204 protein-coding genes, 1 tRNA gene and 2 pseudogenes (1 of these 207 cut by a window edge) are annotated in these 228,827 nt (G+C 70.6%); 141 read left to right on the forward strand and 66 right to left on the reverse strand.

Going from position 1 to position 228,827, the window contains the following annotated elements; translation table 11 throughout:
• Positions 1-232 precede the first annotated feature (232 nt).
• From fmt to rpe, 3 genes are read left to right on the forward strand one after another with little or no spacing between them, the layout of a single operon-like run.
• Positions 233-1,141, forward strand: coding sequence for a methionyl-tRNA formyltransferase (gene fmt / locus ACFRFH_RS09920; RefSeq protein WP_382462849.1), 909 nt, complete (start codon positions 233-235; stop codon positions 1,139-1,141).
• Entirely contained in the window at positions 1,138-2,586 is a 1,449-nt protein-coding gene (locus tag ACFRFH_RS09925) for an RsmB/NOP family class I SAM-dependent RNA methyltransferase (protein ID WP_382462850.1), read from the forward strand. Before fmt ends, ACFRFH_RS09925 begins: the two co-directional genes overlap by 4 nt.
• A 9-nt stretch (positions 2,587-2,595) precedes the next feature.
• A complete protein-coding gene (rpe, locus tag ACFRFH_RS09930; RefSeq protein WP_382462851.1) occupies positions 2,596-3,255 on the forward strand; it encodes a ribulose-phosphate 3-epimerase in 660 nt (219 codons plus the stop codon).
• Between the two features lie 19 nt (positions 3,256-3,274).
• Here rpe and ACFRFH_RS09935 read toward each other — a convergent pair whose 3' ends face one another.
• Together ACFRFH_RS09935 and ACFRFH_RS09940 are read right to left on the reverse strand one after the other, a co-directional pair.
• Complete coding sequence (locus ACFRFH_RS09935; RefSeq protein WP_382462852.1) at positions 3,275-3,820, reverse strand: MFS transporter; 546 nt, start codon at positions 3,818-3,820, stop codon at positions 3,275-3,277.
• Positions 3,821-3,832: 12 nt separating this feature from the next.
• Positions 3,833-4,498 carry an MFS transporter gene (locus tag ACFRFH_RS09940; protein WP_382462853.1) on the reverse strand — a complete coding sequence of 222 codons (666 nt, stop codon included), beginning with the start codon at positions 4,496-4,498 and terminating at the stop codon, positions 3,833-3,835.
• A 128-nt stretch (positions 4,499-4,626) separates the two neighbouring features.
• Here ACFRFH_RS09940 and ACFRFH_RS09945 point away from each other — a divergent pair, with 128 nt between their 5' ends.
• The 17 genes from ACFRFH_RS09945 to ACFRFH_RS10025 all read left to right on the forward strand — a co-directional run bounded on the left by ACFRFH_RS09945 (position 4,627) and on the right by ACFRFH_RS10025 (position 24,153).
• Complete coding sequence (locus ACFRFH_RS09945) at positions 4,627-4,890, forward strand: phosphoribosyl-ATP diphosphatase (protein WP_382462854.1); 264 nt, start codon at positions 4,627-4,629, stop codon at positions 4,888-4,890.
• 46 nt (positions 4,891-4,936) lie between these two features.
• A complete protein-coding gene (hisG, locus tag ACFRFH_RS09950; protein WP_382462855.1) occupies positions 4,937-5,776 on the forward strand; it encodes an ATP phosphoribosyltransferase in 840 nt (279 codons plus the stop codon).
• Complete coding sequence (gene hisF / locus ACFRFH_RS09955; protein WP_382462856.1) at positions 5,776-6,540, forward strand: imidazole glycerol phosphate synthase subunit HisF; 765 nt, start codon at positions 5,776-5,778, stop codon at positions 6,538-6,540. Before hisG ends, hisF begins: the two co-directional genes overlap by 1 nt.
• Positions 6,537-6,929 carry a phosphoribosyl-AMP cyclohydrolase gene (gene hisI / locus ACFRFH_RS09960; RefSeq protein ID WP_382462857.1) on the forward strand — a complete coding sequence of 131 codons (393 nt, stop codon included), beginning with the start codon at positions 6,537-6,539 and terminating at the stop codon, positions 6,927-6,929. Before hisF ends, hisI begins: the two co-directional genes overlap by 4 nt.
• Positions 6,926-8,467, forward strand: coding sequence for an anthranilate synthase component I (locus tag ACFRFH_RS09965; protein ID WP_382462858.1), 1,542 nt, complete (start codon positions 6,926-6,928; stop codon positions 8,465-8,467). Before hisI ends, ACFRFH_RS09965 begins: the two co-directional genes overlap by 4 nt.
• Positions 8,457-9,188, forward strand: coding sequence for a Trp biosynthesis-associated membrane protein (locus ACFRFH_RS09970; protein ID WP_382462859.1), 732 nt, complete (start codon positions 8,457-8,459; stop codon positions 9,186-9,188). Before ACFRFH_RS09965 ends, ACFRFH_RS09970 begins: the two co-directional genes overlap by 11 nt.
• Positions 9,189-9,278: 90 nt before the next feature.
• The gene (locus tag ACFRFH_RS09975) at positions 9,279-9,509 is read left to right on the forward strand and encodes a DUF6704 family protein (RefSeq protein WP_382462860.1); all 231 of its coding nucleotides are present in this window, start codon (positions 9,279-9,281) and stop codon (positions 9,507-9,509) included.
• Between the two features lie 3 nt (positions 9,510-9,512).
• Positions 9,513-10,283, forward strand: coding sequence for an indole-3-glycerol phosphate synthase TrpC (trpC, locus tag ACFRFH_RS09980; protein ID WP_382462861.1), 771 nt, complete (start codon positions 9,513-9,515; stop codon positions 10,281-10,283).
• Positions 10,283-11,494, forward strand: coding sequence for a tryptophan synthase subunit beta (gene trpB / locus ACFRFH_RS09985; protein ID WP_382462862.1), 1,212 nt, complete (start codon positions 10,283-10,285; stop codon positions 11,492-11,494). Before trpC ends, trpB begins: the two co-directional genes overlap by 1 nt.
• Complete coding sequence (gene trpA / locus ACFRFH_RS09990) at positions 11,491-12,288, forward strand: tryptophan synthase subunit alpha (RefSeq protein WP_382462863.1); 798 nt, start codon at positions 11,491-11,493, stop codon at positions 12,286-12,288. Before trpB ends, trpA begins: the two co-directional genes overlap by 4 nt.
• Positions 12,289-12,414: 126 nt before the next feature.
• Positions 12,415-13,416 carry a prolipoprotein diacylglyceryl transferase gene (gene lgt / locus ACFRFH_RS09995; RefSeq protein WP_382462864.1) on the forward strand — a complete coding sequence of 334 codons (1,002 nt, stop codon included), beginning with the start codon at positions 12,415-12,417 and terminating at the stop codon, positions 13,414-13,416.
• A gap of 181 nt (positions 13,417-13,597) precedes the next feature.
• Positions 13,598-18,193, forward strand: coding sequence for a glutamate synthase large subunit (gene gltB / locus ACFRFH_RS10000; RefSeq protein ID WP_382462865.1), 4,596 nt, complete (start codon positions 13,598-13,600; stop codon positions 18,191-18,193).
• Entirely contained in the window at positions 18,186-19,643 is a 1,458-nt protein-coding gene (locus tag ACFRFH_RS10005; protein WP_382462866.1) for a glutamate synthase subunit beta, read from the forward strand. The genes gltB and ACFRFH_RS10005 overlap by 8 nt, the downstream gene beginning before the upstream one ends.
• A gap of 61 nt (positions 19,644-19,704) precedes the next feature.
• Positions 19,705-21,120 carry a pyruvate kinase gene (gene pyk / locus ACFRFH_RS10010; RefSeq protein WP_382460757.1) on the forward strand — a complete coding sequence of 472 codons (1,416 nt, stop codon included), beginning with the start codon at positions 19,705-19,707 and terminating at the stop codon, positions 21,118-21,120.
• A 133-nt stretch (positions 21,121-21,253) separates the two neighbouring features.
• Positions 21,254-22,318 (forward strand): outer membrane lipoprotein carrier protein LolA, encoded by a 1,065-nt coding sequence (locus ACFRFH_RS10015; protein WP_382462867.1) that lies wholly within the window; start codon positions 21,254-21,256, stop codon positions 22,316-22,318.
• 10 nt (positions 22,319-22,328) lie between these two features.
• The gene (locus tag ACFRFH_RS10020; RefSeq protein ID WP_382462868.1) at positions 22,329-23,267 is read left to right on the forward strand and encodes an ABC transporter ATP-binding protein; all 939 of its coding nucleotides are present in this window, start codon (positions 22,329-22,331) and stop codon (positions 23,265-23,267) included.
• Positions 23,254-24,153, forward strand: coding sequence for an ABC transporter permease (locus ACFRFH_RS10025; RefSeq protein ID WP_382462869.1), 900 nt, complete (start codon positions 23,254-23,256; stop codon positions 24,151-24,153). Before ACFRFH_RS10020 ends, ACFRFH_RS10025 begins: the two co-directional genes overlap by 14 nt.
• A gap of 123 nt (positions 24,154-24,276) precedes the next feature.
• Here the strand turns inward: ACFRFH_RS10025 and ACFRFH_RS10030 are convergent, their stop codons facing one another.
• The 3 genes from ACFRFH_RS10030 to ACFRFH_RS10040 all read right to left on the reverse strand — a co-directional run bounded on the left by ACFRFH_RS10030 (position 24,277) and on the right by ACFRFH_RS10040 (position 26,682).
• Positions 24,277-25,164 (reverse strand): DMT family transporter, encoded by an 888-nt coding sequence (locus ACFRFH_RS10030; protein ID WP_382462870.1) that lies wholly within the window; start codon positions 25,162-25,164, stop codon positions 24,277-24,279.
• A gap of 78 nt (positions 25,165-25,242) precedes the next feature.
• Positions 25,243-25,827, reverse strand: a complete 585-nt coding sequence (locus ACFRFH_RS10035) for a GNAT family N-acetyltransferase (protein WP_382462871.1) — start codon at positions 25,825-25,827, stop codon at positions 25,243-25,245.
• A gap of 9 nt (positions 25,828-25,836) precedes the next feature.
• Complete coding sequence (locus ACFRFH_RS10040) at positions 25,837-26,682, reverse strand: alpha/beta fold hydrolase (protein WP_382462872.1); 846 nt, start codon at positions 26,680-26,682, stop codon at positions 25,837-25,839.
• 38 nt (positions 26,683-26,720) lie between these two features.
• Between ACFRFH_RS10040 and ACFRFH_RS10045 the strand changes: the two are divergent.
• Positions 26,721-29,161 (forward strand): annotated as a pseudogene (locus tag ACFRFH_RS10045) (phosphoketolase).
• A gap of 83 nt (positions 29,162-29,244) precedes the next feature.
• Here ACFRFH_RS10045 and ACFRFH_RS10050 read toward each other — a convergent pair.
• Entirely contained in the window at positions 29,245-30,024 is a 780-nt protein-coding gene (locus ACFRFH_RS10050) for an SGNH/GDSL hydrolase family protein (RefSeq protein WP_382462873.1), read from the reverse strand.
• A 36-nt stretch (positions 30,025-30,060) separates the two neighbouring features.
• Here ACFRFH_RS10050 and ACFRFH_RS10055 point away from each other — a divergent pair, with 36 nt between their 5' ends.
• Positions 30,061-30,588, forward strand: a complete 528-nt coding sequence (locus ACFRFH_RS10055) for a VOC family protein (RefSeq protein ID WP_382462874.1) — start codon at positions 30,061-30,063, stop codon at positions 30,586-30,588.
• Here the strand turns inward: ACFRFH_RS10055 and ACFRFH_RS10060 are convergent.
• From ACFRFH_RS10060 to ACFRFH_RS10070, 3 genes are all read right to left on the reverse strand, one after another.
• The gene (locus ACFRFH_RS10060) at positions 30,528-31,481 is read right to left on the reverse strand and encodes a hypothetical protein (RefSeq protein ID WP_382462875.1); all 954 of its coding nucleotides are present in this window, start codon (positions 31,479-31,481) and stop codon (positions 30,528-30,530) included. The genes ACFRFH_RS10055 and ACFRFH_RS10060 overlap by 61 nt on opposite strands.
• A gap of 138 nt (positions 31,482-31,619) precedes the next feature.
• Positions 31,620-32,639, reverse strand: coding sequence for an LLM class flavin-dependent oxidoreductase (locus tag ACFRFH_RS10065; RefSeq protein ID WP_382462876.1), 1,020 nt, complete (start codon positions 32,637-32,639; stop codon positions 31,620-31,622).
• Between the two features lie 43 nt (positions 32,640-32,682).
• On the reverse strand, positions 32,683-33,483 hold the full coding sequence (locus tag ACFRFH_RS10070) for an alpha/beta hydrolase (RefSeq protein WP_382462877.1): 801 nt from the start codon (positions 33,481-33,483) through the stop codon (positions 32,683-32,685).
• A 76-nt stretch (positions 33,484-33,559) separates the two neighbouring features.
• On the opposite strand from ACFRFH_RS10070, the gene ACFRFH_RS10075 reads away from it, so the two are divergent.
• Complete coding sequence (locus tag ACFRFH_RS10075) at positions 33,560-34,384, forward strand: hydrolase (RefSeq protein WP_382462878.1); 825 nt, start codon at positions 33,560-33,562, stop codon at positions 34,382-34,384.
• Between the two features lie 2 nt (positions 34,385-34,386).
• On the opposite strand, the gene ACFRFH_RS10080 is transcribed toward ACFRFH_RS10075, so the two are convergent.
• Positions 34,387-34,713, reverse strand: a complete 327-nt coding sequence (locus ACFRFH_RS10080; RefSeq protein WP_382462879.1) for a thioredoxin family protein — start codon at positions 34,711-34,713, stop codon at positions 34,387-34,389.
• Between the two features lie 72 nt (positions 34,714-34,785).
• Between ACFRFH_RS10080 and ACFRFH_RS10085 the strand changes: the two genes are divergently transcribed.
• Positions 34,786-35,286 carry an FBP domain-containing protein gene (locus ACFRFH_RS10085; protein WP_382462880.1) on the forward strand — a complete coding sequence of 167 codons (501 nt, stop codon included), beginning with the start codon at positions 34,786-34,788 and terminating at the stop codon, positions 35,284-35,286.
• Positions 35,287-35,371: 85 nt separating this feature from the next.
• Here the strand turns inward: ACFRFH_RS10085 and ACFRFH_RS10090 are convergent, their stop codons facing one another.
• Entirely contained in the window at positions 35,372-35,668 is a 297-nt protein-coding gene (locus tag ACFRFH_RS10090) for a hypothetical protein (protein ID WP_382462881.1), read from the reverse strand.
• A gap of 59 nt (positions 35,669-35,727) precedes the next feature.
• On the opposite strand from ACFRFH_RS10090, the gene ACFRFH_RS10095 reads away from it, so the two are divergent.
• Genes ACFRFH_RS10095 through ACFRFH_RS10110 form a run of 4 tightly spaced genes read left to right on the forward strand, consistent with a single transcriptional unit; the run spans position 35,728 to position 38,679 of the window.
• Positions 35,728-36,675 carry an FAD:protein FMN transferase gene (locus ACFRFH_RS10095; protein WP_382462882.1) on the forward strand — a complete coding sequence of 316 codons (948 nt, stop codon included), beginning with the start codon at positions 35,728-35,730 and terminating at the stop codon, positions 36,673-36,675.
• Positions 36,675-37,253, forward strand: coding sequence for a ferric reductase-like transmembrane domain-containing protein (locus tag ACFRFH_RS10100; protein WP_382462883.1), 579 nt, complete (start codon positions 36,675-36,677; stop codon positions 37,251-37,253). The genes ACFRFH_RS10095 and ACFRFH_RS10100 overlap by 1 nt, the downstream gene beginning before the upstream one ends.
• A complete protein-coding gene (locus ACFRFH_RS10105) occupies positions 37,250-38,449 on the forward strand; it encodes an NADH-ubiquinone oxidoreductase-F iron-sulfur binding region domain-containing protein (RefSeq protein WP_382462884.1) in 1,200 nt (399 codons plus the stop codon). Before ACFRFH_RS10100 ends, ACFRFH_RS10105 begins: the two co-directional genes overlap by 4 nt.
• Positions 38,446-38,679 carry a ferredoxin gene (locus tag ACFRFH_RS10110; protein ID WP_382462885.1) on the forward strand — a complete coding sequence of 78 codons (234 nt, stop codon included), beginning with the start codon at positions 38,446-38,448 and terminating at the stop codon, positions 38,677-38,679. Before ACFRFH_RS10105 ends, ACFRFH_RS10110 begins: the two co-directional genes overlap by 4 nt.
• 31 nt (positions 38,680-38,710) lie before the next feature.
• Here the strand turns inward: ACFRFH_RS10110 and ACFRFH_RS10115 are convergent.
• Positions 38,711-38,793, reverse strand: a tRNA-Leu gene (locus ACFRFH_RS10115).
• Between the two features lie 38 nt (positions 38,794-38,831).
• Here ACFRFH_RS10115 and ACFRFH_RS10120 point away from each other — a divergent pair.
• Positions 38,832-39,437 (forward strand): ANTAR domain-containing response regulator, encoded by a 606-nt coding sequence (locus ACFRFH_RS10120; RefSeq protein WP_370053648.1) that lies wholly within the window; start codon positions 38,832-38,834, stop codon positions 39,435-39,437.
• A 368-nt stretch (positions 39,438-39,805) separates the two neighbouring features.
• Here the strand turns inward: ACFRFH_RS10120 and ACFRFH_RS10125 are convergent, their stop codons facing one another.
• The gene (locus ACFRFH_RS10125) at positions 39,806-40,210 is read right to left on the reverse strand and encodes a hotdog fold thioesterase (RefSeq protein WP_382460935.1); all 405 of its coding nucleotides are present in this window, start codon (positions 40,208-40,210) and stop codon (positions 39,806-39,808) included.
• Between the two features lie 68 nt (positions 40,211-40,278).
• On the opposite strand from ACFRFH_RS10125, the gene polA reads away from it, so the two are divergent.
• The 8 genes from polA to uvrB all read left to right on the forward strand — a co-directional run bounded on the left by polA (position 40,279) and on the right by uvrB (position 51,258).
• Positions 40,279-42,954 (forward strand): DNA polymerase I, encoded by a 2,676-nt coding sequence (polA, locus tag ACFRFH_RS10130; RefSeq protein WP_382462886.1) that lies wholly within the window; start codon positions 40,279-40,281, stop codon positions 42,952-42,954.
• Positions 42,955-42,986: 32 nt separating this feature from the next.
• Positions 42,987-43,373 (forward strand): hypothetical protein, encoded by a 387-nt coding sequence (locus ACFRFH_RS10135; RefSeq protein WP_382462887.1) that lies wholly within the window; start codon positions 42,987-42,989, stop codon positions 43,371-43,373.
• Between the two features lie 102 nt (positions 43,374-43,475).
• A complete protein-coding gene (locus tag ACFRFH_RS10140; RefSeq protein WP_382462888.1) occupies positions 43,476-45,149 on the forward strand; it encodes a DUF885 domain-containing protein in 1,674 nt (557 codons plus the stop codon).
• A 35-nt stretch (positions 45,150-45,184) separates the two neighbouring features.
• Positions 45,185-45,817, forward strand: a complete 633-nt coding sequence (locus tag ACFRFH_RS10145; protein WP_382462889.1) for a DUF4166 domain-containing protein — start codon at positions 45,185-45,187, stop codon at positions 45,815-45,817.
• Entirely contained in the window at positions 45,818-46,801 is a 984-nt protein-coding gene (locus ACFRFH_RS10150; RefSeq protein ID WP_382462890.1) for an epimerase, read from the forward strand. It begins immediately after the preceding gene.
• Positions 46,802-46,908: 107 nt separating this feature from the next.
• Entirely contained in the window at positions 46,909-48,351 is a 1,443-nt protein-coding gene (rpsA, locus tag ACFRFH_RS10155; RefSeq protein ID WP_382462891.1) for a 30S ribosomal protein S1, read from the forward strand.
• Positions 48,352-48,515: 164 nt separating this feature from the next.
• Positions 48,516-49,112 (forward strand): dephospho-CoA kinase, encoded by a 597-nt coding sequence (gene coaE / locus ACFRFH_RS10160; RefSeq protein ID WP_382462892.1) that lies wholly within the window; start codon positions 48,516-48,518, stop codon positions 49,110-49,112.
• 79 nt (positions 49,113-49,191) lie between these two features.
• Positions 49,192-51,258, forward strand: coding sequence for an excinuclease ABC subunit UvrB (gene uvrB, locus ACFRFH_RS10165; protein WP_382462893.1), 2,067 nt, complete (start codon positions 49,192-49,194; stop codon positions 51,256-51,258).
• A 48-nt stretch (positions 51,259-51,306) separates the two neighbouring features.
• On the opposite strand, the gene ACFRFH_RS10170 is transcribed toward uvrB, so the two are convergent.
• On the reverse strand, positions 51,307-52,035 hold the full coding sequence (locus ACFRFH_RS10170) for a hypothetical protein (RefSeq protein WP_382462894.1): 729 nt from the start codon (positions 52,033-52,035) through the stop codon (positions 51,307-51,309).
• 145 nt (positions 52,036-52,180) lie between these two features.
• Between ACFRFH_RS10170 and ACFRFH_RS10175 the strand changes: the two genes are divergently transcribed.
• The 15 genes from ACFRFH_RS10175 (at position 52,181) to ACFRFH_RS10245 (ending at position 68,167) form a co-directional block, all read left to right on the forward strand.
• The gene (locus ACFRFH_RS10175; protein ID WP_382462895.1) at positions 52,181-52,915 is read left to right on the forward strand and encodes a DUF4129 domain-containing protein; all 735 of its coding nucleotides are present in this window, start codon (positions 52,181-52,183) and stop codon (positions 52,913-52,915) included.
• Positions 52,912-53,514: a hypothetical protein gene (locus ACFRFH_RS10180; protein ID WP_382462896.1), complete on the forward strand. Its 603-nt coding sequence runs from the start codon at positions 52,912-52,914 to the stop codon at positions 53,512-53,514. Before ACFRFH_RS10175 ends, ACFRFH_RS10180 begins: the two co-directional genes overlap by 4 nt.
• Positions 53,511-54,533: an AAA family ATPase gene (locus ACFRFH_RS10185; RefSeq protein ID WP_382462897.1), complete on the forward strand. Its 1,023-nt coding sequence runs from the start codon at positions 53,511-53,513 to the stop codon at positions 54,531-54,533. The genes ACFRFH_RS10180 and ACFRFH_RS10185 overlap by 4 nt, the downstream gene beginning before the upstream one ends.
• Positions 54,533-55,861 (forward strand): DUF58 domain-containing protein, encoded by a 1,329-nt coding sequence (locus ACFRFH_RS10190; protein ID WP_382462898.1) that lies wholly within the window; start codon positions 54,533-54,535, stop codon positions 55,859-55,861. Before ACFRFH_RS10185 ends, ACFRFH_RS10190 begins: the two co-directional genes overlap by 1 nt.
• Complete coding sequence (locus tag ACFRFH_RS10195; protein ID WP_382462899.1) at positions 55,858-56,391, forward strand: hypothetical protein; 534 nt, start codon at positions 55,858-55,860, stop codon at positions 56,389-56,391. Before ACFRFH_RS10190 ends, ACFRFH_RS10195 begins: the two co-directional genes overlap by 4 nt.
• Positions 56,392-56,571: 180 nt before the next feature.
• Positions 56,572-59,511 carry an excinuclease ABC subunit UvrA gene (gene uvrA / locus ACFRFH_RS10200; RefSeq protein ID WP_382462900.1) on the forward strand — a complete coding sequence of 980 codons (2,940 nt, stop codon included), beginning with the start codon at positions 56,572-56,574 and terminating at the stop codon, positions 59,509-59,511.
• Positions 59,512-59,520: 9 nt separating this feature from the next.
• Entirely contained in the window at positions 59,521-61,509 is a 1,989-nt protein-coding gene (uvrC, locus tag ACFRFH_RS10205; RefSeq protein WP_382462901.1) for an excinuclease ABC subunit UvrC, read from the forward strand.
• Positions 61,510-61,623: 114 nt separating this feature from the next.
• Positions 61,624-62,511: an RNase adapter RapZ gene (rapZ, locus tag ACFRFH_RS10210; RefSeq protein ID WP_382462902.1), complete on the forward strand. Its 888-nt coding sequence runs from the start codon at positions 61,624-61,626 to the stop codon at positions 62,509-62,511.
• Between the two features lie 57 nt (positions 62,512-62,568).
• On the forward strand, positions 62,569-63,549 hold the full coding sequence (whiA, locus tag ACFRFH_RS10215; RefSeq protein WP_382462903.1) for a DNA-binding protein WhiA: 981 nt from the start codon (positions 62,569-62,571) through the stop codon (positions 63,547-63,549).
• Positions 63,550-63,663: 114 nt separating this feature from the next.
• Positions 63,664-64,290: a superoxide dismutase gene (locus ACFRFH_RS10220; protein ID WP_382462904.1), complete on the forward strand. Its 627-nt coding sequence runs from the start codon at positions 63,664-63,666 to the stop codon at positions 64,288-64,290.
• A 102-nt stretch (positions 64,291-64,392) separates the two neighbouring features.
• Complete coding sequence (gene gap / locus ACFRFH_RS10225; RefSeq protein ID WP_382462905.1) at positions 64,393-65,397, forward strand: type I glyceraldehyde-3-phosphate dehydrogenase; 1,005 nt, start codon at positions 64,393-64,395, stop codon at positions 65,395-65,397.
• Positions 65,398-65,411: 14 nt separating this feature from the next.
• Positions 65,412-66,629: a phosphoglycerate kinase gene (locus ACFRFH_RS10230; protein WP_382462906.1), complete on the forward strand. Its 1,218-nt coding sequence runs from the start codon at positions 65,412-65,414 to the stop codon at positions 66,627-66,629.
• A complete protein-coding gene (gene tpiA, locus ACFRFH_RS10235) occupies positions 66,617-67,420 on the forward strand; it encodes a triose-phosphate isomerase (protein ID WP_382462907.1) in 804 nt (267 codons plus the stop codon). The genes ACFRFH_RS10230 and tpiA overlap by 13 nt, the downstream gene beginning before the upstream one ends.
• A 108-nt stretch (positions 67,421-67,528) precedes the next feature.
• On the forward strand, positions 67,529-67,774 hold the full coding sequence (secG, locus tag ACFRFH_RS10240; RefSeq protein WP_179605831.1) for a preprotein translocase subunit SecG: 246 nt from the start codon (positions 67,529-67,531) through the stop codon (positions 67,772-67,774).
• A 27-nt stretch (positions 67,775-67,801) separates the two neighbouring features.
• Positions 67,802-68,167: an RNA polymerase-binding protein RbpA gene (locus tag ACFRFH_RS10245; RefSeq protein ID WP_382462908.1), complete on the forward strand. Its 366-nt coding sequence runs from the start codon at positions 67,802-67,804 to the stop codon at positions 68,165-68,167.
• Positions 68,168-68,286: 119 nt separating this feature from the next.
• Here ACFRFH_RS10245 and pgl read toward each other — a convergent pair whose 3' ends face one another.
• From pgl to tkt, 6 genes are read right to left on the reverse strand one after another with little or no spacing between them, the layout of a single operon-like run.
• Positions 68,287-69,057, reverse strand: coding sequence for a 6-phosphogluconolactonase (gene pgl / locus ACFRFH_RS10250; protein ID WP_382462909.1), 771 nt, complete (start codon positions 69,055-69,057; stop codon positions 68,287-68,289).
• On the reverse strand, positions 69,054-70,031 hold the full coding sequence (locus tag ACFRFH_RS10255; protein ID WP_382462910.1) for a glucose-6-phosphate dehydrogenase assembly protein OpcA: 978 nt from the start codon (positions 70,029-70,031) through the stop codon (positions 69,054-69,056). The genes pgl and ACFRFH_RS10255 overlap by 4 nt, the downstream gene beginning before the upstream one ends.
• Complete coding sequence (gene zwf, locus ACFRFH_RS10260) at positions 70,028-71,569, reverse strand: glucose-6-phosphate dehydrogenase (protein ID WP_382462911.1); 1,542 nt, start codon at positions 71,567-71,569, stop codon at positions 70,028-70,030. Before zwf ends, ACFRFH_RS10255 begins: the two co-directional genes overlap by 4 nt.
• Positions 71,570-71,578: 9 nt before the next feature.
• Positions 71,579-73,189: a glucose-6-phosphate isomerase gene (locus ACFRFH_RS10265; RefSeq protein ID WP_382462912.1), complete on the reverse strand. Its 1,611-nt coding sequence runs from the start codon at positions 73,187-73,189 to the stop codon at positions 71,579-71,581.
• Positions 73,186-74,313, reverse strand: coding sequence for a transaldolase (tal, locus tag ACFRFH_RS10270; RefSeq protein ID WP_382462913.1), 1,128 nt, complete (start codon positions 74,311-74,313; stop codon positions 73,186-73,188). The genes ACFRFH_RS10265 and tal overlap by 4 nt, the downstream gene beginning before the upstream one ends.
• 34 nt (positions 74,314-74,347) lie before the next feature.
• Positions 74,348-76,441 (reverse strand): transketolase, encoded by a 2,094-nt coding sequence (gene tkt, locus ACFRFH_RS10275; protein WP_382462914.1) that lies wholly within the window; start codon positions 76,439-76,441, stop codon positions 74,348-74,350.
• A gap of 356 nt (positions 76,442-76,797) precedes the next feature.
• On the opposite strand from tkt, the gene ACFRFH_RS10280 reads away from it, so the two are divergent.
• Positions 76,798-77,721 (forward strand): heme o synthase, encoded by a 924-nt coding sequence (locus ACFRFH_RS10280; protein WP_382462915.1) that lies wholly within the window; start codon positions 76,798-76,800, stop codon positions 77,719-77,721.
• A gap of 153 nt (positions 77,722-77,874) precedes the next feature.
• Positions 77,875-78,417: a GNAT family N-acetyltransferase gene (locus ACFRFH_RS10285; RefSeq protein WP_382462916.1), complete on the forward strand. Its 543-nt coding sequence runs from the start codon at positions 77,875-77,877 to the stop codon at positions 78,415-78,417.
• On the opposite strand, the gene ACFRFH_RS10290 is transcribed toward ACFRFH_RS10285, so the two are convergent.
• Positions 78,391-79,332, reverse strand: a complete 942-nt coding sequence (locus tag ACFRFH_RS10290; protein ID WP_382462917.1) for a heme A synthase — start codon at positions 79,330-79,332, stop codon at positions 78,391-78,393. The two genes, ACFRFH_RS10285 and ACFRFH_RS10290, sit on opposite strands and share 27 nt — an antisense overlap.
• Before the next feature lie 311 nt (positions 79,333-79,643).
• On the opposite strand from ACFRFH_RS10290, the gene sufB reads away from it, so the two are divergent.
• From sufB to ACFRFH_RS10320, 6 genes are all read left to right on the forward strand, one after another.
• On the forward strand, positions 79,644-81,062 hold the full coding sequence (gene sufB, locus ACFRFH_RS10295; protein ID WP_382460514.1) for a Fe-S cluster assembly protein SufB: 1,419 nt from the start codon (positions 79,644-79,646) through the stop codon (positions 81,060-81,062).
• Between the two features lies 1 nt (position 81,063).
• Positions 81,064-82,254 (forward strand): Fe-S cluster assembly protein SufD, encoded by a 1,191-nt coding sequence (gene sufD / locus ACFRFH_RS10300; RefSeq protein WP_382462918.1) that lies wholly within the window; start codon positions 81,064-81,066, stop codon positions 82,252-82,254.
• A complete protein-coding gene (locus tag ACFRFH_RS10305) occupies positions 82,254-82,583 on the forward strand; it encodes a non-heme iron oxygenase ferredoxin subunit (protein ID WP_382462919.1) in 330 nt (109 codons plus the stop codon). The genes sufD and ACFRFH_RS10305 overlap by 1 nt, the downstream gene beginning before the upstream one ends.
• 4 nt (positions 82,584-82,587) lie before the next feature.
• The gene (gene sufC, locus ACFRFH_RS10310; protein ID WP_382462920.1) at positions 82,588-83,382 is read left to right on the forward strand and encodes a Fe-S cluster assembly ATPase SufC; all 795 of its coding nucleotides are present in this window, start codon (positions 82,588-82,590) and stop codon (positions 83,380-83,382) included.
• A 9-nt stretch (positions 83,383-83,391) separates the two neighbouring features.
• The gene (locus tag ACFRFH_RS10315; RefSeq protein ID WP_179605846.1) at positions 83,392-83,721 is read left to right on the forward strand and encodes a metal-sulfur cluster assembly factor; all 330 of its coding nucleotides are present in this window, start codon (positions 83,392-83,394) and stop codon (positions 83,719-83,721) included.
• 108 nt (positions 83,722-83,829) lie between these two features.
• On the forward strand, positions 83,830-85,428 hold the full coding sequence (locus ACFRFH_RS10320; protein WP_382462921.1) for an ABC-F family ATP-binding cassette domain-containing protein: 1,599 nt from the start codon (positions 83,830-83,832) through the stop codon (positions 85,426-85,428).
• Between the two features lie 66 nt (positions 85,429-85,494).
• On the opposite strand, the gene ACFRFH_RS10325 is transcribed toward ACFRFH_RS10320, so the two are convergent.
• The 3 genes from ACFRFH_RS10325 to ACFRFH_RS10335 are packed head-to-tail and all read right to left on the reverse strand — an operon-like array spanning position 85,495 to position 86,962.
• Entirely contained in the window at positions 85,495-86,376 is an 882-nt protein-coding gene (locus tag ACFRFH_RS10325) for an SURF1 family protein (protein ID WP_382462922.1), read from the reverse strand.
• On the reverse strand, positions 86,373-86,591 hold the full coding sequence (locus ACFRFH_RS10330) for a hypothetical protein (RefSeq protein WP_382462923.1): 219 nt from the start codon (positions 86,589-86,591) through the stop codon (positions 86,373-86,375). The genes ACFRFH_RS10325 and ACFRFH_RS10330 overlap by 4 nt, the downstream gene beginning before the upstream one ends.
• A complete protein-coding gene (locus ACFRFH_RS10335) occupies positions 86,588-86,962 on the reverse strand; it encodes a DUF3099 domain-containing protein (protein ID WP_382462924.1) in 375 nt (124 codons plus the stop codon). Before ACFRFH_RS10335 ends, ACFRFH_RS10330 begins: the two co-directional genes overlap by 4 nt.
• 76 nt (positions 86,963-87,038) lie before the next feature.
• On the opposite strand from ACFRFH_RS10335, the gene fabG reads away from it, so the two are divergent.
• Positions 87,039-87,749 (forward strand): 3-oxoacyl-ACP reductase FabG, encoded by a 711-nt coding sequence (gene fabG, locus ACFRFH_RS10340; protein WP_382462925.1) that lies wholly within the window; start codon positions 87,039-87,041, stop codon positions 87,747-87,749.
• A gap of 80 nt (positions 87,750-87,829) precedes the next feature.
• Here fabG and serB read toward each other — a convergent pair whose 3' ends face one another.
• Both serB and glgC read right to left on the reverse strand, forming a co-directional pair.
• Positions 87,830-88,513: a phosphoserine phosphatase SerB gene (gene serB / locus ACFRFH_RS10345; protein ID WP_382462926.1), complete on the reverse strand. Its 684-nt coding sequence runs from the start codon at positions 88,511-88,513 to the stop codon at positions 87,830-87,832.
• Entirely contained in the window at positions 88,510-89,754 is a 1,245-nt protein-coding gene (gene glgC, locus ACFRFH_RS10350) for a glucose-1-phosphate adenylyltransferase (protein ID WP_382462927.1), read from the reverse strand. The genes serB and glgC overlap by 4 nt, the downstream gene beginning before the upstream one ends.
• Positions 89,755-89,801: 47 nt before the next feature.
• Here glgC and glgA point away from each other — a divergent pair, with 47 nt between their 5' ends.
• From glgA to ACFRFH_RS10370, 4 genes are all read left to right on the forward strand, one after another.
• Positions 89,802-90,989, forward strand: coding sequence for a glycogen synthase (gene glgA / locus ACFRFH_RS10355; protein ID WP_382462928.1), 1,188 nt, complete (start codon positions 89,802-89,804; stop codon positions 90,987-90,989).
• A gap of 19 nt (positions 90,990-91,008) precedes the next feature.
• Positions 91,009-91,809 carry an ABC transporter ATP-binding protein gene (locus tag ACFRFH_RS10360; protein WP_370053576.1) on the forward strand — a complete coding sequence of 267 codons (801 nt, stop codon included), beginning with the start codon at positions 91,009-91,011 and terminating at the stop codon, positions 91,807-91,809.
• A 143-nt stretch (positions 91,810-91,952) separates the two neighbouring features.
• A complete protein-coding gene (locus tag ACFRFH_RS10365; protein WP_090038270.1) occupies positions 91,953-92,204 on the forward strand; it encodes a type B 50S ribosomal protein L31 in 252 nt (83 codons plus the stop codon).
• 235 nt (positions 92,205-92,439) lie between these two features.
• A complete protein-coding gene (locus tag ACFRFH_RS10370) occupies positions 92,440-92,715 on the forward strand; it encodes a hypothetical protein (RefSeq protein ID WP_382462929.1) in 276 nt (91 codons plus the stop codon).
• Between the two features lie 54 nt (positions 92,716-92,769).
• Here the strand turns inward: ACFRFH_RS10370 and ACFRFH_RS10375 are convergent, their stop codons facing one another.
• The 3 genes from ACFRFH_RS10375 to treS all read right to left on the reverse strand — a co-directional run bounded on the left by ACFRFH_RS10375 (position 92,770) and on the right by treS (position 95,672).
• Positions 92,770-93,102: a DUF4190 domain-containing protein gene (locus ACFRFH_RS10375; RefSeq protein WP_382462930.1), complete on the reverse strand. Its 333-nt coding sequence runs from the start codon at positions 93,100-93,102 to the stop codon at positions 92,770-92,772.
• A 97-nt stretch (positions 93,103-93,199) separates the two neighbouring features.
• Positions 93,200-93,898 (reverse strand): 3'-5' exonuclease, encoded by a 699-nt coding sequence (locus ACFRFH_RS10380; protein ID WP_382462931.1) that lies wholly within the window; start codon positions 93,896-93,898, stop codon positions 93,200-93,202.
• 64 nt (positions 93,899-93,962) lie between these two features.
• Complete coding sequence (gene treS / locus ACFRFH_RS10385) at positions 93,963-95,672, reverse strand: maltose alpha-D-glucosyltransferase (protein WP_382462932.1); 1,710 nt, start codon at positions 95,670-95,672, stop codon at positions 93,963-93,965.
• A gap of 174 nt (positions 95,673-95,846) precedes the next feature.
• On the opposite strand from treS, the gene ACFRFH_RS10390 reads away from it, so the two are divergent.
• Positions 95,847-96,821, forward strand: a complete 975-nt coding sequence (locus ACFRFH_RS10390) for an alpha/beta fold hydrolase (protein WP_382462933.1) — start codon at positions 95,847-95,849, stop codon at positions 96,819-96,821.
• Positions 96,818-97,963, forward strand: coding sequence for a glycosyltransferase family 4 protein (locus ACFRFH_RS10395; RefSeq protein ID WP_382462934.1), 1,146 nt, complete (start codon positions 96,818-96,820; stop codon positions 97,961-97,963). The genes ACFRFH_RS10390 and ACFRFH_RS10395 overlap by 4 nt, the downstream gene beginning before the upstream one ends.
• On the opposite strand, the gene ACFRFH_RS10400 is transcribed toward ACFRFH_RS10395, so the two are convergent.
• Together ACFRFH_RS10400 and ACFRFH_RS10405 are read right to left on the reverse strand one after the other, a co-directional pair.
• Positions 97,942-98,541, reverse strand: a complete 600-nt coding sequence (locus ACFRFH_RS10400) for a histidine phosphatase family protein (protein ID WP_382462935.1) — start codon at positions 98,539-98,541, stop codon at positions 97,942-97,944. The two genes, ACFRFH_RS10395 and ACFRFH_RS10400, sit on opposite strands and share 22 nt — an antisense overlap.
• A gap of 31 nt (positions 98,542-98,572) precedes the next feature.
• Positions 98,573-99,418, reverse strand: a complete 846-nt coding sequence (locus tag ACFRFH_RS10405) for a Sir2 family NAD-dependent protein deacetylase (protein ID WP_382462936.1) — start codon at positions 99,416-99,418, stop codon at positions 98,573-98,575.
• An 81-nt stretch (positions 99,419-99,499) separates the two neighbouring features.
• Here ACFRFH_RS10405 and ACFRFH_RS10410 point away from each other — a divergent pair, with 81 nt between their 5' ends.
• The 5 genes from ACFRFH_RS10410 to ACFRFH_RS10430 all read left to right on the forward strand — a co-directional run bounded on the left by ACFRFH_RS10410 (position 99,500) and on the right by ACFRFH_RS10430 (position 106,869).
• The gene (locus ACFRFH_RS10410) at positions 99,500-100,315 is read left to right on the forward strand and encodes a TrmH family RNA methyltransferase (RefSeq protein ID WP_382462937.1); all 816 of its coding nucleotides are present in this window, start codon (positions 99,500-99,502) and stop codon (positions 100,313-100,315) included.
• A complete protein-coding gene (locus tag ACFRFH_RS10415) occupies positions 100,312-100,845 on the forward strand; it encodes an ATP-binding protein (RefSeq protein ID WP_382462938.1) in 534 nt (177 codons plus the stop codon). The genes ACFRFH_RS10410 and ACFRFH_RS10415 overlap by 4 nt, the downstream gene beginning before the upstream one ends.
• An 83-nt stretch (positions 100,846-100,928) precedes the next feature.
• Positions 100,929-102,188, forward strand: coding sequence for a D-alanyl-D-alanine carboxypeptidase family protein (locus ACFRFH_RS10420; RefSeq protein ID WP_382462939.1), 1,260 nt, complete (start codon positions 100,929-100,931; stop codon positions 102,186-102,188).
• 176 nt (positions 102,189-102,364) lie between these two features.
• On the forward strand, positions 102,365-104,653 hold the full coding sequence (locus tag ACFRFH_RS10425) for an acyltransferase family protein (protein WP_382462940.1): 2,289 nt from the start codon (positions 102,365-102,367) through the stop codon (positions 104,651-104,653).
• A complete protein-coding gene (locus ACFRFH_RS10430; RefSeq protein WP_382462941.1) occupies positions 104,653-106,869 on the forward strand; it encodes an acyltransferase family protein in 2,217 nt (738 codons plus the stop codon). The genes ACFRFH_RS10425 and ACFRFH_RS10430 overlap by 1 nt, the downstream gene beginning before the upstream one ends.
• A 12-nt stretch (positions 106,870-106,881) precedes the next feature.
• Here the strand turns inward: ACFRFH_RS10430 and ACFRFH_RS10435 are convergent, their stop codons facing one another.
• Complete coding sequence (locus ACFRFH_RS10435; protein ID WP_382462942.1) at positions 106,882-107,679, reverse strand: SGNH/GDSL hydrolase family protein; 798 nt, start codon at positions 107,677-107,679, stop codon at positions 106,882-106,884.
• 106 nt (positions 107,680-107,785) lie between these two features.
• On the opposite strand from ACFRFH_RS10435, the gene ACFRFH_RS10440 reads away from it, so the two are divergent.
• A complete protein-coding gene (locus ACFRFH_RS10440) occupies positions 107,786-109,609 on the forward strand; it encodes a DEAD/DEAH box helicase (protein WP_382462943.1) in 1,824 nt (607 codons plus the stop codon).
• A 13-nt stretch (positions 109,610-109,622) separates the two neighbouring features.
• On the opposite strand, the gene gdhA is transcribed toward ACFRFH_RS10440, so the two are convergent.
• On the reverse strand, positions 109,623-110,975 hold the full coding sequence (gene gdhA, locus ACFRFH_RS10445) for an NADP-specific glutamate dehydrogenase (RefSeq protein WP_382462944.1): 1,353 nt from the start codon (positions 110,973-110,975) through the stop codon (positions 109,623-109,625).
• A 98-nt stretch (positions 110,976-111,073) separates the two neighbouring features.
• Between gdhA and ACFRFH_RS10450 the strand changes: the two genes are divergently transcribed.
• The 3 genes from ACFRFH_RS10450 to ACFRFH_RS10460 are packed head-to-tail and all read left to right on the forward strand — an operon-like array spanning position 111,074 to position 113,206.
• Entirely contained in the window at positions 111,074-111,625 is a 552-nt protein-coding gene (locus tag ACFRFH_RS10450) for a DUF2127 domain-containing protein (RefSeq protein WP_382462945.1), read from the forward strand.
• Between the two features lie 51 nt (positions 111,626-111,676).
• A complete protein-coding gene (locus ACFRFH_RS10455; RefSeq protein WP_382462946.1) occupies positions 111,677-112,399 on the forward strand; it encodes a VIT family protein in 723 nt (240 codons plus the stop codon).
• Between the two features lie 27 nt (positions 112,400-112,426).
• Positions 112,427-113,206 carry an AMP nucleosidase gene (locus ACFRFH_RS10460; RefSeq protein ID WP_382462947.1) on the forward strand — a complete coding sequence of 260 codons (780 nt, stop codon included), beginning with the start codon at positions 112,427-112,429 and terminating at the stop codon, positions 113,204-113,206.
• A gap of 15 nt (positions 113,207-113,221) precedes the next feature.
• Here ACFRFH_RS10460 and ACFRFH_RS10465 read toward each other — a convergent pair whose 3' ends face one another.
• Positions 113,222-114,895, reverse strand: coding sequence for a hypothetical protein (locus ACFRFH_RS10465; RefSeq protein WP_382462948.1), 1,674 nt, complete (start codon positions 114,893-114,895; stop codon positions 113,222-113,224).
• 167 nt (positions 114,896-115,062) lie between these two features.
• Between ACFRFH_RS10465 and ACFRFH_RS10470 the strand changes: the two genes are divergently transcribed.
• Complete coding sequence (locus ACFRFH_RS10470; RefSeq protein ID WP_382462949.1) at positions 115,063-115,209, forward strand: hypothetical protein; 147 nt, start codon at positions 115,063-115,065, stop codon at positions 115,207-115,209.
• A gap of 15 nt (positions 115,210-115,224) precedes the next feature.
• Here ACFRFH_RS10470 and ACFRFH_RS10475 read toward each other — a convergent pair whose 3' ends face one another.
• The 3 genes from ACFRFH_RS10475 to ACFRFH_RS10485 all read right to left on the reverse strand — a co-directional run bounded on the left by ACFRFH_RS10475 (position 115,225) and on the right by ACFRFH_RS10485 (position 118,602).
• Positions 115,225-116,613, reverse strand: coding sequence for an NAD(P)/FAD-dependent oxidoreductase (locus tag ACFRFH_RS10475; protein ID WP_382462950.1), 1,389 nt, complete (start codon positions 116,611-116,613; stop codon positions 115,225-115,227).
• A gap of 88 nt (positions 116,614-116,701) precedes the next feature.
• A complete protein-coding gene (locus tag ACFRFH_RS10480; protein ID WP_382462951.1) occupies positions 116,702-118,117 on the reverse strand; it encodes an aspartate aminotransferase family protein in 1,416 nt (471 codons plus the stop codon).
• Positions 118,118-118,119: 2 nt separating this feature from the next.
• On the reverse strand, positions 118,120-118,602 hold the full coding sequence (locus tag ACFRFH_RS10485; RefSeq protein ID WP_370053537.1) for an Lrp/AsnC family transcriptional regulator: 483 nt from the start codon (positions 118,600-118,602) through the stop codon (positions 118,120-118,122).
• 89 nt (positions 118,603-118,691) lie between these two features.
• On the opposite strand from ACFRFH_RS10485, the gene ACFRFH_RS10490 reads away from it, so the two are divergent.
• Together ACFRFH_RS10490 and ACFRFH_RS10495 are read left to right on the forward strand one after the other, a co-directional pair.
• Positions 118,692-120,149: a gamma-aminobutyraldehyde dehydrogenase gene (locus ACFRFH_RS10490; RefSeq protein WP_382462952.1), complete on the forward strand. Its 1,458-nt coding sequence runs from the start codon at positions 118,692-118,694 to the stop codon at positions 120,147-120,149.
• 111 nt (positions 120,150-120,260) lie between these two features.
• Positions 120,261-121,805 carry an APC family permease gene (locus ACFRFH_RS10495; protein ID WP_382462953.1) on the forward strand — a complete coding sequence of 515 codons (1,545 nt, stop codon included), beginning with the start codon at positions 120,261-120,263 and terminating at the stop codon, positions 121,803-121,805.
• Positions 121,806-122,002: 197 nt separating this feature from the next.
• Here the strand turns inward: ACFRFH_RS10495 and ACFRFH_RS10500 are convergent, their stop codons facing one another.
• From ACFRFH_RS10500 to ACFRFH_RS10510, 3 genes are read right to left on the reverse strand one after another with little or no spacing between them, the layout of a single operon-like run.
• Positions 122,003-123,382: an aldehyde dehydrogenase (NADP(+)) gene (locus ACFRFH_RS10500; RefSeq protein WP_382462954.1), complete on the reverse strand. Its 1,380-nt coding sequence runs from the start codon at positions 123,380-123,382 to the stop codon at positions 122,003-122,005.
• Complete coding sequence (locus ACFRFH_RS10505; RefSeq protein ID WP_382462955.1) at positions 123,382-124,566, reverse strand: acyl-CoA dehydrogenase family protein; 1,185 nt, start codon at positions 124,564-124,566, stop codon at positions 123,382-123,384. Before ACFRFH_RS10505 ends, ACFRFH_RS10500 begins: the two co-directional genes overlap by 1 nt.
• Complete coding sequence (locus ACFRFH_RS10510) at positions 124,563-125,732, reverse strand: CaiB/BaiF CoA transferase family protein (protein ID WP_382462956.1); 1,170 nt, start codon at positions 125,730-125,732, stop codon at positions 124,563-124,565. Before ACFRFH_RS10510 ends, ACFRFH_RS10505 begins: the two co-directional genes overlap by 4 nt.
• A gap of 88 nt (positions 125,733-125,820) precedes the next feature.
• On the opposite strand from ACFRFH_RS10510, the gene ACFRFH_RS10515 reads away from it, so the two are divergent.
• From ACFRFH_RS10515 to ACFRFH_RS10560, 10 genes are all read left to right on the forward strand, one after another.
• Positions 125,821-126,606 carry a FadR/GntR family transcriptional regulator gene (locus ACFRFH_RS10515; RefSeq protein WP_382462957.1) on the forward strand — a complete coding sequence of 262 codons (786 nt, stop codon included), beginning with the start codon at positions 125,821-125,823 and terminating at the stop codon, positions 126,604-126,606.
• Complete coding sequence (locus tag ACFRFH_RS10520; protein WP_382462958.1) at positions 126,599-127,318, forward strand: cache domain-containing protein; 720 nt, start codon at positions 126,599-126,601, stop codon at positions 127,316-127,318. The genes ACFRFH_RS10515 and ACFRFH_RS10520 overlap by 8 nt, the downstream gene beginning before the upstream one ends.
• 86 nt (positions 127,319-127,404) lie before the next feature.
• Positions 127,405-128,667: an FHA domain-containing protein gene (locus ACFRFH_RS10525; RefSeq protein WP_382462959.1), complete on the forward strand. Its 1,263-nt coding sequence runs from the start codon at positions 127,405-127,407 to the stop codon at positions 128,665-128,667.
• The gene (locus ACFRFH_RS10530; protein ID WP_382462960.1) at positions 128,664-129,500 is read left to right on the forward strand and encodes a PP2C family protein-serine/threonine phosphatase; all 837 of its coding nucleotides are present in this window, start codon (positions 128,664-128,666) and stop codon (positions 129,498-129,500) included. The genes ACFRFH_RS10525 and ACFRFH_RS10530 overlap by 4 nt, the downstream gene beginning before the upstream one ends.
• A 171-nt stretch (positions 129,501-129,671) precedes the next feature.
• The gene (locus ACFRFH_RS10535; RefSeq protein WP_382462961.1) at positions 129,672-131,099 is read left to right on the forward strand and encodes a serine/threonine-protein kinase; all 1,428 of its coding nucleotides are present in this window, start codon (positions 129,672-129,674) and stop codon (positions 131,097-131,099) included.
• Positions 131,096-137,002, forward strand: coding sequence for an Ig-like domain-containing protein (locus ACFRFH_RS10540; protein ID WP_382462962.1), 5,907 nt, complete (start codon positions 131,096-131,098; stop codon positions 137,000-137,002). The genes ACFRFH_RS10535 and ACFRFH_RS10540 overlap by 4 nt, the downstream gene beginning before the upstream one ends.
• A 71-nt stretch (positions 137,003-137,073) precedes the next feature.
• A complete protein-coding gene (locus ACFRFH_RS10545; RefSeq protein ID WP_382462963.1) occupies positions 137,074-138,045 on the forward strand; it encodes an AAA family ATPase in 972 nt (323 codons plus the stop codon).
• On the forward strand, positions 138,042-139,385 hold the full coding sequence (locus ACFRFH_RS10550; protein ID WP_382462964.1) for a DUF58 domain-containing protein: 1,344 nt from the start codon (positions 138,042-138,044) through the stop codon (positions 139,383-139,385). Before ACFRFH_RS10545 ends, ACFRFH_RS10550 begins: the two co-directional genes overlap by 4 nt.
• Positions 139,382-141,691, forward strand: a complete 2,310-nt coding sequence (locus ACFRFH_RS10555; RefSeq protein WP_382462965.1) for a transglutaminase family protein — start codon at positions 139,382-139,384, stop codon at positions 141,689-141,691. The genes ACFRFH_RS10550 and ACFRFH_RS10555 overlap by 4 nt, the downstream gene beginning before the upstream one ends.
• Complete coding sequence (locus tag ACFRFH_RS10560) at positions 141,688-142,305, forward strand: zinc-ribbon domain-containing protein (protein ID WP_382462966.1); 618 nt, start codon at positions 141,688-141,690, stop codon at positions 142,303-142,305. The genes ACFRFH_RS10555 and ACFRFH_RS10560 overlap by 4 nt, the downstream gene beginning before the upstream one ends.
• Before the next feature lie 65 nt (positions 142,306-142,370).
• On the opposite strand, the gene ald is transcribed toward ACFRFH_RS10560, so the two are convergent.
• Positions 142,371-143,486 (reverse strand): alanine dehydrogenase, encoded by a 1,116-nt coding sequence (gene ald, locus ACFRFH_RS10565; RefSeq protein WP_382462967.1) that lies wholly within the window; start codon positions 143,484-143,486, stop codon positions 142,371-142,373.
• Positions 143,487-143,887: 401 nt separating this feature from the next.
• Here ald and ACFRFH_RS10570 point away from each other — a divergent pair, with 401 nt between their 5' ends.
• Genes ACFRFH_RS10570 through ACFRFH_RS10585 form a run of 4 tightly spaced genes read left to right on the forward strand, consistent with a single transcriptional unit; the run spans position 143,888 to position 148,016 of the window.
• On the forward strand, positions 143,888-145,072 hold the full coding sequence (locus ACFRFH_RS10570; RefSeq protein WP_382463395.1) for a PotD/PotF family extracellular solute-binding protein: 1,185 nt from the start codon (positions 143,888-143,890) through the stop codon (positions 145,070-145,072).
• On the forward strand, positions 145,072-146,271 hold the full coding sequence (locus ACFRFH_RS10575) for an ABC transporter ATP-binding protein (protein WP_382462968.1): 1,200 nt from the start codon (positions 145,072-145,074) through the stop codon (positions 146,269-146,271). Before ACFRFH_RS10570 ends, ACFRFH_RS10575 begins: the two co-directional genes overlap by 1 nt.
• Entirely contained in the window at positions 146,272-147,192 is a 921-nt protein-coding gene (locus tag ACFRFH_RS10580) for an ABC transporter permease (RefSeq protein ID WP_382462969.1), read from the forward strand.
• Positions 147,189-148,016, forward strand: coding sequence for an ABC transporter permease (locus ACFRFH_RS10585; RefSeq protein ID WP_382462970.1), 828 nt, complete (start codon positions 147,189-147,191; stop codon positions 148,014-148,016). The genes ACFRFH_RS10580 and ACFRFH_RS10585 overlap by 4 nt, the downstream gene beginning before the upstream one ends.
• 116 nt (positions 148,017-148,132) lie before the next feature.
• Here ACFRFH_RS10585 and ACFRFH_RS10590 read toward each other — a convergent pair whose 3' ends face one another.
• Together ACFRFH_RS10590 and gabT are read right to left on the reverse strand one after the other, a co-directional pair.
• The gene (locus tag ACFRFH_RS10590) at positions 148,133-149,131 is read right to left on the reverse strand and encodes an asparaginase (RefSeq protein ID WP_382462971.1); all 999 of its coding nucleotides are present in this window, start codon (positions 149,129-149,131) and stop codon (positions 148,133-148,135) included.
• Positions 149,128-150,483, reverse strand: a complete 1,356-nt coding sequence (gene gabT, locus ACFRFH_RS10595) for a 4-aminobutyrate--2-oxoglutarate transaminase (protein WP_382462972.1) — start codon at positions 150,481-150,483, stop codon at positions 149,128-149,130. The genes ACFRFH_RS10590 and gabT overlap by 4 nt, the downstream gene beginning before the upstream one ends.
• 37 nt (positions 150,484-150,520) lie before the next feature.
• Between gabT and ACFRFH_RS10600 the strand changes: the two genes are divergently transcribed.
• On the forward strand, positions 150,521-150,994 hold the full coding sequence (locus tag ACFRFH_RS10600) for an OsmC family protein (RefSeq protein WP_382462973.1): 474 nt from the start codon (positions 150,521-150,523) through the stop codon (positions 150,992-150,994).
• Between the two features lie 302 nt (positions 150,995-151,296).
• On the opposite strand, the gene ACFRFH_RS10605 is transcribed toward ACFRFH_RS10600, so the two are convergent.
• Genes ACFRFH_RS10605 through ACFRFH_RS10615 form a run of 3 tightly spaced genes read right to left on the reverse strand, consistent with a single transcriptional unit; the run spans position 151,297 to position 154,417 of the window.
• A complete protein-coding gene (locus tag ACFRFH_RS10605; RefSeq protein ID WP_382462974.1) occupies positions 151,297-152,067 on the reverse strand; it encodes a lysophospholipid acyltransferase family protein in 771 nt (256 codons plus the stop codon).
• A gap of 47 nt (positions 152,068-152,114) precedes the next feature.
• Entirely contained in the window at positions 152,115-153,050 is a 936-nt protein-coding gene (locus tag ACFRFH_RS10610) for a hypothetical protein (protein ID WP_382462975.1), read from the reverse strand.
• A 20-nt stretch (positions 153,051-153,070) separates the two neighbouring features.
• Positions 153,071-154,417, reverse strand: a complete 1,347-nt coding sequence (locus ACFRFH_RS10615; RefSeq protein WP_382462976.1) for an aminotransferase class III-fold pyridoxal phosphate-dependent enzyme — start codon at positions 154,415-154,417, stop codon at positions 153,071-153,073.
• Positions 154,418-154,617: 200 nt separating this feature from the next.
• Between ACFRFH_RS10615 and ACFRFH_RS10620 the strand changes: the two genes are divergently transcribed.
• From ACFRFH_RS10620 to ACFRFH_RS10645, 6 genes are all read left to right on the forward strand, one after another.
• Positions 154,618-155,460 carry an FKBP-type peptidyl-prolyl cis-trans isomerase gene (locus ACFRFH_RS10620; protein WP_382462977.1) on the forward strand — a complete coding sequence of 281 codons (843 nt, stop codon included), beginning with the start codon at positions 154,618-154,620 and terminating at the stop codon, positions 155,458-155,460.
• Positions 155,460-156,545: a 1-deoxy-D-xylulose-5-phosphate reductoisomerase gene (locus tag ACFRFH_RS10625; protein ID WP_382462978.1), complete on the forward strand. Its 1,086-nt coding sequence runs from the start codon at positions 155,460-155,462 to the stop codon at positions 156,543-156,545. The genes ACFRFH_RS10620 and ACFRFH_RS10625 overlap by 1 nt, the downstream gene beginning before the upstream one ends.
• Before the next feature lie 320 nt (positions 156,546-156,865).
• A complete protein-coding gene (locus tag ACFRFH_RS10630; protein ID WP_382462979.1) occupies positions 156,866-157,300 on the forward strand; it encodes a hypothetical protein in 435 nt (144 codons plus the stop codon).
• Between the two features lie 189 nt (positions 157,301-157,489).
• On the forward strand, positions 157,490-158,821 hold the full coding sequence (locus ACFRFH_RS10635; protein WP_382462980.1) for a M50 family metallopeptidase: 1,332 nt from the start codon (positions 157,490-157,492) through the stop codon (positions 158,819-158,821).
• Between the two features lie 86 nt (positions 158,822-158,907).
• On the forward strand, positions 158,908-160,044 hold the full coding sequence (ispG, locus tag ACFRFH_RS10640; protein WP_382463396.1) for a flavodoxin-dependent (E)-4-hydroxy-3-methylbut-2-enyl-diphosphate synthase: 1,137 nt from the start codon (positions 158,908-158,910) through the stop codon (positions 160,042-160,044).
• 45 nt (positions 160,045-160,089) lie between these two features.
• Positions 160,090-161,856 (forward strand): proline--tRNA ligase, encoded by a 1,767-nt coding sequence (locus ACFRFH_RS10645; protein WP_382462981.1) that lies wholly within the window; start codon positions 160,090-160,092, stop codon positions 161,854-161,856.
• Between the two features lie 35 nt (positions 161,857-161,891).
• Here the strand turns inward: ACFRFH_RS10645 and ACFRFH_RS10650 are convergent, their stop codons facing one another.
• The 3 genes from ACFRFH_RS10650 to ACFRFH_RS10660 form a co-directional block, all read right to left on the reverse strand.
• Positions 161,892-162,965, reverse strand: a complete 1,074-nt coding sequence (locus ACFRFH_RS10650) for an aromatic acid exporter family protein (protein ID WP_382462982.1) — start codon at positions 162,963-162,965, stop codon at positions 161,892-161,894.
• A gap of 34 nt (positions 162,966-162,999) precedes the next feature.
• Positions 163,000-164,064 carry a winged helix DNA-binding domain-containing protein gene (locus ACFRFH_RS10655; RefSeq protein WP_382462983.1) on the reverse strand — a complete coding sequence of 355 codons (1,065 nt, stop codon included), beginning with the start codon at positions 164,062-164,064 and terminating at the stop codon, positions 163,000-163,002.
• A gap of 63 nt (positions 164,065-164,127) precedes the next feature.
• Complete coding sequence (locus ACFRFH_RS10660) at positions 164,128-165,195, reverse strand: App1 family protein (RefSeq protein ID WP_382462984.1); 1,068 nt, start codon at positions 165,193-165,195, stop codon at positions 164,128-164,130.
• A 204-nt stretch (positions 165,196-165,399) separates the two neighbouring features.
• Here ACFRFH_RS10660 and ACFRFH_RS10665 point away from each other — a divergent pair, with 204 nt between their 5' ends.
• From ACFRFH_RS10665 to ACFRFH_RS10685, 5 genes are all read left to right on the forward strand, one after another.
• Positions 165,400-166,059, forward strand: coding sequence for a TetR/AcrR family transcriptional regulator (locus ACFRFH_RS10665; RefSeq protein ID WP_382462985.1), 660 nt, complete (start codon positions 165,400-165,402; stop codon positions 166,057-166,059).
• A 169-nt stretch (positions 166,060-166,228) separates the two neighbouring features.
• Complete coding sequence (locus ACFRFH_RS10670; protein WP_382462986.1) at positions 166,229-167,140, forward strand: ABC transporter ATP-binding protein; 912 nt, start codon at positions 166,229-166,231, stop codon at positions 167,138-167,140.
• Positions 167,137-167,826, forward strand: coding sequence for an ABC transporter permease (locus tag ACFRFH_RS10675; RefSeq protein WP_382462987.1), 690 nt, complete (start codon positions 167,137-167,139; stop codon positions 167,824-167,826). The genes ACFRFH_RS10670 and ACFRFH_RS10675 overlap by 4 nt, the downstream gene beginning before the upstream one ends.
• Positions 167,823-168,566: an ABC transporter permease gene (locus ACFRFH_RS10680; protein ID WP_382462988.1), complete on the forward strand. Its 744-nt coding sequence runs from the start codon at positions 167,823-167,825 to the stop codon at positions 168,564-168,566. The genes ACFRFH_RS10675 and ACFRFH_RS10680 overlap by 4 nt, the downstream gene beginning before the upstream one ends.
• 95 nt (positions 168,567-168,661) lie before the next feature.
• Positions 168,662-169,603, forward strand: coding sequence for an ABC transporter substrate-binding protein (locus ACFRFH_RS10685; RefSeq protein ID WP_382462989.1), 942 nt, complete (start codon positions 168,662-168,664; stop codon positions 169,601-169,603).
• Positions 169,604-169,690: 87 nt separating this feature from the next.
• Here the strand turns inward: ACFRFH_RS10685 and ACFRFH_RS10690 are convergent, their stop codons facing one another.
• The 3 genes from ACFRFH_RS10690 to ACFRFH_RS10700 are packed head-to-tail and all read right to left on the reverse strand — an operon-like array spanning position 169,691 to position 171,645.
• On the reverse strand, positions 169,691-170,272 hold the full coding sequence (locus ACFRFH_RS10690) for a TetR/AcrR family transcriptional regulator (protein WP_382462990.1): 582 nt from the start codon (positions 170,270-170,272) through the stop codon (positions 169,691-169,693).
• A gap of 60 nt (positions 170,273-170,332) precedes the next feature.
• Positions 170,333-171,274 carry a M56 family metallopeptidase gene (locus ACFRFH_RS10695; RefSeq protein ID WP_382462991.1) on the reverse strand — a complete coding sequence of 314 codons (942 nt, stop codon included), beginning with the start codon at positions 171,272-171,274 and terminating at the stop codon, positions 170,333-170,335.
• A 5-nt stretch (positions 171,275-171,279) separates the two neighbouring features.
• Entirely contained in the window at positions 171,280-171,645 is a 366-nt protein-coding gene (locus ACFRFH_RS10700; RefSeq protein WP_382462992.1) for a BlaI/MecI/CopY family transcriptional regulator, read from the reverse strand.
• 95 nt (positions 171,646-171,740) lie between these two features.
• On the opposite strand from ACFRFH_RS10700, the gene ACFRFH_RS10705 reads away from it, so the two are divergent.
• Genes ACFRFH_RS10705 through cydC form a run of 4 tightly spaced genes read left to right on the forward strand, consistent with a single transcriptional unit; the run spans position 171,741 to position 177,541 of the window.
• A complete protein-coding gene (locus ACFRFH_RS10705) occupies positions 171,741-173,153 on the forward strand; it encodes a cytochrome ubiquinol oxidase subunit I (RefSeq protein WP_382463397.1) in 1,413 nt (470 codons plus the stop codon).
• Positions 173,154-173,165: 12 nt separating this feature from the next.
• On the forward strand, positions 173,166-174,200 hold the full coding sequence (cydB, locus tag ACFRFH_RS10710; RefSeq protein ID WP_382462993.1) for a cytochrome d ubiquinol oxidase subunit II: 1,035 nt from the start codon (positions 173,166-173,168) through the stop codon (positions 174,198-174,200).
• A 1-nt stretch (position 174,201) separates the two neighbouring features.
• A complete protein-coding gene (cydD, locus tag ACFRFH_RS10715; RefSeq protein ID WP_382462994.1) occupies positions 174,202-175,827 on the forward strand; it encodes a thiol reductant ABC exporter subunit CydD in 1,626 nt (541 codons plus the stop codon).
• The gene (cydC, locus tag ACFRFH_RS10720; protein ID WP_382462995.1) at positions 175,814-177,541 is read left to right on the forward strand and encodes a thiol reductant ABC exporter subunit CydC; all 1,728 of its coding nucleotides are present in this window, start codon (positions 175,814-175,816) and stop codon (positions 177,539-177,541) included. The genes cydD and cydC overlap by 14 nt, the downstream gene beginning before the upstream one ends.
• Positions 177,542-177,564: 23 nt before the next feature.
• Here the strand turns inward: cydC and ACFRFH_RS10725 are convergent, their stop codons facing one another.
• Together ACFRFH_RS10725 and ACFRFH_RS10730 are read right to left on the reverse strand one after the other, a co-directional pair.
• Positions 177,565-178,599, reverse strand: coding sequence for a DUF6454 family protein (locus ACFRFH_RS10725; RefSeq protein WP_382462996.1), 1,035 nt, complete (start codon positions 178,597-178,599; stop codon positions 177,565-177,567).
• 132 nt (positions 178,600-178,731) lie between these two features.
• Positions 178,732-179,517 (reverse strand): aminotransferase class IV, encoded by a 786-nt coding sequence (locus ACFRFH_RS10730; protein ID WP_382462997.1) that lies wholly within the window; start codon positions 179,515-179,517, stop codon positions 178,732-178,734.
• A 54-nt stretch (positions 179,518-179,571) separates the two neighbouring features.
• On the opposite strand from ACFRFH_RS10730, the gene ACFRFH_RS10735 reads away from it, so the two are divergent.
• The 5 genes and pseudogenes from ACFRFH_RS10735 (at position 179,572) to holA (ending at position 187,916) form a co-directional block, all read left to right on the forward strand.
• Positions 179,572-180,945 (forward strand): anthranilate synthase component I family protein, encoded by a 1,374-nt coding sequence (locus ACFRFH_RS10735; RefSeq protein ID WP_382462998.1) that lies wholly within the window; start codon positions 179,572-179,574, stop codon positions 180,943-180,945.
• Positions 180,946-181,029: 84 nt separating this feature from the next.
• On the forward strand, positions 181,030-183,618 hold the full coding sequence (gene leuS / locus ACFRFH_RS10740) for a leucine--tRNA ligase (protein ID WP_382462999.1): 2,589 nt from the start codon (positions 181,030-181,032) through the stop codon (positions 183,616-183,618).
• 121 nt (positions 183,619-183,739) lie between these two features.
• Positions 183,740-184,387 carry a helix-hairpin-helix domain-containing protein gene (locus ACFRFH_RS10745; protein ID WP_382463000.1) on the forward strand — a complete coding sequence of 216 codons (648 nt, stop codon included), beginning with the start codon at positions 183,740-183,742 and terminating at the stop codon, positions 184,385-184,387.
• Positions 184,388-184,959: 572 nt separating this feature from the next.
• Positions 184,960-186,249 (forward strand): annotated as a pseudogene (locus tag ACFRFH_RS10750) (ComEC/Rec2 family competence protein); the annotation flags it as partial.
• Between the two features lie 608 nt (positions 186,250-186,857).
• Positions 186,858-187,916 (forward strand): DNA polymerase III subunit delta, encoded by a 1,059-nt coding sequence (gene holA / locus ACFRFH_RS10755; protein ID WP_382463001.1) that lies wholly within the window; start codon positions 186,858-186,860, stop codon positions 187,914-187,916.
• A gap of 249 nt (positions 187,917-188,165) precedes the next feature.
• On the opposite strand, the gene rpsT is transcribed toward holA, so the two are convergent.
• Together rpsT and ACFRFH_RS10765 are read right to left on the reverse strand one after the other, a co-directional pair.
• Complete coding sequence (gene rpsT, locus ACFRFH_RS10760) at positions 188,166-188,426, reverse strand: 30S ribosomal protein S20 (protein ID WP_370053339.1); 261 nt, start codon at positions 188,424-188,426, stop codon at positions 188,166-188,168.
• Between the two features lie 161 nt (positions 188,427-188,587).
• Positions 188,588-189,472: an NAD-dependent epimerase/dehydratase family protein gene (locus ACFRFH_RS10765; protein WP_382463002.1), complete on the reverse strand. Its 885-nt coding sequence runs from the start codon at positions 189,470-189,472 to the stop codon at positions 188,588-188,590.
• 64 nt (positions 189,473-189,536) lie between these two features.
• Here ACFRFH_RS10765 and ACFRFH_RS10770 point away from each other — a divergent pair, with 64 nt between their 5' ends.
• The 5 genes from ACFRFH_RS10770 (at position 189,537) to hemW (ending at position 195,010) form a co-directional block, all read left to right on the forward strand.
• Positions 189,537-190,757 carry an amidohydrolase gene (locus ACFRFH_RS10770; protein ID WP_382463003.1) on the forward strand — a complete coding sequence of 407 codons (1,221 nt, stop codon included), beginning with the start codon at positions 189,537-189,539 and terminating at the stop codon, positions 190,755-190,757.
• Between the two features lie 103 nt (positions 190,758-190,860).
• A complete protein-coding gene (gene lepA / locus ACFRFH_RS10775) occupies positions 190,861-192,717 on the forward strand; it encodes a translation elongation factor 4 (RefSeq protein WP_382463004.1) in 1,857 nt (618 codons plus the stop codon).
• On the forward strand, positions 192,714-193,022 hold the full coding sequence (locus ACFRFH_RS10780) for a hypothetical protein (RefSeq protein WP_382463005.1): 309 nt from the start codon (positions 192,714-192,716) through the stop codon (positions 193,020-193,022). The genes lepA and ACFRFH_RS10780 overlap by 4 nt, the downstream gene beginning before the upstream one ends.
• A 99-nt stretch (positions 193,023-193,121) precedes the next feature.
• The gene (locus ACFRFH_RS10785) at positions 193,122-193,769 is read left to right on the forward strand and encodes a DUF1990 family protein (protein ID WP_382463006.1); all 648 of its coding nucleotides are present in this window, start codon (positions 193,122-193,124) and stop codon (positions 193,767-193,769) included.
• Positions 193,769-195,010, forward strand: a complete 1,242-nt coding sequence (hemW, locus tag ACFRFH_RS10790) for a radical SAM family heme chaperone HemW (protein ID WP_382463007.1) — start codon at positions 193,769-193,771, stop codon at positions 195,008-195,010. Before ACFRFH_RS10785 ends, hemW begins: the two co-directional genes overlap by 1 nt.
• On the opposite strand, the gene ACFRFH_RS10795 is transcribed toward hemW, so the two are convergent.
• On the reverse strand, positions 195,007-195,393 hold the full coding sequence (locus tag ACFRFH_RS10795) for a DUF4870 domain-containing protein (protein WP_382463008.1): 387 nt from the start codon (positions 195,391-195,393) through the stop codon (positions 195,007-195,009). The genes hemW and ACFRFH_RS10795 overlap by 4 nt on opposite strands.
• 121 nt (positions 195,394-195,514) lie before the next feature.
• Complete coding sequence (locus ACFRFH_RS10800) at positions 195,515-196,099, reverse strand: DUF4870 domain-containing protein (RefSeq protein WP_382463009.1); 585 nt, start codon at positions 196,097-196,099, stop codon at positions 195,515-195,517.
• Positions 196,100-196,319: 220 nt separating this feature from the next.
• On the opposite strand from ACFRFH_RS10800, the gene hrcA reads away from it, so the two are divergent.
• From hrcA to ACFRFH_RS10815, 3 genes are all read left to right on the forward strand, one after another.
• Complete coding sequence (gene hrcA, locus ACFRFH_RS10805) at positions 196,320-197,336, forward strand: heat-inducible transcriptional repressor HrcA (protein WP_382463010.1); 1,017 nt, start codon at positions 196,320-196,322, stop codon at positions 197,334-197,336.
• A 62-nt stretch (positions 197,337-197,398) separates the two neighbouring features.
• Entirely contained in the window at positions 197,399-198,517 is a 1,119-nt protein-coding gene (gene dnaJ, locus ACFRFH_RS10810; RefSeq protein ID WP_382463011.1) for a molecular chaperone DnaJ, read from the forward strand.
• Positions 198,518-198,528: 11 nt separating this feature from the next.
• On the forward strand, positions 198,529-199,257 hold the full coding sequence (locus ACFRFH_RS10815; protein ID WP_382463012.1) for a 16S rRNA (uracil(1498)-N(3))-methyltransferase: 729 nt from the start codon (positions 198,529-198,531) through the stop codon (positions 199,255-199,257).
• A gap of 51 nt (positions 199,258-199,308) precedes the next feature.
• Here the strand turns inward: ACFRFH_RS10815 and ACFRFH_RS10820 are convergent, their stop codons facing one another.
• From ACFRFH_RS10820 to ACFRFH_RS10830, 3 genes are all read right to left on the reverse strand, one after another.
• On the reverse strand, positions 199,309-199,866 hold the full coding sequence (locus ACFRFH_RS10820) for a hypothetical protein (RefSeq protein ID WP_382463013.1): 558 nt from the start codon (positions 199,864-199,866) through the stop codon (positions 199,309-199,311).
• A 68-nt stretch (positions 199,867-199,934) separates the two neighbouring features.
• Complete coding sequence (locus ACFRFH_RS10825; protein ID WP_382463014.1) at positions 199,935-201,887, reverse strand: alpha/beta hydrolase; 1,953 nt, start codon at positions 201,885-201,887, stop codon at positions 199,935-199,937.
• A 19-nt stretch (positions 201,888-201,906) separates the two neighbouring features.
• A complete protein-coding gene (locus tag ACFRFH_RS10830) occupies positions 201,907-202,194 on the reverse strand; it encodes a hypothetical protein (RefSeq protein ID WP_382463015.1) in 288 nt (95 codons plus the stop codon).
• A 108-nt stretch (positions 202,195-202,302) separates the two neighbouring features.
• On the opposite strand from ACFRFH_RS10830, the gene ACFRFH_RS10835 reads away from it, so the two are divergent.
• The 5 genes from ACFRFH_RS10835 to era are packed head-to-tail and all read left to right on the forward strand — an operon-like array spanning position 202,303 to position 206,481.
• Positions 202,303-202,668 carry a histidine triad nucleotide-binding protein gene (locus ACFRFH_RS10835; protein ID WP_370053320.1) on the forward strand — a complete coding sequence of 122 codons (366 nt, stop codon included), beginning with the start codon at positions 202,303-202,305 and terminating at the stop codon, positions 202,666-202,668.
• On the forward strand, positions 202,655-203,764 hold the full coding sequence (locus ACFRFH_RS10840; protein WP_382463016.1) for a PhoH family protein: 1,110 nt from the start codon (positions 202,655-202,657) through the stop codon (positions 203,762-203,764). Before ACFRFH_RS10835 ends, ACFRFH_RS10840 begins: the two co-directional genes overlap by 14 nt.
• The gene (gene ybeY, locus ACFRFH_RS10845) at positions 203,761-204,222 is read left to right on the forward strand and encodes an rRNA maturation RNase YbeY (protein WP_382463017.1); all 462 of its coding nucleotides are present in this window, start codon (positions 203,761-203,763) and stop codon (positions 204,220-204,222) included. Before ACFRFH_RS10840 ends, ybeY begins: the two co-directional genes overlap by 4 nt.
• 7 nt (positions 204,223-204,229) lie before the next feature.
• On the forward strand, positions 204,230-205,591 hold the full coding sequence (locus ACFRFH_RS10850; RefSeq protein ID WP_382463018.1) for a hemolysin family protein: 1,362 nt from the start codon (positions 204,230-204,232) through the stop codon (positions 205,589-205,591).
• Positions 205,588-206,481 (forward strand): GTPase Era, encoded by an 894-nt coding sequence (gene era, locus ACFRFH_RS10855; protein WP_382463019.1) that lies wholly within the window; start codon positions 205,588-205,590, stop codon positions 206,479-206,481. The genes ACFRFH_RS10850 and era overlap by 4 nt, the downstream gene beginning before the upstream one ends.
• 11 nt (positions 206,482-206,492) lie before the next feature.
• On the opposite strand, the gene ACFRFH_RS10860 is transcribed toward era, so the two are convergent.
• A complete protein-coding gene (locus ACFRFH_RS10860; protein WP_382463020.1) occupies positions 206,493-206,849 on the reverse strand; it encodes a hypothetical protein in 357 nt (118 codons plus the stop codon).
• Positions 206,850-206,998: 149 nt separating this feature from the next.
• Positions 206,999-207,454, reverse strand: coding sequence for a Panacea domain-containing protein (locus tag ACFRFH_RS10865; protein ID WP_382463021.1), 456 nt, complete (start codon positions 207,452-207,454; stop codon positions 206,999-207,001).
• A 189-nt stretch (positions 207,455-207,643) separates the two neighbouring features.
• Between ACFRFH_RS10865 and ACFRFH_RS10870 the strand changes: the two genes are divergently transcribed.
• The 7 genes from ACFRFH_RS10870 to leuA all read left to right on the forward strand — a co-directional run bounded on the left by ACFRFH_RS10870 (position 207,644) and on the right by leuA (position 218,492).
• Positions 207,644-209,515, forward strand: coding sequence for a sensor histidine kinase (locus ACFRFH_RS10870; protein ID WP_382463022.1), 1,872 nt, complete (start codon positions 207,644-207,646; stop codon positions 209,513-209,515).
• Positions 209,512-210,216, forward strand: coding sequence for a response regulator (locus ACFRFH_RS10875; RefSeq protein WP_382463023.1), 705 nt, complete (start codon positions 209,512-209,514; stop codon positions 210,214-210,216). The genes ACFRFH_RS10870 and ACFRFH_RS10875 overlap by 4 nt, the downstream gene beginning before the upstream one ends.
• 95 nt (positions 210,217-210,311) lie before the next feature.
• Positions 210,312-211,109 carry an ABC transporter ATP-binding protein gene (locus ACFRFH_RS10880; protein WP_382463024.1) on the forward strand — a complete coding sequence of 266 codons (798 nt, stop codon included), beginning with the start codon at positions 210,312-210,314 and terminating at the stop codon, positions 211,107-211,109.
• Positions 211,106-212,545 carry an FtsX-like permease family protein gene (locus tag ACFRFH_RS10885; protein ID WP_382463025.1) on the forward strand — a complete coding sequence of 480 codons (1,440 nt, stop codon included), beginning with the start codon at positions 211,106-211,108 and terminating at the stop codon, positions 212,543-212,545. The genes ACFRFH_RS10880 and ACFRFH_RS10885 overlap by 4 nt, the downstream gene beginning before the upstream one ends.
• Positions 212,546-212,695: 150 nt before the next feature.
• Positions 212,696-213,976, forward strand: a complete 1,281-nt coding sequence (locus tag ACFRFH_RS10890) for an alpha/beta hydrolase (protein WP_382463026.1) — start codon at positions 212,696-212,698, stop codon at positions 213,974-213,976.
• Entirely contained in the window at positions 213,973-216,576 is a 2,604-nt protein-coding gene (locus ACFRFH_RS10895) for a bifunctional lysylphosphatidylglycerol flippase/synthetase MprF (RefSeq protein ID WP_382463027.1), read from the forward strand. Before ACFRFH_RS10890 ends, ACFRFH_RS10895 begins: the two co-directional genes overlap by 4 nt.
• 137 nt (positions 216,577-216,713) lie before the next feature.
• On the forward strand, positions 216,714-218,492 hold the full coding sequence (gene leuA, locus ACFRFH_RS10900) for a 2-isopropylmalate synthase (protein ID WP_382463028.1): 1,779 nt from the start codon (positions 216,714-216,716) through the stop codon (positions 218,490-218,492).
• An 85-nt stretch (positions 218,493-218,577) separates the two neighbouring features.
• Here leuA and ACFRFH_RS10905 read toward each other — a convergent pair whose 3' ends face one another.
• Entirely contained in the window at positions 218,578-219,342 is a 765-nt protein-coding gene (locus tag ACFRFH_RS10905; protein ID WP_382463029.1) for a trimeric intracellular cation channel family protein, read from the reverse strand.
• Positions 219,343-219,374: 32 nt separating this feature from the next.
• Here ACFRFH_RS10905 and recO point away from each other — a divergent pair, with 32 nt between their 5' ends.
• From recO to ACFRFH_RS10920, 3 genes are read left to right on the forward strand one after another with little or no spacing between them, the layout of a single operon-like run.
• A complete protein-coding gene (gene recO, locus ACFRFH_RS10910) occupies positions 219,375-220,115 on the forward strand; it encodes a DNA repair protein RecO (protein WP_382463030.1) in 741 nt (246 codons plus the stop codon).
• Complete coding sequence (locus ACFRFH_RS10915) at positions 220,112-220,924, forward strand: isoprenyl transferase (RefSeq protein ID WP_382463031.1); 813 nt, start codon at positions 220,112-220,114, stop codon at positions 220,922-220,924. Before recO ends, ACFRFH_RS10915 begins: the two co-directional genes overlap by 4 nt.
• A 41-nt stretch (positions 220,925-220,965) precedes the next feature.
• The gene (locus ACFRFH_RS10920; protein WP_382463032.1) at positions 220,966-221,658 is read left to right on the forward strand and encodes a DsbA family protein; all 693 of its coding nucleotides are present in this window, start codon (positions 220,966-220,968) and stop codon (positions 221,656-221,658) included.
• Positions 221,659-221,806: 148 nt separating this feature from the next.
• Here ACFRFH_RS10920 and ACFRFH_RS10925 read toward each other — a convergent pair whose 3' ends face one another.
• Together ACFRFH_RS10925 and ACFRFH_RS10930 are read right to left on the reverse strand one after the other, a co-directional pair.
• A complete protein-coding gene (locus ACFRFH_RS10925; protein ID WP_382463033.1) occupies positions 221,807-222,535 on the reverse strand; it encodes an endonuclease domain-containing protein in 729 nt (242 codons plus the stop codon).
• Between the two features lie 323 nt (positions 222,536-222,858).
• Positions 222,859-223,356 carry an aminoacyl-tRNA deacylase gene (locus ACFRFH_RS10930; RefSeq protein WP_382463034.1) on the reverse strand — a complete coding sequence of 166 codons (498 nt, stop codon included), beginning with the start codon at positions 223,354-223,356 and terminating at the stop codon, positions 222,859-222,861.
• A 33-nt stretch (positions 223,357-223,389) separates the two neighbouring features.
• On the opposite strand from ACFRFH_RS10930, the gene dusB reads away from it, so the two are divergent.
• From dusB to dnaG, 4 genes are all read left to right on the forward strand, one after another.
• A complete protein-coding gene (dusB, locus tag ACFRFH_RS10935; RefSeq protein WP_382463035.1) occupies positions 223,390-224,592 on the forward strand; it encodes a tRNA dihydrouridine synthase DusB in 1,203 nt (400 codons plus the stop codon).
• On the forward strand, positions 224,582-225,862 hold the full coding sequence (locus tag ACFRFH_RS10940; protein WP_382463036.1) for a deoxyguanosinetriphosphate triphosphohydrolase: 1,281 nt from the start codon (positions 224,582-224,584) through the stop codon (positions 225,860-225,862). The genes dusB and ACFRFH_RS10940 overlap by 11 nt, the downstream gene beginning before the upstream one ends.
• Positions 225,863-225,938: 76 nt before the next feature.
• The gene (locus ACFRFH_RS10945) at positions 225,939-226,976 is read left to right on the forward strand and encodes a DUF4282 domain-containing protein (protein WP_382463037.1); all 1,038 of its coding nucleotides are present in this window, start codon (positions 225,939-225,941) and stop codon (positions 226,974-226,976) included.
• A 29-nt stretch (positions 226,977-227,005) separates the two neighbouring features.
• Positions 227,006-228,827: the 5' portion of a DNA primase gene (gene dnaG / locus ACFRFH_RS10950; RefSeq protein ID WP_382463038.1), read on the forward strand. It continues 71 nt past the right edge of the window; the window shows 1,822 of its 1,893 coding nt (coding positions 1-1,822); its start codon is at positions 227,006-227,008; the stop codon falls past the right edge of the window.

The raw sequence follows: 228,827 nt of genomic DNA on the forward strand, positions 1-228,827 counted from the left end.
CTTAAATCATATAACCCCCACCGCCGTGGTGAACTTAAACCCCCTTAAAACCTTTTTTTTGGGGCGTTAACGTGCCCCTCGGCGGAAGCGGAAGTGCGCGAAGGGCACGTTGTTGTCACTTTTCGCGTCCGGAAGTGACAACAACGTGCCCCTCGGCGGATGTGGGGTGGGGGTGGGTGCAGGGGGAGGGTGGGTAGACTCGGGGGCTGGACCTTAGCGAAAGAACCTTGACATGCGACTCGTCTTCGCCGGCACGCCCGCCGTCGCCGTCCCCTCCCTGAACGCCCTCGCCGAGCGGTTCGACATCGCCGCCGTGATCACCCGCGAGGACGCGCCGCTCGGCCGCAAGCGGGTGCTGACGCCCTCGCCGGTCGCCGATGCCGCCGCCGCCCTCGACCTCCCGGTCATCAAGGCCAACCGGCTGGATGACGACGTCACCGACCAGGTCGCCCGCCTGGAGGCCGACCTCGGCGTGATCGTCGCCTACGGCGGCCTGGTCCGCGAGCCGCTGCTCTCCACCCCGCGGCTCGGCTGGGTCAACCTGCACTTCTCGCTCCTCCCGCGCTGGCGTGGCGCCGCGCCCGTCCAGCGCGCCGTCATGGCCGGCGACGCCGAGACCGGCGCCGCCGTCTTCCAGCTCGTCGCCGGGCTGGACGCGGGCGACGTTTTCGCGGAGTTCCGCCTCCCGATCCCGGCCGACGCGACGGCGGGAGAACTGCTCGATGCCCTGGCGGAGGACGGCGCGCCGCTCCTCGTGGACACCGTCGCCGCCCTGGCGGACGGCACCGCTGAGGCCGTGCCGCAGTCGGGCGAGCCGGTGCTCGCGTCCAAGCTCACGATCGACGACGCCCGCCTCGACCTCACCCGGCCGGTGGAGGAGGTCTACGCGCGCCTGCGCGGCGTGACCCCGGAGCCCGGCGCCTGGGCGCTCCTCGACGGCGAGCGGTTCAAGATCCACGCCGCGCGCCCGGCCACCGGGCTGTCGCTCCCGGCCGGCGTGGTCGCCGCCACCGAGGGCCGCATCCAGGTGGGCACCGGGACGACCCCGCTCGAGCTCCTCACCGTGCAGCCCGCGGGCAAGCGGGCCATGGACGCCGCCGACTGGTGGCGCGGCGCCGGCGGGGAGGCGGTGCTGGCATGAACGACCACCGCAACGATCGCAACCGCTCCGACCGCAACCAGCCCGGTCGCAACGCCGCCGAGCGCACCCGCGTCCAGCCGTCCCGCAAGGTCGCGCTCGACGTCATCTCCGCCGTCCGCGAGTCGGACGCCTACGCCAACCTCCTGCTGCCCGGCCGCATCGCCCGGGCCGGACTCTCCCCGGCCGACGCCGCGCTCGCCACCGAGCTGACCTACGGCACCCTGCGGATGCAGGGCTACTACGACCGGGTGATCGCCCGCGCCGCCGGCCGCACCGTCGACAAGATCGACCCGCCGCTGCTCGATGTGCTGCGGCTCGGCGCGCACCAGCTGCTGTCGACCAGAGTGGCGTCGCACGCGGCCGTCAACGAGTCGGTCGCCCTCGCCCGCCAGGTCGGCAGCCGTTCCGGCACCGGCTTCGTCAACGGCGTGCTCCGCGAGATCGGCCGCTCGACGCCGGACGAGTGGCGCGCGCGCGTCCTGGCCGACGCGAAGAACGAGGACGAGCGCTACGCCGCGCTCAGCTCGCACCCGGCCTGGATCGTGCGCGCGTTCCACCGCGCGCTGGAGTGCGAGGGCCGCGGCGACGAGCTGGAGGCGCTGCTGGAGGCCGACAACACCGCGCCCCGCGTCAACCTGGTCGCGCTGCCCGGCCTCGCCGACCCGCCGGAGGGCGCACGCCCCGACCGGTTCTCGCCCGTCGGCTTCACCGCGGGCGGGGGAGACCCGCAGGGCCTCGTCACCGGAGCCGAGGGCCGGCTCCGCGTGCAGGACGAGGGCTCCCAGCTCGCCGCGCTCGCGCTCACCCGCGCCCGGCCGGTCGAGCCGGGGGAGCGCTGGCTCGACCTCTGCGCCGGCCCGGGCGGCAAGGCGGCGCTGCTCGCGGCCGAGGCGCTCACCGGCGGCGCGACCCTGGTCGCGAACGAGATCGTGCCCGCCAGGGCCGAGCTGGTCCGCCGCGCCCTCGCCGCCGTGCCGCTCGACGTCCCGGTCTGGGAGCGCGACGGCCTCGGCATCGGCGCGGAGGAGCCGGAGGCGTTCGACCGCATCCTGCTCGACGCGCCGTGCACCGGCCTCGGCGCGCTGCGACGCCGTCCGGAGGCCCGCTGGCGCAAGACCCCGCGCGACGTGGCGGAACTGACCGGACTCCAGACGCAGCTCCTGGACTCCGCGGTGGCGGCGCTCAAGCCGGGCGGCCTGCTGGCGTACGTCACCTGCTCGCCGCATGTCGCGGAGACCCGCGCGATCGTGGCCGACGCCCTCGACCGGCACCGCGGCGCCCTGCGTCCGGTGGGCACGGCCGACATCGTGCAGTCCGTCGCCGAGGAGCGGCTCGACCTCGCCGGCGACCCCGACCTCGTCCAGCTCTGGCCGCACCGGCACCTGACCGACGCGATGTTCATCGCCGTGCTGGAGAAGACGGGCGGCGACGCCTCCGCGCCCTAGGCTGGAGGCATGGCGACGCGCATCAACCCCAGCATCCTGGCTGCCGACTTCGTGAACCTGGAGCGGGACCTCGGCACCATCGCCACGGCCGACCTGGTGCACGTCGACGTCATGGACAACCATTTCGTGCCCAACCTCACGTTCGGCCCGCAGATGGTGGGCCGCATCCAGGACGTCAGCCCGATCCCGCTCGACGTGCACCTGATGATCGACGACCCCGACCGCTGGGCCCCCGGCTACGCCGAGCTCGGCGCGTACTCGGTGACCTTCCACGCGGAGGCCGCCGCCGATCCCGTCGCACTGGCTCGGCGCCTGCGCACGATCGGGGCCCGCGCCGGAATCGCGTTCAAGCCCGGCACCTCCGTCGAGGGCTACCTCGACCTGCTGCCGGAGTTCGACCAGGTGCTCGTGATGACCGTGGAGCCCGGCTTCGGCGGCCAGTCGTTCATGGTCGAGACGATGCCCAAGCTGCGGTCGCTGCGGGAGGCCGTGGAGGCCAGTGGCCTCGACGTCTGGCTGCAGGTGGACGGCGGGATCACCGAGGAGACGATCGTGACGGCGGCGGAGAACGGGGCCGACACGTTCGTGGCCGGGTCCAGCGTCTTCCGCGGCGAACCGGCCGAGCGGATCGCCGGCCTGCGGGCCGCGGTGGCGGCGCACGCCCACTGAGGGCGGCTCCGCCGACCGATCAACTCCGCACCGGCGCGGCCTCCGCCGCGGCACGCACGCGCGCGGGGATGACCGTCAGCGCGGCAGCGCCGAGCAGCGCCGTGGCGGCGAACACGTAGAACCCGCCGGGGTACGCCAGGCCGAGCGTGACGAGCGTCCCGGTCACCGCCGGGCCGAGGATCGCGCCGAGCCGCCCGATGCCCGCGGCGAAGCCGAGCGCGGTGCCGCGGATCTCCGCCGGGTAGAGCTGGGTGACGAACGCATACACGAGCACCTGCGCCGAGAACACGAACACGCCGGTGACGAACACCGCCGCGTAGAGCATCGTCACGTCGTCCATCCGGACGCTGAGCACAGCGAGCAGCGCGGCCGCGATCGCGAACCACGCCACCGCCACCCGCTTGGTGCCGGCCCGGTCCGCCACGATCCCCGCTACGACCAGCCCGGTGACGGCGCCGGCGTTCAGGGTGAGCAGCAGCCCGAGCGAGTCGGTGGAGCCGTAGCCGGCGTCGCGCATGAGCTGCGGGAGCCAGGTGTTGAGCCCGTAGACCAGCAGCAGACCCATGAAGGACGCCACCTAGATGCCGATGCTGATCGTGACGTAGCGCCGCTCGACCAGCCGGCGGACGGTCGGGCGCGGGGCGGCGGTGCGCTCCCTGCGCGCCTCGGGCAGGCCGACCCGGATCAGCGGGACCGTGATGAGCCCGGCGACGCCGCCGACCACGAACAGCACCCGCCAGTCCGGGATGACGGCGATGGCGAGGAGGGAGATGAGGACGGCGCCGGCGTGGTAGCCGGTCATCGTGAGGGTCGTCGCCCTGCCCGCGCGCTCGCTGGGCATCAGATCGGTGACGTACGCGAGCGCCGCAGGCAGGCACGCGCCGAGGGCCAGGCCGGCGAGCACGCGGAGCAGCCCGAACACGAACACGTTCGGCGCGACCACGATGGCGAGCGTGAACAGCGAGAACACCGTCACGCAGAGCAGCAGGCACAGCCTCCTGCCGTAGCGGTCGGCGAGCGGGCCGACGGTGAGCGCGCCGACGCCGACGCCGACCAGCCCGGCCGTGGCGACCGCGGTGGCCGCTGCCGGGTCGAAACCGAGCTCCTTCGTGCTCAGCAGGGTGGGGATGACGGTGCCGAGCACCACCAGGTCGAAGCCGTCGAGCGCGACGATCACCCAGCACAACAGCAGGGGCCAGAACGCGGCGCGGCCGGCGGGCAGTGGGGAGGTGGTCGGAACCATACGGATCTCCTCGTCGAGATGGGATATGTCAGAGCAAACCCGTTGACATTAGCACATCGGTCACACTCGACGGCTGCCCGCACCGTCACGCGGAGCGACCCGCGCCCCACGACCGGTACGCTGTAGTGGTGAAAACCTTCGACGACCTCTTCGCCGAGCTCCGTGAGAAGGCCGAGACCCGCCCGGAGGGCTCCGGGACGGTTCGCGAGCTGGACGCGGGCGTGCACGCCATCGGAAAGAAGATCGTGGAGGAGGCCGCCGAGGTCTGGATGGCCGCCGAGTACGAGTCCGACGAGGCCATGGCCGAGGAGATCTCCCAGCTCCTCTACCACCTCCAGGTGCTGCTGCTCGCGAAAGGCCTGACTCCGGCCGACGTGTACCGACATCTGTGACGACTCGACCCGTCTCCGTCAACCACGTCACGAAAGTCACAAGAACATGCTGAAGATCGCCGTCCCGAATAAAGGCTCCCTCTCCGAGACCGCGGCGCAGATGCTCCACGAGGCCGGCTACAACGGCCGCCGCGACCCCAAGGAGCTCATCGTCGCCGACCCGCGCAACGGGGTGGAGTTCTTCTACCTCCGGCCGCGCGACATCGCCACCTACGTCGGCTCCGGCGCCCTCGACGTCGGCATCACCGGCCGCGACCTCCTGATCGACTCGGGATCGCCGGCCGCCGAGATCGCGGCGCTCGACTTCGCCGCCTCCACGTTCCGGTTCGCCGGCCCGACCGGCGTCTACACCGACCTCGCCGACCTCGACGGCAAGCGTGTCGCGACGAGCTACCCCGGCCTGGTCGGCGGCTTCCTCGCCGAGAACGGCGTGGACGCCGCCCTCATCAAGCTCGACGGCGCCGTGGAGTCCGCGGTGCGGCTCGGCGTCGCGGACGCGGTGGCCGACGTGGTCGAGACCGGCACGACGCTCCGCAAGCAGGGCCTGGAGATCTTCGGCCCGGTCATCCTGGAGTCCGAGGCCGTGCTGGTCTCCTCGCCGTCGCCCGCTGCCGGCGTCGACACCCTGCTCCGCCGGCTGCAGGGCGTCATGGTCGCCCGCCAGTACGTGCTGATCGACTACAACCTCCCGGTCGCACTGCTGGAGAAGGCCGTCGCGCTGACGCCCGGCGTCGAGTCGCCCACCGTGTCGCCGCTCGGCGAGCCCGACTGGGTGGCGGTGCGCGTGATGATCAAGCGCGACACCACCAACCACGTCATGGACCACCTCTACGAGTTCGGCGCCAGGGCCATCCTGGTCACCTCGATCCACGCGGCGCGGATCTGATGAGCGTCGCGGTCCGGGTCATCCCCTGTCTCGACGTGGCCGCCGGACGCGTCGTCAAGGGCGTCAACTTCCAGAACCTCCGCGATCAGGGCGACCCCGTCGAGCTGGCGCGCCGGTACTTCGAGCAGGGCGCCGACGAGCTGACCTTCCTCGACGTCACGGCCACGGTCGACGACCGGGCGACCACGTACGACGTGGTGCGCGCGACGGCCGAGCAGGTCTTCATCCCGCTCACCGTCGGCGGCGGCGTGCGCAGCACCGAGGACGTCGCCAAGCTGCTGGGCAGCGGGGCTGACAAGGTCGGCGTCAACTCCGCCGCGATCGCGCGGCCGGAGCTGGTGGCGGAGATCGCCCGGCGGTTCGGCGCGCAGGTGCTCGTGCTCTCGCTCGACGTCAAGCGCTCGGCGGCGACGCCCTCCGGCTTCGTGGTGACGACGCACGGCGGCCGCACCGAGACCGGGATCGACGCCCTGGCCTGGGCGGAGCGCGCCATCGAGCTCGGCGCCGGCGAGCTCCTGGTCAACTCGATCGACGCCGACGGCACCAAGGAGGGCTTCGACCTGGAGCTCATCCGCGAGATGCGGGCGATCAGCCGGGTGCCGGTCATCGCCTCCGGCGGCGCGGGAGCGGTCGGCGACTTCGCCCCCGCGATCGAGGCCGGCGCGGACGCCGTGCTCGCCGCGAGCGTGTTCCACTCGGGCGAGCTGACCATCGGCGACGTGAAGGACGAACTGCTGCGGGCAGGCTTGGAGGTGCGCTCATGACCGCGCTGGACGACGTGATCGGACGGGTGCGCTTCACCGACGCCGGGCTGGTGCCCGCCGTCATCCAGCAGTGGGACTCCCGCGAGGTGCTGATGATGGGCTGGATGGACGCGGAGGCGCTACGCCGCACGCTCACCGAGGGCCGCGTGACGTTCTGGTCGCGCTCCCGGCAGGAGTACTGGCGCAAGGGCGACACGTCCGGGCACGTCCAGTACGTGAAGGGCGCCGCGCTCGACTGCGACGGCGACACCCTGCTCGTGACCGTCGACCAGGTCGGCGCGGCCTGCCACACCGGCACCCGCACCTGCTTCGACGCCGACGTGCTGGAGCCCGTCGTGGGCGGGGCGGAGACCGACGAGTTGGTCAAGGAGATGGGGTCGGACCTGTGATCGCGACCGCGAACGGCACGACGGGGCGCGACGAGTTCGCCGCGCTGGCCGCCGAGCACCGCGTCGTGCCCGTGGTCCGCGAGCTCTTCGCCGACGGCGAGACGCCGGTCGGCATCTACCGCAAGCTGGCCGCGGGCCGGCCCGGCACCTTCCTGCTGGAGTCCGCCGAGCAGGGCGGCATCTGGTCGCGCTTCTCCTTCGTGGGCGCGGCGTCCTTCGGCATGCTGACGCAGGACGGCGACGACGTGCGCTGGCTCGACTACGGCCTGTCCGCCGAGCGCGCCCTCGGGACCGCCGTCCCGAGCCGTCCGCTCGACGCCCTCGCGGCGCTGCACGAGCGCTGGTCGTCGCCGCGGATCCCCGGACTCCCGCCGCTGACCGGCGGCCTGGTCGGCTTCATCGGCTGGGAGGCCGTGCGCCAGCTCGAGCGCCTGCCGCACCGTCCGCCCGCGGACTACGACATCCCGGGTCAGGCGATGGCGTTCGCCGCGGACCTCGTGGTGATCGACCACCGCTCGGGCACCGTCAAGCTGATCGCCAATGCACTGGCGGACGGCGAGCAGGACGCCGACGCCCTCTGGAGCGACGCGCAGCAGCGACTCGACCGGATGCAGCGGCAGCTCGCGCAGCCGTCCGAGGCGTGGCTGGCCGAGGTCGACCTCGGCGCCCCCGCGCACCCGGTGTCCCGCACCCGCGAGGAGGACTTCCTCGCGTCGGTCGAGACGGCCAAGGAGCGCATCGTCGCGGGCGACATCTTCCAGGTCGTCATCTCGCAGCGCTTCGAGCTGGAGTGCACGGCCTCCGCTCTCGACGTCTACCGCGTGCTGCGGGCGCTGAACCCGAGCCCGTACATGTACCTGCTGTCGCTGGAGCGGCCGGATGGCGAGCCGTACCAGATCGTCGGCTCGTCGCCGGAGGCGCTGGTCAAGGTGCAGGAGGGCCGCGCGTTCACGCACCCCATCGCCGGCTCGCGGCCGCGCGGCGCGACGCCGGAGGAGGACCTCGACCTGGAGGCCTCCCTGCTCGCCGACGACAAGGAGCGCGCCGAGCACCTGATGCTCGTCGACCTGGCCCGCAACGACCTCCTGAAGGTGTGCGCGGCCGGCAGCGTCGAGGTGACCGAGTTCATGCGGGTGGAGCGGTTCAGCCACATCATGCACATCGTCTCGTCGGTGGAGGGCGACCTGCTGCCCGAGTCCGGTGCGATCGACGTCTTCCGGGCGACCTTCCCGGCGGGAACGCTGTCGGGCGCGCCCAAGCCGATGGCGCTGCGGATCATCGACGAGCTGGAGCCCGCGCAGCGCGGCGTGTACGGGGGAGTGATCGGCTACTTCGACTTCGCCGGCGACGCCGACCTCGCCATCGCGATCCGCACGGCGACCATCCTGGGCGGCGTCGCGCGCGTGCAGGCGGGCGGTGGCCTCGTCGCCGACTCGGTGCCGCGCCTGGAGTTCCAGGAGTCGCAGAACAAGGCGGCTGCGCCGCTGCGCGCGGTCGCGGTGGCCAACGGGATGCGGCGGGTGCACGGTGCGGACTGAGAACCGCCGCGTCAAATACCTGACGCTCCTCGCCCTCTTGGTCGGGAGCGGCCTCGGCCTGCTCTCCGCGACGCAGACCTGGTTCACCATCCAGGTCACCGATGTGGCGAACCACGCCGGCACGGTGACCGTCGCCGGCTCGGCGGCGGCGCCGGCGCTTCCGGCGCTGTCGCTCGCCGGGCTCGCCTTGACCGCGGCCCTCGCCATCGCGGGACCGGCGTTCCGGGTCGTGCTGGCGCTGCTCGGCATCCTGCTCGGCGCGTCCATCGTCTACTCGGCTCTCGCCGTCCTCGGCGACCCGCTCCAGGCCGCCAGCGCCGCGATCACGTCCGCGACCGGGGTCGCGGGGGAGGCGTCACTGCGCAAGCTCGTCCAGAGCACCACGACGGAGTTCTGGCCGTGGTTCGCCGTGCTCGGCGGCGTCCTGGTCGCGGTGGCCGGCGCGCTCGCCATCGTCTTCCTGCGGGCCTGGCCCGGCCCGTCGCGCAAGTACCAGTCGCGCTTCGCCGGCGAGGACGGCCGTTCGGCAGAGGAGACGCTCGCCGAGCTGGACGCGGAGGAGCCGGAGCCGGCGACCGCTGCGGACACCGAGGAGGGCGACGAGCGCGAGGCGCGCGCGGCCGCCGAATCCGGCGCCGAGGAGGAGCCCACCTCCCTCGACCGCGACTCCGCGATCGACAGCTGGGACGAGCTGAGTCGCGGCGACGACCCCACCCGCTGAGCCAGTAGACTGGATCAGATCCACCAATCCGTGCGCGCCGTGGTGCAGCCTCCGGGCTGCCTCGATGCGCACCCGACGTGCAGGAGTCCCATGAGCAGCGAGTCAGTCGAGCCAGGCCACGGTCATTCGCCGGCGGCGTGGACGGCCGTGATCATCATGCTTATCGCCTTCACCATCGGCGCCATCGCGTTCTTCTACGACGCGCCGATCGTGGTGTGGGCCTCCGCCGGTCTGGCGATCGTCGGACTGATCGTCGGCTGGGTCATGAAGCGCGCGGGCTACGGAGTGGGCGGCTCCAAGTACACCCCGAAGGGCCACTAACCCGTGCTCGCCGACCTCGTCGCCGGCGCGCTGGAGGATGCGGAGCGGCGACGCGCCGAGCGACCCCTCGCGGTCGTGGAAGCCGCCGCGGCCGCGCGTGAGCCCGCCATCGACGCGCTCGCGGCACTAGCGCCCGCCGAGCGGGTCAAGATCATCGCAGAGGTCAAGCGCGCGAGCCCGTCGCGCGGCGACCTCGCCGAGATCCCCGACCCGGCCGCCCTCGCCGCCCTCTACGAGGCCGGGGGAGCGAGCGCCATCAGCGTCCTCACCGAGGAGCGCCGCTTCAAGGGATCGCTCGAGGATCTCGAAGCCGTCCGCGCCGCGGTGACCCTCCCGGTGCTCCGCAAGGAGTTCGTCGCCGAGCCCTACCAGGTGCTCGAGGCGCGCGCCGCCGGCGCCGACCTCGTGCTGCTCATCGTCGCCGCGCTCGATCAGCAGCGGCTCGTGGAGCTGCACGACCTGATCACCGACCTCGGCATGACGGCGCTCGTGGAGGCGCACACCGAGGACGAGCTGACCCGCGCGTTCGACACCGGCGCGAAGCTGGTGGGCGTCAACGCGCGCAACCTCTCGACGTTCGAGCTGGACCCCGACCTGTTCGGCCGCCTGGCCGACCGGTACCCGTCCGGCGTCATCCGCGTGGCGGAGTCGGCCGTGAAATCGGCCGCCGATGTCGCGCACTACCGGGCGGCGGGCGCGGATGTCGTGCTCGTCGGCGAGGCGCTCGTCACGAGCGACCCGATCGCCACGCTCGGCCAGTTCCTTGGAGCCTGATGTCCCTTCGTTCTGAACACGGACCCTATTTCGGCGAGTTCGGCGGGCGCTTCGTCCCCGAGTCCCTCGTCGCCGCCCTCGACGAGCTCACCGTGGCGTGGGAGGCGGCGAAGGCCGACCCCGCGTTCCACGCCGAGCTCGACGAACTGCACCGCAGCTACACCGGGCGGCCCAGCATCATCACCGAGGTGCCGCGCTTCGCCGCGCACGCAGGCGGCGCGCGCGTCATCCTCAAGCGCGAGGACCTCAACCACACCGGCTCGCACAAGATCAACAACGTGCTCGGCCAGGCCATCCTCACCAAGCGGATCGGCAAGACCCGCGTGATCGCCGAGACCGGCGCCGGCCAGCACGGCGTCGCGACCGCGACGGCGGCGGCACTCTTCGGCCTGAGCTGCACCATCTACATGGGCGAGGTCGACACCGAGCGCCAGGCGCTGAACGTCGCGCGCATGCGGCTGCTCGGCGCGGAGGTCATCGCCGTCACGACCGGCTCGCGCACGCTCAAGGATGCGATCAACGACGCGATGCGCGACTGGGTGACCAACGTCGAGGACACCAACTACATCTTCGGCACCGTCGCGGGCCCGCACCCGTTCCCGGAGATGGTGCGCGACCTCCAGAAGATCATCGGCGAGGAGGCCCGCGAGCAGGTGCTCGCGCTGACCGGCCGCCTGCCCGACGCCGTCGCGGCCTGCGTCGGCGGCGGCTCGAACGCGATGGGCATCTTCCACGCGTTCCTGGACGACGAGGACGTGCGCCTGGTCGGCTTCGAGGCCGGCGGCGAAGGCGCGGAGACCCCGAGGCACGCCGCGACCATCACCAAGGGCCGCCCCGGCGTCCTGCACGGCGCGCGCAGCATGCTGCTGCAGGACGAGGACGGCCAGACCATCGAGTCGCACTCGATCTCCGCCGGGCTCGACTACCCCGGTGTGGGGCCGGAGCACTCCTGGCTCGCGTCGATCGGCCGCGCCGAGTACTTCCCGGTGACGGACGCGGAGGCGATGGAGGCGCTGCGCCTGCTCAGCCGCACCGAGGGCATCATCCCGGCCATCGAGTCGGCGCACGCGCTGGCGGGCGCCCTGGAGCTCGGCACGCAGCTCGGCCCGGACGGCATCGTGCTGGTGAACCTCTCCGGCCGCGGCGACAAGGACATGGAGACCGCCGGACGCTACTTCGGCCTGATCGACGAAGGAGCCGTGCAGTCGTGAGCCGTGTGGCAGACACCATCGCCCGCCGCAACACGGAGGCCGCGGGCGCCCTGATCGGCTACCTCCCGGCCGGCTTCCCCGACCTGCAGACCAGCATCGAGGCGGCCGTCGCGCTCGCCGAGAACGGCGTCGACGTCATCGAGCTCGGCCTGCCGTACTCCGACCCGGTAATGGACGGCGCGGTCATCCAAGCGGCCACCCAGCGGGCGCTGTCGAACGGCTTCCGGCTGCGCGACGGCTTCACCGCCGTGCGCGAGATCACGCAGCGCGTGGACATCCCGGTCCTGGTGATGACCTACTGGAACCCGGTGCTGCAGTACGGTGTCGACCGGTTCGCGGACGACCTGGCCGCCGCGGGCGGCGCCGGGCTGATCACGCCCGACCTGATCCCCGACGAGGGAGCGGCCTGGCTGGCCGCCTCCGAGCGCGCGGGGCTCGACCGCGTCTTCCTCGCGGCGCCCTCCTCGACGGACGCGCGCCTGCGCTCGACCGTCGAGCACAGCCGCGGCTTCGTCTACGCCGTCTCCACGATGGGCATCACCGGCGCGCGCAGCGACGTGGATTCCGCGGCCCGCACGCTGGTCGGCCGGCTGCGCGATGCAGGCGCCACCAGCGCCTGCGTGGGCCTCGGCATCTCCAGTGCGGCGCAGGTCGCCGAGGTGCTGGAGTACGCGGACGGCGCCATCGTCGGCTCGGCCCTGGTGAAGGCGCTGGCCGACGGGGGAGTCGCGGAGGCCGGACGGGTCGCCGCGGAGCTCGCGCGCGGCACGGTGCGCCAGGGCGCGACGGCCTGACCCGGACGCGTCGCCTGACTCAGCCGCGTCGGGGACATCCCCGACCAACACTTAGACTGGAGGCCGCGCGCCACTCGGCGCCGGACTCCATCGGATACGAAAGGTAGTCTTCGCGTGGTCGCGACGATGAGCAGCTGGGTCGCCAGCATCCCGAGCCCTGGACCCGAGTGGCAGCAGATCGTACTGCCGTTCTGGCCGTACCGCATCCAGACGTATGCGCTCATCATCCTGGTCGGCATCATCATCGCTGCGGCCTGGACGTCCCGGCGGCTCACCAAGCGCGGTGCCGAGCCCGGCGTCATTCTCGACATCCTGCTCTGGGCCGTGGTGCTCGGCATCGTCGGCGCCCGGATCTATCACGTCCTCACCCACCCCGGCGACTACTTCGCGGCCGGCCACAACACCTGGAACCCGTTCCAGCCGGGCAGCGTCTGGGCGATCTGGGAGGGCGGCAACGCCATCTTCGGCGCGCTCATCGGCGGCGCCATCGGCATCTGGATCGCCTGCCGCATCAGCGGCCTCCGGTTCTGGAGCGTCGCCGACGCCCTCGCGCCGGCGCTGCTGCTCGCCCAGGCGATCGGCCGCCTCGGCAATTACTTCAACCAGGAGCTGTTCGGCCTGCCGACCAACGTGCCGTGGGGCCTGCAGATCGACTCGGGCAACAAGGCCATCCCGGTCGGTCTGCCGGAGAACACGCTGTTCCAGCCGCTGTTCCTCTACGAGATCATCTGGAACGTCATCGGCGTGCTGGTCATCCTGTTCCTGGAGCGCAAGCTCCGCCTGCAGTGGGGCAAGACGCTCGCCGTCTACCTGATCTGGTACGGCGTGGGCCGCTCCTACCTGGAGTCGATCCGCATCGACCCGAGCGAGTTCACGTTCCTCGGCATCCCGAGCAACGTCTGGGCCGCCTTCGCCGCGGTCGTCCTCGGCGTCGTGCTCTTCATCGTCCAGTCCCGCCGGCACCCCGGACTCGAGCCGAGCGTGTACCACACGGGCCGTGAATGGGTTCGCCCCGATGCTGAGGTAGACTCTGACGACACGGACTCGGACGACGAGGACTTCGTCGATGGCGACGGAGAGCCCTCCGCGTCCGCCGGAGCCAAGGCCACAAGCCCGTCGCGCGGATGATCTCCGCCGGCTCAGAACAACCCACCCCGTAGAGGCTGATCCCATAAGCACTACCTGACCGCACCGACCCCCGGGCCGCACACAAGCCCGGCGCAGTTGCGGCGGAACCTCCCAGCATCGGGCCGAAGGCGTCCCCGCACTCCACTCCCCACATCCACGACACTGTGAGGACGGTCGAAACATGGCGGTCACGCCTCCCCATTCCCGGTTCAGCACGGTTCCCGGTAAGCAGGGTCTCTACGACCCCGCCGACGAGAAGGACGCGTGCGGCCTCGCCATGGTCGCCACGCTCCGCGGCACCGCCGGTCACGACATCATCGACGCGGCGCTCGAGGCGCTGCGCCACCTGGAGCACCGCGGCGCGGTCGGCTCCGACGCCGGCACCGGCGACGGCGCAGGCATCATCACGCAGGTGCCCGACGCCTTCCTGCGCGCGGTCTCCGGGCTCGACCTGCCCGGTGCCGGCCGCTACGCGGTGGGCAACGCGTTCCTGCCGACCGATGCCGACGCCCGCGACGCCGTGAAGGCGGCGGTCGAGACGATCGCCGCCGAGCACGACCTCACCGTGCTGGGCTGGCGTCCCGTCCCGGTGCGCCCGGAGGAGCTCGGCAACCTCGCGCGCGACGCCATGCCCGTCATCGAGCAGCTCTTCGTCGCGAGCACCCGCACCGACGAAGACGGCGAGCCCGTCGCCGGTATCGCGCTGGACCGGCTGACGTTCTTCCTCCGCAAGCGCGCCGAACGCGAGCTCGACCTGTACTTCTCGTCGCTGTCCAGCCGCACGATGGTCTACAAGGGCATGGTCACGACGCTCCAGCTGGAGCCGTTCTACCCCGACCTCTCCGACCAGCGCTTCGCATCCAAGCTGGCCCTGGTGCACTCGCGGTACTCCACCAACACGTTCCCGTCCTGGCCGCTCGCGCAGCCGTTCCGGATGATCGCGCACAACGGCGAGATCAACACCGTCTCAGGCAACCGCAACTGGATGCGCGCCCGGCAGTCGCAGCTGGAGAGCGAGCTGCTCGGCGACCTCTCGCCCGTGCTGCCGATCGTGACGCCCGGCGCCTCCGACTCGGCGTCGTTCGACGAGGTCGTGGAGCTCATCTCGCTGACCGGCCGGTCGCTGCCGCACGCCGTCATGATGATGGTGCCGGAGGCCTGGGAGAACCAGACCGAGATCGACCCGGTCCGCCGCGACTTCTACGAGTACCACTCGATGCTCATGGAGCCGTGGGACGGCCCGGCGGCGATCGTGTTCACCGACGGCTCGGTCGTCGGCGCGACCCTCGACCGCAACGGCCTCCGCCCCGGACGGTACGTCGTGACCAACGACGGCCTGGTAGTGCTGGCCTCCGAGATCGGCGTGCTCGACATCGAGCCGAGCCGCGTGGTGCGTAAGGGCCGCCTGCGCCCCGGCCGGATGTTCCTGGTCGACACCGTCGCCGGCCGCCTGATCGAGGACGACGAGATCAAGTCGGAGCTCGCCGCGGGCGCGCCGTACGGCGAGTGGCTCGCCGACGGCCGGATCAACCTCAAGGACCTGCCGGAGCGCGAGCACATCGTGCACACCCCGGCCTCCGTCACCCGCCGCCAGCGCACCTTCGGCTACACCGAGGAGGAGGTGCGCGTCCTGCTCCGGCCGATGGCGACGACAGGCGCCGAGCCGCTCGGCGCGATGGGCTCCGACACCCCGGTCGCCGTGCTCTCCGAGCGCCCGCGGCTGCTGTTCGACTACTTCACGCAGCAGTTCGCGCAGGTCACCAACCCGCCGCTGGACTCCATCCGCGAGGAGGTCGTCACCTCCCTCGCCCTCGGTCTCGGCCCGGAGCGCAACCTGCTCAGCGCCGGCCCGGAGCACGCGCGCCAGGTCGTCCTCGACTTCCCCGTGATCGACAACGACGAGCTGGCCAAGATCCAGCACATCGACCCGCGGCCGGGCAGCCGGCTCACCACGACGCTGCGCGGCCTGTACCGCTCGGACGCCGGTCCCGACGCCATGCAGGCGCGCCTCGCCGAGATGTGCGACGAGGTGGACGAGGCCATCGAGGCCGGCGCCCAGTTCATCGTGCTGAGCGATCGCGACTCCACCAAGGACCTCGCGCCCATCCCGTCGCTGCTCATGCTCGCGGCCGTGCACCACCACCTGATCCGCGCCCAGAACCGCATGAAGTGCGGTCTCATCGTGGAAGCGGGCGACGTCCGCGAGGTGCACCACGTCGCGCTGCTGATCGGCTACGGCGCCTCCGCCATCAACCCGTACCTGGCGATGGAGACCTGCGAGGAGCTCGTCCGCAGCGGGATGATCACCAACGTCACGCCCGAGAAGGCCGTCAAGAACGTGATCAAGGCGCTCGGCAAGGGCGTGCTGAAGATCATGTCCAAGATGGGCATCTCGACCGTGTCGTCGTACGCGGGCGCCCAGGCGTTCGAGGCCGTCGGCCTCAGCCAGGAGTTCGTCGACAAGTACTTCACCGGCACCACGAGCAAGCTCGGCGGCGTCGGCATCGACGTCGTCGCGGCGGAGAACCTGGCGCGGCACACCGCGGCCTACCCGCCGGAGGGCGCGATCCTCGCGCACGAGCGGCTGGAGACCGGCGGCGAGTACCAGTGGCGCCGTGATGGCTCGCCGCACCTCTTCAACCCGGAGACGGTGTTCCGTCTGCAGCACTCCACGCGCACCCGTCGCTACGACGTGTTCCGTGAGTACACGAAGCTGGTGGACGACCAGGCCGAGTCGCTGATGACGCTGCGCGGGATGTTCGCGCTGCGCACCGGCGACCGCCCGGCGGTCCCGATCGACGAGGTCGAGCCGGTCGAGTCCATCGTCAAGCGCTTCTCCACCGGGGCGATGAGCTACGGCTCCATCTCCAAGGAGGCGCACGAGACGCTCGCCATCGCGATGAACCGCCTCGGCGCCAAGTCGAACACCGGCGAGGGCGGCGAGGACCTCGACCGCCTGCTCGACCCGGAGCGCCGGAGCGCGATCAAGCAGGTCGCCTCCGGACGGTTCGGCGTCACATCGATGTACCTGACCCACGCGGACGACATCCAGATCAAGCTCGCCCAGGGCGCCAAGCCCGGCGAGGGCGGCCAGCTCCCGCCGACCAAGGTCTATCCGTGGGTCGCGCGCACCCGCCACGCCACGGCGGGCGTCGGGCTCATCTCGCCGCCGCCGCACCACGACATCTACTCGATCGAGGACCTCAAGCAGCTCATCTTCGACCTGAAGCGCGCGAACCCGCAGGCCCGCGTGCACGTCAAGCTGGTGAGCGAGTCGGGCATCGGCGCGGTCGCGGCCGGAACGGCGAAGGCGCTGGCCGACGTCATCCTGGTCTCCGGCCATGACGGCGGCACGGGCGCGTCCCCGGTCAACTCGCTCAAGCACGCGGGCACGCCCTGGGAGCTGGGCCTGGCCGAGACGCAGCAGACGCTGATGCTCAACGGCATGCGCGAGCGCGTCGTGGTGCAGGTGGACGGCCAGCTCAAGACCGGCCGCGACGTCATCGTCGGCGCGCTGCTCGGGGCCGAGGAGTTCGGCTTCGCGACGGCGCCGCTGGTGGTCTCCGGCTGCGTGATGATGAGGGTCTGCCACCTCGACACCTGCCCGGTCGGCGTCGCCACCCAGAACCCGGAGCTCCGCTCGCGGTTCTCCGGCAAGCCGGAGTTCGTCGTCAACTTCTTCGAGTTCATCGCCCAGGAGGTGCGCGAGTACCTCGCCGAGCTCGGCTTCCGCAGCCTGGACGAGGCGATCGGCCACGCCGAGCTGCTCGACGCCGACCGTGCGATCGAGCACTGGAAGGCCGCCGGCCTGGACCTCACGCCGATCCTGCGCGGCCCGGAGTTCCCGGAGTCCGCTCCGCGCAAGAACGGCCGCGCCCAGGACCACGAGCTGGATCAGCACTTCGACAACCAGCTCATCCAGGCCGCGCACGACGTGCTGGCGTCCGCGCACCCCGGCTCGGAGGGTGCGTCGCTCGCGCTGTCGCTGCCGATCCGCAACACCGAGCGCGCCGTCGGCACCATGCTCGGTCACGAGGTGACGGCCCGCCACGGCGAGAACGGCCTCCCGACCGGCACCATCGATATCACGTTGACGGGCTCCGCCGGCCAGTCGCTGGGTGCGTTCCTCCCCGCGGGCATCACGCTGCGGCTGGAGGGCGACTCCAACGACTACGTCGGCAAGGGCCTCTCCGGCGGCCAGATCGTCGTGCGCCCGCCGCAGGGCAGCGTCTTCCCGGCCGAGCGCAACGTCATCGCGGGCAACGTGATCGGCTACGGCGCGACGCAGGGCAGCATGTTCATCCGCGGCATCGTGGGAGAGCGCTTCCTGGTCCGCAACTCGGGCGCGACGGCGGTCGTGGAGGGCGTGGGCGACCACGCGCTGGAGTACATGACGGGCGGCCTCGCGGTCATCCTGGGCGGCACCGGCCGCAACCTGGGCGCCGGCATGTCCGGCGGAACGGCGTACGTGTACGACCTGAAGCGCGAGCGCGTCAACCGCGACGCCCTAGCCACCGGCGAGCTGGAGCTGCTGCCGCTCGGCAGCGCGGACATCGAGATCGTCCGCGACCTGCTGGAGAAGCACCGCGCAGAGACCGGCTCGGCTCTCGCCGAGCGGATGCTCGCCGATTTCGACGCCACGGTGTCGAAGTTCGTCAAGGTTCTGCCGCGCGACTACGCGGCCGTGCTGCAGATGCGTCAGGAGGCCGTCGACGAGGGACTCGACCCCGACGGCGATGTTGTGTGGAACCGTATCTTGGAGGTGACCGGTGGCTGACCCCAAAGGCTTTCTGAAGACGACCGAGCGGGAGCTGCCGAAGCGCCGTCCCGTCTCGGTCCGGCTCATGGACTGGAAAGAGGTCTACGAGGCCGGCGACCCTGCACAGCTCCGCCGCCAGGCCGGGCGCTGCATGGACTGCGGCATCCCGTTCTGCCACCAGGGCTGCCCGCTCGGCAACCTGATCCCGGAGTGGAACGACCTGATGTGGCGCGGGGAGGGCCGCCAGGCCATCGAGCGCCTGCACGCGACCAACAACTTCCCGGAGTTCACCGGCCGGCTCTGCCCGGCCCCGTGCGAGTCGTCGTGCGTGCTCGGCATCAACCAGCCTGCGGTCACCATCAAGCAGGTCGAGGTGTCGATCATCGACCAGGCCTGGCAGAACGGCTGGGTGCAGCCGCACCCGCCGGAGCGCCTCACCGGCAAGACCGTCGCGGTCGTCGGCTCCGGCCCGGCCGGGCTCGCCGCGGCCCAGCAGCTCACCCGCGCCGGCCACACGGTGGCCGTGTACGAGCGCGACGACCGCATCGGCGGCCTGCTGCGCTACGGCATCCCGGACTTCAAGATGGAGAAGAAGCACCTCGAGGCGCGACTGAACCAGATGATGGCCGAGGGCACCCGCTTCCGCGCCGGCGTGAACATCGGCGTCGACATCGCCTGGGACGACCTGCGCGCGCGCTACGACGCGGTCGTGGTCGCCACCGGCGCGATGGTGCCGCGCGACCTCCCGATCCCGGGCCGCGACCTCGCGGGCGTGCACTACGCGATGGAGTACCTCGTCCAGCAGAACAAGGCGGGCGCGGGCGACCAGGTCTCCGGCCAGATCACGGCGGACGGCAAGCACGTCATCGTGCTCGGCGGCGGCGACACCGGCGCCGACTGCATCGGCACCGCGCACCGTCAGGGCGCGGCGAGCGTGACCAACCTCGCGATCGGCAAGCAGCCGCCGGCGGAGCGCCCCGCTCACCAGCCGTGGCCGATGACCCCGACGCTGTTCGAGGTGCAGAGCGCGCACGAGGAGGGCGGGGCACGCGAGTACCTCGCCTCCACCGTCGAGTTCCTCGCGAACGAGTTCGGCGAGGTGAAGGCCCTCCGCGTCGCGGAGACCGAGTACCTCGACGGCCGCCGCGTGCCGAAGGCGGGCACGGAGCGCGAGATCCCCGCGGACCTCGTCCTGCTCGCACTGGGCTTCACCGGTCCGGAGCAGGAGGACCTGGGCGCCCAGCTCGGCCTCCCGTTCGACGACCGGGGTAACGTGACCCGCGATGGCGACTACCAGACCAGCGAGGCCGGCGTGTTCGTCGCCGGCGACGCGGGCCGCGGGCAGTCGCTCATCGTCTGGGCCATCGCAGAAGGCCGGGCAGCGGCAGCCGCCGTCGACCGGTATCTTGAAGGGGAGACGGAATTGCCGTCGCCGGTCCGCCCCACGGATCGCGGCATCCTTGTCTGATCCCCTCCACCACGAGAACGCGCCGTCAATGGTGCGAGAATCACGGAGCATTGAGAAACCCATGAGAAGGGCGAAAATCGTCGCGACCCTCGGTCCGGCGACCTCCAGCTACGACAACATCCGCGCGATCATCGATGCGGGTGTCGACGTCGCTCGGATGAATCTGAGCCACGGCAGCTACGACGTGCACGAAGGGGTCTACGCCAACGTGCGCAAGGCCGCCGACGACGCGGGGAAGCCGGTCGCGGTCCTTGTCGACCTCCAGGGTCCCAAGATCCGTCTCGGCAAGTTCGAGGCGGGTCCCTACGATCTCGCCGAGGGCGACATCTTCAAGATCACCACCGACGACATCATCGGCACCAAGGAGATCTCCTCCACGACGTTCAAGGGCCTGCCCAACGACGTCAAGGCGGGCGACTACCTGCTGATCGACGACGGCAAGGTGCGTGTGCGCGTCGTCGAGGTCGAGGGCAACGTCGTGACGACCGAGGTCATCGTGGCCGGCCCGGTGTCCAACAACAAGGGCATCAACCTCCCGGGCGTCGCGGTCAACGTGCCGGCGCTGTCCGAGAAGGACGAGGCGGACCTGCGCTGGGGCCTCAAGCTCGGCGCCGACATCATCGCGCTGTCGTTCGTGCGCAACGCCGCCGACATCGAGCGCGTGCACGAGATCATGGCGGAGGAGGGCCGCAAGGTCCCGGTCGTCGCCAAGATCGAGAAGCCGCAGGCCGTCGAGGCGCTCGAGGAGATCATCGAAGCGTTCGACGCCATCATGGTCGCCCGCGGCGACCTCGGTGTCGAGCTGCCGCTGGAGGCCGTCCCGATCGTGCAGAAGCGCGCGGTCGAGCTGGCCCGCCGCGCGGCCAAGCCGGTCATCGTCGCCACCCAGATGCTCGAGTCGATGATCTCCAGCCCGGTCCCGACCCGCGCGGAGACCTCCGACGTCGCCAACGCCGTCCTCGACGGCGCCGACGCGGTCATGCTCTCGGGCGAGACGAGCGTCGGCGAGTACCCGGCGATCACCGTGGCCACCATGGCGCGCATCGTCACCTCGACCGAGGAGCACGGCCTCGACCGCATCCTCCCGCTCGGCACCCGCCCGCGCACCCAGTCGGGCGCGATCACGCTGGCCGCCGTGGAGGTCGCCGACTTCGTGGAGGCCAAGTACCTCTGCGTGTTCACCGAGTCGGGCGAGTCGGCCCGCCGGATGGCCCGCCTGCGGAACAAGATCCCGATCCTGGCGTTCACGCCGGAGGAGTCGGTGCGCCGCCGGATGTCCCTGTTCTGGGGCGTCGAGTCGTTCGTCGTGGACCGCGTCACCCACACCGACCAGATGGTCGCCCAGGTGGACGAGGCGCTGAAGTCGGGGGGCCTCGCCGGGAACGGCGACAAGGTCATCATCATCTCCGGGTCCCCTCCCGGAATCCCCGGAACCACCAACGACATCCGCGTCCACAAGGTCGGCGACGTCCTCTAGGGCGGATGAGGGAGGCCCCGCTTCGGCGGGGCCTTCTGTGTGTCATGACCCGTGTCATACCAGGGGATGATTTCAGGCTCTCCCGGCTAATCGGAAGGGTCGGTGGGGTGGTCCCGAGCGTATCCTCGGGACTATGAAGCACCGCCTGATCCGCTGGCTCCCGGCCATCGTCGTCCCCGCCGTCATCGCCGCGGGAGCGATCGCCATCCCGCTCGCCGCGGGTGCGGCGGACCTGCCCGTGAAGTCGCCGTCGGACGTCCTCCGCCTCGTCGCGTCGAGCGACACCAAGGCGTTCTCCGGCACGGTCCAGCAGACCTCCGACCTGGGGCTGCCCAGCATCCCGAAGATGGGTGGCGGGTCCTCCAGCACGGACAGCTCCATCGCGAGCACGCTCTCGCTGCTGATGGGCGACCACAGCGCCAAGGTGTATGTCGACGGCCCGACCAAGATGCGCGTGCAGCTCCTCGACCAGCTCGCCGAGCGCGACGCCATCCGCAACGGCTCCGACGTCTGGCTCTACCAGTCGAGCGACCAGTCGGTCACCCACGCCACCATCCCGGCGCACGAGAAGAGCGGCTCGACGCCGGCTCCGACGGCGACACCAGGCGCCATGGCCACGACGCCGCAGGCGCTGGCCGAGAAGTTCCTCGCCGCCGTCGACCCCTCGACCGCGCTGACCCTCGGCGCGAACACGAAGGTCGCGAACCGGGACGCCTACGACCTGGTGCTGACGCCGCGCACCGACGCCACCCTGGTGGGCTCGGTGTCCATCGCCGTGGACGGCCAGACCGGCCTCCCGCTGCAGGTCCAGGTGACCGCGCGCGGGGCGTCCTCGCCGTCGTTCCAGGCCGGGTTCAGCGACTTCACGCCGGGCGCGCCCGACGCGAGCGTCTTCTCGTTCACCCCGCCGAAGGGCGCGACGGTCACCGAGCAGACGCCGAAGACGGGCGAGCACTCCACGACGACGAACCGGCCGAAGCCGACCGTCACGGGCACCGGCTGGGCGACGATCGTCAGCCTCCCGGCCGGCACTGTTCCTGCCCAGGCGTTGGCCGACCCGCTGGTCGCCCAGCTCACCCAGTCCGTCGCGGGAGGCCGTGCGCTGTCGACCTCGCTGGTGTCGGTGCTGGTGACGGCGGACGGGCGGCTGCTCGCGGGCGCCGTCCCGGTCTCCGCGCTCCAGGCCGCCGCTCAGTGAGCGACGACCGGTGAGCGACGCCGCCGCCATCGCGACGAGCGGGCTGACCAAGCGCTTCCGCGGGCGCCCCGTCGTGGACGGGCTCAGCCTGTCGGTGCCGCGGGGCTCGGTCTTCGGCTTCCTCGGGCCGAACGGCTCGGGCAAGACGACGACCATCCGGATGCTGTTGGGGCTGATCTCGCCGTCCGCCGGCTCGATCGACCTGCTCGGGGAGGCCATGCCCGACCGCGGCGCGACCGTGCTGCCGCGCGTCGGCGCGCTGGTGGAGGGTCCGTCGTTCGCGCCCTACCTGTCCGGGACCGCGAACCTTGTCCGGCGCGACACCGCCGACCGGTACGCGCCCGGCGCGACCCGCTCGGCGCGGGTGGCCGCCGCGCTCGACCGCGTCGGGCTCACGCACGCCGCGGGCAAACACGTCCGCGCCTACTCGCTCGGCATGAAGCAGCGCCTGGGCATCGCCGGCGCCCTGCTCACCGACCGCGACCTCCTGGTGCTGGACGAGCCGACCAACGGCCTCGACCCGCAGGGCACGCGCGAGGTGCGCAACCTGGTGCGTTCGCTCGCCGACGAGGGCAGGACCGTGTTCGTCTCCAGCCACCTACTGGCGGAGATCGAGCAGATCTGCACGCACGCGGCGATCATGCGCACGGGGCGGCTGGTCGCGCAGGGCTCACTGGACGAGCTGCGCAGCGCCTCCGGCCCGCGGCTGAGCGTGACGACCCCGGATCGTGCCGCCGCCGCCGAGGTGCTCGTGCGGGCCGGTCTCGCGCCGGAGACCGGCGGCGACGGCGTGGAGGCGGCGCTCACCGAGGGCTCGCCCGCCGTGGAGGACCTCGCCGCGAGCCTGGTCGGCGCCGGCGTGCGCCTCCGCGGCTTCGCGGTGCGGTCGTCCAGCCTGGAGGAGCGCTTCGTGGAGCTGACCGGGGAGGGCTTCGATGTCGAGCAGTGAGGCGGTCCCGGTCGGGGAGGTCGCGGCGACGACGGCCGCACCCGCGGTGGCGTCGCTCGGCGCCCGCCGCGCCAGGCCCTCCGCGGGCTGGGCGCTGCTGGGCTCCGAGCTGTCGGTGATGTTCCGCCGCTGGCGCACCTGGGCGATGCTCGGCGCGCTGGCGGCCGTCCCCATCCTCATCGCGGTCGCCGTGCGGCTGCGGGGAGGGGCCAGGGGACCGGCCTTCCTCGAGCAGATCACCAGCAACGGCCTCTTCGTCGCGTTCACCGCGCTCGTGGTGTGCGTCCCGCTGTTCCTGCCGCTCACCATCGGCGTCGTCGCCGGCGACACGATCGCGGGGGAGGCGAGCCACGGCACGCTGCGCTACCTCGTGATCGCCCCGGCCGGCCGGCTGCGGCTGCTCGCGGTGAAGTTCGCCGGCTGCGCGGTCTTCTGCGTCGCCGCGGCACTGGTCGTCGCGCTGGCGGGGGCGCTGATCGGGGCGCTCCTGTTCCCGATCGGTCCGGTGACGCTGCTGTCGGGGGCGGTCGTGAGCCTCGGCGACGCCGCGGTGCGGATGCTCCTGATCGGGCTCTACATCGTGGTGTCGCTGCTCGGGATGTGCGCGATCGGGCTGTTCCTGTCCACGCTGACCGATGTCCCGGTCGGGGCGATGGCGGCGACCGCGGTGCTGGCCGTGGTGTCGCAGGTGCTGGACCAGCTCCCGCAGCTCGACGCCATCCACCCGTGGCTGTTCAGCCACTACTGGCTCGGCTTCGCCGACTTCCTGCGCGCGCCGCTGGTCTGGGACTCGTTCGTGTCCAACCTCTGGCTGCAGGCCGGCTACGTCGCCGTCTTCGGCGCCCTCGCCGTCGGCCGCTTCCTGACCAAAGACGTCCTCTCCTGACGATCTATCTGACAGGACACGCCGCCTGACGCGCCCGCGAGACGGCCATTCCTGGCGATCTATCTGACAGCACACGCCGTCTGGCCCGCCCGCGAGACGGCGAGTCCTGTCAGGTAGATCGCGTCAGGGGATCGTCTCGGCCGTGGACTCGAGGTCGGAGCGCGGGTGGTCGCGCTGCGTGGCGATCGTGATGCCCGCCGCGAGGCAGACGATGACGATGCCGATGAGCTGCACGAACGCGAAGTGCTCGCCCAAGACGATGACGCCGAAGATCGTCGCGATCACCGGCCCGAACGCCGTGATGACGGCGTACAGTCGAGGGGTGATCCGCCGCAGGATGAACGTGTCCAGGCTGTAGGGCACGGCCGAGGACAGGATGCCGGCGGTCAGCAGCAGACCGGCGACGCGCCAGTCGATGCGGCTGTAGTCGACCACGACGAGCGCGAGCGGCACGGTGAGCACCGTCGCGACCACGCTGGCCACGCTGAGCCCCTCCAGCCCGGGCAAGCGCATCGCCACGCGGCGCGTCAGCAGGATGTACGCCGCCCAGGAGGCCGCGGCCGTGAGCGCGAGCACGACGCCGATCGGGTCGACGGCGCCCTCCGTCGCGGTCAGCAGCAGCACGCCTCCCGCCGCTGCGACCGCGCAGCCGGCGTCGAGCAGCCGGCGGGAGCCCGCCAGCGCGAGCGCGAACGGGCCGAGGAACTCGATGGTCGCCGCGATGCCGAGCCCGAGCCGGCCGACCGCCTCGTAGAAGCTGAGGTTCATCGCGGCCAGCACGACGCCGAGCGCGAGCGCCGGCCAGAGCCGGGTCCAGGTCAGCTCGGCGCGCTTCGGCCGGTAGAAGGGCAGGATGCACACGGCCGTGACGAGCTGTCGCACGGCGACCACGACCAGCGAGCCGACGATCGGGATGAGCAGCCCGGCGACCGAGGAGCCGAAGTTGATGCTGACCTCGGTGGCGACCTGGGTGCCTGCTCCGGCGACGACCCGGTTGCGCTGCGAACTCACCCGACCGAGCTTAGGGCCATTCAACGACCTTCGAACGGTGACTACCTGCGGAAATCGTCGCGGAATACCCGCGCCTACTCACTTCTCGACGGGGAGGGTGGTTCGCATGATCGCGCGGGTCGCGCTGGGGCGCCGGATGAGGTCGAAGCCGCCGTCGCGGAACAGCGACACCGTGCCGTGGTACCGCTCCGCGGCCGAGAGCGACGGCCGGACCTCCGGGTCGACCGGGTAGCCCTCCACGACCGTCGCGCCGTGGCGCCTGGCGTGCTCGAGCGCGCCGGCCAGCAGCGCCCGCGCGACGCCGCGCTTGCGGTACTCGATCCGGACCACGAAGCAGGTCACCGCCCAAACGTCCTCCGGGTCGCCCTCCTGTCGCTGCGTGATCGGCGAGCGGCCGAGCGCCGGATACGCGGAGAACGGCTCGACGGCCGCCCAGCCGACCGGCTCGCCGTCGATGCGCGCGATGACGCCGGGGGAGCCGGCCTCCACCTGCCCGTGCAACAGGGCCTGCGTCTCCTCGCGTGTCGCGGCGTCCCAGTCCGACCGGCTCAGCTTGAACCACTGGCACCAGCACCCGGCCGGGTCGCCTTTCGTGCCGAACACCGTCTGCAGTTCGCTCCAGGTCGACGCGTCGACCGACTCCGTGACCACCTCGTCCGTCATGCCTCGAACCTAGCGCGAGCGGAGGACACCGGCGAGGACTCCCGGACGCTCGACGTGGCCGAAATGGCCGGTCGCCGGGAGGGTGAGGGTCGCGAACCGCGGGATGATGCCGGCGAGCCGCGCATCGTCGTCCGCGGGTGAGAACAGGTCGTGGTCGCCGTGCACGGCCATGACCGGGCACGCGATCCTCGACCAGCGTTCCGCGGCCGGATACCGTCGCAGGCACTCGACCGCGCGGACGAACGCCGCCGGCCGGAGGTCCCTGGCGAGCTCGTGCACCGCCCCCGGCTGCCGCCCGGCGAACAGCGGCGCCAGCAGCAGCCCGAGCAGCCGGCGCCGGTCCAGCCAGCGAACGAACGGGGCCGCCGCCGCGCCAGCGGCCGCGAGCAGCCGCATCCCGGCGAGCATGAGGGCGAGCGACGGCGCCGCGCCCGTCAGCCCGCCGCGTCCCAGCCGGTCGCCGCGGCCGCCCAGCGTCGTCGCGGACACCAACAGCACCGAGACCGTCGCCGCCGGCTCCAGGACCGCCAGCTCCAGCGCGATGAAGCCGCCCATCGAGTGACCGACCACCCGCCAGCGGCGGTAGCCGAGCGCCCGGGCGACCGTCGCGACGGCCCGGGCGAGCGACTCCGGGCTCAGCTCGGCTGTCACAGCGGGCGAGTCGCCCCAGCCGGGGAGGTCGGGAACCACGAGATCGTCGGTCGCCTCCGCTCCGCCCGCCGCCTCGATCGCGGGCAGCCAGGTGGTCCATGATCCGGCTGCTCCGTGCAGCAGGATCGTGGCCGTCCCCGAGACGACCCGCGTGTGACGCACGGTCACGGGTCCGAGGGCGGTGTCGATGAGGGAGGTTTGCACACCTGTTATTCGGAGCGGACCGCTCGTAGGATTCCCGCGTGAGCGACTCCTCGAACGCGTCAGCATCCGCCCTCTCCGAATCCGACCTCGATCAGCTCGACGCCTGGTGGCGCGCCGCCAACTATCTCTCCGTCGGCCAGATCTACCTCCTCGACAACCCGCTGCTGCGGCGGCCGCTCTCGCGCGACGACATCAAGCCGCGGCTGCTCGGGCACTGGGGGACGACCCCCGGCCTCAACTTCCTCTACGCGCACCTGAACCGCGCGATCCGGCAGCGCGACCTCGACACGATCTTCGTCGCCGGCCCCGGCCACGGCGGCCCCGGCGTGGTGGCCGGCGCGTACCTGGACGGCACCTACAGCGAGGTCTACAGCGGCATCGACCGCAGCGAGGACGGGCTGCGGAAGCTGTTCCGGCAGTTCTCGTTCCCCGGCGGCATCCCGTCGCACGCGGCCCCGGAGACGCCGGGCAGCATCCACGAGGGCGGCGAGCTCGGCTACTCCCTCTCGCACGCCTATGGGGCGGCGTTCGACAACCCGAAGCTGCTCGTCGCGGCGGTGGTCGGCGACGGGGAGGCCGAGACCGGGCCGCTGGCGACGGCCTGGCACTCCAACAAGTTCCTCAACCCGAAGGCGGACGGCGTCGTCCTCCCGATCCTGCACCTCAACGGCTACAAGATCGCCAACCCGACCGTGCTGGCGCGCATCCCCGAGGCCGAGCTGCTGGAACTCATGCGCGGCTACGGCTACACGCCCTACCTGGTCTCCGGCGGGTTCGACGGCGAGGACCCCCGCGAGGTGCACAAGCGGATGGCGGCGACGCTGGACGAGATCCTCGATCGGATCGCCGAGATCAAGGCGACGGCGGAGTCCGGGGACCTGATCGACCGGCCCGCCTGGCCGATGCTCATCCTCCGCACGCCCAAGGGCTGGACGTGCCCGAAAGTGATCGACGGCCACCCGGCGGAGGACAACTGGCGCTCGCACCAGGTCCCGCTCGCCGACGCCCGCGACACCGAGGCGCACACCCGCCTGCTGGAGGACTGGCTGCTGTCCTACCGCCCGGAGGAGCTGTTCGACGAGTCCGGCGCGCCCGTCCCGCTGATCGCGTCGCACGCGCCGGAGGGCGAGCGCCGGATGAGCGCCAACCCGGTCGCGAACGGCGGCCTGCTGCGCCAGGACCTGCGGCTGCCCGACTTCCGCGACTACGCCGTCGACGTGCCCGCACCGGGGGAGACCGTCGCCGAGGCCACGAAAGTGCTCGGCGGCTGGCTGCGCGACGTGATGGCGGAGAACCCGGAGGACTTCCGGCTGTTCGGGCCGGACGAGACGGCCTCCAACCGCCTCCAGGACGTCTACGAGGTCACGGCAAGCAGTGGAACGCCGAGTACCTGCCCATCGACTCCGACAACCACCTCGCGCCGACCGGCCGCGTGATGGAGGTGCTGAGCGAGCACCAGTGCCAGGGCTGGCTCGAGGGCTACCTGCTGACCGGCCGCCACGGCGTGCTGACCTCCTACGAGGCGTTCATCCACATCGTGGACTCGATGTTCAACCAGCACGCCAAGTGGCTGAAGGGTTCGCGCGCCATCCCGTGGCGACGGCCGATCGCCTCGCTCAACTACCTGCTCAGCTCGCATGTGTGGCGGCAGGACCACAACGGCGCCTCCCACCAGGACCCCGGCTTCATCGACCATGTGATGAACAAGAAGGCCGACATCGTCCGCGTCTACCTGCCGTTCGACGCGAACACGCTGCTGTCGACGTACGACCACTGCCTCCGCTCGGTCGACTACGTGAACGTGGTGGTGGCGGGCAAGCAGCCGTCGCCCAACTGGCTGAGCATGCCGGATGCGATCGCGCACTGCACGCGCGGCATCGGCGTCTTCGACTGGGCGGGGACCGAGCGGGAGGGCGAGGAGCCGGACGTGGTGCTGGGCTGCGCAGGGGACATCCCGACGCTGGAGGTACTGGCCGCGGCCGACATCCTGCGCCGCCGGCTGCCCGACCTGGCGGTGCGGGTCGTGAACGTCGTGGACTTGATGCGCCTGCAGAGCGAGGGCGAGCACCCGCACGGGCTGAGCGACCGCGAGTACGACGCGCTGTTCACGACGGACAAGCCGGTGATCTTCGCCTACCACGGCTACCCGTGGCTGATCCACCGCCTCACCTACCGCCGGGCCGGCCACGACAACCTCCACGTCCGCGGCTACAAGGAGGAGGGCACGACGACCACGCCGTTCGACATGGTGATGCTCAACGACCTCGACCGCTACCACCTGGTCATCGACGTGCTCGACCGGGTGCCGGGACTGGCGGCGCGGGAGGCGGGTTTCCGTCAGGAGATGGTGGACGCGCGCCTGCACGCGCGGCAGTACACGCGCGACCACGGGGAGGACATCCCCGCCGTCGCGGAGTGGCGCTGGGGTGGCACCTCCCGCACGTCCCGCATCGACACCACCGGCGGCGACAACGACTGACGCCCGGCCCACATCCCGCCGAAGGGCACGTAAACGCCCCTAAGAGTGCGTTTTAGGGGCGTTTACGTGCCCCTCGACGGAGGCTAGAGGGGGTGGGCGGAGGTGGGGTCGACGACGGTGAGGTGGGCGATCTTGGCGACGCGGCCGTCGCCGGACGAGCGCCCGGTGAGGCGGCGGCCGATCCACGGCAGCACGTACCGGCGGTAGTAGTCGGCGGTGCGCCGGGAGGGCTCGCCGGCTGCGGCGGTCTCCACCTCGTCCACGCCCCACTCGGCCGGCACCGGCACCCCGAGCGCCGTCAGCACGTTGCTCGCGACCTTCGCGTGACCGAGCGCGTTGAGGTGCAGGCGGTCCGCCGACCAGTAGCGGATGTCCTCCAGAGACTCGTCGGCCCAGTTGTCGACGAAGAGCACGCCGTCGCGCGGCAGCAGCGCCCGCACCGCGACGGCCAGCTCGTCGCCGCGCTTGCGCAGCAGCCCGCCCATCGGGAGGTGCCGGCTCGGGTTGGCCCCGCTCAGCAGCAGCATCGTGCTGCCGGAGGCCGTCACCCGGTCGGCGGCGTCCATGAGCTGGGCCGCCACCGATGCGATCGTGACGCGCGGGCGCATGATGTCGTTGCCGCCGCCGTTGAGGCTCACGAGCTCCGGACGCTGGGCGATGGCCGGACCGAGCTGCTCGGTGAGGATCGGGGTGAGCTTCCGGCCGCGGATCGCCAGGTTCGCGTAGCTCACCGGCTCGGGCGAGGCGAGCGCCAGCCCGAGGGCGACGAAGTCCGCCCAGCCGCGCTGCCGGCCGTCCGGGAGGTCGTCGCCGACCCCCTCCGTGAAGCTGTCGCCGATCGCGATGAAACTGGAGTAGCCCATCCCGCTACGCTACCGCCCGCGCGTAGCATGACCCGCATGCAGACGGTCAGAACGTTCCTCTGGTACGACGGCCAGGCCGAGGCGGCGACCGAGTACTACGCCTCGCTCGTCCCGGACTCCCGCATCCTCCGCGTCGACCGGCTCGGCGAGGACGGCAGCACCGTCCTCGTCACCTTCGAGCTGGGCGGGATCGAGTACGTGGCGCTCGACGGCGGCCCGCTGTACTCCTTCACCGAGGCGGCCTCCATCATGGTCGTCTGCGAGGACCAGGCGGAGGTCGACCGGCTCTGGGACGGCCTCACGGCGGACGGCGGTGAGCCGGGACCGTGCGGCTGGCTGAAGGACCGCTGGGGGCTGAGCTGGCAGATCGTGCCGCGCGCTGCTGGAGTTGCAGCAGGACCCCGACCGCGAGCGTGCAGGACGCGCGAACGCCGCGATGCTCACGATGGGCAAGCTCGACATCGCCGCACTCTACGCGGCGGCCGACCCGGCCTGAGCGCGCGTCAGCCGCGAGCGATCAGCGCCTGCCAGGCGAGCAGGTGCTCGACGGTGACGCCCTTGTAGCCCGGGAGGCCGCTGAACGCCGTCCGCACCTGCGCCGTCTGCGACTCGAGCACGCTCGCCGAGTCGTCCCCGAACGTCGCGGACGAGCCTCCGGCCACGTCCGGCGTGTCCGTCTCGACGCCGACGCTGAACGGCACCCGGGCGCTCGCCGCGGCCGTCGCGGCCGGCCGGGCCAGCGCGACGATGCCGTCGTCGCCGGCGGCGTGGTCGGAGAACGCGACGATGGCGACCGACTTCACATGGGGGAGCAGCGTGCGGAACAGCGTGCTGCTGCCGTCCGCCGTCGGCTTGGCCTCCAGCCACCAGGGCAAGTCGGCGCCCACCGGGACGGACCCGGCGGCGCTCTTGGCGGTGTCATACATGGTCGCGAGCTGGTCGACAATGCCGGGGAGCTGGTCGTCGGTGGCGTTCACCCACGGCTCGACGTCGAACTGCACCGCGTCGAACGGCGCCGCCTTCAGCGCCGCGGTGGTCCAGGTGGCGGCGAGGTCGGGCTGCTGCGCCCACGCCGGGTCGCCGCCGAGCGCGCCGACCGTGGTCACGCCCGCGCGGTGCAGTGCGGTGACCGCCGAGCGCAGCCACGGGCCGAACGGCCCCTGGTCGGCCGCCCACGGCACGGAGAGGTAGACGGTCCGCAGCTTGTGCGCGGAGGCGAACGCGGCCAGCGCCTTCGGTTCGAACGCCGGCTGGCCGTCGCCGCGCGCATCCACGGACGGGTCGATCGGGTTGCCCCACGCCCACATGCCGGTGATGGCGGACGGCGTGGACGCGTCGGTCAGCGTCACGGCCTTCGCCGGCTCAGCGGCGAGCCCGGATGCGCTGATCCCGACCGAGCCGAGGGCGAGCGCCAGCCCGGCCGCGATGAGTCCAGCACCCGATCGTCGAGTTCGCAAAGCACACCCCTTCCATGGGACCGGACGATGTCGTCACGGCCTGTGCTGCGGAATTCGGGTGTACCGCATTGCGATCCTCTCATGTGCACGAATATCGCACAGGGCCGCATTCGGGGTACACGGGCGCGGGCACGGAACTCAGTCGCGCCACCCCAGCTCGCGCCCGACGCCGACCACGGCCTCCAGCAGCCGCGCGTTGAAGTCCACCCCCAGCTGGTTCGGCACGGTCACGAGCACCGTGTCGGCCATCCGCACCGCCTCGTCCTGCGCCAGCTCGGCGACCAGCTTCTCCGGCTCGCCGATGTAGGAGCGGCCGAAGCGCGCGATCCCGCCGTCGAGGTGCCCGACCTGGTCGCGGCCCTCCACCTGCGCCCGCGCGCCGAAGTAACGGCGGGACTCGTCGTCGACGATCGGGATGACGCTGCGGCTGACGCTCACGCGCGGCTCGCGCTCCCAGCCCATCTCGGCCCAGGTGTCGCGGTAGCGCTGGATCTGCTCGGCCTGGAGCTTGTCGAACGCCTCGCCGGTGTCCTCGGTGAGCAGTGTGGACGACATCAGGTTCATCCCCTGCTCGGCCGTCCACTCGGCGGTCGCCCGGGTGCCCGCTCCCCACCAGATCCGGTCGGGGAGGGTCGGAGAGAGCGGCTGGATGGAGAGGCCGCCGCTGGTGCCGGTCATCCGCGGGTCGGCGTTCGCCATCGCCTCGCCCGCAATGGCGGCGCGGAAGATCGCGGTGTGCCGCCGGGCCATGTCGGCGTCGGACTCGCCCTCGCCCGGCACGTAGCCGAACGACTCGTAGCCGGCGAGCGCGGTCTCGGGTGACCCGCGGCTGACACCGAGCTGGAGGCGTTCGCCGCTGATCAGGTCGGCGGCCGCGGCCGACTCGGCCATGTACAGCGGATGTTCGTACCGCATGTCGATGACGCCGGTGCCGATCTCGATGCGCGACGTGCGCGCGCCGATCGCGGCGAGCAGCGGGAACGGCGAGGCGAGCTGCGGGGCGAAGTGGTGCACCCGGACGAACGCGCCGTCGGCCCCCACCTCCTCCGCGGCGACCGCGAGCTCCACCGTCTGCAGGAGGGCGTCGGCCGCCGTCCGCACGACGGAGCCCGGGACGGCCTGGTAGTGGCCGAAGCTGAGGAAGCCGATGCGTTTCACAGTGAGGGCAAGCCGTCCGGCCGGCGCGGTATTCCGGGCCGGCTCAGTCCTCCAGCCCCTGCTGCCCGAGCCAGACCAGGATCTCGGTCGCGACGTCCCGCCAGCCGTGGTCGATCACCAGAGAGTGGCCGCGGTCGCGGAACGTGATCAGCTCGGTCACGGCGTTGGAGTCGCGGTACTGCTTGAGCGTCGCGTCCACCGTCACCTCCGGGACCGTGTTGTCCTCGCCGCCCGCGATGAGGAGCAGCGGTCCGCGGTCCTCGTTCTTCGTGTCGACAGCGGCCTGCGAGTGCAGACTGAAGTTGGCCGCCGCGGCCTGGAAGATCGGGCGGACGGTCGACGGCACGGTCCAGCGGTCGTATAGCTCCTTTGCCTCCTCGTCCGTCAGCTGGTTCGCGAAGCCGAATTTGAACTGCTCCTCGGTGAGGGCGATCGGCTTGTGGATGTTGGCCGGGTTGTCCAGCACGGGGAACGACGCCTTCAGCTGCCGGAACGGCAGCGGCAGCACGCCCTTGATCTGAGCGGGGTCGATCGCGACGCCCGCATTGCCGTAGCCCTGCCCGAGCAGTTTCTCAGTGACGAGGCCGCCGAACGAGTGGCCGATGATGACCGGAGGGACGTCCATCGCCTCGATGATCTTCGCGAAGTGCGCCGTGACCTCGTCGATGCCGAAGTTGGCCACGTCGTCCGGGTTCGCGCGGGTGTCGGCCACGGTGTCCTTCTCGCCGGGCCACGGGGGTGCGACGGGGGCGTAGCCCTCCGCCGTGAAGAGGTCGATCCAGGGCTGCCAGCTGCTCGCGTGGAGCCAGAGGCCGTGGATGAAGATCACCGGTTGATTCGCCATGCGGCACAGGGTATTGCGCTCCGCGCCGCGTGACCAGACCCTGACGGCGGCGCCGGCGCCGGGTAACGTGACCCGCATGGCCGACTGGTTGTGCGCGACATGCGCGGTGGAGACGACCCCGATCGTGACGGACGCGGGGGAGGAGCCGCCGGCCTCCTGCCCGATCTGCGAGGACGAGCGGCAGTACGTCCCGCCGACCGGCCAGCGTTGGACCACCCTGCAACGCCTCCAGCGCGAGGGCGAGCGCGTGACCGTCACAGAGCTGGAGCCGGGGCTCTACGGGCTGAGCAGCGAGCCGAGGGTCGGCATCGGGCAGCGCGCCCTGCTGCTGTGCACGCCGGACGGAAACCTGCTCTGGGACCCCACCGGGTACGTCGACGACGCCACCGCCACGGCCGTCCAGGACCTCGGCGGCGCCGCCGTCATCGCCTCCAGTCACCCGCACATGTTCGGTGCGCAGACCTCCTGGTCGCGGCTGCTCGGCGGCGTGCCGGTGCTGGTCAACGCGGCCGACCGGCACTGGGTGCAGCGCGAGGACCCGGCCATCCGGGAGTGGAGCGGCGAGGAGGAGGTGCTGCCCGGCGTGCTGCTGCGCACGGTCGGCGGGCACTTCCCCGGCAGCGCGATCGTGCACTGGGACCGCGGGGTCGTGCTCAGCGGCGACACGATCTTCCCCGGGCCGTCGCAGAAGTGGGTGACGTTCCAGCGGAGCTTCCCCAACGACATCCCGCTCTCGGCCTCGGTGGTGCGGCGCGTCGCCGACCTGGTCTGCGACCGGCCGTTCGAGCGGATGTACGGGAACCTCGGCAACGTCATCCCGGTAGACGCGCGGGCAGCCGTGCAGCGGTCGGCCGAGCGGTACATCGGCTGGGTCAGCGGCGCGTTCGACCACCTGACTTGAGGTCAGGAGAGGTACTGGGCGAGCTCGAATTCCAGCGCGGGCCTCGGCTTGGCGCCCACGATGGTCTTCACCACCTCGCCGCCCTGGAACACCTTCATCATCGGCAACGAGAGCGCGTGATACTCGGCCGACGACCGCGGGTTCTCGTCGGCGTTGATCCGCACGATCCGGAGGTCGTCGCGGTGCTCGTCGGCAATGCGCTCCAGGATGGGCGTGACCGCGCGGCAGGGGCCGCACCAGGGGGCCCAGAACTCCACGAGGGTGGTGCCCTCGGCGTCCAGGACGTCGGAGGCGAAGGAGGCGTCGGTGACGCTGTCAAGAGTGCTCATGCCGGGAGGCTACGCCGTGCCCCCGAGGTCAAGGTCAAGCACCTGTGCCAGCATGGGATGCAGGAGGTGGACATGGACACCCTGACCCCGCAGGAGCTCCGCGACTCGTTCGTGAACTGCTCGCGCTCCGACGCTGCCGACCTGCCGCTGCCGCCCGGGATGCACGAGGTGGACTGGTCCCGCCGCGAGTACCTCGGCTGGCGCGACCCCCGGCTCCCGCAGCGCGGCTACGTCGTCATCCCGACCGGGAGCGGTCCGGTCGGCATCCTGCTGCGCGCGTCGGAGGCCTCCATGCGCTCGCACGCGCCCACCATGTGCGGCTGGTGCCAGGACGTCCACGTCCGGCGCGACGTCTACTTCTGGTCGGCGCGCAGGGCCGGGGACGCCGGGCGGCGAGGCGACACCGTCGGTGCCCTGGTGTGCGCGTCGTTCGAGTGCACCGAGAACGTGCGGCGCACGCCGCCTCCTCAGTTCGTCGGCTTCGACTCCGCGCGCGTGATCGAGGAGCAGATTGCCGGGCTCTCCGAGCGTGTGCGGCGGTTCGCGCAGGCCGTCGTGGGCGTGCGGCCCTGAGCGCACAAAGCTGATTCATAGGGACCCGATATCCCGTTCCCACCCCGAATAAGGTTCCGGAAAGAAACCGAGCGCAGGCTGGTGATCAGTTCCGGGACGCCGCACAACAGACGGCGATCGGAAGGGATGGAGGGCCTGACATGGACATTCGATCGGCGGGACGGCGCACGGCCGTCGGGATCACCACCGCGATCGGCATCTCGAGCCTCGCGGTGACGGGGATACTGTCCGGCTTCCTGTTCGCGGGCACCTCGACCGCTGGCACCTCGGGCACGAGCACGTCGGGAACCAGTGGTTCGGGATCGAGCAGCTCGGGATCGAGCAGTTCGGATTCAGGCTCCTCCAGCTCCGACTCCTCCGGCAGCGGGAGCAGCAGTGACAACTCCGGCTCCTCCAGCAGCTCCGGGAGCGGCATCCAGCAGAGCCAGGGCGGTGGGTCCAGTGGGCAGTCCAGCGGCTCCTGACCTCGTCCACCACGACTTCGCGGTCTGGGGCGTCGCGGCCCGCATCGTCGTCTCCGACCCGGAGGCCCTCCCGCAGGCGCGCGGGATCGCCGACGCCGAGCTCGCCGCCGTCACGGCCGCCGCCAGCCGGTTCGAGCCGGAGAGCGAGCTCTCGCGGCTCAACGCGGGCGACCGTCCGGCCGGCGGTGTCGAGCTGAGCCCGTTGCTGGCCGAGTTCGTCGCGGTCGCGCTCGCCGCGGCCGCCGACACCGACGGCGACGTGGACCCGACGCTCGGCGGCGACCTCGACCGCCTCGGCTACGACCGCGACTTCGCGGCGCTGCCCGCCGACGGCGTCACCCTGACCGTCACCCGCCCGCGCCGGCCCGGCTGGGAGCGTGTCGCGCTCGACGGGCGCACGCTGAGCCTCCCCGCCGACCTCCGGCTCGACCTCGGTGCGACCGCGAAGGCCCACGCGGCGGATCGCATCGCACGCCGCATCGCGGAGGCGACCGGGGCGGACACCCTGGTCTCACTCGGCGGCGACCTCGCCACCGCGGGCGCCACCGACCGGCTCTGGGAGGTGCTCGTCCAGGACCTCCCGTCCGACCCGGCCCAGCAGATCGCGATCCCGAACGGCGCGGGCGTCGCCACCTCCAGCACGCAGAAGCGACGCTGGCGCAGCGATGGGCAGGCCAGGCACCACATCCTCGACCCGCGTTTCGGGCTCCCGGCCGACGACGTCTGGCGGTCGGTCACCGTCGCTGCGACGACCTGCGTGCGCGCCAACGCGCTGAGCACGGCGTCGGTCGTGCGCGGGCTGACGGCCCCGGCCTGGCTGCGCGGCCTCGGCGCCGACGCGCGACTGGTGGCCAGGGACGGCTCGGTCGTCACGACCGGGAGCTGGCCCGCCGAGCTGACGCCGACCGGGACGGAGGCGAACTGATGGATGAGGTCCTCTGGGCGGTCGGCCGGGCCTCCGGCGTCGTCGCCCTCCTTCTGCTCACCGTCTCGCTCTGGCTCGGGATCGTGACCCGCTCCGGCCGCCCGCTGCCCGGGATGCCGCGCTTCTCCGTCACGCTCCTGCATCGGAACGTGTCGCTGCTCGCCGTCGTGTTCCTCGTCCTCCACATCGGGACGCTGCTGCTCGACTCCTACGCGAAGCTCACCCTCATCGACATCCTGGTGCCGTTCCTCGGCGCGCACCTGCCGTTCTGGCTCGGCCTCGGCACCGTGGCCGTCGACCTCCTGATCGCGGTGACGATCACTGCGCTGCTGCGCCGGCGGCTCGGGCTGCGCGTTTTCAAGGCGGTGCACCGGCTGAGCTACGCGCTGTGGCCGGTGGCGCTCGCGCACACGATCGGCGACGGCACCGACGGCACGTCCGGCTGGATGCTGCTGCTCGCCGGGGCGTCGGTGCTGTTCGTGCTCGTCGCCGTGCTCTGGCGGGTGTCCGCCCGATTCCTGGAGACCTCCGCCGCACGCCGCACGGACGCCGAACTCAGTAGAAGGGGACCGTCATGACCATGACCGCCGACAACGTCCTGCCGGTCTCCGACCCTGCCGCCACGCCGCCGCGGCTGCTCGCGGCCGGACGCTCGGCCGACGCGCTCGCCCATCTCTCCGCGTTCGGCCCGCGCCGCGGACTGCGCCGGCCCGACCTCGAACGCGAGCTGGAGCGGTCGGGTCTCACCGGCCGCGGCGGCGCCGCGTTCTCCGCGTTCCGCAAGCTGGCGGCGACGACCGGGCGACGCGCTCCTGTCGTGATCGGCAACGGCTCCGAGGGCGAGCCGTGGAGCTGGAAGGACGCCGTGCTGCTCGCCAACGCGCCGCACCTCGTCCTCGACGGCCTCCTCACCGCGTCGGAGGCCGTCGGCGCCGCGCGGACCGTCCTGTACCTCCACGAGGCAGCCGTCGCCCCGGTCGCGGCCGCCGTCGCCGAGCGCTCGGACGCCGGCCGCGTCGAGCTCGTCGAAGCGGCGGACGGATTCGTCGCCGGCGAGGCGAGCGCCGTGGTGAACGCCCTCCAGACCGGCCGGGCCGTGCCGCTCGACCGGGTGCGGCGGCTGTCGGAGTCCGGGCTCGACGGGAGGCCGACGCTGCTGCACAACGTCGAGACCCTCGCGCAGCTCGCGCTCGTCGACCGCTACGGCGGCGACTGGTTCCGCAGCGTCGGCGACCCGGCGCAACCGGGGACCCGGCTGGTCACGGTGACCGGCGACGTCGCCGCAGAGGGCGTGCTCGAGGTGCCGACCGACGCGACCGTCGTGGACATCGTCGCCCGGGCCGGAGGGGAGGCCAGGCTCGCCGCCGGCGTGCTCCTCGGCGGGTACCACGGGCGCTGGATCGCGCCGACCGAGACCGGCGCGGCGGCGGGGGAGTCCGCGGGCGCCGGCGTCGTGCATGTGCTCGGCCCGCAGCGCTGCGGCCTGGCGGCGACCGCGGCGATCGTCCAGGAGCTGGCCGCCGCCTCCGCCCGGCAGTGCGGGCCGTGCCTGTTCGGCCTCCCGGCGATGGCCGACCGGCTCGCCGAGCTCGCCGCCGGCCGGCTCGCCCCGCAGGCGGCGGCCGAGCTCGCCCGGCTCGCAGAGGTGGTGGACGGACGCGGCTCGTGCCACCATCCCGACGGAGCAGCGCGCCTCGTCCGCAGCGCGCTGCGCGTCTTCGCCCGCGACATCCACGCCCACGCCGAGGGCCGCTGCCTGAGGAGCGCACGATGACCGCGCGGCACGCTCTCCACGTCGACTGGACGCGCTGCGACGGCCGCGGGCTGTGCGCTGAGCTGCTGGAGGGGACGATCGCGCGCGACGAGTGGGGCTACCCGTTCGCGGTCGGCCAGCCGGCATCCGGCCGCTCCGACATCCCGGTCAGAAGCGACCAGCTCGACGCCGCGGAGGACGCGGTGGCGCTGTGCCCCGTGCTGGCCCTCCGGCTGCGCCGGGTGGGCTGAGGGGACCCGCCGCGCGGGCCGGTTTCGGTTGTGCCGCTGGTGGGACTCGAACCCACACGCCCTTCCGGACAAAGCATTTTGAGTGCTCCGCGTCTGCCATTCCGCCACAGCGGCGCACAACAACACCTGAACAATACCGTAGGCTTTTGTCCGTGACTGACCAGGAGACCACCCCCGCCGCACCCCGCCGAGTCGTCGTTGCGGAGGACGAGTCGCTCATCCGGCTCGACATCGTCGAGACCCTGCGCGACAACGGTTTCGAGGTCGTCGGCGAGGCCGGGGACGGCGAGACCGCGGTCGCGCTGGCCACCGAGCTGCGCCCCGACCTGGTCATCATGGACGTCAAGATGCCCCAGCTCGACGGCATCTCGGCGGCCGAGCGCCTCTCCAAGAACCACATCGCGCCCGTCGTGCTGCTGACCGCGTTCAGCCAGAAGGAGCTCGTGGAGCGCGCGACCGAGGCCGGCGCCCTCGCCTACGTGGTCAAGCCGTTCACCCCGAACGACTTGCTGCCGGCGATCGAGATCGCCCTGGCCCGCTACCAGCAGATCATCGCGCTGGAGGCCGAGGTCTCCGACATGGTGCAGCGCTTCGAGACCCGCAAGCTGGTCGACCGCGCCAAGGGCCTCCTCAACGAGAAGATGGGCCTCAGCGAGCCGGACGCGTTCCGCTGGATCCAGAAGGCGTCGATGGACCGCCGCCTCACCATGCACGACGTCGCCCAGGCGATCATCGAGCAACTCGCCCCCAAGAAGTAACGCCCCGCGCCCCCTCCGCCCGCCCCGCGATTCGTGCCGAATCGCGCGAAACGGGGCGGCATTCGCGACATTCGTGCCGAATCGCGCGAATCGGCGCCGGTTTCGCGACATTCGTCACGAATCGCGCGTCCTCGCGTTCGCCACATTCGTGACGAATCGAGCGAAACGACGCGGCATTTGCGACAGTCGTGCCGAATCGCTGGAACGGCGCGGCATTCGCACATTCGTGACGAATCGCGCGAAACGGGGCGGCATTCGCGACAGTCGTGCCGAATCGCTGGAACGGCGCGGCATTCGCACATTCGTGACGAATCGCGCGAAAGGGGGCGGGATTCGCGACATTCGTCGCGAATCGCGGCGGCGTCGCGCTACAGGTCCTTGATCAGGTTCGTGATGCGGATGGTGGAGCAGCGGCGGCCGCGGTCGTCGGTGACGGCGATCTCGTGCGTCGTCAGCGTGCGGCCGAGGTGGATGGGCGTGCAGACGCCGGTCACGTAGCCGTCGACCGCGGCGCGGGTGTGCGAGGCGTTGATCTCGATGCCGACCGCGAGGCGGCCCTCGCCGGCGTAGAGGTTCGCCGACATCGACCCGAGCGACTCGCCGAGCACGACGTAGGCGCCGCCGTGCAGCAGGTCCGCGGGCTGCGTGTTGCCGAGCACCGGCATCCGCGCGACGGCCCGCTCGATCGTGAACTCCACGATCTCGATGCCCATCTTGTCGGCGAGGGCGCCGAGCCCCCGCTGCTTCACGTACGCGAGCGCGTCCTCGGTCATTTCTGGTGCCTCTCCGCCCTCGTCGGCCGTCGTCCTGGACTGTCACCGGCCCCTTGTAGGCTTGCCTGGTGTCAGACTCCGAAAAGCCTACCCTTCTCGTCATCGACGGCCATTCGCTGGCATTCCGGGCCTTCTACGCACTGCCGGTCGACAGTTTCGTCAACCGTGAAGGGCAGCACACGAACGGCATCCACGGCTTCATCGCGATGCTGATCAACCTGCTCCAGCAGCAGCGCCCGACCCACCTCGCGGTCGCGTTCGACATCTCCCGCTACTCGTTCCGCACGCGCGAGTACCCGGAGTACAAGGGCACCCGCAACGAGACCCCCTCCGAGTTCGTGGGCCAGATCCCGCTGCTGCAGGAGGCACTCCACGCGATGAACATCACCACCATCGCCAAGGAGGACTTCGAGGCCGACGACATCCTCGCCACCCTCGCCCGCCAGGGCAGGGAGCAGGGCTACCGCGTCCTCCTCGTCTCCGGCGACCGCGACGTCATCCAGCTCGTCAACGACGACGTCACGCTGCTCTACCCGAACGTCCGCGGCGTCTCCGAGCTCAAGATCTACGACCCCGCCGCCGTGCGCGAGCGCTACGGCGTCGAGCCGCACCAGTACCCGGAGATCGCGGCGCTGGTCGGCGAGACCAGCGACAACCTGATCGGCATCGACAAGGTCGGCGAGAAGACCGCGGTCAAGTGGGTACAGCAGTACGGCACCGTCGAGAACATCGTCGCCCACTCCGACGAGATCAAGGGCGTCGTTGGCCAGAACCTCCGCGACCAGCAGGAGAACGCCCTCCGCAACCGCCGGCTCAACAAGCTCCTGGACGACGTGGAGCTGGAGGTCGCCCCCGACGACCTGGAGCGCAAGCCGCTCAACGAGAACGCCGTGCGCGACATCTTCGCCCGCCTGCAGTTCAAGACCCTGCTCGACCGGCTGCTGAAGGCCGCGGCCGAGGACGGCACGTTCACCGGCGGTGGGGGCGTCGCGCCCTCGGAGGGTGACGTCGGGCCCGTGAGCGCCCCGGTCGTCCGCACCCTCGTGGACGAGGAGCTCGCCAACTGGCTGGCCAAGGCCTCCGCCGACGACACACCGGTCGCGGTGCAGCTCGAGACCGGCCCCGCGGGCATCTCCGGCTTCGGCCTGGCCGCCGCCGACGACACCGTCTACGTCCCGTGGGCCGCCGGCCGTCCCGACTACACGGCGCTGGAGGAGTGGCTCGCGAGCAGCGCGCCCAAGTACTTCTTCCACGCCAAGCCGCAGTACAAGGCGCTGGCCCGCGCCGGCTTCGTGGTCGACGGGCTCGCCTTCGACACCCGGATCGCCTCCTGGCTCGTCCGGCCGGGCGCCGCTCCGCAGTCGCTGGCCGAGCAGGTCTACGAGGTGCTCGGCGAGACCCTCCCGGTCTCCGACCCCAACCAGCTCGTGCCGATCAACGACGCCGTCAGCCCGGCGACCGAGGCCTGGTACATCCGCCGCGTCGCCGAGGGCCAGATGATCGCCCTCGACGCCGGCACCCGCGCTGTGCTCGACGACATCGAGCTCCCGCTGGTCGCGGTCCTGGCCGAGATGGAGCTCGACGGCGTCTCGATCGACACCGAGGTGCTGCGTCGCCTGCGCGGCCAGCTCACCGACAAGGCCAACGACTATGCCGCCCGTGCCTACGCCGAGGTCGGCCACGAGCTCAACCTCGGCTCGCCCAAGCAGCTCCAGCAGGTGCTGTTCGACGAGCTCGGGATGCCGAAGACCCGCTCCACCAAGACCGGCTTCTCGACCGACGCCCAGTCGCTGGCCGACCTGCAGGAGAGCAACCCGCACCCGTTCCTCGACCTGCTGCTCCAGCACCGCGACGCGACCAAGCTGAAGCAGATCGTCGAGACCCTGGAGCGCTCGGTCAACGGGGACGAGCGCATCCACACCACCTACGACCAGACCGGCACCAGCACGGGCCGCATCTCCTCCAACGACCCGAATCTCCAGAACATCCCGATCCGCACCGAGGAGGGCCGCGAGATCCGCTCGGCGTTCCGCAGTGCCGAGGGCTACGAGACACTGCTGACCGCCGACTACTCGCAGATCGAGATGCGCATCATGGCGCACCTCTCCGAGGACCCCGGGCTCATCGAGGCATTCAACGCGGGGGAGGACCTGCATCGCTTCGTCGGCGCACGCGTCTTCGGCGTCGCGCCGGAGGACGTCACCTCGCTCATGCGCACCAAGGTCAAGGCGATGTCGTACGGCCTCGCCTACGGCCTCAGCCCGTTCGGCCTCTCCAAGCAGCTCCGCATCGAGACGAAGGAGGCGCGGGACCTGATGGCCGGCTACTTCGAGCGCTTCGGCGCGGTGCGCGACTACCTGCGCAGCGTCGTGGAGATCGCGCGCGTCGACGGCTACACCGAGACGATCTTCGGCCGCCGCCGCCCGTTCGCCGACCTGACCTCCACCAACCGCGTGCTGCGCGAGAACGCCGAGCGCCAGGCGCTCAACGCGCCCATCCAGGGCTCGGCCGCCGACATCATGAAGATCGCCATGCTCGGAATCGCCGGCGACCTGATCGACGGCTCGCTGAACTCCCGGATGCTCCTGCAGGTGCACGACGAGCTCATCTTCGAGGTCGCCCCCGGCGAGTGGGACGCCCTCGAGGCCATCGTGCGCACCCGGATGGCCGGCGCCGCCGACCTCCGCGTCCCCCTCGACGTGCAGATCGGCCGCGGCGCGAACTGGGAGGCCGCGGCGCACTGACCGCCGAAGCGCGCCGGACTACGCTTCACGTCATGAGCGAGCTGGAGCCGCGGAGGCACGCGAAGAAGGCCGTCCAGCCGCGCCGGATGCCGAGCGAAGTGGTCCCCGTCCCCGCGGACGAGGTGCCGGAGTTCGTGCGTGAGGCGCTGCAGGGGACGAGCCTCCTCGACCCGTTCGCGCAGCTCGCGTCCGGCTGGTTCCTCTTCGATGCGAAGCTGCGGTTCGTGCCCGTGGACGCGACGCACACGAGGATCGAGTTCGACGCGGTCGGGAAAGTGCGGGGCGCGGACGTGTTGCTCTACACGCGGCGCCTCGGCGAGATCGACCGCTTCTTCGTCGCCCTCCAGGACGAGCTCGACCGCCGAGCAGAGCGGACGCGGCGAACCGCCGACGGAAGGTCCATCGAGGGCGGAGACTGAACCGCCTGTCCATTTGTCTCCACAGGGCGGGCGTCTACGCGACTTGTCCACAATTCAGCCCGCGTCTTTCTGCGGCCGTGGGCCGCTCGATAGGGTCGGATCATGACGAACGCAGAGAAGCGCGAATCCACTCCGATCGACACGATCGCTGACGAGTGGGTCGACACCCAGTTGGAGCTCCACCCCGAGTACCACGTCTGGCTCGGCCGCCCCGGCCGCGAGGGCGAGTACTCGGACTACTCGCCGGCCGGCGCCGAGCAGGCCGTCGGCAAGGTCCGCGAGGCCCTGGGCAAGATCCGGGCCGCCGAGCCGGTGGACGACATCGACCGGGTCACCAAGATGGACCTCTCCCGCGAGCTCGAGCTCACCATCGAGAAGCACGAGGCGGGCTTCAATCAGCGCGACCTCAACGTGATCGCCTCCCCGGCGCAGGAGCTCCGCGACATCTTCGACCTCGTCCCGACCGACACCGAGGAGGACTGGGCGAACGTCGCGAAGCGGCTGCACAACCTCCCCGCGGCGATGGACGGCTACATCGAGACCCTCCGCAGCGGCATCGCGTCGGGCAACGTCCCCGCCATCCGTCAGGTGCGCGAGGTGCTGGCCCAGGCGAAGAAGCAGATCGCGGACACCGGCTTCTTCTTCGACTTCACCGGCTCGGCCCGCCCGCTGAACGGCGAGCTGCCCGCGTCCCTGAAGGCCGACCTGGCGCACGGCGCCACGGAGTCGGCGGCCGCCTACGCCACGCTCGCCGCCTTCCTGCAGGACGAGCTGGCCGCCAGCGCGCCCGAGAAGGACGCCGTCGGCCGCGAGCTGTACGCCCTCGCCTCCCGCGACTTCCTCGGCGCGACCGTCGACCTCGACGAGACCTACGAGTGGGGCATCGAAGAGCTGGCGCGCATGGTCGCCGAGCAGGAGTCCATCGCCCGGGAGATCAAGCCGGGCGCGAGCGTCCACGAGGCCATCGCGTTCCTCGACGGCGACGCCTCCCGCAAGCTGCACGGCACCGACGCGCTGCAGCGCTGGATGCAGCAGACCAGCGACCGCGCGATCGAGGAGCTCGGCCGCACGCACTTCGACATCCCGGCCGAGATCCGCCGCCTGGAGTGCATGATCGCCCCCACGCAGGAGGGCGGCATCTACTACACCGGCCCGAGCGACGACTTCGCGCGCGCCGGCCGGATGTGGTGGAGCGTGCCGGAGGGCGTCACCGAGTTCGACACCTGGCGCGAGCTGACCACCGTCTACCACGAGGGCGTCCCCGGCCACCACCTCCAGATCGCGCAGGCCACCTATAACAAGGCGCAGCTCAACTCCTGGCGCCGCATCGCCGGCACCTCGGGCCACGCCGAGGGCTGGGCGCTCTACGCGGAGCGCCTGATGCAGCAGCTCGGCTACCTCGACGACCCGGCCGACCGGCTGGGGATGCTCGACGGCCAGCGGATGCGCGCCGCCCGCGTCGTCCTCGACATCGGCGTGCACCTGGAGAAGCAGCTCCCGGACGGCTCCGGCCCGTGGACCGGCGAGTACGCCTTCGGCTTCCTCGCGAACAACGTCAACATGAACGAGGGCTTCGTCCGCTTCGAGGTGAACCGCTACCTCGGCTGGCCGGGGCAGGCGCCGTCGTACAAGATCGGCCAGCGGATCTGGGAGCAGCTCCGCGACGAGTACGCGCGCCGCGAGGGGGCCGCGTTCGACATCAAGGCTTTCCACAAGAAGGCGCTCGACATCGGCGGCGTCGGCCTGGACACGCTGAAGTCGGCGCTGCTCGACTGAGCGACCGGCCAACTCCGAGTGAGCGCGCAGCCGCGATGACCTCCCCGTACCGGGCCGTGCTCGGCCCGGCGTTCGACGAGCTCCATCCGCGGCTGCGCGCCTACTTCGACGCCATCCCCGCCGGGTCCACCGGCACGGGCCGGGGCGTGTTCGACACCGTCGGCACGCCCCGGCGCTGGCTGTGGCCGGTGCTGGCGGTGTTCGGCCGGGCGCATGTGATGTTCCCGGTGTGGGAGCGGGCCGTCCCGTTCACGGTCGAGAACGTCCCCGTGGTGTCGGCCGACGGCGGACCGGCGGTACGCGCGGTGCGACGGTTCGAGCTGGGCGGGCGGGTGCTCGACATGCGCGACGAGATCGGCGTCGACGGCTGGATGGTCGTGGACCGCCTCGGCGCTCCGGTGCTCGCCGAAGCCTGGTTCTCCGCCCGCGTGATCGACGGCGCCCTGCGGCTGACCTCCCGCCGGGTCGCGGTGCGGGTGGGGAGGCTGCGGCTCGTCCTCCCGAGGGCGGTCGCCCCGGTCGTCGCGCTCACCGAGCGGTACGACGACGAGCGCGGCGCGCAGGCGGTCTCCATCGTCGCGCGCGTCCCGCTGATCGGTAGGGTGTACCAGTACGCGGGGACGTTCCGATACCAGGTCGGGAGCGCCGCCGTCGCATCGGGGGAGTGAGTGAGCGAGCGCATCGTTATCGCCGGCGCGTCCGGCTTCATCGGACGCTTCCTGGCGGAGCACTACCGTGCCGCGGGCGCGACGGTCCTGCTGGTCGGCCGCGACGGCGCCGACGCGCGCTGGGGCGACGCGGAGGCACTGCGACGGGTCGTCACCGGCGCGGACGTGCTGATCAACCTCGCCGGCAAGAGCGTGAACTGCCGCTACGGCGACGCGAACCGCGCCGAGATCTTCCGCTCCCGGCTGGAGACGACGCGGGCGCTGCGGGAGGCCGTCGCCGCCTCCGACGCCCCGCCGCCGGTCTGGTTCAACGCCTCCACCGCCACCATCTACCGGCACGCGGAGGACCGGCCGATGACGGAGTCCACCGGCGAGCTCGGCGCCGGCTTCTCGGTGAACGTCGCGCGCGGCTGGGAGGCCGAGTTCTTCGAGGGCGAGCTGCCGGGCACCCGACGCGTCGCGCTGCGCATGGCGATCGTGCTCGGCGACGGCTCCGCGCTCCTCCCGCTGATCCGGCTGACCCAGTCGGGCCTCGGCGGACCGCAGCTCGACGGCCGCTGGTTCGCGACCGCCGCACGCCGCAACGCCGGCACCTTCCACGAGTTCCGCGCCCGCGGCGGGCGGCAGCGGTTCAGCTGGGTGCACATCGCCGACGTGCTCGGCTCGATCGAGTTCCTGCGCGCGCATCCCGAGCTCGACGGCGCCGTCAACGTCGCCGCGCCGAACCCGTCGGACAACCGCACCCTGATGGCGACCCTGCGCCGCGTGCTGCGGGTGCCGGCCGGTCTCCCCGCGTTCCGCTGGATGCTGGAGGTCGGCACGGCGGTCATCCGCACCGAGACCGAGCTGGTGCTGAAGAGCCGCTGGGTGGTGCCGGAACGGCTGCTCGCCGCCGGCTACGAATTCGCGTTCCCGGACCTGGAGCCCGCCCTCCGCGACATCGTCGCCGGCCGCGAGTTGCCCCTTTCGCAGGCCAGTCGGTAGACTAGACCGTCACTTGTGTGACATCCACATCCGCCTGCCGTTCGCGGAAGACACCCACAGAGGTTCGCGCTCGGCCTGATTTATGTCCATAACGGAGCATCCACTACATGACAACCGCAACGACCGACAAGGCACCGAAGCAGGTCGCAGTCAACGACATCGGTTCTGCTGAAGACTTTCTTGCCGCGGTCGAAAAGACGCTGAAGTTCTTCAACGACGGAGACCTGATCGAAGGCACCGTCGTCAAGATCGACCGCGACGAGGTCCTCCTCGACGTCGGCTACAAGACCGAGGGTGTCATCCCCTCGCGCGAGCTTTCCATCAAGCACGACGTCGACCCCAGCGAGGTCGTCGAGGTCGGCGACACCGTCGAGGCGCTCGTTCTCCAGAAGGAGGACAAGGAAGGCCGCCTCATCCTGTCCAAGAAGCGTGCGCAGTACGAGCGCGCGTGGGGCGACGTGGAGAAGATCAAGGAAGCCGACGGCGTGGTCACCGGTACGGTGATCGAGGTCGTCAAGGGCGGCCTGATCGTCGACATCGGCCTCCGCGGCTTCCTGCCGGCGTCGCTCATCGAGCTGCGCCGCGTCCGCGACCTGACCCCGTACCTGGGCCAGGAGATCGAGGCGAAGATCCTCGAGCTCGACAAGAACCGCAACAACGTGGTCCTGTCGCGTCGCGCGCTGCTGGAGCAGACCCAGTCGGAGTCCCGCACCACGTTCCTCAACAACCTGCACAAGGGCCAGGTCCGCAAGGGCGTCGTCTCCTCGATCGTCAACTTCGGCGCGTTCGTCGACCTGGGCGGCGTGGACGGCCTCGTGCACGTCTCCGAGCTCTCGTGGAAGCACATCGAGCACGCGTCCGAGGTCGTCGAGGTCGGCCAGGAGGTCACCGTCGAGATCCTCGAGGTCGACCTGGACCGCGAGCGCGTCTCGCTGTCGCTCAAGGCGACCCAGGAGGACCCGTGGCAGGTCTTCGCCCGCACCCACGCGATCGGTCAGGTCGCCCCGGGCAAGGTCACGAAGCTGGTTCCGTTCGGTGCGTTCGTCCGCGTCGCGGACGGCATCGAGGGCCTGGTGCACATCTCCGAGCTCTCCGGCAAGCACGTCGAGCTCGCGGAGCAGGTCGTGTCGGTCGGCGAAGAGGTCTTCGTCAAGGTCATCGACATCGACCTGGAGCGCCGCCGCATCTCGCTCAGCCTCAAGCAGGCGAACGAGGGCGTCGACCCCGAAGGCACCGAGTTCGACCCGGCCCTCTACGGCATGGTCACCGAGTACGACGACCAGGGGAACTACAAGTACCCCGAGGGCTTCGACCCGGAGACCAACGAGTGGAAGGAAGGCTTCGACACCCAGCGCGACGAGTGGGAGCAGCAGTACGCCGCCGCCCAGGCTCGTTGGGAGGCGCACAAGCGCCAGGTCGCGAAGGGCATCGAGGAGGCGGCCGCCGACACCGGTTCGTCGTCCTTCTCGAGCGAGACCGGCAACGGCGGAACCCTCGCCGACGACGAGTCGCTCGCCGCTCTGCGCGAGAAGCTCAGCTCCAACAACTGAGACCCGTCTCACCCGTGAACGGCCGGTCCCTTCGGGGCCGGCCGTTCCGGCGTTAACGCGCCCGCAATCCGCCGAGGGGCACGTTGTTGTCACTTTCGCGGCCCAAAAGTGACAACGACGTGCCCCTCGGCGGATGGGGTGGAGGACGCAATAGAGTGGAGGGCGTGCAGCTGATCGGACTCACGGGCGGCATCGCCTCCGGAAAATCGACCATCGCCTCCCGGCTCGCGGAGCTCGGCGCCGTCGTCGTGGACGCCGACCGCATCGCCCGGGAGGTCGTCGAGCCCGGTACTCCGGCCCTGGCCGAGATCGCCCGCACGTTCGGCGACGGCGTGATCGCCGCGGACGGCAGCCTCGACCGGCCCGCGCTCGGCGCGATCGTGTTCGGGGACGCGGACGCCCTCCAGAAGCTCAACGGGATCACCCACCCGGCCGTGCTCGCCGCGTCTACCGCGCGGTTCGAGGCCGCCGACGCCGCCGATCCCGCGGCGATCGTCGTCTACGACGTGCCGCTGCTGGTCGAGTCGGCCAACGAGTACCCCTTCGACCTGGTCGTCGTCGCGCACGCCGATGCCGCCACGAGGATCGACCGGCTGGTGCGGCTGCGCGGGATGGATGCCGCGGAGGCCGAGCGCCGGATCGGGTCGCAGGCCTCCGATGAGGAGCGGCTGGCGGTGGCGGACGTGGTGATCGACACCGACGGATCGCTCGACCGGACCCGCGAGCAGGTCGACGAGCTCTGGGAGAGCCTGCGGTCCTGAGCGCGGGGTTCCGCGCCCGCCCGTTCCGCTCTCAGCGAGAGCGGGCCGCGATGTCGGTGGTCCTTCCTAGACTGGACTCATGCAAGCCACGCGTCTCGTCCGCCCGTTCGAGGTCGTCAGTGAATACTCGCCCAGCGGCGACCAGCCCAAGGCGATCGCCGAGCTCGCCGGCCGCATCAACGCGGGAGAGACCGACGTCGTCCTCCTCGGCGCGACCGGTACCGGCAAGTCGGCGACCACCGCCTGGCTGGTGGAGCAGGTGCAGCGCCCGACGCTCGTCCTCGCGCACAACAAGACCCTCGCCGCGCAGCTCGCCAACGAGTTCCGCGAGCTGCTGCCCAACAACGCGGTCGAGTACTTCGTCTCGTACTACGACTACTACCAGCCGGAGGCCTACGTCCCGCAGACGGACACCTTCATCGAGAAGGACTCGTCGGTCAACGCGGAGGTCGAGCGGCTGCGGCACTCCACCACCAACTCGCTGCTCAGCCGGCGCGACGTGGTCGTGGTCTCCACGGTCTCCTGCATCTACGGACTCGGCGCGGCCGAGGAGTACCTGGAGGCGATGGTCGCGCTCCAGGTCGGCCAGAACGTCGGCCGCGACGCGCTCATCCGCCGGTTCGTCGCGATGCAGTACGAGCGCAACGACGTCGACTTCTCGCGCGGCAAGTTCCGCGTGCGCGGCGACACCATCGAGATCATCCCGATGTACGAGGAGCACGCGGTCCGCGTCGAGCTGTTCGGCGACGAGGTCGAGGCGCTCTACTCGCTGCACCCGCTCACCGGCGAGGTGCTGCAGAAGATGGACGCCGTCTCCGTCTTCCCGGCGACGCACTACGCGGCCAGCCCGGCGACGATGCAGCGCGCCATCGGCACCATCCAGGAGGAGCTGCGCGAGCGGCTGCAGGAGCTCGAGCGCGAGGGCAAGCTGCTGGAGGCGCAGCGGCTGCGGATGCGCACCCAGTTCGATCTGGAGATGATGGAGCAGATCGGTTTCTGCTCCGGCATCGAGAACTACTCGCGGCACATCGACGGCCGGCAGCCCGGCGAGGCGCCGAACTGTCTGCTCGACTACTTCCCGGACGACTTCCTCGTCGTCATCGACGAGTCGCACGTCACCGTGCCGCAGATCGGCGCCATGTACGAGGGCGACGCGTCCCGCAAGCGCACCCTGGTCGAGCACGGCTTCCGGCTGCCCAGCGCCATGGACAACCGCCCGCTCCGCTGGAACGAGTTCAAGGACCGGGTGGGCCAGACCGTCTACCTGTCGGCGACGCCCGGGAAGTACGAGATGGGCATCGCGGACGGCGTGGTCGAGCAGATCATCCGCCCGACCGGGCTCGTCGACCCGCAGATCGTCGTCAAGCCGACCAAGGGCCAGATCGACGACCTGCTCGAGGAGATCCGCGTGCGCGTCGAGCGCAACGAGCGCATCCTGGTCACCACGCTGACCAAGAAGATGGCGGAGGAGCTCACCGACTTCCTGGCGGAGGCCGGGGTGAAGGTCCGCTACCTGCACTCCGACGTCGACACCCTGCGTCGCGTCGAGCTGCTCACCGAGCTGCGCGCCGGCGTCTACGACGTGCTGGTCGGCATCAACCTCCTCCGCGAGGGCCTCGACCTGCCGGAGGTGTCGCTGGTCGCGATCCTCGACGCCGACAAGGAGGGCTTCCTCCGCTCGTCGACGTCGCTCATCCAGACCATCGGCCGCGCCGCCCGCAACGTCTCGGGCGAGGTGCACATGTACGCCGACGTGCTGACGGACTCGATGAAGAACGCGATCGAGGAGACCGACCGCCGCCGCGAGCTGCAGATCGAGTACAACCGCGCCAACGGCATCGACCCCACGCCGCTCCGCAAGCGCATCGCCGACATCACCGACGTACTGGCCCGCGAGGAGGCCGACACCGCCCGGATGCTCGCGGGCCGCGAGCAGCGCCGCAAGAGCCCGACGCCGAACCTCCGCAACGGCGGCATCGCCGCCCAGGGCGCCGCGGAGCTGGAGTCGCTGATCGCCGACCTGAACGGGCAGATGCTCGCTGCGGCGGGAGAGCTGAAGTTCGAGCTGGCGGCGCGGCTGCGCGACGAGCTGTCGGATCTGAAGCGGGACCTGAGGCAGATGGAGAAGGCGGGGCACCTGGGCTGAGGGTGCGACGGGCCGCCGAGCTTCACTGCTCCAGATACCCGCCGAGCTTCACTGCTCCGGAATCACGGACGCGGCCGCGGGCTGAGACGCGCGGGCCTCTCCGCGGGCGATGAGCACGATGGACGCCGTGATGATCCAGAACGCCTGGAGACCGGCGAGGCCGGCGGCGAACGCCTGGGCGAACGGCAGGAACACTTCGAGCAGGCCGACCAGCAGGAATGCCGCGCCGAGTCCGGCCGCCACCCAGGCCAGCCACCGGGGAAGCAGGCCGCTGCGCAGCAGGAGGTAGCCCAGCGGCAGATACACCGCCGGCGCCGGGACGAGCGGGAACACCTGGATGAACCGGGACATCAGGTCGAAGCCGACGCGCGCGCTGGTGGCGACCCCCGCGCTGGAGGCGCTCACCCAGGTCAGGGTGAACACCCCTTCCAGCAGCACCAGGGCGACGAGGACGCTCGCGCCGAAGAGGACCACGTACCCTGGGGCGCTGCCGTTGGCCAGGGTCAGGAACAGGACCCCGATGAAGAAGACGACACACAGGGCCGCCCCTGTCGCCTGCAGCCAGGTGCCGAAGGTGACCAGCTGCTGATACTGCGCGCCGACGGCGACGATCTCGGTCGTGGAGGGCCGGGCCGCGTAGACGACGGCCTCCATCCTCGGGAACAGCGTCGGCACGAAGAAGTAGAACGCGAAGAGCAGCGCACCGACGAGGCCGATGATGCCGACTGCGCGCCCGCGAACCGGGAACAGGCGTGGTGCGGTCGGGACTGCGGTCATTGCTCCTCCTCGAGCTGAACCTGGCGCGCACATTCTCGGCGCAGTTGAAGATAACGGTCGATCGGTTAAATCGCAATGGATCGATTGCGTTGGCGCAGGGGTAACCCTCCGCGCGCTCCCACCAGCTCCGCGCTACGGTGGCAGAGTGAGCTCGAAGGCGACGCGGACGCGGCAGCGGTGGGGGATGGTCACCGCCGCCGGCATCCTGCTCGCCCTCTCCGGTCTCGCGCTCGCATTTCAGGGCGCTCCGGTCTTCACCGGCCTCCGGTTCAGCCCACCGGCCGCCGACCTCCAGCCGCACCCCGGGGAGCAGCCGCAGGTCACCGGCACCCCCGGGCCGCACGATGTCCCGCACGATACCCGTATCGACCTGACCTGGGTGACCTATGCGGTCATCGCGCTGGTCGTCGTCGTCCTGCTCGCCCTGCTCTACCGTTACCTGCGGCGCAGGCTGCGTCCCGAGTACCCCGGCCTCGACGGCGACGTCGACGGGTCCACCGAGGGGTCCGTCGCGCCGGAGCCGCCCGCGCAACCGCGGCCCGAGCGCGTACGCCGCGGCCTCGACCGTGCGCTCGACCTGCTCGGCGAGGGCCGGGAGCCGCGGGACGCCATCGAGCGGGCGTGGCTCGGCCTGGAGGAGGGCGCGGCGGACAGCGGGGTCCACCGGCTCCCGTCCGAGACCCCGGGGGAGTTCGTCCGCCGGGTGCTCGCCCGGGTCGCCTCCGACCGCGCTGCGGCCGGTGACCTCCTCGACCTGTACCTGCGCGCCCGGTTCAGCGACGCGCCGGTGACCGCGACCGACGTCGACGCGGCCCGCACCGCGATCGAGGCGTTGCGCGCCTCGTGGGGAACCGCCGCGGCAGGCGGGGCGGTCCGATGACCCGCGCGCGGATGGTGCGGCGCGCCGTCGGGTGCGTGCTCGCGGCCACGGTCGTCGGGGTGGCGGCCTGGTTCTTCGGGATGGACGCCCCGCACGCCGTCGGACTCGGGTTCGTCGTCTTCGCGCTCGGCGCCGTGCTCTCCCTCCTCGGCGAGCAGGCCGAAGTGACCTGGCCGGTCCCGAAGCCGCAGCCGCGGGCGGGCGCGCGGCGGGACGTCGTGCAGCTCGGCTGGTCGCTCGGGGCGCGGGGCGGGCGCGTGTCGCCCGAGGCGGTCCGCCGCCTCCGTCGCCTCGCCGCCGAGGTGCTCGACCGGTACGGGGTGCAGCTCGACGACCCGGCCGCCCAGCCGGAGGTCGTCCGGCTACTGGGGGAGCAGACCGCCGCGATGCTGCGCAAGGGCAGCGCGGCCGCCCCTCGTCCGAAGGATTTCACGGCGTCCCTGGGCCGATTGGAGACGCTGGCCCGATTCGAGACGCTGGGCCGGTCGGAGACGCTGCCCGTGCCGGGCGCGGTGGCGGACGGCCCGAACGGAATCGAACGGCCGGCCGGCGCTCGCCCCGCCGACCCGCTCACCGCAGACACGACAGGAGCCGCATGACCCCGGATACGTCCACCACCACCGCGACCGACCTCGCCCCGCTCCCCGTCACCGAGGTCGCCCGGCTCGGCGCCGACGTCCTGAACCGCGTCGAGTCGGTCGTCGTCGGGATGCGCGAGCCCCTGCTCGTCGCGCTCGCCACCGTCCTCGCCGGCGGCCATGTGCTGTTCGAGGATGTCCCGGGCCTCGGCAAGACCCTCGCCGCGCGGAGCATCGCGAGCGCCGTCGGCCTGGACTTCCGGCGGCTGCAGTGCACGCCCGACCTGCTGCCGTCCGACATCACCGGCTCGTTCGTCTACGTGCCCTCGACCGCCGAGTTCGAGTTCCGGCCGGGTCCGGTGTTCACCGGGCTGTTCCTCGCCGACGAGATCAACCGCACCTCGCCGAAGACGCAGTCGGCGCTCCTGGAGGCGATGGCCGAAGGGCAGGTGTCCGTCGAGGGGCGCAGCTTCCCGTTGCCGCGGCCCTTCCACGTCGTCGCGACCGCGAACCCGATCGAGTCGGAGGGCACCTACGCCCTCCCGGAGGCGCAGCTCGACCGGTTCATGGTGCGGCTGGGCGTCGGCTACCCGGACGCGGACGGCGAGACGCAGGTGCTCATGGCCCGCGTCGCCCGGCGGCACGAGGTCGCCACGGTCGAGCCGGTCACGGATGCGCGGACGCTCCTGGCGATGCAGGCGGGGGTCGAGAGCGTGGACGTCGATCCCGACATCGCCGCGTACTGCGTGCGCCTCGCCGCCGCCACCCGCCGGCACCGCTCCGTGGAGGTCGGCGCCTCGCCGCGCGGGTCGCAGGGCCTCCTGCTGGTCGCCAGGGCGCTGGCGGTGCTCGCCGGCCGGGACTTCGTCATCCCCGACGACGTCAAGCGGGTCGCCGTGCCGGTCCTCGCACACCGGCTGACGCTGACCGCGCAGGCGTGGACGAGCGGCGTGAGCGCCTCGCAAGTGGTCCTCGAGGTCGTGTCCTCCGTGCCGGGGCCTCCGGCGGTGGGGACGCGCGAGCGGGAGGCCGCGGACTGATGTCGCTGTGGTCGCGGGCGCGCATGCCCGGCCCGCGCGAGCGGACCGAGGCGCCGGCCGGCGGGTCCGGGTGGGCGTTGAGCCCGGCGGTGACCGCGGCAGCGATCGTCGCGGCCGTGTGCCTGGTCGCGGCGTTCGTGCTGTCGCGCGTCGAGCTGATGCTGGTCGCGGCCCCGCTGCTCCTGACAGCCGTGCTCGGCTGGTCGTCGCGGCCGGAGTCCGCGGCCGCGCGCACCCGCGTGACCATCGCCGGCGACGACCCGGACGGCCGCGTCGGCGTCGAGGCGGTGGCGGAGGCGGACGGGCGCGTGGACGGTGTGCACCTGCGCATTCACCGGGCCGACGGCCGACCAGAGGACGCGGTGGTGACGCCGCGGGAGGCCGCCCGGCTGCGCTTCCGCATCGGCGTCTCGCACTCCGGCCCGCAACGGATCATGACGCTCGCCGCCCGCGGGATCGGGCCGGACGCCGCGTGGACCGGCGACCCCGGCCTCCCCGCCGTCGCGGAGCGCGTGGTGCGTCCTGCCTCGCAGCGGGTCCGCAGCCTCCCGCTGCCCGCGCGCCTGCTCGGCCTGACCGGCGGCCATGTGTCCGCGCGGCCGGGGGACGGCGGCGAGTTCCGGGACATCGACCGCTTCCGCCCGGGCGACCGGCTCCGCCGGATCGACTGGAAGGCGACCGCGCGCCTCGCGCAGCGTCCGGGCGAGCTGTACGTGCGGCGGACCACGGCGACCTCCGACGCGGCGGTGCAGCTCGTACTGGATGCGCGCGACGACGTCCCCGGCGCCGTCGCCGGCTGGGCGGCGCCCTACCAGCGGCCGGGAGCGACCTCCCTCGATGTGGCGCGGGAGGCTGCGGTCTCGCTGGCGGGCGCGTACGCCGCCGCGTCCGACCGGGTCGGGTTCGACGACCTCTCCGACGCCCGCCGGGCGCTGCCGCCGCGCGCGGGCGCCCGACACCTGCACCGGGTGCTGCGCGCGGTCGAGCTGACCACCCCGCACGGCTCGGCGACCGAGCGGGCGCGGGCGCCGCGGCTCGCGCAGGGAGCGGTCGTTTTCGTGATGTCCACGTTCCTGGACGACCAGGCCATGCGCCTGGCGCTGACCTGGCGCGCGGCGGGGCACCGGGTGGTGGCGGTCGACGTGCTGCCGCCCCGCGCCGTGGACGAGCTCCCGGCCAGGGAACGGCTGGCGCTGCGGATCGTGGACCTGGAGCGCAGGCTGCGCCTGGACCGGCTGCGGGCGGCGGGCGCGGAGCTGCTGGAGTGGGCGTCGCCGGAGCGCGACGCGATGCTGCGGCGGCTGGCGACGCCAGGGAGGCGGGGATGAGCGGGACGGGGGAGCAGACGGCCCCGGCGCCCGCCCCCGACCTCGGCCTCACCGTGCCTGCCTGGGCTCTCCGCGTCGCCTTCGCGGTCGTCGCCGTCCCGCTCGCGATCACCACCGCGCCCAGCGGCCCGTGGCCCGCCGTGGCCGTCCTGCTCACCGCGGTCGCCCTCGCCGTCCCGCGCTGGCGGGTGGCGTGGGTCCTCATCGCCGTACTCGCGTTCTCGACGCTCCTGGAGCCGGGCACCCTCACCCTCCGGGTCCTCGCAGTGATCGCCGCCGTCCATGTGCTGCATGTCCTCGCGGCGTGGATGCTCGTGCTGCCCGCGACCGCCCGCGTGAAGCCGACCGTGCTGCTGCCGTCGCTGCGGCGCCTGATCCTCATCCAGGTCCCGGTGCAGGCCGTGGCGATCGTGCTGCTGCTCGTCGGCCGGCCGTCCGCTGCGCCCTGGCTGGCGGTGGTGTCGGGCGGCGCGATCGTCGGACTGGTGGTCCTCCTGGCGGCGCTCCTGCTCGCCCGGCCGCGGGCGTGAACGCGGTGCGGAGTTGGAATGTCGGTGGTCCGGCGTACGCTCGCGCGTGGTCGCACATCCTCTGTCCGGGTTGCTAGAATCGAACAAAGCTTCGAACCCGCCGGCAGGGCCTCCGACGGGGGCGCCGCGCAGGTGCGCGGAGGGCGAACACGCGGGTGGGGCGACGTCGAATAGCGGAGAATGGAACGAGTGAGCACTCTGAGTAGCAGGAGTTCGGCAGGCAATCCGAGCAAGGTCGTGGGGTCGCACCTGAGCGTCCGCGGCGCGCGGGTGCACAACCTCCACAACATCGACCTCGAGATCCCGCGCGACTCCCTGGTCGTCTTCACCGGCCTGTCCGGCTCGGGCAAGTCGTCGCTCGCGTTCGACACGATCTTCGCCGAGGGACAGCGCCGCTACGTGGAGTCGCTCTCGGCGTACGCGCGGCAGTTCCTCGGCCAGGTCGACCGGCCGGACGTCGACTTCATCGAGGGCCTGAGCCCCGCGGTGTCGATCGACCAGAAGTCGACCAACCGCAACCCGCGGTCGACGGTCGGCACGATCACCGAGATCTATGACTACATGCGCCTGCTCTGGGCGCGCATCGGTGTCCCGCACTGCCCGGTCTGCGGCGAGAAGATCCAGCGCCAGACGGTGCAGCAGATCGCCGACCAGCTCATGGAGCTGGAAGCGGGCACCCGCTACATGGTGGTCAGCCCGGTCATTTCGCAGAAGAAGGGCGAGTTCGTCGACCTCTTCAAGGAGCTCGCCGCGAGCGGCTACTCGCGCGCGCTCGTGGACGGCGAGCAGATCCAGCTCAGCGAGCCGCCGACGCTCAAGAAGCAGGTCAAGCACGACATCTCCGTCGTGGTCGACCGCCTCGTGGCGGGTCCGGACATCCTCGGCCGCCTCACCGACTCGCTGGAGACCGCGCTGCGGCTCACCGACGGCCTGGTGCAGGTCAACTTCGTGGACCGCGAGGGCCCGGCGGCGTGGCAGTCGTTCAGCGAGAAGCTGTCCTGCCCCAACGGCCACCCCATCCAGCTCACCGAGATCGAGCCGCGCACTTTCTCGTTCAACGCCCCGTTCGGCGCCTGCCCGGAGTGCTCCGGCCTCGGCACGCGCATGTCGGTGGATGAGGACCTGCTGCTCGGCGACGACTCGCTCAGCATCGCCGAGGGCGTCATCGTCCCGTGGACGACGCAGGGCAAGGGCCTCTTCAACTACTACGAGAAGCTGCTCGACGGCCTCGCGCGCGACCTCGGCTTCTCGCTGAACACGCCGTGGAAGAAGCTCCCGCAGAATGTGCGGGAGGCCGTGCTGCGCGGCGACAACTTCGAGGTCAAGGTGCGGTGGAAGAACCGCTACGGCCGCGAGATGTCCTACACGTCCGGCTTCGAGGGCGTCGTGCCCTACATCGAGCGCCAGTACGCGCAGGCGGAGACCGACAGCCAGCGCGCCCGCTGGGCCGAGTACCTCCGCGAGGTGCCGTGCCCGGTCTGCCAGGGCAAGCGGCTGAAGCCCGAGGTGCTCTCGGTGCTGGTCCACGGCGCCTCCATCGCGGACGCGTCGCTCCTCAGCCTGTCCGACGCGCGCGCGTTCATGGAGAAGCTGCACCTCACCGAGCGCGAGCAGAAGATCGGCGCGCAGGTGCTGCGCGAGATCAAGATCCGGCTCGACTTCCTCATCCAGGTCGGCCTCAGCTACCTCGACCTCGCCCGGGCGGCGGCGACGCTGTCCGGCGGCGAGGCGCAGCGCATCCGCCTCGCGACCCAGATCGGCTCCGGCCTCACCGGCGTGCTCTACGTGCTGGACGAGCCGAGCATCGGCCTCCACCAGCGCGACAACCGGCGCCTGATCGACACCCTCGTCGCGCTGCGCGACCTCGGCAACACGCTGATCGTGGTCGAGCACGACGAGGACACGATCCGCACCGCCGACTGGATCGTCGACATCGGCCCGGGCGCCGGCGTCAACGGCGGACACGTCGTGCACTCCGGGTCCTACGACGAGCTGCTCGCCAACACCGAGTCGCTGACCGGCGACTACCTGGCAGGCCGGCGCGAGATCGTCCTCCCCGAGAAGCGTCGCAAGATCGACAAGAAGCGCGTGCTCCGGGTGGTCGACGCGGAGGCCAACAACCTCAAGAAGGTGTCTGTCGACTTCCCGCTCGGCGCGTTCGTGGCGGTCACCGGAGTCTCCGGCTCGGGCAAGTCCTCGCTGGTCAACGACATCCTGTACCGCGTGCTCGCCAACAAGCTCAACGGCGCCCGCAAGCTGCCGGGCAAGCACCGCACGGTGACCGGCCTGGAGAACCTCGACAAGGTCGTGCACGTCGATCAGGCGCCGATCGGGCGCACGCCGCGCTCCAACCCGGCGACCTACACGGGTGTGTTCGACCGCATCCGCACGCTGTTCGCCGAGACGCCGGAGGCCAAGGCCCGCGGCTACCTGCCCGGCCGGTTCAGCTTCAACGTCAAGGGCGGCCGCTGCGAGGCGTGCTCCGGTGACGGCACGATCAAGATCGAGATGAACTTCCTGCCCGACGTCTACGTCGCGTGCGAGGTCTGCGGGGGAGCGCGGTACAACCGCGACACCCTGACCGTGCACTACAAGGGCAAGAACATCGCCGAGGTGCTCGACATGCCGATCAGCGAGGCGGCCGAGTTCTTCCGGCCGATCTCGGCGATCCACCGCTACCTGCAGACGCTCGTGGACGTCGGCCTCGGCTACGTCCGGCTCGGCCAGAGCGCGACCACCCTGTCGGGCGGCGAGGCGCAGCGCGTGAAGCTCGCGACCGAGCTGCAGCGCCGCTCGAACGGCCGCAGCGTCTACGTGCTCGACGAGCCGACCACCGGGCTGCACTTCGAGGACGTCCGCAAGCTCCTGCTGGTGCTGAACGGTCTCCTCGACAAGGGCAACACGGTCATCGTCATCGAGCACAACCTCGACGTCATCAAGTCGGCGGACTGGATCATCGACATGGGCCCGGAGGGCGGCGCGGGCGGCGGAACCGTCATCGCGACCGGCACGCCGGAGCAGGTGGCCGAGACGCCGGGGAGCCACACGGGCTACTTCCTCAAGGAGCTCCTGCAGGGGGAGGGCGCGCTCGGCAGCGAGCGTGTCCGTGGCGCCGCGTAGGATCGCGCTGTGAGTACGGACACGGTCGGCTACCGCCCCAAGGCCGGCGAGATCCCCACGCAGCCGGGCGTCTACCGGTTCCGCGACAAGAACCGGCGTGTGCTCTACGTCGGCAAGGCGAAGAACCTCCGCGCGCGGCTGAGCAACTACTTCCAGCCGCTGCGCAGCCTCCACGAGCGCACCCGCCGCATGGTGACGACGGCGGCCAGCGTCGAGTGGACGGTGGTCGCCAGCGAGTTCGAGGCGCTCCAGCTCGAGTACACCTGGATCAAGGAGTTCAACCCGCCGTTCAACGTGCAGTTCCGGGACGACAAGTCGTACCCGTACCTCGCGGTGACGCTGGGCGAGCGCATCCCGCGCGTCATGGTGACCCGCAACCGCAACCTCAAGGACGCGCGCTACTTCGGCCCGTACACGAAGGTCTGGGCGATCCGCGACACCGTCGACCTCATGCTGAAGGCGTTCCCGGTGCGCAGCTGCTCCGACGGCGTCTACCGCCGCGCCGAGCTGACCGGGAGGCCATGCCTGCTGGGCGACATCGGCAAGTGCGCCGCCCCCTGCGTCGGCCGGATCAGCCCGGAGGACCACCGCGAGCTGGCCGAGGACTTCGTCTCGTTCATGGCGGGCAACGACACCAAGTACATCCGCGACCTCACCGACAAGATGAAGCAGGCCGCGAGCACCCTCGACTACGAGGCCGCGGCGCGGCACCGCGACGCGATCGGCGCGCTCGAGGCGGCGATGGGCAAGAGCGCCGTCGTCCTGCAGGACAACGTCGACCTCGACGCCTTCGGGATCGCGCACGACGAGCTCGCCGCCGCCGTGCAGCAGTTCATCGTCCGCGGCGGCCGCATCCGCGGTGTGCGCTCCTGGGTGGTCGACAAGGAGCTCGACATCACGCTCGGCGAGCTGGTCGAGACCGTACTGCAGAACGCCTACGAGGGCACCGACGCCCCGCCGCGCGAGATCATCGTCCCCGAGCTGCCGGAGGACGCCAGCGAGCTGGAGCAGTGGCTGATGGCGCGGCGGGTGGAGGCCGACGAGGCCGGCCCGATCCGCCGCGGCCCCAAGTCCACCGGCCGGGTCGAGCTGCGCGTCGCCCAGCGTGGCGACAAGGCCGCGCTCGCCCAGACCGCGGAGATGAACGCGAAGAACGCGCTGATCCTCTACAAGACCCGGCGCAGCTCCGACTTCGTGGCGCGTTCGAAGGCGCTCAACGACATCCAGGACGCCCTCGGCATGGCCGACGCCCCGCTGCGGATGGAGTGCTACGACGTCTCGCACCTCAGCGGCACCAACATCGTCGCCTCGATGGTGGTGTTCGAGGACGGCCTGCCCCGCAAGGACCAGTACCGCCGGTTCAGCATCCCCGAGTCCACCGACGACACCGAGTCGATCTACCAGGTCATCTCGCGCCGGCTGGCCTACCTGAGAGACGGGGCGGACCAGCCGGAGGACTCCGAGCTGCCGGACATCGAGCAGCGCGACGACGACGGCGACGACCCCCGGATCGACGTCGACGCCGAGATCGCGGAGGCCGCAGAACGCCGCCGCCGCAAGTTCTCCTACCCGCCGAACCTCCTCATCGTCGACGGCGGCCAGCCGCAGGTCGCCGCCGCGCAGCGCGCGCTGGACGAGTCCGGCGTCACCGGCATCCAGCTGGCCGGCATCGCCAAGCGGCTGGAGGAGATCTGGCTGCCCGACTCCGACTTCCCGGTCATCCTGCCCCGCAACAGCGACGCGCTCTTCCTGGTGCAGCGCCTCCGCGACGAGGCGCACCGCTTCGCGATCACCTACCAGCGGGCGCGGCGCAAGCGCGACATCTCGTCCGTCCTCGGCGAGATCCCGGGCCTCGGTCCCGCGCGTGTGAAGGAGCTGCTCAAGCACTTCGGCTCGGTGGCGCAGCTCCGCCAAGCGACTCCGGAGCAGATCGCGGAGGTCCGCGGGGTCGGCCCGGCGATCGCGGCCGCCGTCCACGAGCGCCTCACCGCCGGCTGAGCGCGTCCGCCCCGAAGCGGGGGTGCGCGCAGACGCGCACCGTTCCCGGAAACCGTCTCGGGCCGCCGGGTCAGTCGGTAGGCTGGTCGCACCCGGTCCAGAGAAGGAGAGAACGTGGCGAGCGACGTCGACGCGAACGCCGAGCAGCAGGAAGTGCTGATCGTGACCGGGATGTCGGGCGCGGGCCGGTCCACGGTCGCCAACGCCCTCGAAGACCTCGACTGGTACGTGGTCGACAACCTGCCTCCGCAGATGCTCCGGCCGCTCATCGAGCTGGCCAATCGCGCCGAGTCCGGCCTCCCGCGCATCGCCGCGGTGGTCGATGTGCGCGGCCGTAATTTCTTCGAAGACCTGCAGTCGATGATCCAGAGCCTGCGCGAGGGCACCAAGGTGCGTGTGCTGTTCCTGGAGGCCTCCGACGCCGTGCTCATCCGCCGCTTCGAGCAGGTGCGCCGTCCGCACCCGCTGCAGGGCAACGGCACCATCCTCGACGGCATCGACGCGGAGCGCGCGCGGCTGCGCGAGATCCGCGAGGCGAGCGACATCATCGTCGACACCACGGACCTGAACATCCACCAGCTCGCCACCAACATCACCGACACCTTCGCGGCGGAGGACACCGCCGGCGTGCAGGTGACCGTGATGAGCTTCGGCTTCAAGTACGGCCTGCCGCCGGACGCCGACCTGGTCGCGGATGCGCGGTTCCTCCCGAACCCGTTCTGGAACCCCGAGCTGCGCCCGCACACCGGGCTGGACGAGATCGTCCGCGAGTACGTGCTCCAGCAGGACGGCGCCGAGGAGTTCATCGAGGGCTACGTCGCCGCGATGCGCCCGATCTTCGCCGGCTATCAGCGGGAGAACAAGCGGCACGCGATGATCGCGATAGGCTGCACGGGAGGGAAGCACCGGTCCGTCGCGATAGCCGAAGAGCTCGCGACCAGGTTGAGGGGCTTCCCCGGCGTCGCGGTCAACACCAAGCACCGCGACCTGGGCCGTGAATGATGCCGGCCGCCCACTTCACGGCGTGACCCGCGCCGTCTTTCACAGTTAGGAATCCGATTGGCTCTCACCGCCGACGTCAAAGACGAACTCACGAAGGTCGAAGTCAGCAAGACGACCGTCCGCGCCGCCGAGCTGGCGACCATCCTGCGGTTCTCCGGCGGACTGCACCTGATCGGCGGCCGGATCGCCGTCGAGAGCGAGCTGGACACGCCGGAGCTCGCCCGGCGCGTGCGTAAAGACCTCGCCGAGCTGTACGGCGTCCGCAGCGACGTCTCCGTGATCTCGGCCTCCGGTGTCCGCCGCGCCAGCCAGTACCTGGTGCGCGTGCTGGAGGGCGGTGAGACGCTCGCCCGCCAGACCGGCCTGCTGGACGCCCGCCGCCGGCCCATCCGCGGCCTCCCGAACCGGCTCACCACGGGCTCCCGCGAGGAGTTGTCCGCCGTCTGGCGTGGCGCATTCCTCGCGAACGGCTCGCTGACCGACCCGGGCCGCTCGGCCGCGCTGGAGGTCACCTGCCCCGGCAACGAGGCCGCCATGGCGCTCGTCGGCGCCGCCGGCCGCCTCGGGGTGTCCGCCAAGGCCCGCGAGGTGCGCGGCGTGCACCGCGTCGTCATCCGCGACGGCGAGGCGATCAGCGCGATGCTCGTCGTGATGGGCGCGACCGACACCGTGGCCAACTGGGAGGAGCTCCGCCAGCGCCGCGAGGTGCGCGCGACGGCGAACCGCCTGGTGAACTTCGACGACGCCAACCTGCGCCGCTCCGCCCAGGCCGCCGTCGCCGCCTGCTCCCGCGTCGAGCGCGCCCTGGAGATCCTCGGCCCCGACATGCCGGAGCACCTGCGCTACGCCGGCGAGCTGCGCCTGGCGCACCGCGACGCGAGCCTGGACGAGCTCGGCCACCACGCCGACCCGCCCATGACGAAGGACGCCGTCGCCGGCCGCATCCGCCGCCTGCTGGCGATGGCCGACAAGAAGGCGTCGGAGCTGGACATCCCCGGCACCGACGCGAACCTCCCCGCCGACCTGGATGAGGTGTAGTTTCCGGATGGGCCTGCGGCCGGGAAGGAACCGGAGACCGGCCGGGTTGCCCTCAGTAGACTGAAGAAGTCGCCCGAATCGGGTCTCGAAGAAGAACAACTGTGGAGATGAGTAATGGCTGACTACACGCTCGCCGAACTTCCGTACGACTACTCGGCCCTGGAGCCGAACATCAGCGGCCGGATCATGGAGCTGCACCACGACAAGCACCACAAGGCCTACGTGGACGGCGCCAACACCGCCATCGCCAAGCTGGCGGAGGCGCGCGACGCCGACGACCTGACGTACGTCAACAAGCTGCAGAAGGACCTGGCGTTCAACCTCGCGGGCCACGTCAACCACACGGTCTTCTGGAACAACCTGTCCCCGGAGGGCGGCGACAAGCCGACCGGCGAGCTGGCTGCGGCGATCGACGAGTTCTTCGGCTCGTTCGACAAGTTCCGCGCGCACTTCACCGCCTCGGCGCTCGGCATCCAGGGCTCCGGCTGGTCGATCCTCGCGTGGGACTCGCTGGGCCAGAAGCTCATCATCGAGCAGCTCTACGACCACCAGGGCAACCTCGCGGCGGCCACCGTCCCGCTGCTCCTCCTCGACATGTGGGAGCACGCGTTCTACCTCGATTACGTGAATGTGAAGGCGGATTACGTCAAGGCGTTCTGGAACATCACCAACTGGGCCGACGTCTCCGACCGCTTCACCCGGACCCGCGAGAAGACCTCGGGTCTGCTGCTACTGTCGTAGCGGGTGGGCGTCCCGGGAGGGACCCTTCCCGGGACGCCGCCGTCCGCCACAACACCCACATGGCGCCGTCCGGCGCCCCCCATCAAGCAACGGGAGACATCTGTGTCCGTAAAGATCGGAATCAACGGGTTCGGTCGCATTGGTCGCAACTACCTGCGTGCGGCCCTCGCCAAGGGCAGCGACCTCGAGATCGTCGCGGTGAACGACCTCACCGACAACAAGACGCTCGCGCACCTGCTCAAGTACGACTCGATCACGGGCCGCCTGGACGCCACGGTGGAGCTGGAGGGCGACAGCATCGTCGTCAACGGCAAGCCGATCAAGGTCCTCGAGGAGCGCGACCCGGCCAACCTCCCGTGGGGCGAGCTGGGCGTGGACATCGTCATCGAGTCCACCGGGCGCTTCACCAAGGCCGCCGACGCCAAGAAGCACATCGCGGCGGGGGCCAAGAAGGTCATCATCTCCGCTCCGGCCACCGACGAGGACGCCACGTTCGTCATCGGCGTGAACGAGCACCTGTACGACCCGGAGAAGCACAACATCATCTCCAACGCGTCGTGCACCACGAACTGCCTCGCGCCGCTGGCCAAGGTCTTCAACGACGAGTTCGGCATCGAGCGCGGTCTGATGACCACGGTCCACGCCTACACCGCCGACCAGAACCTCCAGGACGGCCCGCACAGCGACCTCCGCCGCGCCCGCGCCGCCGCGATCAACATCGTCCCGACCTCCACCGGCGCCGCCAAGGCGATCGGCCTGGTCCTCCCGGAGCTCAAGGGCAAGCTCGACGGCTTCGCGCTGCGCGTGCCGGTCCCCACCGGCTCGATCACCGACCTGACCGTCACCGCCTCGCGCCCGGTCACCGCCGACGAGGTCAAGGCCGCGTACAAGAAGGCCGCGGAGGGTCCGCTCAAGGGCATCCTCAAGTACACCGAGGACGAGATCGTCTCCTCGGACATCGTCTCCGACCCGCACTCGTCGATCTTCGACTCCGGGCTGCTGCGCGTCCTCGGCGACCAGGTCAAGCTCTCGAGCTGGTACGACAACGAGTGGGGCTACTCCAACCGTCTGGTCGACCTGACCGAGTACGTCGCCGAGCGTCTGTAAGGGCCGGAACCGACGTGACGCTCCGCACTCTCGACTCACTCGGTTCGCTCGCAGGAAAACGCGTCGTCGTCCGCTGTGATCTGAACGTCCCCCTCCAGGACGGGAAGATCACGGACGACGGTCGCGTGCGAGCGTCGATTCCCACGCTGGACGCCCTGATCAATCAGGGCGCCAAGGTGGTCGTGATCTCCCACCTGGGCCGCCCGGAGGGCGCTCCCGACTCGAAGTACAGCCTGGCGCCGGTCGCCCAGCGGCTCTCCGAGCTGCTCGGCAAGCCGGTGACCTTCGCGCAGGACACCGTCGGCGCCGGCGCCGAGTCCGCCGTCGCCGGCCTGCAGGACGGCGACGTCGCCCTGCTGGAGAACCTCCGGTTCAACCCGGGGGAGACCGCCAAGGACGAGGCGGAGCGCCAGGCGTTCGCCGCCAAGCTCGCCGCGTTCGGCGACGCCTTCGTGTCGGACGGCTTCGGCGTGGTCCACCGCAAGCAGGCCAGCGTGTACGAGCTCGCGAAGGCGCTTCCGAGCGCTGCGGGCACGCTCATCGCGGCCGAGCTGGACGTGCTCGACCGGCTCACCGAGAACCCCGAGCGGCCGTACGCGGTCGTGCTCGGCGGCTCGAAGGTCTCCGACAAGCTCGGCGTGATCGGCCACCTGCTGCCGCGCGTGGACTCGCTGCTCATCGGCGGCGGCATGCTCTTCACCTTCCTCGCGGCGCTCGGCCACAAGGTGGGCTCCAGCCTGCTGGAGGCCGACCAGCTCGACACCGTGAAGGGCTACCTGGCGAAGGCCGAGGAGCTCGGCGTGCAGATCGTGCTGCCGCGCGACGTGGTCGTCGCCTCGAAGTTCGGCGCGGACGCGGAGCACGTCGTGCGCCCGATCGACGGCATCGAGGACACCGACTGGGGCGCCTCCGGGCTCGGCCTCGACATCGGCCCGGAGACCGGCGAGCTGTTCTCGGAGTACATCCGCGGCGCTCACACGGTGTTCTGGAACGGCCCGATGGGCGTCTTCGAGCTGGCTCCGTTCGCGGCGGGCACCAAGGCGATCGCGCAGGCGCTCACCGAGGTCGACGGCCTCAGCGTGGTCGGTGGGGGAGACTCCGCTGCCGCCGTGCGCGCGCTCGGTTTCGCCGACGATCAGTTCGGTCACATTTCTACCGGTGGCGGTGCGAGCCTCGAGTTCCTCGAGGGCAAGCACCTGCCGGGTCTGGAGGTCCTGGGATGGCAGCAGTGAACGAGTCCGTGCGGCGGGTCCCGCTGATCGCGGGCAACTGGAAGATGAACCTCGACCACCTGCAGGCGATCGCGGTCGTCCAGAAGCTGGCGTGGACCCTCAAGGACGCCGGGCACGACTACTCGGCCGTCGAGGTCGCGGTGTTCCCGCCGTTCACCGACCTGCGCAGCGTGCAGACGCTGATCTCGGCCGACAAGCTGCCGATCGCGTTCGGCGGCCAGGATGTCTCCGAGCACGACTCGGGTGCATACACCGGCGAGGTCGCGGCGTCGTTCCTCGCCGCCCTGGAGTCGCGCTACGTGATCATCGGCCACTCGGAGCGGCGCACGCTGCACAACGAGACCGACGAGCAGGTCGCGGCGAAGGTCGCGCAGGCCGTCAAGAACAACATCGCGCCGATCATCTGCGTCGGCGAGACGGCGGAGGACCTGGAGACGCACGGCGCGAGCGCCGTGCCGGTCGCCCAGCTCCGCGCCGCCCTGGCGTCCGTCGACTCGGCCGCCGACTTCGTGGTCGCGTACGAGCCGGTCTGGGCCATCGGGTCCGGGCAGGCGGCGACGCCGGAGCAGGCCGAGCAGGTGGCCGCCGCGCTGCGCGCGGTCATCGTCGAGAAGCTCGGCGAGGAGGTCGCGGCCAAGACGCGCATCCTCTACGGCGGCTCGGTGAAGTCGGGCAACATCGCCGGCTTCATGCGCGAGCCGAACGTGGACGGCGCGCTCGTCGGCGGCGCGAGCCTCGACGTGGCCGAGTTCTCCGCGATCATCCGCTACCAGAAGCACGTCGGACTCTGACGACGCGCGGCGGCTCCCCGGAACGCCGGTGAGCCGTCGCGCCCTTCGGCGGTTATACTGGCTGTTGGTTTTGTCGGGCGCGAGCCCGGTCGCATCGAAAGGTCAAGCGTGCAGATTCTCACGGTCATCCTCCAGGTCCTGCTGGGGATCACCAGCCTCCTGCTGACCCTCCTCATCCTGTTGCACAAGGGACGCGGTGGCGGCCTCTCCGACATGTTCGGCGGCGGCGTCACGTCCAACCTCGGCGCGTCGGGCGTCGCGGAGCGCAACCTCAACAGGATCACCGTCATTCTCGGGCTCATCTGGATCACCTGCATCGTCGTCCTCGGGCTCATCACCAAGTTCAGCGCCTGACCGGCGCGCCTTCACCAGAGGAGAAGCATGGCATCCGGAGGAAGCGCAATCCGCGGTTCGCGCGTCGGCGCGGGCCCGATGGGGGAGCAGGACCGGGGGTTCCACGCCGAGCGCGTGGCCGTCTCGTACTGGGACGCCCTCGGCAACGAGACCGTCCGCTATTTCGCGGCGAACCTGCCCGACGAGGAGATCCCCGATGTGATCGACTCGCCGTCGACCGGCCTCCCGGCCGGCCGCGACAAGGAGAACCCGCCGTCGGTCGCGAAGGCGGAGCCCTACAAGACGCACCTGGCCTACGTGAAGGAGCGCCGTTCGGAGGAGGAGGCGGAGCAGCTGCTCGAAGACGCCCTCAACCAGCTCCGCGCCCGCCGCGGCAAGCCCACCAGCAACTAGCACCAACGAGGAAGCCCCGCCGGTCCGAGACCGGCGGGGCTTCTTTCGTTGCCACGATCGAGGGGACGCAACACGCCGCCGCACGAGCGGCGGAACGGCGTGTCGCGTCCCCTCGATGCTCAGTAGCTCGGGGCGATGAGGTTCTCCGGCACGTTGACCGAGGCGTCCTTGTCCACGAAGAACACGGTGCGCTTGCGGCCCTTGGCGCCGGCGACCGGCACCTCCGTGTAGCTCGCGCCCGCCAGCGCCAGGCCGAGGGCGCTCGCCTTGTCGCTGCCCGACAGCACCAGCCAGACCCGGTCGGAGGCGTTGAGCACCGGCCGGGTGAGGCTGAGCCGCTGCGGCGGCGGCTTCGGGGACTCGCGCTCCGCGATCACGGTGGCCTCCGTCTCGCGGATGCCGGCGCGGTCGGGGAACAGCGACGCGATGTGGCCGTCCGGCCCGACGCCGAGGAAGGTGATGTCGAACTTCGGGAAGGCGGCGCCCTCCGGGGCGAACGCCTCCAGCTCGGCCGCGTACACGCGTGCGGCCTCCTCGATGTCCGGGATCTCGTCCGACGCCGGGAACGGGTGGATGTTCTCCGGCGGCACAGGCAGGTGGTCGAGCAGCGCCTCGCGCGCCTGGCGCTCGTTGCGCTCCTCGCTCGACTTCTCGACGAAGCGCTCGTCGCCCCACCAGAAGTGCACCTTCGACCAGTCGATGGTGTCGCGCGCGGGGGAGCCGTTGACGGCCTCCAGCACGGCGATGCCCATCGTGCCGCCCGTCAGCGCGATGTTCGCCGCGCCCAGGTCGTCGAGGATGTCGATCGTCTTGGTGAGGAAACGCGCGGCCACCGACGCGGCGAGTGCTTCCTTGTCGGGGTGGACGAGCACCCGCCGTTCGTTCGTCATGCTGTCGCGCCCGCTCCTTCGTCGGAGGTCTCGAGCATCCCGAGACCCTTCGTGATGACCTCACCGTACAGGTCATCCGGGTCCAGCCTACGCAGTTCCTCGGCGAGACAGTCGCGGAGGCTGCGCCGCGGCAGCGACAGGTCGTGGGTGGGCTGGCCGGGCTGGGACAGCCGCGCGATGTTCGGCACCTCGCGCTCGAGCTCGATGGTGCCGGTCGCGCGCTCCATCCGCACGCCGTGGATGCCGCCGGAGCCGATCGCGCGCGAGGCGAGGTCGTACTTCACCGGCACCTGGAGCTGCAGGCGCAGCCAGGCGGCGAGCAGGAGCGTGGAGGGCGAGTCGGCCGCGCCGGCCACATCCACCGCGGTGATCGGCTCGTACGGCGGCTGGTCGAGCACGGCGGCGAGCTGCGCGCGCCACAGGGTGAGCCGGGTCCAGGCGAAGTCCGTGTCGCCGGGGGCGTACGTCTCGGCCAGGTGGAACAGCGCCTCCTGCGGGTTCGGCTGGGCCGACGCGTCCGTGATGCGGATCGTGGCGATGCGGCCGAGCGGGGAGGTCGACGCCTTCGCGGGCGCGATCCCCGGCCACCAGACGACGACGGGGGCGTCGGGGAGCAGGAGGCCGGTGACCAGGCCCTCCTGGTCGCTCGCGGTCTCGCCGTAGGCGCGGAGCACGATGACCTCGCTGGCGCCCGCGTCGCCGCCGACGCGGATCTGGGCGTCGAGACGTCCGCTACCACTGTGTTGACCGCTGCTGGGACTGCGCTCCTCCTCGGTCGAGACCACGATGACACGCATCGGGTGCTCGCGGGAGGCGTCGTTGGCGGCCTCGATGGCCTCCTCCTCCTGGCCGAGGTGGGTCGCGATGATGAGCGTCAGCACGCGGCCGAGGGCGACGGCGCCGCCCTCCTCGCGGATCTTGACGAGCGCCTTCGAGATGTTGCTCGTCGTGGTGTCGGGCAGATCGACGATCATGGACGCCTCCAGACGCGGCCGTCGCGGGCGAGGAGCTCGTCGGCGGAAGTCGGGCCCCAGGTTCCGGGGCGGTACTGCTCGGGCTGGCCCTGCGTGGCCCAGAACTCCTCGATCGGGTCGAGGATCTTCCAGGACAGCTCGACCTCCTCGTGCCGCGGGAACAGCGGCGGGTCGCCCAGCAGGACGTCGAGGATGAGCCGCTCGTAGGCCTCGGGGCTCGCCTCGGTGAAGGCGTGGCCGTAGCCGAAGTCCATGCTCACGTCGCGCACCTGCATGCCGGCGCCGGGGACCTTCGAGCCGAAGCGGATGGTGACGCCCTCGTCGGGCTGCACGCGGATGACGAGCGCGTTCTGGCCGAGCGCGCTGGTCTGCGACTCCGCGAAGAGCTGCTGCGGCGCACGCTTGAACACGACCGCGATCTCGGTGACCCGGCGGCCCAGGCGCTTGCCCGCGCGCAGGTAGAACGGGACGCCGGCCCAGCGGCGGGTGCCGATGTCGAGCTTGATCGCCGCGTAGGTCTCCGTGGTGGAGTCGGGGTTCATCCCGTCCTCCTCCAGGAAGCCGACGACCTTCTCGCCGCCCTGCCAGCCGCTGCCGTACTGACCGCGTGCGGTCGACTTCGCCAGGTCCGCGGGCAGCCGCACGGCCGCGAGCACCTTCTCCTTCTCAGCGCGCAGGTCCGCGGCGTCGAACGAGATGGGTTCCTCCATCGCCGTGAGGGCGAGGAGCTGCAGCAGGTGGTTCTGGATGACGTCGCGCGCCGCGCCGATGCCGTCGTAGTAGCCGGCCCGGCCGCCCACGCCGATGTCCTCGGCCATCGTGATCTGCACATGGTCGACGTAGTTGGCGTTCCAGATCGGCTCGTACAGCTCGTTCGCGAAGCGCAGCGCCAGGATGTTCTGGACCGTCTCCTTGCCGAGGTAGTGGTCGATGCGGAAGACCGAGTCGGGCGGGAACACCGACTCCACGACGTGGTTGAGCTCGCGCGCCGTCTTCAGGTCGCTGCCGAACGGCTTCTCGATGACGACGCGGCGCCAGCCGGTGCCCGACTGGTCGGCCAGCCCCGACTTCTTGAGCTGCTCGGTGACGAGCGGGAACGCCTTCGGCGGGATGGACAGGTAGAACGCGTGGTTGCCCATCGTGCCGCGCTCGACGTCCAGCTTCTCGACGGTCTCCTTGAGCCGTGTGAACGCCTCGGCGTCGTCGAACTCGCCCGAGACGAACCGGATGCCCTGGGCGAGCTGCTTCCAGACGTCGTCGTCGAACGGGGTGCGCGCGTACTGCTTGACCGCGTCGTAGACGACCTTCTCGAAGTCCTGGTCCTCCCAGTCGCGGCGGGCGAACCCGACGAGCGAGAAGCCGGGCGGCAGAAGGCCGCGGTTCGCCAGGTCGTAGACGGCCGGCATCAGCTTCTTGCGCGACAGGTCACCCGTCACGCCGAAGATGATGAGGCTGCTCGGCCCCGCGATGCGGTTGAGGCGACGGTCGGAGGCCAACCGCAGGGGATTGAACTCCGGGGTGATCTCCACCGGTGACATCTGGCTCCTCTAGTTGACGGCCTCGAACAGCGAGACGACGTCGGCCTCGGGGTTCGAAAGGGTCAGGGTCAGCACCGGGCGGCCGTGCTCGCCGAGCACGCTCGCGTCGCCGGCGGCCTGGGCCTGGATGAGCTGGCCGAACGTGAACGGACGGTCAGGGATCGCCAGGTCCTCCGGCGCTGCCGCGGTGAGCTGCAGGAACACGCCGACGGCAGGGCCGCCCTTATGGAACTGACCGGTCGAGTGCAGGAAGCGCGGACCCCAGCCGAAGGTGACGGGGCGGCCGGCCTTGGCGGCGAGCAGGTCGCGGATGCCCGCGAGCTGCGGCAGCGCCAGGCGGTCGACGTAGGCCTGCACCGAGACGTAGCCGTCCGGTCCGAGCTGCGCGAGGAGGGCGTCCACGGCGCCGTCGAGCGTCGACGCGTCGCCGAGGAACGACCCGGTGGTGCGCACCTCGACGCCGCCCGCGGTGAACGCGGGCGCTGCGGTCTCCGGGCGGTTCTCGAGCAGCGCGCGCGCGGCGACCTTGGCGGCCTCCACGTCGGGCTGGTCGAACGGGTTGATCCCGAGCAGGCGACCGGCGACCGCGGTGGCGTACTCCCAGACGATGAGCTGGGCGCCCAGGCTGCCGGAGACGAGGATCTCGCCCTCGTGCCGGTCGGAGGGGAACAGGTGCCGGGCCTCCGCGTTGGCGACGAGCCGCACGACCTGCAGGTCCGCCGGCTTCGACGTGAGCTCGGGGGCGAGCGTGTCGAGCACGACGGGGAGCAGGCCGGTGCCCTCCTTGCCGGTGGACTCCGCGATGAGCTGCTCGGCCCAGTCGGCGAACCCGACGATGTGGGTGCCGTCCGCGACGATTCCCAGCTTGTCCTTGAGCGGGTTGGAGCCGGCGATGGCTGCGCCGAGCACGAGGCCCGGGTTCGCCTTGTTGTCGACGGCGAGCTCGATGAGCGTCGCTTCCGCCTCGTCCAGCAGCTCGGAGATGTCCACGCCGGCGAGACCGGACGGGACCAGCCCGAACGCGGTGAGCGCCGAGTAGCGGCCGCCCACGTTGGGGTCGGCGTTGAAGACGCGGTAGCCCGCCTCGCGCGCCGACTGGTCGAGCGGCGAGCCCGGGTCGGTGACGACGACGATGCGCTCGGTCGGGTCGATCCCGGCGTCGCGGAACCACTTCTCGTAGACGCGCTTCTGGCTGTCGGTCTCCAGGGTCGAGCCCGACTTGGAGGAGATGACGACGGCGGTCGCCGGGAGGCGGTCGCGTAGCGCCGACAGCACCTGACCGGGGTCGGTCGAGTCGAGGACGGTGAGCTCGGCCTCCGCGGTGCGGGTGATGACCTCCGGCGCGAGCGAGGAGCCGCCCATGCCGCCGAGGACGATGTGGTTGACGCCCTTGGCGTGCAGCTGCTCGCGCAGCGCGACGATCTCGGCGACCAGCGGGCGCGAGATCGCGACGGCCTCGGTCCAGCCGAGGCGCTTCTCGGCCTCCGGCTCCGCGGCCGGGCCCCAGAGGGCCGGGTCCTGCGCGGTGATGCCGGAGCCGACCCGGTCGGCGACGAGCTGCGGCACGACCGACGCGACGGCCCGGGCCGCCGCGCCGGTGACATGGATGCGGAAGGTCACTTGGCGGCCTCCAGAGCGTTCGTGACGGTCTCGACGAGCTCGCCCCACGAGACGTTGAACTTGTCGACGCCCTCGCGCTCGAGCGTGGCGGTCACGTCGTCGTAGGAGATGCCGAGGCCGGCCAGCGCGTCGAGGACGCCCTTCGCGTCGGCGTAGTTGCCCGTGACCGTGTCGCCGGCGATCGTGCCGTGGTCGAAGGTCGCCTCCAGCGTCTTCTCCGGCATGGTGTTGACCGTGTTCGGCGCGACCAGCTCGGTGACGTAGAGGGTGTCGGGCAGGCTCGGGTCCTTCACGCCGGTGGAGGCCCAGAGCGGGCGCTGCTCGTTCGCGCCCGCGGCCACGAGGGCCTTGGCGCGGTCGGTGGCGAACTCCTGCTCGTACAGCTCGTAGGCGAGGCGGGCGTTGGCGATGCCGGCCTTGCTCTTGAGCGCGTACGCCTCGTCGGTGCCGATCGCGGTCAGGCGCTTGTCGACCTCGGTGTCCACGCGGGACACGAAGAACGACGCGACCGACTGGATGCCGGAGAGGTCGATGCCCGCGGCCTTGGCCTTCTCGAGGCCGGTCAGATAGGCGTCGATCACCTGGCGGTAGCGCTCGAGGCTGAAGATCAGCGTGACGTTGACGCTGATGCCGGCCGCGATGGTCTCGGTGATGGCCTCCAGGCCCTCGACCGTCGCCGGGATCTTGATCAGGACGTTGGGCTTGTCGACCTTGGCGGCGAGCTTCTTGGCCTGCTCGATGGTGCCGTGCGCGTCGTGCGCGAGGCCGGGCTCCACCTCGATGGAGACGCGGCCGTCGACGCCGTTGCTGGCCTCGTAGACGTCGTGGAAGATGTCGCTGGCGTCGGCCACGTCGTCGGTCGTGATCTCGAAGATCGCGTCCTCGACGCTCGTGCCGGCGGCGGCGAGCTCCTTCACCTGGGCGTTGTACGCCTCGCCCTTGGAGAGGGCGGCGGCGAAGATCGTCGGGTTGGTGGTCACCCCGACGACGTTGCGCTCGGCGATCAGCGCCTGGAGGCCGCCCGTGGCGATGCGCTCACGGGACAGGTCGTCCAGCCAGATGCTGACGCCGGCGGCGGAGAGCTCGGCCGTGGGGGAGGAGGTGGTGGAAGTGGTGTCGGTCATCGTGGTTTCTTCTTCTCTTCTTCCGTGCCCGCGCTCAGAGCGACGCGAGCGATTCCTTGGCTGCGGCGACGGCGTGCTCGGTGGTCATGCCGAACTCGCGGAACAGCGTCTTGTAGTCGGCCGAGGCCCCGAAGTGCTCGATCGAGACGCTGCGGCCGTGGTCGCCGACGATCTTGTCCCAGGCGAGCGCCAGGCCGGCCTCGATGGAGACGCGGGCCTTGAGGTCCGTCGGCAGCACCTTCTCCTGGTAGGCGGCGTCCTGCTCGTGGAACCACTCCAGGCAGGGGGCCGAGACGACGCGGGCGTTGATGCCCTCGCCGCGGAGCACCTCGCGGGCCTCGAGCGCGATCTGGACCTCGGAGCCGGTGGCGATGAACAGCACGTCGGGCGTGCCGCCCGGGGCCTCGGCGAGGATGTACGCGCCCTTGGCGACGTTGGCCGCGGAGGCGAGCGTGTCGCCGGTGGCCTCGCCGTCGCCGCGCTCGAACACCGGGATGTTCTGGCGGGTCAGCGCGATGCCGGCCGGGCCGCCGCGACGCTCCAGGATGGTCTTCCACGCGTAGGCGACCTCGTTGGCGTCACCGGGGCGGACGACGTCGAGGTGCGGGATGGCGCGGAGCGTCGAGAGCTGCTCGATCGGCTGGTGCGTCGGGCCGTCCTCGCCGAGGGCGACGGAGTCGTGCGTCCAGACGAAGATCGACGGCACCTGCATCAGCGCGGCCAGGCGGATCGCCGGGCGCTGGTAGTCGCTGAAGATCAGGAACGTGCCGCCGAATGCGCGGGTGGGGCCGTGCAGCACGATGCCGTTGAGGATCGCGGCCATCGCGTGCTCGCGGATGCCGAAGTGCAGCACGCGGCCGTACGGGTTGCCGGTCCACTCGTGCGTCGAGTGCACGGTGGGGACGAACGACGCGGCGCCCTCGATGGTGGTGTTGTTCGACTCGGCGAGGTCGGCCGAGCCGCCCCACAGCTCGGGCATGACACCGGCGATGGCGTTGATGACCTTGCCGCTCGCGGCGCGGGTCGAGACGTCCTTGCCGGCCTCGAAGACCGGGAGGGCCTCCTCGAAGCCCGCGGGCACGTCGCCGGAGAGCAGGCGGTCGAGGAGCTCCTTGCGCTCCGGATTGGCGGCGGCCCAGGCGTCGAAGCCCTTCTGCCACTCGGCGTGCTCCTCCGCGCCCCGGTCGATCGCCGTCCGGGTGTGCTCGATGACGTCCTCGGCGACCTCGAAGGTCTGATCGGGGTCGAAGCCGAGCACCTCCTTGACGGCGCGCAGCTCGTCGGCGCCCAGGGCGGAGCCGTGGATCTTGCCGGTGTTCTGCTTCTTGGGGGCCGGCCAGCCGATGATCGTCTTGAGCACGATCAGCGACGGCTTGTCGGTGACCTGCTGCGCGTTCACGATGGCCTGGTGCAGCTCCTGCACGTCCTCCTCGTAGACGCCGGTCTTCTTCCAGTCGACCACCTGGACGTGCCAGTGGTACGCCTCGTAGCGCGCCTTGACGTCCTCGGTGAAGGCGATGTTGGTGTCGTCCTCGATCGAGATCTGGTTGGCGTCGTAGATGGCGATCAGGTTGCCGAGCTGCTGGTGGCCGGCGAGGCTGGACGCCTCCGAGCTGATGCCCTCCTCCAGGTCGCCGTCGCTCGCGATGACGTAGACGTGGTGGTCGAACGGGCTCGTGCCCTGCTCGGCCTCCGGGTCGAACAGGCCGCGCTCGAAGCGCTGCGCGTAGGCGAAGCCGACCGAGGAGGAGATGCCCTGGCCGAGCGGGCCGGTGGTGATCTCGACGCCCTTGGTGTGGCGGTACTCGGGGTGGCCGGGGGTGAGCGAGCCCCAGGTGCGGAGCGCCTTGAGGTCGTCGAGCTCGAGGCCGTCGCCGGCGAGGTAGAGCTGGATGTACTGGGTGAGCGAGCTGTGGCCTGCAGACAGGATGAAACGGTCGCGGCCGAGCCAGTGCTCGTCGTGGGGGTCGCGGCGCATGACCTTCTGGAACAGCAGATACGCGGCGGGGGCGAGGCTCATCGCGGTGCCGGGATGCCCGTTGCCCACCTTCTCCACTGCGTCGGCCGCGAGGACGCGCACCGTGTCTACTGCCTTGTTGTCAATGGGTTCCCACTGCAGAGCTGCCACGTTGAAAACTGACCCTTCCTAGAGGTGGTGAGGGTCGTCGTGAAACCCGCACCGGTTGAGGTAGTGCGCGCCGTGGACGTCATCGGCGCCGGTCACTTCTTCCGTCACAGTCCTACAAACGGGCTTCGAGGGATAGGGGTCCCGGCTGGCGAGCACCTCCAAGTATAGGTAACACGCACGAAACCTGCGGTGTTCCTGGAGGTCCGTGCGCTACCACGCGGCGGCCTGGCGCGGAAGACTGCGGAACTGCACCGGTGTCGTAGACTGGTCGCGGTCTGTAACAATCCGCACAGTCGCCGGGACACCTCGTGAGACCGGCGTCCCGCGGCCGCACGATCCCAGTAGTACGAGGAGCAATGGACGTCGCTGTAGAGAGCCGTGTCGCACCGGCGGCCCGCATCGGTGTCGCACGCAAGGCCAAGGCGTATCTCGCCCTCACCAAGCCGCGCGTCGTCGAGCTGCTGCTGGTCACGACCGTCCCCACGATGATCCTCGCCGCGCACGGCATCCCGAACCTCTGGCTCGTGCTCGCCACGGTGGTCGGCGGCTACATGTCGGCCGGCTCCGCGGGCGCGTTCAACTGCTACATCGACCGCGACATCGACCGCGTGATGCGCCGCACCAAGCGTCGTCCGCTGGTCACCGGCGAACTGAGCGACCGGGAGGCACTCGTGTTCGCGTGGGCGCTCGGCATCGCCTCGGTGCTGGTGCTCGGCTTCTTCACGAACTGGTTGGCTGCGGCGCTGTCGGTCGGCGCCATCCTGCTCTACGTCGTCTTCTACACGCTCATCCTCAAGCGCCGCACCGCCCAGAACATCGTCTGGGGCGGCGTGGCCGGCTGCATGCCGGTACTGATCGGCTGGGCCGCGGTCACCGGCTCGCTCGCCTGGCCGCCGGTCATCCTGTTCGGCATCATCTTCCTCTGGACGCCGCCGCACTACTGGCCGCTGTCGATGAAGTACCGCGAGGACTACAAGGAGGCCGGCGTGCCGATGCTCGCCGTCGTCCGCGGCCGCACGGTCGTGGGCCTGCAGGTCGTCCTGTACGCGTGGGCGATGGTCGCCTGCTCGCTGCTGCTCATCCCGGTCGCGCACATGGGGCTGCTCTACACCGTCGTCTCGCTGGGCGCGGGCTGCTGGTTCCTCTACGAGTCGCACCGGCTCTACAACCTCGCCATCCGCCACGAGCACGTCTCGCCGATGCGCGTGTTCCACGGCTCCATCGCCTACCTGACGCTCATCTTCCTCGCCGTCGCGATCGACCCGCTCCTCTGGTTCTGACGCGCGCGATTCGTGCCGAATCTCGCGAATGCGCGCCGCTTTCGCGACATTCGTGACGAATGTGCGCGCGGCGATTCGTGCCGAATGTGGTGATTGAGCGCGGGTTTCGCGACATTCGTGACGAATGCGGGCGGCGCTGCTAGCGTCGTGAGCGTGCAGGCGCTGAGGACGGCGCGGCTCGTTCTGGACGCGCCGCGGGAGAGCGACATCCCCGCCGTCCTGGAGGCCTGCAGCGACCCGGAGCTGCTGCGCTGGGTGCCGCTGCCGGAGCCGTACACGCTCGAGAACGCCGAGTTCTTCGTGCGCTCCTACTGCCCGCACGGGCTGGCCAGCGGCCGCTTCACGGTGTGGGCGATCCGGGAGGGCGCGAACGCCCCGCTCGTCGGCGCCGTGGAGGTGCGCAGGGACGAGGCGCCGGGATCGGCGTCCCTCGGCTGCTGGCTGACCCCGTCCGCGCGGCGCAGGGGAGTGATGACCGAGGCGCTGACGGCCGTCTGCGACTACGCGCTGTCGCCGGACGGCTTCGCCCTCGACCGGCTGCGCTGGGAGTACCTGCCGGGCAACGAGGCCAGCAGGAGACTCGCCGACGCGGTCGGCTTCGACTTCGCCGGCGCCCAGCCGCGCACGATCGACTTCCGCGGCGAGCAGCGCGAGGCGCTGACCGGCGTGCTACGCCGCGACGACGTCCGCCGCTGAGCCGGTCGCGACCGGCTCGGGCCGCCGGGCGGCCGTGAGCGACATGACGACCGCGGTCATCACCGCGGCGAGCGTGGCGGCCAGGGTCATGTGGATGCCGACGAGGACCCCGGGCAGGCCGGTGTTGGACTGGATGACCCCCACGGCGATCTGCACGAGCTCCACGCCGAGCAGGAGGAGCGTCAGGCGGTGCACCGGCGTCGCGGTGATCCGCCACGCGCCGATCACCAACACCAGCGTCAGCGCGAAGGTCGCGTACGCCGGGATGGAGTGGACGTGCTCGATGATCTCCGGGTTCAGGCCGGTGCGCGGGGTGTTCGGGTCGCCCGCGTGCGGGCCGGTGCCGGTCGTGACGATCCCGAGGACGATCGTGATGCCCACGACCACGCTCGTGACGTAGGCGGTGACCGCGTACCAGCCGGGGACGGCGCGCACGCGCGGGCCGGGCACGGCGTACACCCGGACGAGGAACACCGTCGTCAGCGCGACCAGCACGATGGAGGTGATGAAGTGCAGGCCGACCACCCACCAGGTGAGCTTGATGAGGACCGTGATCCCGCCCAGGACGGCCTGGAACGGGACGCCGAGACCCGCCGCGAAGGCGAGCCAGAACAGGTCGCGCCGCGTGCGGAGGAGCTTGACCACCATCAGGAACGCGAGGATCGCGAGGATCGCGAGCACGCCGCCGAGCATCCGGTTGCCGAACTCGATCACGCCGTGGATGCCCATCTCCGGCGTGTTCACGATCGAGTCTGCGGTGCACTTGGGCCAGGTCGGGCAGCCGAGCCCGCTCCCCGTGAGCCGAACCGCGCCGCCGGTCGTGACCAGCAGGATCTGAGCCGCGAGGTACAGCCAGGCGACGACCCGGGTGCGCCGATCGACACGGTCGGGCAGCCACGCGATGATGCGCTTCATAGTTCCTGGGTTCCTCAGATCTGTTCGATACTCGGCCAACGTGCAGGCGCGCCTCTACTATTACCGCTTCGCACCTGTAGAATTGGTGGGTTCGAGAAACGCGCGTGAAAGTGCGCGTGCCCGCAAGCGTTTCCTCGCCTGCGGCCGGGGCACTGCCGCCCCAGTCCTCGATCAGTTTAGGTACGTGCTGCGCAGGTCGCAGTACAGCCACCCGCACAATCAGGACGCTCCCGGCGCAAGGCAGACGCGCGCCGCGAGGGGAATGAGCCGGACTGATATCCGGTTGAGAGTGGAAAGAAGCAGAGGTAGATATGTCAGACATCCTGATCGACCGACCGGAACTCGCGAGCCTCGGGCAGTACGAGTTCGGCTGGGCGGACTCCGACGCGGCGGGCGCCTCCGCACGTCGCGGGCTCGGACCGGAGGTGGTCAAGGACATCTCCGCTCTCAAGAACGAGCCGGAGTGGATGCTGCAGCGCCGCCTCAAGGCCCTCCAGCTCTTCGAGCGCAAGCCGATGCCCACCTGGGGCGCCGATCTCTCCGAGATCGACTTCGACAACATCAAGTACTTCGTCCGCTCCACGGAGAAGCAGGCCCAGAGCTGGGAGGACCTGCCGGAGGACATCCGCAACACCTACGAGAAGCTCGGCATCCCCGAGGCCGAGCGCCAGCGCCTCGTCGCCGGCGTCGCCGCGCAGTACGAGTCCGAGGTCGTCTACCACCAGATCCGCGAGGACCTGGAGCAGCAAGGCGTCATCTTCCTCGACACCGACACGGCGCTGCGCGAGCACCCGGAGATCTTCCAGGAGTACTTCGGCACCGTCATCCCGGCCGGCGACAACAAGTTCGCCGCGCTCAACACGGCGGTCTGGTCCGGCGGCTCGTTCGTGTACGTGCCCAAGGGCGTCCACGTCGAGATCCCGCTGCAGGCCTACTTCCGGATCAACACCGAGAACATGGGCCAGTTCGAGCGCACGCTGATCATCGCCGACGAGGACAGCTACGTGCACTACATCGAGGGCTGCACGGCCCCGATCTACAAGTCCGACTCGCTGCACTCCGCCGTGGTCGAGATCATCGTCAAGAAGAACGCCCGCGTCCGCTACACGACGATCCAGAACTGGTCGAACAACGTCTACAACCTCGTCACCAAGCGTGCGACGGCCGCCGAGGGCGCGACGATGGAGTGGATCGACGGCAACATCGGCTCCAAGGTGACGATGAAGTACCCGTCGATCTACCTGATGGGCGAGCACGCCAAGGGCGAGACGCTCTCCGTGGCCTTCGCGGGCCCGGGCCAGCACCAGGACGCCGGCGCGAAGATGATCCACATGGCTCCGTACACGCAGTCCTCGATCGTCTCCAAGTCGATCGCCCGCGGCGGAGGCCGTGCCGGTTACCGCGGCGAGGTGCGGGTGGACGCCAACGCGCACCACGCGGCCAACACCGTGCGCTGCGACGCGCTGCTGGTCGACACCATCTCGCGCTCCGACACCTACCCGTCGATCGACATCCGCGTCGACGACGTGCAGCTCGGCCACGAGGCGACGGTCTCCCGCGTCAGCGAGGAGCAGCTCTTCTACCTGATGTCCCGAGGGCTCCCGGAGGACGAGGCCATGGCGATGATCGTCCGCGGCTTCATCGAGCCGATCGCTCGCGAGCTCCCGATGGAATACGCACTCGAACTCAACAAGCTCATCGAGATGGGCATGGAAGGCTCTGTCGGCTGATATGACGACCCCCAGTACCCCGACGCAGACCCAGGACACCCCAGCGCCGGCGCCGCGGCATCTGCGCGCGCCCGTGCCGGTCCAGACCCGCTCCGAGCGGTTCACCTCCACGCACGTCGCCGACTTCCCGGACGTCACCGGCCGCGAGGTCATGTGGAAGCACACCCCGGTCGCCCGCCTCGCCGAGCTCATCTCCGGTGAGCTGGACGGCTCGCCGTACGTGTTCGACCTGACGCCCGCGCCCGGCGTCACGGCCGAGTGGATCGCCCGCGACGACGCCCGTGTGGGCGCCGCCGGCATCCCGGAGGACCGCGCCTCGGCGAACGCCTGGACGAACTTCGAGCAGGCGCTGCTCGTGTCGATCTCGGGCGACGAAGCCAAGGAGGCCACGCTCACGCGCGCCGCCCTCGGCGGGGCCGCCCGCGCCGCGCACACCGTGGTGGAGGTCGCCCCCGGCGCCCACGCCACGCTCATCCTGCAGAACAGCGGGGCTGCGCACCTGACCGAGAACGTCGAGTTCCTGCTCGGCGCCGACGCGAACCTCACGGTCGTCTCGGTGCAGGAGTGGGACGACGACGCGCTGCACGTCGCGGCGCACTTCGCCGAGCTGGCCGAGGGCGCGCGCATCAAGCACGTCGCCGTCACGCTCGGCGGCGGCGTCGTCCGGCTCAACCCGTCGGCGCACCTCACGGGTGCCCGCTCGGAGGCGACGCTGCTCGGCGCCTACTTCGCCGACGCCTCGCAGCACCTCGAGCAGCAGGTCTTCGTGCACCACGACGGCCCGGAGACCCGCAGCCGCGTGACCTACAAGGGCGCGCTGCAGGGCGAGGGCGCGCGCACGGTGTGGATCGGCGACGTGCTGATCGGCCCGAAGGCGGTCGGCACCGACACCTACGAGCAGAACCGCAACCTCGTGCTCACCGACGGCGCCCGCGCCGACTCGGTGCCCAACCTCGAGATCGAGACCGGCGACATCGTCGGCGCCGGGCACGCCAGCGCCACGGGACGCTTCGACGACGAGCAGCTCTTCTACCTGCAGTCGCGCGGCATCACCGAGGAGGAGGCGCGCCGCCTGGTCGTGCGCGGGTTCCTCTTCGAGATCGTCCAGCAGATCGGCTCGCCCGCGCTGCAGGAGCACCTGCAGACGGCCATCGAGGCCGAGCTCACGGTCTCCGTCACGGCGGCGAGCTGATGGCGGGCTCCCGCGTCGCCTCGGCGGCCGAGCTGGTCGAGAACCAGGCCACCCGCGTGGTGGTCGACGGCGTCCCGATCGCGGTCGTCAAGGACTCGAACGGCGACATCCACGCCATCGGCGATACCTGCACGCACGGCGAGATCTCCCTCGCCGAAGGCTTCATCGAGGGCGAGACGCTGGAGTGCTGGGCGCACGGCTCCCAGTTCTCGCTCATCACCGGCAAGCCGCTCAACCTCCCGGCCTACGAGCCGGTCCCCGTCTTCCAGGTCGAGGTCATCGACGGAGACGTCTACATCGACCCGACCGTCACGAAAGAGATTCAGTAAGCACATGTCAGTCCTCGAGATCCGCGACCTGCACGTCACCGTCGAGACGGACCAGGGCACCAAGCCCATCCTCAACGGTGTCGACCTGACCATCCGCGAGGGTGAGATCCACGCCATCATGGGCCCCAACGGCTCGGGCAAGTCCACCCTGGCCTACACGATCGCCGGCCACCCGAAGTACACGGTCACCAGCGGCACCATCACGCTCGACGGCGAGGACGTCCTCGCGATGACCGTCGACGCCCGTGCCCGCGCCGGTCTGTTCCTCGCGATGCAGTACCCGGTGGAGATCCCCGGTGTGACCAACACCAACTTCCTCCGCACCGCCAAGACCGCGATCGACGGCCAGGCGCCCGCCATCCGCACCTGGGTGAAGGACGTCCGCGAGACGATGGGGCAGCTCCGCATGGACTCCTCGTTCGCCGAGCGCAACGTCAACGAGGGCTTCTCGGGCGGCGAGAAGAAGCGCAACGAGATCCTGCAGCTCGAACTCCTCAAGCCGAAGTTCGCGGTGCTGGACGAGACCGACTCCGGCCTCGACGTCGACGCGCTCAAGGTCGTGTCGGAGGGCGTGAACCGCGCCAAGGCCAACACCGGCCTCGGCATCATGCTGATCACGCACTACACGCGCATCCTCCGCTACATCAAGCCGGACTTCGTGCACGTCTTCGTCGCCGGCCGCGTGGCCGAGGAGGGCGGGCCCGAGCTCGCCGAGCGCCTGGAGGAGGAGGGCTACGACCGCTTCGTCGATGCCCCCGAGCCCGCCAAGGCCGACGCCGTCGACCTGGCCGAAGCGTAGAATCCGATCATGCCCGCCACGCTGAGCCCCGCGCTCTTCGACCAGGTCGAAGAGGCGCTCAAGAACGTCATGGACCCCGAGCTCGGGATCAATGTCGTCGACCTGGGCCTCATCTACGACCTGGCCTGGGATGAGGAGAACAACGCCCTCATCATCTCCATGACCCTCACGAGCGCCGGCTGCCCGCTCACCGATGTGCTCGAGGAGCAGACCGCCGAGAGCCTCGACGGCATCGTGGAGGCGTTCCGCATCAACTGGGTGTGGATGCCGCCGTGGGGTCCCGAGCGGATCACCGACGACGGCCGCGACATGATGCGAGCCCTCGGCTTCGCCATCTAGCGCCGCCACCCCCTCCATCCGTTCCGGAGTTGTGTACGCCGCGCCTCGGCGTGTCGCGTACATAACTCCGGAACGGATCGCTGTTTACCGAACGTTAGGAATACTGCTGTGCTTGCGGTGCATGGACTCGAGCTGCGCGTCGGCGCGCGCCTGCTGATGGACGACGTCAGCTTCCGCGTCGCGGCCGGCGACAAGATCGGGCTCGTCGGCCGCAACGGCGCCGGCAAGACCACCCTCACCAAGGTGCTCGCCGGCGACCTGCTGCCGACCGCCGGCAAGGTCGACCGCTCCGGCGAGCTCGGCTACCTGCCGCAGGACCCGCGCTCGGGCAACCTCGACGACCTCGCGCGCACGCGCATCCTCGACGCCCGCGGCCTCGGCTCGATCGTCCTCGGGATGCAGCAGGCCACGCACGACATGGCCAGCGACGACGCCGCGGTGTCCGCGGCGGCCATGAAGAAGTACGGCCGGCTGGAGGAGAGCTTCCACATGCACGGCGGGTACGCCGCCGAGGCGGAGGCGGCCTCCATCGCCTCCAACCTGAACCTGCCCGACCGCATCCTCGACCAGCCGCTGAAGACCCTCTCGGGCGGTCAGCGCCGCCGCATCGAGCTGGCGCGCATCCTGTTCTCGGACGCGCGCACGCTGATCCTGGACGAGCCGACCAACCACCTCGACGCCGACTCCGTCGTGTGGCTGCGGGACTTCCTCAAGAACTACTCCGGCGGCTTCATCGTCATCTCGCACGATGTGGAGCTGGTGGGCGAGACCGTCAACCGCGTGTTCTACCTCGACGCCAACCGCCAGTCCATCGACATCTACAACATGGGTTGGAAGAACTACCAGCGCCAGCGCGCGGCCGACGAGGAGCGCCGCAAGAAGGAGCGCGTCAACGCCGAGAAGAAGGCGTCCGTCCTCCAGCTCCAGGCAGCGAAGTTTGGCGCCAAGGCGACCAAGGCTGCGGCCGCGCACCAGATGGTCGCGCGCGCCGAGAAGCTGCTTGCCGGCCTCGACGAGGTGCGCCAGGTCGACCGCGTAGCCAAGCTGCGCTTCCCGACGCCCGCCGCGTGCGGGCGGACGCCGCTGCAGGCCTCCGACCTGTCGAAGAGCTACGGCTCGCTGGAGATCTTCACGGCCGTGGACCTCGCGATCGACCGCGGCTCGAAGGTGGTCGTGCTCGGCCTCAACGGCGCGGGCAAGACCACGCTGCTGCGGATGCTCGCGGGCGTCGACCGGCCCGACACCGGACAGGTGGAGCCCGGCCACGGCCTCCGCGTCGGCTACTACGCGCAGGAGCACGAGACGATCGACGTCGAGCGCTCCGTGCTGCAGAACATGGTGTCCTCCTCGCCGTCGCTGACAGAGACCGAGGCGCGCAAGGTGCTCGGCTCGTTCCTGTTCACAGGCGACGACGCGCACAAGCCGGCCGGCGTGCTCTCCGGCGGCGAGAAGACCCGGCTCGCGCTGGCGATGATCGTGGTCTCAGGCGCGAACGTGCTGCTGCTGGACGAGCCGACCAACAACCTCGACCCGGCCAGCCGCGAGGAGATCCTCGACGCGCTCGCGCACTACGAGGGCGCCGTCGTGCTGGTCAGCCACGACGAGGGCGCCGTGGAGGCGCTGAACCCCGAGCGCGTCCTCATCCTCCCCGACGGCGTCGAGGACCACTGGAACCGCGACTACCTCGACCTGATCTCCCTGGCATAGCGCCAGCGAAACGTGACTAATCGCGGAAATCCACGCACGGGTTTCCGCGATTTGTCTCGCTTCGGGTCAGGTGTGGGTGTCGAGGAGGGCGTCTTCGACGTCGGAGTCGGTGCGGCGGAGGGCCCGGCGGCGGGCGCGCTCGGCGGCGCGGGCCTGCTCGGCGGGGTCGTGCTCGTTGCGCTTGTGGTACTCGGTGCGGAGGGCGTAGCCCAGACCGAAGAAGCCGATCAGGGCGAAGATGATCCACTGGATCATGTACGACCAGTGCAGTCCCTCGTCCTGGGTCGGCGGGTCGGTGACCGTCGGCGTCGGCGCGCTCGCGGGGCTCGGCTTCTGCGACGCGAGCAGCCCGTACGCGCCGGTGTAGACGTCGGCGCCGTCGAGCTTCTGCTTGACGACCGAGAGCTGGATGGTGCCGACCTGCATCCCGACGCTGGTGCGGCCCTGGATGGCCGGCTCGCTGGCCTTCAGCCGCGCGATCACGGTCACGGTGCCGGACGGAGCGGCGGGCACATGGTCGGGGGAGTCGGTGTTGTTGCCGGTCGGCACCCAGCCGCGGTCCACGATGAACAGCGAGCCGTCGGCGGTGCGCAGCGGGGTGAGCACCTCGAACCCCGGGCTGCCGTTGAACGGACGGTTGCGCGCCAGGATCTCCTTGTCCTTCTCGTAGGTGCCGGTCACGGTGACGCGCGTCCACTCCTGCGCGGGGGAGTAGGCCGTGAGCGACGGCAGCTCCTGGTCGAGCGGAACGGGGTGCGAATAGAAGTTGGCGGAGATGAGCGCGTTGGCGGCCGCGGCCTCCTTGCTGCGCGCGAGCTGCCAGTTGGAGAGGAAGCCGCAAGCGATGGCGAAGACGATCGCGAACGCGAGGTAGCCGAACCAGCGGCGGGAGAACGCGAAGCCCCACCCGACCGACTTCTGCTCGGGCTTCGATGGCTCGGCGGTCACGCGGTCGTCCTCTCGACGGGCACGACGGCGACCGGGAAGTCCCGCGCCGCGAGGAACTCGCGCAGGTAGTCCACATGCTCGCCGCACGCCAGCCAGACCTTCACCCGGTCGGCGGTGTGGATGCGCGGGTTGCGCCATTCGATCCGCCAGGACGCGGTCTCACGACAGCCGGCGCGGGAGCAGGTGAGCGGCTCGGGTTCGCCCAGTCCGATCACTCGTCCTCCTCGTGTGCGTTCGCGCCGTGCGTGTTCGCACCATGCGCATCCGCGCCGTGCGTGTCAGCGGGTTCCTCGCCCGACTGCTGGCGGCCTCCTCCGGGCGGAGGGGCCATCGGCAGGATATTGCCCGGACGCTGTGCTTCCGCTTCATGCGGCTCCGCGCCGACGTTGGCGATCACCACCGCGATGTACGGCAGGAACACCGCGCCGATCAGCGGGATCGCACCCCACGGCCAGCCGACGAAGATCGCGACGAAGAGGCAGACGATACGGACCCCCATGGCGACGGAGTACTTGATCATCCGCCGCTTGCGCTCCTCGTCCGGGGAGAGCGGGAGATTGGTGATGGACGGGCGTGGCTGCTTCATGTGCGTTGACTCCAGAGTACGTCCATAAACTGGTACCGGTCCGCCACGGACCGAATCGATTGAAGGGATCGTCTGCATGACCACGCCACGCACTGTGCTCGTCACCGGAGGGAACCGGGGGATCGGCTACGCGATCGCCGAGGAGTTCCTCGCTCAGGGGCACAGGGTGGCGGTGACGGCACGCTCGGGCGAGGGCCCGGCCGGCGCGCTCACGGTGCGCGCCGACGTCACCGACGCGGCCTCCGTCGACGCCGCCTTCACCCGGGTGGAGGCCGAGCTCGGCCCGGTCGAGGTGGTCGTGGCGAACGCCGGCATCACCAAGGACACCCTGCTCATGCGGATGAGCGACGAGGAGTTCGACTCGGTCGTGGAGACCAACCTGGGCGGCGCGTTCCGCGTCGTGAAGCGCGCCTCCAAGGGCATGCTGAAGGCGCGCTGGGGCCGCGTCGTGCTCATCTCGAGCGTCGTGGGGCTGTACGGGTCCGCGGGCCAGGTCAACTACGCCGCCAGCAAGGCCGGCCTCGTCGGTATGGCGCGGTCGATCACCCGCGAGCTCGGCGCCCGCGGGATCACCGCCAACGTGGTCGCCCCCGGCTTCATCGAGACCGACATGACCGCGGCCCTCCCGGAGGCGCAGCAGGCCGAGTACAAGCGCAACATCCCGGCCGGCCGCTTCGCGTCGCCGAACGAGGTCGCGCGCGTGGTGGCCTGGGTAGCGGGCGACGACGCGGGCTATGTGTCCGGCGCCGTCATCCCGGTCGACGGCGGCCTCGGGATGGGCCACTAACTTCCACCGAGGGGCACGTCGTTGTCACTTCCGGGCCCCGAAAGTGACAACGACGTGCCCTTCGCGCGTGGTGACAGGGCTCAGCCGCGGAGGCCGAGGAGGGGGAGGACCTGCGCGAGGTCCTGCCGGTCGATCACGAGGTCGGCCTCCTGGCGCACTCGCGGCTTCGCATTGAAGGCGACCGCGAGCCCGGCCTCCGCCATCATCCGCAGGTCGTTGGCGCCGTCGCCGATCGCGACGGTCTGCCGCAGATGCACGCCGGACTCCGCGGCCCAGAACAGCAGCGCCTGAGCCTTCGCCGCGGCGTCGACAACTGGGCCGTCCACCTCGCCGGTCAGCAGGCCGTCGGCGACCGCGAGCCGGTTGGCCCGCCAGTGATCGAGCCCGAGCCGCTCACCGAGCGGGTCGAGCAGCTCGTGGAAGCCGCCGGAGACCACGCCGACCTCGCCGCCCGCGGCCTGCACACCGGCGATGAGCTCCGGCACGCCATCGGTGACGCGGATGCGCTCCCCGACGCGCTCGAAGACCGAGACCGGGAGGCCCTCCAGCGTCCGGACCCGCTCGCGCAGGCTCTCCTCGAAGTCGAGCTCTCCGCGCATGGCGCGCTCGGTGATGTCGGCGACCTCGCTGCGCGAGCCGGCCTCCTCGGCGAGCAGTTCGATCACCTCGTCATGGATCAGCGTGGAGTCGGCGTCGAGGACCACGAGGAAGCGGGCGGCACGCTCGGAGGGGCGGGTGCCGTCGTATGGATGACCGTGCGTCATGGGACGACGTGCACTCCCTTGCCGACGACGGTGATGCCCGACTCGGTGACCGTGAAGCCGCGCGCGCGGTCGCGCTCCGGGTCGACGCCGATGCGCGCTCCCTCCGCCACGACCACGTCCTTGTCGAGGATGGCCCGGCCGACGAACGCGTTCGGCTCGATCAGGGCGCGGTCGAACACCACGGAGTCGATCACCTTGGCCCCGGAGGCGACGGTGGCCCAGGGGCCGAGCACGCTGCGCTCCAGGTGCGCCCCGGAGATGACTGAGCCGAGCGAGACGATCGAGTCGATCGTGGTGCCGAGCGCGCCGCGGCCGTCGCGGACGATCTTCGCCGGCGGCGAGTTGAGCACCTGGCTGAAGATCGGCCACTCCGCGTTGTAGAGGTTGAACACCGGCAGCGCCGAGATGAGGTCCTGGTGGGCCTCGAAGAACGAGTCGATCGTCCCCACGTCGCGCCAGTAGTAGCGGTCGCGGTCCGTCGAACCCGGCACGTCGTTGTTGTTGAAGTCGTACACGGCCGCCTCGTTCCGCGACACGAAGTCCGGGATGATGTCCCCGCCCATGTCGTGGTTGGAGTCGGGCCGGTCGCCGTCGCGGATCACCGCGTCGATGAGAGCGTCCGCATCGAAGACGTAGTTGCCCATCGAGGCGAGCACCTCGTCGGGCGAGTCCGGCAGGCCCACCGGGTCCTTCGGCTTCTCGCGGAACGCCGCGATCCGGTCCGGCTTGTCCGCGTCGACCTCGATCACGCCGAACTGGTCGGCGAGCGCGATCGGCTGGCGGATCGCCGCGACCGTCGCGGGGGCGCCGGAGTCGATGTGGGCCTGCAGCATCTGGTTGAAGTCCATGCGGTAGACGTGGTCGGCGCCGACCACGACCACGATGTCCGGCCGCTCGTCGCGCAGCAGGTTGAGGCTCTGCAGGATGGCGTCGGCCGACCCGCTGAACCAGCGCTTGCCGAGTCGCTGCTGGGCCGGCACCGACGCGATGTAGGAGTTGAGCATCCCGTCCAGCCGCCAGGTCTGCGAGACGTGCCGGTCGAGGCTGTGCGACTTGTACTGCGTCAGCACGACGATCTGGCGGAGCTGGGAGTTGATCAGGTTGGACAGCGCGAAGTCGATGAGCCGGTATTGTCCGCCGAACGGCACCGCGGGCTTGGCGCGGTCGGCGGTCAACGGCATCAGCCGTTTCCCTTCGCCGCCTGCGAGCACGATGCCGAAGATCTTCTTGCCTGCTGCCATAGGCACCACAGTAGAGGCAACCGGGGGGCTGTACTAGCGTTCAGGTCATGCGCGTTGATCTTCTGACCAAGGAGTACCCGCCGGACATCTACGGCGGCGCCGGGGTGCATGTGACCGAGCTGGTCCGTGCGCTGAGGACCGATACGGAGGTCCGCGTGCGCTGCTTCGGCGAGCCGCGGGACGAGGCGGACACGTTCGCGTACCGCGTCCCGGCGGAGCTGGCGGCGGCCAATGGCTCGCTCACCACGCTCGGCGTCGACCTCCAGATGGCGCAGGACTGCGGCGGAGCGGACGTCGTCCACTCGCACACCTGGTACGCGAACGCGGGCGGCCACCTCGCCAAGCTGCTGCACGGCGTCCCGCACGTCGTCACCGCGCACAGCCTGGAGCCGCTGCGGCCGTGGAAGGCCGAGCAGCTCGGCGGCGGCTACCGCGTGTCGAGCTGGATCGAGAAGACCGCGTTCGAGGCCACCGACATGGTCATCGCGGTGAGCGACGGCATGCGCCGCGACATCCTCGCCTCCTACCCGGCGCTGGACCCGCAGAAGGTCACCGTCGTCTACAACGGCATCGACCTGGAGCGCTGGACCCCGCTGCACGACGACGGCAAGGCGCGCGCGCTCGGCATCGACCCCGACCGTCCCGCGGTCATCTTCGTGGGGCGGATCACCCGGCAGAAGGGCCTCCCGTACCTGCTGCGCGCGGCCAGGATGCTGCCGCCGGAGGTGCAGGTCATCCTGTGCGCCGGCGCGCCGGACACCCCCGAGATCCTCGCCGAGGTGACCGGGCTGGTGCAGGGGCTGCAGGCCGAGCGTGACGGCGTCGTCTGGATCGACCGGCTGCTCCCGAACGACGATCTCCGCGCGGCGCTCACCGCCTCCACCGTCTTCGTCTGCCCATCGATCTACGAGCCGCTCGGGATCGTGAACCTGGAGGCGATGGCGTGCGGGCTCCCGGTCGTCGGCACCGCCACCGGCGGCATCCCCGAGGTCATCGTCGACGGCGTGACGGGCCGGCTGGTGCCGATCGATCAGCTCCACGACGGCACGGGCACGCCGACCGATCCGGAGGCGTTCGTGCGCGACCTCGCGGCAGCGCTGACCGAGGTCGCCTCCGACCCCGAGCGGGCCGCCCGCATGGGCGAGGCGGGGCGCGCGCGAGCGGAGACCGAGTTCAGCTGGACGGCGATCGCGGAGCAGACCCGCGCCGTCTACCGGTCCGTGACCTCCGCTTGACGCCGGTAGGCTAGAGCGCATGGCAGGCAGTGTTCTCCGTCTTCACGACGTGTCCGTAGTCCGGGACGGCAACCCCGTCCTCCAGAACGTCGACTGGACGGTGGAGCCGGACGAGCGGTGGGTCATCCTCGGCCCGAACGGCGCCGGCAAGACCACGATGCTGCAGGTCGCCGCCGCGGCCATCCACCCGTCGTCGGGGGAGGCCGTCGTGCTCGGCGAGACCGTCGGCCACAGCGACCTGTCCGAGCTGCGCCCGCTGCTCGGCTTCGCCTCCACCGCGCTGGCCCGGCGCATCCCGCGCACCGAGCGCGTGCTCGACGTGGTCATGACGGCCGCCTATGCGGTGACCGGACGCTGGAACGAGCTGTACGAGGACATCGACGAGCGCCGTGCCCGCCGCGTGCTCTCCGAGTGGCACCTCGACCACCTCGCCGAGCGCACCTTCGGCAGCCTCAGCGACGGCGAGCAGAAGCGCGTGCAGATCGCCCGCTCGGTGATGACCGACCCGGAGATCCTCCTGCTCGACGAGCCGGCCGCCAGCCTCGACCTCGGCGGCCGCGAGGAGCTCGTGCAGCTGCTCGGCGGGTACGCGAGCGACCCGAAGTCCCCGGCCATCGTGATGGTCACCCACCACGTCGAGGAGATCCCGCTCGCCTTCAACCGTGCGCTGCTCCTGAAGGACGGCCGCGTCACCGCCGCCGGCCCGATCGCCGAGGTGCTCACGAGCGAGTCGCTCAGCGAGACCTTCGGGGTGGACGTGGAGCTCACCGAGACCGAGGGACGCTTCACCGCCCGGGCGCGTCAGGCGACGAGCGACTGAGGTATCTGCTAAACTCGATAGCTGGTTCCCCGCATGATCCGCCATCCTGGTGGCTCTGACTGGTGCGGACCGAAAAGCTTCTCGTCCCCGCGCTTTCGCGCGCGGACACGACCGACCGAACACTACGCAACAAGGAAGTCCTCATGAAGACTGGCATCCACCCCGACTACGCCCCCGTGGTTTTCCGCGACCTGGCCTCGGGTGCGACCTTCCTGACCCGCTCCACCGTGAGCAGCGACAAGACCATCGAGTGGGAGGACGGCAACACCTACCCGGTCATCGACGTCGAGATCTCGTCGGAGTCGCACCCGTTCTACACGGGCAAGCAGCGCATCCTCGACTCGGCCGGCCGCGTCGAGAAGTTCAACACGCGCTACAAGAACTTCGGCAAGTAATAAGCCGCAACGCGAACGACCCCGCCCGGGAAGGGTGGGGTCGTTTTCGTGTTCCTGCGGGGCGGTGACGTGAGAGGATCGGCCCGTGGCCAGGAAGAGCAGCGCGACCTTCGCGGAAATCGTCGCAGAGGTGAAACTGTCCGCGGCTGACCGCGCGCAGAGCCGTGCGGCGAAGGACATGCGATTCGGCAGCATCGGGCGCGATGGCGCGCTCTATGATCTGCAGGGTCGTCGGATGACCAGGTCCACCCCCGAGCTCGCACCCGCCGAGGCCGCTGTCCTGGTCCGTGACGGAGCCGGGATCGCGTTCGAGAGCTGCGGGTGCGGTGGCGACAGCGGTTGTGCGATCTCGTGGGCCGGACCCGACGAGGCTGCGGCGGCCGCGCACGCGGACGCACCCGCGTTCGTGCGCGGGTATGGCGCACCCAGTTGGATCGACCTCTGGGAGGGCGACGGCGTTCGCGTGGTCTTCCTGCACGGCGATGTGCGCTGGGGCGACCTGTTCGCCTGAGCATGCGAAAGGCCCCCGTCCTCCGACGGGGGCCTTCTGCAGTGGTCGAACGGCTCAGTAGGTCTTGTAGCCGTGGGTGGCGGCGACGCCCAGGACGACCGCGAAGAGGATGAAGAAGAAGATCGCGAGGGCCACCTCGACGAAGCCGATGATGATGGCCGCGAGGGCGAGGCCGCGGCCCTGCTCGCCGGTGCGCTTGATCTGGGAGAGGGCGACGTAGCCCAGGATGATCCCCACGATGCTCACGAAGAACGCGAGGATGAACGCCACGATCGACATCGTGTTGTAGCCGGGCTGGGCCGGCGGCTGGTACGCGCCGTACTGCGGCTGCGGACGCTGCGGCTCCTGCGGCGGGAGGGGCTGCGGATTCTGGTCGGAGTCACTCATGTCTCAGACAGTAGCGACCCGATGCGATGCCCGGCCAGTCCCCAACCTGCGGGGTGAAGAGGCCTGCGGGGTGACGACTCCCGCGGGGTGAGACCGGTCAGGCCTGCCAGGCGTGCACCGGCCACGCGCCCGACGCCGTGAACTCCGGGTCGCGCACGCGCCGCATGTACTCCTGGAAATCAGCCGCCTGCTCGCGGCACCAGTCCACCTGCTTGCTGTGCAGCTCCACCGCGCCGACCGCGAGCTCCTCGACGTGCCGCTGCGCGAGCGCCTGAGCGAGGCGGCCTGCGGCGATGGCGTCCGCGGCGGCGTCGTGCGCGGCCAGGAGCTCGACGCCGTAGTGCGTCGCCGTGACGGTCAGCGTGCGCTTGCCCGGCCGGAAGCGGTCCACGGCGCGGTCGATCACCAGCGGGTCGATGACGGGGCCGGGGGAGTGCAGCGGCTCGATGCCGTGGCGGCGGGCCTCCCGGTCGAGCAGCGTGAAGTCGTAGGGTGCGTTGTACGCGACGACCGGGATGCCGCGGTCGAACAGGCGGCGGAGCTGGTCGACGATCGCCTCAACGCCCGCCCCGGCGTCCATGCCCTTCTCGCGGGCGAGCTCGGTGCTGATGCCGTGCACCGCCGTGGCCTCCGCCGGGATCTCCACCTCGGGGTCCAGCAGCCAGTAGCGGCCGTGCTTGACCTCGCCGTTCTCGCCGAGCAGTCCGACGTGGGCGGTGACGATCCGCGCGGTCTCGACATCCACACCCGTGGTCTCCAGATCGAAGACGCCGAGTTCGTGATGCCAGTTGCTCATGCAGCCAGCGTAGGAACGACCTCCGTCAGTGCCGCGGAATGCGGCTGGCGTGCCGCGGAACCGGTCACGGCCGGGGCGGTTCGATGTGGAGCCAGTAGAAGTTCTGGGTGCCGAGGGTCAGCGTGAAGCGGCCGTCCTCCGCGACGGTCGGGAACTCCGCTCCGCCGAACAGGTCGTATAGCGCGCTGCCCGCGAACTCGGGGGCCTCCAGCGTCACCGACACCGGGTTGTGCGCGAACGAGAACACGCACAGCACGTCCTCCGGCTGGTCGCCGAAGTGCGTGCCGCTGCCCTCGTACGTGCGCACGAACGCCAGCACCGACTCGTGGTCGGTGGGCAGGACGCGCATGTCGCCGAGGCCGAACACCGGGTGGGCCTTGCGGACGTGGATGACGTTGCGGATCCAGTGCAGGAGCGAGCGCGACTGGGCGAGCTGCGCCTCCACGTTCACCTGGTTGTAGTGGTAGACGAGCGACTGCACGACCGGGAGGAAGAGCTTGCCGGGATCGGCGGTGGAGAAGCCGGCGTTGCGGTCCGGCGTCCACTGCATCGGGGTGCGCGAGCTGTCCCGGTCGGGCAGCCAGATGTTGTCGCCCATCCCGATCTCGTCGCCGTAGTAGAGGAACGGGCTGCCCTCCAGCGAGAACAGCAGGGCGTGGGCGAGCTCCAGCTCGGCGCGCGAGTTGTCGAGCAGCGGCGCCAGGCGCCGCCGGATGCCGATGTTGGCGCGCATCCGCGGGTCGTAGGCGTACCAGCCGTACATCGCCTGGCGGTACTCCTCGCTGACCATCTCCAGGGTGAGCTCGTCGTGGTTGCGCAGGAAGACACCCCACGCCGAGCCCTCCGGGACGTCGGTCGTCTCGGAGAGCACCCGGATCAGCTCGGAGGCCTGCTGGCTGCGCAGCGCGTAGAAGATGCGGGGCATCACCGGGAAGTCGAACGCCATGTGGCACTCGGGCTCGTCGTCCGAGCCGAAGAAGGCGGCGACCTCGCGGGGCCACTGGTTCGCCTCGGCGATCATCATGCGGCCGGGGTACTCCCGATCGACCATCACCCGCAGCTTCTTGATGAACTCGTGGGTGGGCGGCTCGCCCTCGCCGTTGCCCTCGTCCGACTCGTACAGGTACGGGATCGCGTCGAGGCGGAAGCCGTCGACGCCCAGGTCGAGCCAGAACCGGACGACCTCGAACATGGCGTCGTGCACCGCAGGGTTCTCGAAGTTGAGGTCGGGCTGGTGCGAGAAGAACCGGTGGAAGTAGAACTGCCTGCGTGCTTCGTCGAACGCCCAGTTGGAGTCCTCGGTGTCCACGAAGATGATGCGGATGTCCGGCCACTTGTCGTCGGTGTCGTTCCAGACGTAGAAGTCGCCGAACGGGCCATCCTGGTCGCTGCGGGACTGCTGGAACCACTCGTGCTGGTCGGAGGTGTGGTTCATCGGGAGGTCGATGATGATGCGCATGTTGCGCTCGTGCGCCTTGGTCACCAGGTCGCGGAATTCCTCGATCGTGCCGAACTCCGGCAGGATCGCCTTGAAGTCGGACACGTCGTAGCCGCCGTCGCGCAGTGGCGACTGGAAGAACGGCGGCAGCCAGAGCGCGTCGATGCCGAGCCACTGCAGGTAGTCGAGCTTGGAGGTCAGGCCCGAGATGTCGCCGGAGCCGTCGCCGTTGCTGTCGACGAACGAGCGGACCATCACCTCGTAGAACACGGCACGGCGGTACCACTGCGGATCGAGGGTGAGCCCGGGCAGCGTGATGGGAGCGGTGAAACTCACGGTTCTCCTTCTCGAGTTGCCACGCCGTCGGGGCAGCGAGCTCGGGTGTCGTGCACGGTGGGGTCATGCAAGCGATTACATCCAGAGAAGTCTAGGACCTGCGGGCGGTGGGCTGTCCAGTCCTCCAGCCGCATTCACCGGGTTCCCGAGGGGACCCGGCCTAGACTGGACGAGATGACCTCTTCGACACGGTACGCCGCCTCCCCGTACCGAGCCGCCGCCTCTCCGTACGCGGAGGCACTGGGCCGCGTCCCAGTCCGCCGGGCCGAGCTCCCGCTGCTGGGCGGCCTGACCCGCTACTGGGACTACGGCGACCCCGACGCCGCCACCACGCTCGTGCTGGTGCACGGCTTCCGCGGCGACCACCACGGCCTCGAGCCTGTGGTCGCGCAGCTCGGCAGCGGCCTGCGGCTGATTTCGCCCGACCTCCCCGGCTTCGGCGAGTCGACGCCGCTGACGGAGCGGGACCACGACATCCCCGGCTACTCGGCCTGGCTGCGGGCGTTCACCGCCGGGCTCGGCCTGCGCGGGAGAGTCGTGCTGCTCGGGCACTCGTTCGGCTCGATCGTGGTCGCGGCGACGCTAGCGGAGGACGCGGGCGAGCGTCCGGACGCGGTCGTGCTGGTCAATCCGATCGGCCAGCCCGCGCTCGCGGGGCCGCGCGGCGTGCTCACCCGGCTCGCGATCTTCTATTACTGGCTTGCGGCGGCGCTGCCCGAGCGCCTCGGCTTCGCCCTGCTGCGCAACCGGGTCATCGTGCGCGTCATGAGCGTCGCGATGGCGAAGACGCGTGTCCGCTCGCTGCGTCAGTGGATCCACGGCCAGCACGACAGCTACTTCTCGGCCTTCAGCGACCGGCGCGTCGTGCTGCAGGCCTTCCGCGCCTCGGTCGCGCACGACGTCAGCGAGTACGCGGCGCGCATCCCGGAGCCGACGCTGCTCGTCGCCGCGGTGGACGACGACATCACGCCGATCGCCGCCGAACGCCGGCTGCGCGGGCTTTTCCCGGACGCGCGGCTCGTGGAGATCGCGGACGTGGGGCACCTCATCCACTACGAGAAGCCGGTGGAGGCCGCCCGGGCGATCGAGGAGTTCCTGGCCGGCCTGGCCGGACGAGACACCGCAGCGAAGCAGGGAGAGAGCGCGTGAGGATCGTCTTCGACTGCCGCTACACCCGCATCGGAAGGCACGACGGCATCAGCCGCTTCACGGCGGGGCTCGTCGGGGCGCTGGCCCAGCGCCACGCCGTCACCATGCTGATCAACGACCACCGCCAGCTCGAGCTGCTGCCCGACCTCCCGTGGGAGCTCGCCCCCGCGCCGACCTCCGCGCTGGAGCCGCTGGTCGCCCGCCGGGTCAACAAGCTGAAGCCCGACGTCGTGTTCACGCCCATGCAGACGATGGGCAGCTTCGGGCGGCGCTACCGCCTGATCCTCACCGTGCACGACCTGATCTACTACCGGCACCCGACGCCGCCGCGCGACCTCCCGGGGTTCGTGCGCGTGCTCTGGCGGCTGTACCACCTGGCGTGGTGGCCGCAGCGGATGCTGCTCAACCGGTCGGACGCGGTGGTGACCGTGTCGGAGACGACCAAGGAGCTCATCGCCGAGCACCACCTGACCAAGCGCCCGGTCTACGTCGTGCCGAACGCGGCGGACATGCCCACCCTCCCGGAGCAGCGGCTCGCGCGCACCGCCCCGGAGGCGAAGCTGCTGGTCTACATGGGCTCGTTCATGCCGTACAAGAACGTGGACACGCTCGTGCGCGCGGCGGCGCAGCTCCCCGACTACCAGCTGCATCTGATGAGCCGGGTCACGCCGGCCGAGCGCGGCCGGCTCGCAGCGCTGGCCCCCGGGGCGCGGCTGGTCTTCCACGACGGCGCGACGGACGAGGACTACGCCGAGACGCTCGCGCGGGCGACCGCGCTCGTGACGGCGTCGCGCGACGAGGGCTTCGGCATCCCGCTGGTGGAGTCGATGACGCTCGGGACGCCGGTCGTGGTCAGCGACATCCCGATCTTCCGCGAGATCGGCGGCGAGTCGGCGCTGTACTTCCCGGCCGACGACGCCGACGCTCTCGCCGCCCGGGTGCGGCACCTGGAGCAGGCGGGTGTCTGGGCGCAGCGGTCGGCGGCGTCGCAACGCGAGGCCGGGCGCTTCACCTGGTCGGCGTCGGCCGACCACCTGCTGACGGTGCTCACCGCGACGGCGACCAGGGCCGCCCGGCGCGGCCGCAGGGCTCAGAGCCCCAACTCTCAGAGCCCCAACTCTCAGAGCACCGACGCCGTGTAGAGGTCGCGGTCCTCCGGACCGAGGTTGAACCGGTCGAGGGTCAGCCGGCCGTCGTCGTACCGGAAGCGGTGCACCGAGCCGTTCGGGATGACCTCGCCCGGCCCGGGGAGCGCGTGGTCGGTCACATGCCTGACCAGCGAGCCGATCACCCCGCCGTGGCTGACCACGATCAGGTTCTGGCCCGGATGCGCGTCGCCCAGCTCGATCAGGGCGGGGAGCGCGCGCTCGACGACCTCCTCGCGGGTCTCGCGCCCGGGGACGGGCGTGCCCTCCGGCCAGCGCTCGAGGATCTCCGCGCCGGTCAGCCCCTCCGCCTCGCCGTACTGCCGCTCGGCCACCGCCGGCAGCCTGCCCGGCTCGCCGAGCCCCAGGTGCCCGGCGATGATCCGCGCCGTGTCCAGAGCGCGGCTGAGCGGGCTCGCGTACACGGCGTCGAACCGGCCTCCCGACAGCGCGCGTCCCGTCGCCTCCGCCTGTGCCCGGCCGGTGCCGTTGAGCGGGATGTCGCTGGAGCCCTGGATGCGCTTGGCCAGGTTCCAGTCGGTCTGGCCGTGGCGAACGAGGGAGATGAAGGTCACGCGCGTCCTTTCGTCGAGGACGCGCGGCGGGTCAGGCGAGCCGGCGCGCCAGCTCGACCAGCGTCTCCGTGGTCCCGCCGTCCAGCTTAACGCTGGCCCGCGCGTCGCCCTTGGTCTCGCCCCGGTTGACGATGACGATCGGGAGGCGCTTGCGGCGCGCCTCCTCCAGGAGCCGAATGCCGGAGTTGACCACGAGCGACGAGCCCGCGATGACGAGCGCGTCGGCTCCGCGCACCAGGGAGCTGGCCTCCCGGTACTTCTCGGCGGGGATGAACTCCCCGAAGAAGACCACGTCGGGCTTCAGGTGGCCGCCGCAGACCGTGCAATCCGGGATGACGAAGGAGTCGACATCGGCCACGATCGCGTCGCCATCCGGGGCGATCTCCACGGCGCCCTCGGTCTCCAGCCACGGGTTCGCCGCGTCGATGCTGGCGGTGATCGCCTCCCGGGCGAAGATCTGGCCGCAGACCAGGCAGACGACGCGGTCCATCGAACCGTGCAGGTCGACCACGCGGCGGCTGCCCGCCTGCTTGTGGAGGCCGTCCACGTTCTGCGTGATGACGCCGTTCGCCGCCCCCGCGGCCTCCAGCGCGGCGAGGGCGCGGTGGCCGTCGTTCGGGTGGGCCGCCGCGAACCGGCGGTAGCCGACGTGGCTGCCGGCCCAGTACCGCTTGCGGTACCGGTCGTCGGCGAGGAACTGCTGGAACGTCATCGGCGTGCGCTTCGGCGCGCCCTCGCCGCGGTAGTCCGGGATGCCCGAGTCGGTCGACACGCCGGCGCCGGTCAGCACCGCGAAGGTCCGCCCGGCGAGCAGGCCCTCGACCTCGTCGATGCCGCGCGAGAGCTCGGGTGAGAGCTCGGTCGTCAGCGTGGTCACAGACACCTCCCGGTCGATCCTCCCCGAAGTCTAAACCGGCCGCTTTTCGAGTTTGTTTCCGGCTACTGGCAATCTGGAGGCGTGAACATCCACCGCGTGACCGACCTGACCGCCGACGGCCTCGCCGACTACTCCCGCCTGACCGACGTCGCGCTGCGCCGCGTGAGCGAGCCGGAGGGCGGCCTCTACATCGCCGAGTCGACCAAAGTCATCACGCGCGCGCTCGCTGCCGGGCACCGCCCGCGGTCCGTGCTGCTGCAGGAGCAGTGGCTGGACGATGTGGCGCCGCTGCTGGCCGACCACCCCGACGTGCCGGTGTTCGTGGGGGAGTCCGCGCTGCTGGAGCAGCTCACCGGTTACCACCTCCACCGCGGGGCGCTGGCGGCCATGCACCGGCCGGAGATGCCAGACCCGCGCACGCTGCTCGCCGGGGCCAGGCGGGTCGTGGTGCTCGAGGACATCGTGGACCACACGAACGTCGGTGCGATCTTCCGCAGCGTCGCCGGCCTCGGCGCCGACGCGGTGCTGGTCAGCCCGCGCTGCGCCGACCCGCTCTACCGGCGGAGCGTGCGGGTGAGCATGGGAACGGTCCTCCAGGTGCCGTGGACGCGCATCCCCGAGTGGGACGAGGCCGCGCCGCTGCTGCACGAGGCCGGCTTCGAGCTCGCGGCGCTGGCGCTCGCGGATCACGCGGTCTCCCTGGACGAGTACGCCGCCCGCGCTCCCGAGCGCGTCGCCCTCGTGTTCGGGTCGGAGGGTGACGGGCTCAGCCGCCGGGCGCTGGCCTCCGCGGACAAGGTGGTCACCATCCCGATGCTGCACGGGGTGGACTCGCTGAACGTCGCGTCCGCGAGCGCGGTGGTGCTGTGGGCGATGCGGGTACGGTCGCAGGCATGATCGTCTGGCTGAACGGCACGCATGGCGTCGGGAAGACGACGACGAGCGTGCTCGTGCAGCAGCGGATCCCGGACTCCCGGATCTTCGATGCCGAGAAGGTCGGCGAGGTCCTGATGGACGTGAAGCCCGGCCTTCCTGCGACGGACAACTTCCAGCACTGGCCGCTGTGGCGTCCGCTGGTCGTGGAGACCGCGCGGCGCCTGATCGAGTACGTCGGCGGGACGCTGATCGTCCCCATGACCGTGCTGGTCGAGGACTACTGGCGCGAGATCGAGGCGGGGCTCGCCGGCCACAGGATTCCGGTCCAGCACGTCGTCCTGCATGCCGACGAGGATGTCCTGGTCGGAAGGATCGACAACGACGAGGACCTCGGGCCGTCGACGTTCCGGCACGCGTACGTCCAGCCGTATGCGGCCGCCGCGCGCACCTGGCTGCACGAGGCGGGCGCGGTCGTCGACACCGGCGGGCTCACCCCTGACCAGGTGGCGGATCGGGTCGTCCGGTCCCTTCCCGGCCGCGGGGTCTCCTGAGCCCTCCGTCGCCGCAGCCCCGGTGCGCCGCTCCCTGGCGCGTTCTCAGCAGACACCTCAGCGCGTCCCCCTAGACTCCGAAGGTGCCTCAGCAAGTCCTCGCCGATCCGCCGCGCCGTCAGAGCCGCAAGCAGGTGTACCGCCGCCGCCGGATCGTCGTCTTCGGAGTCGGCGGCGTGCTGCTGCTCACCCTGCTGTACGTCTTCGGCTCGGTCATCACGCCGATCCCTGCCACCGCCGCCGTCACCCAGCACGAGACCTCCCTCACACAGGCCGCGGCCCAGCTGAACTGGCCCGGCTACGGGTCGGCCGCGATCACGGCGCCGGATTATCCCGGCGCGACCGAATACCACGGCAGCGACGCGAGCATGCCGATCGCGAGCATGACCAAGACGATCACTGCGCTCGTCGTCCTCCAGGCCAAGCCGCTGGACGGCAACGCGGACGGCCCGACCATCGCGTTCACGCAGAAGGACGTCGACATCTGGAACCAGGTCATCGCCGCGGGCGGCTCCTGGGCTCCCGTGAAGGCCGGCACCTCGATGACCGAGAAGCAGGCGCTCACCGCGATGCTGCTCCCGTCGGCCAACAACTACGCCATCTCGCTGGCGAACTGGGCCTTCGGCTCCACCTCCGCCTACCTCAAGGCGGCGAACAGCTGGCTCGCGTCGAAGGGCTTCAGCGGAACCAAGGTCGTCACCCCGGACGGCCTCGACCCCGGCAACGTGAGCAGCACGAAAGATCTGATCGGGATCGGCAAGCTCGTGCTCGCCTCGCCCGCGCTCTCCGCGATCGTCTCGCAGAAGTCGGCGACACTCCCCGGCGCCGGTGCGCAGGACAACACCAACGCGCTGCTGGGCGTCGACGGCGTGGACGGCATCAAGACCGGCAACACCGACGAGGCGGGATTCTGCCTGCTGTTCTCGGCCGAGGTGCCGGTCGGCACAGAGAAGGTGCGCGTGCTCGGCGTGGTGCTCGGCGCGGCCGACCACGACACGCTGTGGGCGGGGGTGAGTGGTCTGCTGACGAGCATGCAGGCGGGCTTCCACGAGGTGACGGCGGCGACGACCGGGCAGGTCTTCGGCTCCTACACGACCAAATGGGGCGCGGGCTCCACCGTGGTGGCGGCCTCGGGCCAGAGCTTCGTCGTGTGGTCGAACACGCCGATCACCGTGGACCTGACGACGCAGCGACTGCAGTCCGGGTTCAAGGGGGATGTCGTCGGGCGCGTGACGTTCACGGTCAACGGGGCGGCGAAGACGGTGGATTTGGCGCTGGCGAAGGATGTGCCGGACCCGGGGTTCGGGTGGCGGTTGGCGCATCCGGGAGGGCTGGGGACCTGAGGTCCTGATCCTGGCCGAGCACGCGCCGGTGCTCGGTCGGGTGATCGTCGGGGTGAGTAGCTCGCCTCGCGTTCGGGGTGCTGGTGCGGATATCCCAGATGTGAGGTCTCTCAGGGGGTGAATCGTCCCTTTAGCGTGATGAGGTTCACCCACAACCCGCTGAGGCCCCACCGTTCATGGACCCTGACACCACAACACTCACGCGCGCCGAATCCGGCCGCCGCCGCTCCCGGTCGTCCGCGACGACCCGCACCGCGACCGCTCCCACGGTCAAACGACTCGACCTGCAGGGCTTGCGCGCGCTTGCGGTCGGCCTCGTCATCCTGAACCACGCGTTCGAATGGCCCGCGGGCGGGTTCGTCGGGGTCGACATCTTCTTCGTCATCTCGGGATTCCTGATGACATCGCTGCTGTACCGCGAGTACGAGCGGTCGGGGACGATCAGGTTCTTCGCGTTCTATCGACGCCGCATCCGGCGCTTGGTTCCGGCGTCGGCGACCGTGATCGTGGCCACGCTCGTCGGCGCCTATTTCCTGTTCAGTTCCGGCCGGTTCCTGACCACCGTGTGGGACGGTGTCGCGTCGCTGTTCTTCGTCTCGAACTGGCGATTCGCGGCCGGACAGACGGACTACTTCGCGCAGGGCGCTCAGACGTCTCCCCTGCAGCACTACTGGTCACTCAGCCTCGAGGAGCAGTACTACCTGATCTGGCCGCTCGGGGTTCTCGTCCTCGCGCTGCTGGTCGCGCAGAACAGCCGCCCGCGTGTCACGGCTGGACTCCTCTGTCTCATCATCACCGCAGGTCTGTTCTTGGTCTCGCTGCAACTCACGCAGGCTGAGATCGGCACCGCGTACTTCATCACTCCCGCCCGGTTGTGGGAGCTCTCTGTCGGCGCCACCGTCGCCTTCTGCATGCCGTTCTTCGGCCGGCTGCCCACGGCTCTACGGCCGGCGGTCATGCTGTTCTCGCTCGCGGGCATGATCGCCGCCGCGGTCATCACTCCGTCAAGCAAAGGCTTCCCGGCTCCATGGGCGCTTGTGGCCGTGCTCAGCACCGCGGTCTTCATCGCCTTCCCCTGGCAGCCACGGATATCGTGGCTCAATCCGCTCGACAACCGTATCCTCGCGCACCTTGGTGACATCTCCTACTCGTTGTACCTGTGGCATTTCCCGGCATTGATCGTGATCACGGAGGTGTTCCGGGGACTTCCGGGCGACAAGACCGCGGTCCCCGCCGTGGTGTCGATCGCGATCACGTTGCTCGCTGCGGAGCTCTCCTTCCGTTTCATCGAGGAGACCGTGCGACGCTCGCGCTGGCTCGAACCCAGCGGGAAACGGCGCATTCGGGCATCGCCCGCGAAGACCTTCGCACTTGCAGCGGCCTCGGTCATCACGGTTGCAGCGGTTGCTCTTGCCTTCGTCGTGGACACGCAGTCGCGGGGCGGCGGCGATACCGACGGGGCGACGACGTCGGCGTCGACGCCACGCGCGACGGACCTTGCCAACGGGGAGGCGCTGAAGAGCCTTCAGACAGAATTGACGGCCGCGCTCGCGGAGAAATCATGGCCGGAGACCGACCCGTCGATCGACAACATCATCGCCAAGTACACGCGAGACAAGGACACCAACGCGTGCTCCAATCAGGTCTACCCGGGTGTCGACCAATGCACCTGGGGAAACCGGGACGCACCGTATTCCGCAGCGATCGTCGGCGACTCCACGTCGGTCGCGTACGTCCCCCTCCTGCGCGCGTTGGCCGACTCGTCGAACGGGCAACTGAAGGTCACGACGCTGGGAATGTACAGCTGCCCGTTCGTGGATATCTCCACGGCGATGGGGATTCCGTCGTTTCAGGAGGCCTGCCCCGGGCGAAAGGCGCAGGCGGTCGACAACATCATCGACCTGAAGCCGAACGTCCTGATCATCACCAACTCGTACCTCACCGAGTCTCACTACCCGGGCGGTCGTGCAGTGACGCTCGCCGAGTACGAAAAGGGCCTGGACACTTTCCTGCAGAAGATATCACCGAGCGTAGGCACGATTGCTCTGGTCGCTCCTCCCATCGGGGATAAAGACATCCGGGAGTGCTACTCACCGCGAACCGGTCCTCAGGAGTGCGTCTCGCGGGTGGATAAGCAGTGGAAGCTCCGAGCAGCAGCCGAGGCCAAGTGGGCGCAGGCCGTGTCGAACGCCGTATGGATCGACACGCGTGACCTCTTCTGCGTGAGCGGATCGTGCCCAGCGTTCTCGGCGGCCATCCCCGTCAAATTCGACCGAGTGCACCTCACTGAGGAGTATTCGCGGCATATCGCCGGCGGCATGGCAGAACTCTTGGCCGCAAAGGGGGTCAGCCTCACGGGTGCCGCTGGAGCCGGCGATCCCCCTGCTCCGGAGAAGCCGGCCGAAGACCAAGCCCCAGCAGCCATGCCAGCGCGAACTGCGCCAGCGGCCCGGAACCGAATCTGATGGACAGCAACGACACGACCGCGACACTTCCGCGCCCACTGCCAGGGGAGGGGCGTCGACGAGACCGTTCTTCACGCTCAGGGATCAAGCCGGCGCCAGCCCAGCGAAGCACGATCCGACTCGATCTGCAGGGACTGCGGGCGCTGGCCGTCGGACTGGTCGTGCTGAATCACGCGTTCGAGTGGCCGGCGGGGGGATTCGTCGGGGTCGACATCTTCTTCGTCATCTCGGGCTTTCTGATGACCTCCGTGCTCCATCGCGAGTATGAACGCCACGGTCGTATCCGGTTCCTCGCGTTCTACCGGCGCCGAATCCGACGGTTGATCCCCGCGTCGGTGGCAGTCCTCACAGCGACGATCGTTGCGGCGTGGGGGCTGTTCGGCTCCGGCCGGTTCATCACGACGCTATGGGACGCCGTCGCATCGTTGTTCTTCGTCTCGAACTGGAGATTCGCGGCTGCGGCGACCGACTATTTCGCTCAGGGAACTCAGACGTCGCCGCTTCAGCACTACTGGTCGCTCAGTCTCGAAGAGCAGTACTACGTGGTGTGGCCGGCGGCGATCCTGCTCATTGCCGTGCTCGCCCGTCGCACCGGCCGCCCTCGCGTTTTCGCGGCCCTGACGACACTTGCGATCACGGTCGGATTGTTCGTTCTCTCCCTTCAGCTCACGCACGCGGACATCGGCACTGCCTACTTCATCACACCGGCCCGGCTCTGGGAGCTCTCGGTCGGAGCGACCGTGGCACTGGGCATGCCCTGGTTCTCCCGGCTTCCTTCAGTCTTCCGGCCAGTCCTCTCAGTGCTGGCTATCGCCGGCATGATCGCGGCGGCCACGATCACGCCGTCCGACCACGGCTTCCCGGCTCCCTGGTCTGCCGTGGCCGTACTGAGCACTGCCATGTTCATCGCCGTTCCCTGGCAGCCGAAGGTCGCTTGGCTCAATCCGCTGGCCAATCCGTTCCTGGGCTACATCGGCGACATCTCCTACTCGCTCTACTTGTGGCACTTCCCAGCGCTCATCTTCGTAATCGAGCTCGCTCGTGGAACACCGAGTTACGGAACACCGATTCCGGCTCTCGAATCGATCGCGCTCTCGGTCCTGCTCGCGGCAATTTCATACCGCTTCATCGAGGAGCCCGTGCGTCGCTCGTCCTGGTTGGAGCCGCAGGAGAAGAAGCGACGGAAGACGGCGATCAAGACGGCCCGGATTCGGCTTATTGCCGTGTCTGCCACCGGGGCGGTGGCGGTGGGAGCGATCGCCGCAAGTCTCATCGTGGACCGAGGCTCACAGAACACCCCGTCTGAAGGGACACCACCTGTCGCGGACGGCACCTCCAACGCCCCGAACGGCGATTCGGCGATTCAATCCGTTCAGACCGAACTGACAGAGGCGTTGGCTGCGAAACAGTGGCCAGAACTCGCACCGTCGATCGACAGCGTGCTCAGCGGCTACAAGCACGACCCAGCGGTTGCCGCATGCGGTGAGCCCACCTATCCGGGGATGGACAGGTGCACATGGGGGGCGGCCGACGCGCCAACGTCGCTCGCAATCGTCGGCGACTCCACGTCGATGGCGTACGTGGCGATGCTGAGGGCGCTGGCGGACTCGTCGAACGGGCAGCTGAAGGTGACATCCCTCGGCATGTTCGGGTGCCCTTTCGTCGACGTCCAGACGTCGAACAGCATTGCTGAGGTCAAGAAGGCGTGCCCGGCGCACAAGCTTCAGTCGATCGCGAACATGGCGACGCTCAAGCCGGATGTTCTACTGATCACGAACACGTACACCCCGTACAACGACATCGACGGTCAGCGCGTCACCGAGGAGGCGTACGAGGCGGGCATGCGATCGTATCTGAATCAGCTGGCGCCGAACGCCGGCAAGGTCGTGATGTTCGCGCCCCCACCGTCGGACAAAGATGTGCGTGAGTGCTACTCGCCGCGAACGTCCCCGCGTGACTGCGTCACCAAGGTGCAAACGTATTGGCTGGAACGAGGGCAGCGTGAGATGAGGCTCGCCACCGAAGTGGATGGCGTCTGGTTCGACCCTCGGCCGCTCGTCTGCGTCGGTTCGAGGTGCCCGGCATTCGCCGGAGGGATTCCGACCAAGTTCGACTTGGTCCACCTCACCGACGAGTATTCACGGCACATCGCTCCGGCTGCGAAAGCCCTTCTAGCCAAGGAGGGAGTCGAGCTCTTCGACCCCGCCGGTGGTTAGGAGGTGTCGCCCCTACTCCTCCTCAACCACCTCAATGACGAACGGCCCCGCCTGCGGCCGTTTCGGCAGCACATGGTCGCCCGACGACTGGTGCCGGATGCGCCGCAGCACCCACGGGACCAGGTATTCGCGCGCCCACGACAGGTCTTCCGCGCGGGCCCGCCGCCAGGTGCGCACCGGCAGCGGTTCGGGTTCGAGCGGCTGGAGGTCGTTGTCCACGTTGAGGGCGGCCAGGACCATGCGGGCGACGGTGTGGTGGCCGAGCGGGGCGAGGTGGAGGCGGTCGGGGGCCCACATCCGCACGTCCTGGATCTCGGTGAGCGACCACTGGTCGGCCACGATCGCGTCGTACTTGGCCGCGACCGCGCGGACGTTCTCGTTGTAGATCGCGACCTTGCCGCGGATGCCGCGGAACACGGGGGAGAAGCCCACATCCACGCCGGTGAAGACCACGACCGTGGCGCCCTGCGCGCTCAGGCGGCGTACCGCCTCGTCCAACAATGCGGCGATCGCATCCGGGTCGGTGCCCGGGCGGATGACGTCGTTGCCGCCGGCCGAGATGGTGATCAGGTCGGGACGGAGGGCGACCGCGGCGTCGACCTGCTCGTCAAGGATCTGCTTGATCAGCTTGCCGCGGACGGCCAGGTTCGCGTAGGCGAAGTCGTCCGTCTTGCTGCTCAGCACCTCCGCCACGCGGTCGGCCCAGCCGCGGTGGCCGCCCGGGCTGAGCGGTTCCGGGTCGCCGATGCCCTCGGTGAACGAGTCGCCGAGCGCGACATAGCGGGACCACGGATGCTGAGCGTCGACCATTCCACCATTCTGCATCCGGGGGAGGGCCGCCGACGATTGTCAGGCGGCTCCGGTAGATTCGATTCAAGTGGAGACGAACGCAGCAGCCTTGCCCGATGAGCCCGGGATGAGCGCTGGCGTACCCACAGACAGTGCAGAACTCGATCTCTCGGCGGGCGCCCGGGCGGGCAGTTTCGCCGCCGAGCACCTCTCTCCATCGTTCCCCGAGCGCGCCGCCTGGGGCACCGCGGGCAAGCTCCGCGCCTGGCAGGCGGAGGCCCTCGACGCCTACTTCGTGAACGAGCCGCGCGACTTCCTCGCCGCCGCGACGCCCGGCGCAGGCAAGACCACGTTCGCGCTCCGGCTCGCGACCGAGCTGCTGTCGCGGCGCGTGATCGAGCGAGTCACGGTCGTCGCGCCTACCGAGCACCTCAAACGGCAGTGGGCGGAGGCCGCCGCCCGGGTCGGCCTCCATCTCGACCCCGACTTCCGCAACGCGGACGGCCGCTACGCCCGGCACTACAAGGGCGCGGCGGTCACCTACGCGCAGGTGGCGATGCGGCCGAGCCTGCACAAGGACATCACCGAGTCCTACCGCACGCTCGTCATCCTCGACGAGGTGCACCACGGCGGGGACGCGCTGTCCTGGGGCGACGGGATCCGTGACGCGTTCGAGCGCGCCACCCGGCGGCTGTCGCTGACGGGGACGCCGTTCCGGTCCGACACCGCGCCGATCCCGTTCGTCGCCTACCTGCCCGACCGGCAGGGCATCCGCACCTCGGTCACCGACTACAACTACGGCTACGGCCGCGCGCTCAGCGACGGCGTGGTGCGCCCGGTGATCTTCATGGTCTACGCCGGCCACATGCGCTGGCGCACCAAGACCGGCGACGAGATGGAGGCGCGGCTCGGCGAGGGCAACACCAAGGACATCACCTCGCAGGCCTGGCGCACGGCGCTCGACCCGCGCGGCGAGTGGATCCCGGCGGTGCTGAGCGCGGCGGACCGCCGCCTCACCGAGGTGCGCAACTCCATCCCGGACGCCGGCGGCCTGGTGATCGCCACCGACCACTACGCGGCCCGCGCCTACGCCGACCTCCTGCAGCAGATCAGCGGGGAGCCGGTCACGGTCGTGCTCTCCGACGAGAAGGAGGCCAGCGATCGGATCGCCGACTTCTCCGCGGGCGACTCGCGGTGGATGGTCGCGGTGCGGATGGTGTCGGAGGGCGTGGATGTGCCGCGGCTGGCGGTCGGCGTGTACGCGACCAGCGCCTCCACTCCGCTGTTCTTCGCGCAGGCGATCGGGCGTTTCGTGCGCGCGCGTCGCCGCGGCGAGACGGCGTCGGTGTTCCTTCCGAACGTCCCCACCCTGATGGCGCTCGCGAGCGCACTGGAGCTGGAGCGTGACCACGCGCTCGACCGGCCGACGGAGGAGGGCGGGGAGGGCGACCTCTGGAACCCGGAGGACGCCCTGGTCGCGGAGGCCAACAAGGAGTCCCGCGCGTCGGAGGCGCTGACCGAGCTGTTCGCGTTCGAGGCGCTCGGGTCGGAGGCGAACTTCGACCGGGTGGTCTACGACGGGCGCGAGTTCGGCGGGTTCGCGGTGCCGGGCACCGACGAGGAGCTCGACTTCATCGGGCTGCCCGGCATCCTGGAGCCCGACCAGGTGCACGACCTGCTGATGCAGCGCCAGCAGCGGCAGGCGCGGCGGCACTCGTCCCGCCCGGCCGCCGCCGACGGGCACCCGCCCGCGACCTTGCACCGCACGCTCAAAGAGCAGCGGCAGCTCCTCAACAGCCTGGTCGGCCTCTACTCGAAGAACTCGGGGGAGCCGCACGGCCTCATCCATGCCGAGCTGCGCCGCGTGTGCGGCGGCCCGGCGGTGGCGCAGGCGAGCGTGTCGCAGCTCCAGCAGCGCATCGAGTGGCTGCGGAAGCGGATCGGGCGGTAGCGGCGGCGCTCCGCTAGATGACCCCCAGCGCCAGCATCGCGTCCGCCACCCGGACGAACCCCGCGACGTTCGCCCCGAGCACGTAGTCACCGGGAGCGCCGTACCGCTCGGCGGTCTCCGCGCAGCTGTCGTGGATGGCGGTCATGATGTCGTCCAGTCGCTGCTCGGCGTACTCGAACGTCCAGGCGTCCCGGGACGCGTTCTGCTGCATCTCCAGGGCGGACGTCGCCACCCCGCCCGCGTTCGCCGCCTTGCCCGGCGCGAACAGCACTCCCGCAGCGCGCAGGACGTGGACGGCCTCCGGCGTGCACGGCATGTTCGCGCCCTCGACCACGGCGGCGACGCCGTTGCCCGCAAGGGCGGCGGCGGCGGTCCCATCCAGCTCGTTCTGCGTTGCGCAGGGGATGGCGACGTTGATCGGGGTCTCGGCCGCGAGCGCCCAGAGGTCTCCGTTCGCGCGGTACTCCGCGGACGGGCCGCGCCTGGCCGCGTACTCGGACAGGCGGGCGCGCTCCACCTCCTTGAGCCGGCGGAGCAGCTCGAAATCGATGCCGTCGCGGTCGTAGACGACGCCGGAGGAGTCCGAGCACGCCACGACCGTTCCGCCGAGGTGGTGCACCTTCTGGATGGCGTACAGCGCGACGTTGCCGGAGCCGGAGACGAGCACCCGCGCGCCGTCGAAGGAGCGCCCGCGGGTGGCGAGCATCCGCTGCGCGAACACGACGGCGCCGAAGCCGGTCGCCTCCGTGCGGACCAGCGAGCCGCCCCAGCCGACGCCTTTGCCGGTCAGCACGCCCGACTCGTAGCGGTTCGTGATGCGCTTGTACTGGCCGAACAGGTAGCCGATCTCGCGGCCGCCGACGCCGATGTCGCCCGCCGGCACGTCCGTGTACTCGCCGAGGTGGCGATACAGCTCGGTCATGAACGACTGGCAGAACCGCATCACCTCGGCGTCGGAGCGGCCCTTCGGGTCGAAGTCGCTGCCGCCCTTGCCGCCGCCGATCGGCAGGCCCGTGAGCGCGTTCTTGAAGATCTGCTCGAAGCCGAGGAACTTCACGGTGCCGAGCGTGACGCTCGGGTGGAAGCGCAGACCGCCCTTGTACGGGCCGAGCGCCGAGTTGAACTCCACCCGGAACCCGCGGTTCACCCGGATGTTCCCCTGGTCGTCCGTCCACGGGACCCGGAAGATCAGCTGGCGCTCCGGCTCGGTGATGCGCTCCAGCACCGCCGCTCTGGCGTAGTGCGGGTTGGCCTCGATGACGGGGCCCAGCGAGCCGAGCACTTCGCGCGCCGCCTGATGGAATTCCGGCTCCCCGGCGTTGCGGCGGAGGACGTCGTCCAGGAGTGAGGAGAGCACGGGAGTCACACGGAGGCCTTTCTCGAACGTAAGATTTCTGAGTCTACTCTCAGAGAACTCGCTGCCTTCGCCACGGGCGCCGCCCGGTCCGGTGGTTCGATGGGGGGATGAGCACGGAGCGCGACGCCGAGCACGGCACCATCGACCGCCGGGAGCGGGGCCTGGAGGTCCTCTTCCGGGTGACCCTGGTGCTGAAGGGCGCGGACGGCGTGCTCGAGCTCCTCGGCGGCGTCCTGCTGCTCTTCCTGACTCCCGCGCGGATGAACGCGGTCGTCGTGTTCCTCACCCAGCACGAGCTCGGCGAGGACCCGAACGACCCGGTCTCCAACTGGATCGTGCACTTCGGCCACACCCTCACCGGCTCGGCGACGCTGTTCGGTGCGGTCTATCTGCTGCTGCACGGCGTCGTGAAGGTCGTGCTGGTCTGGGCGGTGCTGAAGGAGCAGCTCTGGGCGTACCCGTGGATGATCGGCTTCCTCGTGGTGTTCATCGGCTGGCAGACCTGGGAGCTGGCCAGGCACTTCTCCTGGGGGCTGCTCGGGCTCACCGTGTTCGACCTGCTCATCGTCGCGCTGACCGTCCACGAGTACCGCGTGCAGCGGCGGCTGCGGGCTGCGAGGCGCGCCGAGGCGACCGCGGGCGAGCCCGCCGCGGGTTAGGTTCGGCTGCGCTTGCTGGAATCCCGGGCCCGACGTTCCTAGGCTGACGCTATGAGCGCGGAGACCATGAACGGAAAGCACCCCGACGAACCCCACCGCGAGGGGATCGCGCAACGGCTGAACTGGCTGAGGGCCGGCGTGCTCGGCGCCAACGACGGCATCGTGTCCGTCGCGGCGGTCGTCGTCGGTGTCGCGGGAGCCACGCCCGCCGTCCCTGCCATCCTGACCGCCGGCCTCGCCGCCCTCGTCGGTGGCGCGATCTCGATGGCGCTCGGCGAGTACGTGTCGGTGAGCAGCCAGCGCGACAGCGAGCACGCGCTCATCGCGAAGGAGCGCCGCGAGCTGGAGGAGATGCCGGAGGAGGAGCTCGCCGAGCTGACCGGCCTCTACGAAGCGAAGGGCCTCAAGCCCGAGACCGCGCGCCAGGTCGCGATCGAGCTGACCGAGCACGACGCGCTCGCCGCGCACCTCTCCGCCGAGCTCGGCATCGACCAGGACGACGTCGTGAGCCCGTGGCACGCGGCGATCGCGTCCGCCATCTCGTTCACGATCGGCGGCATCCTCCCGCTGCTGACCATCCTCACGCCGCCGGCCATCCGCATCCCGCTGACCTTCGTGGTCGTGCTGATCGCGCTGGCGGCCACCGGGTACGTCGCGGCCTACATCGGCGGCGCCTCACGCGGCAAGGCGATGCTGCGTGTGGTCATCGGAGGCGCGCTGGCGCTGGCGGCAACGTTCGCCATCGGCGCGCTGCTCGGCACGACGGTAGGCTGACGCCCTCGGGCGCGTGAAGGGGGAGCGATGAAGGAGAAGCTGGAGATCGTGCGGGACTGGCTGCCCCGCTACACCGGGACGCCGCTGGAGGAGTTCGGCGAGCACATCCTGCTCACCAACTTCGGCGACTACGTCTACCGGTTCGCGGAGTGGTACGGCGGCGAGGTCCGCGGCACCGACCGCTCGATGCCGAACGCGACCGCCGACGGCATCACGATGATCAACTTCGGCATGGGCAGCCCGAACGCGGCGACGGTCATGGACCTGCTGAGCGCCGTGAGCCCGAAGGCGGCGCTCTTCCTCGGCAAGTGCGGCGGGGTGAAGAAGAAGAACCAGCTCGGCGACCTGGTGCTGCCGATCGCGGCGATCCGCGGCGAGGGCACGTCGAACGACTACCTGCCGCCGGAGGTGCCTGCGCTGCCGGCGTTCCAGCTGCAGCGCGGTGTCTCCACCAGCATCCGGGACGCCGGCTACGACTACTGGACGGGAACCGTCTACACGACGAACCGGCGGGTGTGGGAGCACGACGACACGTTCAAGACGTATCTGCGACAGACCAGGTGCATGGCGGTCGACATGGAGACGGCGACCATCTTCGCGGCCGGCTTCGCCAACCACATCCCGGCCGGCGCGCTGCTGCTGGTCTCGGACCAGCCGATGATCCCGGAGGGCGTCAAGACCGCCGAGAGCGACCGAAGCGTCACCGCGCAGTTCGTCGAGCGGCACATCCGCATCGGCGTGGAGGCGCTGCGCCTCGTCCGTCGCAACGGCCGCAGCGTCCGCCACCTCCGCTTCGAAGACGCCTGACGCTGTGCCCGCCGGTCAGTCGATGATCCGGTAGGAGAACTTGTACTCGGTTCCGGCTGCCGGCGTCGAGCGGAACGAGATTTGGAACGCACCGTCCCAAATCGCGTTCACGTAGGCTCCGGCGTCCACCGCCGCAGCGTTCGTCGGCTCGAGCGAGACGGTGCGGTGTGAGCTTCGTCGATTCCTCTTGAAGTTCAGGACGCAGTGAGGACCCGCCTTCGGCGAGGTGCCGGCGACGAGAGTGATCGTCCCGCTGCGCTCGTCTCCCGAGGCCTTTCCCGACGCTCCGGCGCCTGACGGCGAGTCGTGCTTGATCGTCGGCGCCCAGGCGTCCCCGCGAAGGTCGTTGAGCACGGGGATCCGGCCGGGACGGGAATTCCCGTCGGCGCCAACGCCGTTCAGGAGGCCGAACTGCGCGAGCGCGGGGTCGACGTTCACGTCGGGACCGTATTCCTTCTCGACCCGCACCGCAGTGTCGCAGCGGATGAACTTGGTTCCTACAGCGTAGAAGCCGTTGCCGTTCACCAGGCGTACCCCTTGCGTGCTGCCGGTCCCGGAACTACCTGCGTTGCCGATAACGGTGCCTCCTAGAAGGCTGATCCCGCCCCAATCGCCATCACCGCGCCCACTGTGGAGGGTGGACTCGTCGGTGCTTTGCTCGTGAGAGATCGCACCGCCTTTCCCGCCATAGAACATCGGAGCGACGACATCAAGCGATCGAATGTTGCCGACGCGAAGTAGAGGGGCGGCCGTGTCAGACGCCTTCCGCTCGAAATGCGGAGTGACGAGACGAGTGAACTCTGCGAACGAGTCGTTCCAATTGTCGCCGAGCCCGATCGACATCGCTGACCCTACACAGCGCTCGATCCGTAAACGTTCGAAGTCGTTCGTGTTCGACATCTGCCCATCGGCCGGCCCCCACGGGTGGCCGCCTGAGGAGAACATCAGCGCGGGCCAGTTCTGAGAACCGCAGCCCTGAATCTGGATGTCGATGTACCGGCAATTGGAGGCCGCATCGATCACCAGCGCCGGTGCGGGGTCCGACGCGTAGAGGAACAGGTTGGACATCGTGACTTCGAACCCAGTGTGCTGGTGGATGAAGGGCGTCTCGGACTTCGCCTCGATGGTGAAGTCCTCCAACCGGATCGCGTGATCGCCCCCATTTCCTTCGCCGCCGATCCGGAACACCGACTTCGACTTGTCTGCGGGCTGGAACTTGACGGTCTGCTGGTTCGAGGACGCCTGAGCGAGGGAGTGCGCAGAGCCGAGTCCGGCGACCCACGCATACGGGGGCAAACGGATATCGGCCACCCGATAGACGCCCGGCTGGAAGACAAGGCGCGCGCCAGCAGTCGCTGCTTCGTTCACGGCTGCTTGCACTGCGGCGCTCTGGTCAGCGCTCACACTCGATGTGATGGCCCGGTCTCGCGCGCGGATGTAAAGCGACCGCACTGACGCGGGCGCCTGGCCGTCGTCGGTCGGGACGTTCGCGACGGGTACCTTCTTGGCCCCATCCAGTGGGGCGACGCCGTTCGCCGCACCGAGCTGTGCGGTCGTCAGAGGAGTCTCGCCTGCTGCGGCAGCGGGCTCTGTCACCGCGAGCGAGGTCGCGACGGCTGAGATGCCGACCGCCGGACCGCCGACGAGGAATGCGCGTCGGCGGGGGCTTCGGGGTCCGTAGTCGTTCATGATTCAGGCTCCATACTTTTGCAAGTAATATATGAATGAGAGTCTGATTAGATTACACGGGAACGACGACTGGTCGAGTCGTTGTCCGATGGCGGCGCGACCGCGCTGGCGATGGGCGCCGTACCCAGGTGCCCGCTCCTTCAGGTCGGCACCCTCCATCGCAGGTCGTGGCCGAGTTCGCCAACCACATCCCGAGCGGTGCGATGCCGCTGGCGTCGGATCAGGGCGTCAAGACGGCGCTGAGCGACCGGCGCCTGACCTGCCGTCGAAACGTGACTAATCGCGGAAATCCGCCGCGGGATTTCCGCGATTAGTCACGTTTCGGGGGGTCAGTGGCCGGTGAAGGGGGCCATGGCGCGCGCGATGAGGGACGGGCGGGCGGTGGCGCGCTCCTCGAGGTCTGCGCCCTCCATGGCGGCCAGGCCCGCGTTGGCGCCGAGGAAGCGCAGCGGCTCGGGCTCCCAGCTCGGCGAGCGGTGGCCGACCCACGGGAGTTCCGTGAGCTCGGTGCGCCGGCCGGCGATCAGGTCGGCGAGCGTGCGGCCGGCGAGGTTGGTCGTGCTCAGGCCGTCTCCGACGTAGCCGCCGGCCCAGGCCTCCCGGGTGTCGCGGTCGATGCCGACGGCGGCGTGCCAGTCGCGCGGCACGCCGAGCGGGCCGCCCCAGTGGTGTGTGATACGCACGCCGGCGACCGCGGGGAACAGCTCGCCGAGTGTGTGGACGAGGTGGTCCCGCACGCGCGGTGAGCGGTCGTATGACGGGTGGATGGCACTCCCCAGGTGGTAGCGGGCGCCGCGGCCGCCGAACGCGATCCGGTTGTCGGCGGTGCGCTGACCGTAGACGATCAGGTGCCGGAAGTCCGTGAAGGTCTGGCCGTGCTCGATGCCGATGCGGTCCCACACCGCGTCGGACAGCGGCTCGGTCGCGATCATCAGCGAGTACAGCGGGAGGATGCTCCTGCCGACCTGGGGGAGCTGCGACCCGTAGCCCTCGGTGGCGTTCACGACCGTGCCCGCCGTGACCGTGCGCTCGACGTCGCCGACGCGCACCCGGACGACGCCGTCCGCCCAGCCCAGGACCTCCGTGCCCTCCGCGATGGTGGCGCCGCGGCGCTCGACGGCCCGGGCGAGGCCGCGCACGAGCTTGGCTGGGTGGACGCGCGCGCAGGCGGGCGTGATGGTCGCGGCGACGGCGTCCGGGACCCCGTACCGGGACTGGACAGTCTCGGTCCCGGCGAGCGACACCCGGTCGACGCCGAACTCCTCGGACTCGGCGAATTCGGCTCGGGCGGCGGCCAGCTGGACGCGGTCGCGGGCGAACGTCACGGTCCCGCCGCGGAGGTAGTCGCAGTCGATGTCCTCGGTGGCGGCGACGCGGCCGACCTCGTCCACGGTGTCCACCATCGCCTGCCGTTGCGCGACCGCGGCGTCCCGGCCGTAGCGCGCAGCGAGCCGGGAGACCGACCACGGGAACAGCGCGGAGCACCAGCCGCCGTTGCGGCCGGAGGCGCCGAAGCCGGCGACCTCCCGCTCCAGCAGCAGGATGTTCAGGCCCGGGTCGAGCTCTTGCAGGTAGTAGGCGGTCCAGAGGCCGGTGAGGCCGGCACCGACGATGGCCACGTTCACGGTGGCGTCGTCGGCCAGGGCCGGGCGGGGCCCGAAGCCGTCCTCGGCCTCGGCGATCGAGTCGAACCAGAAGCCGACACTGCGGTAGTCCACGTCACTCCTCAACACGTCACGAAAAAAGGAACGAGCCCGCGCCCCGCTCAAGTGGTGCGGTGCGCGGACTCGTCCGGTAATGCATTCCTTACAGGTGGTTGCTCGCCTCGGTGAGCACCGACTCCAGGATCTGCCGGATCTCGACGAACTCGTCCGGGCCGATGGTGAGCGGCGGCGCCAGCTGGACGACGGGGTCGCCACGGTCGTCGGCGCGGCAGTACAGGCCCGCGTCGTACAGCGCCTTGGAGAGGAAGCCGCGCAGCAGGCGCTCCGACTCGTCGTCGTTGAACGTCTCCTTGGTCGTCTTGTCCTTCACCAGCTCGATGCCGAAGAAGTAGCCGTCGCCGCGGACGTCGCCGACGATCGGGAGGTCGAGCAGCTTCTCCAGCTCGGCGCGGAACAGCGGCGAGTTCTCGCGGACGCGCTCGTTGAGGCGCTCCTCCTCGAAGATGTCGAGGTTCGCCAGCGCGACCGCCGAGGACACCGGGTGACCGCCGAACGTGTAGCCGTGGTAGAACGACGTGTTGCCGTGCTTGAAGGGCTCGTAGATCCGGTCGCTGATGATCGTCGCGCCGATGGGGGAGTACCCGGAGGTCATGCCCTTGGCGCAGGTGATCATGTCGGGCACGTAGCCGTACTGGTCGCAGGCGAACATGTGGCCGATGCGGCCGAAGGCGCAGATGACCTCGTCGCTGACCATGAGCACGTCGTACTTGTCGCAGATCTCGCGCACCCGCTGGAAGTAGCCCGGGGGAGGCGGGAAGCAGCCGCCGGAGTTCTGCACCGGCTCCAGGAAGATCGCTGCGACGGTCTCGGGACCCTCGAACTGGATCATCTCCTCGATGCGGTTCGCGGCCCAGACGCCGAAGGCTTCGATGTCGTCGGTCGGAGCGCCCATCTCGCCCGCGCGGTAGAAGTTCGTGTTCGGGACGCGGAACCCGCCGGGGGTCAGCGGCTCGAACATCTCCTTCATGGCCGGGATGCCGGTGATGGCCAGCGCGCCCTGCGGGGTGCCGTGGTAGGCGACCGCGCGGGAGAGCACCTTGTGCTTGGTCGGGCGGCCCTGCAGCTTCCAGTAGTACTTGGCCAGCTTGAAGGCGGTCTCGACGGCCTCGCCGCCGCCGGTGGAGAAGAACACGCGGTTGAGGTCGCCCGGCGCGTAGTGCGCGAGGCGGTCCGCGAGCTCGATCGCGTTCGGGTGGGCGTAGGACCAGATCGGGAAGAAGGCGAGCTGCTCCGCCTGCTTCGCGGCGACTTCGGCGAGGCGCTTGCGGCCGTGGCCGGCATTCACCACGAACAGGCCGGAGAGGCCGTCGATGTAGCGCTTGCCGTGGTCGTCCCAGATGTGGTGGCCCTGGCCGCGGGTGATGATCGGGACGCCGTGGCCCTCCTCCATCACCGACTGGCGCGCGAAGTGCATCCAGAGGTGGTCGCGCGCCTTCGCCTGCAGGTCTGCCTCATCGGGTGTGATGGGCTCACCGAACGTTTCAACGGTTGTCGTCATTGTTATCGCGTTCCCCAGTTGTAGAACTGTTTGTGGAGTTTGAGGTACACGAACGTCTCGGTGGAGAGCACTCCCTCGAGCGTCCGGATCTCGGAGTTGAGCATCGTGATGAGGTCCAGGTCGTTCTCGCACACGACCTCCGCGAGGATGTCGTAGGTGCCCGCTGTGAGGACCACGTAGTCCACGGAGGGCATCGCTGCGAGCTTGTCCGCGATCACCAGCGTGTCGCCGGTGACGCGCACACCGATCATCGCCTGGCGGTAGAAGCCGAGCTGCATCGGATCGGTGACGGCCACGATCTGCATCACACCCGACTCGGTCAGCTTCTGCACGCGCTGGCGCACGGCCGCCTCGCTGAGACCGACGGCCTTGCCGATCTCCGCATAGGACTTGCGGCCGTCCACCTGCAGTTGCTCGATGATCGCTTTGGAGACGTCGTCGATGACCGCAGCCTTCGTGCCGTTCGTTGCCCGAGGGGTACTCATGGAGCGATTCTGTCAGTGGCGAGGCGCTCTAGCAAGCGAATCCGCACATTACTGGCCGATTAACTGACGAAATCAGTAGACTCCCCGCCATGAGTTCACCGCTGAGCACGACAACCACACCCGAACTGCACAACTTCGTCGGCGGAGCGCGCACCGCCGCGCGCGGGAGCGACAGCATCTCCCTGATCGATCCGGCGACGGAGGACGTGTACGCCACCGCCCCCGTCTCGACCGCGGAGGACGTCGCCGACGCGTACCGCGCGGCCGAGTCCGCCTTCGAGGTGTGGGGGAACACCACGCCCGGCGAGCGCCAGCTCGCGCTGTTCCGCATCGCCGACGCGATGGAGGAGCGCGCGGAGGAGTTCGCCGACGCCGAGTCGCAGGACACCGGCAAGCCGCGCGGCACGCTGGTCGAGGACGAGATCCTGCTGTCCGTCGACCAGATCCGGTTCTTCGCAGGGGCCGCCCGCAACCTGGAGGGCCGCTCGGCCGGCGAGTACATGCCGGACCACACCTCCTTCATCCGCCGCGAGCCGATCGGCGTCGTCGGCCAGGTGACGCCCTGGAACTACCCGCTCAACATGGCGGTCTGGAAGTTCGCGCCCGCGCTGGCCGCCGGAAACACCACGGTGCTCAAGCCCTCCGACACCACCCCGCTGTCGACACTGCTGCTGGCCGAGGTCGCCAGCGAGTTCCTGCCGGCCGGCGTGCTCAACGTCGTGCTCGGCGACCGCAGCACCGGGGCGGCGATGATCGACCACCCGACGCCGCAGCTCGTGTCGATCACCGGGTCGGTGCGGGCGGGCATGGAGGTCGCCCGGGCAGCCTCGTACGACCTCAAGCGCGTGCACCTCGAGCTCGGCGGCAAGGCGCCGGTGATCGTGTTCGACGACGCCGACATCCAGAAGGCGGTCGAGGGGATCGTCGCAGCCGGGTACTTCAACGCGGGCCAGGACTGCACGGCGGCGACGCGCCTGCTGGTGCAGGAGGGCGTGCACGACGAGTTCGTGGCGGCGCTCGCCGAGTACGCGCGCGAGAACGCCCGCACCGGCGCGCCGCGGGAGGACGGCATCCTCTACGGCCCGCTGAACAACGCGAACCAGCTCGCCCAGGTGAGCGGCTTCGTCGACCGGCTGCCCGACCACGCGAACGTCGAGCTCGGCGGCCGTCGCCAGGGCGACCGCGGCTACTTCTGGGAGGCCACCATCGTCTCCGGCCTGCGCCAGGACGACGACGCGGTGCAGAACGAGATCTTCGGGCCGGTGCAGACCGTCCAGAAGTTCACCGACGAGGCCGAGGCGTTGCGCTGGGCGAACGGCGTGCGCTACGGCCTGGCCTCCTCGGTGTGGACCAAGGACCACGGGCGGGCGATGCGCTTCGCGAAGGGCCTCGACTTCGGCTGCGTGTGGATCAACACCCACATCCCGATCGTGGCCGAGATGCCGCACGGCGGCTTCAAGCACTCCGGCTACGGCAAGGACCTGTCGATGTACGGGTTCGAGGACTACACGCGCCTCAAGCACGTCATGTCGTACATCGGGGAGTGACACGACACGCCGTCCGCCCTTAAACATCCGCTCCTATAGGTATCCGGGTCCGTCCTCCGCTACGCTCCTGCCACACACACCGTCGTGTGCAGCTGACCCGGAAGGCATTCGATGTCCTCAGAACCCTCGTCCTCGACACATCTCGGAGACGGCGAGCACCTCGCCGTCCTCGGGTACGAGGACTCCTTCAACCGGTCCATGACCCTGTGGGCCAACTTCGCTCTCGGCTTCACGTACCTCTCGCCGCTGGTGGGCGTCTACTCGCTATTCGCCGTCGCGATGGCGACGGGAGGGCCGCCCTCCATCTGGTGGATCGTCATCGTCGGCGCCGGCCAGTTCCTGGTCTCGCTCGTCTTCGGGGAGGTGGTCTCGCAGTACCCCATCCACGGCGGCATCTACCCGTGGGCGCGGCGGCTGTGGGGCCGGCGCTACGCGTGGATGGCGGCCTGGATCTACATCTGGGCGATGATCGTGACCATCACCGCGGTGGCGTCGTACGGCAGCGGGTTCCTCGCCAGCCTGTTCGGCCTCCCCGCCACCAAGGAGGTCACCCTCGGGCTGACCGTGCTGCTGCTGGTGGTGGCGCTCGGACTGAACTTCACCGGCACGAAGACGCTGGCGACCGTGGCCCGGATCGGGCTGTCGGCGGAGCTCATCGGCGTGATCGCGGTGGGCCTCTACCTGCTGATCTTCCAGCGCAAGCACCCGTTCTCGGTGTTCTTCGACACGATGGGCGTCCAGGGCCACGGCTCGTACCTGACGGCGTTCCTCGGCGCGGCGCTCGCCGGGCTGTTCCTCTTCTACGGTTTCGAGGCCTGCGGCGACGTCGCCGAGGAGGTCGCTAACCCGGCCCGGCGCATCCCGCTCGCCATGATGATGACGATCCTGGTCGGCGGCGTGTCCGCGCTGTTCGCCTTCGGCGGCTACATCCTGGCGGCGCCCGACCTGGCCAAGATCGTGGCGGGCAAGGATGTCGACCCGATCCCGGAGATCCTGCAGTCCGCCCTCGGCGACGTCGGAGCGAAGATCTTCCTGGTCGTCGCGGTCACCGCGTTCCTGTCCTGCGTGCTCAGCCTGCAGGCGGCGGCGAGCCGGCTGCTGTTCTCGTTCGCGCGCGACGGGATGATCCCGGCGCACCGCTGGCTGTCGAAGGTGTCGCCGCGGACCAAGGTGCCGGTGAACGCGCTGATCGTGGCGTGCAGCATCCCGGTGGTCATCAGCCTGATCGTCTACCTCGGGCCGGACGGGCTCATCACCCAGGTGACGGCGTTCGCGGTGCTCGGCATCTACGTGGCGTTCCAGTCGGTGGTGCTCGCGTCGCTGCGGCAGCGGGTCAAGGGCTGGCGCCCGGCCGGGCCGTTCTCGCTCGGCCGTGGCGGGATGATCGTCAACATCCTGGCGCTCGCGTACGGGATCTTCGCGATGGTGCTGCTGGCCTGGCCGACGAGCACGGGCAACTGGTTCAACGACTGGATCGTTCTGATCGGGTTCGGGATCGTCGCTGGCGCCGGACTGCTGTACCTGTTCCTCGCGCGGCCGGACCGCGCGTCGGACGCGCCTGCAGGCGACGCCATTCGGGTGGCGGAACTGCTGCGGGCGCACCGGAGCGGGACGGTCGCGCCGGCCGCCGCCGCGGAGCCGGCCCCGGCCGACTGACGCCGGCCGCTCTCCGGGCGCGGCCCGCCGCCGGAACTGTGCGCCGGCGGCGGCCGCGCCCGCGTGTCCAGCGGACGCAACGCGCCGCCTCCCGCAAGCGGAAGCGGCGTGTTGCGTCCCCTCGATCGTGTGAACGAGGGGACGCAACACGCCGTCCGCGGCCTGGCGAAGCGGCGTGTTGCGTCCCCTGGATGGGGTCAGGACTCGCGGCGGGGGATGCGCAGCGGGTTGCCGTCGCGGAGCTCGGGCGGGAGGACCTCCTGCGGGGCGTCCTGGTACGCGATCGGCGCCAGCCAGCGGCGGATCGCCGTCGCGCCGACCGAGGTGTGGACGCTCGCCGTGGTCGCCGGCCAGGAGCCGCCGTGGTGCTGCGCCCACCCGATAGCGACGCCGGTGGGCCAGCCATCGAACAGGAGGCGCCCCGCCACGGGGGCGAGCGCAGCGGCGAGCGCGGTGACGTCCTCGTCCGCGCCACGGTGGATGGTGGCGGTGAGCGACGGACGCAGTGCGGCGAGCAACGCGGGGAGCTCGTCCTCCCGGTAGGAGACGAGGACCGTGACGGGCCCGAAGTGCTCCTCGCGGAAGGCGTCGGGCGCTGCGAGGAACGCGGCGGCGTCCACGAGCGCGACGGCGGGCACCGAGGTGCCCGGGGTGTCCGGCCCGAGCAGCACGGTCACGTCCTGGTCCGCTGCGAACAGCTCGAGGGCCGAGGCATACGCGGCGCTCATCCCGGCCGTGAGCTGCTGGGACGCGGGCGCCGAGCCGAGAGCGGCGCTCACGGCGTCATCCACGCCCTCGCCGGCCGGGACGAACACCAGACCGGGCTTGGTGCAGTACTGCCCGGCGTCGCGCGTGAAGGAGCCCACCAGCCCCGCGCCGATGACGCCCGCGCGCTCGCGGGCAGCCGTACGCGTCACGACGACGGGGTTGATGCTGCCCAGCTCCCCGTAGAACGGGATCGGGTCCGGCCGCGAGGCTGCGAGGTCGAACAGCGCGCGCCCGCCGCGTTCCGAACCGGTGAACCCAGCGGCACGGACCGCGGGGTGCTGCACGAGCGCGACGCCGGCCTCCATCCCTTCCACCAGCGCGAACCAGCCCGCGGGGAGCACCGACATGGCCAGCGACGCCGTGCGGCGGGACAGCCGCGGATGCCCGGGATGGGCCTTCACGATCACCGGGCAGCCCGCGGCGAGCGCCGACGCGGTGTCGTTCCCGAGCACAGAGAACGCGAAGGGGAAGTTGGACGACGTGTACACGGCCACCGGCCCGAGCGGCCGCAGCATCCGGCGCAGGTCGGGACGCGGCGGGATGAGCGACGGGTCTGGGGAGTCGACCGTGGCCTCCAGGTAGCCGCCCTCGCGTACCACGCCCGCGAAGAAGCGGAGCTGCGCGGCGGTACGGGTGACCTCCCCGTCGAGGCGCGCCTCGGAGAGGTGTGTCTCCTCGGCCGCGAGCGCGACGAGCGCGTCCCTGTCGCCCTCCAGCGCGGCGGCGAGGGCGTCGAGCCAGACAGCGCGCTCCTCGCGTGTGGTGGGGGTGAGCGCGGCGGCCGCGGCAGCAGCGGCGACGTCGCCCATCAGAACGCCGCCAGCCCGGTCAGCGCCCGCCCGAGCACCAGCGTGTGGATCTCGTCCGTGCCCTCGTAGGTGCGCACCGACTCCAGGTTCGCCATGTGGCGCATCACCGGGAACTCGCTGGTGATGCCGTCGCCGCCGAGGATGGTGCGGGCCTCGCGCGCGATGGCGAGCGCCTCCCGCACGCTGTTCAGCTTGCCGACGCTGATCTGGGTCGGGGTCAACCGGCCCGCCTCCTTCAGCCTGCCGAGGTGCAGGGCGAGCAGCATCCCCTTCTCGTACTCGACCAGCATGTCGGCGAGCTTCTGCTGGATGAGCTGCGTCGCGCCGATCGGCCGGCCGAACACCTCCCGGGTCGTCGCGCGATCGATGGAGACCTCCAGGCACGAGCGGGCCGCGCCCATCGCGCCCCACACGATCCCGTAGCGGGCCTCGTTGAGGCAGGAGAACGGACCGGACAGGCCGCGCGCGCCCGGCAGCATCGCCGAGGCGGGGACGCGCACGCCATCGAGGACGACGTCGCACTGCACCGATGCGCGCATGGAGAGCTTGCCGTCGATCGCGGTCGCGGTGAACCCGGGAGTGGAGGTCGGCACCACGAAGCCGCGCACGCCGTCCTCGGTCGCGGCCCAGACGACCGCCACGTCGGCGAGCGCCGCCAGGCCGATCCAGCGCTTGGCGCCGTCGATCACCCAGTCGTCGCCGTCCCGGCGCGCGGTGGTGCTCATCGCGGCGGGGTCGCTGCCGCCCTGCGGCTCGGTGAGGGCGAAGCAGCCGATGCGCTCGCCGCGGGCCATCGGCGCCAGCCATTCGGCCTTCTGCTCGTCGGAGCCGAACTTCGAGATGGCGCTCATGGCGAGCGAGCCCTGCACCGAGACGAAGGTGCGCCAGCCGCTGTCGGCGGCCTCCAGCTCGTGGCAGACCAGCCCGTAGGCGACCGCGCCCGCTCCCGCGCAGCCGGGGTCCTGCAGGTGCATTCCCAGGAACCCGAGGGCGCCGAGCTCGGCGACGAACTCGCGGCGGAAGTGCTTGTCCTCGAAGTCCTGCTCGATCACGGGCGCGATCCGCTCGACCGCGAAGCGCCGTGCGGCGTCGCGCCAGCGCAGCTCGTCGTCGGTGAGCAGATGGTCGATGCTGAACGCCTCGTCGAGTGCGGAGGCGGCGGAGGCGAGCGTCTGCGTGGTCATCGGGTGGTCCTTTCGGTGGACGGGCGGACGGCGTCCAGCCACTGGGGTTCGTGCGCGCCGAGCAGCGGCGGCGGGGTGCGGTGCACGGCAGGGGACGTGCTCAGGTGGATGGGCGTCGCGGGCTGGCGCGAGGTGCGGCCGGTCGCCGGGTCGGTGGTGGTCGTCACCGGGTCGAGCCCGAGGGAGTCCGCGAACGCGAACGCCTCGCCGACGCTGTTGACGAGCCCGGCCGGGACGCGCGCTGCGCCGAACACGGCCACCCAGTCGGCCGCGGGCCGGCCGGCGAGCACGGGCTCCAGCACGGCCCGCAGCGCGGCGCGGTTGTGCACCCGCTCCTCGTTGGTCGCGAAGCGCGCGTCGGCCGCGAGCTCCGGGAGGCCGATGGCGGCGGCGAACGCGGCGAACTGCCGGTCGTTGCCCACCGCGAGCACGAGCTCCCGGTCGGCCGCCCGGAACAGCTCGTACGGCGCGATGCTCGGGTGCGCGTTGCCGAGCCGGCCGGGGGAGCGGCCGGTGGCGAGCGTGCTCGACGCCTGGTTGGTGAGGGCGGCGAGCAGGGAGCCGAGCAGGTCGACGTCGACGCGCGACCCGACGCCGGTGCGGTCCCGCTCGCGCAGGGCGAGCAGGATGCCGGCGAGCGCGTTCTGCCCGGTGAGCACGTCCACGAGCGCGACGCCGACCTTGCTCGGCTCGCCGTCCGGCGCTCCCGTGATGCTCATCAGGCCGCCGACCGCCTGGACGAGGAGGTCGTAGCCCGGCAGGCCGGCGCCCTCCGCCCGACCGAAGCCGGTGATCGAGCAGTAGATCAGGCCCGGGTTGGCGGGACGGAGGCTGTCCTCGTCCAGCCCGAACCGCTCCATCACCCCCGGGCGGAAGTTCTCCACCACGACGTCGGCGGTCTCGGCGAGGGCGCGGGCGGCGGCGAGGCCCTCCGGTGTGGCGAGGTCGCAGACCACCGAGCGCTTGTTGCGGTTGACCGCGCCGAAGTAGGTGGACTCGCCCGCGTCGTCCACGGGAGGCCGCCAGGACCGGGTGTCGTCGCCGGCCGGGCTCTCGATCTTGACCACGTCGGCGCCGAAGTCCGCGAGCGTCATGGTCGCGTACGGGCCGGCGAGGACCCGGGAGAAGTCGGCGACGCGCAGGCCGGAGAGGATGCCGTCGGCCATGCTCGCTCCTTCGCTCGGACGGTCGCCCACACGAGCCGTCGGTAATTCATCCTATATCGGATGATTGGATCGGGTTATCGTGGGAGGCGTGACCACCTCCACTCGCGATGCTGCCGGAACGACCCGGCCGGCGCCAGGGGCGCGGGACGCGGTCTTCGCGCAGCTCTCCGACGCAGGCCGCGCCGAGCAGGTCGCGCGGCGCCTCGCCGACGCGATCGTCCTCGGCGTGCTGACCCCGGGGGAGCGGCTGCCCAGCGAGGCCGAGCTCGCCCGCCGGTTCGGCGTCGCCCTCGTGACGGCGCGCGAGGGCCTCGGGATGCTGCGCGAGGCGGGGCTGGTCGAGACCCGGCGCGGACGGGACGGCGGCTCCTTCGTCGTCCACCCGGGCGACAGCGACGAGGCGCTGCTCGCGACCCGGCTGCGCGGCCTGTCGCAGGTGGAGCTGGGCGACCTCGCCGTCTACGTGACGGCCATCGCGGCGGGTTGCGCCGACCGCGCTGCCGAACGCTCGACCGCGGCCGACGACCTGCGGCTAGCGGCGTGGTTGGACGCCGCCGACTTCACCGGTCCGGCCGCGGCGCGCCGCAACGCGGGCGGCTTCCTGCTGGAGCTCGCCGTGCTCAGCCAGTCGACCAGGCTGGTGCGGGAGCAGATCCGGTTGCAGGCCGAGTTCGGCCCGCTGCTCTGGCTCGGGATGCGCGACGCGGAGCTGCGCGCCGGGACGGCCGACTCCGCCCGCGTGATCGCGGACGCCGTCGCGGCGGGCGACGGCGGCGCGGCCAGGGCCGAGATCAGTGCGCTGCTGGCGGGCGTCGCCCGCTGGCTGCTGTCCGCGAAGGCGCGAATCGAGACGGGAGGGACGATCGATGGCTGACGTCGTCGGGACTCAGGCCGGCGCGGGCGTTGCGGAGGCGGCCGAGCGGGTGAGTGCGCTGTTCGCGCGCATCCAGGACTCGCTGATCGGCTGGCGCGACGCCATCCTTGGAGAGGAGAGCACCGACAGCGGCACCGCCCCCGCGGCGATCGACGCGACCGTCGGCGCGCTGGTCATCCCGCTGCTGCGCGAGGACGACCCGCTGCTGGTCGGCGCCGGGTTCATCGCCGCCCCCGAGTTCACCGGCGGCGACGACCTGCACTTCTCCTGGTGGCTCGGCCCGCTGGAGGAGAACCCGGTGTTCGGCTCCACCACCGAGCCGAGCCGGCTCGACCTGGCCTCGCGGTCGTACTCCGACTATCTGCGCGACTTCCGCTCGCTGGAGTGGTACAGCATCCCGCAGACCACGCACCGCACCCACATCACCGGCCCGTACGTCGACCACCTGTGCGCGTGCGACTACATCGTCACGGTCACCTCGCCCGTCGAACGGGACGGCCGGATGATCGGCGTCGTCGGCGTGGATGTCTACGTCAAGCGGTTGGAGCGCGAGCTGCTGCCCGCCATGCTCGCCGCGGGGCGCCCGGTCGTGCTGGTCAACGAGGCCGGCCGGGCGATGGTCTCCACCGACCCCGCGGTGCTGGTCGGCGACGTTGTAGCGACGGCCGAGGACGCCGTGCGCTGCGCCGGCACGCCGTTCCGCCTGGTCTGACATCGGGCCTGGTCTAATATCTGTAAGGCCAGTACGTCCTGCATCGGGGAGCAGCCCCGGTCCATCGTCGACCAGGAGGACCCCCGGTGACCCCCGGCTTCACCCGCTACGCCCCGACCGCCGGCCCGTCGCGCTGGCTGCTGATCGCCGGCCGCCGGTTCGTCGCCTGCGTGGAGAGCACGGCCGCCGACAGCATCGTGGACGCGGTCTGGTGGCTGGCCGACTCCGACCTGGCCACGATCGAGTCGGTCGTCGGCGCGTTCCCGCTCGCCGGCCCGGACAGCGTCCGCTCGTTCGCGGTGGCCGAGCTCGGCGAGCCGAACGCCGCCGGCGAGATCGTCGTCACGGCCGTGGTCCGCGGGTCGGCCGCGCTCGACATCTACTCGGTCGGCGGAGCACGGCGGTTCGGGTCGGGCGGCGTCCAGCCCTGGGTGCTCGCGGAGTTCCGCAACGTCACCGGGCTCGCGATCGGCGGCGACGACCTCCCCACCGGGTCGGTCGCCCGGCTGTCGCTGGGGTCCCTGCCGATCGGCCTCGCCGTCGTGGACGGCGAGCTGCTCACCTGGTCGAGCTCGCCGATCGAGCGCGTGGAGCGCACCGCCGACCGTAGGCCGCAGCCGGCCGAGGACGCCGGCGCCGGGGTGCCGGAGTCCGAACTGGACGAGACGATCATCCGCTCGCGCAACCGCAGCTCCAGCCTGTTCTCGCACGCCGACGAGCCGGACGTCCCCGCGACGGCCGGGCTCGCCGAGTCGCCGGAGGCCGCGCCCGTCGTCCAGCCCGTCCCCGTCGCGCACGAGCTGCCCGGGGCGATCGACATCGAGGAGCCCGGAGCCGCGACCGAGCGGCCCGCCCTGCGCGACACGCCCGGAGGCGGCCGCGCGCCGGGTCCGGGGTCGATCCCGACGCCGGCCGGGGGCGAGGAGGCCGTTCCGCCGCCGCAGCGCTTCGCCGTCCGCGTCGTCCCGGGGGACATCATGGAGCTGGACATGCCGATCCTGATCGGCCGCAAGCCGACCCTCCCGCGGGTCGAGTCGGGCGTCGCGCCGCGGCTCGTGGCGGTGCGGTCGCCCGAGCAGGAGGTGTCCTCCACGCACGTCCGCATCGAGCGGTCGGGGGACGCCGTGGTCGTCACCGACCTCCGCTCGACGAACGGCACCCGCGTCCACCGGCCGGGCGGCGCCGCCGAGCGGCTGCGTCCGGGGGAGTCCACGGTCGTCCTCCCCGGAACGGTTGTGGAGATCGGCGACGGTAATATCATCGAGATCACCGCCCTCCCGGCAGGCGGCACCACGGAGACCCCGCGGCCGCTGCCGGAAGCGGACCGTCGAGAAGAAGGACGCGAGTGACCCAGATCGGTCGCACCAACCGGCGCCACACCGTGGTCGTGCCGGGCGGCGCAGACGCACGCATCAGCCTGTCCTGGGCGGCGCTGTCCGACACCGGCTACCGGCGCAGCGTCAACGAGGACAGCCTCCTGGCGCGCTCGCCGATCTTCGCGGTCGCCGACGGGATGGGCGGCCACACCGCGGGCGACTTCGCCAGCACGGCGGTCGTGACGCGGCTGGCCGAGAAAGTCCGCGTCGACTTCGTCACGGAGACCTCGCTGACCGAGGCGCTGCGCGACGCGGTGGACGACATGGGCCGCGGCGTCGGGCAGACGGACCTCGGCACGGGCACCACCGTGACCGGCATCGCGCTCACACTGTCGGACGGGTCGCCGTACTGGCTCGTCTTCAACATCGGCGACTCGCGGGTCTACAGCTTCCGCGACGGCACGCTGGAGCAGCTCACCGTCGACCACTCGATCGTCCAGGAGCTCCTCGACGCCGGGGCGATCACGCCCGCGGAGGCCGAGGTCCACCCGCACAGCAACGTGATCACGCGCGCGGTCGGGTTCAACGAGGACCCGGTGCCCGACTACTTCCTGTTCCCGATCGTCGCCGGCTCCCGCCTGCTGGTCTGCTCGGACGGGCTCACCAAGGAGCTCACCGAGCACGGCATCCGGTACTACCTCGGCGAGGGCAACTCGCCGCTCGACGCCGCGCAGCAGCTGATGGATGCCGCGCTCGGCAACGGCGGACGCGACAACGTGACCGTGGTCGTGGTCGACGTGCTGGCCACCCCGGAGAGCGGTTCGCACCGCGAGGGATTCCCGCGCAGGGCGGCCCGCAGACACTGACGGACGGCCGCGCGAGGGGGGCCGCCGCGCGCGGAAATGCCCCCCGAGTTGGGGGTAATCGAACTGTCCCCAGAGCGGGTCCCGGCCCCCTGGGGCACTCCGGCGGCTGCCTACAATTGACAAACGCCTTCGCCGACGCGAAGGCGCACGGCCGATGACGGGAGGAGCTGCTTGGCTCGGCGCTTGCCTTCACAGCCGCCGAACCTCCCTGGCTTCTCCTACGTCAGGGTGCTCGGTTCGGGCGGCTTCGCCGACGTGTTCCTCTACGAGCAGAACATGCCGCGCCGGCAGGTCGCGGTCAAGGTGATGCTCGCCGAGGTCGTCACCAGCCAGGTCAAGCAGATGTTCCAGGCCGAGGCCAACCTGATGGCCCAGCTCAGCACGCACCCCAGCATCCTCACGGTGTACCAGGCGAGCGTCTCCGCCGACGGCCGCCCCTACCTGGTGATGGAGCTGTGCTCGTCCGCCATCGGCCAGCGCTACCGGTCCGACCCGCTGCCGGTGCCGGAGGTGCTGAGCATCGGCGTCCGGATCGCGAGCGCGGTCGAGACGGCGCACCGCGCCGGGGTGCTGCACCGCGACATCAAGCCGTCCAACATCCTCACCACGGCCTACGGCCACCCCGTGCTCAGCGACTTCGGCATCGCGGCGACGCTCAGCGAGGCCGACGTGACGGAGGCGATCGGCCTCTCCATCCCGTGGTCGGCGCCGGAGGTGCTGCTGGACGAGACCAGCGGCGCCGTCGCCAGCGAGGTGTGGTCCCTCGGCGCGACGATCTACTCGCTGCTGGCCGGGCGCTCGCCGTTCGAGCTGCCGGGCAAGGAGAACACCTCCGCCGAGCTGATCCAGCGCATCACCAAGGGCCGCCCGCAGCCGATCGGACGCCCGGACGTGCCGCCGCGGCTGGAGCAGCTCCTGATGCGCTCGATGTCGCGCAAGCCCTCCGCGCGGCAGCGCAGCGCGCTGGAGCTGATCCGCGAGCTGCAGTCGGTGGAGGCCGAGCTCGGGCTGCCGCAGACGCCGATCGAGGTCGCGATGGACGACTGGGCGCTGGCCACCGCCGACGACCCGGAGGAGCGGACGCGCGTCAAGGGCGTGCTCGCCGTCGATCCCGGCGCGGCCCGGCGTCGCCGGCGCCGTGCCGCGCCCGCGCCGGCCGGGGCGACCAGGGCGCCCACGATCGTCCGGGAGAGCGCGGGCAGCTCGCCGACGATCCCACCCGCGCCGCCTGCCCGCCTCTCGCGCGCGCTCATCGGCGCCCTGGTCGCCTGCTCCATCCTCGTCGTGCTGCTCGCCGTGACGGCGACGGTGGTTCTGGTGCGGGCGAACGCCTCCGGCGACATCCCGACCGTGCGCGACCTGAGCGGCCGGGTCAGCCAGGGCACCATCGTCTTCACCTGGACCGATCCGGGGCTGGAGACCAGTGACAGCTATCAGGTCACGGTCGACGACCAGCCGCCGAGCAGTCAGCGCGCGACCGAGTTCCGCGTCGACGCGAAGCCCGGGCAGACGGTGTGCGTCACGATCACGGTGAACCGGGACGGCAAGACCGGGTCGCCGAGCGGCCAGAAGTGCGTCCAGAGGACCGACTCGCCATGATCCGCGCCTGGCTCCTGGCCCACAAGTCGATCGCGGCCACCGCCCTGAGCGGGACCGTGGTCGCGGCGGTCGTCGCGACGCTCGCGGTGGTGTCGGGAGGCTACAGCGCCCAGCACCTGCAGCTCAACGACGCGTCGGTGTGGGTGGCCAGCGACGCCAAGAAGGCCCTCGGCCGGGCGAACACCCAGATCGACTCGCTCAACTCGATCGTGCCGGGCACCGGCGAGGCGCTCGACGTCGTCCAGGACGGCCAGAACGTGCTGCTGCTCGACAAGGAGGCCAACACCGCGGCCGTCGTCGACCCGGCGACCGCGCAGGCGGGCAAGTCGGTGGCGCTGCCGCCGCGGTCGCCGCAGGTCGCCGTCGCGGGGAACAACGTCGCGATGCTCTCGCAGACCACGGGGCAGCTCTGGCTGACCTCGGTGTCGCAGCTGGAGCAGTTCAACTCCGGCTCGGCGCCGACGATGGATCTGGGCGGCCGCGCGGTCGGCGCGATGGACCCCTCCGGCGTGCTGTTCGCCTACCAACCGGGCACGCGCAGCATGGTGCGCGTCGACCTCGGCGGCCAGCAGCCGGCCACCTCCTCGGAGAAGGTGCCGTCGCGTGGGACGGGCGCGCACATCCAGCTCACCTCGGCGGGCGGCCAGTGGGCGCTCTTCGACCCGGACGAGAAGACGCTCTGGGTGTCCGGTCACGCGATCGACCTGGCGGCGGCGATCGGTTCGGACTCCAATCCGATCGTCCAGGCGCCGTCGTCCGACGGGAGCGCGGTCTGGATCGCGACCGCCGGCGGCCTGATCCGCGTCCCGCTCGACGGGACGGCGCCCAAGCGGGTGCTCGGCACGGTCTCCGGGGCCCCGGCCGCACCCGTGGTCGTCGGCGGCTGTGCGTACACGGCCTGGAACTCGGGCACGTCCTGGCACACCTGCTCTTCGCCGTCGGCCGGCACGCGCAGCACGCTGAGCCAGGTGCCCTCCGGCGCCGTGCTGGCGTTCCGGGTGAACCGCGACCGGGTGGTCCTCAACGACGCCAGGTCCGGCGTCTCGTGGGCCGTGCAGAGCGGGAACACGCGCATCGACAACTGGGACGACCTGGTCGCCAAGAAGACGACGCAGGAACTGGTTGACCAGTCCAAGCAGGACACCACACCGCAGTACGCCAAGCAGGAGCAGCCGCCGGTCGCGGTGAACGACCAGTTCGGCGCCCGGCCCGGGCGAGTGACCCCGCTGCCGGTACTGCTCAACGACTACGACCCGAACGGCGACGTGCTCGCGATCGACTCGTTCACCGCCATCCCGGCGAGCCAGGGCACGATCGAGCTGACCAACTCCGACCAGCTCCTGCAGATCACCCTCCCGGCGACGGCGAGCGGGTCGATCGGCTTCGACTACACGATCTCGGACGGCCGCGGCGGGACGGCGACCGCGCATGTGACGGTGACGGTCCGCACGCCGGAGGAGAACTCGCCACCGGTCTGCGTGCGGCCGGCCAAGGCCGTGGTGCAGGCCGGCGGCCGGGTCACGACGTCGACGCTCAACGAGTGCTACGACCCCGACGGCGACCCGTTCTTCCTCGCCGGCGCGTCGGTGCCCGCGCCCGACACGGTGACCTTCACGCCGCAGGGCCAGGTCGCCTACTCCGACCACGGTCAGGGCGGCGGCCTCAAGGACATCGCGCTCACGCTCTCCGACGGCCGGGCGGAGGGGACCGGACAGCTCGCCGTCACGGTGCAGCCGCCCGGGCAGGTGCCGATCATCGCCGACCCGTTCGCCGTCGTGGCGTACCAGAGCCAGGAGACGACGGTCCGCCCGCTCGACCACGTCCGCGGCGGCAACGGCGTGGTCCGGCTGAGCACCGTGCCCTCCAAGGCGGACGCGACGATCACCCCGGACTACCAGGGCGGCACCTTCCGGTTCTCGTCGGACCAGGCCGGAACCCACAACATCGAGTACTCGGTCACGGACGGCGTGATCACGACGACCGGCGTGGTGCGCATCGAGGTGAAGGCGCCGCCCGGCGCGAACACGACGCCGATCGCCGTGCCGCACACCGCGTTCATCCGCGAGCAGTCGACGCAGGACGTGGACGTGCTGTCCACCGACATCGACCCCTCCGGCGGCGTCCTGCTGGTCACCGGGGTCACCGACCCGGCCCCGTCGACCGGCGTCAAGGTCCAGATCCTGCAGCAGCGCACCCTCCGGGTCTCGCTGACGCGCCCGCTCGCCGCGCCGGTCGACTTCCACTACCGGCTGAGCAACGGCCTCGCCGACACGGAGGGGACGGTCACCGTCGTCCAGCTCCCGGCGCTGACCGTCCACCAGCCGCCGATCGCCGTCCCGGACTCGGTGGCGGTGCGGGTGAACGACACCGTCGACATCCCGGTGCTCGCCAACGACGTCCAGCCCGACGGCGACAAGCTGACGCTCGACCCGACGCTCGCGACGCCGCTGCCGGCCGGCGCCGGCCTGCTGTTCGCCAGCGGGGACCACCTGCGGTACCTCGCGCCGTCCAAGCCGGGCAACTACGTCGCCGCCTACCGGGTGTACGGCGCGGACGGGCAGTGGGCCACGGCGGAGGTGAACATCGCGGTGCGCGAGCGCGACCTCGCCACCAACAACCCGCCGGTGCCGAAGACCGTGACCGCCCGGGTGCTGGCCGGCGACACCGTGCGCGTCACCGTCCCGCTCTCCGGGATCGACCCGGACGGCGACTCCGTGCAGTTCATCGGGCAGGAGACCAACCCGCAGAAGGGCGCCGTGGTGGCCTCCGGACCGGACTGGATGGACTTCCAGGCCGGCGCGTACGCCGCGGGCACCGACACGTTCACCTACGCGGTCGTCGACGCGCTCGGCGCACGCGCGACCGGGACCGTTCGCATCGGCATCGCGCCCCGGGTCGAGGGTGCGCGCAACCCGGTCGCGGTCGAGGACGACGTCACCACCCGGCCGGGCAGGACGCTCAACGTCCAGGTGCTGGCCAACGACTCCGACCCGGACGGCAGCCCGCTGAGCGTGACGGGGGTGACCTCGCTCGACGGCAAGGCCAAGGCCAAGGTCCAGGGCGACATCGTGGTGGTGACCGCGCCGCAGCAGGAGGGCGCCTACGGATTCCTGTACACGATCCAGAACGAGCGCGGCGGCACCAGCCAGGCGTTCCTGCGGGTCACCGTCGACAAGAACGCGCCGCCCGCGCGGCCGGTGGTGACCGACACCGTGCTCGGGCTCTCCGACATCCTCGGCAGGAACACGGTGGACGTGAACGTGCTCTCCAACGTGTTCTTCGCCGACGGGCCGGTGTCGACGCTGAAGCTCACGATCGTGTCCGGCTACGGAGGCACGGCGACGGTCACGGCGGGCAAGCGCCTGCATGTGACGATCGCCGCCAAGAGCCAGATCATCCCGTTCAAGGTGGCGAACCCGGAGGACGAGTCCGTCGCCGGCTACGGCTTCGTGCGCGTGCCCGGCTACGACGACGCCCTGCCGCAGCTCAAGCGCGGGGCGCCGAAGCTCACGGTCGTCAGCGAGAAGACGCTCACCATCCACCTGAACGACTACATCGTGGCAATCGGCGGCAGGAAGGTGAAGCTGACCGATGCCGCCACCGTGCGGGCGACGCACGCCAACGGCGACGACCTGGTGGTCAACTCCGACACCCTGCAGTACACCTCGACCACCCGGTACTTCGGCCCGGCGAGCATCTCGTTCCAGGTCACCGACGGCAACAGCGCGACGGATCCGAACGGCAACGTGGCGACCATCGTCCTGCCGATCGATGTGACGCCGCGCGAGAACCAGCCGCCGGTGTTCACGGGCGCGCTCATCGACTTCGAGCCGGGCCAGTCCAAGACGGTCGACCTGACGAAGCTGACCAGCTACCCGTACGCGAAGGACCAGAGCGAGCTCCAGTACTCGATCCAGAACCCGCGGCCGGCCGGCGTCTCGCTGTCGCTGTCCGGCCAGAAGCTGACCATCTCGGTGGGCGCCGACGTCCAGAAGGGCAGCTCGCCGTCGATCTCGATCGGGGTCAAGGACGCCGTCAACGCCGGCCAGGCCGGCCGGATCGACCTCAACATCGTGCCGTCGACGCGCCCGCTGGCCAGCCCGCAGCCGGACCGTGTGATCGCCCCGCGCGGGCAGACGACGACCGTCGACGTGCTGGCGAACGACGCCGCGACGAACCCGTTCCCCGGCAAGCCGCTCCGTGTGCTCGCGGTGCGTGGGCTGGGTGGGGCGCTCCCGGACGGCGTCACCATCACGCCGAGCCCGGACAACGCGGTGCTGCAGGTCACGGTGTCGAGCACGGCGGCGCCGCAGGACACGACCCTCCAGTACGAGGTCGCCGACGCGACGAACGACCCCGACCGCTACACCTGGGGGACGGTCACCGTCTCGGTCCAGGACCGGCCCGCGCCGGTCTCCAACGTGCAGATCGGGGCCATCGGCGACCGCAGCCTGACGCTCAGCTGGACGCCCGGCGCGTTCAACAACTCGCCGATCACCGGCTTCCAGGTCACCATGACGAGCGCGGCGACCGGAGCGGTCCTCGGCACCACGCAGTGCACGACCACCGTCTGCGCGATCGCCACCCCGGGCAACGGACCCCAGAACGCCGTCGTGCTCGCCGTGCAGGCCCGCAACGCGCTCGGCCTGTCCGACCCGACCAACTACGTCGAGCCGGTCTGGTCGGACGTCATCCCGAACGCCCCGGCCAACGTGAGCTCGACCCCGCTGAACAACGGACTCCGGATCACCTGGAACCGCCCGGCCGACGCCCCAGGCGCCAGCCCGATCACCTCCTACGTCGTCACCGTCGGCGGCATCACCAACGCCGTCCAGGTCGGGCCGGCCGACAACGGCAGCTACGCGCTGAACGTCACGGACCCGGGGATCGCGAACGGCGCGGCGATCGGGTTCACGGTGGCGAGCCACAACGCCTTCTATCAGAACCGGACGACCTGGAACCAGACCTCCGGGAGCGGTGTGCCCGCCGGCGCGCCCACGCTGACCGGCACGGCCCCGACCGCGACGCCGAACAACGCGGACGGGTCGAGCGCCACGCTGTCGTGGCCCAGCGTCTTCGGCGCCAACGGCAAGGCGATCACCGACTACTACGCCGCAGTGTTCCAGGGCACAGCGCAGCCCCGCTGCACCGTCACCGGAGTGGACAGCGGCAACCCGGTGCTGCAGGTCGACCCCACCTCCGCGTCGTTCATCCACACGCAGGGCGGGAGCGCGACGTTCACCGGCCTGCAGGCCAACCAGACCTACAACTTCGTCGTCTACGCCTACAACGGCCAGGGCTGCACGCCGAGCGCCATCGTCTCGGCGACGCAGCGCCTGCAGCCGGGGTCGGTGCGGGACGTCACGGTCAGCGGCCCGACGCCGAGCAGCGCGACCACCTGGGACTACCAGGCCTCGGTCGACTACCAGACGGGCAGCGGCTCCAGCCCGATCATCGACTACCAGCTCCTCAGCGGCGGCGTGGCGGTCGACAGCGGACAGCTCGCCGGCACAAGCGGTACGGTCGCGGGCGCGCCAGGTCAGCACTACGGGATGCCGCTCACGCTGAGCATCACCCAGATCTGCGAGACCTACCCCGACGGCACCCAGCTCTGCACCGCGCAGAACTTCACCAAGCCGCTGGGCGTCGCGGTCAGCACGGCGATCGGCGGCGCGCGGTTCGACCAGACCACCGGCACGTTCTCCTGGACGGTCTGGCCCACCGGCGCCGGCTACACCCGCGTCACCTACAGCTGCGGCGGCCCGGAGGTCGACATGCCGCCGCTCGGCCAGACCGCGGTCTGCGTCGCGCCGGTCGGAACGGCGAACCCGACGCTCACGGTGAAGGTGTACGCCAACGGCGACACGTACAGCACCCCCTATCCAGCCTCAGGCATGCCATGAGCGACGACCGGCATACTGAGGACGGCCCGCGCGCAGGCGCGGCGCTGCTCACATCCACGAGAGGCGACAGCATGACGATGACCCCCGAGCAGGCCGCCTGGTTCTCGGGCGTGTTCGACCGCCTCGTGCAGAACATCGACCAGGTGCTCCTCGGCAAGTCGCACGTCATCCGCCTCGCCCTGGTCGCGCTGCTGAGCGAGGGTCACCTGCTGCTGGAGGACGTCCCCGGCACCGGCAAGACCTCGCTCGCCCGCGCCATGGCCGAGAGCGTCCGCGGAACGACCAACCGCGTCCAGTTCACCCCCGACCTGCTGCCGGGCGACATCACCGGCGTGAACATCTACGACCAGCGGACGGGCGCGTTCGAGTTCCACCGCGGGCCGGTGTTCGCCAACATCGTGCTGGCCGACGAGATCAACCGCGCGTCGCCGAAGACGCAGTCGGCGCTGCTGGAGGTCATGGAGGAGCAGCAGGTCACCGTCGACGGCGTGCGCCATCCGGTCGGCGAGCCGTTCATGGTGATCGCGACGCAGAACCCGATCGAGCAGGCGGGCACCTACCGGCTGCCGGAGGCCCAGCTCGACCGCTTCCTGATGAAGGCGTCGATCGGCTACCCCGATCACGAGGCCACCCTCCGCATCCTGGAGGGCGCGGAGCGGCGGGCGCACGATATCGTCGTCCCCGAGGTCATCTCGGCCGAGACCGTCACGGAGATGGCGGACCTGGCGCGCGGCGTGCATGTGGACCCGACCATCAACGACTACGTGTCCCGGCTGGTCGACGCCAGCCGCTCGGCCGACGAGATCCGCCTCGGCGTCAGCGTCCGCGGCGCGCTCGCACTCGTCCGCGCCGCCAAGACGCTCGCCGCGGCGTCCGGCCGCTACTACGTGACCCCGGACGACGTGAAGGCCCTGGCCGAGCCGGTGCTCGCGCACCGCCTGGTGCTCGACCCGGAGGCCGAGTTCGAGGGCGTCACGGCCTCGAGCGTCGTCGGCCAGCTCCTCATCGAGGTGCCGCCGCCCAGCGATCGGGCCGCCGTGTGACCAGCACCATCACCCGCACCCAGGTCGAGCTCACCAACGCGCGGGCCCGGATCGTCGGCGAGCGCGACGGCATGCTCGCGGACGCGATCGTGTGGGCGGTCCGCACGGGCTCCGCCGTGGGCCGGGCCGTGGCGTCGGCCGCGCACGCCCTGGGCGCGGTGATCACGCCGCTCGGCTGGTCGATGTTCCTCGTGACGGTGCTCGCGCTGGTGGCCGGCTACGTCCTGGGCTGGACCGAGGCGGTCGTCGCGGGCTGGATGGCCGTCGCGCTGCTGCTGATCGCGTCGCTCTACCTGGTGGGCCGGATCGCGTACGACGTCGGGCTGACCCTGCCGACCAACCGCGTGGTCGTCGGCGACCGGGCGCCGGGGGAGGTCACGGTCCGCAACCCGGTGCGGCGCCGGCTGCCCGGTGTGCGGGTGGAGGTCCCGGTCGGGGCCGGGCTCGCCGAGTTCGCCGCGCCCGCCCTGGCCAGCGGCGAGGAGCACTCGGATGTGTTCGTGGTGCCGACCAGCCGGCGCGGGATCGTGCCCATCGGCCCGGTCCGGACCGTGCGCGCCGACCCGATCGGTCTGCTGCGCCGCGAGATGGTGTGGGCGGAGTCGCTCGACCTGTTCGTGCACCCGCGCACCATCGCCATCCCGAGCATGAGCACGGGCTTCGTCCGCGACCTGGAGGGCGCCCCGACCCGCGACCTGACCCAGTCCGATGTCGCCTTCCACGCGCTGCGCGAGTACATGCCGGGCGACGAGCGGCGCAACATCCACTGGAAGAGCACCGCCAAGACCGGCAGCTACATGGTGCGGCAGTTCGAGGAGACCCGTCGCAGCCACCTCCTGGTCGCGCTCAGCCTGTCGGAGGCCGACTACGCCACCGAGGAGGAGTTCGAGCTGGCCGTCAGCGCCACCGGCTCGCTCGGCGTGCGCGCGATGCTCGACTCCCGCACCGTCTCCGTGGTCGCCAGCGCCGAGACGCCCGACTTCGCCAAGCGCGTGGTGTTCAGCGCCCGGCGGCTGAGCACCGTCGGCCGCGGCCGGCTGCTCGACGACCTGGCCGGGGTGGAGACGGCGGAGTCCGCCTTGCGGCTGCCCGAGCTCGCCCAGGTGGCCAGCGAGGACGCCGCGGGCATCTCCATCGCCTTCCTGCTCTGCGGCTCGTCGGTGACGGCGACGCAGCTCCGCTCGGCGGCGGCGCACTTCCCGCTCGGCGTGGACGTGGTCGCGATCGTCTGCGACGAGGGCGCGGTGCCCAGCCTGCGCCGGGTCGCCGACCTCAGTGTGCTGACCATCGGCTACCTGGAGGACCTCCAGCGCAGCCTCGCGAAACGGCTCGCGACGTGATCGGCCGGCTGCCCTGGCGATCCGCCGCGCTCGATACCGCGTTCGCGCTGGCGGCGGTGGCGCTCGCGGCGTGGTCGTTCTGGCCGGTGTACCAGTCCGGCGCGTTCATCACGATGCTGGTGGTGACGCTGGCGCTCGGCGGCGCGATCGGCGTGCTCGGTGCGACCTTCCGTTGGCCCAGCATCGTCGTGGCCGGCGTCCTCGTCCTGGTCTATCTGGCGACAGGGGTCCAGCTCGCCGTGCCGAGCCTGGCGGCCGGCGGCGGCCTGCTCCCGACCGGGCCCGGCTTCGTCGACCTGGTGCAGGGGACCTGGCTGTCCTGGAAGCAGCTCGTCACCATCTCGGTGCCCGTCGGCTCGTACGAGGCGCTGCTCGTGCCCGCGTTCATCCTGGTGCTGCTGGCGTCGACGATCACGACGAGCACCGCCCTGCGGTCGAAGTTCCCCGAGCTCGCCGGCATCCCGCCCGTCCTGGTGCTGGTCGCCGGGATCGCGTTCGGCTCGGCGGTGACGCCGGCGCCGCTCTGGCAGGTGCTCACCCTGTTCGCGCTCCTGCTGGTGTGGAACATCCGGCTGCGGCTGCGCAGGAGGACGGCAGCGGTGCGCACGCTGCGCGAGCAGAGCGGGCTCACCGTCGAGACCCGGCGTGAGCGCGGCTCGACGGCGGTGCTGACGGCGACAGGCGCGACCGTGATGCTCGCGGTCGCTGCGGCTGCGGGCCTCGGCGCCACGGCGCTGGTGCCGCCGGCCAACGACCGCCAGGTGGTGCGGACCGCGGTCGAGCAGCCCTTCGACCCGCGCGCCTACCCGAGCCCGCTGACCGGGTTCCGGTCGTACTTCGAGCCGGCCGCGGCCTCCGAGCCCATGCTGAGCGTGTCCGGCCTGCCCGCGGACGGGCGCGTCAGGATCGCGACGCTCGACACCTACGACGGCGTGACCTACTCGGTCGGCACCGACGCGGTCTCCAGCGCCTCCGGGTCGTTCGTGCGGCTGCCGTACCGGCTCGACCAGAGCGGCACGAAGGGCGCGTCCACCCAGCTGACGGTGACCGTGCGCGGCTACCGCGGCCCGTGGGTGCCCGGCACCGGGCAGCTGGAGCAGATCCAGTTCTACGGCCCGCACGCCACGAACCTGTCGGGGGCGTACTTCTACAACGACGTGACAGGCACCGGCGCCGTGATGGCCTCCCTCCACGACGGCGACACCTACGTCGCCGACTCGGTGACGCCGCCGAAGCTGAGCGCGGCGCAGCTCGCCAAGGTAGATCCCGGGTCGGACTCGGTGCCCCGCCCCACCGTCATCCCCGACGAGCTGCAGTCGACCGTGCAGAAGTACACCGCGGGCGTCACCGGCGCCGGTCCCAAGCTCGCCGCCGCGCTGAAAGGGCTGCAGACCGACGGCTACCTCTCGCACGGCGTCGGCACGAAGGAGCCGGCGAGCCGCTCCGGTCACGGCGCCGACCGGATCACCGAGTTGCTGACCGATGTGCCGATGCTGGGGGACCAGGAGCAGTACGCCGTCACGGCCGCGCTGATGGCCCGGCAGCTCGGCTTCCCGGCCCGCGTGGTGATGGGGTTCGTGGCGCCGGCCGACGCGCACGGCCCGGTCACGTTCCTCGGCTCGGACGCGTCGGCCTGGATCGAGGTGCAGACCACGACGGGCTGGGTCACGGTCGACCCGACGCCGCCACTGCGCACCGTCCCGCCGAAGCAGCCGCAGCAGCCGACGGAGATCTCCCGTCCGCAGACGAACGTGCAGCCGCCGATCGACGACACGCCCCAGCAGAACGAGGAGCCGCCGAACGCGCAGGTCGACAGCACCAACCCGCCTGCGCCCAACCCGCTGCTGGAGACGCTGCTGGCGATCCTGACGGTCATCGGCTGGACGCTGCTCGTCGTCGCGCTGATCGCCGCGCCCTTCCTGGCGGTGATCGCGGCCAAGTGGCGCAGACGGTCGCTGCGCAGGTCGGCGCCGAGCGCGGCGGAGCGGATCGTCGGCGGCTGGCGCGAGTTCGCCGACGCCGCCGTCGACCACGGCTACGACCCGCCGCCGGCCGCCACGCGCGTGGAGTTCGCCACCACCATCGGCGGCACCAGGGCGTCGGCGCTCGCCCAGGTCGCCGACCGTGCCGTCTTCAGCCCGCTCGCGCCCAGCCGCGAGGAGGCCGACTCGGTCTGGAAGGCGGTGGACGCCCTCCGCGGTCAGCTCGATCGGCGCGACACGCGGTGGAAGCGGTGGCTCGCGGCGGTCTCGCTGCGCTCCCTCGGCTACCGTGGAAGGACGGGAGAGAGGGCGAGCAGGCGATGAGATGCCGGGTGTGCGGGGCGGAGCTGAAGGACGGGACGCTGTTCTGCGGCAACTGCGGAAGCTCGGTGACGGCCTCGCGCGTGCGGCCCCCCGAGATGGCCGACTCCCGGCCCTCCGACACTTCCATCGTCCGGCCGCTCGCCAAGCCGCCTGCAGGGCGCTCGAAGCCCGCGGTCGCCGGGCGGTTCCCCGGTGATGTCGAGCTGGACGAGGACGGCTTGCCGCCGACCGAGGCGATCGACATCGTGCCGCTCGAGAGCGCTCCTCCCGCGCCACCGGCCGCGCGGGTGCGCGTCTACCGGTTGAGCTTCTCGACGGGGGAGTCGGTGGAGGTGCGCGGCAGCGGCCTCGTCGGCCGCCGCCCGATCACACAGCCGGGGGAGCACGTCGACCAGCTCGTCCCGATCTCCGACCCGGCCAGGAGCGTCTCCAAGACCCACCTGGAGTTCGGCCTGGAGGGCGAGGACCTGTGGATCTGCGACCGCTACTCCGGCAACGGCACGGTGGCGCGGATGCTCGGCGGCATCGCGCGGCAATGCGAGGCCGGCCGCCGGTATCGTGTCGAGCGGGGGACCCGCGTCGACATCGGCGACCAATGGTTCGACGTCAGCTGAGCGTCAACGCCGGCTGAACGTCGACGTGGGCCGAGCAGTCTCCCGCCCAGCCCACGTCGTGAGGATCAGACCAGCGCGTCCGCGAGCGGAGCGTCCACGATCCCGTGCGCCTCGGCGACACCGGCGTTGGTGACGCGGCCGTCGTGCACGTTGAGGCCGAGTGCCAGCGACGCGTCGGCGCGCAGGGCGGCCTGCCAGCCGTTGTTCGCGATGGCCCGCGCGTACGGCAGCGTGGCGTTGGTGAGCGCGTACGTGGAGGTGTGCGGCACCGCGCCCGGCATGTTCGCCACGCAGTAGAACAGCGACTGGTGCACCGTGAAGGTGGGGTCGGCGTGCGTGGTCGGGTGCGAGTCGGCGAAGCAGCCGCCCTGGTCGACGGCGATGTCCACGAGCACGCTGCCCGGCTTCATCCGCGAGACCAGCTCGTTGCTGACGAGCTTGGGCGCCTTCGCGCCGGGGACGAGCACCGAGCCGATCACGAGGTCGGACTCCGTGACGGCCTTGTCGATCTCGAAGCTGTTCGATGCGATCGTCTTGATCCGGCCCGCGTAGAGGGCGTCGAGCTCGCGCAGGCGGGCGATGTTCGTGTCGAGCACCGTCACCTCCGCGCCGAGGCCGACCGCGACCGAGGTCGCGTTGGTGCCGGCGACGCCGCCGCCGAGGACGGTGACGACCGCCGGGTGGGTGCCGGGGACGCCGGGGATCAGCAGGCCGGGGCCGCCGTTCGGCTTCAGCATGGTGTTGGCGCCGACGATCGGCGCGAGCCGGCCGGCGACCTCGCTCATCGGGGCGAGCAGCGGCAGGGCCCGGTTCGGGAGCTGCACGGTCTCGTACGCGATGGCGGTGACGCGCGCCTCGACGAGTGCACGGGTGAGCGCCTCGTCGGCCGCGAGGTGCAGGTACGTGAAGAGCACCAGACCCTCGCGGAAGTAGCCGTACTCCGAGGCGATCGGCTCCTTCACCTTGAGGATGAGGTCGCCCGCCGCCCAGGTGGCGGCCGCGTCGGGGAGGATCGTCGCCCCCGCACCGATGTAGAGCTCGTCGGGGATGGACGACCCCACTCCGGCTCCGGTCTCGACGTACACGTCGTGGCCGGCTCCGACCAGGTCGTGGACACCTGCGGGCGTAATCGCCACGCGGAATTCGTTGTTCTTGATCTCGCGGGGGATCGCGACCTTCATGGGGCTCCTCAGCTCCTCACACTTCGACGTGATGGTTCGACTTCACCTTAGCTTTCTTCACGGAGGATTTCGATAGCAATCCGTTCACCATCGTGCTGATTCCGTAAAATCGGCCTCCGATCGGGGCCGATTTCGTCAGTTCGTCTCGGTGCTCATCCGCGCACCGCACGCTGTGTGCGATTTCCCTCGTCTTTCGGACGAAATGGAACGGATTTCGTGACGATCATGTTTCCAAATGGACGATTCGCCCGCTGAAGGGTGCGAATCGCACCGGTCCTATGCCAGGATCGACCCACCGCGGCGGCACGAAGACGTGCTTTCGGCGGAAAGCCCTCCAGGCGAACACCAGATAGACCCGAAGGAGCTCCGCAGTGAATTCAAGGCCTCTCCCTGACGATCCGATGATCCGCCGGCTGGTCCAGTCGGCCCGTGCCTCCCAGCTCACCCGCCGCGGTCTGCTGGCCGGCGCGACGGCCGGCGCCGCAGCGCTCGCGCTGGCCGCCTGCTCGACGGGCGGCGCGTCGGGCAAGCCGACGCCGGCGAAGGACCAGTCCTCCACCGACAAGACGCTCACCTGGGCCAACTGGCAGGCGTACCTCGACCAGGACAAGGACGGGAAGTACCCGACGCTGCAAGCGTTCCAGAAGCAGGCCGGGATGTCGGTCAAGTACGACGTCGCTGTCGACGACAACAACACGTACTACGCCAAGGTGAAGGACCAGCTCGCCCTCGGCAAGGACATCGGCGCCGACACGGTCTGTCTCACGGACTGGATGATCGCGCGCTGGATCCGGCTCGGCTACGTGCAGAGCTTCGACGCGTCGGCCATCCCGAACAAGAAGAACCTCACCGAGAACCTGGTGGACGTCGACTTCGACCCCGGCCGCACCAAGTCGCTCCCCTGGCAGAGCGGCTTCGCCGGCATCTGCTGGAACAAGTCGAAGCTCCCGAACGGCCTGAAGTCCATCGACGACCTGTGGAAGCCCGACCTCAAGGGCAAGGTCGGCGTGCTCAGCGAGATGCGCGACACGATGGGCCTGCTACTGCTGCAACAGGGCGTCGACATCTCCAAGCACTTCAGCGACGACGACTACAACAAGGCCATCGACACGCTGACCAAGGAGGTCAGCGACGGCCAGATCCGCAACATCAAGGGCAACTCCTACCTCAACGACCTGAAGTCCGGCGACACCCTCGCCGCGATCTGCTGGTCCGGCGACATCACCCAGCTCAACGCCGAGGCCGGCGACAACTGGCAGTTCGCCATCCCGGAGGCCGGCGGCACCCTGTGGAGCGACAACTTCGTCATCCCGATCGGCTCGCCGCGCAAGGCCAACGCCCAGAAGCTGATCGACTTCTACTACGAGCCGGAGGTCGCCGCCGAGGTCGCCGCGTGGGTGAACTACATCACGCCGGTGCAGGGCGCCAAGGAGGCCGCGGTGAAGATCGACCCCACGCTGGCGGAGAACCAGCTGATCTTCCCGGACAGCGACACCCTGTCGAAGGTGAAGATCTTCCGCACCCTCACGCCCGCGGAGGAGCAGAAGTACCAGACGGCGTTCCAGAAAGTGATCCTGGGGGCCTGATGCCGAAAGGAGTCTTCGCCGAGTCCGGCGCCGACCTGCAGCTCGTCGGCATCACCAAACGGTTCCCCGGCTTCACCGCCATCGAGAGCCTCGACCTGACCATCCCGGCCGGGTCGTTCTTCGCCCTGCTCGGCCCGAGCGGCTGCGGCAAGACGACGACGCTGCGGCTGGTCGCCGGGCTCGAGGAGCCGACGGCGGGCCGCATCCTCATCGGCGGGAAGGACGTCACCAGCACCAAGCCGTTCCAGCGGCCGGTGAACACGGTGTTCCAGAGCTACGCGCTCTTCCCGCACATGACGATCCTGGAGAACGTCGCCTTCGGCCTGCGCCGCCGCCGCATCGGCGACCCGGTCGCCAAGGCGCACGAGGCGCTGCGGCTGGTCGAGCTCGACCACCTCGCCGCGCGGCGCCCGTCCCAGCTCTCCGGCGGCCAGCAGCAGCGCGTGGCGCTCGCCCGCGCGGTCGTGAACCGGCCGGCGCTGCTGCTGCTCGACGAGCCGCTCGGCGCGCTGGACCTCAAGCTCCGCCGCCAGATGCAGCTGGAGCTGAAGTCCATCCAGACCGAGGTCGGCCTCACCTTCGTGCACGTCACGCACGACCAGGAGGAGGCCATGACCATGGCCGACACGGTCGCGGTGATGAACAAGGGCCGCATCGAGCAGATGGGCGCGCCCGAGCTCCTCTACGAGCTGCCCTCGACCGTGTTCGTGGCGAACTTCCTCGGCCAGTCGAACCTGTTCGCCGGTCCCGTGCTCGACAGCGCGGGCGACACGCTCGGCGTGGAGGTCGCGGGCCACCGCATCCAGGTGCCGCGGTCGCGCGCCCAGCGCAGCTCGGGGACGGTCACCGTGGGCGTGCGCCCGGAGAAGCTGACGCTGCACGCGGGGGAGCACACCATCCCGTCCGGCGCGAACCGGCTCGGCCCCGGCCGGGTCATCGACGTCTCGTTCAGCGGTGTGAGCACGCAGTACCTCGTGGACCTGCCCGGCCTCGGCACGGTGGTCGTCTTCGCACAGAACCTCGCGAGCGGACCGGCCGCCGGCTTCGGCGACCAGGTCTGGGTGTCGTGGGAGGCCTCCCACACGTTCGTGCTGGCCGACGAGCCGCCGGCCGACGGGAAGTTCGCCCACGACACGGACACGCAGGCGGTGGCGGCGCAGGCGAAGGAGCGGCTGCTCACCGAGCTGGAGGAGGCGTAGATGGCCATCGCCGCCTTCACCGGGCCTCCCGCCACCCAGGATCAGGAGCCCGCGGCGCGGCGCAAGTCCGGGATCGCGCTGATCCTGTTGCTGCCTGGCGTGCTGTACCTGGTGCTGTTCTTCCTGACCCCGCTGGTCTCGCTCATCATCACGTCCTTCCAGGCGCCGGCGCCGGAGGGCGACATCGGGCAGTACGTCACGGCGTTCCAGTGGCAGAACTACACCGACGCGATCGCGGAGTACTGGCCGCAGATCCTGCGCTCGTTCGGCTACGCGCTCATCGCCACGGCCGCGGCGCTCGTGATCAGCTATCCGCTGGCGTACTTCATCGGCGTGAAGATGCGGTCCAAGCCGGTGCTGCAGAACCTGCTGATGACGCTGGTGATCGCGCCGTTCTTCATCAGCTTCCTGCTGCGGACGCTGGCCTGGAAGTCGATCCTGAGCGACGACGGCTGGGTGGCGAGCTCGCTGAAGGCTCTCAGCGTCCTCCCGCCGGACGCCCACATCACGGGCACGCCGTTCTCGGTGATCTTCGGTCTGACGTACAACTTCATCCCGTTCATGACGCTGCCGCTGTACTCGACGCTGGAGCGGCTGGACACCCGGCTGCTGGAGGCCGGGCGCGACCTCTACGCGAGCAACTGGATGACGTTCCGCAAGATCACCATCCCGCTGTCGCTGCCCGGCATCGTCTCCGGGACGCTGCTGACGTTCATCCCGGCCGCGGGCGACTACATCAACGCGTCGCAGGACTTCCTCGGCGCCGCCGACACCTCGATGATGGGCAACGTCATCGAGAGCAACTTCCTGGTGCTGCAGAACTATCCGGCGGCGGCCGCTATGTCGGTCATCCTGATGGCCGTCATCCTGGTGATCGTCGGGTTCTACGTGCGGCGGAGCGGGACGGAGGACCTGCTGTGACGACGACGACCACGCCTCGGCGGCGCTTCCGGTTCCAGGGCCTCGGGCTCGGCGTCTACGCCTTCCTGGCGCTGGCGTTCCTGCTCATCCCGATCGTCTACACGTTCGTGTTCTCGTTCAACGACGCGATCAAGAACAACATCGCCTGGCGCGGCTTCACCCTCCGCAACTGGACGAACGTCTGCGACGCCGCCGGCATCTGCGACGCGTTCACCGCGTCGATCATCATCGGCATCGTCTCGACGGTGATCGCGACGGTGCTCGGCACCATGATCGCGATCGCGCTGATGCGCTACCGGTTCCGGTTCCGGTCGCAGACCAGCCTGCTGCTGTTCCTGCCGATGGCGAGCCCGGAGGTCGTGCTCGGTGCGGGCCTGGCGGCGCAGTTCCTGAGCCTCGGCGTGAACAAAGGCTTCGGGACGATCATCATCGCGCACGTCATGTTCTGCATCAGCTTCGTCGTGGTGACGGTGAAGGCGCGCGTCGCCTCGCTCGACCCGGCGCTGGAGGAGGCGGGACGCGACCTGTACGGCTCGCCGAACGCGGTGTTCTGGCGGATCACGTTCCCGCTGCTGCTGCCGGGCATCCTGTCGGCCGCGCTGCTGTCGTTCTCGCTGAGCTTCGACGACTTCATCATCACGAACTTCAACGCCGGGGCGGTGACGACGTTCCCGATGTACATCTACATCGCTGCGTCGCGCGGCATCCCGGCCCAGGCGAACGTGATCGCGTCGGCGGTGTTCATCCTGACGATCCTGGTCGTCCTGATCTCGCAGCTCACCGCCGCCGCCCGCGCGAAGCGCCTCGCCCGCGCCACCCAGTAACCCCGCGCCCACACTCCACCCACACCCTCCCCGCATCCGCCGAGGGGCACGTAGTTGTCACTTTTCGAGCCCGAAAGTGACAACAAAGTGCCCCTCGGCGGGGGAGGGTCGAGGGGTTAGTGCGTGTACGAGGCCCGGATCGTGCCGACGGGGACGCCGTTGCCGAGGACCGCGAGGTCCAGCTTCGGCGCGACGGCGTCGACCGCGGCGCGCTCGATCGCGCCGGTGTCGGCCAGCAGCGACAGCGCGACGATGGAGGCCGCGCGCCGGCTGCCGTCGAGCACCTTCAGGCTGACGGTCGTGCCGTCCGGCGCCGCCATCACCATGACGCCCTCGGCGCCGAGCTTGGCGAAGACCCCGAGCTCATCGATCACGACGGTGTTGGCCCGGCCCGGGCCGTCGATGGCCCAGCCGTTGGCGAGCACCGCAGTGCGCAGCACGGCCGCGTTGCGGAAGAGCGCGAACGGGGAGCCCTCCGACGCCGTGCCGATCCGCTGGATGCCCCGCGCGAGCGCCAGCAGCGACATGGCGTGCACGGGCGCGCCGCAGCCGTCGATCCCGGTCGCGACGACCTTCTCGCCGGTCAGCCGCTCGGTCGTGTCGCGGATGTGCTGCTGCAGCGGGTGCTGCTGGCTGAGGTAGCTCTCCAGCGGCCACTGGTTCACCCGGCAGGCCAGCAGCATCGCGGCGTGTTTGCCCGAGCAGTTCATGAACACCGGGCTGCGCTGGGCGCCGTCGCGGATGGCGTTCTCCCGCGCCGCGCCGTCCAGCGGCCAGTCGGCGGGGCAGTGCAGGGCGTCCTCGGTGAGCTGGGCCTGCGCGAGCAGCCCGCGGACCACCGAGATGTGCGCGGGTGTGCCCGCGTGGCTCGCGGTCGCCAGCACGGCGCCTGCGCCCTCCAGTGCGACGCCCGCGCCCATCACGGCCACTGCCTGGAAGGGCTTGAGCGACGACCGCGGGAACACGGGCTTCTCCGGCGCGCCGAGGGACAAGACGACGTCGCCGTCCGGCCCGAGCACGACGGCCGAGCCCGCGTGGCGGGACTCGACGAACCCGCTGCGCTCGACGACCGCGAGCTCCGCCGCCTCAGCGGTTCCGAAGACCTCCGGTGTCACAGCGCGGCGAAGGCGTCGTCGAGGACGGACAGGGCGTCCGCGATGAGCGCGTCGCTCACGGCGAGGCTCGGCAGGAAGCGGAGCACGTTGCCGAAGGTGCCGGCGTTGAGGAACAGGATGCCGCGCTGCGCCGCGTAGGCGATGATCGCGCTCACGGCCTCCGGGTTCGGGACCTTGGTGGTCTCGCCGGTGCCCGGCTGGACCAGCTCGATCGCGACCATCGCGCCGATGCCGCGCACGTCGCCGATGATGTCGTACTTCTGCTGCAGCTTCTCCAGAGCCGGCTTGAGCGCCTTCTCGATGCGCGCGCCGTGGGCGAGGAGGTCGCCCTTCTCGATCTGCTCGAACACCGCGATCGCGGCCGCCGCGGCGACCGGGTTGCCGCCGAAGGTGCCGCCGAGGCCGCCGGGCTGGGCGGAGTCCATGATCTCGGCGCGGCCGGTGACCGCCGCCAGCGGGAGGCCGCCCGCGATGCCCTTGGCGCTCAGCACCAGGTCGGGCACGAGGCCGAAGTGCTCGCTGGCGAAGAACGCTCCCGTGCGGGCCATCCCGCTCTGGATCTCGTCGGCGATGAAGACGACGCCGTTGGCCGTGCACCACTCCTGCAGCGCCGTGAGGTAGCCCTCGGCCGGGACGACGAAGCCGCCCTCGCCCTGGATCGGCTCGACGACGAGGCAGGCCAAGTCGGTCGCGCCGACGACCTTCTCGAGGTAGGCGATGGTACGCGCGGCCGCCTCGGCGCCGCTGAGTCCGTCGCGGTACGGGTAGGAGTTGGGCGCGTGGTAGACGTCGCCGGCGAACGGGCCGAAGCCGGTCGCGTACGGCATGGCCTTGTAGTTCATGGCCATCGTGAGGTTGGTGCGGCCGTGATACGCGTGGTCGAGGACGGCGACGGCGCGGCGGCCGGTGTGCTTGCGGGCGATCTTGACGCCGTTCTCGACGGCCTCCGCGCCGGAGTTGACCAGCACGGTCTTCTTGGCGTGGTCGCCCGGCGTGTGCGCGGCGAGCAGCTCCGCGACGCGCACGTACTCCTCGTACGGGGTGATGGTGAAGAGCGTGTGGATGACGTCCTGGAGCTGCTCGGCGGCGGCCGCGACGACCGCGGTCTCGGTGTGGCCGATCGTGGTCACGCCGATGCCGGCGCCGAAGTCGACGAACTGGTTGCCGTCGACGTCGACCAGGATGGCGCCGTTCGCGCGGGCGATGTACACGGGCAGGGCCGACGACACGCCGGTGGGCACCACGGCGAGGCGGCGCTGATGCAGCTCCTGAGACTTCGGGCCGGGGACGGCGGTGACGATGCGGCGTTCTTGCTCCACGGTGAACGTGGGCGTGCTCAGGGTGTCAGTCATGATCTGGCCAGTTTAGCCGGGGTGCGAGAATCGAACCATGAAGCTCGAGCACCGCTATGCGATCGACCTGCAGTGGACCGGAAACCGGGGAGAGGGGACCAGCGACTACAAGGCCTACGGACGCGACCACACGGTCAGCACCGAGGGCAAGCACCCCATCGAGGGTTCGGCCGACCGCACGTTCTTCGGCGACAGGGACCGGTGGAACCCGGAGGAACTGCTGCTCGCCGCGCTCAGCCAGTGCCACATGCTCAGCTACCTGGCCGAGGCCGCGCGCGCGGGCGTCGTCGTCGTGGGCTACACCGACGCCGCGACCGGCGTCATGGAGCAGACGGGCAACGGCGGAGGCCACTTCACGAGCGCGATGCTGCGCCCGAAGGTGACGATCGCCGACCCCGCGCAGGCCGAGCTGGCGGCCTCCCTCCACGCCCCGGCGGCGGCCAAGTGCTTCATCGCCGCAAGCGTCAACTTCCCCGTCGGCCACGCCCCCGAGCTCCTGACCCTCGCCTGAGCGCCGCGACATTCGTGCCGAATGTCGCGAAAGCGCGCCGCTTTTGCCACATTCCTCACGAATCACGACACCACCCCGCCGCGACATTCGTGCCGAATGTCGCGAAAGCGCGCCCCTTTCGCCACATTCCTCACGAATCGCGGCACCGCCGCACCGCGACATTCGGCACGAATCGCGACACCACTGCGGCGCGACATTCGTGCCGAATGTCGTGATTGCCCACCGCTTTCGCGACATTCCGCACGAATCGCGACACCGCGGCGGCGCGACATTCGGCACGAATGTCGCGGAGGCGGGAGGCGCTAGAGGCGCTCGGGGCGGAGGGCGCGCTTGACGCGCTCGACGGTGTTCGCGGGCGGCGACTCGTTGTAGGTGCCGGCGAGCTCCTGGCCGGTGAGGCCGTGGATGGCCGCCATGATCTCGTCGGTCGCCTGGCGCCGGGCGCGGCCGGACTCCGCCGGGCCGTAGTGTGCGACGTCGATCGGCTCGCCGAAGGCGATGGTGATGCGGCGCACGCGCGGGAACTTCGCGCCGACCGGCTGGACCTCGTTCGTGCCGATCAGGCCCACCGGGACGACCTTGGCGCCCGTCGTCAGCGCCAGCCAGCCGATGCCGGTGCGTCCCTTGTAGAGACGGCCGTCGAGCGAGCGGGTGCCCTCCGGATAGAGCGCGAACGCGGCGCCGGTGTCGATGATCCGGCGGGACTGCTCCAGGGCCTCCTGGGCGGCCTGCCCGGCCCCGCGCTTGACGCCGACCGCGCCGATCGCGGTGAAGAACGAGCGCGAGACCGCACCCTTGAACCCGGTCCCCTCGAAGTAGTGCGACTTGGCGAGGAACTGCACTCGGCGCGGCGAGATCATCGGGATGACCAGCGAGTCGATGAACGACAGGTGGTTGCTGGCCAGGATGAGCTTGCCGTGGCGCGGCACGTTGCGGGCGCCGATGATGTGCGGCCGGTAGATGAGGCGCAGCAGCGGCGCGACCACGCGTCGGCCGATGAAGTAGGTCAGCCCAGGGCGCGGGAGGACCTCGGCCTCCGCCTCGTGCCCGTCGTCGGGTGCTGTCTGACTCACAGAACGAGGGTAGTCCCGTTTGTATGCTCCGGCCGGCATGCGTTTCCTCACTCGCCGAACGGCAGGAGCGGCGCGCAGCCCCAGCCTCCCGCGTAGATCAGGCAAGGGAGTTGGAGCCCCGGGTACCGCACGTTCCGCGGATCGCCGAACCAGCTCGTGTAGAGCCGCGAGAAGTTGAGGTTGCCGAAGGCGGAGCACTTGTCGCCAGGGCCGGTCGGTTGGGCGACCGTCGTCTTGTCCGGCTGGTACGGCGTGTAGTTGTAGAGGTTCGCCGTCGCCTGGTTGACCACCCGGACCGTGCTGGCACCGCAGGTGGCGTCCGGGTGGTACTGGATGCGGTTCGCGCCGACCTTGTAGCGCCAGTCGGCCGGGTGCGCGGTGTACTCCCGGAACTGCCAGGCCGCACGGTAGACCTGGTTGAAGAAGCCGAAGTAGCGGGTGTCGCACGCGGCGGTGTCCGGGCACGCGTACCCGGTGGCCTTCTGGTAGCCGGTCGCGCTCGGCGTGGTGAGCAGCGACTGCTCCTTCTGCAGCAGCACCAGGAGCACCCGCGGGCTGATCGTGCACGCCTGCGCGATGCGCACGATGATGCTGCTGGCCCGCTCGCCCTTTCGCGCGGGGATGGCGGCGCAGCGCTCATCGGAGGCCGGGGTGCGCGGCACGTCCATGCGGAAGTCCGCCAGGCAGGGGGAGGTGTCCTTGGGGGTGCAGGCGCGGGTGTCCAGGAAGTGCTGCACCTGGGCGGCCGTCATCGCGTACGGGTTGTAGAAGCTGTCGTCGCTGATGATGTCGCCCGGATCGAACGGCCGCGCGGGTTTCGCCGCGAGAGCCGCCGCTGCTTTCGGAGCGACCGCCGCCGTGGCCCCCTCCGTCTGCGCGCCGCCGACCGCGGGCAGCGCCGCGAGGACCGCCGCGGTCACGAGGACCGCGGCGGCGAGCCGCCGCAGAGGCGGGCGCAGCGGCGAGCGGAGGGGCAGGCGCATGGGCTGGCGTCTCGGGTCGGTCAGCCGAGCCGGCCGAGCGCCTCTTCGATCACGGTGGCGGCGTCGTCGATCAGCTCCTCGCTGATGACGACCGACGGCAGCAGCCGAAGGACGCTGTCCCAGCTCCCGGCGTCGAGCGGGATGACGCCGTTGGCGGTCGCGTGCGCGAGCACGGCCTTCAGCGCCTCCGGGTTGGGCTTCTTCGTGCCGGGCACGACCAGCTCGATGCCGAACATCGCGCCCACGCCGCGCACCTCACCGACGACGGGGAAGCGCTCGGCCCAGTCGCCGATCCGCGCCCACAGCGCCGCCTCGACGCGCTTCGCCTCGGCGAGCAGGTCCTCCTGCTCGAACGCCTCGAACACCGCGAGCGCCGCGGCCGTGGAGACCGGGTTGCCGCCGAACGTGCCGCCGATGCCGCCGGGCTGGACCGCGTCCATGATCTCGGCGCGGCCGGTCACCGCCGCGAGCGGGAAGCCGCCGGCGATGCCCTTGGCGGACGTGATGAGGTCGGGGACGACGCCGTGGTGCTCGATCGAGTACCAGGTGCCGGTACGGCCGATGCCGGCCTGGATCTCGTCCGCGACGAACACGATGCCGTTCTCGGTGCAGTACTCGGACAGGCGCTTGAAGTAGCCGGGCGCCGGGATGATGACGCCGCCGTCGCCCTGGACCGGCTCCACGAACAGCGCCGCGAGCTCCGTGGCGCCGATGTGCGTCTCGATGTAGTCGATGGTGCGCTCCGCGGCCTCCTCGCCCGTCATCCCCTCCGGGTCGCGGAACGGGTAGCTGATCGGGAGGCTGTAGATCTCGCCGGGGAACGGGCCCATGCCCGCGCGCTCCGGCCAGGGGCGGTAGGTCATCGCCATCGTCAGGTTGGTGCGGCCGTGGAACGCGTGGTCGAGCGTCGCGATCGCCCGGCGCCCCGTGAACTTGCGCGCGATCTTGACCGCGTTCTCCACCGCCTCCGCGCCGGAGTTGACCAGGATGCTGTGCTTCTCGAAGTCGCCCGGCGTGATCTCGGCCAGCTTCTCGGCGACGCGCACGTAGTTCTCATAGGGCGTGACCGTGAAGAGCGTGTGCGTCAGCTTCGCGGCCTGCTCGGCGGCGGCCGCGGCGACGGCGGGGTGCGCGTGGCCGATGGTGGTCACGCCGATGCCGCAGCCCAGGTCGATCAGGCGGTTGCCGTCGACGTCGACCAGGATCGCTCCGGAGCCGGACTCCATGTAGATGTTCGCAAGCGTCCCCGCGCCCCGGCTGACCGACGCGACACGCCGCTGCTGCAGCTCCACCGAGCGCGGGCCCGGGAGCTCGGTGACGACGTGGCGGGACTGGGGGACGGAGAAGTCGCGGGTCATGACCTCCATCGTATGGGCGTTGTTCAGGTGTCCGTTCAGCGGGGACAGAGGTGGATGGGGCAGACTGGCTCCTCGTGCGCAGATCCCTTTCCGTCCTCACAGCCGCCCTCGTCGTCGCCGGCCTCGCCGCCTGCAGTTCCTCGTCGCCCAGCCCATCGGCGTCCAGCACCGCTGCGGCCGCGACCTGTCAGAACGTGAAGTCGGGGTCTGTGTCCGACTCCGTCAAGGTCTCCGGCGAGTTCCACCAGACGCCCACGGTAACCTTCGCGACGCCGCTCAAGGTGAAGGATCTCGAGCGCACCGTCGTCACGAAGGGCACCGGTAAGAAGGTCAATGCGGGGGCGACGGCCGGACTGGCCCTTGCCGCGTACGACGGCACGACGGGCAAAGAGCTCGCGGCGCCTGAGGGCTTCGGCACCGCGAAGGTGGTCGACGCGCCGGTCGACGACACGAAGTGGCTTCCCGGTTTCGTCCGCGGCGTCGAGTGCTTGAACGTCGGTTCCAGGGTCGTCGTGACCGCGACGGCCTCCGAGGCATTCGGCCAGGCCTATTCGCAGCTGGGCCTCAAGCAGGACGCCCCCGTCGTCCTGCTTGCGGACATCGTCAACATCGCGCCCAAGCTGCCGACCAAGGCGAACGGAACACCCGTTCCTCCCACCTCGGGCTTCCCGACAGTGAAACTCAGCAAGACCGGTGAGCCGACCATCACCATCCCGAAGGCCGCCCCGCCGACGGAGACGCTGATCGCCGAGCTCAAGAAGGGCTCGGGCGAGACCGTTCTGCCGGGCGACACGGTCACGGTGCAGTACAAGGGCGTGCTCTGGCGGAACGGCCAGATGTTCGACTCCAGCTGGAGCCGGGGCCAGACGGCGTCGTTCCAGACGACCCAGGTCGTGAAGGGCTTCCAGAAGGCTCTCGAGGGTCAGACTGTCGGCTCCCAGGTGATCGCGATCGTTCCGCCCGCTGACGGCTATGGAGCTGCGGGCCAGGGCGCCATCAAGGGCACCGATACGATGGTCTTCGTGGTCGACATCCTGGGAACCAGCCGCTGATGCCCGCGCGCCGCGTCGTCATCCTCGGGTCCACGGGCTCGATCGGCACGCAGGCGCTCGACGTCATCGCGGCGAACCCCGACCGGTTCGACGTCGTCGGGCTGACCGCCGGGCGCAACGCGGACCTCCTCGCCGAGCAGGCGGAGCGGTTCGGGGTACGCGACACGGCGCTCGGCGCGGACGACGCGGTGCGGCTCCTGCACTCCGTGCAGGCCGACGTGGTGCTCAACGGCATCACCGGCTCGGTCGGGCTCGGTCCGACGCTCGCCGCCCTGGAGACCGGGGCCATGCTGGCGCTCGCCAACAAGGAGTCGCTGATCGTCGGCGGCGCGCTGGTCAAGCAGGCGGCGGCGCCCGGCCAGCTCGTCCCGGTCGACTCCGAGCACTCGGCGCTCGCCCAGGCGCTGCGCTCCGGAACGGCCGGGGAGGTTCGGCGGCTGGTGCTGACGGCGTCGGGCGGCCCCTTCCGCGGCCGGTCCCGCGACTCCCTGCGCGACGTCACGCCCGCCGAGGCGCTCGCGCACCCGACCTGGGACATGGGACTCGTCGTCACGACCAACTCCGCCACCCTGGTCAACAAGGGCCTGGAGGTCATCGAGGCGCACCTGCTCTTCGACGTGCCGTACGAGCGGATCGACGTCACGGTGCACCCGCAGTCCGTCATCCACTCGATGGTGGAGTTCGTGGACGGCTCGACCATCGCCCAAGCGTCGCCGCCCGACATGCGCCTCCCGATCTCACTCGGTCTCGGCTGGCCCGACCGGGTGCCGGGAGTCGGCGCGCCGCTGGACTGGACGCGGGCGCACACCTGGACGTTCGAGCCGCTGGACGGTGAGGCGTTCCCCGCCGTGGCGCTCGCCAAGCGCGTCGGCGCCGCGGGCGGGACCTACCCTGCGGTGTTCAACGCGGCCAACGAGCAGGCGGTGGCGGCGTTCCACGCGGGCGCGATCGGCTACCTGGACATCGTGGACACGGTCGAGCGCGTCGTGGACGAGCATGAGCCGGCGGGCGAGCTCACTCGCGAGTCCTTGGCTGAGGCAGAGGCCTTGGCGCGAGCCGCGGCCGACGCGCTGATCGCCCGCTGACCTGCGACGCGCGGAGTACTTCTCCGTAGTGGTGGAGCGCCGGTGAGTTCACCGGGATGCGTGAGAGGGCGGTCATACCCGGCGGAGCCTTGGAAGGTATGGCCGGCGACATTCGCCGCACGCTGGGTAAGAACCCGCAGCGTTCTCTCCGTGGTAGCACGGATGCCTCGACATACTCTAGTGGTTAGCGTAATAAATGCCACTGCTAATGGAGTGGCGCGTGGTTCGTTTAATGGAAGCGTGCCCGTTGGTTTTTCGACCGTTCAAGGTGCCGAGCGAAGCTGAGTTCAGCTCCTTGGCTCAACCGAAAAGGGAAACTCATGAAGATCTTCAAGCAACGCGACGGACAGCTAGCCAAGCGTCGTAAGCAGGCCGGGGTCGCAATTGCGGTGTCGATCGCATCCGTCGTCGTCAGCCTGGTCGGCGCCGCGCCGGCGCAAGCGGCGGCGAAGGGGTTCACCATCTACTATTCCCCGAACTGTGCAGGAGCGTCTCGTTACTACCCCGGTATGAACTCAGGCGAGGAGTGGATTAACGACAGATTCAATTCGAGCCCGATCCATCAGGGATATGGGCAGGGCATTCGGCAGAATGCTGCGTCAATCTCTATTCCCTATGGGACTACTGTCTCCATCGCGTTTTACCGCTATGAGAATGGCCACAACTGGAGGTATGCATCATTCGCAGGGGGAGGCTTCTGTGTGAATTTCGATAGTTTCCAAAGGAATGGCAACATGAGTTGGCGCACGTCCTAAGTAGTTTCGACTGTTGGTAGGAATGGGCGGGCACAAGCCCTGCTGGGTCCGGATCTGTCGAGAGTCGTGATCTTCAGGAGTGCTTGTGCCTGCTGTCTTTTAGGTCTCCACGCAGAAGCCGCGCGTTGTGATGCCGAGGGCATAGGAACCGTGCGGCTGGCTCCAAGCGTGCGCGACTAGCCTTGCTCTGTGGATTCCGTGCTGCTGTTCGTCCTGGGCGTCGTCATCATCCTGGTGGGCGTCGCGCTCTCGATCGCGCTGCACGAGATCGGCCACCTGGTGCCGGCGAAGCTGTTCGGCGTCAAGGTCACCCAGTACATGATCGGGTTCGGCCGCACGCTGTTCTCGTTCAAGCGCGGTGAGACCGAGTACGGCCTCAAGGCCATCCCGCTCGGCGGCTACATCTCGATGATCGGGATGTTCCCGCCCGGCAAGGACGGCGGCGCCGGCCGGAACGCGACCACCGGCTTCATGCAGGCGATGGTGCAGGACGCCCGCACCTCCAGCGCGGAGACCGTGGGGGAGGGCGAGGAGGAACGCACCTTCTACCGCCTGCCGGTCTGGAAGCGCATCGTCATCATGTTCGGCGGCCCGTTCATGAACCTGCTGATCGCGGTGGTGCTATTCGGCGTGCTGCTGATGGGGTTCGGGACGGCGCAGGCGTCGACGACAATCGGTTCGGTCAATCAGTGCGTGCTTCCCGCGACGACCACGTCGCAAAAGTGCGGCGCCGACGCGACGCAGACCCCCGCCGCCGCCGCGGGACTGAAGCCCGGCGACACCATCGTCAGCATCGACGGGAAGAAGATCACGTCGTGGGCGCAGTCCACGGCGATCGTCCGGGACTCCGCGGGCGTCCCGCTGACTGTCGTCATCCGGCGCGACGGCCAGGACCAGACGGTCGTGATCACCCCGCTGACGAACGCGGTCGCCAAGCTCGACGCGAACGGGCAGGCCGTCAAGGGGTCGAGCGGAAGCATCGAGACGGTGAAAGCCGGCTTCGTGGGCATCGGAGCCGTGGAGAAGCTGGTTCCTCAGCCCATCACCTCCGTCCTTCCCGCCGTCGGAGCGCAGACCTCCGCGGTCGTCGGCGTCGTCATCCACCTGCCGCAGCGCATGGTCGACGTCTGGAACGCCGCGTTCGGTTCGGCCCCGCGCGACCCGAACGGGCCAGTGAGCCTCGTCGGCGTCGGCAGGGCGGCAGGTGAGCTGACGGCGCTCAACGGCGTTCCCGTGGTCGACAAGGTCTACACCATGATCGCGTTGCTTGCCTCGCTGAACGTCGCGCTCTTCGTCTTCAACCTGATTCCCTTGCTCCCGCTCGATGGCGGCCACATCGCCGGGGCCCTGTGGGAGGGCTTCAGACGGTCGATCGCCAAGCTGTTCGGGCGACGCGATCCTGGACCGGTCGACATCGCGAAGCTCATGCCGCTGACGATGACGGTCGTCGTGCTGGTGGGTGCGATGAGTCTGCTGCTGATGTATGCAGACATCGTCAAGCCGATCAACTTCTTCGGCTGACCCCGGCATACCCGGCGTTCACCCGACGCCCAGCCGCTTCCCACTCGGCCGCGTAGGATTGTCGGGTGGCAGCAATCAACCTGGGGATGCCCAAGGTCCCCGAGACCCTCGCACCTCGTCGCAAGTCCCGTCAGATCCGTGTCGGAAAGGTCCTGGTCGGCGGCGACGCCCCGGTCAGCGTCCAGTCGATGACCACGACGCCGACGACGAACATCAACGCGACCCTCCAGCAGATCGCCGAGCTGACGGCCTCCGGCTGCGACATCGTGCGCGTCGCCGTGCCGAGCCGCGACGACGCCGAGGCGCTGCCGATCATCGCCAAGAAGAGCCAGATCCCGGTCATCGCGGACATCCACTTCCAGCCCAACTACGTCTTCGCGGCGATCGACGCCGGCTGCGCGGCCGTGCGCGTGAACCCCGGTAACATCCGCAAGTTCGACGACCAGGTCGGCAAGATCGCCGCCTACGCGAAGGCCGCGGGCGTCTCGCTGCGCATCGGCGTCAACGCCGGGTCGCTGGAGCCGAGCCTGCTGCAGAAGTACGGCAAGCCGACCGCCGAGGCGCTGGTCGAGAGCGCCGTCTGGGAGGCCAGCCTCTTCGAGGAGCACGACTTTCACGACTTCAAGATCTCGGTCAAGCACAACGACCCGATCGTGATGGTCAAGGCCTACCGCCAGCTTGCCGAGCGGGGCGACTGGCCCCTGCACCTCGGCGTGACGGAGGCCGGCCCGGCGTTCCAGGGCACCATCAAGTCCGCGACCGCGTTCGGCATCCTGCTCTCCGAGGGCATCGGCGACACCATCCGCGTCTCGCTGTCCGCGCCGCCGGCCGAGGAGGTCAAGGTGGGCCTGCAGATCCTGCAGTCGCTCAACCTTCGCGAGCGCAAGCTGGAGATCGTGTCCTGCCCGAGCTGCGGCCGCGCCCAGGTGGACGTCTACACGCTCGCCGACAATGTCACCGAGGGCCTGCAGGGCATGAGCGTCCCGCTGCGCGTCGCGGTCATGGGCTGCGTCGTCAACGGCCCGGGCGAGGCCCGCGAGGCCGACCTCGGCGTCGCCAGCGGCAACGGCAAGGGCCAGATCTTCGTCAAGGGCGAGGTCATCAAGACCGTTCCGGAGGCGGAGATCGTCGCGACCCTGATCGAGGAGGCGAACCGCATCGCCGCCGAGATGGAGGACGCCCAGGTCGCGTCGGGCGAGCCCACCGTCACCGTCGGCCACTAGGGGCTCGCGGCGGGCGCCGCATCACCGCACCACTAACATGGAACGGTGCCTACTCGCCTGACGAACTACTTCCTCCGCACCCTTCGTGAAGACCCCTCCGACGCGGAGGTGACCAGCCACAAGCTCCTCGTGCGCGCCGGCTACATCCGCCGCCAGGCGCCGGGCATCTTCGCGTGGCTGCCGCTGGGACTGCGGGTGAAGGCGCGCATCGAGCAGATCATCCGCGAGGAGATGACCGCCGCGGGCGCCCACGAAGTGCACTTCCCCGCGCTGCTGCCGCGCGAGCCCTACGAGGCCACCGGCCGCTGGGAGGAGTACGGCGAGGGGATCTTCCGGCTCAAGGACCGCAAGGACGCCGACTACCTGCTCGCCCCCACGCACGAGGAGGTCTTCACCCTGCTGGTGAAGGACCTCTACTCCTCGTACAAGGACCTGCCGCTGTCGATCTACCAGATCCAGGACAAGTACCGCGACGAGGCGCGCCCCCGCGCGGGCCTGCTGCGCGGCCGCGAGTTCACGATGAAGGACGCGTACTCGTTCGACTACACGGACGCGGGTCTCGACACCAGCTACATGGCGCAGCGCGACGCCTACGAGCGCATCTTCCGCCGCCTGGGCCTCGACTACGTCATCGTGCAGGCCGACGCCGGCGCGATGGGCGGCTCCCGCAGCGAGGAGTTCCTGCACCCCACCCCGGTCGGCGAGGACACCTTCGTGCGCTCGGACGGCGGCTATGCGGCGAACGTGGAGGCCTTCACCACGCTGGCGCCGCCCACGCGCGGGTACGAGAAGCTGACGCCGCAGGAGGTGCTCGACACCCCGAACACCCCCACCATCCAGACCCTGGTCGACGTCGCGAACGAGAAGCACCCGCGTCCGGACGGCCGCGCCTGGACCGCCGCGGACACCCTCAAGAACGTCGTCCTGGCGCTCATCCACCTCGATGGCACGCGCGAGCTCGTGGTCGTCGGCCTGCCCGGCGACCGGGAGGTCGACCTCAAGCGCGCCGAGGTCGCCTTCGCTCCGGCCGAGATCGAGGCCGCGACCGAGGACGACTTCCGCAAGCACCCCGGGCTCGTGAAGGGCTACATCGGGCCCTGGTCGGCCGAGGGTCCTGTGCTCGGCGAGGAGGCTTCGACCGGCATCCGCTTCGTGGTCGACCCCCGCGTCGTCGACGGCTCCGGCTGGATCACCGGCGCCAACGTCGAGGGCAAGCACGTCTTCGGCCTGGTCGCCGGGCGTGACTTCGCCTGGGACGGCACCGTGGAGGTCGCCGAGGTCAAGCCGGGCGACGCCGCCCCGGACGGCTCCGGCCCCGTCGAGCTCGCGCGCGGCATGGAGATCGGCCACGTCTTCCAGCTCGGCCGCAAGTACGCCGAGGCGCTGGGACTGAAGGTGCTGGACGAGAACGGCAAGCTCGTCACCGTGACCATGGGCTCCTACGGCATCGGCGTCACCCGCATCCTGGCGATCATCGCCGAGGAGAACAACGACGACAAGGGCCTGGTCTGGCCTGCGGCCGTCTCGCCGTTCGACGTGCACGTCGTCGCGGCAGGCCGCGATGCGGTCGCGTTCGAGGTGGCCGAGCAGGCCGCCGCCGAGCTGGAGGCCGCCGGCCTGGAGGTGCTGCTGGACGACCGCCCCAAGGTGTCGCCCGGGGTGAAGTTCGGCGACGCGGAGCTCATCGGCATCCCGCGCGTGCTCGTCGCCGGCCGTGGTGCCGCCGACGGCGAGGTCGAGCTGTGGGACCGCCGCACCGGCGAGCGGTCGACTCTCCCGCTGGCCGAGGCCGTCGCGGCACTGACCGCCTGAGCGAGCTTGACGACGCCGCCTGACCGCACCGCGGTTCAGGCGGCGTCGTCGTCTCCGGTGATCTCGGCGTGGACGCGGCGCAGGTCCTCCATGAGCGAGCCGATCAGCACCCAGTGCCGCGGGTTCGGCGTGCTGATGACGAGCGGCGCCGTGAGCACAGGGATGCCCGCCGTCTCGGTGCTGGGCTCGACAGCGGGGGCGTCGGGGTCGCGCGACAGCAGCCGCAGGTCGTGGGCGGAACGCTCCAGCTCGTCCGCGATGGCGGCGATGGTCGGTTCGTCGGCGAGGCTGTCGTCATAGTGGTCGTGGAACGCCCGGGTCATGCCGAGCGAGCGCGTGATCAGCGGGCGCAGGCGCGCGAAGAGCTGCTGGTCGTGCGCCAGGACGACGCGGTGCTTGGCCTGCCGCGGGTTGAGGGTCAGGCTCTCGTCGGCGGCGGTGAGCGCAGCCTCCGCCTTCTTCTCCATCGGGCGGAGCAGGCGCGCCTCGATCAGGAGGGCGTCCCGCTCGCCGGGAGTCGGCCGACTGGTCAGGGCGACGGCGAGCCGGTCGAGCGTCGACGCGATCTCGCGGCCGAGGTCGAGCACCGCCGTGCGCGCCGGGCCGGTCAGCACAGGCGGGACGATCGCGATGTTCACGATGACGCCGATCGCCGCGCCGAGCACGGTCTCCACGATGCGGGCGACGGCGTACTCGGAGTTCGTGGCGCCGAGCGAGAGCACCAGCATGACGCTGATCGGGATCTGGTTGGCCGTGCCGGGCGTGAGCTTGAACGCCCAGGCGATCACCAGGGACGCGACGATCGCGAGCAGCACGATCCAGGTGTTGTCGCCGAAGACCAGGCCCACCCCGTACGCGATGACCACGCCGAGGATGACCCCGAGGGAGCGCTCGAAGGCGCGGCCGATCGACTGGTTCACGCTCGGCTGCACGACGAGCAGCGCGGCGATCGTCGCGAACACCGGGAGCTCGCCCGGGAAGATCAGCGTCGCCAGACCCCAGGAGATGATCATCGCCGTGGCGGTCTTGGCGACCTGGAGGAACGGGGTGCGCGTGGTCGACCGGATGTTCACGGGGAGGGAGAGCTTGACCGGGGACAGCGAACGCACGACTCCAGCGTAGCCGTGCGGCCGGTGCGGCGACTCAGGCCGCGTAACGCCGGTACGCCGCCGCGGCGCGCTCGGCGGCCCGCTGCTGGCCCGCGGTGAGCGGCGCGAACGACTCGACCTCCACTGCACTGCGCCGCCAGGTCCCCACCACGCGGCCGCGGGCGACGACGATCGGCTGGAAGACGCCGTTGCCGCCGGGGACGATGCGCTCGAAGTGGTCGTCGTCGAGCACGAGGTCGCGCTGCTGGTAGCCGAGCAGGTACTCGTCGAAGGCCGGCAGGAGCTGGACGGCATCCCGCTCGCTCCGGCTCTCGGCGAGCCCCGCGGCACGATCGGCCAGCTCGGACGTGAGCAGGTACTCCACCCCGTCGACCTCCAGCGCGGTGATGGCGTCGCCGAGGACGGCGCGTGCCGTCTTGGCGCCGGCGACGGTGCCCTTGGTCCACCAGACGAAGTCCTTGACGGTCGCGGGGCCGTGGCCGTGGAGGTAGCGGAGCAGGAACTCGCCGATCGCCTCATCCGGTTCGAGCTGGCGGGACTCCGGCGCCCACTCGTCCAGCAGCACCAGCGCCTGCTGCGTGCGCAGCGTCGGACCCCAGCAGATCAGGCCGGTCTGCGCCAGGTAGTAGATGAGGTGGTAGCCGCGCTGACCGGCGGTGGCGATGCCGTTCGCCTCCCACAGCTCCATCAGCTCGGCGCGGCCGATTCGCCCGCCGCCGGCGAGGGCTTCGATGACCAGGTCGCGGGCGCGGGCGAAGTCGGGCGTGTCGAGTTCGAGCTGCCGGTGCCGGGCGGTGAGGCCGGCGATCATGCGGCCGGTGGTCACGCCCAGCATCCAGCGGAGGTCCTCGGGCGGGACGAAGTGCAGCGTGCCGCGCATGGGCCAGGAGCGGACGATCCGGCCGGCGTCGAGGTCGGCGAGGACGTCGGCGCGCGTCGAGCCGGTGGTGCGGAGGCCGAGCGCCCACGAGCCGGCGGCGAAGTCCTGCGCCTGCACGGCGAGCATCCTGCGCGCGACGTCGGCGGGGGAGGCCTCGCGGTCGCCGTCGATCGCGTGGGCGAGGCGGCGCAGGCGCAGCAGGTCGGCGCGGGAGGTCATGGACCCAGTCTGGCCCAGACAGCGGACAGCTTCTGTCCTAGATGGGGAGCCGGGAAGTCGGACTCAGGGCAGCAGGCCGTGCTCTTTGAGCTGGTCGCTCAGTCCCGCGCCGTCCGGGGCGTAGACCCAGGGCGCGCCGGAGATCTCGCTGTGCTTCTCGGCCTTAGAGCGGCCACCGGCCAGCACGGCCTCCCCGTTGGAGAGCTGCCGGATGGCGACGCCCGCCACGTTGCCGGGGTGCTCGGTCGTGAACTCGCGGTACAGCGCCTCGTCGTGCTGTCCGTCGTCGCCGATGAGCAGCCAGCTGAGGCCGGGGAACTCGTCGGCCAGCCGGGCGAGGCTGGTGCGCTTGTGCTCGCGGCCCGAGCGGAAGAACCGGTCGTGGGTCGGGCCCCAGTCGGTGAGCAGCAGCGGGCCTGCGGGGAAGAGGTTGCGCGAGAGGAAGCGCGTGAGCGTCGGTGCGACGTTCCAGGCGCCGGTCGAGAGGTAGATGACGGGAGCGCCCGGGTGCGCGGCCGAGAGCCGCTCCAGCAGCACCGACATCCCGGGCGTGGGGACCCGGGCGTGCTCGTCCAGGACGAAGGTGTTCCACGCGGCGAGCAGGGGCCGGGGGAGCGCGGTGACCATGACGGTGTCGTCCACGTCGGAGATGATTCCGAAGGTGGCCTTGGGGTCGACGATGTAGACCGGCGCCTCGAACACGCGCGCGGACTCCGGTGTCGTGAGCCGCACGGTGTGCAGGCCGGGCTTGAGCTGGACGGGGAGGACCGTGTCGATGACGCCGCCGCGGTCCGGCTGAACCTCGTGATGGGCCCCGTCGACCGTGATCGTGACCGTGACGTCGCCGACCGGGACGCTCACGAAGGAGCGCCAGCCGCGGATGGACTCCTCGCGTTTGCGGTGCTTGCGCTCCGCGCGGCTGCCCGGCCGCGGTTCCTTCGCCAGCACGACCCGGCCGAGGATGCGCACCCAGGTCGGGGAGCCGTAGCCGGCGTACGGGACGACGGTCGCCAGGAAGCCGCGCTTGCGGGCGCGGCGGGCTCGGAACTGGTGGAACGCGTCCTCGACGCGCGCGGCACGGTGCATGATCGGGTCGACGCTCGCGCCGCGCTTGGCTCGGGTAGCAGTCATAGAGGTACCAGTTTCTCACGGAGTGAAGGTCCGCTCAGACGCAGCCCCCAGATCTGGGGTGAGGATTCTTCGGTGTGTCGGAGGAATTTCCCCGGCAAAGGTGAGATTTCCACAATATGATCCGATGAGAGCGATGGAATGAACCATCGCCGGGCTGGGGACCCGCACGCGTATCGTGGAACAGAGAAAGAAGGAGTCGCCCTAGTGCCCATCAACGACCTGGTCGCTGCACAGAACACCGCCGGAGCGCCGCTCGTGCGGACGGAGCCGATTCAGGAGCGCAGCGCCGCCCGGATCGACGCCCTCCTCGACGCCGCCGCGGAGGTGGTGGACGAGATCGGCTTCGACCGCCTGACGACCGCGATGGTCGCCGAGCGCGCCGGCGCGTCCATCGGAACGGTCTACCGGTACTTCCCGGACCGCATCGTGCTGCTGCAGGCGCTCCGTGACCGTGCGCTGCTGCGCTACCGCCACTCCGTCGTCGCCGCGATCCACGCCGAGAGCCCCGAGCACTGGTGGAACGCCGTGGAGTGCGCGATCGACGCGTTCGTCGCGATGTTCCGCACCGAGCCCGGCTTCCGGATCATCCGCTTCACCGACGCCGAGCGCGCCGGACTTCCGGGTGAGGAGGAGCCGGAGCAGGCCGTGTCGTTCGCGTCGCAGTTCGCCTCCATCCTTTCTGAGGAGTACGGCCTTCCCGCCGGCGAGGAGCTGGGGTTCCGCCTCGAGATCGTCGTCGAGATCATGGACGGCCTGATCAACCGGGCCTTCCGCGACGACCCGATGGGAGACGCCCGCTACATCGACGAGGCGCGCGTCGTGGCCCGTGAATACCTGGAGCGGCGGTACGACCCGAAGAGCTGAGGCTCTTCGGGAATGTCGGCGGTATCGGACAGGGTTGTCTCATGGTGCCTGAGTTTCCTGCCACAAACCGACTCAATTCATTGCGGATTGAGCGAAACGCTGTTTGGGTGGAGACGATGGCGCCGAATACTGACACCACCCACAGGTATCGACCGAGAGCTGAGGACCGATGATCGAGTTCAGCTCCGTTACAAAGAAGTTCCCTGACGGGACGGTGGCGGTCGACGACTTCTCGCTCGTGATCCCGTCCCGGCAGATCACCGTGCTCGTCGGCTCGTCCGGCAGCGGCAAGACGACGATCCTGCGCATGGTCAATCGCATGGTCGACCCGACCAGCGGCACCGTCTCCATCGACGGCCAGGACGTGCAGAGCCTGAAGCCGGTGCTCCTGCGCCGACGCATCGGCTATGTCATGCAGAACTCGGGGCTGCTGCCGCACCGCAAGGTCGTCGACAACATCGCGACCGTGCCGCTGCTCACCGGCGTCAAGCGCAAGGCGGCGAACGAGCGGGCGCTGGAGCTCATGGACACGGTCGGGCTGGAGCGCTCGCTCGCCGACAAGTACCCGAGCCAGCTCTCGGGAGGCCAGCAGCAGCGCGTCGGAGTGGCGCGCGGGCTCGCGGTCGACCCGAACATCCTCCTGATGGACGAGCCGTTCGGCGCCGTCGACCCGATCGTGCGCGACGACCTCCAGAACGAGCTGCTGCGGTTGCAGCGCGAGCTCGGCAAGACGGTGCTGTTCGTGACGCACGACATCGACGAGGCGTTCCGGCTGGGGGACCAGGTGGTGATCTTCCGCAAGGGCGGCATCGTCGCCCAGCAGGGCACGCCCGCCGAGATCCTCGCGCACCCGGCCGACGACTTCGTTGCGAGCTTCGTCGGCGCCGACCGCGGCAAGCGCGCCCTGCACATCGAACGGACCGAGACCGGTTCCGTGCTCGTCGATAGCGAAGGGCGCACTGCGGGCGTCCTCAGCGACGAGCGACCCCTATCCGAGGAAACAAAGGCCGCGACGGTATCCGTCGCGGGTGGTGCGGACGCCGTAACGCAGGGTGGCGCTCCTCCACGGCTACCGCAGTGAACTTCCTGTGGTCGAACTTCGGCCTGGTCTGGAACCTCACTCTCTCGCACGTCTGGTTGAGCGCCATCCCCATCGTGGTCGGTTTCGCGGTGTCGCTGCCGATCGGCTGGGTCGCGAACCGGTACAAGGTGAGCCGGCCGGTGCTGCTGACGATCGGCGGCATCCTGTACACGATCCCGTCGCTCCCGTTGTTCTTCGCGATGCCGGCGCTGATCGGCACCAAGATCCTCGATCCGGCGAACGTCGTCGTCGCGCTGAGCATCTACGCCGTGGCGCTGCTGGTGCGCACCACCACCGACGCCCTTGCGTCCGTGCCGGGTGACGTGGTGCAGTCGGCGACCGCAATCGGCTATTCGAGCTGGAGGCGGTTCTGGGCCGTCGAGCTCCCACTCGCCGGGCCGGTGCTGCTCGCGGGGCTGCGCGTCGTCTCGGTGTCGACCGTGAGCCTGGTGAGCGTCGGTGCGCTGCTCGGCGTGCCGAACCTCGGCCAGCTCTTCACAGACGGCCTCAACCGGTCCTACACGGAGGAGGTCGCGGTCGGCATCATCCTCATCATGGTGATCGCGCTCGTATTCGACCTCGTCCTCGTGCTGCTCGGGCGGCTTCTGCTGCCGTGGTCGCGACTCGACAAGCGCGCAGGGCGGCTCCGGCGCAACGCTGCGATGAAGGCGGTGACGGGCGCATGACCGATTTCGTCGCCGCGTTCGGCTGGCTGTTCGACCCGGTGAACTGGGTCGGGCCCGGGGGCATCCCGGTTCGCACGGGCGAGCACATCCTCTACACGCTGCTGACCCTCCTGATCGCCTGCGCGATCGCGCTGCCGATCGGCTTCGCGATCGGGCACACCGGACGCTTCCGCGGCCTCGCGGTCGGCGTGTCCGGCGCGCTGCGTGCCCTGCCCACGCTGGGACTGGTCGTCTACCTCGCGCTCATCATGGCGAACATCACGATCGTGCCGCCGCTGATCGCGCTGACCATTCTCGCCATCCCACCGCTCCTTGCCGGCGCGTACTCGGGGCTGGAGTCGGTCAACCGCAGCACGATCGACGCCGCACGGGCGGTCGGGATGACCGAGTGGCAGATCTTCGCCAAAGTGGAGCTGCCGCTGTCGCTGCCCCTCGTCATCGGCGGCATCCGCTCCGGCGCGCTGCAGGTGATCGCGACCTGGACGGTGGCCGCGATCCTCCCGGTCGGGGGCCTCGGGCGGTACCTGTTCGACGGGTTGGCCGTGCAGAACTACCCGGAGATGCTCGGCGGCTCGATCATCGTCGTCGTGCTCGCGCTGGTCGTCGACGGCCTGTTCGCGCTCACCCAGAAGCTCGTCGTGCCGCGCGGCGTCACGGCCGGAAAGATCCGCGCGGACAAGCAGAAGGACCAGTCGCGCGCGTTCGGCATCACCGTCCCCGGGCGGCAGTCCTCTTCCTGACCTTCCCCTCCCTGACTCTCCCCTCCCAGACTTTCCCCTCCTGGGGCTTCCCGATTCACCCGAGTCCCAACGCACACAGTAGAAAGAGAAATCACATGTTCGGATCAAAGAAAGGCCGCATCGCGGCCGGTGTGCTCGCGGCGGGGGCGCTCATCGCCCTCAGCGCCTGCTCGTCCGGCGGCGGCGGCGCGTTCAGTACCAGCAGCAGCGGCGGCAGCGGCTCCTCCAGCGACACCGTCACCGTCGGCTCCGCCGCGTTCGGCGAGTCCGAGATCCTGATGCAGATCTACGGCCAGGCCCTCGCGGCCAACGGCGTCAAGGTCAGCTACAAGCCGAGCATCGGCCAGCGCGACGTCTACCTGAAGGCGCTGCAGGACGGCTCGATCGACCTGGTCCCGGAGTACTCCGGCAACCTGCTGCAGTTCTACAACAAGACCAGCACGGCCTCCTCGAGCGACGACGTCTACGCCGCGCTCAACGACGCCCTGCCCAAGGGCTTCTCGGTGCTCGACCAGGCCAAGGCGCAGGACGCCGACGCCTACAACGTCACCAAGGAGTTCTCGGACAAGTACAAGGTCACCAGCCTGGAGGACCTCAAGAAGGTCACCGTGCCGCTGACGGTTGGCGCGAACCCCGAGTTCGGCACCCGCCCGTACGGCATCCCCGGGCTCAAGTCGACCTACGGCGTGACGGCGTCGCTCACCCCGATCAGCGACTCGGGCGGCCCGCTGACCGTGGCGGCGCTGAAGAACGGCAGCGTTCAGCTCGCGGACATCTACACCACGACCCCGGCCATCAAGGACAACGGGTTCGTCGTGCTGAAGGACCCGAAGAACCTGATCGCCGCGCAGAACATCGTGCCGCTGATCAACACCAAGAAGGCCTCCGACAAGGTCAAGTCGGTGCTCAACAAGGTCTCGGCCCTGCTGACCACGGACGACCTGATCACGATGAACAGCGAGAACCAGGGTTCCAGCAAGACCCAGCCGGACGCCGTGGCGAAGAAGTGGCTGCAGGAGCACCCGATCAAGGCGTGACGTGCCTGGCGGGAGGGTGACCTCCTGGCGGACACCGCGTGCGGCGGCTCGGGCGACCGGGCCGCCGCATTCGTCTGTCCGGGAGGGTTACTGCGTGCGCAGCAGCGACCAGAACGCCTCGATCGCGTCGCCCATGTCCGCGGACGGGTCGAGCATCCACTGCACCTGCATGCCGTCGGCGACGGCCACCGCGAGGCGCGCGAGCGTGCGCGCGTCGACGCCGTCGCGCACCCGCCCGGCCTCCTGCTCGGAGCGGATGTACCCCTCCAGGCCGGCGACGATCTGCTGGTAGCGCGACACGAAGTACTCGTGCCCCGGGTGGTCGGGGTCCGCCGCCTCGGCCGAGATGGTCGCGTAGAGCTGGACGAGCCCCGGCACCTCGGCGTTGTGCCGCACGATGCGCACCAGGCCGTCGGCCGCCTCGGACCAGTCTCCGCCGATCTCGCCGGCGGCGGAGTCCACCTCGTCGCGCTTGCGCAGCACCTCGGCGAACAGCTCCTCCTTCGACGAGAAGTGGTGCAGGAGGCCGGCCTGGCTGAGCCCGACGGACGCCGCGATCTCGCGCAGCGACGCCTTGCGGTAGCCCTTGTCGGCGAACACCTCCAGGGCGCGGGCGAGGATCTCCTCGCGTTTGGCGATTCCCTTGGCGTATCCCCGCTTCTCCGGCATGATTCCAGGCTAGTGGGCCGCGGCCGTTCAGCTTGTCAGGCGGTCAGCTCGTCAGCCCGGTCAGCTCGTCAGCACGAGCACCGGCGGCACCACGACGAGCAGGCCCGCGGCGACCACCACCAGGAGGCGCACTCCCGGACCGACCGTGCGGTGGCCGGAGGTGAGGCGCTCCTCGCGCGCCACCAGGGCCGACCGGCGCTGCTCGGGCGTGCGCGGGTCCTTCGGGGCGCCAAGGGCGGCGCCGGCCGATCCGGTCGCGTCGACGATGCGGATGGCGTCCGCGAGCACCGCGTCGCCGGACGTGCGCCGGGCGGTGTCGTCGGCCAGCATCTCGACCAGGAGCGCCACGGCGTCCTGCGCGCGGGTCGCGATCGGGAACCACGGCAGCGCGCGCTTCCAGGACCGGAAGGCGTCGAGCAGGAGGTGGTGCTTCTGGCGCAGGTGGGCGCGCTCGTGGGCGATCACGGCGTCGAGCTGCTCGGGGGTGAGCAGCTCGATCATCCCCTCGGACAGCACGGTGACGCTGCGCGCGCCGGGGAGGCAGTAGGCGGCGGGCGCCGGGTGGTCGATGATCCGGGTGGCCGGTTCGTCGGGCAGCGGCGAGCTGAGCAGCCGGAGCAGCTCCATGTGCCGGTGCCGCTGGCTGCGGCTGCGGACCGAGGTGAGGGCGAGGTTCAGCACGAGGTGGGCCGTCAGCAGCACGGCGGCGCTGAGGAAGAAGGTGTGCAGCAGCGAGACACCGGCGGGGAGTGGTCCACTGAAGAGCGTCGAGGCCGCATCCGCGATCCGGCTCGGGAGGTCGTACCCGAACGGCTCCAGCCCGGCGAGCAGCAGCGAGCCGATCATCGAGATGCCGCCGGCCAGCGCGATCGACTGCCAGAGCGCCAGCGCGAGCCCGGGCGCGGCGGGCGGCCACTTCGCGCGTGCCAGCAGCAGCGGCACGGGCCCGGCGAGGGCGACCGCCAGGACGCCGAGCAGGATGGCGGTCGAGTCGACGGCCATCGGTGTCAGCTGCGCGCGTCGAGCAGCCGGCGGAGCATGGCCGCCTCCGACTCGTCGACCGAGCCGACGAAGTAGGCGAGGGCCTCCGTGCGGTCGGTGGAGGTCTCCAGCACTTCGCGCATCAGGTCCGCGACGTGGTTGGCCCGCGTGAGGGAGGCGAAGTAGACGTGGGGGCGGGCGTCGCGGTCGCGGTCGACGAACCCCTTCTGCTCCAGGCGGGAGAGCACCGTGAGCACGGTGGTGAGCGCCGGGGTCTTGCCGCCGTCGCGGGTGGCCGCTAGCTTGTCGCGCAACTCGTTGGCGGTGACCGGGGCGTCGCCCGACCAAAGGGCGTCCATCACCGCGCGTTCGAGTTCTCCGAGATTGGCCACGGGTCCAGGGTAGCGCGAGAAGGCTGTGAATGTTCTACACTCTGTAGAAGTAGTCTTCTACACGTTGTAGAAAAACGATCGGAAGGGTGGACTTCGTGCACGAGCTCCTCGATCCGCTGCTGCTGGCTCGCTGGCAGTTCGGACTGACGACGATCTACCACTTCCTGTTCGTCCCGCTCACGATCGGCCTCGTCACGGTCGTCGCGATCTTCCAGACCGCGTGGTACCGCAGCGGCAAGGTCCACTACCTCCAGCTCACGCACTTCTTCGGCAAGCTCTTCCTGATCAACTTCGCGATGGGCGTCGTGACCGGCATCGTGCAGGAGTTCCAGTTCGGCATGAACTGGTCGAACTACTCCCGGTTCGTCGGCGACGTCTTCGGGGCGCCGCTCGCGCTGGAGGGCCTGCTCGCGTTCTTCCTGGAGGCCACCTTCATCGGACTGTGGATCTTCGGCTGGGACAAGCTGCCGCGCGGCCTCCACCTCGCCTGCATCTGGATCGTGGCCGTCGGCTCCATCCTGTCGGCGTACTTCATCCTCGCGGCCAACGCGTTCATGCAGCACCCGGTCGGCTACACGCTCAACCACGCGCGCGGCCGGGCGGAGCTCACCGACCTCTGGGCAGTGCTGACGAACAAGGTCGCCCTCGCCGCTTTCCCGCACACGATCTTCGGCTGCTTCATGGTCTCGGCCGGCCTCATCATCGCGGTCGCCGCCTGGCACCTCTCGCGCACCAGGAACCTGGAGACCATGCGTCCCGCCCTGAAGTTCGGGCTCTGGATGATGGTCGTCGCCGGCATCGGCAGCGTCGTCAGCGGCGACCAGCTGGGCCTCGCGATGGTGCAGACCCAGCCGATGAAGATGGCTGCGGCGGAGGCGCTCTACAAGACCTCGACCGGCGCGGACGCGTCCTTCTCGATCTTCACGCTCGGCACGCCGGACGGCGTCCACGAGCTGTTCTCGATCCGCATCCCGTACCTGCTGTCGTTCCTCTCGACGCACACGCTCACCGGCACGGTCGAGGGCATCAACGACCTCAACGCCCAGTACCAGCAGCTCTACGGCCCCGGCGACTACACCCCGGTCATCTGGGTCACCTACTGGGCCTTCCGCTGGATGATCGGCCTCGGCCTCCTGCACGTCCTGATCGCCGTCGTCGGGCTGTGGTTCACCCGCAAGGGCCGGACGCCGCCGTGGGCGTGGATGTGGAAGGTCGCGATCTGGGCCATGCCGCTCTCGCTCGCCGCGATGATCGTCGGCTGGATCTTCACCGAGATGGGCAGGCAGCCCTGGCTCGTGTTCGGCCTGATGAAGACGCAGGACGGCGTCTCGCCCGGGACGACGGGGCTCGAGGTGCTGATCTCGCTGCTCGCCTTCACCGCGATCTACGGCACGCTCGCCGTGGTCGAGTTCAAGCTCATCAAACGCGCGGCCCAGAAGGGACCGGCCCCCGCCGAGGAGCACCTCGACGACGAGGGCAACCACGTCCCGGTCGCCACGGTCTACTAGGAGCACATCGACATGGATCTCGCAGTCCTCTGGTTCGGCATCATCGCCTTCTTCTTCATCGGCTACTTCGTGCTCGACGGCTTCGACTTCGGCGTCGGGATGTCGCTGCCGTTCCTCGGCAGGGACGACACCGACCGCCGCGTGCTGATCAACACCATCGGCCCGGTCTGGGACCTCAACGAGACCTGGCTGATCGTCGGCGGCGCCGCGCTCTTCGCGGCGTTCCCGGAGTGGTACGCGACGCTGTTCAGCGGTTTCTACCTGGCGCTGCTGCTCATCCTGCTCGCGCTGATCCTGCGCGGGGTGTCGTTCGAGTACCGGCACCAGCGGCCGGAGTCGCAGTGGAAGCGCTGGTTCGACCGGATGATCGTCGTCGGCTCGGCCGTGCCGGCGTTCCTGTGGGGCGTCGCCTTCGCGAACATCGTGCAGGGCGTCGCGCTCGACCACGGGCACAACTACACCGGGACGCTGTTCGACCTCCTGAACGGGTACGCGCTGCTCGGCGGCCTGACCACGCTGCTGCTGTTCTTCACGCACGGCATCGTCTTCGTGTCGCTCAAGACGGACGGGGAGATCCGGGTGCGGGCGCGGACGCTGGCGGCACGCGCCGGGCTCCTCGCGATCGTGGTGGCCGCGGCTTTCCTGCTCTGGACCGTGATCGCGCACTTCTCGGTGGCGCTGCTCGTGCTCGCAGTGCTGGCCGCCGTCGCCCTCGTGGTGTCCTGGATCCTGAACCTGCGCGGGGCGGAAGGCTGGTCGTTCGCGTTCATGGCCGTCACGATCGCCCTCGCGGTGGTGTCGCTGTTCGTCGCGCTCTTCCCGAACGTGATGCCGTCGTCGCCGAACCCGCAGAACAGCCTGACCATCGCCAACGCCTCCAGCACGGCGACCACGCTGACGATCATGACCTGGGTCGCGGTGATCTCCCTGCCGCTGATCCTGGCGTACCAGGCGTTCACCTACTGGGTGTTCCGCAAGCGGGTGACGCGCGCGAGCATCCCGGGGGAGCCCGCGGAGCCCGTCGATCCCGAACCGGTGGCCGCCTGACGTGCGCCCGCTCGATCCCCGCCTCCTCCGCTACGCGGCCGCGACCCGCATCACGCTGGCGACCGGCGCGCTCGTCACGGTGCTGCAGACCGCGGCCGTGGTGGCGTTCGCCTGGCTTGTCACCCGGCTCGTCGTGCGGGCCATCGCCGGAGCGCCGTTCGCCGAGCTGAGCGCGCTCTTCGCCGGGCTCGTGCTCGTGGTGATCGTGCGCGGCGTGCTGCTCTGGCTGGCGGAGTCCGTGGCGGCGCGCGGCGGGGCGACGGTCGTCGGGCAGCTCCGCGAGCAGCTCGTCGACGCCTACGGCCGCCTCGGGCCGCAGGGCCTCGCCGGTCGGAGCAGCGCCGACCTGACGCTCGTCGCCGGCCGGGGCATGGACGCGCTCGACGGCTACTTCGCCAAATACCTCCCGCAGCTCATCGGCACGGCGGTCGCGATGCCGCTGCTCGTGCTGGTGATCGGCTGGCAGGACCTCACCAGCGGCATCATCCTCGTGCTCACCCTCCCGCTCATCCCGCTGTTCATGGTGCTGGTCGGCTGGGCGACCCAGGCGGCGCAGAAGAGGCAGTGGGCGGCGCTCTCGACGCTCTCGCGCGGCTTCCTCGACGTCGTCGCCGGCCTCCCGACGCTCACGCTCTTCGGCCGCCAGCACCGGCAGGAGGCGCGGATCCGGCAGGTGAGCGAGGAGTACCGGGCGCGCACGATGGCGGTGCTGCGGATGTCGTTCCTGTCCGGCTTCGTGCTGGAGCTCGCGGCCAGCCTCTCGGTCGCCCTGATCGCCGTCGCGATCGGACTGCGGCTGCTCGGCGGCTCGCTCGACCTGTCGGTCGGGCTGTTCGTGCTGCTGCTGGCGCCGGAGGCGTTCCTGCCGCTGCGGAACGTCGGCGCGAGCTACCACGCGGCGACCGAGGGGATGGAGGCCGCGGCGAAGGCGTTCGCGGTGCTGGACGCGGCGCAGGACGTCGTGCCGGAGCCGGTCGCCCGCGCGGAGGCGGCCGGGCTGGTGTTCTCGGAGGTCGCCGTGTCGTACGACGGTCACGCGGTGGTCGGACCGTTCACCGCTGCCGTGCGGCCGGGCACGCTCGCGGTGCTGAGCGCGCCGAGCGGGGCCGGGAAGTCCAGCCTGGTCGCCGCGGCACTCGGGTTCGCGGCGCACACCGGGACGATCGCGGCGGGGGGCCGCGCCGACGCGGTGGGGCGACGGGAGGCCATCGCCTGGGCCGGTCAGAGGCCGGGGCTGCGGGCGGGCACGATCGCGGAGAACGTCGCGCTCGGCGATCGTGCGCCGGATCGCGCGCTCGTCGTCGCGTCGTTGCGCGCGGCCGCCTCGCCGGAGCTCGACCCCGACCTCCCGGTCGGGGACGGCGGCACGGGGCTGTCTGGCGGGCAGGCGCAGCGGGTCGCCGTCGCGCGGGCGCTGTACCGGCTGCGGGCGCGGTCGTGCCGGGTGCTGATCCTGGACGAGCCGACCTCCGCCCTCGACGCGTCGACGGAGCGGGCGCTGCTGGTGTCGCTGCGGGCGGTCGCCGACGGCGGGGTGGCCGTGCTGGTGGTCAGCCACCGGGAGGCCGTTGTGGCCGCCGCCGATGACGTGGTGACGCTGGAGGTGCTGTCCGATGTCCGCCTCTGACGCTGTCCTGGCCGACCGCGACCGGACCCGCCGCATCCTCCGCCTGGCCCTGCCGCCGGCGCGCCGGCTCTGGGCGGCGATCGCCCTCGGCGCGCTGAGCGGCGGAAGCGCCGTCGCCCTCCTGGGCGTCTCGGCGTGGCTGATCACGCGGGCCTCCGAGCAGCCGGCGCTGCTGTACATCTCGGCGGCGGTCGTCGGAGTGCGCGCCTTCGCGCTCGGACGTGCCTTCTTCCGCTACCTGGAGCGGCTCGCCGGTCACGACGCCGCCTTCCGCCGGCTCGGCGACATTCGCGCGGACCTGTTCGCCCGCCTGGTGCCGCTCGGCCCGGACGGGGTGGGTGCCGGCGACCGCGGATCCGGGAAGGCCCGCGGCGGCGAGTTGCTCGCGCGGCTGGCGGACGACGTGGACGAGCTCCCCGACTTCGCGCTGCGGGTCGTCCAGCCGCTGGTGTCCGGCGGCATCGCCGTGCTGGCGAGCTCCGTCGCCGCGTTCGTGCTGCTGCCCGCCGCCGGAGTCGTCCTGCTGCTGACGCTCGCCGCGGCCTTCGCCGTCGGTACCCTGGTCAATCGCTGGGCGGCCGGCTCGGCCGAGCGCCGGATCAGCCCGCTGCGCGCCGCACTGGCCGCTGCGCTGCACGAGCTGGTGACCGGCCTCGACCTCCTGATCGCGTTCGACGCGCTGCCCCAGGCGCGCGAACGCGTGCGGGTGGCGAGCGCCCGGCTCACTGCGGCGGCGCGGACCCGGGCGGCCGGGCTCGGGCTGACGGCGGGCGCCGTGTCGCTCCTCGCGGGCGTCGCGACCGTGCTGGCGCTCGCGACCGGCATCCCGGCGCTGGAGGCGGGCCACCTGGACGCCCCGACCCTCGCGGTCGTCGCACTGCTGCCACTGGCGGTGTTCGAGGTGTTCGGCACCCTCCCGCTGGCCTTCGGCGCGCTCCGGCGGGTGCGTGCGAGCGCCGAGCGGATCGCGGACACCGTGCCCGCGACGGTCCCGGACGGCGTGCCGGTGGACGCGCCCGACGCGACGCCGCTGAGCGTGACATCGGCGCCCGACGTCGCGCTGAGCCTGCGCTCGGCGTACTGGCCAGGGGCGGACGCGCCCGTCCTCCAGTCCATCGATCTCGTGCTGCGGGCGGGGGAGCGGGTGGTGCTCACCGGCCCGACCGGCGCGGGCAAGACGGCGCTCGCCCATGTGCTGACCCGGTTCCTCGACCTCGACGGCGGCTACGCGATCGACGGCGTGGACGTGCGCGGCGTGCGGCAGGACGACGTGCGGAGAGTGGTCGGACTGGTCGAGCAGCAGCCGTACCTGTTCGACTCGGACCTCCGGCAGAACCTCCTGTTCGCGCGCGACACCGCCACCGACGAGGAACTGCTCGCCGTGCTGGACCGCGTCGGCCTGGGGGAGTGGACCCGCTCCCGCGGCGGCCTCACCAGCCCGGTCGGCGAGCGCGGCGCGCTGGTCTCGGGCGGTCAGGCGCAGCGGATCGCGCTCGCGAGGGCCCTGCTGGCGGACTTCCCCGTGTTGGTCGTCGACGAGCCGACGGCCAACGTGGACGCCGCCGTCGCCGGCCGGATCGTGCGCGACATCCTCACGACGGCCGCGGACGACGGCCGCACGGTGCTGCTGATCTCGCACACCGCGGTGCCGGACGGGCTGGTGACGCGGCGCATCCGGATGGAGGCGGGCACGCTCGTGCCGGCCGTGAGTTGAGGCTGTCCACACCTCTGCGGGGGCTACCGTCCGGTCGTGGGTGCGACGGTCGCCTGGTAGGTGATGATCTCGGTCCCGTTGCCCTCGTCGCCGTTGTCGGGTGCGACGCGCATCGTGAGACGGTTTCCGTCAGCGCTCAGCTTGAACGGGTTGCGGGTCGCGACGTGCCCTGCGGTGGACCAATGCTGGAAGGGGACCTCCCGCTGGACTTCGTGGTTCCCGATGTCGATCAGCGCGAAGCCGCCCAGCTCATAGGTCGCGGATGCGCCGCCCGCAGCGGGCGTCTGCGGGAGGTTCGTGATGCCACCGCAGACCATCTTCGATACCGCCGCATACCCGCAGTCCTGGTAGTCGATGAAGAAGTCGGGGTTGGACCAGCTCGAGATCTCGTGGCCGTCCAGCGTCCAGGTCGCGAAGCGGCGCGAACCCCAGGTGTTACCGACCAGGTGCCCGGTCTGCTTGTCGAACACGATCCCTCCGAAGTGGTCCGCGACCTCGAACTGCTTTTGCACCGAGAGGCTGGAGGCGTCGACGCGGTAGATGATCGCGCTGCTGTTGGGCCGGTACTGCGCGACCGGCACCCACACGTTCGTGCCGTCGAAGTCGATGCCGCCGGGGTGGTACATGTCTCCCTCGCCGAGGACGATGTCCTTCTGGAGGTGCCCGGCCGTGTCCATCACGAACAGGTGACCGATGCCCTTCCCCGGGGTGCGGTCGTAGCCGTTCTGAGGTGAGGCGTACTTCACCGTGGGCTCGAGGATCTGCACGGCGCTGAGGAAGATGTGGTCCTTGCTGAAGGCGATCCCCTCCGTGTGGTAGGTCGGGAAGGCCAGCTTGACCCGCCCCGTCTCGGCCCACACGGTATTGCGATCGACCGCATTCACGTCGGTGACGAGGTCGCCATCGGCGGAATCGGGACGATCCCCGTGGCTATGGGCATCCGCGTGGGCAGTTCCGACGGCCGCGGCCGTCGGAACTGCGGGGATCGCACCGATCGCCGCAGCGCCGACCAGCACGGCGACTGCGGCCAGTTCGAGTCTCGTTCGTGTGAAACGCATGGGAGTGTTGCCTCTCGTTCGGGGGACAGGCGGCAACCGTATGCGTCTCGGGTGAACCCCGGCACCCGGCGAGATGAACACCACGGCGAACGATCGTGGCTGTCGACACTTCGTGTGAGCGCGCCCGGCCCGTCAGCGGATCGGCCGCGCCAGCGCCCCGAAGCGCGAACGCCACGTCGCCGTGCGCGCCGGGTCGTGGCCGAGAGCAGGGCCGTCCACCCACACCGTCACGTCGCGGATGCCGTGCAGCGCGTTGACCGCCCACAGTGCCACGCCGTCGAGCTCGGACGGCCGCACCGCCTCCTCCTCGACCGGTACGCCGAGGGCGGCGGCGATCCCGCGGACGGTCCGCGCGGCCACGCTGTCCACGCGCGCCAGCGAGAACGGCGGAGCGCACAGCGTGTCACCGCGCCACCAGAGCAGGGCCGTGGTCGTGCCGTCGGACACCCGTCCGTCGTCCAGGATGACCGCCTCCTGGGCACCCACCTGCTGGGCCTGCTGCCGGAGCGCGTTCAGCCGCTCGATGTCCGGGCCCTTCAGGTGCGGCACGCGGCGCGGGTCGGTCGCGGCCGTGGCCACCACCAGGTCGGAGCCGAGCGGCGGGGCGGTGCGGAGCCGGAAGCGGAGCCGCAGGGCCTCCCGCGCCCGCACCAGCTCGAAGCGCGGGAACCAGCGCTCGTCGTCGGGAAGCTGCGCGACGCCCGCGTCCCAGAACGCGGCCAGCGAGGCGGCGTCGCGGAAGCCCTGCTCGCGCGCCGTCTCAGCGAAACGCTCCCGGTGGAGTCCGAGCGCCAGGACGCGCCGCTCCGCCACCAGGAAGGAGTCGGCCGCGAGGAGCTCGGTCTCCGCGACCTCGCAGTCGTCGCGGACAGTGAGCGCACCGTCGGCCCAGTCGAAGAGGGTGGCCGAGGAGTCCATCCGTTCAGGCTAACGGAGCCGCGCTGTCGACGCCGCCTGGTGCAGACTGGTCCGGTGCTCCCCACCCCCCGAACACACCGCCTGCGCGCCCCCGTCGACCCGGCCGACGCCTTCGCGGCCCTGTTCGCTACCGGCGACGCGGTCTGGCTCGACAGCGGCCCGGACGCGGAGACCGGCCGCAGCGTCATCGGCACGGGGACGCGTCTCGCGACCGCGTCGGTGGCCGAGGGGACGGTGACGGTGGACGGCCGGAGGGTTGACGGCGGCATCCTGGAGGCGCTGCGGCAGGAGCAGGCCCCCACGCCGCACGGCTACCCGCTCGGCTGGATCGGCTGGCTCGGCTACGAAGCCGGAGCCGCGGCGCTCGGGGTGCCGTACGCGGCGGGGCCGGGGCTGGACGCGGCGTTCTTGTACGTCGACCGGATGGTGCTGTTCGACCATGCGGACGGGTCGGCGACCGTGGTGGATGCGACGCTCGAGGGAGCGTGGTTGCGCGAAGCGGTCGACGTGCTCGCCGCGGCGGAGGGAGCGGCGGCTCGTTATGCGGCCGCGCATCCGGTAGTCGACGACGCCGCCCCGACCTGGCGCCACTCCGCCCCCGCCTACCTCGCCATGATCGCCGCCTGCCAGGACGCCATCCGCGCCGGCGACGCCTACCAGCTCTGCCTCACCAACACCGCGACGGCCGCCACCACCGCCGACCCGCTCGCCGTGCACCTCCGCCTGCGCAGCGACAGCCCGGCCCACCACGCCGGATTCCTCCGCATCGCCGGCGAGTCCCTGGTGAGCTCCTCGCCCGAGCAGTTCCTCCTCGTCACCCCCGACGGCCACGTCCGCACCAAGCCGATCAAGGGCACCCGCCCGCGCGGAGCGACCGTCGCCGAGGACCTGCGGCTGCGCGCCGAGCTGGAGGCCAGCGAGAAGGAGCAGGCCGAGAACGTCATGATCGTGGACCTCATGCGCAACGACCTCGGGCGGGTGTGCGAGGTCGGCAGCGTCGGCGTCCGGCACCTGCTGGAGGTCGAGAGCTACGCGCAGGTTCACCAGCTCGTCAGCACGGTCGAGGGGAGGCTGCGCCCCGGCCTGACCGCGGTGGACGCGCTGGCCGCCGCCTTCCCGGCCGGCTCGATGACCGGTGCGCCCAAGCTGTCCGCGATGCGCATCCTCGCCGGGCTGGAGCACGGCCCGCGCGGGGTCTACTCGGGCTGCTTCGGCTCCCTCGCCGCGGACGGCTCCGCCGACGTCGCGATGGTGATCCGCAGCCTGCGGTTCCGCGACGACGTGGTCACGATCGGCGCGGGCGGCGGGATCACCGCCCTCTCGATCCCGGAAGAGGAGCTCGAGGAGGTCGCCATCAAGGCCGCCGCCCTCTTCCGTGCCGCCGGCCTCCGCCCTCCCGGGAACGGACCGGACCCCTCCAACGTTTAGTAACCTGGAACCTCGGGCCGCGCGCCCGATGCCTTCTCGTCGCGACGCCCCTCCCCGCCGCGGCGACATTCGAGAGAGAGTCCAGTGGCACACGAGCACGACGCAGCATCCGCACCGGTCCGCGAGGCCGGCGCGCACTACGACTTCACCGAGATCCAGAACACCTGGCTCCCGGTCTGGGACGAGCTGAAGCCGTTCTCCACGGCCGACCCCGACGACAAGCGTCCCCGCAAGTACGTGCTCGACATGTTCCCGTACCCCTCCGGCGACCTGCACATGGGTCACGCCGAGGCGTACGCGCTGGGCGACGTCATCGCCCGGTACTGGCGGCAGCAGGGCTTCAACGTGCTGCACCCGATCGGCTGGGACTCCTTCGGCCTGCCCGCGGAGAACGCCGCGATCAAGCGCGGCCTCGACCCGGCCGGCTGGACCAATGACAACATCGCGCAGCAGAAGGCGTCGATGCGCCGCTACGCGCCCAGCTTCGACTGGGACCGCGTCCTGCAGACCAGCGACCCCGGCTACTACCGCTGGAACCAGTGGCTGTTCCTGAAGCTGCACGAGAAGGGCCTGGCCTACCGCAAGGCCTCCCAGGTCAACTGGTGCCCCTTCGACCAGACAGTGCTGGCGAACGAGCAGGTCGTCAACGGCCGCTGCGAGCGCTGCGACAACCTGGTCACGAAGAAGAAGCTGACCCAGTGGTACTTCCGCATCACCGACTACGCGGACCGCCTGCTGGACGACCTGAACCAGCTGGAGGGCGCCTGGCCGTCCAAGGTGCTGTCGATGCAGCGCAACTGGATCGGCCGCTCGAAGGGCGCCGACGTCCAGTTCGCGATCGAGGGCCGCGAGGAGCCGGTGACGGTCTACACGACCCGTCCGGACACGCTGTACGGCGTGACCTTCATGGTCGTCGCCCCCGACTCCGACCTGGCCGCCGAGCTGGTCGCCGACGTGCGCCCGGAGGTGCGCGAGCGGTTCGACGAGTACCTGGAGGCTGTCCGCGGCACCACCGAGATGGACCGCCTGAGCACCGACCGCGAGAAGACCGGCGTCTTCCTGGAGCGGCACGCCGTCAACCCGCTGACCGGGGAGCGCATCCCGATCTGGGCGGCCGACTACGTGCTGAGCGACTACGGTCACGGCGCGATCATGGCCGTGCCCGCGCACGACCAGCGCGACCTGGACTTCGCGCGCGCCTTCGACCTGCCCGTGCGAGTCGTGGTGGACACGACGCAGCCGGTCACCGGCGCCATCCCGATCATCCACACCGACCCGGTGACCGGCGAGCCGATCCTGCCGGAGGACGCCCCGCTGGAGAGCCCGGCCGAGACCGGCGTCGCACTGACCGGTGAGGGACGCCTGACCAACTCGGGGCCGTTCGACGGGCTGAGCAAGTCGAACGCGATCCGCCGGATCACCGAGGCGCTGCAGGGCTCCGGCCTCGGCGCTCCGGCGAAGAACTTCCGCCTGCGCGACTGGCTGATCTCCCGTCAGCGGTACTGGGGCACGCCCATCCCGATCATCCACTGCGAGGAGTGCGGCGAGGTCCGCGTGCCCGAATCGGACCTGCCGGTGCTGCTGCCGCCTGCGGAGGGCCTGGACCTGCAGCCCAAGGGCACGAGCCCGCTGGGCGGGGCGACCGACTGGGTCAACGTGGCCTGCCCGAACTGCGGCGGCCCGGCCCAGCGCGACACGGACACGATGGACACCTTCGTGGACAGCTCGTGGTACTTCCTGCGCTTCCTGAACCCGAACGACGCCACCCAGGCGTTCGACCCCCGCGAGGCGGAGAAGTGGGCGCCGGTCGACCAGTACGTGGGAGGCGTGACGCACGCCATCCTGCACCTGCTGTACGCGCGGTTCATCACGAAGGTGCTGTTCGACCTGGGCTCGATCAGCTTCACGGAGCCGTTCACCGCGCTGCTGAACCAGGGCCTCGTCCTGATGGACGGCTCTGCGATGAGCAAGTCCCGGGGCAACCTAGTGAAGCTGGCGGAGCAGCTGGACGAGCACGGCGTCGACGCGGTGCGGCTGACCATGGCGTTCGCCGGTCCCCCGGAGGACGACATCGACTGGGCGGACGTCTCGCCGTCCGGGAGCGCGAAGTTCCTGGCGCGCGCCTGGCGCGTGGCGCACGACGTCACGAGCGCGCCCGACGTGGTCTGGAAGACCGGCGACCCGGCGCTGCGCCGCGTGACGCACCGCTTCCTGGCCGACGCCCCCGGGCTGATCGAGGCGTTCAAGTTCAACGTCGTCGTCGCCCGCCTGATGGAGCTGGTCAACGCGACCCGCAAGGCGATCGACGGCGCCGCCGGCCCGGCCGACGCCGCGGTCCGCGAGGCCGCCGAGGTCACCGCGATGGCGCTGAACCTGTTCGCGCCGTACACGGCGGAGGACATGTGGGCGACTCTGGGCTATGAGCCGTCCGTCGCGCTGGTGCAGTGGCGCAAGCCCGACCCGACGCTGCTGATCGAGGAGTCGGTGACCGCCGTCTTCCAGGTCGACGGCAAGGTGCGCGACCGTGCGGAGGTGTCCCCGAAGATCGCAACCGACGACCTGGAGGCGCTGGCCCGCGGGTCGGAGGCCGTGGTCCGCTCGATCGGCGACCGCGAGATCGTGAACGTGATCGTGCGGGCGCCGCGACTGGTGAACATCGCGACGCGGGGCTGACGCTCTCGTAGTGTTCGTTGCTTCGCGGCGGCGGTCCTCCACAGGAGGGCCGCCGCCGTCGGTTTTCCACTGATTCGTTCTCGGCTCGTTCGTGCGCGTGCGGCGTTCGTAGCGTGAGGGGATGCGACATCGGGACGAGGACACGGAACGAGCGCCGTCGCGCCGGCTGAAGGTCGGAATCGGGGCGGCGACGGTGTTGCTGGTCGCGGCGTTCGTCGTGGCGGCGGTCATCTCCGGGCTGAGCGGCGGGCGCGAGCTGCCGCTGGCGGCCGGCACGCCGCCGGTGTCGCTGTCTGCGGCGCCGACGCCCGGCGCTGCCGTGGACGGGTCGTCCGCCGAGCTCTTCGTCCACGTCTCCGGAGCGGTGAACAAGCCGGGACTGATCCGGCTCGCCCCGGGCTCGCGCGTGGTCGACGCGGTGGAGGCGTCGGGCGGCTTCGCGGAGGGAGCCGACCCTGCGGGGCTGAACCTCGCGCGCCGCCTCCACGACGGCGAGCAGCTGCGCGCTCCGATGGTCGGGGAGCCTGTGCTCGCCGACGGTCCCGCGGACCCGGCCGGCGGGGCAGCGGCCGATGGTGCACTGGTCGACCTGAACACGGCCTCCACCACCCAGCTCGAGTCCCTCCCTCGGATCGGCCCCGCGATGGCCCAGCGCATCGTCGACTGGCGCACCTCGAACGGCCGCTTCGCAGCGGTGACCGACCTCCTCAAGGTCACCGGCATCGGGCAGAAGCTCTTCGACGGCCTCAAGGACAAGGTGACGGTCTGATGCCGGACCTGCGACTGGCGATCCCGGCGGCGGTGCTGTGGGTGTGCTGCGGGGTGGGGGTGGGAGTTGTGGGGGCGATGCCGGGAGTGGCGGTTGTCGCGGGAATGGGGGCGGTGGCGGCGTTGGCGCTGGGACTTCTGGCCGGTCGCCGCGGTGAGCTGCGAGGCCGTCGCGCGCTCCATCATTCCGCCTGGGGTCCACGGCTACGGGCGTCCGGCCGCCCCTGGCCCTCCCTCGCCATCTCCCTGGCAGCGGTCGCGCTCGGCGCCGCCTCGATCGCTGCCCTCGCACCGGGCCGCACGGACGCGACGCTCGACGCCGCCTCTACCCACCACGGGACCGTCGAGGTCGCGCTGCGCGTCGAGAGTGCCCCGAAGCGGTCTTCCCCCGGGCTGGACGGCGTAGAGCGCTGGCGCCTGCGCGGCACCACCGTTGCCGCGTCCACGGCACCGCCCCGCCGTGCTCGCGAGACCCGCCCGCCGATCCACGCCGGCGTTCCGGTCTCCGTCTTCCTCCCGGGCACCGCCCACTCCGTCCGCGCCTACACCCTCGGGACGGTCATCGCCGGCAGTATGCGCGTCCGCCCGAACGATGCAGGGGAGGCCACCACCTTCACTCTCCGCGGCACCGCGGCGCCGGAGGTCCGCGAGGCCCCGCCGTGGTGGCTCGCGTGGCCATCGCCCGTCCGCGCGGCCTTCGCCGACGCGGCCGCCACGACCCCCGGCGACGGCGGCGCCCTCCTGCCCGGCCTCGCGATCGGGGACGAGACCAACGTCGGCGCCGATCTCGGCGACGCCATGAAGGTGAGCGCTCTCAGCCACCTGACCGCGGTCTCCGGGGCGAACTGCGCGCTGGTGACCGGGCTCGTGTTTCTGCTCGCACGCCTCGCCGGCCTCGGCCGTCGTGGCCGCATCCTGGTGGCGGGCGCGTCGCTGGCGGCGTTCGTCGTGCTGGTGGGGCCGGGGGCGAGCGTGATCCGTGCCGCGACGATGGCCGCTGTGGTGCTCGTGGGCCTCGCGCGCGGCCGGGTCGCCGACGGCCTCCCCGCGCTCGCCCTCGCCGTCGTCGTGCTGCTCGTCCACGACCCCTGGCTCGCGCGCGACTACGGCTTCGCGCTCTCGGTGCTCGCCACCGCCGGCCTTCTGGTGCTCGCCCGGCCGCTCGCCGGCATCCTCGGGAGATGGCTGCCACGGGGTGCGGCGTTCGCGCTCGCGGTTCCTCTGGCCGCGCAACTCGCCTGCCAGCCGGTGCTGATCCTGCTGACGCCGACACTGCCGCTGTTCGGGGTGCTGGCCAACCTGGTGGCCGAGCCGGCCGCTCCCGTCGCGACGGTGCTGGGCTGCGTCGCCTGCCTGTTGCTGACCTGGGCGCCCGCCCTTGGCCAGGTAGTCGTGTGGCTGGCGTGGCTGCCCTCCGCCCTGATCGCGGCGGTCGCCCGGTTCGCGGCCGACCTGCCCGGGGCGGCGCTGCCGTGGCCCGACGGGATCGTGGGCGTGGCGCTGTGCGCGCTGACCCTCGTCGCGGTCGCGGTGCTCGCCGCTCGTGCGCGGCTTCCGCGCGTCGTGGTCGCCGTGGCGGCGGTGGGCCTCCTCGGCGGAGCGACCGTCTACGCGGGAGCGCTCGGCGGGATCGGCGCGGGGCGCTCCTGGGGACGGCCGTCGGACTGGGTGTACGCCGCGTGCGACGTCGGCCAGGGCGACGCGATCCTGTTGCGCGATGGAGACCACGTCGGCCTCATCGACGTGGGGCGGCATCCCCAGCCGGTGACGGACTGCCTGGACACGCTCGGGATCGCCCGGCTCGCCTGGGTGCTCCTCACGCACTTCGACATCGACCATGTGGGCGGCGCCGACGCGGTGCTCGGCCGGACCGGTCGCGCGATCGTCGGCCAGGCCGGCCGGCCGTCCGATCACGGCCTCGTCGACCGGTTGGCGGCAGCCGGGATCGCGGTGGAGCAGGGCCACGCGGGCACGGAAGGCGCACTCGGCGCGCTGCGCTGGCAGATCGTCTGGCCTCCGTCAGTCGGCCCGGGGGAGACCGCGCTGAGCGGGAATCCCGGGAGCCTCGTCGTCCGCACGGCGGGGACCGGCCTCAGCGGGCTCTTCCTCGGCGACCTCGGCGAACGCGAGCAGGAGGAGCTCCAGGCGCCGGGCGGGCTCGGCACGGTCGACGTTGTGAAGGTCGCGCATCACGGGTCGGCGGACCAGAGCGCGGCGCTCTACGACGGCATCCGCGCGCAGCTCGGGTTGCTGTCGGTCGGGGCGGACAACGGGTACGGTCACCCGACGCGCCGGGCGTTCGAGCTGCTGGCCCACTCCGGAACCGCCACCGCGCGCACCGACCGGTCGGGCCTCCTGCTGGTGTCCTCCGGCCCGGACGGCCCGCGGCTCTGGGGCGAGCGGGAGGACGCCGCGGTCGCGTCGGGCTCTGCCGGTGGTCACCTCTATCCTTTATACGGACGAGGAGGAACGTGGCGACACGAAGCAACAGCAGGGGCGGCTCCGGCGGCTCGCGAGGCCGGGCGGGCGGCGCAGCCGTCAAGAGCGCGATCCCGCAGCTCGCCTGGAACCAGATCCGCCCGGCTCCGGTGGTCCTCGTCTCCGGCACGGAGGGCTTCCTCGCCGACCGAGCCACGCGGCTGCTGCGCGACCGCCTCAAACAGGAAGACCCAAGCCTGGAGGTCAGCGACCTCTCGGCGGCGGACTACGCGCCGGGGGAGCTGCTCACGCTCGCGAGCCCCTCCCTGTTCGGCGAGCCGCGGCTGATCCGGGTGGACGCGGTGGAGAAGACCGGGGACGGGTTCCTCACCGAAATGCTCGACTACCTCGCGGCTCCCGCCGACGGCACGGTCGTCGTCCTGCGGCACGCGGGCGGCGTACGCGGCAAGAAGCTGCTCGACGCGATCCGCGCGGGCGGCGGCGGGGGTGTGGAGGTCGTCTGCACCGAGCTCAAGAAGGACACCGAGAAGTACGACTTCGCCCAGGCGGAGTTCGCCGCCGCCGGCCGCAAGATCGCTCCGGGCGCACTCCGAGCGCTGACCTCCGCGTTCACGGACGATCTTGCCGAGCTCGCCGCGGCCTGCCAGCAGCTCATCTCCGACGCGGCCGAGCAGATCACCGAGGCCACGGTCGACAAGTACTACGGCGGACGGGTCGAGACCAACGCGTTCCAGGTCGCGGACCAGGCGATCGCCGGGCGTTACGGCGAGGCGCTGGTGACGATGCGGCACGCGCTGGCGTCCGGGGCCGACCCGGTGCCGATGGTCGCCGCCTTCGCGAGCAAGATCCGGACGATGGCCAAGATCTCCGGCGCGCGCGGCGGGTCCGGCCAGCTCGCGCAGCAGTTCGGACTTGCGCCGTGGCAGGTCGATCGTGCCAGGCGCGACCTGTCCGGCTGGACGGAGGACGGCCTCGGCCGCTGCATCGAGGTCCTCGCCGAGACCGACGCCAACGTGAAAGGCGGCGGCCGCGACCCGGTGTTCGCGCTGGAGCGGATGATCCGCATCATCAGCGCCCGCGGCCGCGCCTGACCGCGCCCGCGATCGCGCCTGACCGCGCCCGCGGTCGCGCCCGGCCGCCCGGCCGCGCACCATCATCTGCCGAAGGGCACGTAAACGCCCCTAAAAGTGCTGTTTAGGGGCGTTTACGTGCCCTTCGGCGAACGGCGAGCGGCGACCTCGCACACGCACGCACTGGCACATGCAGCGAGCCCCCGCTCCCGTGGGTACGGGGCGGGGGCTCGTCGCGGCGCGGGACAGGTCCCGCGAGCGGTCACTGCGTCAGAGCGCGGCGACCTGCTTGGCGATGGCCGACTTGCGGTTCGCCGCCTGGTTCTTGTGGATGACGCCCTTGCTGGCAGCCTTGTCGATGCGCTTGGCGGCGAGACGCAGCGCCGCGGTCGCCTTCTCCTTGTCGCCGGCGACGACGGCCTCGCGCGTGGCGCGGATGGCGGTCTTCAGCTGGCTCTTGACCGCCTTGTTGCGCTCCAGCGCCTTCTTGTTGGTCTTGTTGCGCTTGATCTGCGACTTGATGTTTGCCACGAATGGTTACTTTCGTTCGAAGTGAGTAATTCGGATGTTGCCGCTCAGCGAGAGAGGGCGCCTTGCGGCGTTCGTGCGGTATACCCACACGCAAGCCAACAAACCACTTTACCAGCGGCGGACAGTTCCACCAAAACGCCGGAGAGTGGAGCCCCGCCCGCTCAGGCGCGCGCGAACTCCGGAGCGTAGCTTCCGGTCGCGATCTCGTCGGCGAGCGACGGGCCGTTCGGCTCCCAGCCGAGGTCGATGCGCGCCTTCGTGCCGCGCGCCTGCTGGTCCAGCAGCACGGCCTCGGCGAAGCCCGCGCCCAGCCGTTCCTCGGTCTGCGCGACCGTCTCCGCCTCCACCCCGGACACGCCGGCTGCGGCCGCAGCCAGCTCCGCGAGCTCCCGCACCGTCGGGTTGGCGCCGCTCGCCGCGATGTAGACGGAGCCGGCGGTTCCGCGCTCGAGGGCGAGCACGTACAGCGCAGCGAGGTCGTCCGCGTGCACGGTCGGCCAGTGCTGCGCGCCGTCGCCGATCAGGCGCAGCGGAGCGTCGTCGCCCGCGCCGCGGGGCGCGTCCACGATGACCCGGGCCAGACCCTTCCCGTGACCGTAGACGACGGCCGGGACGACGACCGTCCCCCGGACGCCCTCGGCGGCGAGCACGAGGGCCTCCGTCGCGCCGCGCCAGGCGCTGATGGCGGGCGGCGCAGCGGGGGAGTCCTCGGTGATGTCGGCGTTCGGGCCGTAGGCCCAGACTCCGCCGGTATGCACGAACGGCTTGCCGGAGCCGGCGAGCCCCTCCAGCACGGCCGGGATGAACACCGGGTCGACGTCCGGGGCGGAGGCCAGGTGGATGACCCCGTCGCTCTCGCGCGCCAGCCGGGTCACGAGCTCCACGTCGGTCGCGTCGCCCACCACAGCGGAGCCGCCGGCGGCACGCACGGCGTCGGCCTTCGCCTCGTCGCGGACGACGGCGGTGACGCTGTGGCCTTCCTCGAGGAGGCGGGGGAGGACGGAGGAACCGATGTAGCCGGTGGAGCCGGTCAGGAGAATGGTCATGTCAGGGGACAACGCAGCGGGCCCGCGCCCATTCCCGCCACGCGCGGAGCGTAGGCTCGATCCCATGACTCGTGCCAGCATCGCCATCGTCAATGCCTACGTCGTCCCGGTCGCCGGAGACCCGATCGAGAAGGGCACGGTGCTCGTCGAGGACGGCACCATCACGACGGTCGGCCCGACGGCCGAGGTCACCGTGCCGGACGGCGTCCGGGTGGTCGACGCGAGCGGCAAGTGGGTGCTCCCCGGGTTCGTGGAGTCGCACGGGCACGTCGGCATCCACGAGGAGGCCAACGGCCCGGCCGGCGACGACACCAACGAGATGACCACGCCGAACACGGCCGCCGTCCGCGCGATCGACGCGGTCAACATCGACGACGAGGGCTTCCGTGACGCGCTCGCGGGCGGTGTGACCGCGATCGTCGTGAAGCCGGGCTCCGGCAACCCGATCGGCGGCCAGACCGTCGCGATCAAGAGCTGGGGCGGCCGGACGATCGACGAGCAGGTCATCAAGGCGGCCGTCAGCGTCAAGTCCGCGCTCGGCGAGAACCCGAAGCGCGTCTACGGCGGCAAGAACCAGACCCCGAGCACGCGGCTCGGCGTCGCCATGATCATCCGCGAGGCATTCGTGGACGCGCAGAACTACGCCGCGTCCCGGGCCGAGGCAGAGCGCGACGGCAAGCCGTTCGCGCGCGACCTGACCAAGGAGACCCTCGCACGCGTCCTGGACGGCGAGCTGGTCTGGGACCAGCACACCCACCGTCACGACGACATCGCGACCGCGATCCGGCTCGCCGACGAGTTCGGCTACAAGCTCGTCGTGAACCACGGCACCGAGGCGCACAAGATCGCCGACGTGCTCGCTGAGCGGGACATCCCGGTCATCTTCGGCCCGATGTTCACCTCCCGCTCCAAGGTCGAGCTGCGCGACCGCGCCATCGGCAACCTCGCGCAGATCGCCGCCGCCGGCGTCCGCGTCGCGATCACCACCGACCACCCGGTGGTGCCGATCAACTTCCTCGTGCACCAGGCGTCGTTCGCCGTCAAGGAGGGCCTGCCGCCCACGACCGCGCTGGAGGCCCTGACCGTGAACCCGGCGTCCTTCCTCGGCCTGGACGACCGGGTCGGCGCGCTGAAGCCCGGGCTCGACGGCGATATCGTCGTCTGGTCTGGCGACCCGCTGGACGTGAACTCCCGCGCCGAGCAGGTCTTCATCGACGGCGCGGAGGTCTACCGCTGGGAGGACGGCGCCGGCCGGGTGGTCGAGCGCGCAGAGCGCTTCGCCTGACCGCGCGGGCCGGGGCCGTCCGCGCGGCAGGTCATCCTGAGCGCGCCGGCCCGGGCCTCCGTGCGCCTCGCGGGCCCCCGGTTCATGGGAGAATAACCCCACAATGTCACCACGAGCCCTGAAGCCTCTCGAGCCCGCCGCGACCGACCCGGCCTCCCTCCGCAACTTCTGCATCATCGCGCACATCGACCACGGCAAGTCGACGCTGGCCGACCGGATGCTGCAGATCACCGGGGTGGTCTCCGACCGCGACATGCGGGCGCAGTACCTCGACCGCATGGACATCGAGCGCGAGCGCGGCATCACGATCAAGAGCCAGGCCGTGCGGATGCCGTGGGCCGTCGACGGCGGCACGTTCGCCCTCAACATGATCGACACCCCGGGGCATGTGGACTTCACGTACGAGGTGTCCCGGTCGCTCGCCGCGTGCGAGGGCGCCATCCTGCTCGTCGACGCGGCGCAGGGCATCGAGGCCCAGACGCTCGCGAACCTGTACCTGGCGCTGGAGAACGATCTCACGATCATCCCCGTGCTCAACAAGATCGACCTCCCCGCCGCGGACCCGGAGAAGTACGCGCAGGAGCTCGCCAGCCTGATCGGCGGCCGCCCGGAGGACGTGCTGCGCGTCTCCGGCAAGACCGGCATGGGCGTGGAGGCGCTGCTCGACCGGGTCGTGCAGGAGATCCCCGCCCCGGTGGGCGCCGCGGACGCCCCCGCCCGCGCCATGATCTTCGACTCGGTCTACGACAGCTACCGCGGCGTCGTCACCTACGTCCGCATGATCGACGGCAAGCTCAGCCCGCGCGAGCGCATCCAGATGATGTCGACCAAGGCCACGCACGAAATCCTGGAGATCGGCGTCTCCGCCCCCGAGCCGACCCCCTCCAAGGGCCTCGGCGTCGGCGAGGTCGGCTACCTGATCACCGGTGTGAAGGACGTCCGCCAGTCCAAAGTCGGCGACACCATCACCACGGCGGCGAAGCCCGCGCAGGACGCCCTCCCCGGCTACACCGAGCCGAAGCCGATGGTGTTCTCCGGGCTGTACCCGATCGACGGCAGCGACTACCCGGAGCTCCGCGAGGCGCTCGACAAGCTCAAGCTGTCCGACGCGGCCCTCGTCTACGAGCCGGAGACCTCGGTCGCGCTCGGCTTCGGGTTCCGCTGCGGGTTCCTCGGCCTCCTGCACCTGGAGATCGTCACCGAGCGCCTCGAGCGCGAGTTCGGCCTTGACTTGATCACCACCGCGCCGAGCGTGGTCTACGAGGTGACCACCGAGGACAAGAAGGTCATCACGGTCACCAACCCGAGCGAGTTCCCCGGCGGCAAAATCGCCAAGGTCGAAGAGCCGATGGTGAAGGCCGCGATCCTGGCGCCCAAGGATTACGTCGGCGTGATCATGGAGCTCTGCCAGAGCCGACGCGGCGCGCTCCTCGGCATGGAGTACCTCGGCGAAGACCGCGTCGAGATCCGCTACACGATGCCGCTCGGCGAGATCGTCTTCGACTTCTTCGACCAGTTGAAGAGCCGTACCGCCGGCTACGCCTCGCTCGACTACGAGCCCACGGGCCAGCAGGAGGCCGACCTGGTGAAGGTCGACATCCTGCTCCAGGGCGAGCAGGTGGATGCGTTCAGCGCGATCGTGCACCGCGACAAGGCGTACGCGTACGGCGTCCTGATGACCGGCCGGCTGCGCGAGCTGATCCCGCGCCAGCAGTTCGAGGTCCCCATCCAGGCGGCGATCGGCGCCCGCATCATCGCCCGCGAGAGCATCAGGGCGATGCGCAAGGACGTCCTCGCCAAGTGCTACGGCGGCGACATCACCCGCAAGCGCAAGCTCCTCGAGAAGCAGAAGGAGGGCAAGAAGCGCATGAAGATGGTGGGCCGCGTCGAGGTCCCCCAGGAGGCGTTCATCGCGGCGCTGTCAGGGGACACCGAGAAGGGCAAAGACGGCAAGAAGTGAGCTCTGACGAGGTGAGGCCCGAGACGTCCTATCGCTTCCAGCTCGCGAGTGACGTATCTGCACGGGATGGTCTCGCCGTCGAACTGGTCGACGCAAGCGGCGAGCGAGTACTCGAGGTGTTCCGGGACGACGATCGTGACGGCGAGCTCACCTTCAACTCTTTCGGAACCGTCAGCGTGCCGTTCACCGTCGCAGCGAAGCTCGTCGAGATCGCGCGTCGCGAGTTCGTCGACCAGCCGTCACCGGCCAAGCAGTCGGGCATACCTTCACCCCGGCCATCGAGAGACATAGCCCCCGAGGGGTGAGTAATCGCGGGAATCGTCCCGCGGATTCCGGCAACGACTCACGCCTCGTCGGTGGGGGCGGGTTCGCGCTGCGCGCGGGTTTGACGGAGGATAGAAGGCATGCGTCGAACGAGCTTCACCGACCAGCCCGTCACGTACGGGTTCATCGGCGGCACGCAGGCCGCTGACCTGCTCTACTACCCGCCGAAGGGGTACCGGCCGCTGGAGCGGAAGGTGCGGCTCGGCAGCGGCGCGGAGCGGTTCGAGACCGCGGCGGCCGTGCTGATGACCTGGGGCGTGCAGCGCAACAGCGGCATCCGGGTGACCGGCGTCAACGAGGGCACCGGCGTCCAGTACGAGGGCATCGAGTTCGACGAGGACGGCACCCCGAAGCGGATGCGGGAGCACAAGGCGGCGGAGGACGTGTTCGCCGACGACGGCACCCCCTTCATCCAGAACGGGATGACCGCCGTGCTCAAGGTGCCGTTCGGGCCGTTCAAGGTCTCCGCGCCCTGCCGCGTCGTCTACGTGGTCGACGAGCCGAACCGGCGCGGGTTTGCCTACGGCACGCTGAAGGGGCATCCCGAGAGCGGCGAGGAGGCCTTCCTGGTCGAGATGCGCGACGACGGGACCGTGTGGTTCGTGCTGCGCGCGTTCTCCCGGCCCTCCAACGCGTTCTACCGGCTCGGCTCGCCCGTCCTGCGCGCGATGCAGGCGCGGTTCACCAAGCGGTACCTGCGCTCGCTGCTGCCCGCGCGGGCGGCCTGATGCCCGGCGCCCTCCCGCTCGGCGACCCCGCGCCGGCGGACGGCCTCCTCCCGGCGAGCACGGCCGTCGGCGCCGCCGAACGCGACTTCGGCGTGTACCTGCATGTGCCGTTCTGCCGGGTGCGCTGCGGCTACTGCGACTTCAACACATACACGGCCACCGAGCTGCGCGGCGTCGCCCAGTCCGACTACGCCGGCCACGCGGTCCGGGAGGTCGGCTTCGCGCGGGAGGCGCTGGAGCGCAGCGGCGTCCCGGCCCGGAAAGTGTCGACCGTGTTCTTCGGCGGCGGCACGCCCACGCTGCTGCCGCCCGACGACCTCGGCGCCATGCTCGGCGCGGTGCGCGACGCGTGGGGGATCGCGGACGGCGCGGAGGTGACCACGGAAGCGAACCCCGACTCGGTCGACGCCGACGACCTCCGGCGATTGGCCGACGCCGGCTTCACGCGCGTGTCGTTCGGGATGCAGTCCGCGGTGCCGAGCGTGCTCGCCACGCTGGAGCGCACCCACGACCCGGAGCGGGTCCCGCTCGTCGTCCGGTGGGCGCGGGAGGCCGGCCTCCAGGTCAGCCTCGACCTCATCTACGGCACGCCGGGCGAGACGCTCGACAACTGGTCGCGCTCGCTCGACGCAGCGCTGGCGTGCGAGCCCGACCATGTGTCGGCATACGCGCTGATCGTGGAGCCCGGAACGAAGCTGGCGCGCCAGATCCGCTCGGGCGCCGTCCAGGAGCCGGACGACGACCTGGAGGCCGACATGTACGAGCTCGCCGACGCCCGGCTCGGCGCGGCGGGCTACGGCTGGTACGAGGTCAGCAACTGGGCGACCGACGACGCGCACCGCTCCCGGCACAACCTGGCCTACTGGCTCGGGCACGACTGGTGGGGTGTCGGACCGGGGGCCCACAGCCACGTCGGTGGCGTGCGCTGGTGGAACGTGAAGCATCCCGCCGCGTACGCGCAGCGCGTGCTGGCGGGGGAGTCACCCGCCGCCGGCCGGGAGACGCTCGACGGCGAGACCCGGCGGGTGGAGCGCGTGCTGCTGCTCACCCGCATCCGCGAGGGGCTGCGGACGGACGAGCTGACCGGCGAGGGACGCCGCGCCGTCGCCGGACTGATCGCCGACGGCCTGGTGGACGCGAAAGCCGCCCTCGCCGGGTCGGTGGTGCTGACCCTGCGAGGGCGGCTGCTGGCGGACGCCGTCGTACGACGGCTGCTCGCCGAGGACGAGCGAACGGCCTAGCTGACGAACCGGATCGCGATCGGGTAGGTGTAGAACGCGCCCTGATTGGCCTTGATGGCCGCGATGATGCTGAAGACGATGTTCAGCACCCACACGGCCAACAGGATGAGGACGCCGACGCCGACGATGCTCAGGATGAGCCCGACCACGTACGCGATCGCGAGCGTGATCTGGAAGTTCAGCGCCGTCGCGGTGTGCGAGCGGATGAACGGGCCGCGGTCCTTCAGCACGAGGTAGCCGACGAGCGCGGGGATGAAGCTGAAGAGGATGCCGCCCACATGGATGAGCGTCGCCCACAGCTTCTCGTCCGCCGGGCTGAGCTGCGGCTGCTGACCTCCGTACGGCTGCTGCGGGGGCGGCGGGGGCGGGGGTGTTGCGGACATGGTCGTGTTCTCCTCCGGTGAGTGGGAATGACGGGTCTCAGCCTAGGGGCGGACGGTGTTCCTGAGTAAGAGCCGAGAGCTCTTCGCTGGATCAGCCGCCCGTCCCCGTCGCTGCGGCGCGCTACTTGATGAAGCGGAAGTTCAGCGGGTACCGGTACGTCCCTCCGCTGTTGACGCGCACGAAGCCGAGGATCGAGAACACCAGGTTGACGATGTACAGGACCCACGGGATGAGGAGGCTGAACAGCAGGTACCCGATGCCGAAGGTGAACGTGCCGATGATCACGCCGAGGATCTGGGAGACGACCCAGACCGCGATCCAGGTGATCTGCCAGTTCAGCGCCTCCTTGGCCTCCTGGTTGGTCAGCTGGCCCCTGTCCTTGAACACGAGCCAGATGATGAGGGAGGGCAGGAACCAGAGGATCCCGCCGAGGTGGGCGAACGACGCCCACTGCTTGTCCTGTGCGGGGTCGAGGGGAGCGGCGGCGGCGCTCGCGTACTGCTGGGGCGGCGGGACGGCGCCGGCGGGCTGACCGGCCGGGGCCGCGTACGGCTGCTGCGGAGGCACGGCGCCGGCGGGCTGGCCCGGTGCGGACCCGTAAGGCTGCTGGTCGGACGGCTGCTGCGCGGAGGGCTGCTGCCCGTACGGCTGTTGCGGAGGCTGGCCACCCTGGCCGTCGGCCGGGGGCTGGTTCGGGTCTGACATGAGGAGAACCCTTTCGTGGGCGGCTGCGGGGGGCTTTCCTGAGCCGGTGCGCACAGGGTACTGCGCCGGAGCCGCGCGGTAAATGATCCGTGTCGCGTCATGACCGCCCTCCCACGCCGACGAGATATGATTAGCACTCAGGATCATCGAGTGCCAGTACACTCGATGTCTTCCCGTGCTCGATCCTCGGGTGCCGAAGCGACGACAGGAGGCGGTTCGCGTGGTCTCGGAACGCAGTCTGGAAGTGCTCCGCGTCATCGTGCAGGACTACGTCGCCTCGCGGGAGCCGGTCGGCTCCAAGAGCATCGTGGAGCGGCACGCGTTCGGCGTCTCGGCGGCGACCATCCGCAACGACATGGCCCTCCTCGAGGAGGAGGAGCTGATCGTCGCCCCGCACACCTCCTCCGGCCGGGTGCCGACCGACAAGGGCTACCGGCTGTTCGTGGACCACCTCGCGGAGGCCCGGCCGCTGTCGGCGGCGCAGCGCACTGCGATCGAGGCGTTCCTCGGCCAGTCGGTGGACGTCGACGACGTGCTCTCCCGCACTGTGCGGCTGCTGTCGCAGCTCACCAACCAGGTCGCCCTCGTGCAGTACCCGTCGGTGGCGCGCTCGCGCATCCGGCACATCGAGCTGGTGGCGCTCGGCTCGCGGCGCCTGCTGAGCGTGCTCATCACCGACTCCGGCGCGGTCGAGCAGCGCGTGATCGAGCTGCAGGAGGAGCTGGACGACGCCGAGATCGCCGAGATCCGCGGCGCGATCAACGGGGCCGCCGCAGGCCTCTCGCTCGGCGACGCGGCCCTGCGACTGCGGGACCTCCCGGGCCATCTGACCGACCGCACCCGCGTGCTGGTCGCACCGGTCGCCGGCGCCCTGCTCGACCAGATCGCCGCCAACCGGCAGGACAAGCTGGTCATGGCGGGCGCCGCCAACCTGGCGCGAACCGAGACGGACTTCCCCGGGTCCATCACGCCGGTGCTGGAGGCCATCGAGGAGCAGGTCGTCCTGCTGCGGCTCTTCGACGAGATGGCGCTCGACCAGCACGGCGTCGCGGTCAGCATCGGCCGCGAGAACGCCGTCATCGGCCTGACCGAGACCTCCGTCATGTCGAGCGGCTACAGTTCGGGCTCCGACCTGGCGCGCGTGGGCCTGCTCGGCCCTCTCCGGATGGACTACTCCGGGAACATGGCGGCGGTCCGCGCCGTTGCACGGTACCTCTCCCGCCTCCTCGGCGACTGAACTCCGACCTCAGAACTCAGACCTCAGAACTCCGACGCACCGAACAGAAGGAACAGCCTTACGTGGCCGACCACTACGAAGTACTCGGCGTTGACCGCAACGCCACCCCCGATGAGATCAAGAAGGCGTACCGCCGGCTCGCGCGCGAGCTGCACCCGGACGTCAACCCGAGCTCCGAGGCGCAGGAGCGTTTCAAGCTCGTCACCCACGCCTACGACGTGCTGAGCGACCCGCAGCAGCGGCAGCAGTACGACCTCGGCGGCTCCGGAGGGTTCGGCGGCGGCGGCGGGGGAGCGGGCGACTTCGCCGGCTTCGGCGACATCTTCGAGACGTTCTTCGGCGGGGGCGGCGGCGCGACTCGCGGCCCGCGCTCCCGGCGCGAGCGGGGCCAGGACGCCCTGCTGCGCGTGGAGGTCGAGCTCGACGAGGTCATCTTCGGCACGCACCGCGAGCTGGACGTCGACACCGCGGTCGTCTGCGAGACCTGCGGCGGCTCCTGCTGCCAGCCCGGCACCGCGCCCGTCACCTGCGACATCTGCCACGGCACCGGCAGCATCCAGCGCTCGGTGCGCTCGCTGCTCGGCAACGTGATGACCTCCAGCCCCTGCGGAAGCTGCCGCGGCTACGGCACCGTCATCGCCACGCCGTGCGTCACCTGCCAGGGCCAGGGCCGCGTCCGCGCGCGCCGCTCGGTGCCGGTGGACATCCCCGCCGGTGTCGACACGGGTCTCCGCCTGCAGATGCCGGGCTCCGGCGAGGCCGGCCCCGCGGGTGGCCCGAACGGCGACTTGTACCTGGAGATCAAGGTCAAGCACCACGACGTGTTCAGCCGCGACGGCGACGACCTGCTCTGCACGCTGGAGGTCTCGATGACCGACGCCATCCTCGGCACCACCGCGACCGTGAAGGCCCTCGACGGCGACATCCGACTGGAACTGAAGCCCGGCATCCAGAGCGCGGACATCGTCTCGGTGAAGGACCGCGGCATCACGCACCTGCGCGGCAGCGGCCGCGGGGACCTGCGGGTGGGCATCCAGGTGGTCACGCCGACGAAGCTCGACCACAAGGAGAAGGAGCTGATTAAGAAGTTCGCCGAGACGCACCACAACCCGGATCCGTCGCTCGCGCGCTTCCAGCAGGGCCTCTTCGCGAAGCTCCGCGACCGGTTCCTCAACCTCTGACGGGCGGACGGATGAGCTCGCTCTACCTGCGCGAAGACCTCGCCGACGTCGAGGTTGGCGCCCGGCTCACGCTGACGGGTGCGGAGGCCAAGCACGCTGCCACGGTCAACCGCACGCGCCCGGGCGAGAGCGTCCTCATCGGCAACGGCCGCGGCCTCGTCGCGTCGGGCGAGGTGCTGGTCGCGACCAGCGCGGAGCTGACGATCGACGTGGAGGCCGTTGAGCGCGTCCCGCGCGCCGAGCCGGCGATCACGCTCGTGCAGGCGCTGGCGAAAGGCGACCGCGACGAGCTCGCCGTCCAGGCCGCGACCGAGCTCGGGGTGGACGCGGTGGTGCCGTGGTCGGCCTCCCGGTCGGTGTCGCGCTGGGAAGGCGCCAAGGTGGCGAAGGGCCGCGACCGCTGGGCGGCGATCGTCCGCGAGGCGAGCAAGCAGTCGATCCGGGCCTGGACGCCGGAGGTCGGCGAGCTGGCGACGACGAAGCAGGTGGCGGCGCTGGCCGCGACGCACCGGGTGCTCGTGCTGGAGCCGGGGGCGACCGAACCGCTGACGGGGGTCCGTCCCGACGGTCGTCCGCTGGCGCTGGTGGTCGGGCCGGAGGGTGGCATCGCTCCGCAGGAGCTGGAGGCGTTGCGCGCAGCGGGTGCGGAGGTGGTGCGGCTCGGGGACACGGTGCTGCGGACCTCGACGGCGGGGCCCGCGGCGCTGGCGGTGCTGAACGCGGCGCTGGGGCGCTGGTAGGGGGCGCTGCTAAGGCCAACCGCACGGGTTGTCCGGTTCGTGACCGGCGTGTCAGCGGTCGGGGTACGGCGTGATTGTGGGGCTGCTGGTGGGGTAGTACGGGTTGGGGTCGAGCATGTCGAACTCGCGGTAGCCGGCGGGGCCGGCGAACCTGTCGAGCGAAGGGTCGGTGGAGCACTCGGAATAGAAGCTGAGGACGAACAGGGTGTCTTGCGCGGTCGCGCCGGCGGCGAGGCTGCCGTCGGCCCGGTCGGCCCGGTTCTCCGTGTAATTGCGACCACCCGGCCCCGTCGCCGGGGTGCCGACCGGGCTGACGATGTAGCCCTGGTCTTTCCAGTAGTCGCCCATCATGTCCGCGAACGCCAGCGGGTCCCCGACCGGCGCGTGGTGAAGGTCGACCTGGAAGCGTTCGCGTCGTGTTCCGGTTTGGGCGACGGAGCATGACGCGCCGAGGAACTCCTTCGTGTCCGGGTCCCAGGCTTGGCCCATTGGAAGCGTCCATCCGTCCGGGATGCCGGAGGCGGCGATCCCGGCCGTGACGGCCTCGATGATCTCGACACGGAGCTGTTGGCCGGTCTTCTGGGGTCCAGGATCGACAGGGGCGGACATAGTGCAACCTCCAAGGATGAATGCAGCGGCAAGGGCGGTCAGTGCGTTGCCGTGATGAGCGGTGATTTTCACGGGGTGACCGCGAATTGAGTGGCGTAGCGGGCGGCGTCCTTATTGTGTTGGTCTGCCAGTGCGGTGGTGTGAGTGAGCCGGCCGCTGACCTGGTCGGGTTGCCCGGTGGTGGTGGCGGCGATGTTGCGGAGCGACTGCGTCCGGAGGTCGAAGTACCCGTGCCCCTCGGAGGGGACGGTGTTGAAGGTCCACGGTCCGCTGTTGCTGGTTGCGCCCGTCTTGCCGATGGCGTCGTGCCCGTCGACCGGTTCCAGATCCTGCCCGTCGCCGTCGGAAGAGAACGACTCGGCGCCGCCGAGGCTGATGCCTCGCGGATCGGCGACGGTCGGATTCGGTTCCGCGCGGCCGGAGACGAACGCGCCGAGCGGCGCGAGCCTGTCCGGTGTAGCGGCCGTCGTGTAGATGTGATCCGCGTGCAGTACCGACAGCGATGGCACTAATGACGTGTCGATACCCGCGGACGCGACCATGACGAATGTGTCTATCCGGGTTTTCGTCAGGGTGAGCGCGATCGAGGCCATGGTGGTGCCGTAGGAGTGCGCGGTAACGGTGATGGGTGTACGACCCGGACCGAACACTGCCCGGGTGGCTGCGTTCCCGTCGAGCTCGGCAGCGAAACGGGGCGCGCCGCTTTTGGCGGAGTCGCTGAAGTTCACACCCACCGGGTCCGGGTTGTCGTACTCCAGAAACGCGATCACCCCCGGACGCTCAACGTTGAGGGAATTCTGTGCGTTCCAAAGATTCTTGGCGGCATCGGACCACCCGTTGAGTGAATCTTTCGCCCCGGACATCATCCCGCTCGCGCACCAGGTGGTGTTGTCGCAGGCGTCGAGGTCGCCGTATCCGACCGCGACCCGCGGCGGGGACATGAACAGGTTGAACGCCACCAACTGCACCGGAACGTTGTCCGCAGGTGCCTCGAACGCACGCTCCATCTGCGCCAGAACGGCCTTCTGATCATCGGTGAGGTTCGCGTTCTTCAGCGCTTTCGCCAGGCTGATCCGGTTGGCGGTATCCCGGTCCGCGTAGGGCAGCCCAGGCAGGTTGCCGAACACCCCCGGCGCGGTGCGCAGCAGCGTCGCGCGGGTCTCCGCGGTGAGCCCGTTCCACCAGCCCGCGACCGCCTCCGGGTCGGGCGGGTTGTCCCAGAACCGCCGCTGCAGCGCCGGGTTGCCGGCGAGCACCACCTTCACCTCGTCCGGGGTGAGTCGGCGCAGCAGGTTCATGTTCGCGGTCGCGACGGACTTGCCGGATACGTCGATCGCGCCGAGCTTGCCCACCCCGGACCTGAACGAGGTCAGCTCGGCGGTCGTGGAGCCGGGGAGTGCGCCCCTGTGGGCCGCCTCGAGGCGGCGGGCGAGGTCGGCCTCCGCTCGGTCGTACTGCTCCTTCGCGCGTCGGCCGAGCGCGCGGGCGTCCTCAAGGCGCTGCTGGGCGTCCTCCAGCCTGCGCCCGGCAAGGAGCAGGTCCTCCCGAGCCTCTTCCGCTCGCTGGCGCGCGGCGTACAGCTCCGCGCCCGCCGGGACGCTCGACCCCGCCGAGCCGGACTCCAGCGCGGCCACGGCGTCGAGAAGCGCGGCGTGGTCTCCTGTCAAAGCACGCATCGCCGCCTCCGCGACCGCAATATCGTTCTGCGCCTCCTCCGCCGCCAGGAGGGCTCGGTGGGCGTCGTATTGGGTGGCGTGCATCGCCTCCGCCCACGACTGCGCCGCGTCGCCCGCCTCACCGTGCCGGGTCGACGCCGTCTGTGCGCCGTCCCGGACGGTTCGCAACCGCCTGCGGAACGCGTCCGCCGCGAGCCCCGACCACTGGCGCTCGCCGAGTTGCGCCAGCGCCTCGTTCGCCGCGTTGCCCCGAGTCTTGTACCGTTCGGCGTGCGCGCGGAGATTCTCCGTCCATGCCACCACCGCCTCAACCCGGCCCGGTGTGGGATCGGAGTCGAAGGTCAACGGCGACCAGTCTCGATAGTTAGAACGCACGAAGACCCCTGCTGAACGCGCGTGCGCTGTCCGCGTCCCGTTTCGTGTAACCGTCGGCTGCCGACGTGAGTACCTCCACCAGGGTGTCCTCGCTCTGTGCGAGGGCAGACCGTCCCGGCGCCCAATAGCGCTCGAACTCCACGAACCCGGCGTCCGCCCGTGGCGAGCCGAGATCGCCCGCGTCGAACCGCGCGTCCCGGACCTCGGCGACCTTCGCCGACAGAGTCGACGCTCCCGCCCGCAACCGGTCCGTATCGACCGAGACCTTCGCACTCATCCATCCTCCTAGCCTGCTCACATAGACATATCACATGAGGAACGTCAGAGATGCTCCCGATGTCACGGCACACACGCACAGCGCAGGGGGACGAATAGGATGGACCACATGGAGACAGGGGAGCGCTCGATCTTCTCGCGCATCATCGCGGGGGAGATCCCGGCCGACGTCGTGTACGACAGCGAACGCATCATCGCGTTCCGCGACATCGCGCCCAAGGCGCCCGTGCACCTGCTCGTCGTGCCCAAGACCGAGCGGTACCGCGACGTCGTAGAGCTGGCCGCCGGCGACCCTGCGCTGCTCGCGGAGCTGGTGGCGACCTCCAAGCTGCTCGCCGACGAGCACGCGGACGGCGACTTCCGCCTGATCTTCAACACCGGCGCCGGCGCGGGGCAGACCGTGTTCCACGTCCACGCACACATTCTGGGCTCGCCCTCCGGCGGACTCGAGGAAGGAAGCCTTGGCAGCGAGTGACCCGACGACCCCGGACGGTGCGACCACGCCGGGAGGTTCGGCCGAGGCGCGCCTGAGCGTCGACGGAATCCAGATGGTGCGGCTGCTCGGCCCCCAGGACCGCCTGCTCACCACGCTGGAGCGGCAGTACCCCCTGGTCGACGTCCATGTGCGCGGCAACGAGATCAGCCTCACCGGCGACCCCGCGCAGGTCGCCGCCGCCCGCGCGCTGCTCGAGGAGCTGCTGCAGATGGTCCGCAACGGCCAGGACCTCGGCCCGGCCGAGGTCGCCAGCTCCGCCCGGATGATGCGCAGCGACCTGAACCTCAGCCCGTCCGACGTGCTGAGCCAGGCGATCCTCACCGCGCGCGGCAAGAGCATCCGGCCGAAGACGCTCGGCCAGAGCCAGTACGTGGACGCGATCGACCACAACACCATCGTGTTCGGCATCGGCCCCGCCGGCACGGGCAAGACCTACCTGGCGATGGCGAAGGCCGTCCAGGCACTCCAGCGCAAGGAGGTCAGCCGCATCATCCTGACCCGCCCCGCAGTGGAGGCCGGCGAGCGGCTGGGCTATCTTCCCGGCACGCTCACCGACAAGATCGACCCGTACCTGCGCCCGCTGTACGACGCGCTCAACGAGATGCTCGACCCGGAGCTCGTGCCCAAGCTGCTCGCGGCCGGCACGATCGAGGTGGCGCCGCTGGCGTACATGCGCGGCCGTACGCTGAACGACTCGTTCATCATCCTGGACGAGGCGCAGAACACCACGCCGGAGCAGATGAAGATGTTCCTCACCCGGCTCGGCTTCAACTCCAAGATGGTCGTCACCGGCGACATCACGCAGATCGACCTGCCCAACGCCGCGAGCGGCCTGCGGCTGGTGACGCGCGTGCTGAACGACATCGACGACATCCACTTCTCCCGGCTGACCAGCGACGACGTCGTGCGGCACAGCCTCGTCGGCCGGATCGTCGACGCCTACACCGAGTTCGACGCCAAGCAGCAGGCGCGGCAGTACGAGCGCGAGGAGGCTCGCGAGTTCGCGAACCGCGCCGAGCGCCGCGCCGGCGGACCGCGCGACCACCTCCCGAAACGACAGGGCCCGACACGATGAGCATCGAGATCAACAACGAGTCCTCCATCGAGGTCGACGAGTCCGCGCTGCAGCGGCTGGCGGGCTACGCGCTCGACATCATGCACGTCCACCCGGACGCCGAGCTCGCGATCGTGCTGGTGGACGAGGCGGCGATGGAGCAGCTCCACGTCCAGTGGATGGACGAGCCCGGCCCCACCGACGTCCTCAGCTTCCCGATGGACGAGCTGCGCCCCGGCACCGAGGAGGAGCCCGCTCCCGCCGGCCTGCTCGGCGACGTGGTGCTCTGCCCCCAGGTCGCCCAGGTGCAGGCGGAGACCGCCGGGCACACCCTCCTGGAGGAGCTGCTGCTGCTGACCACGCACGGCATCCTCCACCTGCTCGGCTTCGACCACGCGGAGCCGGCCGAGGAGCGCGAGATGTTCGGCATCCAGCGCGACATCCTGGTGGGCTTCGCCCGCTACGACCGACAGCGCTAGGTTCCGGATGCTCGCAACGCTGTTCTTCATCGTCGCGTTCCTCCTGGTCGCGTTCGGCGGCCTTATGGCCGCCGTCGATTCGGCGCTGGCGGTGCAGTCGCGCGGCGACATCGCGGACCTGGCCGAGACCTCCCGGGCGAAGACGTCGCTGCGGGCGATCGCGGAGGACCCCGGCGCGTATTTCAACGCGATCAACTTCAGCCGCATCATCGCGGAGACCACCGCGGCCGTGCTGGTGACGCTCGCCTTCACGCAGATCTTCGAAGAGTGGTGGATCTCGCTGATCCTGTCGGCGGCGATCATGACCGGCGTTTCGTTCGTGCTGGTCGGCGCCAGCCCGCGCAGCGTCGGTCGGGCCAACTCGCGCCTCCTGCTCCAGCTCACCGCGCCGCTGGTGCATGGCATCCGGGTCGTGCTCGGCCCGATCCCGAACGGCCTGGTCGCGCTCGGCAACCGGGTGACCCCGTCCCGCGCCCGCTCGGCGCCGGTGACCAGCGAGGAGCAGCTGCTCAGCATCGTCGACGAGGCCACCGAGTTCGACGTGCTGGAGGAGGACGACCGCGAGCTGATCCACTCGATCTTCGAGTTCAGCGACACCGTCGTGCGCGAGGTGATGGTGCCGCGCACCGACATGATCACCATCGACATCACGGCCGGACTCGGCACAGCGATGGGGATGTTCTTCTCCACCGGCGTCTCGCGCATGCCGGTCATCGACGGCGACCCCGACGAGGTGGCCGGCATCCTCTACCTGAAGGACGTCGCCAAGCTCAGCTACGAGAGCGCGCTCGGCGCCGACACGCTGACGATGGGCGAGCTGGCCCGGCCTGCGCTGTTCGTGCCGGAGTCGCAGAAGGCGGACGCGCTGCTGCGGCAGATGCAGCTGGAGTCCAACCACCTGGCGATGGTGGTGGACGAGTACGGCGGCATCGCCGGCCTGGTCACGCTGGAGGACCTCATCGAGGAGCTCATCGGCGACATCTCCGACGAGTACGACCACGAGGTCGAGCTGGTGCAGCAGCTCGGCGGCGGCCGGCTCCGGGTCGCCACCCGGCTGCCCATCGACGACCTGGGCGAGCTGTTCGACATTGAGATCGAGGACGAGGATGTCGACAGCGTCGGCGGCCTGGTCGCGAAGGCGCTCGGCCGTCTGCCGGAGGTCGGCTCCACGGTCGCCGTGCACGGCCTCCGCTTCACCGTCGACCGGATGGACGGCCGGCACAAGCATGTGAGCACGGTGCTGGTGGAGCGCGACACCGCCCTGCTGCCGGAGCCGCACGAGGACGCCGTGCCGGAGAAGCGCGACAAACCGCACAAGTCCCAGAAACATCCCAAATCCGATCGCCAGCACAAGGAGGCCCGCGCATGAGCGAGTACCACGCAGGATTCGTCTCGTTCGTCGGCCGCCCCAACGTGGGCAAATCGACCCTGACCAACGCCCTCGTCGGCGAGAAGGTGGCGATCACCAGCTCCAAACCGCAGACCACGCGCCGCGCCATCCGCGGCATCGTGCACCAGCGCGACGGCCAGCTCATCCTGGTCGACACCCCGGGCATCCACCGGCCGCGGACGCTGCTCGGCGAGCGGCTCAACAACCTCGTCCAGTCCACACTGGGCGACGTGGACGTGATCGGGTTCTGCGTCCCGGCCGACGAGAAGATCGGCCCGGGCGACCGATTCATCAACGACCAGCTCGACGACTACCCGAACGCCAAGAAGGTCGCGATCGTCACCAAGATCGACGCAGCGGGTAAGACCCAGGTCGCCGAGCAGCTCCTCGCCGTGTCGGCGCTGCGCGAGTGGGAGGCGATCATCCCGCTCTCGGCGACGAGCAGCATCCAGCTCGACACGCTCACCTCCGAGCTGATGAAGCTGCTGCCTGAGTCGCCCGGCCCGCTCTACCCGGAGGACGCGATCACCGACGAGGGGATCGAGGACCGCATCGCCGAATACATCCGGGAGGCCGTGCTGGAGGGCGTCGAGGACGAGCTGCCGCACTCGCTCGCCGTGACGATCGACGACATCATCGAACGCGACGACAAGGACCTCGTGGAGGTCTACGCGAACCTGTTCGTGGAACGCGACAGCCAGAAGGCCATCGTCATCGGCAAGGGCGGCTCCCGCATCCGCGACGTCGGCGCCGAGGCTCGGAAGCCGATCGAGGAGCTGCTCGGCCGCAAGGTGTTCCTTTCGCTGCGGGTCAAGGTGGCGAAGGATTGGCAGCGCGACCCGAAGCAGCTGGGGCGGCTGGGGTTCTAGGGGAGCGTCGGCTAGCTGTCCGCTGACGGGCAGACTCTGTGCTGTGAGTCCCACCAGAGCAGATAGAACATGTGGTCGTCAGGGAGGATCACGCCCCATAACCGCTTGAGGTTACCGAGCCGGAACCGAAAGAGCTGGTCCTGGTCGTCGAGTTCGATCTCCGCGAGCCGGGTCCGAGCCTCCTTGCAGAGGCTCGCCAGAGGGATGAACTTGTGCTTCTCTCCACGGCGGCGATTGCCGCCCGCCATGTCGCGTCGGATCTCCGACCACGTCCGCTTCTCCATCTCGGAGAGGAAGCCCATGATCTCCATCATGTCGGCGCGATCGATGTCCCAGGTCCAGGCACCGGTGGCCTCGTGGTCCAGCACTTGGAATCCCCACGCGGGTCGCGCGTCCATCCAGCGTTCAGCACGGCGGTTGCTGCCACGGCTCGCGAGCTTGCGTGGTACGCGTCCTGGCGAGGTGACCGCTCCAGTAGGCACGGCCTTGCCCCGTGTTCCCCGCACAGCTCTGCCCGCTAGACGGGTTCGGAGTCTGTCGACTCGAGGAGGCCGGTGTAGAAGGTCTTGATGGCGTGATCCGTGATTGCGTTCCGGCTTCGCTCGCCGTCCGCGAGGCCCGCACGGGCGTCCCTCCACGGCGACTCGCGGTGGGTGAGCTCGCTCAACTCGATGGCCGACTTGACACTGTACGCATCGAGGACGGCGTCGATCGTCATCTTCTGATCGCGAGACAGGCTCGACGACGATCCGGCCACCGGTTTCGCGATCAGGTACTCCCGGCGGTACGTCGCATACAGCGACCTGCACACCGGTCCGTTGGCCCACGCTTCGATCCGTTCGCCGAAGAGCGGATCGTCGTCCCAGACCAGCGACCACGCCTTGGCGTAGTACACGAGCTTGTGGAGCTTCATCGCCTCCGTGAGGCCGCGCTTCTCCAAGATGTACGCTGCCACGTCCTGAGCGGTTGCCATTACGTCGTTCCCCCGATGCAGACGGCTTGTTCGATCATGTGAAGTGTAGAGTATGGCGCTGACATTGTGCGAGACTCGCGCAGCCCGGCGAGCAACCAGCTTCGTCGACGGGCCGGCAGGCGTACATCCCCAGGATGATTCCGCCCCGCGGATACCGGCGCGAGCCCTCCTGCCCCGTAACGTAGAGATATGCCAGATCGCACCCGCGTCCTGAGCGCACTCGCGCCGCACCGTTGGGTGCTGGAGCCCGCGCTGGCCGTCGTGCTGTTCGGAGTGTGGCTGGTCACCGGGCTGCCGTTCGACCTGGCCGGCGCGCTGGCTGTGCTGCTGTACTGCGCGGCCGTGGCGCTGTCCCGGGTGCTGCCGGTGGTGGCGCTGGAGATCGCCTGGCTCGCGGTCGTGGCCGAGCTGAGCGAGACGTCGTCGCTTCCGTTGCCGCACCGGCTGATCTCCGCCGTCGCCCTCGCGATCGCGCTGTTCGGGATCGCGTCGCACGGGGGGAGGGTGCTCCGGTGGTTCGGGTTCGGCTCCGCGATCCTGTGGGCGCCGGCGATGGCCTACCTCTTCACCGTGCGCGGCGACCTCAAGTTCCCGCAGTTCGGGCCGGTGATCGGCGGCTACTACACGAGCCAGGGCGTCGGTGTGCTGATGATGAGCCTGCTGCTGGCCGTCGTTTTCGTCAGCGCGTGGCTGCTCGGCTTCCTCGTCGCGCGGCAGCGGGCGACCGCGACCTCCGGCCCTGTCCCGTCGCTGCTGGTCTGGCTGGCGTCGCCCGGCGGAGGCGCAGAGGCCGCGGCAGCAGAGGAGGGCGACAGCCCGAGGCTCGTGCGGCGGCTGACCCGGCCGCAGCTCACCTTCGACATCGCAGGCGCTGTCGCCTACGTCTTCTTCTGCCTGGTGACCGACCTCACCTCCAGCCTGGTGCCCGACGCGAGCGGGCGGTCGACGTTCCTCGTCCTGATCGTGTTCGCGGTCGCCGTCGCGCTGCGCCGGATGTCGCCGGCGGTCTCGCTCGCGATCGCGTGGCTCGCGGCCGCGGTGCAGATGACGACCGGGCACAACATCCTGGTCAGCGACATCGCCGTACTGATCGTGCTCTACGCGACGGCGCTGTACGGCGACAAGGTGGTGCGCTACGCCGGGCTGATCTCGGCCGGGGTCGGCGCGCTCGTCGCCTCGCTCTACCTGACGCTGACCTCCGCGCTCGCGCAGGGCTACTTCGACCTGCTGTCCTCCCAGCTCACCGGGATGGCGCTCCAGTTCGCCTTCCTCTTCGTCGTGAGCGCGACCGTGCTCGGGCTGTCCTGGGTGCTCGGCCTCCTGGTCCGCACCTGGCGGAACGCCCGCGCGTCCCGGCACGCCCAGATCGCGGCGGAGCTCGACCGTAACCGCGCCGAGGAGGTCGTGGTGGTCGAGCAGGAGCGCACCCGTATCGCGCGCGACATGCACGACGTGGTCGCGCACTCTCTCGCCGTCGTCATCGCGCAGGCAGACGGCGCCCGCTACGCCCGGCACGCCGACCCCGACGCCGTGGACACCGCGCTGGAGACCATCGCCGCAACCGCGCGCTCGGCGCTGGTCGACGTGCGGGTGCTGCTGGCCGAGCTGCGGCAGAGCCAGCCGGAGGGCCCGCAGCCGTCGCTCGCCGACGTCGACCAGACGGTCGAGCAGGTGCGTGCGGCCGGGCTCCCGGTCACCATGGAGCGCCGCGGGGAGCTCGACGGGCTCGGCTCCGCGCAGCAGATCGCTGCGTACCGCATCGTGCAGGAGGCGCTGACCAACGCCCTCCGGCACGGGGACACCACCCGCCCGGTCTCCGTCGTGCTCGCCCAGGCGGGCGGCGCCGACGCAGGACCGGGCATCGTCATCACCGTGAGGAACAGCATGAAGACACCGACACCGGAACCTCTGGCCACCGTCGGCCTCCCGCGGATCGGGCACGGCCTGCCCGGGATGCGGGAGCGCGCGTCCCTGGCGGGCGGCTCGCTGTCCGCGGGGCCGGCCGACGACGGCTTCGTGGTCACAGCGTTCCTGCCGGTGGTCTCGGGAGTGCGCGCATGAACGGGGCGAACGCTGCCGCCCCGATTACGGTCGCCCTCGTCGACGACCAGTCGCTCTTCCGCGCGGGCATCCGCATGCTGATCGGCTCGCAGGCCGACCTGGAGTTCGTCGGCGAGGCGGCGGACGGCCGGGAGGGCGTGGCGCTGGTGCGCGAGAAGCGGCCCGATGTCGTGCTCATGGACATCCGGATGCCGGTCATGGACGGCATCGCCGCCACCGCCCGGATCATGGAGGAGGCGGAGCAGGAGGGCCGGGCGCCGGCCCGCATCATCGTGCTGACCACCTTCGACCTGGACGAGGCGGCGGCACGCGCGATCCGCAGCGGCGCCAGCGGCTTCGTGCTGAAGGACGCCGAGCCGGAGTTCCTGCTGGCCGCCATCCGCACCGTCCATGCCGGAAGCGCGGTCATCGCGGCGGGGGCGACCCGCGAGCTGTTCGAGTACTTCTCCGACACCCAGCGGGCCAAGCAGGCGCCGCCGGCGTTCGCCACGCTCACCAGCCGCGAGCGGGAGATCTTCGTGCTCGCGTCGCGCGGCCTCAGCAACTCGGAGATCGCCGGGTCGGAGTTCCTCAGCGAGGCGACGGTCAAGACGCACATCAGCCGCATCCTGGCCAAGCTCGGGCTGCGCGACCGCGTGCAGATGGTCGTCTACGCGTTCGAGCACGGGCTGACCGGGGGAGCGCCCGAGCGCGCGGAATGACTGCGCGGATTTCACCCGCAGATCATCCTCTGGACTGATCCCCAGTGGACCCCGGGCCCGATCCGCTGGGGCGTCCGGCTTCCTAGCCTGAGGGTATGGACAACCCCGACATCATGGTGGCTCGCGTCGACGGCGCGACGAAGACCTACGGCTCCGGCGCCAACCGGGTCATCGCCCTCGACGACGTGACCGTCGGCATCCCGGCCGGCCGGTTCACCGCGATCATGGGGCCGAGCGGCTCCGGCAAGTCGACGCTCATGCATGTGATGGCCGGGCTGGACACGGTCACCGGCGGGCGCGTCTTCCTCGGCGACACCGAGATCAGCGGGATGGGCGACGGCGAGCTGACCGTGCTGCGCCGCCGCAGGGTCGGCTTCGTCTTCCAATCGTTCAACCTCGTCCCGACGCTCGACGTGCGGGCCAACATCCTGCTGCCGTTCGAGATCGACGGCCATCGGCCGACGCTCGTGCAGCGGGAGTGGATCGACGGCCTGATCGACCTTCTGGGCCTGACGGACCGGCTCACCCACCGCCCGCACGAGCTCTCCGGCGGCCAGCAGCAGCGCGTCGCGATCGTGCGCGCGCTCGCCACCCGCCCCGACCTGGTGTTCGCGGACGAGCCGACGGGCAACCTCGACTCGCGCACCGGCCGGGAGGTGCTCGGCGTGCTGCAGGAGGCGTCCCGCAGCTACGGCCAGAGCATCGCGATGGTCACGCACGACCCGGTCGCGGCGAGCTACGCCGACCGGATCGTGTTCCTCGCCGACGGCCGGGTGGTCGCCGAGCGGGAGAGCTCGACGGCGGAGGAGATCTCCGCGTTCATGCTCGGCATGGAGGCCCACGGCCTGAAGACCCAGCGACGCGAGACCCGGAGCACGGAGGCGCGCGCGTGATCCGCGCCTTCCGGGCGAACGCGCGCGACCACCGCGCCAGCGTCCTCGTCTCGGCGCTCGGCTCCGCCTTCGGCGTCGCGCTGCTGGCCTGCACCAACGTCCTCGGTGCGTACATCGGGGCGTCGCCGATGGGCGCGCACGGCTCCGCCCGGTTCGCGGTCGCGCTGGTCGCCGGCATCTTCTTCGTGATCGCCGTGTTCGTCGGCGCCATCGTCACCACGAACACGTTCGCGACCGTCATCGCCGGGCGCACCCGCACCATCGCGCTGATGCGCCTGCTTGGCTCGAGCTCGAAGGCGCAGCGCCGCTCGGTGGCGGGGGAGGGCCTCGCCGTCGGCGTGATCGGCGCGCTCACCGGCGGCGTCGTCGCCGTGGTGCTCGCGCTCGTCGCGGTGCGCGTCCTCATCCTGTGGGCCGTCCTCCCGAACGTGCTGTACCCGGTCGTCACGCCGTCGCTGATCGCGCCTCCGGTCGTCGTGGTGCTCACCACCTGGGCGGCGTCGTGGATCGGCAGCCGGCGCGTGCTGACCGTCGCGCCCGTGGAGGCGCTGGGCGCGGCACAGGAGCGTCCGTCCGCCGCCGTGCGCAGCAGAGGCCGTGTCGTCGCCGCGGCGCTGCTCATCCTGCCCGGGGCAGCGCTGCTCGGCTTCGGCCTCCTGCTCGGCCTGGGCGCGTTCGCGAAGTCGGGGAACTCCGGGCTCGTCGCGTTCGGCCACTATGGGGTGCTGATCGCGATGCTCGGCGGGCTGCTCTCCTTCACGGGCGTCATCGTCGCCGCTCCGCTCTTCCTCCCCGCCGTGCTGCGCGGCGTCGGCCTGCTCTTCGGCGCCGGCGCGGCCGGGAGGCTCGCGGCGGCCAACGCCGTGCGGAACCCGGAGCGCAGCTCCCGCACCGCGATCGGCCTCGTCATCGGCGTCACGCTGATCACGATGTTCGTCGTCGCGACGCAGACCTGGCTCACGATCATCCGCAGCGCGGCCGCGAAGGACCCCGAGCTCTACCAGGGCGCTGAGAGTGTGCTCACGGTCACCATGCTGGTGTTCAGCGGGCTGGTCGGCTTCTCCGCGGTGATCGCGGCCGTCGGCGTCGTCAACAGCCTGTCGCTGAGCGTGCTGCAGCGCCGGCGGGAGCTCGGCCTGCTCCGGGCGCTCGGGCTGAGCGCCGCGCAGGTGCGCCGGATGATCCTCGCCGAGAGCGCGCAGCTGACCGTCGCCGCCGTGCTCTCCGGGCTGCTGCTCGGTACGCTGTACGGCTGGATCGGCGCGCAGACGCTGCTGGGCCAGCTCCCGGGCGGCGGCCTCGTCCCGCCGGCGATCCCCTGGCCGTTCATCGGCCTGATCGTCGCGGCAGCGGCGGTGCTCGCCGTCGGCGCCTCGGTGGCCCCGACCCGCCGGGCGACCCGCGTCGCCCCGGTCGAGGCCCTCGCGGTCGAGTAGGGAGCCTCCAGGTTTCCTGGACGCTCATCAAGCCTCAGCTATCCGCAGGCTGGGTGTCCGATACTGGGGGACTGGCGCACCGGTGTCGTGCCCACCATCCGTGCCGGAGCGCCTCCTGCACTTTCGAGAGGACCCACCCTGAACTGGCTCATGACCCTGAGGATCGACAAAGCGCCGTTCCTCATCGCGATCGACGTCGTCGCCGCCGTGCTGGCGGTGTACCTGCTCGTGCGTCCGACGTGGAAGCGCGTGCTCGCCGGGGCGATCGCGGCCGTCGGCGGTGCGCTGATCGGCTGGTTCCTGGTGTGGTTGACGGACGACGTCTACAACCTCTTCGGCGTCGGGCTCACCCCGGTGACGACGATGTGGGTGGCCATCGGGTTCGCCGGCATCAGCCTGGCGATCGCCAACTTTTTCCGGTCGCGATGGTGGCGCAAGGTGATCGCGGGCGTCAGCATCCCGGTGTTCGTGATCGCCGCCTTCGCGGGCGTGAACGTCGACTTCGGCGCCTACCGCAACCTCAACGACGCCATCGGCGTGGTGCCGTACAAGGCGCTGAACCTGCACCACGAGCGCGGCGAGGTCATCAAGGGCACCGCGTGGTCGGCGTCCACCACCCAGGCGGACCCGCCGGTGAAGGGCGAGATCGGCAAGGTCAAGATCCCGGCGACGCTGTCGAACTTCCCTGCGCGGGAGGCCGTCGTCTACCTGCCGCCGGTCGCCCTCGGCCCGAACCCGCCCGCGCTCCCGGTGCTCTACGCCCTCTCCGGTCAGCCCGGGGCTCCCGCCGACATGTTCACAGCCGGCCGGATCGGCGCCTACCTCGACGCCTACGCGGCCAAGCACAACGGCTACGCGCCGATCGTCGTGGCGCCCGACCAGCTCGGCGGCCCCGGCCGCAACCCGATGTGCATCGACTCCCGCGCCTTCGGCGACTCGGCGACGTACCTGCTCAAGGATGTGCGCTCCTGGATCACCTCGCACCTGCGGGTGAGCAGCGACCCGGCGGCGTGGGGCGTGTTCGGCTACTCGCAGGGCGCCACCTGCGCCGCCCAGTTCGCCGTGAGCCGCCCGGACCTGTTCGGCTCGTCGCTGTCCTCCTCCAGCGAGCTCGGCCCGACACTCGGCAACGAGACCCTCACGATCGCGACCGGCTTCGCGGGCTCCCACACCGCCTTCGAGGACGCCCAGCTCGGGCCTACGATGAAGGCGCACGCCCCATACGCGAACACGCTGATGGTCTTCGGCGCGGGTCAGAACGACGCCAAGTACACTGCTTTCGCGAAGACGCTGCACTCGGACGCCGTCTCCGCCGGGATTCGCAGCGACCTCCTGATCTCGCCCGGGACGGCACACGATTGGAACACGGTGCGCTACACGCTGACGAACGGCTTCCCCGCGGTCGCCGCTCACATGGGGCTGGCTCCGTGACCGATTCCGTGACCGCGGGTGGCGGTGCGCCGGCGAACGGCGTGCCGGAGGACGCGGCTGTGCGCACGCAGGAGCCTCCCGCGCGCCCGCCGGAGCCTCCCGCGCGGGCCGGCGGGTTCGCCGGCGCGATGGGGCGCCTCGGCCGGCTGATCGCGACGCACCCCTTCACCACCGGCCTGACCGCACTGATCCTCGTGCTCGCGCTGGTCACCGGCCCGATCCACGGTCCGCACCGCCCGCTGCGCGTGTGGCTCGGCGTCGGCCCCGACCAGCTCATCGACGGCCACTGGTGGGCGCCGATCACCGCGGTGCTGTTCACGAACAACCTCGCCGAGCTGATCGTGGTGCTCGTGCTCACGGTGCTGCTCGTCGGCGTCTCCGAGCGGATGATGGGCGCGTGGCGCACGGCACTCGCCTTCTTCGCGACCTCCGCCGCGGGGATCCTCGCGGGCGTCGGCCTCCAGCTCCTCGGCTCGCAGACGGGCGAGATGTGGTCGCGCAACGTCCACCACCTCGTCATCCTCGATGTGTTGACCGGCATCGCCGGCACGATCATGACCGCGAGCGCGTTCGCCGGCGCGTTCTGGCGCCGCCGCATCCGCGTCATCACGATGCTCATCGCGATCATGTACCTGCTGTACTCGGGCGACCCGTCCGACCTGTACCGGCTGCTCGCGGTGCTCGCCGGCTTCGGCCTCGGCGTGCTGCTGCGGCCGCACGAGCGCCTCCTCGGCTGGCGCCGCTCGTCCCATCACGAGGTCAGGGTGCTGCTCGCGTCCGCCGTGACCATCAGCGCGCTCGGTCCCGTCATCGGTCTGCTGACCCAGTCGCGGTACGGGATGCTGTCGCCGATCGGCCTGCTGTTCTCCAACGACGTGCCGACCACCGGCAGCGTTCTGGAGCGCTGTCAGGCGTTCGCCGTCACGCGCGACTGCGTGCACGACCTCACCCTGGAGCGGATCAACGGCATCGGGCCCGTCCTGATCTCGGTGCTCCCGCTGCTCGCGCTGCTGGTCGCCGCGTACGGCCTCCTGCGCGGTCGCCGCTTCGCGGTCTGGATGGCCGTGTCGGTCAACGCGCTGCTCGCCGTTCTCTCCGGGCTCTACTTCGGCATCCTCCCGTTCGCCGACCCGCGCCCGACGGTGTCTCCGCGGTACTGGGAGGTCACCTTCATCCTGGCGCTGTCGGCGCTCGTGCCCGTGACGATGGCGATCCTCCTCGTCTCCTACCGCCGGCACTTCACGGTGCTCGCGACCGCCCGGTCGGTGCGCCGCTACGTGCTCACCGTCGCCCTGACCGGCCTCGGCCTGATCGGGCTGTACGTGCTGGTCGGCTGGCTGCAGAAGGACACCGGCTTCACCCGGCCGATCGACATCACCGACCTCCTCAACGACGTGCTGGAGCGGTTCATCCCGGTGAGCTTCCTGCGCCGCGAGCCGCTGCAGTACCTGCCGACGACGCCGCTGGCGACCGTGGTCTACCACAACATCGGCACCGTGTTCTGGCTGGTCGTCATCCTCGCCGCCGTCCCGTTCATGGTCGGCCGCGGCGCGTGGCGGCGCTCGACCGGCGACGCCGGGCGCGTCCGCACGCTGCTGGAGCGCGGCGGCGGCGACGCCATCTCGTTCATGGCGACCTGGCCGGGCAACAGCTACTGGTTCGACTCCGCGACGGGAGGCGCCGTGGCGTACCGCGTCGTCGGGCGCGTCGCGCTCACGACCGGCGCGCCGTTCGGCGCGGACGAGGCCGTGCACGACGGCGTCATCGAACGCTTCGCGCGGTTCTGCGACGACAGCGGCTGGATTCCGACCTTCTACAGCGTGGACGCCGAATACCAGCCGATCTTCGACGGGATGGGCTGGTCGACGATGACGGTCGCGGAGGAGACGGTCATCCGGCCGCAGCAGTGGGCGACCACCGGCAAGAAGTGGCAGGACGTCCGCAGCTCCATCAACCGCGCCCAGCGCGCAGGCATCCGCTCGGAGTGGACGACGTTCGGCGCGCTTCCGCTGAGCGCCGCGGTGCAGCTCTCGGACATCTCCGAGCAGTGGGTGGCGGAGAAGGACCTGCCCGAGATGGGCTTCACGCTCGGCGGCTTGGACGAGCTGCGCGACCCGGCCGTGCGGCTGATGCTCGCGGTCGACGAGTCCGGGCGCATCGAGGGCGTGACCTCCTGGCTGCCGAGCTACCGCGACGGGCACGTCGTGGGCTGGACGCTGGACTTCATGCGCCGCCGCCCCGGCAGCATCAACGGTGTGATGGAGTTCCTGATCGCGGAGGCCGCCACCCGGATGAAGGAGGACGGCGTCGAGTTCATGAGCCTCTCCGCCGCCCCGCTCGCCCACACCGCCGGCACGCCCGACGAGGAGAAGAGCGGGATGGACCGGGTGCTCGGCTACCTCAGCACGTCGCTGGAGCCGGTCTACGGCTTCCGCTCACTGCTCAAGTTCAAGCAGAAGTTCCAGCCGGAGCTGCACCCGCTCATCATGGCCTACCCCGATCCGGTCGCCCTCCCGGCGATCGGCGTCGGCCTGGTGCGCGCCTACCTGCCGGATCTGTCCATGCGGCAGGCTGCCGCGCTGGCGGTGGGACGCGGCTGATCGGGCGCCGTGGTACCGTTGTTTCTGTGTACGGTCTGCTCCTTCTTAGCTGCCGCGACGAGTCCTAGTTCCGGGCCTCCCTCGTCGCGGAGTTCGTCGTTGGCTCTCCACACCACACCGCGAGGAGATGACAGACCATGAAGAACACGCAGGCGCCGAGCGCCATGCCGATCCACAAGTACCGGCCCTTCCACGAGCAGATCACCGTCGAACTGCCTGACCGCACCTGGCCGTCGAAGCGCATCACCCAGGCGCCGCGCTGGTGCGCCGTCGACCTGCGCGACGGCAACCAGGCCCTCATCGACCCGATGAGCCCCGAGCGCAAGCGCATCATGTTCGACCTGCTGGTGCGGCTGGGCTACAAGGAGATCGAGGTAGGCTTCCCGTCGGCCAGCCAGACGGACTTCGACTTCGTCCGCAGCCTCATCGAAGAGGGCGCGATCCCCGATGACGTCACCATCCAGGTGCTGACGCAGTCGCGCGAGCACCTCATCAAGCGCACCTACGAGTCGCTGGTCGGCGCCAAGCAGGCGATCGTGCACCTCTACAACTCCACGAGCATCCTGCAGCGCGACGTCGTCTTCCGCACCGACCAGCAGGGCATCGTCGACATCGCCCTGGCCGGAGCGCGGCTGTGCCGCCAGTACGAGTCGCTGGTCCCCGGCACCGAGATCTACTACGAGTACTCGCCGGAGTCGTACACCGGCACCGAGCTGGAGTTCGCGGTCGACATCTGCAACCAGGTGCTGGAGGTCTTCGAGCCGACGCCGGACCGCAAGGTCATCGTCAACCTGCCCGCGACCGTCGAGATGGCGACGCCGAACGTCTACGCCGACTCGATCGAGTGGATGTCGCGCCACCTCAACCACCGCGAGAACGTCATCCTGTCGCTGCACCCGCACAACGACCGCGGCACCGCCGTGGCCGCCGCCGAGCTGGGCTACATGGCCGGCGCCGACCGCATCGAGGGCTGCCTGTTCGGCAACGGCGAGCGCACCGGCAACGTCGACCTGGTGACGCTGGGCGTCAACCTGTTCACGCAGGGTATCGACCCGCAGATCGACTTCAGCGACATCGACCAGATCAAGCGCACCGTCGAGCACTGCAACCAGCTGCCGGTCGGCGAGCGCAGCCCGTGGGGCGGCGACCTGGTCTTCACCGCGTTCAGCGGCTCGCACCAGGACGCGATCAAGAAGGGCTTCGAGGCGATGGCCGCGCGGGCCGAGCGCGAAGGCGTGACCGTGGACGACCTGGTCTGGGCCGTCCCGTACCTGCCGGTCGACCCGAAGGACCTGGGCCGCAGCTACGAGGCGGTCATCCGGGTGAACTCGCAGTCCGGCAAGGGCGGCGTCGCGTATCTGCTGAAGACGGACCACGCGCTCGACCTGCCGCGCAAGCTGCAGATCGAGTTCTCCGGCGTCGTGCAGGCCAAGACCGACGCCGAGGGCGGCGAGGTCACCAGCGCCCAGATCTGGGACATCTTCCAGGACGAGTACCTGCCGGCCCCGGTCGCGCATCCCGACGCCAAGTGGGGACGGTTCGAGCTGGGCAGCACGAGCACGACGAACGAGACCGGTGAGCACGTCACCCTCACGGTGGCGCTGCGCGACGGTGACACGGTGGCGAAGGCGACAGGCGAGGGCAACGGGCCGATCGCGGCGTTCTTCGACATCCTGAACTCGCGCGGGATCAATGTGCATCTGTACGACTACTCGCAGCACACGCTGTCGGCGAGTGAGTCGGCGCAGGCGGCCGCCTACGTTGAGGTGGACGTGGATGGGGTGCGGTTGTGGGGCGTCGGGATTGACGGGGACACTACGACTGCGTCGTTCAAGGCTGTGGTGTCGGCCGTGAACCGGGCCGTGCGGGCGTCCGCCGGCCACACCGCCGAGAAGGCCGAGCTCGTCGGAGCCTGACCCACGCAACAACGGAGGAGATCCCGGTCCACCCGACCGGGATCTCCTCCGTTAACTGCTTTTCAGGGGATCACGCGCGCAGATCTCATCCGTTGTCGCCGGGCCTGTCCTCGATGCGGTAGCGCGGGATGGCTCCCGTGTCGGTCCGCTCGTTCGTCCGTTCGACGCTCGGGCGGCGTCCGAAGCCGAACGCCATCCAGCTGGGCGCGCGGAGCCGGCCGAGCTCGCGCTGCTCGGGCAGGCTCCAGCCGAAGCGGACGGCGAGCAGGCGGATGATCAGCGTCACGATCACGCAGACCAGCACCGCGACGGTGAACGGCACCTTCAGGTCGACCAGCACCACGAGCACGATGGTGCCTGCGCCGGCGGCGACCGCGTAGAGCGAGCCGACGTGCATCAGCGCGATGGGGAGGTTGAGCAGCACGTCGCGCAGGATGGACCCGCCGACCGCCGAGACCACGCCGACGAACACGGCAGGCACCTCCGGCAGCCCGAGCGCGAGCGCCTTGGTCGCACCGATCGCGCCGAACAGCCCGATCGTGAGCGCGTCGAGGAAGGTGATGATCGGGTCCAGCCTCCGGAACAGCCGCACCAGCAGCATCCCGAGCAGGGCCGCGACGACCGTGGCCGGCAGGTACCAGTTCGACTGGAGGGCCACCGGCGTGACGTTGAGGAGGATGTCGCGCAGCAGGCCGCCGCCCAGCCCCGTCGCCACGCCGATGATCGCAATGCCGAGCAGGTCGAGCCGGCGGTCGCGGAACCCGGAGGCGAACATGGCGCCCTGGAGGCTGCCGACGCCGACGGCGACCAGGTCGCCCCAGAGGGGGATCGTGAAGGTCGCGGATGTCACCAGTCACTTGTATCACGCGGGATACTGGAGTCGTGCCTGTCTACCGTGATGAAGTCGTCGTGCTGCGCACCCACAAGCTGGGTGAGGCCGACCGCATCGTCACCATGCTCAGCCGGCAGCACGGCAAGATTCGCGCGGTGGCGAAGGGCGTGCGGCGCACGGCCTCCAAGTTCGGGTCGCGGCTGGAGCCGTTCATGGTCGCCGACGTGCAGCTCTACGAGGGGCGCACCCTCGACGTGGTGACCCAGGCCGAGACGATCGGCTCGTACGGCGCGCTGATCGCGGACGACTACGCCAGCTACACCGCCGCCAACGCGATGGTGGAGGCCGCCGACCGGCTGACCGAGGCCGAGGCGTCCCTGCAGCAGTACCTCCTGCTCGTCGGCGCCCTCCGCTCGCTGTCGCGGCACGAGCACGGCCCGCAGCTCACCCTCGACTCCTACCTGTTGCGCGCACTGTCGCTCGCGGGCTGGGCGCCGAGCTTCCTCGACTGCTCGCGCTGCGGAGCGCCCGGGCCGCACGAGCACGTCGTGGTGCAGCTCGGGGGTGTGGTGTGCGACGACTGCGCGCCGCAGGGCGCCCCGCGGATCGACGCAGCGACCATCGCGCTGCTCGGCGCGCTCCTCACCGGCGACTGGAAGCTGGCCGACGCGTCCGACGACACGACCCGCTCCCGGGCGAACGGCCTCGTCGCCGCGTACACGCAATGGCATCTGGAGCGCGGCCTGCGCTCCCTGCAGCACGTCCAGCACGATCAGAAGGCGAGTGGATGACGCCCAAGCCCTACACGCACAAGGACGCGGTCGCCTACCGGCCGGTCGACTGGACGGGCCTCTACCCGCCCGCCTTCCCGGCGAAGGCGGTGCCGGAGCACGTCGCGATCGTGATGGACGGCAACGGCCGCTGGGCGAACCGACAGGGCCTCACCCGCATCGAAGGGCACCGGGCCGGGGAGGCCTCCCTGCTGGACGTGGTGGCCGGGGCCATCCAGGTGGGCGTCAAGCACCTCAGCGTCTACGCGTTCTCCACCGAGAACTGGAAGCGCTCGCCCGACGAGGTCCGCTTCCTGATGGGCTTCAACCGGGAGGTGCTGCACCGCAGGCGCGACCAGCTCAACGAGTGGGGGGTGCGGGTGCGCTGGGCGGGCCGGACGCCGCGGCTGTGGTCGTCCGTCATCAAGGAGCTGCAGTACGCCGAGCGCCTGACGGCGGGCAACGACGTCCTGACCCTCACGATGTGCGTCAACTACGGCGGCCGCACCGAGATCGCGGACGCCGTGCGGACGATCGCCGAGGAGGTCGCCGCCGGGCGGCTGAAGCCGTCCGCGGTGGGGGAGAAGACCATCCAGCGGCACCTCTACCTGCCGGACATGCCGGATGTCGACCTGTTCGTGCGGAGCTCCGGGGAGCAGCGGACCAGCAACTTCCTGCTCTGGCAGAGCGCGTACGCGGAGATGGTGTTCCTCGACACGCTCTGGCCGGACTTCTCGCGCACCGACCTGTGGAACGCCGTCGAGATCTTCGCGCGGCGCAACCGGCGGTTCGGGGGAGCGGTGGACACGCCGGACGACGTGGCGCTGTAGCCGCGGAATAACTGCAGCGCTGCACATCGTTGTCCCTTGACGTGAGCGAACCCATCAAGATCGACATCTGGTCCGACATCGCGTGCCCGTGGTGCTACATCGGAAAGGTCAAGTCGGAAAACGGCATCGCGACATTCGCTTCAGCGGGCGAGGGCCGCGCGGTGGAGGTCGAGTACCACTCCTTCGAGCTGTCGCCGGACACCCCGGTGGACTTCGACGGCAGCGAGGTGGACTTCCTCGCCGGTCATAAGGGCATCGATGCCGAGCAGGTGCACCAGATGCTCGAGCGCGTCACCGGGATCGCCTCCTCGGTCGGCCTCGACTACGACTTCGACGCCCTCCAGCACACCAACACCGTGAAGGCCCACGAACTGCTGCACTTCGCCAAGGCGCAGGGCAAGCAGCTCGAGCTGGCGGAGCGGCTCTTCCAGGCCTACTTCATCGAGGGCGGCCACGTCGGCCGCGCCGAATCGCTCGCCGACCTCGCGGCCTCGGTCGGGCTGTCCCGGGAGGACGCGCTCGCGGCGATGGAGTCGGGCGAGTACCTGGAGGCGGTGCGCGAGGATCAGCGCACGGCGGCCGAGTACGGCATCAACGGCGTCCCGTTCTTCGTCATCGAGGGGAAGTACGGCGTGTCGGGCGCGCAGGACGCCGCGACGTTCGCGCAGGTGCTGGAGCAGGTCTGGTCCGAGCGCGCGGCGGCCGCCGCGGCGCCGGCGGAGGCCGGCGCGTGAGCGGCGCGCCCGACGCGCCGGCGCCCGCGCCGCGCCCGACGATCGCCCTCCTCGGCGACCCGGCGGCCGCCGCCTGCGACGGCGACGCCTGCGCCGTCCAGGCGGGGAAGTAGCGATCGAGGGGACGCAACACGCCGTCGCGTCAGCGTCAGAACGGCGTGTTGCGTCCCCTCAATTCAAGAGCGGCACGGATACGCGCCACCGCAACACTCGCACCCCCGTGAAGGTGCGAACGGTTGATCCGCACGACGCGCCAGCCGGCGTTCTCCAGCGCCCACAGACGATTGACGTCCGAGAAGTACTGCGCCGGATCCGTCCGGTGGTGGTCGCCGTCGTACTCGATCACCACCTTCGCTTCGGGATAGACGAGATCGCCGTGCAGCTCGATGCCCGACGCCACGCGGATAGGGCGATTGACGACGGGCTCCTGGAGCCCGGCCCGGACGATGTGCAGGCGGATCACCGTCTCCATCGCCGAGTCGGTGTCCGCGCGTAGCTGCGGCACGACCGCGCGAAGCGTTCGCGCACCGGGACGCCCGACAGCGGCGCGGACCGCTTCGTGGAGTTCCGAGAGCGTGGAGAGCGGGCGCTTCCGGCGGAGGCATGAATCGCCGGCCACGACCAGCTCGTCCGGTGTGAGCGACGCTGCCAACTGGCAGAACACCTCCTCCGCCTGCGGCACCCGCAGACCTTCGACGAGCCGGAGCTGGTCGGGCGTCAAACGAGACTTGTGACCCACCACGCCGCGTCCGCGCGGCGCCCTTCCTCCCTCGAGCGCCGAGACGTGGAGCACCTCGGACTGGACGACGTGTTGTGGCAACGACATCCCGTAGATCATCGCCGCGGTCGCATGGCTGAAGCAGGAGGCGCGGGTCATCCCAGCGCGGTAGGCGATGCACCGCGATCGGAGCCCTCCATCGACATCCGCGTTCCGCATCCGCACACCGTGGAAGGGCGCCGCCAGGTCGGAACGGCGCAGCCGGGGCCTCGAAACGCCGGCCGCCCTGGCCGCCGACGTGGAGAAGGCGGGGGATCGGAGGATCGGTGGAAGCGGTTCTGGATGGCCCATCACGACAGGGTGCCAGCCCGCGTCGACGCTGGAGCGGTTATCCACAGGGCGCTCTGAATCGAGGGGACGCAACACGCCGTTGGCGTTCGTGGGGAGCGGCGTGTTGCGTCCCCTCGATGGGCGGGCGGGGGCTACTCGGGGTCGGTTATGTCGGCGAGGGTGGCGGCGAAGCCGGCCAGCAGCGCGTCGGCGTCCACGAACAGCGAGTAGCCGTGCTCGCCGGCGCCCATCGAGACGGTACGGCCCGCGACGGTCGTGTCGGCCACGACCGGCCACGCGGTCGTGCTGCCGAACGGCGTGATGGTCCCGCGCTCGTAGCCGGTCGCGGCGAACGCCACCGACGCGTCGGGGAGCTGCAGCTTGTTGACGTGCAGAACCGCGCGCAGCTTGGGCCACGAGATCTTGCGCCCGCCCGGCACGAGCGCGAACACGAACGTGTCGTCGCTGCGCTTGACCACGAGCGTCTTGACGATGTCGCCCGGCTGGATGCCGAGCAGTGACGCGGCCTCCTCCAGGCTGCGGGCGGCGGGCCGCTCGATGATCCGCACGGGGATGCCGCGGGCACGGGCATCGTCCTCCACACGTCGGCGTCCGCCGCCGTTTTCCACAGCTTCGGGGCTCTCGGCCATGTATCAGCACGCTTTCTGGGAGAATCGATGCAGATGTCTACTACCGCCACCCTAGCTCCCCGCACGGAGACGAGCCCCGCGCTGTCAATCGGCCCGCTCGCGCTTGACGTGCCGGTCGTCCTCGCGCCCATGGCGGGGATCACGAACACCGCCTTCCGCCGGCTCTGCCGCGAGTTCGGCGCCGGGCTCTACGTGAGCGAGATGATCACGTCCCGGGCCCTTGTCGAGCGCACCCCCGAGTCGCTGCGCCTCATCACGCACCACGAGTCGGAGACGCCGCGCAGCATCCAGCTCTACGGCGTCGACCCCACGACCGTCCGCGAGGCCGTCACGATGCTCGTCGCGGAGGACCGCGCCGACCACATCGACCTCAACTTCGGCTGCCCGGTGCCCAAGGTCACCCGCAAGGGCGGCGGCGCCGCGCTGCCGTGGAAGCTGAACCACTTCCGCGAGATCGTGGAGGGTGCGGTCGCGGCAGCGGGCGACATCCCGCTCACCGTCAAGATGCGCAAGGGCATCGACGGCGACCACCTCACCTACCTGGAGGCCGGCAAGGCCGCGGAGGGCGCGGGCGTCGCCTCGATCGCGCTGCACGCCCGCACGGCGGCCGAGTTCTACTCCGGCCACGCCGACTGGTCCGCCATCGCGAAGCTCAAGGAGGCCATCACCGGCACGCCGGTGCTCGGCAACGGCGACATCTGGTCGGCGGCCGACGCGCTCCGCATGGTGGACGAGACCGGCTGCGACGGCGTCGTGGTCGGCCGCGGCTGCCTCGGCAGGCCGTGGCTGTTCGGCGACCTGGCGGCGGCGTTCCGCGCCCGCGCCGGCGAGATCACCGCGGAGGAGGCCGCGCTCGCGCAGGCCCACCCGACGCTCGGCCAGGTGGCGGCGACGTTCCGCCGGCACGCCGAGCTGCTGGTCGAGTTCTTCGAGAGCGAGGAGCGCGGCTGCCGCGACATCCGCAAGCACGTCGCCTGGTACTTCAAGGGCTACCCGGTCGGCGGCGACCTGCGCGCGAGCCTCGCGACGGTCGACACGCTCGCGCACTTGGACGACCTGCTGGCGACGCTCGACTGGAGCCAGGAGTACCCGGGCGAAGCCGCGGAGGGCCAGCGCGGCCGCGCCGGCTCGCCCAAGCGTCCCGCCCTCCCGGAGGGCTGGCTCGACAGCCGTGAGCTGGCGGGCAGCGCCCGCGCGGAGGTCGCCGAGGCGGAGGTGCACAACAGTGGCGGATAGCGTGACGGCGACCGTCGACAGCGCCCCGGCCAACGGCTATACCGAGCGGGACCGGGAGCGCTGGCTCCCCGAGCAGCACTCGAGCCGCCGCAGCGACTTCGCCCGCGACCGGGCGCGCCTGCTGCACTCCAGCGCGCTCCGCCGGCTCGCCGCGAAGACCCAGGTGCTCAGCCCGACGGCCGGCCTCGACTTCGCGCGCAACCGGCTGACGCACTCCCTGGAGGTCGCCCAGGTCGGCCGCGAGCTCGCGGCGAGCCTCGGGCTCGACCCCGACATCGTGGACACCGCGTGCCTGGCGCACGACATCGGCCACCCGCCGTTCGGCCACAACGGCGAGCGCGCGCTCAACGCCTGGGCGGAGGACATCGGCGGCTTCGAGGGCAACGCCCAGACGCTGCGGCTGCTCACGCGCCTGGAGCCGAAGGTGTTCGGCCGCGACGGCCGCCCGTACGGGCTCAACCTGACCCGCGCCAGCCTCGACGCGAGCTGCAAGTACCCGTGGCCGGAGACCAGCTCGGTCGCCGACCCGAGCGGGCGCGCCAAGTTCGGCTTCTACGCCGACGACCACGGCGTGTTCGAGTGGATGCGCGCCGATGCCCCCGAGCGCACACGCTGCATCGAGGCCCAGGTGATGGACCTCTCCGACGACATCGCCTACTCCGTCCACGACTTCGAGGACGCCGTGGTCAACGGCTACATCGACGTGGCGGCGCTCGGCAGCCGGGTCGACCACGACGACCTGGTCCGGTCGATGTACGAGTGGGTGGGCGGCGAATTCAGCCACGACGAGCTGATCGCGGCGTTCGACCGGCTCGACACCCTCGACATCTGGCTCGACCGCTGGGACGGCTCCCGGCGGGCGCAGGCACACCTGAAGAACCTCACCAGCCAGCTCATCGGCCGGTTCGCGCACGCCGCGGTCCACGAGACGAAGCACCGCGCGGGCGGCGTGGAGCTGCGCCGGTTCGGCGCCGACGTCGTGGTGCCCGACGCCATCCGGGCGGAGATCGCCGTGCTGAAGGGGATCGTCGCCACCTTCGTGATGTCGCGCAACACCCGCCAGCCGATCTACGCGCAGCAGCGGCAGGTGCTGATGGCGCTGGCCGACGTGTTGCTCTCGCGCGGGCCGGAGGAGCTCGACCCGGGCTTCCAGGAGGACTGGCGACTCGCCGGCAGCGACGCCGCGCGCAAGCGCGTGGTGGTCGACCAGGTCGCGAGCCTGACCGACCAGTCGGCGCTGAGCTGGTTCGAGCGTCTCGTGCAGCACTGATCCGGCGCGCCGGGCCTGGGCTTGAATAGACAGCCCAGGTGCAGAATGCTTGAGGGACGGCGACGGAGGAGAGACGATGAGCAGCCCACAGCCACCGGCGGACGGTGACCGGCCCACGGAGGCCGAGCCCGGCGCGGCGGCGGAGCACGCGCCCGCCCCCGATCAGGCGGCGCCCGCCACGCGGCCCGCGGCTGCGAAGCGCACGCCGGCCCCGCGCAAGCGCGTCCAGAAGACGGAGCCCATCTCGCCGAACGGCGAGGCCCCGGAGATCCTGGACGCCATGCTCGGCAAGGCCGCCACGGAGGACACCGTGGAGGCCACGACTCCCGCGAAGCCGCGCCGTCGCCCGGCCGCGTCGCGCAGCAAGGCGGCCTCGGCGCCCGACACCTCCACCTCGCCGGCGGAGCCCGTCGTCGTGGACGCCGCCGAGCCGCACGAGACGGAGGCCGCGACAGCGGTCCTCCCGACCGCGGACGACTTCTACCGCTCCCAGACCACCGAGACGGAGATCCTGAGCCCGGCGGCGGCGAGCACCGAGTCGGCCGAGGCCGAGGCCGAGATCGAGACCGAGACGCTGCCCGCGTCGCCTGCCGGAGAGCCGGTGCCGGTCGGAGCGGTCTCCGAAGACACAACGGCGGACGCCTCAGCGGAGGCCACGGCTGTACCCGCCGCCGCGCACGCGAACGCCGCGCACGCGAACGGCGCCCCCGTCGGCGAGGACGCCCCGCCGCCTCCCGCCGCCGGCCCGCACGCCCCGCGGCCCGGTCGCACCATGAACGACCTCGCCGACCGCCTCGACGACTCGCGGTTCTTCTCGTCGCTGTTCGACTTCACCTTCACCAGCTACGTGACGCGCAAGCTCGCCGGTCCCGTCTACGTCGTCGGGCTCGTGCTGATCGGCCTCGGGATCGTGGTGGGCTTCGCCAACAGCCTCGGCATCGCGATCGCGACCAGGTCGCCGGGCGGCGGCGCGTTCGTGTTCCTGCTGGGCGTCCTGGTGACGCTCGTGGCCGCCATCCTGAGCGTGCTGCTGCTGCGGGTGACCATCGAGGTCTTCTGCGCGATCATCGAGATCGCCCAGAACACCCGGCGCAGGCGCCCTCCGCGCGACTGAAGGTCGGCCCCGCTCACTAGACTCGTCCTATGGCGGGCCGGATACGACAGAGCGACATCGAAGAGGTCAAGGCCCGTACCAACATCGCCGACATCATCGGCGACTACGTCAGCCTGAAGCCGGGCGGCGTCGGCTCGCTCAAGGGCCTGTGCCCGTTCCACGACGAGAAGAGCCCGAGCTTCAACGTCCGGCCCGGCGTCGGCCGCTACCACTGCTTCGGCTGCGGCGAGGGCGGCGACGTCTACGCGTTCCTGGTGAAGCTCGACCACGTCTCGTTCACGGAGGCGGTCGAGCGGCTGGCGGGCCGGATCGGCTACCAGCTCCACTACGAGGAGGGCGGGGGAGGCCCGAGCGAGTCGAGCGGCAACCGCGCCAGGCTCCTGGCCGCGAACAACGCGGCGGAGGAGTTCTTCCGCGAGCGCCTGGCCGCGCCGGACGCCGACCCCGGCCGCCGGTTCCTGGGTGAGCGCGGCTTCGACGCAGCGGCCGCCTCCCACTTCGGCGTCGGCTTCGCCCCGAAGAGCTGGGACGAGCTGACCAAGCACCTGCGCGGCAAGGGCTTCAGCCCGGACGAGCTGCTGGCCTCCGGTCTCGTGTCCCAGCGCGACCGGGGTGTCTACGACCGGTTCCGCGGCCGCCTGGTGTGGCCGATCCGCGACGTGACCGGCCAGACGATCGGCTTCGGCGCCCGCCGCCTGCTGGAGGATGACAACGGTCCGAAGTACCTGAACACCCCGGAGACGGCGGTCTACAAGAAGGCGCAGGTGCTCTACGGCCTCGACCTCGCCAAGCGGGACATCTCCCGCAACGACCAGGTCGTGGTCGTGGAGGGCTATACCGACGTGATGGCCTGCCATCTCGCGGGCATCACGACCGCCGTCGCCACCTGCGGCACGGCGTTCGGCGTCGACCACATCAAGGTCATCCGCCGGATCATGGGGGACGACAGCAGCACCGGCTCGGTGATCTTCACGTTCGACCCGGACGCGGCGGGCCAGAAGGCGGCCGCCAGGGCGTTCGGCGAGGAGCAGCGCTTCTCGGCTCAGACCTACGTGGCCGTCGGCCCGGACGGGCTCGACCCGTGCGACCTGCGGATCTCGGGCGGCGACGAGGCCGTGCGCCGGATGATCGACGCCCGCAAGCCGATGTTCGAGTTCATGATCCGCCAGGTGGTCGACCGGTTCGACCTCGACACGGTGGAGGGCCGCACGGCCGCCCTGCGTGCCGGAGCGCCGATCGTGGCGACCATCCGCGACCCCGCCTCGCAGAACGGCTACACGCGCGAGCTCGCGCGGCTCTCCGGCGCCGACCTGCAGGACGCCCTGCGGGCGGTCCGGTCGGCGCAGCGCAGCGGTCGCGGCGACGACGGGTCCAGGCAGGGCGGCGGACAGCAGGGCGGCGGACGCGAGCGCGCGCCGGAGCAGTACCAGCAGCCGACCCCCGACGCGCCGGCGCCGATCCGCGAGCTCGACCCCAGCGACCCGACGCAGCGCACCGAGCGCGAGAGCCTCATGGTGCTGCTCCAGTTCCCCGGCGAGGTCGGCGCCGAGCGCGCCGCCCGCGTCGTGCAGGTGCCCTTCGTGAACCCGACCCACGCGGTCGTGCGCGACGCCATCGCCATCCAGCTCCCGTCCATCGCCGACCCCGGCTGGGTGGATCGGATCCTCGCCGAGGTTCCGCAGGCGTACGCGCCGACCGTGAACGCCCTCGCCGTCGGCGCCCTGCCGCAGACCGGGACCGATGTGGGCCGCTACGCCCGCTCCATCCTGGACGGCCTGATCGACCGCGATCTGCTGCGCGAGAAGGCCGAGCTGACCTCCCGGCTGGCACGCACCGACCCCCAGAACGCGG

It is taken from the genome of Leifsonia sp. NPDC056824 (assembly GCF_042789575.1).
Lineage (GTDB): Bacteria > Actinomycetota > Actinomycetes > Actinomycetales > Microbacteriaceae > Leifsonia.

Bases quoted from the DNA above. Each gene is read 5' to 3' on its own strand.
- fmt (WP_382462849.1), top strand. From the start codon at position 233: ATGCGACTCGTCTTCGCCGGCACGCCCGCCGTCGCCGTCCCCTCCCTG.
- ACFRFH_RS09925 (WP_382462850.1), top strand. From the start codon at position 1,138: ATGAACGACCACCGCAACGATCGCAACCGCTCCGACCGCAACCAGCCC.
- rpe (WP_382462851.1), top strand. From the start codon at position 2,596: ATGGCGACGCGCATCAACCCCAGCATCCTGGCTGCCGACTTCGTGAAC.
- ACFRFH_RS09935 (WP_382462852.1), bottom strand. From the start codon at position 3,820: ATGGGTCTGCTGCTGGTCTACGGGCTCAACACCTGGCTCCCGCAGCTC.
- ACFRFH_RS09940 (WP_382462853.1), bottom strand. From the start codon at position 4,498: ATGGTTCCGACCACCTCCCCACTGCCCGCCGGCCGCGCCGCGTTCTGG.
- hisG (WP_382462855.1), top strand. From the start codon at position 4,937: ATGCTGAAGATCGCCGTCCCGAATAAAGGCTCCCTCTCCGAGACCGCG.
- hisF (WP_382462856.1), top strand. From the start codon at position 5,776: ATGAGCGTCGCGGTCCGGGTCATCCCCTGTCTCGACGTGGCCGCCGGA.
- hisI (WP_382462857.1), top strand. From the start codon at position 6,537: ATGACCGCGCTGGACGACGTGATCGGACGGGTGCGCTTCACCGACGCC.
- ACFRFH_RS09975 (WP_382462860.1), top strand. From the start codon at position 9,279: ATGAGCAGCGAGTCAGTCGAGCCAGGCCACGGTCATTCGCCGGCGGCG.
- trpB (WP_382462862.1), top strand. From the start codon at position 10,283: ATGTCCCTTCGTTCTGAACACGGACCCTATTTCGGCGAGTTCGGCGGG.
- lgt (WP_382462864.1), top strand. From the start codon at position 12,415: ATGAGCAGCTGGGTCGCCAGCATCCCGAGCCCTGGACCCGAGTGGCAG.
- gltB (WP_382462865.1), top strand. From the start codon at position 13,598: ATGGCGGTCACGCCTCCCCATTCCCGGTTCAGCACGGTTCCCGGTAAG.
- pyk (WP_382460757.1), top strand. From the start codon at position 19,705: ATGAGAAGGGCGAAAATCGTCGCGACCCTCGGTCCGGCGACCTCCAGC.
- ACFRFH_RS10015 (WP_382462867.1), top strand. From the start codon at position 21,254: ATGAAGCACCGCCTGATCCGCTGGCTCCCGGCCATCGTCGTCCCCGCC.
- ACFRFH_RS10025 (WP_382462869.1), top strand. From the start codon at position 23,254: ATGTCGAGCAGTGAGGCGGTCCCGGTCGGGGAGGTCGCGGCGACGACG.
- ACFRFH_RS10035 (WP_382462871.1), bottom strand. From the start codon at position 25,827: ATGACGGACGAGGTGGTCACGGAGTCGGTCGACGCGTCGACCTGGAGC.
- ACFRFH_RS10050 (WP_382462873.1), bottom strand. From the start codon at position 30,024: ATGGGCTACTCCAGTTTCATCGCGATCGGCGACAGCTTCACGGAGGGG.
- ACFRFH_RS10055 (WP_382462874.1), top strand. From the start codon at position 30,061: ATGCAGACGGTCAGAACGTTCCTCTGGTACGACGGCCAGGCCGAGGCG.
- ACFRFH_RS10070 (WP_382462877.1), bottom strand. From the start codon at position 33,483: ATGGCGAATCAACCGGTGATCTTCATCCACGGCCTCTGGCTCCACGCG.
- ACFRFH_RS10075 (WP_382462878.1), top strand. From the start codon at position 33,560: ATGGCCGACTGGTTGTGCGCGACATGCGCGGTGGAGACGACCCCGATC.
- ACFRFH_RS10080 (WP_382462879.1), bottom strand. From the start codon at position 34,713: ATGAGCACTCTTGACAGCGTCACCGACGCCTCCTTCGCCTCCGACGTC.
- ACFRFH_RS10085 (WP_382462880.1), top strand. From the start codon at position 34,786: ATGGACACCCTGACCCCGCAGGAGCTCCGCGACTCGTTCGTGAACTGC.
- ACFRFH_RS10100 (WP_382462883.1), top strand. From the start codon at position 36,675: ATGGATGAGGTCCTCTGGGCGGTCGGCCGGGCCTCCGGCGTCGTCGCC.
- ACFRFH_RS10105 (WP_382462884.1), top strand. From the start codon at position 37,250: ATGACCATGACCGCCGACAACGTCCTGCCGGTCTCCGACCCTGCCGCC.
- ACFRFH_RS10110 (WP_382462885.1), top strand. From the start codon at position 38,446: ATGACCGCGCGGCACGCTCTCCACGTCGACTGGACGCGCTGCGACGGC.
- ACFRFH_RS10125 (WP_382460935.1), bottom strand. From the start codon at position 40,210: ATGACCGAGGACGCGCTCGCGTACGTGAAGCAGCGGGGGCTCGGCGCC.
- ACFRFH_RS10135 (WP_382462887.1), top strand. From the start codon at position 42,987: ATGAGCGAGCTGGAGCCGCGGAGGCACGCGAAGAAGGCCGTCCAGCCG.
- ACFRFH_RS10140 (WP_382462888.1), top strand. From the start codon at position 43,476: ATGACGAACGCAGAGAAGCGCGAATCCACTCCGATCGACACGATCGCT.
- ACFRFH_RS10145 (WP_382462889.1), top strand. From the start codon at position 45,185: ATGACCTCCCCGTACCGGGCCGTGCTCGGCCCGGCGTTCGACGAGCTC.
- rpsA (WP_382462891.1), top strand. From the start codon at position 46,909: ATGACAACCGCAACGACCGACAAGGCACCGAAGCAGGTCGCAGTCAAC.
- uvrB (WP_382462893.1), top strand. From the start codon at position 49,192: ATGCAAGCCACGCGTCTCGTCCGCCCGTTCGAGGTCGTCAGTGAATAC.
- ACFRFH_RS10170 (WP_382462894.1), bottom strand. From the start codon at position 52,035: ATGACCGCAGTCCCGACCGCACCACGCCTGTTCCCGGTTCGCGGGCGC.
- ACFRFH_RS10180 (WP_382462896.1), top strand. From the start codon at position 52,912: ATGACCCGCGCGCGGATGGTGCGGCGCGCCGTCGGGTGCGTGCTCGCG.
- ACFRFH_RS10185 (WP_382462897.1), top strand. From the start codon at position 53,511: ATGACCCCGGATACGTCCACCACCACCGCGACCGACCTCGCCCCGCTC.
- ACFRFH_RS10190 (WP_382462898.1), top strand. From the start codon at position 54,533: ATGTCGCTGTGGTCGCGGGCGCGCATGCCCGGCCCGCGCGAGCGGACC.
- ACFRFH_RS10195 (WP_382462899.1), top strand. From the start codon at position 55,858: ATGAGCGGGACGGGGGAGCAGACGGCCCCGGCGCCCGCCCCCGACCTC.
- uvrA (WP_382462900.1), top strand. From the start codon at position 56,572: ATGGAACGAGTGAGCACTCTGAGTAGCAGGAGTTCGGCAGGCAATCCG.
- ACFRFH_RS10220 (WP_382462904.1), top strand. From the start codon at position 63,664: ATGGCTGACTACACGCTCGCCGAACTTCCGTACGACTACTCGGCCCTG.
- tpiA (WP_382462907.1), top strand. From the start codon at position 66,617: ATGGCAGCAGTGAACGAGTCCGTGCGGCGGGTCCCGCTGATCGCGGGC.
- ACFRFH_RS10245 (WP_382462908.1), top strand. From the start codon at position 67,802: ATGGCATCCGGAGGAAGCGCAATCCGCGGTTCGCGCGTCGGCGCGGGC.
- pgl (WP_382462909.1), bottom strand. From the start codon at position 69,057: ATGACGAACGAACGGCGGGTGCTCGTCCACCCCGACAAGGAAGCACTC.
- ACFRFH_RS10255 (WP_382462910.1), bottom strand. From the start codon at position 70,031: ATGATCGTCGATCTGCCCGACACCACGACGAGCAACATCTCGAAGGCG.
- zwf (WP_382462911.1), bottom strand. From the start codon at position 71,569: ATGTCACCGGTGGAGATCACCCCGGAGTTCAATCCCCTGCGGTTGGCC.
- tal (WP_382462913.1), bottom strand. From the start codon at position 74,313: ATGACCGACACCACTTCCACCACCTCCTCCCCCACGGCCGAGCTCTCC.
- ACFRFH_RS10280 (WP_382462915.1), top strand. From the start codon at position 76,798: ATGGACGTCGCTGTAGAGAGCCGTGTCGCACCGGCGGCCCGCATCGGT.
- ACFRFH_RS10290 (WP_382462917.1), bottom strand. From the start codon at position 79,332: ATGAAGCGCATCATCGCGTGGCTGCCCGACCGTGTCGATCGGCGCACC.
- sufB (WP_382460514.1), top strand. From the start codon at position 79,644: ATGTCAGACATCCTGATCGACCGACCGGAACTCGCGAGCCTCGGGCAG.
- sufD (WP_382462918.1), top strand. From the start codon at position 81,064: ATGACGACCCCCAGTACCCCGACGCAGACCCAGGACACCCCAGCGCCG.
- ACFRFH_RS10305 (WP_382462919.1), top strand. From the start codon at position 82,254: ATGGCGGGCTCCCGCGTCGCCTCGGCGGCCGAGCTGGTCGAGAACCAG.
- sufC (WP_382462920.1), top strand. From the start codon at position 82,588: ATGTCAGTCCTCGAGATCCGCGACCTGCACGTCACCGTCGAGACGGAC.
- ACFRFH_RS10315 (WP_179605846.1), top strand. From the start codon at position 83,392: ATGCCCGCCACGCTGAGCCCCGCGCTCTTCGACCAGGTCGAAGAGGCG.
- ACFRFH_RS10335 (WP_382462924.1), bottom strand. From the start codon at position 86,962: ATGAAGCAGCCACGCCCGTCCATCACCAATCTCCCGCTCTCCCCGGAC.
- fabG (WP_382462925.1), top strand. From the start codon at position 87,039: ATGACCACGCCACGCACTGTGCTCGTCACCGGAGGGAACCGGGGGATC.
- serB (WP_382462926.1), bottom strand. From the start codon at position 88,513: ATGACGCACGGTCATCCATACGACGGCACCCGCCCCTCCGAGCGTGCC.
- glgC (WP_382462927.1), bottom strand. From the start codon at position 89,754: ATGGCAGCAGGCAAGAAGATCTTCGGCATCGTGCTCGCAGGCGGCGAA.
- glgA (WP_382462928.1), top strand. From the start codon at position 89,802: ATGCGCGTTGATCTTCTGACCAAGGAGTACCCGCCGGACATCTACGGC.
- ACFRFH_RS10360 (WP_370053576.1), top strand. From the start codon at position 91,009: ATGGCAGGCAGTGTTCTCCGTCTTCACGACGTGTCCGTAGTCCGGGAC.
- ACFRFH_RS10365 (WP_090038270.1), top strand. From the start codon at position 91,953: ATGAAGACTGGCATCCACCCCGACTACGCCCCCGTGGTTTTCCGCGAC.
- ACFRFH_RS10370 (WP_382462929.1), top strand. From the start codon at position 92,440: ATGACCAGGTCCACCCCCGAGCTCGCACCCGCCGAGGCCGCTGTCCTG.
- ACFRFH_RS10375 (WP_382462930.1), bottom strand. From the start codon at position 93,102: ATGAGTGACTCCGACCAGAATCCGCAGCCCCTCCCGCCGCAGGAGCCG.
- ACFRFH_RS10380 (WP_382462931.1), bottom strand. From the start codon at position 93,898: ATGAGCAACTGGCATCACGAACTCGGCGTCTTCGATCTGGAGACCACG.
- ACFRFH_RS10390 (WP_382462933.1), top strand. From the start codon at position 95,847: ATGACCTCTTCGACACGGTACGCCGCCTCCCCGTACCGAGCCGCCGCC.
- ACFRFH_RS10415 (WP_382462938.1), top strand. From the start codon at position 100,312: ATGATCGTCTGGCTGAACGGCACGCATGGCGTCGGGAAGACGACGACG.
- ACFRFH_RS10425 (WP_382462940.1), top strand. From the start codon at position 102,365: ATGGACCCTGACACCACAACACTCACGCGCGCCGAATCCGGCCGCCGC.
- ACFRFH_RS10430 (WP_382462941.1), top strand. From the start codon at position 104,653: ATGGACAGCAACGACACGACCGCGACACTTCCGCGCCCACTGCCAGGG.
- ACFRFH_RS10435 (WP_382462942.1), bottom strand. From the start codon at position 107,679: ATGGTCGACGCTCAGCATCCGTGGTCCCGCTATGTCGCGCTCGGCGAC.
- ACFRFH_RS10440 (WP_382462943.1), top strand. From the start codon at position 107,786: ATGAGCGCTGGCGTACCCACAGACAGTGCAGAACTCGATCTCTCGGCG.
- ACFRFH_RS10450 (WP_382462945.1), top strand. From the start codon at position 111,074: ATGAGCACGGAGCGCGACGCCGAGCACGGCACCATCGACCGCCGGGAG.
- ACFRFH_RS10455 (WP_382462946.1), top strand. From the start codon at position 111,677: ATGAGCGCGGAGACCATGAACGGAAAGCACCCCGACGAACCCCACCGC.
- ACFRFH_RS10460 (WP_382462947.1), top strand. From the start codon at position 112,427: ATGAAGGAGAAGCTGGAGATCGTGCGGGACTGGCTGCCCCGCTACACC.
- ACFRFH_RS10465 (WP_382462948.1), bottom strand. From the start codon at position 114,895: ATGAACGACTACGGACCCCGAAGCCCCCGCCGACGCGCATTCCTCGTC.
- ACFRFH_RS10480 (WP_382462951.1), bottom strand. From the start codon at position 118,117: ATGACGACAACCGTTGAAACGTTCGGTGAGCCCATCACACCCGATGAG.
- ACFRFH_RS10485 (WP_370053537.1), bottom strand. From the start codon at position 118,602: ATGAGTACCCCTCGGGCAACGAACGGCACGAAGGCTGCGGTCATCGAC.
- ACFRFH_RS10490 (WP_382462952.1), top strand. From the start codon at position 118,692: ATGAGTTCACCGCTGAGCACGACAACCACACCCGAACTGCACAACTTC.
- ACFRFH_RS10495 (WP_382462953.1), top strand. From the start codon at position 120,261: ATGTCCTCAGAACCCTCGTCCTCGACACATCTCGGAGACGGCGAGCAC.
- ACFRFH_RS10500 (WP_382462954.1), bottom strand. From the start codon at position 123,382: ATGGGCGACGTCGCCGCTGCTGCCGCGGCCGCCGCGCTCACCCCCACC.
- ACFRFH_RS10505 (WP_382462955.1), bottom strand. From the start codon at position 124,566: ATGACCACGCAGACGCTCGCCTCCGCCGCCTCCGCACTCGACGAGGCG.
- ACFRFH_RS10510 (WP_382462956.1), bottom strand. From the start codon at position 125,732: ATGGCCGACGGCATCCTCTCCGGCCTGCGCGTCGCCGACTTCTCCCGG.
- ACFRFH_RS10520 (WP_382462958.1), top strand. From the start codon at position 126,599: ATGGCTGACGTCGTCGGGACTCAGGCCGGCGCGGGCGTTGCGGAGGCG.
- ACFRFH_RS10540 (WP_382462962.1), top strand. From the start codon at position 131,096: ATGATCCGCGCCTGGCTCCTGGCCCACAAGTCGATCGCGGCCACCGCC.
- ACFRFH_RS10545 (WP_382462963.1), top strand. From the start codon at position 137,074: ATGACGATGACCCCCGAGCAGGCCGCCTGGTTCTCGGGCGTGTTCGAC.
- ACFRFH_RS10560 (WP_382462966.1), top strand. From the start codon at position 141,688: ATGAGATGCCGGGTGTGCGGGGCGGAGCTGAAGGACGGGACGCTGTTC.
- ald (WP_382462967.1), bottom strand. From the start codon at position 143,486: ATGAAGGTCGCGATCCCCCGCGAGATCAAGAACAACGAATTCCGCGTG.
- ACFRFH_RS10570 (WP_382463395.1), top strand. From the start codon at position 143,888: ATGATCCGCCGGCTGGTCCAGTCGGCCCGTGCCTCCCAGCTCACCCGC.
- ACFRFH_RS10575 (WP_382462968.1), top strand. From the start codon at position 145,072: ATGCCGAAAGGAGTCTTCGCCGAGTCCGGCGCCGACCTGCAGCTCGTC.
- ACFRFH_RS10580 (WP_382462969.1), top strand. From the start codon at position 146,272: ATGGCCATCGCCGCCTTCACCGGGCCTCCCGCCACCCAGGATCAGGAG.
- gabT (WP_382462972.1), bottom strand. From the start codon at position 150,483: ATGACTGACACCCTGAGCACGCCCACGTTCACCGTGGAGCAAGAACGC.
- ACFRFH_RS10600 (WP_382462973.1), top strand. From the start codon at position 150,521: ATGAAGCTCGAGCACCGCTATGCGATCGACCTGCAGTGGACCGGAAAC.
- ACFRFH_RS10610 (WP_382462975.1), bottom strand. From the start codon at position 153,050: ATGCGCCTGCCCCTCCGCTCGCCGCTGCGCCCGCCTCTGCGGCGGCTC.
- ACFRFH_RS10615 (WP_382462976.1), bottom strand. From the start codon at position 154,417: ATGGAGGTCATGACCCGCGACTTCTCCGTCCCCCAGTCCCGCCACGTC.
- ACFRFH_RS10625 (WP_382462978.1), top strand. From the start codon at position 155,460: ATGCCCGCGCGCCGCGTCGTCATCCTCGGGTCCACGGGCTCGATCGGC.
- ACFRFH_RS10630 (WP_382462979.1), top strand. From the start codon at position 156,866: ATGAAGATCTTCAAGCAACGCGACGGACAGCTAGCCAAGCGTCGTAAG.
- ispG (WP_382463396.1), top strand. From the start codon at position 158,908: ATGCCCAAGGTCCCCGAGACCCTCGCACCTCGTCGCAAGTCCCGTCAG.
- ACFRFH_RS10655 (WP_382462983.1), bottom strand. From the start codon at position 164,064: ATGACCTCCCGCGCCGACCTGCTGCGCCTGCGCCGCCTCGCCCACGCG.
- ACFRFH_RS10660 (WP_382462984.1), bottom strand. From the start codon at position 165,195: ATGACTGCTACCCGAGCCAAGCGCGGCGCGAGCGTCGACCCGATCATG.
- ACFRFH_RS10670 (WP_382462986.1), top strand. From the start codon at position 166,229: ATGATCGAGTTCAGCTCCGTTACAAAGAAGTTCCCTGACGGGACGGTG.
- ACFRFH_RS10680 (WP_382462988.1), top strand. From the start codon at position 167,823: ATGACCGATTTCGTCGCCGCGTTCGGCTGGCTGTTCGACCCGGTGAAC.
- ACFRFH_RS10685 (WP_382462989.1), top strand. From the start codon at position 168,662: ATGTTCGGATCAAAGAAAGGCCGCATCGCGGCCGGTGTGCTCGCGGCG.
- ACFRFH_RS10690 (WP_382462990.1), bottom strand. From the start codon at position 170,272: ATGCCGGAGAAGCGGGGATACGCCAAGGGAATCGCCAAACGCGAGGAG.
- ACFRFH_RS10695 (WP_382462991.1), bottom strand. From the start codon at position 171,274: ATGGCCGTCGACTCGACCGCCATCCTGCTCGGCGTCCTGGCGGTCGCC.
- cydB (WP_382462993.1), top strand. From the start codon at position 173,166: ATGGATCTCGCAGTCCTCTGGTTCGGCATCATCGCCTTCTTCTTCATC.
- cydC (WP_382462995.1), top strand. From the start codon at position 175,814: ATGTCCGCCTCTGACGCTGTCCTGGCCGACCGCGACCGGACCCGCCGC.
- ACFRFH_RS10725 (WP_382462996.1), bottom strand. From the start codon at position 178,599: ATGCGTTTCACACGAACGAGACTCGAACTGGCCGCAGTCGCCGTGCTG.
- ACFRFH_RS10730 (WP_382462997.1), bottom strand. From the start codon at position 179,517: ATGGACTCCTCGGCCACCCTCTTCGACTGGGCCGACGGTGCGCTCACT.
- ACFRFH_RS10745 (WP_382463000.1), top strand. From the start codon at position 183,740: ATGCGACATCGGGACGAGGACACGGAACGAGCGCCGTCGCGCCGGCTG.
- ACFRFH_RS10765 (WP_382463002.1), bottom strand. From the start codon at position 189,472: ATGACCATTCTCCTGACCGGCTCCACCGGCTACATCGGTTCCTCCGTC.
- ACFRFH_RS10770 (WP_382463003.1), top strand. From the start codon at position 189,537: ATGACTCGTGCCAGCATCGCCATCGTCAATGCCTACGTCGTCCCGGTC.
- lepA (WP_382463004.1), top strand. From the start codon at position 190,861: ATGTCACCACGAGCCCTGAAGCCTCTCGAGCCCGCCGCGACCGACCCG.
- ACFRFH_RS10785 (WP_382463006.1), top strand. From the start codon at position 193,122: ATGCGTCGAACGAGCTTCACCGACCAGCCCGTCACGTACGGGTTCATC.
- hemW (WP_382463007.1), top strand. From the start codon at position 193,769: ATGCCCGGCGCCCTCCCGCTCGGCGACCCCGCGCCGGCGGACGGCCTC.
- ACFRFH_RS10795 (WP_382463008.1), bottom strand. From the start codon at position 195,393: ATGTCCGCAACACCCCCGCCCCCGCCGCCCCCGCAGCAGCCGTACGGA.
- ACFRFH_RS10800 (WP_382463009.1), bottom strand. From the start codon at position 196,099: ATGTCAGACCCGAACCAGCCCCCGGCCGACGGCCAGGGTGGCCAGCCT.
- ACFRFH_RS10815 (WP_382463012.1), top strand. From the start codon at position 198,529: ATGAGCTCGCTCTACCTGCGCGAAGACCTCGCCGACGTCGAGGTTGGC.
- ACFRFH_RS10820 (WP_382463013.1), bottom strand. From the start codon at position 199,866: ATGTCCGCCCCTGTCGATCCTGGACCCCAGAAGACCGGCCAACAGCTC.
- ACFRFH_RS10830 (WP_382463015.1), bottom strand. From the start codon at position 202,194: ATGAGTGCGAAGGTCTCGGTCGATACGGACCGGTTGCGGGCGGGAGCG.
- ACFRFH_RS10835 (WP_370053320.1), top strand. From the start codon at position 202,303: ATGGAGACAGGGGAGCGCTCGATCTTCTCGCGCATCATCGCGGGGGAG.
- ybeY (WP_382463017.1), top strand. From the start codon at position 203,761: ATGAGCATCGAGATCAACAACGAGTCCTCCATCGAGGTCGACGAGTCC.
- ACFRFH_RS10850 (WP_382463018.1), top strand. From the start codon at position 204,230: ATGCTCGCAACGCTGTTCTTCATCGTCGCGTTCCTCCTGGTCGCGTTC.
- era (WP_382463019.1), top strand. From the start codon at position 205,588: ATGAGCGAGTACCACGCAGGATTCGTCTCGTTCGTCGGCCGCCCCAAC.
- ACFRFH_RS10865 (WP_382463021.1), bottom strand. From the start codon at position 207,454: ATGGCAACCGCTCAGGACGTGGCAGCGTACATCTTGGAGAAGCGCGGC.
- ACFRFH_RS10870 (WP_382463022.1), top strand. From the start codon at position 207,644: ATGCCAGATCGCACCCGCGTCCTGAGCGCACTCGCGCCGCACCGTTGG.
- ACFRFH_RS10875 (WP_382463023.1), top strand. From the start codon at position 209,512: ATGAACGGGGCGAACGCTGCCGCCCCGATTACGGTCGCCCTCGTCGAC.
- ACFRFH_RS10880 (WP_382463024.1), top strand. From the start codon at position 210,312: ATGGACAACCCCGACATCATGGTGGCTCGCGTCGACGGCGCGACGAAG.
- ACFRFH_RS10890 (WP_382463026.1), top strand. From the start codon at position 212,696: ATGACCCTGAGGATCGACAAAGCGCCGTTCCTCATCGCGATCGACGTC.
- leuA (WP_382463028.1), top strand. From the start codon at position 216,714: ATGAAGAACACGCAGGCGCCGAGCGCCATGCCGATCCACAAGTACCGG.
- ACFRFH_RS10915 (WP_382463031.1), top strand. From the start codon at position 220,112: ATGACGCCCAAGCCCTACACGCACAAGGACGCGGTCGCCTACCGGCCG.
- ACFRFH_RS10925 (WP_382463033.1), bottom strand. From the start codon at position 222,535: ATGACCCGCGCCTCCTGCTTCAGCCATGCGACCGCGGCGATGATCTAC.
- ACFRFH_RS10930 (WP_382463034.1), bottom strand. From the start codon at position 223,356: ATGGCCGAGAGCCCCGAAGCTGTGGAAAACGGCGGCGGACGCCGACGT.
- dusB (WP_382463035.1), top strand. From the start codon at position 223,390: ATGTCTACTACCGCCACCCTAGCTCCCCGCACGGAGACGAGCCCCGCG.
- ACFRFH_RS10945 (WP_382463037.1), top strand. From the start codon at position 225,939: ATGAGCAGCCCACAGCCACCGGCGGACGGTGACCGGCCCACGGAGGCC.